The 230,686-nt window shown below is 50.6% G+C and carries 210 protein-coding genes, 1 other RNA gene and 1 riboswitch (1 of these 212 cut by a window edge); of the genes, 117 read left to right on the top strand and 94 right to left on the bottom strand.

Annotation, left to right across the window (positions count from 1 at the left end; genetic code table 11):
- Window positions 1-1,173: the 3' portion of a glucose-6-phosphate isomerase gene (pgi, locus tag H8K29_RS06930; protein ID WP_186896979.1), read on the top strand. Its footprint begins 474 nt before the window's first position; the window shows 1,173 of its 1,647 coding nt (coding positions 475-1,647); the start codon falls outside the window, past its left edge; its stop codon occupies window positions 1,171-1,173.
- A gap of 214 nt (window positions 1,174-1,387) precedes the next feature.
- Window positions 1,388-1,513 carry a hypothetical protein gene (locus tag H8K29_RS17905; RefSeq protein ID WP_255422771.1) on the top strand — a complete coding sequence of 42 codons (126 nt, stop codon included), beginning with the start codon at window positions 1,388-1,390 and terminating at the stop codon, window positions 1,511-1,513.
- Window positions 1,514-1,617: 104 nt separating this feature from the next.
- Here H8K29_RS17905 and gloA read toward each other — a convergent pair whose 3' ends face one another.
- From gloA to glyQ, 6 genes are all read right to left on the bottom strand, one after another.
- Entirely contained in the window at window positions 1,618-2,016 is a 399-nt protein-coding gene (gloA, locus tag H8K29_RS06925; protein ID WP_186896978.1) for a lactoylglutathione lyase, read from the bottom strand.
- Window positions 2,017-2,119: 103 nt separating this feature from the next.
- On the bottom strand, window positions 2,120-3,040 hold the full coding sequence (locus tag H8K29_RS06920) for a M48 family metallopeptidase (protein ID WP_186896977.1): 921 nt from the start codon (window positions 3,038-3,040) through the stop codon (window positions 2,120-2,122).
- 210 nt (window positions 3,041-3,250) lie between these two features.
- A complete protein-coding gene (locus H8K29_RS06915) occupies window positions 3,251-3,997 on the bottom strand; it encodes a 1-acyl-sn-glycerol-3-phosphate acyltransferase (RefSeq protein WP_186896976.1) in 747 nt (248 codons plus the stop codon).
- A gap of 32 nt (window positions 3,998-4,029) precedes the next feature.
- Complete coding sequence (gmhB, locus tag H8K29_RS06910; RefSeq protein WP_186896975.1) at window positions 4,030-4,605, bottom strand: D-glycero-beta-D-manno-heptose 1,7-bisphosphate 7-phosphatase; 576 nt, start codon at window positions 4,603-4,605, stop codon at window positions 4,030-4,032.
- A gap of 23 nt (window positions 4,606-4,628) precedes the next feature.
- Entirely contained in the window at window positions 4,629-6,713 is a 2,085-nt protein-coding gene (gene glyS / locus H8K29_RS06905; RefSeq protein WP_186896974.1) for a glycine--tRNA ligase subunit beta, read from the bottom strand.
- 70 nt (window positions 6,714-6,783) lie between these two features.
- A complete protein-coding gene (gene glyQ, locus H8K29_RS06900) occupies window positions 6,784-7,716 on the bottom strand; it encodes a glycine--tRNA ligase subunit alpha (RefSeq protein WP_186896973.1) in 933 nt (310 codons plus the stop codon).
- Window positions 7,717-7,964: 248 nt separating this feature from the next.
- On the opposite strand from glyQ, the gene H8K29_RS06895 reads away from it, so the two are divergent.
- From H8K29_RS06895 to H8K29_RS06880, 4 genes are all read left to right on the top strand, one after another.
- Window positions 7,965-10,490 (top strand): bifunctional diguanylate cyclase/phosphodiesterase, encoded by a 2,526-nt coding sequence (locus H8K29_RS06895; protein ID WP_186896972.1) that lies wholly within the window; start codon window positions 7,965-7,967, stop codon window positions 10,488-10,490.
- A 3-nt stretch (window positions 10,491-10,493) separates the two neighbouring features.
- Entirely contained in the window at window positions 10,494-10,736 is a 243-nt protein-coding gene (locus tag H8K29_RS06890; RefSeq protein ID WP_186896971.1) for a hypothetical protein, read from the top strand.
- 77 nt (window positions 10,737-10,813) lie between these two features.
- Window positions 10,814-11,467 (top strand): 3'-5' exonuclease, encoded by a 654-nt coding sequence (locus tag H8K29_RS06885; RefSeq protein ID WP_186896970.1) that lies wholly within the window; start codon window positions 10,814-10,816, stop codon window positions 11,465-11,467.
- 184 nt (window positions 11,468-11,651) lie between these two features.
- The gene (locus H8K29_RS06880; protein ID WP_200178844.1) at window positions 11,652-11,858 is read left to right on the top strand and encodes a hypothetical protein; all 207 of its coding nucleotides are present in this window, start codon (window positions 11,652-11,654) and stop codon (window positions 11,856-11,858) included.
- 123 nt (window positions 11,859-11,981) lie between these two features.
- Here H8K29_RS06880 and H8K29_RS06875 read toward each other — a convergent pair whose 3' ends face one another.
- From H8K29_RS06875 to H8K29_RS06865, 3 genes are all read right to left on the bottom strand, one after another.
- On the bottom strand, window positions 11,982-12,470 hold the full coding sequence (locus tag H8K29_RS06875) for a DUF805 domain-containing protein (protein ID WP_255423285.1): 489 nt from the start codon (window positions 12,468-12,470) through the stop codon (window positions 11,982-11,984).
- A 104-nt stretch (window positions 12,471-12,574) separates the two neighbouring features.
- Entirely contained in the window at window positions 12,575-12,889 is a 315-nt protein-coding gene (locus tag H8K29_RS06870) for a TM2 domain-containing protein (protein WP_186882947.1), read from the bottom strand.
- A gap of 451 nt (window positions 12,890-13,340) precedes the next feature.
- Complete coding sequence (locus H8K29_RS06865) at window positions 13,341-13,886, bottom strand: GNAT family N-acetyltransferase (RefSeq protein ID WP_186896969.1); 546 nt, start codon at window positions 13,884-13,886, stop codon at window positions 13,341-13,343.
- 258 nt (window positions 13,887-14,144) lie between these two features.
- Here H8K29_RS06865 and H8K29_RS06860 point away from each other — a divergent pair, with 258 nt between their 5' ends.
- Together H8K29_RS06860 and H8K29_RS06855 are read left to right on the top strand one after the other, a co-directional pair.
- A complete protein-coding gene (locus tag H8K29_RS06860; protein ID WP_186896968.1) occupies window positions 14,145-15,578 on the top strand; it encodes an L-cystine transporter in 1,434 nt (477 codons plus the stop codon).
- 199 nt (window positions 15,579-15,777) lie between these two features.
- On the top strand, window positions 15,778-16,968 hold the full coding sequence (locus H8K29_RS06855; RefSeq protein WP_186896967.1) for a serine hydrolase: 1,191 nt from the start codon (window positions 15,778-15,780) through the stop codon (window positions 16,966-16,968).
- Window positions 16,969-17,142: 174 nt separating this feature from the next.
- Here H8K29_RS06855 and H8K29_RS06850 read toward each other — a convergent pair whose 3' ends face one another.
- Together H8K29_RS06850 and H8K29_RS06845 are read right to left on the bottom strand one after the other, a co-directional pair.
- On the bottom strand, window positions 17,143-18,174 hold the full coding sequence (locus tag H8K29_RS06850; protein WP_186896966.1) for a Glu/Leu/Phe/Val dehydrogenase: 1,032 nt from the start codon (window positions 18,172-18,174) through the stop codon (window positions 17,143-17,145).
- A 294-nt stretch (window positions 18,175-18,468) separates the two neighbouring features.
- Entirely contained in the window at window positions 18,469-19,119 is a 651-nt protein-coding gene (locus H8K29_RS06845) for a hypothetical protein (RefSeq protein WP_186896965.1), read from the bottom strand.
- Between the two features lie 441 nt (window positions 19,120-19,560).
- Between H8K29_RS06845 and H8K29_RS06840 the strand changes: the two genes are divergently transcribed.
- The 3 genes from H8K29_RS06840 (at window position 19,561) to H8K29_RS06830 (ending at window position 25,722) form a co-directional block, all read left to right on the top strand.
- Window positions 19,561-20,763, top strand: coding sequence for an efflux RND transporter periplasmic adaptor subunit (locus H8K29_RS06840; protein ID WP_186896964.1), 1,203 nt, complete (start codon window positions 19,561-19,563; stop codon window positions 20,761-20,763).
- 3 nt (window positions 20,764-20,766) lie between these two features.
- The gene (locus H8K29_RS06835) at window positions 20,767-23,955 is read left to right on the top strand and encodes an efflux RND transporter permease subunit (RefSeq protein WP_186896963.1); all 3,189 of its coding nucleotides are present in this window, start codon (window positions 20,767-20,769) and stop codon (window positions 23,953-23,955) included.
- 210 nt (window positions 23,956-24,165) lie between these two features.
- Entirely contained in the window at window positions 24,166-25,722 is a 1,557-nt protein-coding gene (locus H8K29_RS06830; RefSeq protein ID WP_186896962.1) for an oligopeptide:H+ symporter, read from the top strand.
- 105 nt (window positions 25,723-25,827) lie between these two features.
- Here the strand turns inward: H8K29_RS06830 and H8K29_RS06825 are convergent, their stop codons facing one another.
- Window positions 25,828-27,501 (bottom strand): alkaline phosphatase family protein, encoded by a 1,674-nt coding sequence (locus tag H8K29_RS06825; protein WP_255423284.1) that lies wholly within the window; start codon window positions 27,499-27,501, stop codon window positions 25,828-25,830.
- 358 nt (window positions 27,502-27,859) lie between these two features.
- Between H8K29_RS06825 and H8K29_RS06820 the strand changes: the two genes are divergently transcribed.
- The gene (locus H8K29_RS06820) at window positions 27,860-28,237 is read left to right on the top strand and encodes a TraR/DksA family transcriptional regulator (protein ID WP_186882956.1); all 378 of its coding nucleotides are present in this window, start codon (window positions 27,860-27,862) and stop codon (window positions 28,235-28,237) included.
- Between the two features lie 119 nt (window positions 28,238-28,356).
- On the opposite strand, the gene H8K29_RS06815 is transcribed toward H8K29_RS06820, so the two are convergent.
- The 5 genes from H8K29_RS06815 to H8K29_RS06795 all read right to left on the bottom strand — a co-directional run bounded on the left by H8K29_RS06815 (window position 28,357) and on the right by H8K29_RS06795 (window position 35,435).
- On the bottom strand, window positions 28,357-29,520 hold the full coding sequence (locus H8K29_RS06815) for a DUF3667 domain-containing protein (RefSeq protein ID WP_186896961.1): 1,164 nt from the start codon (window positions 29,518-29,520) through the stop codon (window positions 28,357-28,359).
- 188 nt (window positions 29,521-29,708) lie between these two features.
- Window positions 29,709-32,537: an ATP-binding protein gene (locus tag H8K29_RS06810; protein ID WP_186896960.1), complete on the bottom strand. Its 2,829-nt coding sequence runs from the start codon at window positions 32,535-32,537 to the stop codon at window positions 29,709-29,711.
- A 5-nt stretch (window positions 32,538-32,542) separates the two neighbouring features.
- Window positions 32,543-33,316 carry a hypothetical protein gene (locus H8K29_RS06805; RefSeq protein ID WP_186896959.1) on the bottom strand — a complete coding sequence of 258 codons (774 nt, stop codon included), beginning with the start codon at window positions 33,314-33,316 and terminating at the stop codon, window positions 32,543-32,545.
- Window positions 33,313-34,716 carry a hypothetical protein gene (locus tag H8K29_RS06800; RefSeq protein ID WP_255423283.1) on the bottom strand — a complete coding sequence of 468 codons (1,404 nt, stop codon included), beginning with the start codon at window positions 34,714-34,716 and terminating at the stop codon, window positions 33,313-33,315. The genes H8K29_RS06805 and H8K29_RS06800 overlap by 4 nt, the downstream gene beginning before the upstream one ends.
- Window positions 34,717-35,093: 377 nt before the next feature.
- Window positions 35,094-35,435: a hypothetical protein gene (locus H8K29_RS06795; protein ID WP_186882959.1), complete on the bottom strand. Its 342-nt coding sequence runs from the start codon at window positions 35,433-35,435 to the stop codon at window positions 35,094-35,096.
- 429 nt (window positions 35,436-35,864) lie between these two features.
- Here H8K29_RS06795 and H8K29_RS06790 point away from each other — a divergent pair, with 429 nt between their 5' ends.
- Both H8K29_RS06790 and H8K29_RS06785 read left to right on the top strand, forming a co-directional pair.
- Window positions 35,865-36,836: an SIR2 family protein gene (locus H8K29_RS06790; RefSeq protein ID WP_186896958.1), complete on the top strand. Its 972-nt coding sequence runs from the start codon at window positions 35,865-35,867 to the stop codon at window positions 36,834-36,836.
- Between the two features lie 296 nt (window positions 36,837-37,132).
- Complete coding sequence (locus H8K29_RS06785; protein ID WP_186896957.1) at window positions 37,133-37,498, top strand: hypothetical protein; 366 nt, start codon at window positions 37,133-37,135, stop codon at window positions 37,496-37,498.
- Between the two features lie 432 nt (window positions 37,499-37,930).
- Here the strand turns inward: H8K29_RS06785 and H8K29_RS06780 are convergent, their stop codons facing one another.
- Together H8K29_RS06780 and mobC are read right to left on the bottom strand one after the other, a co-directional pair.
- Window positions 37,931-39,454, bottom strand: a complete 1,524-nt coding sequence (locus H8K29_RS06780) for a relaxase/mobilization nuclease domain-containing protein (RefSeq protein WP_186896956.1) — start codon at window positions 39,452-39,454, stop codon at window positions 37,931-37,933.
- 1 nt (window position 39,455) lies between these two features.
- Window positions 39,456-39,851, bottom strand: coding sequence for a plasmid mobilization relaxosome protein MobC (gene mobC, locus H8K29_RS06775; RefSeq protein WP_186896955.1), 396 nt, complete (start codon window positions 39,849-39,851; stop codon window positions 39,456-39,458).
- Between the two features lie 443 nt (window positions 39,852-40,294).
- Here mobC and H8K29_RS06770 point away from each other — a divergent pair, with 443 nt between their 5' ends.
- Window positions 40,295-40,525, top strand: coding sequence for a hypothetical protein (locus H8K29_RS06770; RefSeq protein ID WP_186896954.1), 231 nt, complete (start codon window positions 40,295-40,297; stop codon window positions 40,523-40,525).
- A complete protein-coding gene (locus tag H8K29_RS06765) occupies window positions 40,522-40,719 on the top strand; it encodes a hypothetical protein (protein ID WP_186896953.1) in 198 nt (65 codons plus the stop codon). The genes H8K29_RS06770 and H8K29_RS06765 overlap by 4 nt, the downstream gene beginning before the upstream one ends.
- A gap of 791 nt (window positions 40,720-41,510) precedes the next feature.
- On the opposite strand, the gene H8K29_RS06760 is transcribed toward H8K29_RS06765, so the two are convergent.
- Together H8K29_RS06760 and H8K29_RS06755 are read right to left on the bottom strand one after the other, a co-directional pair.
- On the bottom strand, window positions 41,511-42,182 hold the full coding sequence (locus H8K29_RS06760) for an HNH endonuclease (RefSeq protein ID WP_186896952.1): 672 nt from the start codon (window positions 42,180-42,182) through the stop codon (window positions 41,511-41,513).
- A 66-nt stretch (window positions 42,183-42,248) separates the two neighbouring features.
- A complete protein-coding gene (locus H8K29_RS06755; RefSeq protein WP_186896951.1) occupies window positions 42,249-43,613 on the bottom strand; it encodes a site-specific integrase in 1,365 nt (454 codons plus the stop codon).
- A 126-nt stretch (window positions 43,614-43,739) separates the two neighbouring features.
- Between H8K29_RS06755 and msrA the strand changes: the two genes are divergently transcribed.
- Window positions 43,740-44,267 (top strand): peptide-methionine (S)-S-oxide reductase MsrA, encoded by a 528-nt coding sequence (gene msrA / locus H8K29_RS06750; protein WP_186896950.1) that lies wholly within the window; start codon window positions 43,740-43,742, stop codon window positions 44,265-44,267.
- 15 nt (window positions 44,268-44,282) lie between these two features.
- Here the strand turns inward: msrA and H8K29_RS17900 are convergent, their stop codons facing one another.
- Entirely contained in the window at window positions 44,283-44,417 is a 135-nt protein-coding gene (locus H8K29_RS17900) for a hypothetical protein (RefSeq protein ID WP_255423282.1), read from the bottom strand.
- Window positions 44,418-44,488: 71 nt separating this feature from the next.
- Between H8K29_RS17900 and H8K29_RS06745 the strand changes: the two genes are divergently transcribed.
- Both H8K29_RS06745 and H8K29_RS06740 read left to right on the top strand, forming a co-directional pair.
- Complete coding sequence (locus tag H8K29_RS06745; RefSeq protein WP_186896949.1) at window positions 44,489-45,052, top strand: lysozyme; 564 nt, start codon at window positions 44,489-44,491, stop codon at window positions 45,050-45,052.
- Between the two features lie 10 nt (window positions 45,053-45,062).
- Window positions 45,063-46,121 (top strand): hypothetical protein, encoded by a 1,059-nt coding sequence (locus tag H8K29_RS06740; protein WP_186896948.1) that lies wholly within the window; start codon window positions 45,063-45,065, stop codon window positions 46,119-46,121.
- A gap of 39 nt (window positions 46,122-46,160) precedes the next feature.
- Here H8K29_RS06740 and H8K29_RS06735 read toward each other — a convergent pair whose 3' ends face one another.
- The 4 genes from H8K29_RS06735 to H8K29_RS06720 all read right to left on the bottom strand — a co-directional run bounded on the left by H8K29_RS06735 (window position 46,161) and on the right by H8K29_RS06720 (window position 49,294).
- On the bottom strand, window positions 46,161-46,640 hold the full coding sequence (locus H8K29_RS06735) for a hypothetical protein (protein WP_186882963.1): 480 nt from the start codon (window positions 46,638-46,640) through the stop codon (window positions 46,161-46,163).
- A 62-nt stretch (window positions 46,641-46,702) separates the two neighbouring features.
- Entirely contained in the window at window positions 46,703-47,854 is a 1,152-nt protein-coding gene (locus H8K29_RS06730) for a glycosyltransferase (RefSeq protein WP_186896947.1), read from the bottom strand.
- Between the two features lie 194 nt (window positions 47,855-48,048).
- Window positions 48,049-48,684, bottom strand: coding sequence for a pyridoxamine 5'-phosphate oxidase (gene pdxH / locus H8K29_RS06725; RefSeq protein WP_186896946.1), 636 nt, complete (start codon window positions 48,682-48,684; stop codon window positions 48,049-48,051).
- Between the two features lie 76 nt (window positions 48,685-48,760).
- Window positions 48,761-49,294 carry a hemerythrin domain-containing protein gene (locus H8K29_RS06720; RefSeq protein WP_186882966.1) on the bottom strand — a complete coding sequence of 178 codons (534 nt, stop codon included), beginning with the start codon at window positions 49,292-49,294 and terminating at the stop codon, window positions 48,761-48,763.
- 115 nt (window positions 49,295-49,409) lie between these two features.
- Between H8K29_RS06720 and tcdA the strand changes: the two genes are divergently transcribed.
- Window positions 49,410-50,225: a tRNA cyclic N6-threonylcarbamoyladenosine(37) synthase TcdA gene (gene tcdA / locus H8K29_RS06715; protein WP_186882967.1), complete on the top strand. Its 816-nt coding sequence runs from the start codon at window positions 49,410-49,412 to the stop codon at window positions 50,223-50,225.
- A 169-nt stretch (window positions 50,226-50,394) separates the two neighbouring features.
- Window positions 50,395-50,901: a chemotaxis protein CheW gene (locus H8K29_RS06710; protein WP_186882968.1), complete on the top strand. Its 507-nt coding sequence runs from the start codon at window positions 50,395-50,397 to the stop codon at window positions 50,899-50,901.
- Between the two features lie 123 nt (window positions 50,902-51,024).
- Here H8K29_RS06710 and H8K29_RS06705 read toward each other — a convergent pair whose 3' ends face one another.
- From H8K29_RS06705 to H8K29_RS06680, 6 genes are all read right to left on the bottom strand, one after another.
- On the bottom strand, window positions 51,025-51,777 hold the full coding sequence (locus tag H8K29_RS06705; RefSeq protein WP_186896945.1) for an energy transducer TonB: 753 nt from the start codon (window positions 51,775-51,777) through the stop codon (window positions 51,025-51,027).
- A gap of 420 nt (window positions 51,778-52,197) precedes the next feature.
- The gene (locus H8K29_RS06700) at window positions 52,198-53,238 is read right to left on the bottom strand and encodes a GMP reductase (protein WP_186882970.1); all 1,041 of its coding nucleotides are present in this window, start codon (window positions 53,236-53,238) and stop codon (window positions 52,198-52,200) included.
- A 275-nt stretch (window positions 53,239-53,513) separates the two neighbouring features.
- A complete protein-coding gene (locus H8K29_RS06695; RefSeq protein WP_186896944.1) occupies window positions 53,514-54,440 on the bottom strand; it encodes a metallophosphoesterase in 927 nt (308 codons plus the stop codon).
- 192 nt (window positions 54,441-54,632) lie between these two features.
- Window positions 54,633-56,837 carry a TonB-dependent receptor gene (locus H8K29_RS06690; protein WP_186896943.1) on the bottom strand — a complete coding sequence of 735 codons (2,205 nt, stop codon included), beginning with the start codon at window positions 56,835-56,837 and terminating at the stop codon, window positions 54,633-54,635.
- 413 nt (window positions 56,838-57,250) lie between these two features.
- Complete coding sequence (locus H8K29_RS06685) at window positions 57,251-58,966, bottom strand: alkaline phosphatase family protein (protein ID WP_186896942.1); 1,716 nt, start codon at window positions 58,964-58,966, stop codon at window positions 57,251-57,253.
- Window positions 58,967-59,273: 307 nt separating this feature from the next.
- Window positions 59,274-62,006 (bottom strand): heavy metal translocating P-type ATPase, encoded by a 2,733-nt coding sequence (locus tag H8K29_RS06680; protein ID WP_186896941.1) that lies wholly within the window; start codon window positions 62,004-62,006, stop codon window positions 59,274-59,276.
- A gap of 75 nt (window positions 62,007-62,081) precedes the next feature.
- Here H8K29_RS06680 and H8K29_RS06675 point away from each other — a divergent pair, with 75 nt between their 5' ends.
- The 8 genes from H8K29_RS06675 (at window position 62,082) to H8K29_RS06640 (ending at window position 70,758) form a co-directional block, all read left to right on the top strand.
- Window positions 62,082-62,510: a MerR family transcriptional regulator gene (locus tag H8K29_RS06675; protein ID WP_186896940.1), complete on the top strand. Its 429-nt coding sequence runs from the start codon at window positions 62,082-62,084 to the stop codon at window positions 62,508-62,510.
- A 168-nt stretch (window positions 62,511-62,678) separates the two neighbouring features.
- Window positions 62,679-63,176 (top strand): hypothetical protein, encoded by a 498-nt coding sequence (locus H8K29_RS06670; protein WP_186896939.1) that lies wholly within the window; start codon window positions 62,679-62,681, stop codon window positions 63,174-63,176.
- A gap of 115 nt (window positions 63,177-63,291) precedes the next feature.
- Complete coding sequence (locus H8K29_RS06665) at window positions 63,292-64,563, top strand: efflux RND transporter periplasmic adaptor subunit (protein WP_186896938.1); 1,272 nt, start codon at window positions 63,292-63,294, stop codon at window positions 64,561-64,563.
- A 9-nt stretch (window positions 64,564-64,572) separates the two neighbouring features.
- A complete protein-coding gene (locus H8K29_RS06660) occupies window positions 64,573-65,280 on the top strand; it encodes an ABC transporter ATP-binding protein (protein WP_186896937.1) in 708 nt (235 codons plus the stop codon).
- Window positions 65,281-65,292: 12 nt separating this feature from the next.
- Window positions 65,293-66,606 carry an ABC transporter permease gene (locus H8K29_RS06655; RefSeq protein WP_186896936.1) on the top strand — a complete coding sequence of 438 codons (1,314 nt, stop codon included), beginning with the start codon at window positions 65,293-65,295 and terminating at the stop codon, window positions 66,604-66,606.
- Window positions 66,607-66,612: 6 nt separating this feature from the next.
- On the top strand, window positions 66,613-67,860 hold the full coding sequence (locus tag H8K29_RS06650; protein ID WP_186896935.1) for an ABC transporter permease: 1,248 nt from the start codon (window positions 66,613-66,615) through the stop codon (window positions 67,858-67,860).
- Between the two features lie 151 nt (window positions 67,861-68,011).
- Window positions 68,012-69,358, top strand: a complete 1,347-nt coding sequence (locus H8K29_RS06645; protein ID WP_222611421.1) for a sigma-54 dependent transcriptional regulator — start codon at window positions 68,012-68,014, stop codon at window positions 69,356-69,358.
- A gap of 26 nt (window positions 69,359-69,384) precedes the next feature.
- Complete coding sequence (locus H8K29_RS06640; RefSeq protein ID WP_255423281.1) at window positions 69,385-70,758, top strand: PAS domain-containing sensor histidine kinase; 1,374 nt, start codon at window positions 69,385-69,387, stop codon at window positions 70,756-70,758.
- A 146-nt stretch (window positions 70,759-70,904) separates the two neighbouring features.
- Here the strand turns inward: H8K29_RS06640 and H8K29_RS06635 are convergent, their stop codons facing one another.
- Both H8K29_RS06635 and H8K29_RS06630 read right to left on the bottom strand, forming a co-directional pair.
- Complete coding sequence (locus H8K29_RS06635) at window positions 70,905-71,999, bottom strand: alkene reductase (RefSeq protein ID WP_186896933.1); 1,095 nt, start codon at window positions 71,997-71,999, stop codon at window positions 70,905-70,907.
- A gap of 201 nt (window positions 72,000-72,200) precedes the next feature.
- The gene (locus H8K29_RS06630; RefSeq protein ID WP_186896932.1) at window positions 72,201-72,812 is read right to left on the bottom strand and encodes a TetR/AcrR family transcriptional regulator; all 612 of its coding nucleotides are present in this window, start codon (window positions 72,810-72,812) and stop codon (window positions 72,201-72,203) included.
- Window positions 72,813-73,012: 200 nt separating this feature from the next.
- Between H8K29_RS06630 and H8K29_RS06625 the strand changes: the two genes are divergently transcribed.
- Complete coding sequence (locus H8K29_RS06625; RefSeq protein ID WP_186896931.1) at window positions 73,013-75,298, top strand: bifunctional diguanylate cyclase/phosphodiesterase; 2,286 nt, start codon at window positions 73,013-73,015, stop codon at window positions 75,296-75,298.
- Window positions 75,299-75,442: 144 nt separating this feature from the next.
- Complete coding sequence (locus tag H8K29_RS06620; protein ID WP_186882985.1) at window positions 75,443-75,766, top strand: hypothetical protein; 324 nt, start codon at window positions 75,443-75,445, stop codon at window positions 75,764-75,766.
- Here H8K29_RS06620 and H8K29_RS06615 read toward each other — a convergent pair.
- Entirely contained in the window at window positions 75,745-78,060 is a 2,316-nt protein-coding gene (locus H8K29_RS06615; RefSeq protein WP_222611420.1) for a cation-translocating P-type ATPase, read from the bottom strand. The two genes, H8K29_RS06620 and H8K29_RS06615, sit on opposite strands and share 22 nt — an antisense overlap.
- A 311-nt stretch (window positions 78,061-78,371) precedes the next feature.
- On the opposite strand from H8K29_RS06615, the gene cadR reads away from it, so the two are divergent.
- Window positions 78,372-78,803 carry a Cd(II)/Pb(II)-responsive transcriptional regulator gene (gene cadR, locus H8K29_RS06610; RefSeq protein ID WP_186896930.1) on the top strand — a complete coding sequence of 144 codons (432 nt, stop codon included), beginning with the start codon at window positions 78,372-78,374 and terminating at the stop codon, window positions 78,801-78,803.
- Between the two features lie 20 nt (window positions 78,804-78,823).
- Here the strand turns inward: cadR and H8K29_RS06605 are convergent, their stop codons facing one another.
- Window positions 78,824-79,507, bottom strand: a complete 684-nt coding sequence (locus H8K29_RS06605) for a MarC family protein (RefSeq protein WP_255422777.1) — start codon at window positions 79,505-79,507, stop codon at window positions 78,824-78,826.
- Window positions 79,508-79,654: 147 nt separating this feature from the next.
- Here H8K29_RS06605 and H8K29_RS06600 point away from each other — a divergent pair, with 147 nt between their 5' ends.
- The 7 genes from H8K29_RS06600 to H8K29_RS06570 all read left to right on the top strand — a co-directional run bounded on the left by H8K29_RS06600 (window position 79,655) and on the right by H8K29_RS06570 (window position 88,184).
- Window positions 79,655-80,254, top strand: a complete 600-nt coding sequence (locus H8K29_RS06600; protein ID WP_186896929.1) for a GNAT family N-acetyltransferase — start codon at window positions 79,655-79,657, stop codon at window positions 80,252-80,254.
- An 80-nt stretch (window positions 80,255-80,334) separates the two neighbouring features.
- Window positions 80,335-81,981 (top strand): M28 family peptidase, encoded by a 1,647-nt coding sequence (locus H8K29_RS06595; RefSeq protein WP_186896928.1) that lies wholly within the window; start codon window positions 80,335-80,337, stop codon window positions 81,979-81,981.
- A gap of 195 nt (window positions 81,982-82,176) precedes the next feature.
- Window positions 82,177-83,679 carry an efflux transporter outer membrane subunit gene (locus H8K29_RS06590; protein WP_186896927.1) on the top strand — a complete coding sequence of 501 codons (1,503 nt, stop codon included), beginning with the start codon at window positions 82,177-82,179 and terminating at the stop codon, window positions 83,677-83,679.
- Window positions 83,680-83,691: 12 nt separating this feature from the next.
- Window positions 83,692-85,005 (top strand): efflux RND transporter periplasmic adaptor subunit, encoded by a 1,314-nt coding sequence (locus H8K29_RS06585; RefSeq protein ID WP_370527144.1) that lies wholly within the window; start codon window positions 83,692-83,694, stop codon window positions 85,003-85,005.
- Window positions 85,006-85,013: 8 nt separating this feature from the next.
- Window positions 85,014-85,865 carry an ABC transporter ATP-binding protein gene (locus H8K29_RS06580; RefSeq protein WP_186896925.1) on the top strand — a complete coding sequence of 284 codons (852 nt, stop codon included), beginning with the start codon at window positions 85,014-85,016 and terminating at the stop codon, window positions 85,863-85,865.
- Window positions 85,856-87,067, top strand: a complete 1,212-nt coding sequence (locus H8K29_RS06575) for an ABC transporter permease (protein WP_186882992.1) — start codon at window positions 85,856-85,858, stop codon at window positions 87,065-87,067. Before H8K29_RS06580 ends, H8K29_RS06575 begins: the two co-directional genes overlap by 10 nt.
- Window positions 87,068-87,458: 391 nt before the next feature.
- On the top strand, window positions 87,459-88,184 hold the full coding sequence (locus H8K29_RS06570; RefSeq protein WP_186896924.1) for a hypothetical protein: 726 nt from the start codon (window positions 87,459-87,461) through the stop codon (window positions 88,182-88,184).
- Between the two features lie 100 nt (window positions 88,185-88,284).
- Here H8K29_RS06570 and H8K29_RS06565 read toward each other — a convergent pair whose 3' ends face one another.
- Complete coding sequence (locus H8K29_RS06565) at window positions 88,285-90,498, bottom strand: TonB-dependent siderophore receptor (RefSeq protein ID WP_186896923.1); 2,214 nt, start codon at window positions 90,496-90,498, stop codon at window positions 88,285-88,287.
- On the opposite strand from H8K29_RS06565, the gene H8K29_RS06560 reads away from it, so the two are divergent.
- Entirely contained in the window at window positions 90,497-90,634 is a 138-nt protein-coding gene (locus H8K29_RS06560; protein WP_186896922.1) for a hypothetical protein, read from the top strand. The two genes, H8K29_RS06565 and H8K29_RS06560, sit on opposite strands and share 2 nt — an antisense overlap.
- Before the next feature lie 181 nt (window positions 90,635-90,815).
- Here H8K29_RS06560 and H8K29_RS06555 read toward each other — a convergent pair whose 3' ends face one another.
- A complete protein-coding gene (locus H8K29_RS06555) occupies window positions 90,816-91,190 on the bottom strand; it encodes a DUF2946 family protein (protein WP_255423280.1) in 375 nt (124 codons plus the stop codon).
- A gap of 317 nt (window positions 91,191-91,507) precedes the next feature.
- Between H8K29_RS06555 and H8K29_RS06550 the strand changes: the two genes are divergently transcribed.
- From H8K29_RS06550 to H8K29_RS06540, 3 genes are all read left to right on the top strand, one after another.
- The gene (locus tag H8K29_RS06550; protein ID WP_255423279.1) at window positions 91,508-92,974 is read left to right on the top strand and encodes an APC family permease; all 1,467 of its coding nucleotides are present in this window, start codon (window positions 91,508-91,510) and stop codon (window positions 92,972-92,974) included.
- Window positions 92,975-93,027: 53 nt separating this feature from the next.
- Window positions 93,028-93,501 (top strand): CreA family protein, encoded by a 474-nt coding sequence (locus tag H8K29_RS06545; RefSeq protein ID WP_186896920.1) that lies wholly within the window; start codon window positions 93,028-93,030, stop codon window positions 93,499-93,501.
- Between the two features lie 110 nt (window positions 93,502-93,611).
- Window positions 93,612-94,475: an HDOD domain-containing protein gene (locus H8K29_RS06540; RefSeq protein WP_186882999.1), complete on the top strand. Its 864-nt coding sequence runs from the start codon at window positions 93,612-93,614 to the stop codon at window positions 94,473-94,475.
- 16 nt (window positions 94,476-94,491) lie between these two features.
- Here H8K29_RS06540 and H8K29_RS06535 read toward each other — a convergent pair whose 3' ends face one another.
- From H8K29_RS06535 to H8K29_RS06520, 4 genes are all read right to left on the bottom strand, one after another.
- Entirely contained in the window at window positions 94,492-94,683 is a 192-nt protein-coding gene (locus tag H8K29_RS06535) for a hypothetical protein (protein WP_186883000.1), read from the bottom strand.
- Window positions 94,684-94,964: 281 nt separating this feature from the next.
- A complete protein-coding gene (locus tag H8K29_RS06530; RefSeq protein WP_186896919.1) occupies window positions 94,965-95,459 on the bottom strand; it encodes a D-alanyl-D-alanine carboxypeptidase family protein in 495 nt (164 codons plus the stop codon).
- Window positions 95,460-96,248, bottom strand: a complete 789-nt coding sequence (locus H8K29_RS06525; RefSeq protein ID WP_186896918.1) for an N-acetylmuramoyl-L-alanine amidase — start codon at window positions 96,246-96,248, stop codon at window positions 95,460-95,462.
- Complete coding sequence (locus H8K29_RS06520) at window positions 96,245-97,198, bottom strand: N-acetylglucosamine kinase (RefSeq protein WP_186896917.1); 954 nt, start codon at window positions 97,196-97,198, stop codon at window positions 96,245-96,247. The genes H8K29_RS06525 and H8K29_RS06520 overlap by 4 nt, the downstream gene beginning before the upstream one ends.
- A gap of 302 nt (window positions 97,199-97,500) precedes the next feature.
- Here H8K29_RS06520 and H8K29_RS06515 point away from each other — a divergent pair, with 302 nt between their 5' ends.
- The 5 genes from H8K29_RS06515 to H8K29_RS06495 all read left to right on the top strand — a co-directional run bounded on the left by H8K29_RS06515 (window position 97,501) and on the right by H8K29_RS06495 (window position 103,946).
- Window positions 97,501-98,796, top strand: coding sequence for an AmpG family muropeptide MFS transporter (locus H8K29_RS06515; RefSeq protein WP_186896916.1), 1,296 nt, complete (start codon window positions 97,501-97,503; stop codon window positions 98,794-98,796).
- Between the two features lie 129 nt (window positions 98,797-98,925).
- Window positions 98,926-99,912 carry a succinylglutamate desuccinylase/aspartoacylase family protein gene (locus H8K29_RS06510; RefSeq protein WP_186896915.1) on the top strand — a complete coding sequence of 329 codons (987 nt, stop codon included), beginning with the start codon at window positions 98,926-98,928 and terminating at the stop codon, window positions 99,910-99,912.
- Window positions 99,909-101,717 (top strand): ABC transporter substrate-binding protein, encoded by a 1,809-nt coding sequence (locus H8K29_RS06505; protein ID WP_255423278.1) that lies wholly within the window; start codon window positions 99,909-99,911, stop codon window positions 101,715-101,717. Before H8K29_RS06510 ends, H8K29_RS06505 begins: the two co-directional genes overlap by 4 nt.
- 160 nt (window positions 101,718-101,877) lie before the next feature.
- Window positions 101,878-102,477 (top strand): M15 family metallopeptidase, encoded by a 600-nt coding sequence (locus H8K29_RS06500; RefSeq protein ID WP_186883006.1) that lies wholly within the window; start codon window positions 101,878-101,880, stop codon window positions 102,475-102,477.
- 2 nt (window positions 102,478-102,479) lie between these two features.
- Window positions 102,480-103,946 (top strand): serine hydrolase, encoded by a 1,467-nt coding sequence (locus H8K29_RS06495; RefSeq protein WP_255423277.1) that lies wholly within the window; start codon window positions 102,480-102,482, stop codon window positions 103,944-103,946.
- A 202-nt stretch (window positions 103,947-104,148) separates the two neighbouring features.
- Here the strand turns inward: H8K29_RS06495 and H8K29_RS06490 are convergent, their stop codons facing one another.
- A complete protein-coding gene (locus H8K29_RS06490; protein WP_186883007.1) occupies window positions 104,149-105,057 on the bottom strand; it encodes a LysR family transcriptional regulator in 909 nt (302 codons plus the stop codon).
- A 58-nt stretch (window positions 105,058-105,115) separates the two neighbouring features.
- Window positions 105,116-106,003, bottom strand: a complete 888-nt coding sequence (gene murQ, locus H8K29_RS06485) for an N-acetylmuramic acid 6-phosphate etherase (RefSeq protein WP_186896914.1) — start codon at window positions 106,001-106,003, stop codon at window positions 105,116-105,118.
- A 221-nt stretch (window positions 106,004-106,224) separates the two neighbouring features.
- Here murQ and H8K29_RS06480 point away from each other — a divergent pair, with 221 nt between their 5' ends.
- The 6 genes from H8K29_RS06480 to arsA all read left to right on the top strand — a co-directional run bounded on the left by H8K29_RS06480 (window position 106,225) and on the right by arsA (window position 112,082).
- A complete protein-coding gene (locus H8K29_RS06480; RefSeq protein WP_186896913.1) occupies window positions 106,225-106,803 on the top strand; it encodes a L,D-transpeptidase in 579 nt (192 codons plus the stop codon).
- 367 nt (window positions 106,804-107,170) lie between these two features.
- Window positions 107,171-107,536 (top strand): helix-turn-helix transcriptional regulator, encoded by a 366-nt coding sequence (locus H8K29_RS06475; protein ID WP_186896912.1) that lies wholly within the window; start codon window positions 107,171-107,173, stop codon window positions 107,534-107,536.
- Window positions 107,537-107,624: 88 nt separating this feature from the next.
- Window positions 107,625-108,125: an arsenate reductase ArsC gene (locus H8K29_RS06470; protein WP_186896911.1), complete on the top strand. Its 501-nt coding sequence runs from the start codon at window positions 107,625-107,627 to the stop codon at window positions 108,123-108,125.
- Window positions 108,126-108,184: 59 nt separating this feature from the next.
- A complete protein-coding gene (locus H8K29_RS06465; RefSeq protein ID WP_186896910.1) occupies window positions 108,185-109,465 on the top strand; it encodes an arsenic transporter in 1,281 nt (426 codons plus the stop codon).
- A 31-nt stretch (window positions 109,466-109,496) separates the two neighbouring features.
- Complete coding sequence (gene arsH, locus H8K29_RS06460) at window positions 109,497-110,240, top strand: arsenical resistance protein ArsH (RefSeq protein WP_255423276.1); 744 nt, start codon at window positions 109,497-109,499, stop codon at window positions 110,238-110,240.
- Between the two features lie 63 nt (window positions 110,241-110,303).
- On the top strand, window positions 110,304-112,082 hold the full coding sequence (arsA, locus tag H8K29_RS06455) for an arsenical pump-driving ATPase (RefSeq protein WP_186896909.1): 1,779 nt from the start codon (window positions 110,304-110,306) through the stop codon (window positions 112,080-112,082).
- 103 nt (window positions 112,083-112,185) lie between these two features.
- On the opposite strand, the gene H8K29_RS06450 is transcribed toward arsA, so the two are convergent.
- From H8K29_RS06450 to H8K29_RS06435, 4 genes are all read right to left on the bottom strand, one after another.
- The gene (locus tag H8K29_RS06450; RefSeq protein WP_186896908.1) at window positions 112,186-113,397 is read right to left on the bottom strand and encodes an esterase family protein; all 1,212 of its coding nucleotides are present in this window, start codon (window positions 113,395-113,397) and stop codon (window positions 112,186-112,188) included.
- Window positions 113,398-113,648: 251 nt separating this feature from the next.
- Window positions 113,649-116,489, bottom strand: coding sequence for a TonB-dependent receptor domain-containing protein (locus tag H8K29_RS06445; RefSeq protein WP_186896907.1), 2,841 nt, complete (start codon window positions 116,487-116,489; stop codon window positions 113,649-113,651).
- Between the two features lie 389 nt (window positions 116,490-116,878).
- Window positions 116,879-118,486 (bottom strand): glycoside hydrolase family 10 protein, encoded by a 1,608-nt coding sequence (locus H8K29_RS06440; RefSeq protein WP_186896906.1) that lies wholly within the window; start codon window positions 118,484-118,486, stop codon window positions 116,879-116,881.
- Window positions 118,487-118,767: 281 nt separating this feature from the next.
- The gene (locus H8K29_RS06435) at window positions 118,768-119,157 is read right to left on the bottom strand and encodes a hypothetical protein (RefSeq protein WP_186883017.1); all 390 of its coding nucleotides are present in this window, start codon (window positions 119,155-119,157) and stop codon (window positions 118,768-118,770) included.
- A 273-nt stretch (window positions 119,158-119,430) separates the two neighbouring features.
- Here H8K29_RS06435 and H8K29_RS06430 point away from each other — a divergent pair, with 273 nt between their 5' ends.
- Both H8K29_RS06430 and H8K29_RS06425 read left to right on the top strand, forming a co-directional pair.
- Entirely contained in the window at window positions 119,431-120,267 is an 837-nt protein-coding gene (locus H8K29_RS06430) for a phytanoyl-CoA dioxygenase family protein (RefSeq protein ID WP_186896905.1), read from the top strand.
- Window positions 120,268-120,334: 67 nt separating this feature from the next.
- Window positions 120,335-121,153, top strand: coding sequence for an acyl-CoA thioesterase II (locus H8K29_RS06425; RefSeq protein WP_186896904.1), 819 nt, complete (start codon window positions 120,335-120,337; stop codon window positions 121,151-121,153).
- A 96-nt stretch (window positions 121,154-121,249) separates the two neighbouring features.
- On the opposite strand, the gene dacB is transcribed toward H8K29_RS06425, so the two are convergent.
- Window positions 121,250-122,695, bottom strand: a complete 1,446-nt coding sequence (dacB, locus tag H8K29_RS06420; RefSeq protein WP_186896903.1) for a D-alanyl-D-alanine carboxypeptidase/D-alanyl-D-alanine-endopeptidase — start codon at window positions 122,693-122,695, stop codon at window positions 121,250-121,252.
- A 196-nt stretch (window positions 122,696-122,891) separates the two neighbouring features.
- Between dacB and H8K29_RS06415 the strand changes: the two genes are divergently transcribed.
- Window positions 122,892-124,865: a U32 family peptidase gene (locus H8K29_RS06415; protein ID WP_186896902.1), complete on the top strand. Its 1,974-nt coding sequence runs from the start codon at window positions 122,892-122,894 to the stop codon at window positions 124,863-124,865.
- Window positions 124,866-124,955: 90 nt separating this feature from the next.
- Here the strand turns inward: H8K29_RS06415 and H8K29_RS06410 are convergent, their stop codons facing one another.
- The 5 genes from H8K29_RS06410 to H8K29_RS06390 form a co-directional block, all read right to left on the bottom strand.
- On the bottom strand, window positions 124,956-126,284 hold the full coding sequence (locus tag H8K29_RS06410) for a ferric reductase-like transmembrane domain-containing protein (RefSeq protein ID WP_186896901.1): 1,329 nt from the start codon (window positions 126,282-126,284) through the stop codon (window positions 124,956-124,958).
- Window positions 126,285-126,299: 15 nt separating this feature from the next.
- Entirely contained in the window at window positions 126,300-126,611 is a 312-nt protein-coding gene (locus H8K29_RS06405) for a hypothetical protein (RefSeq protein WP_186896900.1), read from the bottom strand.
- A 41-nt stretch (window positions 126,612-126,652) separates the two neighbouring features.
- Entirely contained in the window at window positions 126,653-126,802 is a 150-nt protein-coding gene (locus H8K29_RS06400) for a hypothetical protein (protein ID WP_186896899.1), read from the bottom strand.
- Window positions 126,803-126,949: 147 nt separating this feature from the next.
- Window positions 126,950-127,483, bottom strand: coding sequence for a cytochrome b (locus tag H8K29_RS06395; RefSeq protein WP_186896898.1), 534 nt, complete (start codon window positions 127,481-127,483; stop codon window positions 126,950-126,952).
- A 162-nt stretch (window positions 127,484-127,645) separates the two neighbouring features.
- Window positions 127,646-128,449 carry a YdcF family protein gene (locus tag H8K29_RS06390; RefSeq protein ID WP_186896897.1) on the bottom strand — a complete coding sequence of 268 codons (804 nt, stop codon included), beginning with the start codon at window positions 128,447-128,449 and terminating at the stop codon, window positions 127,646-127,648.
- Window positions 128,450-128,784: 335 nt separating this feature from the next.
- Here H8K29_RS06390 and H8K29_RS06385 point away from each other — a divergent pair, with 335 nt between their 5' ends.
- Together H8K29_RS06385 and H8K29_RS06380 are read left to right on the top strand one after the other, a co-directional pair.
- Window positions 128,785-129,834 carry a hypothetical protein gene (locus H8K29_RS06385; protein ID WP_186896896.1) on the top strand — a complete coding sequence of 350 codons (1,050 nt, stop codon included), beginning with the start codon at window positions 128,785-128,787 and terminating at the stop codon, window positions 129,832-129,834.
- A gap of 131 nt (window positions 129,835-129,965) precedes the next feature.
- Window positions 129,966-131,069: a Tat pathway signal protein gene (locus H8K29_RS06380; RefSeq protein WP_186896895.1), complete on the top strand. Its 1,104-nt coding sequence runs from the start codon at window positions 129,966-129,968 to the stop codon at window positions 131,067-131,069.
- A gap of 134 nt (window positions 131,070-131,203) precedes the next feature.
- On the opposite strand, the gene H8K29_RS06375 is transcribed toward H8K29_RS06380, so the two are convergent.
- The gene (locus H8K29_RS06375) at window positions 131,204-131,875 is read right to left on the bottom strand and encodes a polyphenol oxidase family protein (protein ID WP_186896894.1); all 672 of its coding nucleotides are present in this window, start codon (window positions 131,873-131,875) and stop codon (window positions 131,204-131,206) included.
- A 236-nt stretch (window positions 131,876-132,111) separates the two neighbouring features.
- Here H8K29_RS06375 and H8K29_RS06370 point away from each other — a divergent pair, with 236 nt between their 5' ends.
- The 7 genes from H8K29_RS06370 to H8K29_RS06340 all read left to right on the top strand — a co-directional run bounded on the left by H8K29_RS06370 (window position 132,112) and on the right by H8K29_RS06340 (window position 141,950).
- On the top strand, window positions 132,112-132,786 hold the full coding sequence (locus H8K29_RS06370) for an ANTAR domain-containing response regulator (protein WP_186896893.1): 675 nt from the start codon (window positions 132,112-132,114) through the stop codon (window positions 132,784-132,786).
- A 427-nt stretch (window positions 132,787-133,213) separates the two neighbouring features.
- Complete coding sequence (locus H8K29_RS06365) at window positions 133,214-134,386, top strand: CmpA/NrtA family ABC transporter substrate-binding protein (protein ID WP_370527153.1); 1,173 nt, start codon at window positions 133,214-133,216, stop codon at window positions 134,384-134,386.
- A gap of 22 nt (window positions 134,387-134,408) precedes the next feature.
- Window positions 134,409-135,365, top strand: a complete 957-nt coding sequence (gene ntrB / locus H8K29_RS06360; RefSeq protein ID WP_255423274.1) for a nitrate ABC transporter permease — start codon at window positions 134,409-134,411, stop codon at window positions 135,363-135,365.
- 35 nt (window positions 135,366-135,400) lie between these two features.
- Window positions 135,401-136,213 carry an ABC transporter ATP-binding protein gene (locus tag H8K29_RS06355; protein ID WP_186897153.1) on the top strand — a complete coding sequence of 271 codons (813 nt, stop codon included), beginning with the start codon at window positions 135,401-135,403 and terminating at the stop codon, window positions 136,211-136,213.
- Between the two features lie 32 nt (window positions 136,214-136,245).
- Window positions 136,246-138,675: a nitrite reductase large subunit NirB gene (nirB, locus tag H8K29_RS06350; protein WP_186896891.1), complete on the top strand. Its 2,430-nt coding sequence runs from the start codon at window positions 136,246-136,248 to the stop codon at window positions 138,673-138,675.
- Between the two features lie 41 nt (window positions 138,676-138,716).
- A complete protein-coding gene (gene nirD / locus H8K29_RS06345) occupies window positions 138,717-139,058 on the top strand; it encodes a nitrite reductase small subunit NirD (protein ID WP_186896890.1) in 342 nt (113 codons plus the stop codon).
- 120 nt (window positions 139,059-139,178) lie between these two features.
- On the top strand, window positions 139,179-141,950 hold the full coding sequence (locus H8K29_RS06340; protein WP_186896889.1) for a nitrate reductase: 2,772 nt from the start codon (window positions 139,179-139,181) through the stop codon (window positions 141,948-141,950).
- A 73-nt stretch (window positions 141,951-142,023) separates the two neighbouring features.
- Here the strand turns inward: H8K29_RS06340 and H8K29_RS06335 are convergent, their stop codons facing one another.
- Both H8K29_RS06335 and H8K29_RS06330 read right to left on the bottom strand, forming a co-directional pair.
- Window positions 142,024-143,043: a substrate-binding domain-containing protein gene (locus H8K29_RS06335; RefSeq protein ID WP_317889265.1), complete on the bottom strand. Its 1,020-nt coding sequence runs from the start codon at window positions 143,041-143,043 to the stop codon at window positions 142,024-142,026.
- Between the two features lie 206 nt (window positions 143,044-143,249).
- A complete protein-coding gene (locus H8K29_RS06330) occupies window positions 143,250-144,821 on the bottom strand; it encodes a tryptophan halogenase family protein (protein WP_186896888.1) in 1,572 nt (523 codons plus the stop codon).
- Between the two features lie 236 nt (window positions 144,822-145,057).
- On the opposite strand from H8K29_RS06330, the gene H8K29_RS06325 reads away from it, so the two are divergent.
- Both H8K29_RS06325 and H8K29_RS06320 read left to right on the top strand, forming a co-directional pair.
- Window positions 145,058-147,463: a TonB-dependent receptor gene (locus H8K29_RS06325; protein WP_255423273.1), complete on the top strand. Its 2,406-nt coding sequence runs from the start codon at window positions 145,058-145,060 to the stop codon at window positions 147,461-147,463.
- Between the two features lie 213 nt (window positions 147,464-147,676).
- Window positions 147,677-148,843, top strand: a complete 1,167-nt coding sequence (locus tag H8K29_RS06320; RefSeq protein ID WP_186896887.1) for an MFS transporter — start codon at window positions 147,677-147,679, stop codon at window positions 148,841-148,843.
- A 174-nt stretch (window positions 148,844-149,017) separates the two neighbouring features.
- Here the strand turns inward: H8K29_RS06320 and H8K29_RS06315 are convergent, their stop codons facing one another.
- On the bottom strand, window positions 149,018-150,358 hold the full coding sequence (locus H8K29_RS06315) for a GH1 family beta-glucosidase (RefSeq protein WP_255423271.1): 1,341 nt from the start codon (window positions 150,356-150,358) through the stop codon (window positions 149,018-149,020).
- A gap of 144 nt (window positions 150,359-150,502) precedes the next feature.
- Here H8K29_RS06315 and H8K29_RS06310 point away from each other — a divergent pair, with 144 nt between their 5' ends.
- Together H8K29_RS06310 and H8K29_RS06305 are read left to right on the top strand one after the other, a co-directional pair.
- Complete coding sequence (locus tag H8K29_RS06310) at window positions 150,503-150,814, top strand: hypothetical protein (RefSeq protein ID WP_186896886.1); 312 nt, start codon at window positions 150,503-150,505, stop codon at window positions 150,812-150,814.
- A gap of 194 nt (window positions 150,815-151,008) precedes the next feature.
- Window positions 151,009-152,316 (top strand): MFS transporter, encoded by a 1,308-nt coding sequence (locus H8K29_RS06305; RefSeq protein ID WP_186896885.1) that lies wholly within the window; start codon window positions 151,009-151,011, stop codon window positions 152,314-152,316.
- 170 nt (window positions 152,317-152,486) lie between these two features.
- On the opposite strand, the gene H8K29_RS06300 is transcribed toward H8K29_RS06305, so the two are convergent.
- The 15 genes from H8K29_RS06300 to H8K29_RS06230 form a co-directional block, all read right to left on the bottom strand.
- Window positions 152,487-153,695, bottom strand: a complete 1,209-nt coding sequence (locus H8K29_RS06300) for a cation:proton antiporter (RefSeq protein WP_186896884.1) — start codon at window positions 153,693-153,695, stop codon at window positions 152,487-152,489.
- Between the two features lie 357 nt (window positions 153,696-154,052).
- Complete coding sequence (locus tag H8K29_RS06295) at window positions 154,053-155,234, bottom strand: site-specific integrase (RefSeq protein WP_186896883.1); 1,182 nt, start codon at window positions 155,232-155,234, stop codon at window positions 154,053-154,055.
- 313 nt (window positions 155,235-155,547) lie between these two features.
- Window positions 155,548-156,027, bottom strand: a complete 480-nt coding sequence (locus tag H8K29_RS06290; protein ID WP_186896882.1) for a hypothetical protein — start codon at window positions 156,025-156,027, stop codon at window positions 155,548-155,550.
- Entirely contained in the window at window positions 156,024-156,287 is a 264-nt protein-coding gene (locus H8K29_RS06285) for a hypothetical protein (protein WP_186896881.1), read from the bottom strand. The genes H8K29_RS06290 and H8K29_RS06285 overlap by 4 nt, the downstream gene beginning before the upstream one ends.
- Complete coding sequence (locus H8K29_RS06280) at window positions 156,284-156,874, bottom strand: Lar family restriction alleviation protein (protein WP_186896880.1); 591 nt, start codon at window positions 156,872-156,874, stop codon at window positions 156,284-156,286. Before H8K29_RS06280 ends, H8K29_RS06285 begins: the two co-directional genes overlap by 4 nt.
- Window positions 156,871-157,092 carry a hypothetical protein gene (locus H8K29_RS06275; RefSeq protein WP_186896879.1) on the bottom strand — a complete coding sequence of 74 codons (222 nt, stop codon included), beginning with the start codon at window positions 157,090-157,092 and terminating at the stop codon, window positions 156,871-156,873. Before H8K29_RS06275 ends, H8K29_RS06280 begins: the two co-directional genes overlap by 4 nt.
- Window positions 157,089-157,331 (bottom strand): hypothetical protein, encoded by a 243-nt coding sequence (locus H8K29_RS06270; protein ID WP_186896878.1) that lies wholly within the window; start codon window positions 157,329-157,331, stop codon window positions 157,089-157,091. Before H8K29_RS06270 ends, H8K29_RS06275 begins: the two co-directional genes overlap by 4 nt.
- Complete coding sequence (locus H8K29_RS06265) at window positions 157,328-159,175, bottom strand: ParB/RepB/Spo0J family partition protein (protein ID WP_186896877.1); 1,848 nt, start codon at window positions 159,173-159,175, stop codon at window positions 157,328-157,330. The genes H8K29_RS06270 and H8K29_RS06265 overlap by 4 nt, the downstream gene beginning before the upstream one ends.
- Window positions 159,165-159,464, bottom strand: coding sequence for a hypothetical protein (locus H8K29_RS06260; RefSeq protein WP_186896876.1), 300 nt, complete (start codon window positions 159,462-159,464; stop codon window positions 159,165-159,167). The genes H8K29_RS06265 and H8K29_RS06260 overlap by 11 nt, the downstream gene beginning before the upstream one ends.
- Window positions 159,461-159,718 carry a hypothetical protein gene (locus tag H8K29_RS06255; RefSeq protein WP_186896875.1) on the bottom strand — a complete coding sequence of 86 codons (258 nt, stop codon included), beginning with the start codon at window positions 159,716-159,718 and terminating at the stop codon, window positions 159,461-159,463. The genes H8K29_RS06260 and H8K29_RS06255 overlap by 4 nt, the downstream gene beginning before the upstream one ends.
- 10 nt (window positions 159,719-159,728) lie before the next feature.
- Window positions 159,729-159,920, bottom strand: coding sequence for a hypothetical protein (locus tag H8K29_RS06250; RefSeq protein WP_186896874.1), 192 nt, complete (start codon window positions 159,918-159,920; stop codon window positions 159,729-159,731).
- Window positions 159,913-160,101: a hypothetical protein gene (locus H8K29_RS06245; RefSeq protein WP_186896873.1), complete on the bottom strand. Its 189-nt coding sequence runs from the start codon at window positions 160,099-160,101 to the stop codon at window positions 159,913-159,915. Before H8K29_RS06245 ends, H8K29_RS06250 begins: the two co-directional genes overlap by 8 nt.
- Window positions 160,094-160,378 carry a hypothetical protein gene (locus tag H8K29_RS06240; RefSeq protein WP_186896872.1) on the bottom strand — a complete coding sequence of 95 codons (285 nt, stop codon included), beginning with the start codon at window positions 160,376-160,378 and terminating at the stop codon, window positions 160,094-160,096. Before H8K29_RS06240 ends, H8K29_RS06245 begins: the two co-directional genes overlap by 8 nt.
- Window positions 160,365-160,520: a hypothetical protein gene (locus tag H8K29_RS06235; protein ID WP_186896871.1), complete on the bottom strand. Its 156-nt coding sequence runs from the start codon at window positions 160,518-160,520 to the stop codon at window positions 160,365-160,367. Before H8K29_RS06235 ends, H8K29_RS06240 begins: the two co-directional genes overlap by 14 nt.
- Window positions 160,517-161,086, bottom strand: a complete 570-nt coding sequence (locus H8K29_RS06230; RefSeq protein WP_186896870.1) for a hypothetical protein — start codon at window positions 161,084-161,086, stop codon at window positions 160,517-160,519. Before H8K29_RS06230 ends, H8K29_RS06235 begins: the two co-directional genes overlap by 4 nt.
- A 106-nt stretch (window positions 161,087-161,192) precedes the next feature.
- On the opposite strand from H8K29_RS06230, the gene H8K29_RS06225 reads away from it, so the two are divergent.
- The gene (locus tag H8K29_RS06225; RefSeq protein ID WP_186896869.1) at window positions 161,193-161,696 is read left to right on the top strand and encodes a hypothetical protein; all 504 of its coding nucleotides are present in this window, start codon (window positions 161,193-161,195) and stop codon (window positions 161,694-161,696) included.
- Here H8K29_RS06225 and H8K29_RS06220 read toward each other — a convergent pair.
- The 3 genes from H8K29_RS06220 to H8K29_RS06210 form a co-directional block, all read right to left on the bottom strand.
- Entirely contained in the window at window positions 161,693-162,586 is an 894-nt protein-coding gene (locus H8K29_RS06220) for a LysR family transcriptional regulator (RefSeq protein WP_186896868.1), read from the bottom strand. The genes H8K29_RS06225 and H8K29_RS06220 overlap by 4 nt on opposite strands.
- Window positions 162,587-162,916: 330 nt before the next feature.
- Window positions 162,917-163,267, bottom strand: coding sequence for a helix-turn-helix domain-containing protein (locus H8K29_RS06215; RefSeq protein WP_186896867.1), 351 nt, complete (start codon window positions 163,265-163,267; stop codon window positions 162,917-162,919).
- Between the two features lie 73 nt (window positions 163,268-163,340).
- On the bottom strand, window positions 163,341-163,919 hold the full coding sequence (locus tag H8K29_RS06210) for a hypothetical protein (RefSeq protein ID WP_186896866.1): 579 nt from the start codon (window positions 163,917-163,919) through the stop codon (window positions 163,341-163,343).
- A 75-nt stretch (window positions 163,920-163,994) separates the two neighbouring features.
- On the opposite strand from H8K29_RS06210, the gene H8K29_RS06205 reads away from it, so the two are divergent.
- A complete protein-coding gene (locus H8K29_RS06205; protein ID WP_186896865.1) occupies window positions 163,995-164,243 on the top strand; it encodes a Cro/CI family transcriptional regulator in 249 nt (82 codons plus the stop codon).
- Window positions 164,244-164,323: 80 nt separating this feature from the next.
- On the opposite strand, the gene H8K29_RS06200 is transcribed toward H8K29_RS06205, so the two are convergent.
- Window positions 164,324-164,599: a hypothetical protein gene (locus H8K29_RS06200; RefSeq protein ID WP_186896864.1), complete on the bottom strand. Its 276-nt coding sequence runs from the start codon at window positions 164,597-164,599 to the stop codon at window positions 164,324-164,326.
- A 79-nt stretch (window positions 164,600-164,678) separates the two neighbouring features.
- On the opposite strand from H8K29_RS06200, the gene H8K29_RS06195 reads away from it, so the two are divergent.
- From H8K29_RS06195 to H8K29_RS06060, 28 genes are all read left to right on the top strand, one after another.
- Window positions 164,679-165,164 (top strand): YmfL family putative regulatory protein, encoded by a 486-nt coding sequence (locus H8K29_RS06195; RefSeq protein WP_186896863.1) that lies wholly within the window; start codon window positions 164,679-164,681, stop codon window positions 165,162-165,164.
- The gene (locus H8K29_RS06190) at window positions 165,157-165,594 is read left to right on the top strand and encodes a hypothetical protein (protein WP_186896862.1); all 438 of its coding nucleotides are present in this window, start codon (window positions 165,157-165,159) and stop codon (window positions 165,592-165,594) included. Before H8K29_RS06195 ends, H8K29_RS06190 begins: the two co-directional genes overlap by 8 nt.
- A complete protein-coding gene (locus tag H8K29_RS18120) occupies window positions 165,594-168,728 on the top strand; it encodes a DNA translocase FtsK (protein WP_186896861.1) in 3,135 nt (1,044 codons plus the stop codon). Before H8K29_RS06190 ends, H8K29_RS18120 begins: the two co-directional genes overlap by 1 nt.
- Before the next feature lie 275 nt (window positions 168,729-169,003).
- A complete protein-coding gene (locus H8K29_RS06180) occupies window positions 169,004-169,363 on the top strand; it encodes a hypothetical protein (RefSeq protein ID WP_186896860.1) in 360 nt (119 codons plus the stop codon).
- Window positions 169,356-169,877, top strand: coding sequence for a hypothetical protein (locus tag H8K29_RS06175; RefSeq protein ID WP_186896859.1), 522 nt, complete (start codon window positions 169,356-169,358; stop codon window positions 169,875-169,877). Before H8K29_RS06180 ends, H8K29_RS06175 begins: the two co-directional genes overlap by 8 nt.
- 60 nt (window positions 169,878-169,937) lie before the next feature.
- The gene (locus H8K29_RS06170; RefSeq protein ID WP_186896858.1) at window positions 169,938-170,204 is read left to right on the top strand and encodes a hypothetical protein; all 267 of its coding nucleotides are present in this window, start codon (window positions 169,938-169,940) and stop codon (window positions 170,202-170,204) included.
- A 104-nt stretch (window positions 170,205-170,308) separates the two neighbouring features.
- The gene (locus tag H8K29_RS06165) at window positions 170,309-170,965 is read left to right on the top strand and encodes a hypothetical protein (RefSeq protein ID WP_186896857.1); all 657 of its coding nucleotides are present in this window, start codon (window positions 170,309-170,311) and stop codon (window positions 170,963-170,965) included.
- A gap of 162 nt (window positions 170,966-171,127) precedes the next feature.
- Window positions 171,128-171,712, top strand: coding sequence for a hypothetical protein (locus tag H8K29_RS06160; RefSeq protein ID WP_186896856.1), 585 nt, complete (start codon window positions 171,128-171,130; stop codon window positions 171,710-171,712).
- Window positions 171,699-173,762 (top strand): phage terminase large subunit family protein, encoded by a 2,064-nt coding sequence (locus H8K29_RS06155; protein WP_186896855.1) that lies wholly within the window; start codon window positions 171,699-171,701, stop codon window positions 173,760-173,762. Before H8K29_RS06160 ends, H8K29_RS06155 begins: the two co-directional genes overlap by 14 nt.
- Window positions 173,762-173,956, top strand: coding sequence for a phage head-tail joining protein (locus H8K29_RS06150; protein WP_186896854.1), 195 nt, complete (start codon window positions 173,762-173,764; stop codon window positions 173,954-173,956). Before H8K29_RS06155 ends, H8K29_RS06150 begins: the two co-directional genes overlap by 1 nt.
- Before the next feature lie 3 nt (window positions 173,957-173,959).
- The gene (locus tag H8K29_RS06145) at window positions 173,960-175,420 is read left to right on the top strand and encodes a phage portal protein (RefSeq protein WP_186896853.1); all 1,461 of its coding nucleotides are present in this window, start codon (window positions 173,960-173,962) and stop codon (window positions 175,418-175,420) included.
- Between the two features lie 64 nt (window positions 175,421-175,484).
- Window positions 175,485-177,593, top strand: a complete 2,109-nt coding sequence (locus H8K29_RS06140) for a prohead protease/major capsid protein fusion protein (RefSeq protein ID WP_186896852.1) — start codon at window positions 175,485-175,487, stop codon at window positions 177,591-177,593.
- Between the two features lie 105 nt (window positions 177,594-177,698).
- Window positions 177,699-178,184, top strand: coding sequence for a DUF2190 family protein (locus tag H8K29_RS06135; protein ID WP_186896851.1), 486 nt, complete (start codon window positions 177,699-177,701; stop codon window positions 178,182-178,184).
- 42 nt (window positions 178,185-178,226) lie between these two features.
- Window positions 178,227-178,532, top strand: coding sequence for a hypothetical protein (locus H8K29_RS06130; protein WP_186896850.1), 306 nt, complete (start codon window positions 178,227-178,229; stop codon window positions 178,530-178,532).
- Window positions 178,529-178,951, top strand: a complete 423-nt coding sequence (locus H8K29_RS06125) for a hypothetical protein (RefSeq protein ID WP_186896849.1) — start codon at window positions 178,529-178,531, stop codon at window positions 178,949-178,951. The genes H8K29_RS06130 and H8K29_RS06125 overlap by 4 nt, the downstream gene beginning before the upstream one ends.
- An 18-nt stretch (window positions 178,952-178,969) precedes the next feature.
- Entirely contained in the window at window positions 178,970-179,194 is a 225-nt protein-coding gene (locus H8K29_RS06120) for a hypothetical protein (RefSeq protein WP_186896848.1), read from the top strand.
- Window positions 179,195-179,227: 33 nt separating this feature from the next.
- Window positions 179,228-180,397: a phage tail tube protein gene (locus tag H8K29_RS06115; protein ID WP_186896847.1), complete on the top strand. Its 1,170-nt coding sequence runs from the start codon at window positions 179,228-179,230 to the stop codon at window positions 180,395-180,397.
- An 85-nt stretch (window positions 180,398-180,482) separates the two neighbouring features.
- The gene (locus H8K29_RS06110; RefSeq protein WP_186896846.1) at window positions 180,483-180,854 is read left to right on the top strand and encodes a hypothetical protein; all 372 of its coding nucleotides are present in this window, start codon (window positions 180,483-180,485) and stop codon (window positions 180,852-180,854) included.
- Window positions 180,855-180,937: 83 nt separating this feature from the next.
- Window positions 180,938-181,228: a DUF1799 domain-containing protein gene (locus tag H8K29_RS06105; RefSeq protein WP_186896845.1), complete on the top strand. Its 291-nt coding sequence runs from the start codon at window positions 180,938-180,940 to the stop codon at window positions 181,226-181,228.
- A gap of 79 nt (window positions 181,229-181,307) precedes the next feature.
- Window positions 181,308-185,618, top strand: coding sequence for a hypothetical protein (locus tag H8K29_RS06100; RefSeq protein WP_186896844.1), 4,311 nt, complete (start codon window positions 181,308-181,310; stop codon window positions 185,616-185,618).
- The gene (locus H8K29_RS06095) at window positions 185,615-186,502 is read left to right on the top strand and encodes a hypothetical protein (protein WP_186896843.1); all 888 of its coding nucleotides are present in this window, start codon (window positions 185,615-185,617) and stop codon (window positions 186,500-186,502) included. The genes H8K29_RS06100 and H8K29_RS06095 overlap by 4 nt, the downstream gene beginning before the upstream one ends.
- The gene (locus tag H8K29_RS06090) at window positions 186,499-187,221 is read left to right on the top strand and encodes a hypothetical protein (protein WP_186896842.1); all 723 of its coding nucleotides are present in this window, start codon (window positions 186,499-186,501) and stop codon (window positions 187,219-187,221) included. Before H8K29_RS06095 ends, H8K29_RS06090 begins: the two co-directional genes overlap by 4 nt.
- 164 nt (window positions 187,222-187,385) lie before the next feature.
- Complete coding sequence (locus tag H8K29_RS06085; protein WP_186896841.1) at window positions 187,386-188,504, top strand: hypothetical protein; 1,119 nt, start codon at window positions 187,386-187,388, stop codon at window positions 188,502-188,504.
- Window position 188,505: 1 nt separating this feature from the next.
- A complete protein-coding gene (locus tag H8K29_RS06080) occupies window positions 188,506-188,799 on the top strand; it encodes a hypothetical protein (RefSeq protein ID WP_186896840.1) in 294 nt (97 codons plus the stop codon).
- 92 nt (window positions 188,800-188,891) lie between these two features.
- Window positions 188,892-189,173, top strand: a complete 282-nt coding sequence (locus tag H8K29_RS06075) for a hypothetical protein (RefSeq protein ID WP_186896839.1) — start codon at window positions 188,892-188,894, stop codon at window positions 189,171-189,173.
- Window positions 189,170-189,676 carry a lysozyme gene (locus tag H8K29_RS06070; RefSeq protein WP_186896838.1) on the top strand — a complete coding sequence of 169 codons (507 nt, stop codon included), beginning with the start codon at window positions 189,170-189,172 and terminating at the stop codon, window positions 189,674-189,676. Before H8K29_RS06075 ends, H8K29_RS06070 begins: the two co-directional genes overlap by 4 nt.
- Window positions 189,661-190,173: a hypothetical protein gene (locus H8K29_RS06065; RefSeq protein ID WP_186896837.1), complete on the top strand. Its 513-nt coding sequence runs from the start codon at window positions 189,661-189,663 to the stop codon at window positions 190,171-190,173. The genes H8K29_RS06070 and H8K29_RS06065 overlap by 16 nt, the downstream gene beginning before the upstream one ends.
- Before the next feature lie 163 nt (window positions 190,174-190,336).
- Entirely contained in the window at window positions 190,337-191,125 is a 789-nt protein-coding gene (locus H8K29_RS06060; RefSeq protein ID WP_186896836.1) for a DNA adenine methylase, read from the top strand.
- A 29-nt stretch (window positions 191,126-191,154) separates the two neighbouring features.
- On the opposite strand, the gene H8K29_RS06055 is transcribed toward H8K29_RS06060, so the two are convergent.
- From H8K29_RS06055 to ompA, 6 genes are all read right to left on the bottom strand, one after another.
- Window positions 191,155-191,643, bottom strand: coding sequence for a hypothetical protein (locus H8K29_RS06055; protein ID WP_186896835.1), 489 nt, complete (start codon window positions 191,641-191,643; stop codon window positions 191,155-191,157).
- Window positions 191,562-192,035, bottom strand: coding sequence for a Panacea domain-containing protein (locus H8K29_RS06050; RefSeq protein ID WP_186896834.1), 474 nt, complete (start codon window positions 192,033-192,035; stop codon window positions 191,562-191,564). Before H8K29_RS06050 ends, H8K29_RS06055 begins: the two co-directional genes overlap by 82 nt.
- A gap of 237 nt (window positions 192,036-192,272) precedes the next feature.
- Window positions 192,273-192,633: a transfer-messenger RNA gene (gene ssrA, locus H8K29_RS06045) on the bottom strand.
- Between the two features lie 44 nt (window positions 192,634-192,677).
- Window positions 192,678-193,355, bottom strand: coding sequence for an HAD family hydrolase (locus H8K29_RS06040; RefSeq protein ID WP_186896833.1), 678 nt, complete (start codon window positions 193,353-193,355; stop codon window positions 192,678-192,680).
- A gap of 56 nt (window positions 193,356-193,411) precedes the next feature.
- Window positions 193,412-194,116 (bottom strand): bifunctional 2-polyprenyl-6-hydroxyphenol methylase/3-demethylubiquinol 3-O-methyltransferase UbiG, encoded by a 705-nt coding sequence (ubiG, locus tag H8K29_RS06035; protein ID WP_186896832.1) that lies wholly within the window; start codon window positions 194,114-194,116, stop codon window positions 193,412-193,414.
- Between the two features lie 265 nt (window positions 194,117-194,381).
- The gene (ompA, locus tag H8K29_RS06030; protein ID WP_186883045.1) at window positions 194,382-195,035 is read right to left on the bottom strand and encodes an outer membrane protein OmpA; all 654 of its coding nucleotides are present in this window, start codon (window positions 195,033-195,035) and stop codon (window positions 194,382-194,384) included.
- A 707-nt stretch (window positions 195,036-195,742) separates the two neighbouring features.
- Here ompA and gyrA point away from each other — a divergent pair.
- From gyrA to cysM, 14 genes are all read left to right on the top strand, one after another.
- Entirely contained in the window at window positions 195,743-198,409 is a 2,667-nt protein-coding gene (gene gyrA / locus H8K29_RS06025; RefSeq protein ID WP_186896831.1) for a DNA gyrase subunit A, read from the top strand.
- A 4-nt stretch (window positions 198,410-198,413) separates the two neighbouring features.
- Window positions 198,414-199,514, top strand: a complete 1,101-nt coding sequence (gene serC / locus H8K29_RS06020) for a 3-phosphoserine/phosphohydroxythreonine transaminase (protein WP_186896830.1) — start codon at window positions 198,414-198,416, stop codon at window positions 199,512-199,514.
- Window positions 199,515-199,714: 200 nt separating this feature from the next.
- Window positions 199,715-200,788, top strand: a complete 1,074-nt coding sequence (gene pheA, locus H8K29_RS06015; RefSeq protein ID WP_186896829.1) for a prephenate dehydratase — start codon at window positions 199,715-199,717, stop codon at window positions 200,786-200,788.
- Between the two features lie 7 nt (window positions 200,789-200,795).
- A complete protein-coding gene (locus H8K29_RS06010) occupies window positions 200,796-201,713 on the top strand; it encodes a prephenate dehydrogenase/arogenate dehydrogenase family protein (RefSeq protein WP_186896828.1) in 918 nt (305 codons plus the stop codon).
- A gap of 277 nt (window positions 201,714-201,990) precedes the next feature.
- Complete coding sequence (aroA, locus tag H8K29_RS06005; protein WP_186896827.1) at window positions 201,991-203,328, top strand: 3-phosphoshikimate 1-carboxyvinyltransferase; 1,338 nt, start codon at window positions 201,991-201,993, stop codon at window positions 203,326-203,328.
- Between the two features lie 74 nt (window positions 203,329-203,402).
- Entirely contained in the window at window positions 203,403-204,083 is a 681-nt protein-coding gene (cmk, locus tag H8K29_RS06000; protein ID WP_186896826.1) for a (d)CMP kinase, read from the top strand.
- Between the two features lie 138 nt (window positions 204,084-204,221).
- Window positions 204,222-205,928, top strand: a complete 1,707-nt coding sequence (rpsA, locus tag H8K29_RS05995) for a 30S ribosomal protein S1 (RefSeq protein ID WP_186883051.1) — start codon at window positions 204,222-204,224, stop codon at window positions 205,926-205,928.
- A 30-nt stretch (window positions 205,929-205,958) separates the two neighbouring features.
- Window positions 205,959-206,264: an integration host factor subunit beta gene (locus H8K29_RS05990; protein WP_186883052.1), complete on the top strand. Its 306-nt coding sequence runs from the start codon at window positions 205,959-205,961 to the stop codon at window positions 206,262-206,264.
- 151 nt (window positions 206,265-206,415) lie between these two features.
- Window positions 206,416-206,730, top strand: coding sequence for a lipopolysaccharide assembly LapA domain-containing protein (locus H8K29_RS05985; RefSeq protein WP_186896825.1), 315 nt, complete (start codon window positions 206,416-206,418; stop codon window positions 206,728-206,730).
- A 118-nt stretch (window positions 206,731-206,848) separates the two neighbouring features.
- Entirely contained in the window at window positions 206,849-208,024 is a 1,176-nt protein-coding gene (lapB, locus tag H8K29_RS05980) for a lipopolysaccharide assembly protein LapB (RefSeq protein ID WP_186896824.1), read from the top strand.
- 93 nt (window positions 208,025-208,117) lie between these two features.
- Window positions 208,118-209,491 carry a UDP-glucose/GDP-mannose dehydrogenase family protein gene (locus H8K29_RS05975; protein ID WP_186896823.1) on the top strand — a complete coding sequence of 458 codons (1,374 nt, stop codon included), beginning with the start codon at window positions 208,118-208,120 and terminating at the stop codon, window positions 209,489-209,491.
- An 11-nt stretch (window positions 209,492-209,502) separates the two neighbouring features.
- Window positions 209,503-210,426, top strand: a complete 924-nt coding sequence (gene rfaE1, locus H8K29_RS05970; RefSeq protein ID WP_186896822.1) for a D-glycero-beta-D-manno-heptose-7-phosphate kinase — start codon at window positions 209,503-209,505, stop codon at window positions 210,424-210,426.
- Window positions 210,427-210,557: 131 nt separating this feature from the next.
- The gene (locus H8K29_RS05965) at window positions 210,558-211,082 is read left to right on the top strand and encodes a helix-hairpin-helix domain-containing protein (protein ID WP_186896821.1); all 525 of its coding nucleotides are present in this window, start codon (window positions 210,558-210,560) and stop codon (window positions 211,080-211,082) included.
- Between the two features lie 282 nt (window positions 211,083-211,364).
- Window positions 211,365-212,267, top strand: a complete 903-nt coding sequence (gene cysM, locus H8K29_RS05960; RefSeq protein WP_186896820.1) for a cysteine synthase CysM — start codon at window positions 211,365-211,367, stop codon at window positions 212,265-212,267.
- 128 nt (window positions 212,268-212,395) lie between these two features.
- Here the strand turns inward: cysM and H8K29_RS05955 are convergent, their stop codons facing one another.
- From H8K29_RS05955 to H8K29_RS05935, 5 genes are all read right to left on the bottom strand, one after another.
- The gene (locus tag H8K29_RS05955) at window positions 212,396-212,695 is read right to left on the bottom strand and encodes a hypothetical protein (protein ID WP_186883059.1); all 300 of its coding nucleotides are present in this window, start codon (window positions 212,693-212,695) and stop codon (window positions 212,396-212,398) included.
- A gap of 359 nt (window positions 212,696-213,054) precedes the next feature.
- Window positions 213,055-214,185: a lytic murein transglycosylase B gene (gene mltB, locus H8K29_RS05950; RefSeq protein ID WP_255423270.1), complete on the bottom strand. Its 1,131-nt coding sequence runs from the start codon at window positions 214,183-214,185 to the stop codon at window positions 213,055-213,057.
- Window positions 214,186-214,201: 16 nt separating this feature from the next.
- A complete protein-coding gene (locus tag H8K29_RS05945) occupies window positions 214,202-216,196 on the bottom strand; it encodes a DUF3488 and transglutaminase-like domain-containing protein (RefSeq protein ID WP_186896819.1) in 1,995 nt (664 codons plus the stop codon).
- 10 nt (window positions 216,197-216,206) lie between these two features.
- Complete coding sequence (locus H8K29_RS05940) at window positions 216,207-217,190, bottom strand: DUF58 domain-containing protein (RefSeq protein WP_186896818.1); 984 nt, start codon at window positions 217,188-217,190, stop codon at window positions 216,207-216,209.
- 34 nt (window positions 217,191-217,224) lie between these two features.
- The gene (locus H8K29_RS05935) at window positions 217,225-218,145 is read right to left on the bottom strand and encodes a MoxR family ATPase (protein ID WP_186896817.1); all 921 of its coding nucleotides are present in this window, start codon (window positions 218,143-218,145) and stop codon (window positions 217,225-217,227) included.
- Between the two features lie 142 nt (window positions 218,146-218,287).
- Between H8K29_RS05935 and H8K29_RS05930 the strand changes: the two genes are divergently transcribed.
- Both H8K29_RS05930 and H8K29_RS05925 read left to right on the top strand, forming a co-directional pair.
- A complete protein-coding gene (locus tag H8K29_RS05930; protein ID WP_186896816.1) occupies window positions 218,288-219,226 on the top strand; it encodes a histone deacetylase family protein in 939 nt (312 codons plus the stop codon).
- Between the two features lie 371 nt (window positions 219,227-219,597).
- Window positions 219,598-219,684, top strand: a riboswitch (cyclic di-GMP riboswitch).
- A 60-nt stretch (window positions 219,685-219,744) separates the two neighbouring features.
- A complete protein-coding gene (locus tag H8K29_RS05925; RefSeq protein WP_186896815.1) occupies window positions 219,745-222,129 on the top strand; it encodes a S53 family peptidase in 2,385 nt (794 codons plus the stop codon).
- A 163-nt stretch (window positions 222,130-222,292) separates the two neighbouring features.
- Here H8K29_RS05925 and H8K29_RS05920 read toward each other — a convergent pair whose 3' ends face one another.
- Window positions 222,293-222,562: a DUF2798 domain-containing protein gene (locus tag H8K29_RS05920; RefSeq protein WP_186883065.1), complete on the bottom strand. Its 270-nt coding sequence runs from the start codon at window positions 222,560-222,562 to the stop codon at window positions 222,293-222,295.
- Between the two features lie 153 nt (window positions 222,563-222,715).
- A complete protein-coding gene (locus H8K29_RS05915; protein ID WP_186896814.1) occupies window positions 222,716-223,150 on the bottom strand; it encodes a hypothetical protein in 435 nt (144 codons plus the stop codon).
- Window positions 223,151-223,507: 357 nt separating this feature from the next.
- Here H8K29_RS05915 and ylqF point away from each other — a divergent pair, with 357 nt between their 5' ends.
- Entirely contained in the window at window positions 223,508-224,440 is a 933-nt protein-coding gene (gene ylqF / locus H8K29_RS05910; protein ID WP_186883067.1) for a ribosome biogenesis GTPase YlqF, read from the top strand.
- 61 nt (window positions 224,441-224,501) lie between these two features.
- Here ylqF and H8K29_RS05905 read toward each other — a convergent pair whose 3' ends face one another.
- From H8K29_RS05905 to H8K29_RS05890, 4 genes are all read right to left on the bottom strand, one after another.
- Window positions 224,502-226,079 (bottom strand): PAS domain-containing methyl-accepting chemotaxis protein, encoded by a 1,578-nt coding sequence (locus H8K29_RS05905; protein ID WP_186896813.1) that lies wholly within the window; start codon window positions 226,077-226,079, stop codon window positions 224,502-224,504.
- A gap of 66 nt (window positions 226,080-226,145) precedes the next feature.
- On the bottom strand, window positions 226,146-228,293 hold the full coding sequence (locus H8K29_RS05900) for an EAL domain-containing protein (protein WP_186896812.1): 2,148 nt from the start codon (window positions 228,291-228,293) through the stop codon (window positions 226,146-226,148).
- Between the two features lie 163 nt (window positions 228,294-228,456).
- On the bottom strand, window positions 228,457-230,121 hold the full coding sequence (locus H8K29_RS18115; RefSeq protein WP_186896811.1) for a methyl-accepting chemotaxis protein: 1,665 nt from the start codon (window positions 230,119-230,121) through the stop codon (window positions 228,457-228,459).
- Window positions 230,122-230,183: 62 nt separating this feature from the next.
- Entirely contained in the window at window positions 230,184-230,684 is a 501-nt protein-coding gene (locus H8K29_RS05890) for a chemotaxis protein CheW (protein ID WP_186896810.1), read from the bottom strand.
- Between the last annotated feature and the right edge of the window lie 2 nt (window positions 230,685-230,686).

Genomic DNA, 230,686 nt, shown 5'->3' with positions numbered 1-230,686 from the left:
AAGCTGGCAACCCGCGCACTGTCAGCTTTACAGCATCCGCATCTGAAATTTTATTACGTGTCGAATCTCGACAGTGCGCATCTGGCACCTTTACTCGAAGAGCTCGATCCGCGCACGACGCTGTTTGTGGTGGCATCCAAAACGTTCACCACGCAGGAAACCAGCATTAATGCGCATACTGCACGTACGTGGCTGATGGCAGCCGCGATGGAGGAATGGGCGATTGGCAAGCACTTTATTGCGGTCACTTCCAGTCCGGCCAAAGCGCATGAGTTCGGCATCCCCGATAGCAATATCCTTGAAATCTGGGATTGGGTCGGCGGTCGTTATTCTTTGTGGTCGGCCGTGGGATTGTCGGTGGCGCTGGCGATAGGCATGAATGGCTTTGAGCGCCTGCTGATGGGGGCGGAAGCGATGGATACCCATTTCAGAACGACGCCGCCGGAGCAAAATCTGCCAGTCCTGATGGCGCTGATTTCGATCTGGAATACCAATTTCCTCGGTGCGGAAACCACAGCGATACTGCCGTACAACGAATCTATGCGCCATTTGCCGGCATTTTTACAGCAATTGGAAATGGAGTCGAATGGCAAAGCGGTTGATCGTGATGGTCAGGCGTTAACTTGTCATGCCAACCCCATCGTCTGGGGCGAGATTGGCGTGAATGGGCAACATGCTTTCTTCCAGTTATTGCATCAGGGCGGTTGGTTGATTCCTTGCGATTTTGTGGTGGCCGCTTCCAGTGATTTCCCTTTACCCGGGCATCAGGCACCATTGCTGGCGAATTGTCTGGCACAAAGCGCGGCACTGGCATTTGGCAAAACCGAGGCACAGGCACGTGAAGAGTTGACGCAGGCGGGGCTGAGTGAGGTGCAGATTGCGAAACTGCTGCCGCATAAAGTGTTTGCCGGTAATCAGCCTTCGACCACGATACTGATGCCCGGTCTTGATCCTTTCCAGCTTGGGATGCTGTTGGCACTGTATGAACATAAAGTTTTTGTGCAGGGCGTAATCTGGAGCATTAATTCATTCGACCAATGGGGGGTTGAATTAGGTAAACAACTGGCGAACCGCTTGTTGCCGGCGATTTTAGGCGATCAGTCGAATGATGCACAGTTGGATACATCGACCAGCGGCCTGATTGCGTATTTCCGCCGCTACGGGCACGTCTGATTGTTGGCGTGCATTAGCTGACATTGCTGTTAGCGAATTGGTTCAGTGCCTGATGCCGGGCTATCGTCTTACCGCTCACAAAACACGTCCAGGCATTAAAGGTTAAATAATGAAAAATACTTAATCAATGAATAATTGATTCAAGGAAACTTCATTGACCTCACAGGTCTTTAGTTGCTATAAAGAAAGACTTTCTTTTGTCTGAGTTTTGCATATGTGGACGGCCATTTTTACCGGTTTATTACTGTTGTTTATTCTGAGTATGCTGTTTCTGGCAAAAGCAATTAATCAGATGGTGAGTCGTCCGGACGAACAGGAAAAAGAGCCTGAGCAAAGGTAGCGGAACCGCTGCTTGTCTTTTGACTCGCATGGAAAAAGCGCAGAATTTCTGCGCTTTTTTATTTGATCTGGTTCGTACAGCAATAGGGCTTATTGCTGCGAACCTTACAGGCTAACCTCAGACATACGCTGGATGAATTCAATTTTATAACCGTCAGGATCCTGTACAAACGCAATCACCGTACTGCCACCTTTCACCGGGCCAGCCTCACGTGTCACATTGCCGCCGCGTGCTTTGACGGCTTCGCAGGCCGCATACGCGTCAGCGACAGCAATCGCAATGTGTCCATACGCGGTACCCATGTCGTACTGCTCAACACCGTAGTTGTAGGTCAGTTCCAGTTCTGCGTGGTCGGGGTTGCTGCCGTAGCCGAGAAACGCCAGCGTGTACTTGTATTCAGGATTATCCGACTGGCGGAGTAATTTCATACCAAGAACTTCGGTATAAAAAGCGATGGATCGTTGTAAGTTACCGACGCGTAACATGGTGTGCAGAATGCGCATGAGTTTTCCTTTATATACTGGGGGGAGTAAATCAAATTTATTCAAAAAGTCTTTGTGTTGATACGGATAAAAGGGGGAATATTCAGGATACTCCCCCCATTTTTCAAAAATCAGGCAGATCAGCGCTGGCGTGTTGGCGCAACTGGTGGCGGGCAATTTCAAAGTCAGGGAAGACCGATTGTACCGTCGCCCAGAAGCGCGGACTATGGTTCATTTCCCGCAAATGCGCGAGCTCATGTGCGACCACATAATCAATAATCTGCGGCGAAAAATGGATCAGTCGCCAGTTCAGCCGTATCTTGCCTTGCGATGTGCATGATCCCCAGCGTGTCGTTGCTGCCGACAAGGCCATGCTGTGATAACGGACATTCAACTTCTCGGCGAAGATGGGTAAGCGCTGATTAAATTCGCGTCTGGCTTCTTGCTGCAACCACGCCTGCACCCGGTCTTTCAATTGCTGCTCGCTCGCGTCATGGGGCAGGCTGATTATCAGCTCGCTGGCATCGTGCCGGAAATGCGTACCGCTGGCAGAGGCCGGTGTGATGCGTAAGGTAATCTCATTGCCCAGGTAGGGCAGCCTGGCACCATCACACCATTGCATTACCGGTCGGGCGCGACGTGCTGTCAGTTCGCGCCGCTCTGCCAGTTTGCGCAATATCCAGGTTTGTTTTTCATGAATGGCTTTTTCAATGTCCGCAAGTGTGACCCAGCGTGGCGCGGTGATGCGCAGGCCATCTTCGTTAATCAGGAAGCCTATGCTGCGTCGCTTCGATCTTTGCAACTGATATGTCAGCCAAGTTCCTTGCAACTGTATGCGTCGCAGATCACCTGCTCGCCGCTCTATGTCGGTCTCTGCCGATGGTAGCTGAGGTGGTGGTTGTAAGGTCGCTGGTGGTTGTGCTGCCGGGCTGCCAGGTTGTGGTGTCGGCGAACGCAGGCGTTCCGACACCAGAAAGTCACTGAATAAATCCAGTTGCAAGGCGCGTTGTATCGCTTTACCTAAAGATGGGAGCGGGGATTTCATTTCAACCGAGACACACTGAGTACACTGAACTTGTTTTGCACGCTTTTATCCGGAACAACAAAAAAGAGATTAGCCAGTGCGCAATGTATACCAAGTTGAAAAAGTCCGCAGAAGTCGCCAGAAGTGGTGGCCGGTGGCGAGCTGCATTGAGTACCGTCGCCTGTGATGCCGCGCCTGCCGATATATTCTGACGGCAGGCGAGGCTGGTATTTATTTCTGTTCGTTTTTATACACGTCAGGCGAAATCACGCGCATTTCTACTTCTATCCAGGTTTCGACTTTTTGCATCAGCTCTGCCGCTGTGCAGCCATCCGGTGAGATCGGTTTTCCCACCGATACGGTGATCAGGCCGGGCTTTTTGACAAACGAATTTTTCGGCCAGCATTCACCTGAGTTCAATGCGATCGGAACTACTGGCGTATTGGTTTCCACTGCCAGACGGGCGCCGCCACCTTTGTAGGAACCTTTTTTACCGACTGGAATACGGGTGCCTTCCGGGAACATAATGATCCACTGACCATCTGCCAGACGCTTCTTGCCCGTACTGACGACCTGCGCAAACGCATCTTTACCTTTTTTTCTGTCGATAGGAATCATGCGCAACATGGAAATGGCCCAGCCAAAAAATGGGATATACGTAATCTCTTTTTTGAAGACAAAGACCAGTGGTCTCGGGGTTGCCATCAGCAGAAAAATGGTTTCCCATGCCGACTGATGTTTAGACAAAATAATCGCTGGCGCATCCGGGAAATTTTCATAACCTTTGAATTCGTAGCGGATACCGCAAACGACTTTGGCGGCCCACACCACAAAGACATTCCAGCGCGCCGTAATGTAGTAACGCTGGTTATATGGCAGAAATGCGAACAACATGCTGATTGGTGACCAGATCACCGTGATAGCAATCATCAGCAACATGAAAATAAAAGAGCGGATAAAAAGAATAGCGCGATACATGAGATTTCCGTTCATTACGACTGACAGCAGAGTCAGATCGCAATATTAATGTCAGTTTTGATGTCAGCCTGATTTGAAGCAAGCAAATGATCGACCACGGTTGCCAGGTCGGGATGAATTTGTGTGCCCGGTGGCAGCCCGCCTTTTTCCTGCGTTTTCTGGCCTTTACCCGTCAGTACCAGATGGGGAATACAGCCGACCACAAAGCCGGATTGCAGGTCGCGTAAAGAGTCACCGATGGTATGCACGCCTTTCAGATTGACTTCATAGCGGCGGGCGATTTCCTGCAACATACCGGGTTTAGGTTTGCGGCAATCGCAATTTTCATCGGCCATATGCGGACAAAAAAAGACGGCATCAATCGTCGCACCGACTTGTTGTGCTGCTGCATGCATCTTCTGGTGAATTGCGTTGAGCGTGGCCATATCAAACAACTTACGCCCTATGCCAGACTGATTGGTTGCCACCACCACGCGATAACCCGCCTGATTCAGGCGGGCGATCGCTTGCAGCGAACCGGGGATAGGCACCCATTCATCCGGCGACTTGATGAAGGCATCGGAATCATGATTGATGACGCCATCGCGGTCGAGAATAATGAGTTTCATCTGCAAATCCTTAGACGTCATTCTTAAGCAGCGAGTTTAGAAATATCGGCAACCTGATTCAACATCCCGTGCAGGCTCGATAGCAGCGCTAAACGATTAGCCCGCAAAGCAGGGTCTTCTGCATTCACCATCACATCGTTAAAGAAACTGTCGACCTCAGCGCGCAAGGCGGCCAGCGTTTTCAGCGCAGCAGTAAAGTCGCCTTTGGCAAAGACCGCGTCAACTTGTGGTTTCACATCAGCCATTGCTTTCGCCAGCGCCTGTTCGGCTGCTTCTTGTAATAATGCTGCATTCACTGCACCCGGAGTGCCTTCGGCTTTTTTCAGGATATTGGTGATACGTTTATTCGCAGCTGCCAGCGAGACTGATTCGGGCAAAGCTGCGAATGCCTGAACTGCTTGCAAACGTTCGACGATGTTGTCCAGCGTATCCGGATTTTGCGCAACGACTGCTTCAACTTCATTTTGCGCAAAGCCACGTTCACGTAATTGGCCGCGCAAACGGTCGAACAGGAAATTCAAGACGTCTGCGGTCGGATCTTTGAACTGGCTATTGCCAGCAAATAAAGCGACGGCGTTCGCCAGTAAGGCAGATAAAGACAAGGGCAAACGTTTCTCAACCAGCATGCGCAAAATACCCAAGGCATGACGACGCAGCGCAAACGGATCACGGTCGCCGGTTGGTTGCAAGCCTATGCCCCAGATACCGACCAAGGTTTCCAGTTTGTCGGCCAGCGCGACGGCGGTGCCGGTTGCGGTTGCTGGCAAAGTATCGCCTGAAAAACGCGGTTGATAGTGTTCGGATGCTGCGGCGGCAACGTCGGCATGTTCGCCATCGTGCAGGGCGTAATAGGTGCCCATGATGCCTTGCAGTTCAGGAAATTCACCGACCATGTCGGTCAGCAAATCGGTTTTTGCCAGCAAGGCGGCACGTTCGGCCAGTGCAACGTCGCTATGCAGCGCTGCGGCGATTTTTCCGGCCAGTGTTTTGACCCGTTCTGTGCGTTCGGCTTGCGAACCCAGCTTGTTGTGATACACCACATTCGCCAGTAGAGGCAGACGCGATGCCAGCGTTTTTTTCTTGTCTTGCTCAAAGAAAAATTTAGCATCCGACAAGCGCGGACGTACCACGCGCTCATTGCCCTGGATGATGTGTTCCGGTGTTGCCGTTTCCAGATTCGAGACGATCAGAAAGCGTGAACGCAGTTTGCCGTTGGCATCGGTCAGCGCAAAATATTTCTGATTGGTTTGCATCGTCAGGATCAGACATTCCTGCGGAACTGCCAGAAATTCCTCTTCGAAATGACATTCATAAACGACCGGCCATTCGACCAGCGCTGTGACTTCATCCAGCAGCGATTCCGGCATCAGTACCAGATCGTCGCCTGCCTTTGCCAACAGCGCGGTGCGGATTTGTTCTTTACGTTCGCTGACGCTGGCAATCACTTTGCCTTCGGTTTTCAGCGCAGCGGCGTAATCGTCGGCGTGGCTGATACTGACTTCGCCAGCAGACAGGAAACGATGGCCTTTGGTGATGCGATCACTGTTCAGGCCAAGCAGAGATAAGGGGATGATGTCCGCGCCGTGCAGAGCGATGATTTTATGTACCGGACGTACAAAATGCACAGTATCGCCATCGGGACGCTGATAACTCATCACTTTAGGAATTGGTAATTTGCTGATCGATTCTTCTATGGCAATTTGCAATGCTGGTGCCAGCGCGGAACCGGCTGCAGTGTAGGTGTAGAAAAAACTCTCTGCTTTACCGTCGGCAGCGCGCTCCAGATCGCTGATTTGCAAATCGGCGAAACCCATCGCGGCGAGTTTCTTTGCCAGTGGTGCGGTTGGCTGACCTGCCGCATCCATAGCGACAGAAACCGGCAACACTTTTTCGCGGATTTGTTTATCCGGCGATGTGGCACGCGCACGCGTAATGCTGACGGCCAGACGGCGCGGTGAAGCATAGCTGGTGGCGACGGAATCCGCTTCTAAGAAATCACGTGATTTCAAGCCATTGACGATGCCAGCGGCAAACGCTTCGCCGAGTTTCGCCAGCGCTTTGGGTGGCAGTTCTTCTGTAAATAATTCAACTAACAGTGTTTGGTTCATGTTTATCTTTCCTGCATACCGGTCAGCAACCGGCATCCGAAATTATGTAAGGCGTCTGCGCGTTCAGGTTTCAGGCGACAACAGGTTTATGCTTATCGTCAGCGGCGCACATAGGGAAACCGAGCGCTTCACGCGACGCGTAATAGGCAGCGGCAACAGCGCGCGACAGATTACGGATGCGGCCAATATACGCGGCACGCTCTGTCACCGAAATCGCCCCGCGCGCATCGAGCAGATTGAATGTGTGTGCGGCTTTCAGGATCATTTCGTAGGCAGGCAACGCCAGCGATTTCTCTGTTACTTCGAGCAGACGCTTGGCTTCTGCCTCATAGTTGGTGAACAGGGAAAACAGGAAATCGGTATTTGAATATTCAAAGTTGAAGGTCGATTGTTCAACTTCATTCTGATGGAAGACATTGCCGTAGGACAGGCGCACGGTTTTGCCGTTTTCTTCGCGTTCGGTCCAGACCAGATCATAGACATTTTCCACACCTTGCAGATACATCGCCAGACGTTCGATACCGTAAGTGATTTCACCGAGGATAGGTTTGCAATCAATGCCGCCGACTTGCTGGAAGTAAGTGAATTGCGTGACTTCCATACCGTTGAGCCAGACTTCCCAGCCCAGACCCCAGGCACCCAGCGTCGGGTTTTCCCAGTCATCTTCAACAAAGCGGATGTCGTTTTGCTGTAAATCCAGCCCCAGCGCCTTGAGTGAGCCAAGATACAAATCGAGAATATTTTCCGGTGCCGGTTTCAATACCACCTGATACTGATAATAGTGCTGCAGACGATTCGGATTTTCACCATAGCGACCATCTTTTGGACGGCGCGAAGGCTGGACGTACGCTGCACGCCAGGGTTCAGGCCCGATCGCACGTAAGAAGGTGCCAGTGTGCGACGTTCCGGCACCGACTTCCATATCGTAAGGTTGTAACAAGGCGCAGCCTTGTTTGTCCCAGTAATCTTGTAATGTCAGGATGATTTGTTGAAATGTGAGCATCGTGCTGTCTGCCTTTGTCGCAGCCGGGGCGGCGCGAGGAATAATGTTTGCTAAACCTTCGATTTTAACCTAGAAATGCTGGTAGTAATGTCATCCGCTCAGACTAGGCGACACATTGCCGCAACGTGAAACGCCGTCGTGCTCACTTTTCGTTCTTCACATCAACGTTTATATTGCGTTAATGTTTTTAACAAGGTATAAAAATCTTCTCGCAGATTTCACGACGATTGAGGGGAGCGATGTAGCTGATGGACATAACAGGCCGCACAAATTCTTTGGACGAAGAGTCGCAAAGGTTGGAAAACTGGTATCTGCTGCTGGGAGAGCTGACGGATTGTCTTTGGTATCCGGATGATTTACCCGGATTGCTGGAAGGGTTTTGCAAGATACTGGTGTTGCGGGCAGGCTATTCACATACTGAAATTTTTTTTGAAAACAACGGTGAAAAATCCCGTTTTGAAGCGACTTCTGCACGGGCACCAGATTTTTTGTTTAACTCCTCAGATGATGAGCACTATGGCACCCATGCACTGACGCTGGATTTCAATGTCGCGCCGCAGATGCATCTGACATTATCTGTTAGAGCATCATTTGAACTCAATGAAGCAGCAGAGCCAAGAAAAGTATTGACGCGCTTTGCGGAAGAGCTGGTCAGTGCAGTCCGCGCGCTGCTGACCACACAAGATCATCATGATCTGCAAAATAATCTGGAGTTGCTGGCCTTATCAGTGCACCAAAGCCCGTACGCGATACTGATCACAAATGCTGCCGGTGAGCTTGAATACTGCAATGCCGCCTATACCCGTATCTCAGGTTTCAGCCTGAACGAAGTCAGGAAAACCCATGCGCTGTGGAATAACGGCGCTGCCAGTGATGCCGCGCATAGACACGCGTTTCTGGCGTTGAAGAGTGGTGAACACTGGCATGGCGATGTACAGAGCCGACATCTTAACGGCCATCTGTACTGGGAGCGCCAGGTCGTCAGCTCTTTGTGTAATGAAGCAGGACAGGTCACACATCTGGTGGCCGTGCGTCAGGATATTTCTGATAAGCAGTTTCAGTTACAGGAAGTGGAGCAGGCATTGTTGTTGCGGGAACAGGCGCTGGTATCGAGCAGCAATGGCATCATGATTACCCGTAGTGACGAGGCTGATCACTCCATCGTTTATGTGAATCCGGCGTTTGAACGGATCACCGGTTATCACGCCGACGAAGTGATAGGGCGCGAAGGGCGCTTCCTGGTGCGTGATGATCTGGCGCAGCCGGATCTGGAAGAAATCCGTTCTGCCCTGCGCGAGCGGCGCGAGGGGCGCGCTTTGCTGAGAAATTATCGCAAAGACGGCTCGCAATTCTGGAATGAGTTGCGGATTTCACCGGTCAAAGATGCTGCCGGTGCGGTGACGACTCATTTTGTTAGCGTGATTAATGATGTTAGTGAACGTGTTAATTATCAGAAAGAACTCGAATATCAGGCAACGCATGACAGCCTGACTGGGCTGGCGAACCGTAATCTTTTGAATGACCGCATTTCTCAGGCGATTGCCTGGGCCAAACGCCAGAATTTGCATGTGGGTTTGCTGCTGCTGGATCTTGATCATTTTAAACTGATTAATGATGCATCCGGTCATGGCGCCGGTGATGAAATGCTGAAGCAAGTCGCACAACGGCTGAATATGTGTGTGCGTGATACCGATACGGTTGCCCGTCTGGGCGGCGATGAATTTGTGATCGTGTTGACGGATTTGCCCGAGAGCGGTGACGTGGATGTGATTTCAGAAAAAATCATGCAGTCCTTATCCCGGCCCATGCACATCAATGGCAGCGAAATTTTTGTCACCGCCAGTATCGGCGTATCGGTGTATCCACGTGATGGCGATCATGGCGAAATTCTGCTGCGTTATGCGGATATTGCGATGTACCGCGTCAAAGAACACGGGCGCAACAGCGTGCGTCAGTTTATTCCCGAAATGGGCGTCACCGCGATCAGTCGCCTGAATATGGAAAGCGCGATGCGGCGTGGTCTGGAGCGCGCTGAATTTGCCTTGCATTACCAGCCAAAAATTGATCTGAAAAGCGGGCTGGTCGTTGGCGCAGAGGCCTTGGTGCGCTGGTATCACCCGCAGATAGGTCTGATTCATCCTATAGAATTTATCCCGCTGGCCGAAGAAACCGGACTGATTTTGCCGCTCGGCGAATGGGTCTTGAATGAAGCCTGCCGCCAGCAGGTTGCCTGGGTCAATAACGGGATGGGCGTGTTCAAGATTGCGGTGAATATGTCTTCACGCCAGTTCCGCCAGGATGATCTTGCCGAGCGCGTTGCCAATATTATTCAACGAAGTGGCGTTGACCCTCACGCAGTCACACTGGAATTAACCGAGAGCATGGTGATGCAGGATGTCAGCAGCACCCTGATGACCCTGCGTTCACTGAAAAATCTGGGCTTATCGATTTCACTCGATGATTTCGGCACAGGCTATTCCAGTTTGTCTTATCTGCGGCGTTTCCCGATTGATGAGCTGAAGATCGATAAATCATTTATCAATGATATTCATGTGAATCCGGATGATGCCGCGATTGCCGGCGCGATCATTGCCATGGGATTGAGTCTGGGTCTGAATGTCGTGGCGGAAGGTGTCGAAAAAAATGAACAGGCAAGCCTGCTCAAAGAGATGCGCTGCACTCAGGTGCAGGGATATTATTTTTCTAAGCCAGTGGATGCGTCCGCTTTTGAAGCGTTCGTACTGAAAAATCAGGCGCGGCGTGTTGAGGAGTGAGTCATGAGCAAAGCGGCGACCAATCAACTGGTGTGGCACGTCGGCGCAGTTAATGCTCTGGCCGATATATTGGTCGATGCCGAGATTCAGAAATCGCTGGCGGTGGGCGATCTGACGATTTATCATTTTCAGCATAATGGCAGCGAAAAAATGGCGGTGACTTTGCCTGATGGGCAGTCTCTGATGATTTCACTCGCGGTGCGTGCCAGCCACCCCGCACGCCGCCGGCAGGATGTCAATAATTAGCGCTGTACGTCGTTCATGCTGCATGTTGCCGGTACTGATAGACTGGCAGTCATTCCGTCATTCACCACACTTATTCCATGATGTCAGAACAGGAAACAACCCTGCCGCTTTACCCGGGAATCGCTGAAGCCCATATCCATATCGTTGCAGATGCCGCCTCAGCTGCGTTTGCGCATCTGCATCTGTCGCAGGCGAGCGTGCTCGGTTTTGATACTGAAACCAAACCCGTTTTTCAAAAAGGCCAGCGCCATCAGGGGCCGCATCTGATACAGCTGGCGACCGAAACCAAGGCCTTTCTTTTTCCTGTCGTGCAGGCCGTGAATATTGATGTCGTCAAAGCGGTACTGGAAGCGCAGCATATTCTGAAAGTTGGTTTCGGCTTGAGTGACGATTTGCGGCATTTGAAAAGCAAACTCGATATCACGACGACGAACGTGCTTGATCTGGCCAAAGCCTTGCGTGAAAACCGGCATCAGGATATGGGCGCCAAAGCGGCGGTGGCAAAATTTTTTGGCATGCAGTTATCGAAATCAAAAAAGACCTCGACATCCAACTGGGCACAACAGCCGTTGACGGACAAGCAGATTGCCTACGCGGCGAATGATGCACATGTCGCCTTGCTGGTGTATCAGCGCTGGCTGACCTTGCAGCCAGCAACCCGAAAAGCGACAGCACCTGCAACCACGCCGGCAACGACGTCAACGACTCCGGCATCGGCGCTATCGCGCTAGCGTGCGAGATTTTTTCAGGGAAAACAGCATACTCCCCCCTTATTTTATAAAAACGCTGCTATTGTCGGCATAAACAAAGGGCGATTTAAGATACTGGGGGGAGTATTATTGAGGTCCGCAGAGCCTCTGCAGGCAGGCGTGACCGCGATAACGCTTTCGTCTTAGTCTTGTTATCATCTTGCACATGATGTCTGAAACGAATAAACCGATACAGCAAAACTGCCGTTTATGCGTGCATTACTACATTACGCATGATGTGAATTTCATGTATGGATGCCGCATGTTCGGTATTAAAAGTCAACGTCAGCCTTTGATGGAGATTGTCGAAGCGTCAGGTCAGCCTTGTGAGGGATTTGAATTGAAACAACGCTTGCCAGCGTCTGGTTCGTAAAATTCCCGGGCTACAAAAAACACCGGAAAAAAGAAAAAGCGACATCGTTAGTGATGTCGCTTTTTTATTCGCATCGACGATCAGGTCAGCACCTGATGATCTTTTTTGAAGACGCCAGGCGGCTTATTTGACCGGAGCACCGTAACGGTTTTCTGTTTTTTGACCTTCGCTCGCCAGGAACACCAGCAGCACGATGATGCCGGCGACAGGAACGAGTGCGATCAGCATCCACCAGCCACTGCGGTTGGTATCATGCAGACGGCGCATGGTAACCGCAATGGCAGGGATGAATGTACCTAGTGCATAAAGACCACCGAGAAACCCCATACCTGATGAAATATTTGAACTGCCCGTGATACCGTCGACCAGACCTAAACCCATACTGATCAGGATGTTAAACAGGAAAAAGAACCAGTACTCTTTGCGACGTGCACGGCCACTGAAGCCGGCATAATTTCTGAGTACAGCGACATACCAGTCGAACGCCTGAACTTCATCGCCAGCAACGTTCGCCGCTGGTGCCGACACCGTTTGCTGCGCACCACAATGCGGGCAGGTTGCAGCAGTTTCGTGAATTTCCTTACCGCAGCCGCGGCAAAATACCATGCTCATAGTTTTCCTTTTCAGATAATTTTTTCAGCACATTGACAGATCACTAGCCAACACCGCATTGTGCATACGTCGCAGCCTTTTCGGGTTTGTTTGTTGCTGTGATCTCAGGTCCAGAGGTTGATCGTATTGCCGTCTTTATCGGTGAAGCTGCCGACCACGATCATGATGAAATCGATCAGTGCCCAGATACCCAGACCGCCAAACGTCAGCAGCTGCAAAATACCGGTGCCGATTTTTCCTACATAAAAACGGTGTATGCCAAAGACGCCTAAGAAAAAGCACAGCAATGCAGCAGGCAAAATCCGCTTGTCGGAATTGCTCGCTTCTTTTGGCGTTCCCTGTGGTGCGCCACAATTGGGGCAGGTCACAGCGGTTTCATGAATTTCCTTACCGCAGCCGCGGCAAAACACCATACTCATTTTTTCTCCTTGATTTGTACTGCGACGAAAGCGGCGTGCCAACGATGTGGCGCACGATACCGATGAATTATTGAAAAGGAAGACGCTATTCAACATGAACTTCAACTGCTTGTTGATGTGCGGACAATCTAATCATAAAAGCAATTCTAAGAGAGAACTTGTTTGAATGAAATGAAAAAATTCAAATAAGACGGAACTTACGCAACATTGTCTGCGCCAGGCATTAATACAAATGCAGTGCAAAGGCAGCGCAAAACGATATGACGAGGATGCATCAGCTTAGCGAGCGGGCTGGCTGCGCAAGAAGCTCGAATGGACTCAGTGCATAACGATGTTGTAAAAATGAACGAGCGTTGCTGGTGGCAGACGAATGAAAAAGCGACATCGTAGGTGATGTCGCTTCAGGGGAATCTTTGACCTTGCTGATGCTTGTGAGCCAGTGTTGGCAGACTTAATTTGACTGATGCAGCGCGGCGCTGTTCGCTTGCCAGACTGCACGCGGCATATCGTAGACGGCGACTTGCATGTCGTACCATGATTCGGTTGCTTTAAACTGCATACCCAGTTTTTTCATGACATGGGCAGACGCATGATTATCCGGATGACAGACGGCACACAACAGCGGCGCGTTCAGTGAGTCGAAGGCAAAGCCAGCCATCGCTCTGGCTGCTTCTGATGCATAGCCGTTGCCCCAGCGGTCACGGCGCAGCCGCCAGCCGGTTTCCAGCGGATTCGCCGGGTCGCGCCCCAGATGCTGAATACAACCCGCACCGATTAATTGACCGCTGTCTTTTTCAAAAAACGACCACCAGGAAAATCCGTATTCTTTCCAGCGCGCTTTAACGCGATCGATCATCGCTTGCGTGTCGGCGGGTGTATCCGGTTTTCCGGTGATGTAACGCATCACGTCGATATCGCTGTTCATCGCGAACAGCCCATCAAAATGACTATCGTCCATCGGAATCAATTGCAGGCGTGGGGTAAGCAAGATCGTCATTATCGGCATCCTTCTCAGGCGTCAGAGTTAATCAGTAGGGCTGCTGTGCAGCAAGACGCTCAGTGTATTTGTACCAGACCGCTTTCGCAATGCGCTTTGATACGTGCGCTCTCGTGGCGACGTCGCCACCACGCAGTGACTTTATCGTTGCCAAGTATAATCACAGGAATCATTGATTTTTATCGAAAAATCTCAACATGCTGAGTGGCCTATCCGTCACTGCTTTTCACTTCATTTCATTTAGACAGAGGCTAGTTCATGATCGGTCCGATCGCTACTTATTCCACCATCTTTGTTTTGATTAATCTGGCCATCGCTGTGGCGATAGGCGGATTGATGTACCGGCAGCAGCGCAAGGAGGCAACGTTTACCGTGCGTGTGCTGACTGGCCTGGTGCTGGGCGTATTGCTGGGTGCAGCGATGCATCTGTTGTATAGCGGTGATGCCAGCACGGCAGCGATTATCACCACGACCAATGCTTATCTGGACATCGTTGGTACTGGTTACGTCAAGCTGTTGCAGATGATCGTGATGCCGCTGATTATGGTGTCGATCGTCGGCGCGATTCTGAAACTGAATGGTGCCAGTGAACTCGGGAAAATCAGTGCCTTGACCATAGGCACCTTGCTGGCAACGACAGCAGTAGCAGCGGGCATCGGCATTCTGATGGCCAAATTCTTTGGCCTGACTGCCGTTGGCTTGAGTTCAGCCGCGGCCGAAGTCGCGCGTGGCGAATATCTGCAAGGCACGCTGGCAAATGCAAAGGCAATCAGCCTGCCCAGTTTGCTCTTGAGTTTTATTCCGACGAATCCATTTCTGGATATCACCGGCGCACGTAAAACATCAACGATTGCGGTAGTGATTTTTTCGATTTTCATCGGTCTTTCTGCGACCGGCATCGCCACAGCCAAACCCTTACTGTTTGCCTCATTTTCCCAGTTTGTCAATGTCGCCCACGCCATTGTCATGGGCATGGTTTCCATGGTATTGCGTCTGACACCGTATGGCATTTTTGCTTTAATAGCGATGGTTGTGGCGGAATCGAGTTATGCCGATATTCTGAAGTTGATTAACTTTGTCGTCGCATCGTACAGTGCGCTGTTGCTGATGTTTGGCGTGCATTTATGTCTGATTGCCGGTGCTGGCCTGAATCCCGTCAGATTCGCTAAAAAAATATTTCCGGTATTGGCGTTTGCGTTTACTTCGCGCACCAGCATGGGGGCCATTCCTATGAATGTGCAGACTCAGACCCAGCGCCTGGGTACACCGGAAGGCATTGCGAATTTCGCTGCCTCATTTGGTGCGACGATAGGCCAGAACGGTTGTGCCGGAATTTATCCTGCGATGCTGGCGATCATGATCGCGCCAACGGTGGGCATAGATCCATTTACCTTCAGTTTTATCGCGCAGTTAATTGCGATTGTGACGATAGGTTCGATCGGCGTTGCCGGTGTCGGTGGCGGCGCGACCTTTGCTGCCCTGATCGTTCTTTCGACGATGAATCTGCCAGTCGCATTAGCGGGGCTGTTGATTTCTGTGGAACCCTTAATTGATATGGGCCGTACGGCATTGAATGTCAGCGGTGCGATTACAGCAGGGACGATCACCAGCCGGGTATTGGGTGAAACCGATATAAACGTGTTTAACAGCGATGCAGAATTCACGACGGACGAGGCTGAACACCGAGTGTAATCTCCTTCCTGTTACTAAGCAGACCTCGCAAGCCGCCTGTATCCTTTTTCAGGCGGCTTGGTCTTTTTTAACGCATGTATTTTTAATGCATACCGGAATGACAGATGGTGAAAATGCCGGGGTGCTGAGATTGATCATTTTTCAAGTCCGTAGTTAAATGAATGCCGCTTGTTCTTTTAATGAAAAATAAGGTGATCGCATGGGGATAAAAAAACTGCTGTTTATTGTTAGCGGAGCTGTTTTGTTTTTCAGCGGATATTCATCTGCTTCTGCGCAAGTGAGCGCTCAGCTTGTATCAGCAACGCCGGCAGGTGCAGAGACGCCGGACAAGGCGGCGTTATTAAGTGCGGCGGAAACGCAATTAGCGAATAATATCCGCGCACTTCTTCAGGAAAAATGTCAGCAGAATCAGTTTTCCGGTGCGATATTAATCGCGAAAGGAGAGCGCCTCATTGCCGATGGTGTGTGCGGGCAGGCAAATAAGCGCTATCACTATGCGAATACGATAGACACTAAATTTAATATCGCGTCGATAGGAAAGATGTTGACCGCTGTCGCGATTGCGCAATTGGCGGACGCGGGAAAACTCAGTTACGACGATAAGTTGAGTCAATACGTGGATGCGAGCTGGTATCCCAAAAATGTACTGGATAAGGTCACGATACGGCAGTTGTTGTCACATCGCGCTGGCTTTGGCGACATGCTGTCGCAGCAGATAACGCACGCGTCCTACATCAGACTGCTGTTTTTGCGAGAGCTCGCAGATTACAAACCATTATTGCAAGGCGACACGCTGAAAGCCGAACCGGGCAGCCGGTTTGCCTATAGCAATACAGGGTATTTTTTATTAGGTCTGGTGATCCAGAAGGCATCGGGAGAAAATTTTTTCAGCTATATCCGGGAGCATATTTATCAACCTGCAGGGATGCTGAACTCTGACAGTTATTTCCGGGATGAGCCTGTCGATAATATGGCGACCGGCTATTTTTCTACGCCGGAAGCGCCGGATTTTTCAAAAGAGAATAATTTTTATATTCCTTTGCGGGGGCTGCCATTCGGCGCAGGCTACTCGACCGTCCATGATTTATGGCGCTTTACTACCGCATTGCAGAGCGGGAAGTTAATTAAAAAAGCTACGCTGCAATTACATTTGACTGATAACAGCCAGGGACAAAACGCGGGCGGCAGACCCTACGGTTTAGGTTTTCAGATATGGAATAGCGCCTTAGGAAAAGTGGCGGGACATTCCGGTAGTCTGCGCGGCGTGTCCGGCGATGTTGCAATGTACCTCGACAGTGGATACACGATGATCGTGCTGTCGAACTATGATTCCGCCGGATCCTTACCTGCGCAATTGGAGGGATTGCTGCTTAAGTCTGCGGAAAAGTGAACTTTCACCTTTACGTGATGTGAGCTTGGCCGTGCGCTTTTTTTGATCCACTCGTTGACAACGCAGATGTTAAGCAGATGCCGGTATTAAGCCCGGATGAAAAAAGCCACCTGACATGTTGTCCAGGTGGCTTTGCGATGACGGTATCAGTGCATCAGTATACCGTCAGCATGCTTAGTTTTTAAACTTCGCTTCCGCGATGCGATCAGCAACGACGCTGGTTGGCAAACCTTCTGCATCGGCGCGGGTGAATACTTCTGCCAGGGTGTCGCCGATACGGCGCACATGCGCTTCCATGCCATCTTCCGGTGTATTCAGGTATTCGTAGCAGACTTTGATAATGCCACCGGCATTAATGACGAAATCCGGCGCGTACAAAATACCCTTCTGGCGACAGGCTTCACCGATATCGGCGGTGGCTAACTGATTATTCGCCGCACCCGCAACGATCTTTGCTTTCAGGCGGGAAAGCGTATCCGGATTCAGTGTCGCACCGAGAGCGCAAGGCGCGTAAATGTCGGCCTGCACATCATAGATCGCGTCAATACCGACGACTTCTGCACCCAGCTCGTCTTGCGCGCGTTGCAATGCAGCCTGATCGATATCGGCCACGACTAATTTTGCACCTGCTGCATGCAGACGGCGGGCGTAGTCGTAACCGACATGCCCCAGGCCTTGCAGCGCAACGGTCAGGCCGTCAAAGCTATCGCGTTTGAGTTGATGTTTGATTGCGGCTTGTGCGCCGACGAAGCAGCCAAGTGCCGTAAATGGCGATGGATCGCCACGGTCACCGAGACCCGCGACGTATTTTGTTTTGCTGGCGACATTGGCCATATCTGCCGGGCTGGTGCCGACGTCTTCTGCCGTGACATAGCGACCGCCGAGACGCTCAAGCGCTTCGCCCAGGGCTTCAAACAAAGCCGGTGTTTTATCTGTTTTCGGGTTGCCGATGATGACGCTTTTACCGCCGCCGATAGGCAGGCCGGCAACCGCGTTTTTATAAGTCATGCCGCGTGAGAGGCGTAGTACGTCGCGTACCGCTTCTGCTTCGCTGGCATAGTTCCACATACGGCAGCCGCCCATTGCCGGGCCGAGATGCGTATTGTGAACAGCGATAATGGCTTTCAGGCCGGATTTTTCTTCTGAGGCAAAAACAACCTGTTCGTGGTTGTCGAAGTTGATTTCGTTAAATACAAAAGCGGTCATGCTTATGGCTCCGCGCGGCGTAATACTGTGAACCTGATAAGGCAACAGCGTCTGGCCGCAAAAAGTGAATGAAAAAGGACAAAACGGGTACAACAAATACTGGATAAAAAAAAGCTTCTGATTGCTGGTTGGTGCAATCAAAAGCGCAGGGCGGTGATTGTGTCACGCGGAAGGAAGTATAAGGGACGCCAGACATTTACTCAAATCCGGGGCTGTTCTGATACCCGCAGCAAATCAATACGGCACAAACCGGCATACATGGTGTTTAGCGCAGATTTGAATATGCCATTCATTTCATGCGGCGGCTTTATCTGACACCGGATGCAGCAGGCCGAATAATTCTGCGGTATAACGGGTTTGCGATTTAACGCAGCAACCGCGGGAATACGCATTCATGAAACCATGTCGGGTTCCTTTGGCGAGTTCTGCCGGATGACCGCGTTGGCGCAGATCGTTGACCAGTCCCGCGGGATCAAAAGCTGCTTCCTGTTCCGCAAAAATCAGGCGTACAGGGCAAACAGGAAGTACTTCTCGATAATCGCGTATCCGTGAGCCGTAAAACAGCACCATGTTCTGCAATGAACGCACGAATTCGTGCTGGCTGCTGATCCATAATGCACTGGCGCCGGCGCTGAATCCTATCGCATGAGTAAGCCCGGTTTGCTGTTGCAGGATAGTATCGAGCTTTTCTGTATAGCGGGCGACGCCGCCTTCGGCAATGAAGGCCTGGTATGCGTCTTGCTCCGAACGGAACTGGCGTTCAGTATCCTGAAACGGGCTGATGATGAGGGCGTTGACTGAGAGCTGACGTACCAGACTCTGTACCGCAGGGGTAATTCCAAAGACATCGGTGGCGATCAGTATGGTCGCAGCGGAGTTGGCTGATGCAGCAGTTACGGGGGCAGCAGGGGATGCAGTTTGAGCAGATTTGACAGAGGCTGGCACAACAAATACGGAAAAGCAAAGGAGGCCGGAGCCTACCGGACTTGCAGGGGAAAAGCAAGCCGTACAAAGGCTTGTGCCCGTCTTATTTAATACACGCAATGCCCGATTGACAAGAGCTTTGCGACTCATGGATACTGCCAGCTTCATTCCCTCACGATGCATTTAATTGAGTGCAAGTGTAATTCGCGGGATGCTGAAAAACTGACTGGCAATATTGAGTGTTTTCGGGATTTTTCCCGTGCCATTGTGTTGATGCTGACGGATGTTGGTTGAATCTGGTCCCTGTCTTTGACCTCGGTTTTACCTCACGTTTACTATTTTCAGGTCTGGTCAGCGTCATGTGTTGCGATGTTCAGCATGACAGGTTCGTTCGTTGAACCTTTTTTCTTTATTTTCAGTCCAAGCTGCCTTCTAAAAATTAGAGTATTCCGGAGATTCCTTATGTTGCGACCTAGTCTGATTGTATTAAGTATTGCACTTGCCTTCACCGGCTGTAGCAAGTTCAAAAAAAGTGATGACCAGACGAAGGCCAGCGCCTCTGCGACCGCCGATAAACCTCTGATGGTGACCAATGAGGATTTATCCATCGTACAGAGTAATGCACTCTCTTCTGGCCCCGTGATTACCGGCTCTATCCAGCCAGAACGAAAAGCCGATCTGCGTTCTGAAATCTCCTCGGTTGTTTTGCAGGTGTTGAAAGAAAACGGCGAAACCGTGAAGCGCGGCGATACGCTGGTGCGGCTGGACGACACGTCGATCAAAGACAGCCTGCATTCTGCGCAGGAAGCCGAGCGCGCTGCGGTGCAGACGTTTGATCAGGCCGAGCGCCAGTTGCAGCGACTGAAGACGCTGCGCGCTTCCGGTATGGCGTCGACGCAACAATTAGAAGATGCTGAAATCCGTCGCAACAACACGCAAAGCGATCTGGTTGCCGCAAAGGCGCGCACAGTGCAGGCACGTCAGCAATTGCAACGCACGGAAGTCCGCGCACCGTTTGATGGCGTGGTCAGCGAACGTAAAGTGTCGGCTGGTGATACCGCACAAATCGGTAAGGAACTGGTGAAAGTCATTGACCCGACCAGCATGCGTTTTGAAGGATTGGTGTCGGCCGACAAAGTCACCAGCGTCAAGATCGGACAAGCAGTCTCTTTCCGCATCAATGGCTATGGCAATCAGGAATTCAGAGGAAAAGTGAAGCGCGTCGATTTAGCGGCAAACGCAACGACACGTCAGGTCGAAGTGCTGGTCACATTAGGCGAGGGCACACAGCCACGCGTATCCGGCTTGTTTGCCGAAGGCATGATAGAAGCTGCTTCCACAGAAACACTGATGATCCCAGGTTCGGCACTGGTGCGCGATGGTGACAAGGCGTATGCATGGCGCGTCAAGGACGGTGTTCTGAATAAAGTCAGCGTCAGCATCGGTGAGCGTGATCCGCGTCGGGGCGATTTTGTGGTGCGCAGCGGCCTGCTCAATGGCGATAAGGTGGTCAGCAATCCACTGTCCACGTTGAAAGACGGACAAAAAGTGCAGATGGTGGCTTCTGTTCCTAAAAATACGCCCGTTGCAGTACCTGCACCGGCAGCGGCATCCGCTGCAGCAGCCTCAGCTTCAACGACAGCTTCTGCGGCTGCGGGGAAATAAACCATGTTTTTATCCGACTTCAGTATCAAACGCCCGATAGCGATGATCGTCATCATCATCGCATTGATGGCGTTGGGCTTACTTGCCCTGAAAAAGCTCAAGGTTAATCAGATTCCGGATGTCGATCAGCCCTTGCTGGTGGTCAGCGTGCCGTATCCCGGCGCCTCACCGGAAACCGTGGAACGGGAAGTGATTAACCGCATAGAAAAATCTTTGCAGAGTATCACCGGTGTCGATAAATTGACCTCAACTGCTTATGAAGGCAGTGCGAGTATCGTCATCTTTTTCAACTTTAATAAGAACATGGTGGAAGCCTCGGATGAGGTGAGAAATGCGATTGCCGGTGTGCGCTACAAGCTACCGGTGGAAATGCGCGAACCGGTGCTGCAAAGAATAGACCCGTCGGCGCAACCCATCATGCAGATTGCTTTGTCCTCCAGCACACTGACGCACGCTGAGATTTCACGCAAGGCCGAAGATGAATTTTCGGAAAAATTCCGGGGCATTGATGGCGTTGCGACAGTCACTGTCAATGGTTCGCTCAAGCGCGAGCTGAGTGTCTTGCTGCATTCCCAGAAACTGCGTGAATACAATGTGTCGGTGGCGGAAGTCGTGAACGCCTTAAAAAGCCAGAACACCACAGCACCGGTGGGTAAAGTCAAAGGTGAACTCAACGAACAAAGCATACGTCTGATCGGCAGGATAGAGTCGCCAGAGGATTTCAAGGCGATCGTCATCAAGCGCCGTGGTAATGAAATTATCCGTCTGGCACAGGTTGCTGATATCGCCGATGGCTTTGCTGAGATCAGCGGTTTCAGCGTCCGCAACGGCAATCCTAACGTCGGTATTTCTGTGACCCGTTCACGCGATGCGAGTACGGTGTCGGTGGCAAAACGCATTCGCAGCATGGTCGATGAGATCAACAAAACACTGCCTGCCGGTACCAAAATGGAAGTCACGCAGGATGGCGGCAAGGATGCTGAAAGCAGTCTGAATAACGTCATCGAATCGCTGATTTTCGGCGCGGTGCTGACGATCTTCGTAGTGTACGTTTTCCTTAATTCCTGGCGTTCAACTCTGATTACGGCGCTGAGTCTGCCGACCTCGGTTGTGGCCGCATTTATTGCGATCTGGTTATCCGGTTTTACCCTCAACTTCATGACTTTGCTGGGATTATCGCTGGCGATCGGTGTGCTGATTGATGATGCGATTGTGGTGCGTGAAAATATCGTCCGGCACATGGAAATGGGTGTGGACAGACGTACTGCCGCAAGTAACGGGACGAAAGAAATCGGGCTGGCAGTGGCGGCAACGACGTTTTCTATCATTGCTGTTTTCATTCCTGTCGCGTTTATGCCCGGCGTTTCCGGCGAGTGGTTCCGGCCGTTTGCGCTGACCGTTGCGTCTTCGGTGCTGGTCAGTCTGTTTATTTCCTTTACGCTCGATCCTATGTTGTCAGCGTATTGGGGTGATCCGCCGGGGCATCATGAATTGCCGAAAAAAGGCATTAGTCTGGTTCTGGCAAGGTTCAATCAATGGTTCGATCATCAGTCAGACCGTTACGGTAATGTGATCGCATGGGCGCTGCATCACCGCGTCTGGATGGCGGTGATTGCCGGCGTCTCATTTGTCGTGGCGATCGTCTTACATGCGACACTGGGCGGCTCCAGCTTTTTGCCAGCAGCCGATAACGGCATGCTGATTGTCAACGTGCGCACTCCTTCGAGTTCGAGTCTGGAATACTCTCGTCTGAAAGTCGAAAAATCAGCAGAGCTTGCGCGTACTATCAAAGAAACCAAGGCAACCAACAGCACGGTCAATCTGAGCGGTGGCCGCGTCTATGTTGATATTGGCAAAAGCACAGAACGTAAACGCTCTGCGGCAGAGATTGCCGTTGAATTGCGCAAGCTGGTCGGCAATATCATCGGTGCTGAATATGTGGTGCAGGATGATCTGAATAATGGCGGTGGTAAGCCGGTGCAGATACAGTTCTCCGGCCCGGATGCCCGCAAGCTGTTGTCGATTGCAAATGAATTCATGGATAAACTCAGAAAAGTCGATGGCGCAGTCGATGTCGGCTTATCTGAACAAGATCCGAAAGATGAATTGCAGATAGAAATGGATCGCGGACTGGCGAATACCCTGGGCATTTCTGTGAATGACGCCGCACAAGCATTGCGGGTAGCGTTTGCCGGTGTGGAAGTTGGCGACTGGGTTGATCCTACCGGCGAAACGCGCGATGTATCTGTGCGTTTGCAACCGGGTGACCGTGTCAATCTGGAAAACATCGAACGTTTGCCGATCTCCGTGACTGGCAGCGATAAGATGGTGCCGCTGGAACAGATTGCGAAAATCACGATGGGCAAAGGGCCATCGCAGATTCAGCATTACGATGGCAAACGCATGATCTCGGTGTCAGCCAACGTACAGGGACGTTCTGCCGGTGAAGTGACTTCCGATGCGCTGAAAATCGCCAAAGCGATGAGTTTTCCTACTGGTTATGCACTCGAACTCGGTGGTGCCGCCCGCTCGCAGAAAGAATTGTTCAGCGAGATGGGAATTGCATTGGTGATGGGCATCGGTCTGATGTATCTGATTCTCGTGATGCAGTTCGGCTCGTTTACTGCTCCGATTGCGGTGATGCTGTCTTTGCCCTTGAGTCTGATCGGCGTGGTGGTGGCGCTGTTGCTGACCAAAGGCACACTCAATCTGATGAGTTTTATCGGCATCATCATGCTGATGGGGCTGGTGGCGAAGAATGCGATTTTGCTGCTGGACTGCGCGCGTGAACGTGAGCGTGAAGGTTTTGAGCGCGAAGAAGCGCTGATGTATGCGGGGCGTAAACGTCTGCGGCCGATTCTGATGACGACATTTGCATTGATTGCAGGTATGTTGCCAGTCGCAATCGGTCTCGGTGAAGGCGGCGAGTTTTACCGTCCGTTAGCAATTGCAATCATCGGTGGCACTATCACCTCGACGTTGCTCACCTTGCTCGTGGTGCCGACTTTCTATGACAGTATAGAAATCAACAGCGACCGCATGGTGGCGAAATTCCACCGTCGCGATGAACGCTGGAATACGGCAGTGGCATTTGTGCTGACCTTGCTGGAGGCAATATTCACCGTGACGTTTATCCGCTTTATTTTCCGCCTGCCATTCCGGATCTGGCGCAAAATAAAAGGCAGAAAATAAAACGAAAAATCAATCCGCTATCGTCAGCAAGCCAAGGCTTTACCTGCTTGCTGACGCTTCTGAAGCTTGACGTGATACCGGCAATTCAGGATACTTCGCCCACCATTTGGGGCGAAAAATACAGCAGGATAAAATGTTTTTTACAGACGGCCTTTACCAAGGGCCGTTTTCTTATTGTTCAACACAACAACAATGAAACTGGAGAGGTCGATGACGCAAAACACCGGGCACGCTGAACAAGCGAAAATGCCGCCACAAATTCCCTACATTATCGCGAACGAAGGCTGTGAACGTTTCAGCTTTTATGGCATGCGCAACATCCTGACCTCGTTTCTGATTACCAGCTTGTTATTGTCGATGCCTGAAAACATGCGTGCAGGCATGGCAAAGGAAGTTTTTCATACTTTCGTGATCGGCGTTTATTTTTTCCCTTTGCTGGGTGGGTGGCTGGCTGACCGTTACTTCGGTAAATACAATACCGTGTTCTGGCTCAGCCTGGTGTATTGCGCCGGACATGCGTGCCTGGCGATATTCGAGGATAACCGCAATGGTTTTTATACCGGCCTGTTTCTGATCGCGCTCGGTTCCGGCGGGATTAAGCCACTGGTAACCTCGTTTGTCGGCGATCAGTTTGACCAGACCAATCGCAAGCTGGCGCAAAAAGTATTCGATGGCTTTTACTGGATCATCAATTTCGGTTCCTTCTTCGCTTCCCTGTTGATGCCGCTGTTCCTCAAGCAACTGGGTGCCAGCGTCGCCTTTGGTATTCCCGGTGCACTGATGTTTATCGCGACCATGATTTTCTGGTCTGGCCGCAAAAAATATGTGCATGTACCGCCGGTATCAAAAGACCCGCATTCTTTCCTGAACGTCGTGCGTACTGCGCTGACGACCAAAGTTGCCGGCCAATCGAATAGCGGCACGCTGATGGCATGGTTGGGCGCGGTGCTGGCAATTGGCTCGCTGTTTCTGATTCCGGCCATCGGTTTAGTCGCTGCTTTATGTCTGGTGCTGGTGTTGATGCTGGGATTCGGTGGCATGGGCGCATGGATGCAATTGGATCGCGCGCGTGGTGCCCATCCTGATGAGGCAGTCGATGGCGTGCGTTCTGTATTGCGCATTCTGGTGGTGTTTGCGCTGGTGACGCCTTTCTGGTCTTTGTTTGATCAGAAGGCGTCAACCTGGGTATTGCAGGCCGATCTGATGACGAAACCATCGTGGTTCCAGTCCTCACAGATGCAGGCATTAAACCCTATGCTGGTGATGCTGCTGATTCCATTCAATAACCTGATTCTGTACCCTATGCTCAAACGTATGGGCGTTGAGCTGACTGCCCTGCGCCGTATGGGGCTGGGTATCGCGTTTTCCGGCTTGGCATGGATCGTCGTCGGCTTTATGCAGCTGGCGATTGACGGCGGCAATTCGATTGATATCACATGGCAAATCTTGCCGTATGCTTTGCTGACTTTTGGCGAAGTGCTGGTCTCGGCGACCGGTCTGGAATTCGCTTATAGTCAGGCACCGCTGGCAATGAAAGGCGTGATCATGAGTTTCTGGAATCTGTCAGTGACGATAGGTAACTTATGGGTCTTGCTGGCCAATTCCAGTGTCAAAAGCACGGCAGTGACTGAGCAGATCAAAACGACAGGCATCAGCGTGGCGGCGTTCCAGATGTTCTTCTTTGCCGGTTTTGCCTTACTCGCTGCTTTGTTGTTTGCGCTGTATGCGAAGAACTACAAAATGCTGAACAACTATCGCAAAGCCTGAAGTAACAAGTCAGGCCGCTGAAATAAAAAAAGCCGCATGATTTTTCATGCGGCTTTTTTCGTTTTCAATTACAGGTATCGAATAACAGGAATCAACAATTCTCTATCAGTGCAGGGCTTCTGTCAGCACCCGGCCTTCGGCGGCGGATGGTGGGCGCACGCGCAACAGATGCGCGAGTGTCGGTGCAATATCCATCACCTCTGCATATTGACCGTAAGCGCCTGCTTTAATCCACGGTTTGCCCATGATCATCAGCGGCACATTCGTGTCATACGAGTAAGGTGAACCATGCGACGTACCTTGCTTACCGCTGCTGAAATACCAGAAAGGCTTGATGACCACCATGATGTCGCCGGATACCTGACGATTCCAGGCGCGTTGCATCAAGGTGCCGATACGGGTGGCTGGCAGATTGCCATTTTCCAGTTGCGTGCGGGTGAAGGCATTGGCGACGCCGGGGTAATTCAACAAGAAACGTGCGGCGGTGTTTTCTACTTCTTCCCGTTTCAGATTCTTTTGCTCTATCAGTGTGTAATCCAGAATCACATTTGGCGGTGACCATTTTCTGACCAGGTTTTCCTGCCCGAATTTTTCTGCCAGATGTTTACTCAATGCTGCCGACATTTGCTTACCATCGAGGCGCTGTGCATCGCGTTTGATCGATTGTGAGAATTCCGGCACATTCGGGAAGCCATGATCAGCAGTCAGTACGACCATGGTGTTATCAAGGCCAACACGTTTATCCAGATAACTGAAAAAATTCGCCAGCAGACGATCGAGTCTTTGCAAATGATCGTGCGACATCCGGCTTTCAGGGCCGAAACTATGATTCACATAATCATGGCTGGATAAGCTGACGCCCAGCACATCCGGCACACCGGCAGGATTGCGGCCCAGATTTTCGCCTTCCACCGCAGCACGTGCAAAGTCCAGTGTCATTTCATCGAGATAAGGACCGGTGTACAGCTTGCCGTAATATTCCGCATCCGGTTTGCCGGATTTGCTTTCATATTTAAACGGGAAGCGGTTTTTTTCATCGGCAATCAGATCGTCGCTGGCATCACCGGCATACGACGCATCTGCAAGTAAGGGACGCCATTCTTTGCCATAGAATCTATCCTGTGGCTTGCCGGCATGGTATTGCTGCACCCACTGAGGGTGGCTTTGCATGTAATAGGTGCTGCTGGCGAAATTGCCGGATTTGCCCATATACATATACGCCGTACCCGCTTTGCCTGCGAGCAGAATCGCGCCGCGATCCTTGCCGGATACCGTGATCACTTTCGCGCGGTTACCGGTCGCGTAGCGCAATTCGTCACCCACCGTGCTGGCGCGTAAATTAGCAGGCGAGGTTCCCGCACCGGGTTTGGTTTCATCGCCGATATAACTGTGCGCATTGTCTTGCGTGCAGTACATGGATTCCAGTGTTTTCGTATCTGTCCAGTCGTTCGAGATGATGCCGTGCTGGTAAGGATACGCGCCCGTCAGTACAGCGGCGTGACCGACCGCGGTGACTGTTACGCCGTGCGCCTGATGCGCATTATTGAACCAGGCTCCCTGATCCAGCAGACGGCGGAATCCGCCCTGACCAAACTGATCACGATAACGCGTGACTTGCTCTTGTGGCAAACCATCGACCACCAGCACCACGACCAGTTTTGGTTGTGCAGGTTTGTCTGCCGCAATCGCCGGAAATGCTGCCAGGCTGCTGGTGGCAACGAGACAAGTAAGTAAAAACAGCCTGCGCACAGGGCGCATACAAAGCAGGGAGGGCTTCATCGGTTTCATGTTCTGATGTTCAATGGAGGTTAACAAAACAGCCAGCCACAGGAGGCCGACTGGATGCGAGAGGAATAACAGCGTACAACAGAATTATTTCATGCCGATGATGCTTATGGGGAGCTATTTGTGCTTTGATATGCATGAGGCCGGACATCTGCTGTTGCCTAAAGCCCTGCATTGCTATCGCACGCAGACGTGTGATAACGTAGACCAGAATATTCGTCATACAGGTCAGATTTTTATATTCTTGTTTTAAGAAGAGATTGGCGGCATCCGGATTGTGTTTTATCAAGACGGTTTACGTTGATCAGAGTAATCTGGACACTTGGCAGGTCATCGATTTAAGGGAGAAAACATGAGTCTCAACAGTGCGCAACAAAACAGCTTAAAAGAGAAACTGGATGGCTTGAAGCAAAGCATACAAGAGGAATTGCGACAACATAATCCTGAAAGCTTGCAGATACTATCGGGCGAGGGCGACCGCCTCACGAATGATGCACTCAATGCCGATGAGATGGCGCAATACCTGCACCATCATGCGGAGTGGCAGGCTTTGCAGCGGGCACAGGCCAGACTCAATGAAAACGTCGCCGATATTTGCAGCGAATGTGGCAGTACCATTCCTTTTGCGCGTTTAGAGGCAGAGCCGACAGCCGAACGTTGTATCGATTGTCAGAGCAAACTCGAGGCTAACGACCATCGTCTGCATTTACATCCACATTCCAGCATGTAAATTACCAGGCTGCCGTAAAAAAAAGCCCCGCAATATATTTGAGCGGGGCTTTTTTCTTTTAAGAAAATACTGATACCGAAATATCCTATCCGTAAGTTAAGAAGTCAGAAGATAGATATTTAAACACTGACTGACAGCACAACAATCGCATAAAAAGACAGCGTGCATGTTGCAATAAAAAGTAATGCAAAGGTGCGCCAGAGTGCGCCTTTGACAGTCAGCTGATACGCTTGTTTTAGCTGCGTATACATATGCACCGGCGGTACAAATGCGAACAGCATCGCCGCAATTCCGCTGAAACCGAACCTGTTTAACAGCGCGGTGCACATCAGCAGTAAGCTCATGAAACATAATGAATACAGCGAAAAAACGGCATGGTCAAACATGACGTACTGACGTCGGAACATAAACAGCAACCACAAAAATGGCAGTGACATCGGCATCAGCAGAAAAGCAAATTTTGAGGCATTACTTTTCATTTTGTAGAGAATCAGCTCAGGATTTTTAACGGCCGTCCTGATTTTCTGTTCCAACCTTGGCAGGGCCGAAGTAATTTTTTTGTTGTCAAACTGCTGGTCGACTTTTTTGATCAGTGTGCTGGCATCGACAACCTCATTATCAGTTGCCGCGTTCCCTGTCTCCATAGTGATAGCTGCGGGCTGGTCAGGCGCTGTCGGGTCTTTTTTCTGACTTTGCTCTTTGTCAGTTTTTTGCGGCGTGTCTACTCCTTGGTTCAGTTCCTTGCGCAACTGTTTTAGTTCTTTATCTATGTCTGATTGAACAGTGCTGTCATCAGCCTGCGGTATTTTTTCTTTATTGCCGTCAGTGGTGGTGTTGTTGATGCTGACCTTGCTTTTCGTTGCAGACGATAACTTTTCTTCCTGATGACTCGCCGTCATTGAAAAAACGAAAAACATCAGGAAAATCAGAAACAGAAATAGCGCCAGCGGTGACACGTAGCGTGTCCGCTGTCCCTGAATATAATTGCGGGTTAATTGTCCGGGTTTAAAAATCAGTGCCGGGATAGTGCGCCAGGCTTTGGTTTCAAAGTGCAGCAATCCGTGTAAAAACTCTTCGGCCATATGCAGCAGAGAGCGATGAATGTGAGCTGACTGCCCACAGGCATGACAATAGGCACCGGCCAAAGGCGTGCCACAATTGGCGCAGTTGCCGGCAGGCGCATGTACTTTGGCAGCATGGGAACCGCCCGCAGCCTTTTCTGCTTCATTGACGATCAACGCCTCGCTCACGACATCCGTGGCGACATCCATTTCCATGCTCATGCAGCATCTCTCCTTCATACACTGTGACGATGGGGGTGATGTTTCCCCTTCAGCCGGCAGACAATGCCAGATATTTCAAAAAAAGCATTGTACGGTTTTTCTGAGAGATACCCCAGTGCAACTGCGGGCTGCACCGGATATTTTTTCAGACTGTCGGCTATTGATCACGAAACTGTGTATGCAAGAGGTCAGGCGCGGTTTTCCTTGCTTTTTTCCACCTTCCGTTGCAAGACGAAAATCGGCTGCGCCCATTCGGTATCTTTTTTCTTTTTGCTGGTGATCAGCGTCAGTTCTGATGGGTCGTAGACGTCGGTGTTATGCGTCAATGGCGTGGTCATCAGATATTGTGCATCGGTATTTTTCAGGAACTCGCCAACCAGCTGAATATTGCGGATATCCAGATGGGCGAACGGTTCATCAATGAAAACGAAACCGCCGGAACCATCTTCGGATTTCAGCAGACCGATCAGCAGAATCAGCGATTTCATTACCTGCTGACCACCGGAGGCTTCGCCGTCGTTCATACCGATAGGGCCTTTGCCATCGAATTTGAAACGCACATGCAAACCGGCCTGTGCCAGTTGAATATCATCGTTCTCCAGTTTCACCGGATCGGTATGCACTTCTATGCCAGCCAGTTCGCCGAGTTGCCGGATATTTTTACTGTAAGCCTTGATGGTGTAACGCAGCCTGTCCATGTAGGCGGCGCGGGCATTGATAGTCGCTTCGATTGCGCGGTTATTCTGATAACGGCGTTCATCGGTTTCTGCCTGACGGCCTTGCAGCAAGGCGTTCAGACGGGTGTACTGATCGACCACGGTCGAGTCGGTTTCCCAGTCATCGCGCGCCAGATTATTGCTCAGACTGCGGATGCGCAATTCGATCTGATGGACATTTTCATGTTCCGCCACCAGTTCACGCCGGTGCGAGGCACGCTTCCAATTCGGTGGCAGGGTATGCCAGGTATCGCGCATGCTGCGCAGGGTTTCGTATTGGGCGGCGCGTTCTTCGGCGTGACGCTTTTCTGATACACGCAGTTGCGCTTCCGCATCGGCGATCGCTGCCTTGGCCTGCTCCCATTTCAGATGGGCGACAGAACGCTGTTCTGTTGCTGCTTTCAGCAATGGGGCGATTTCACCTAAGCGGCTGCCGACTTCGATGCGCTGTTGTTTCAGCGGTTGCGTGTTACGTTGTGCTTCTTCAAATTCAGCATGACGCGCACTGAGTTCTTTCGCCGCATCCACACCTGCCAGACGCGCTTTATACGCGCTGATCTCTCCGGCGAGTTTGCTGATGTTCATGGTCAGCACATCTTCCTGCGATTGCAGGCGCGGCAGCGATTTCAGCAAGGCTTCCAGACGCTGAGTGCGACCGGCATTGCCGAAACGGTAGCGTGATACTTCGACAAACAGAGAACGGCCGCCGCGACGTTCAAAATGATAAGCGTCGGGCGTAATCCATTCTTGCGAGCGCGGCAGTTTCATGCCTGCTTCAATCGAGCCGACGGTGGAGACGCGTTGTAATTGTTCGATCAGCCAGGCCGGTGCCTGCGCGGTGAAATTCACGACCGACAGCAGGCTCTGGTCTTTGACGACGGGCGCACTGATGCGCTCAGGCACGATGAAGTGGCTGTATTTCTGCTTCTCACCAATGCGGTAAGCGGCAGCGGCGTCGCTGGCCTTATCGAGCAGTATCACTGAGGTATAGCCGCGCAACATCCCTTCCACTGCGCCTTGCCATTGCGGGTCGGTGACTTCGACAATATCCGGCAACATGCAATGCGCAATGCCTGCATCGTTCAAGGCACGGCGCATGTGGCGCACGTTTTCCGGGTCGGGCAGGGCGGATTTTCCTTGCAGAGCGGCGATGGTATCCATCTCGCTGGCGATGCGCTGGCTGAGCGCGTCGCGATCGGCTTTCTGACGCGAGAGTTCGGCTTCTTTTTTCTCTAAGTCGTCGGCGACATTGGCAACATCGGCGTCGGCTTCGGCGGCCAGTTTTTGCAATCGGCTTTTTTGTTCCAGCAGGCTTTCCTGCGGTTTCAGCTTGGCATTGATTTGCTGCAGTTTTTCACGTAGCGCAGATTCTTCGGCTTCCAGCGCAGTTTCCACTTGCTTAGCTTCCGACACCTCATGCGCCTGTTGCGCCAGATGCTGACGGCGCCCGGATAAAGCTTCATCCTGCGTCTTCAGCAAGCGTTTGCTGTTGCGCAGCGACTGGCTGGTGGCAGCGGCTCTGGCGAGGTCTTCATGGTATTGCAGCGTTGGCAGAATTTCTTCCTGCAGATCACGTTTTTCTTTATGCAGACTTTCATACTGATGGTAATTCGCGACCTTCAGGCGCAAACCTTCCAGATTGGCTTTTGCTCCTTCGAGTTCAGTTTCAAAACGCTGCAATTCGACTTCGGTATCATGCTGATGGCGCTTCGCATCATCGTAAGCATCCAGCACTTCTTTATCGCCAAAGACCTGAAACACCAGATCGAGCAACTGGCGTGGTGCGTATTCGCACAGCTTGTCGGTTTCGCCCTGTTCGAGCGCCAGCACTTTACCCATCGCATTCGACAAACCCGCATGGGATAAGCGTTTGCGGTAACTTTCCACACCTAGCCAGTCGTGTGCTTCGGTCACTTCTTCAATCTCAACTTTACCGCCGCGCATCAGATACTGACGCTTCCAGTCGCCACCGTTTTTTTCTATTTTGCAGAACAGCGTGACTTCATCTTCATACAGCCCCGACATGCGGAAAGGGCGGTTAGAAATCTGCGGCCCGACCGCACTGTTATCAACGACCGCACGTATCCATGCGGTTTGTTGGCCGGAATGGCGGGCATAGTGTTTGTAAGAGCGGCCCATAGAACATTCGAGCCCAAACAAAGTGCGCAGGGCATCGAGCAAGGTGGTTTTGCCGGAACCATTTTGTCCGGCAATCGTAATAATCTTGGCGTCGAGAGGAATATTTTTGATGCGCTGCCAGTAATCCCAGTGCACCAGTTCCAGCGATTTAATATGAAACATAAGTCTTATTCTTTTCCGGTGTTGAGGGGCGCGTCTGCCTGGGTATCGGCATCGCTGGTGTTATCTCTGGTGTCGTCGCTGATGTCATCACTTGTCGTCGTCTCAGCGGCATCAGGTTCATCGTTGGCCGGTGTCAGGATAGCAGGCGTGCGCACGGCGGGTATCTGAAAAATATCCGACAGCGCGCCATTGATGATGCGGTCTTTCAGTGTGTCGGTATCCATCAGCAGATCCAGCAGTGGACCTTCGAGAATCAGATCGCCTTTGCGTTCGATAAAGCCGACGCGGGCAAGCTGGCCGAGGTTCATATCCATACGCGTTTTTTTGCCGAGCTTGTCGCCGAAATCGGCCAGCAGTGCGCGGTATGAAATGCCGATCGAAGTATCTTCGGCGCGTGGTAAAGGTTTCTCTTTGCCGAACATATCGTTCTGATCTTCTTCGGCGAGCTGATGCGCTTCCTGACGTTCGCGTTTCGGCAAAATAATCAGCGACCACAACACCACCAGCAGCGCCACGCCATCGCGGGCGAGACCAAAATTATTGTTCTGCCAGGTTTCTTTGGTGCCGAACACTTTCGATTCGCTGTCGCGTGTCAATGCCAAAGTGACGTAATCGGCATACACGTTATCAACGAATTTCATGCCGCAGGCTTTCAGCCTCGCATCGAGTTCGGTACGGAAAATTTCATCGGATAAAGCGCGTTTGACCAGCTTGTCTTCACGGCGCAGGGTTTGATGCGCGAGCAGGCGCGCAATCAGAATTTGTGCATCTTCGGTCATGGTGTTTCTCTGTTTTTACCAACGTCGTTGCCAACGTCGTTGCCAACGTCAGTGCCGGTTTTTTTGCCAGCATTGTCGGCACTGGAAATCGTGTGAATAGTGGCAGCAGGTGCAGCGCTGATACTGGCGACGGAAAGCGCGGCGATATGAGCGTCCTGCACCTTGTGCATTTTGTCTTTGGACTGGAAGACCAGCGGCAAGCGCGCTAAATTCGCCGTCGCGCCTTGCAGTGCGGATTCATTAACGTCGCCCAGCAAAGGCAGCATCGACGCCCGATACGACGCAATCGCAAAACTGGCGGGCAGTAAAAGATCTTGCAGCGCGATCGGTTTTTCGCTCGGGTCTGATTTGCTCAGCAGCGCGAGCCAGTGGTCGAGTTCATGCAGCGCGTCGCTGTCGTCATTGGCGATGGAGACGGCATTTTCACCGGCAGGCAATGCACCGGCGACGGCCGATACACGATGGCTCAGCAATTCGCTTTCGGCCACGTCTATCATTTCAGATGGCGTGATAAACAGCGGCGTGACCGGGTTCGCCAGCGCATCGTCAGCGAGCGCGGCGAGGTCGTCTTTTTGCAGCAGCCAGGTTTTGATATCGGTCGTCGATAAACCCGACTGACCGAGATGCACGCGTTGTCGTTCGATCTGATTCAGCGCACGCGAAAACATGCCCTGCATATTCAGCAGCGCACTCTGAGCGCGGCCGATTGCCTGCGCTGCACGATGGGTGGCCGCATCGGCCCGCTCATCATGGGTGATCGCGTGTATGATTTGCGAGCCTTTTTCCACCCAGTCGCAGGCCGTATGCCATTTCTGCTGCGCTGCGCGTAACTGAAATTCAGAGCCGGACGCAATCGCATCTGAAAATTCTTCTGTCAGCTCGATCAGACGACCCAGCAGATGATGCAATTGTTCGACAGAGACGCCGCCAACCGCTTGCGCACCGGCGACCTGCGTCAGCATGTAACTCATCTCAGCCTGATCGTTATTTTCTTCCACATGCAGCAGCGATTCTATGGCGGCCAGCACATTGCGCGCGGTTGGCGTGATGCGGTACACCGACTGGCTCGCATCCCACACCAGCAGGCCGGTTGAACGCAGGCGCGACAGCACGGTTTCGAGCGCATCCGGCTCCAGATAACCGAGTTTGGCATTGATGTCGGCACGACTTAGCGACGGTGTTTCGACATCTGCCGTCAGCTCGCGCAAGACCAGCAGACGTAACAAGACGCCGTTGAAGCCGCCATGAAACAGCGCCGTGAATGCCTGCAATACAGGCTGGGCGCGCTTTAAGGGGAAAACGGCGGAAACGTCGTCGGGAGAAATACCAGTTTTGAAATACGTCTGCAGAGCGAGGTCTTCCTCAGTCTGGACGTGAGCGTCGTCACTAAAATTTTGCATACGGCATTTTACCCGCTTGCAAGGGGCTTGAGTATTGTCTGAAAGCTATTTTGAAACGGGGAAATGAGGCGATGATTGATGGTTTTCACGCTATCCGGCGCCGGTCGCAGAATCCGGAATCAGGCTGACATGGCCGCAGAATCGATCCTGGAGCCCAAATAATACTGGGGGGAGTATATTTTGAAGCCCTTTGTTTATGTAGAGATCTATGAATTTTTGGCACATACTCCCCAATTTTTGTATTTTTATAGGAAAAATGGCAGCACAATGAGGTTTTTTTCCGTGCGCTAAGCCCGCCGAACCCGTTTGCCGTTGACGGCTGGCGCCAGTAGTGACTTGTTGTGACTTGCTGTGGCGAAGTCTCGGTTTGCTCTTGCTCATTCCAGCCTTTTTTTATCGTATTTGTGTTCGACGATGCGCTGATGCACAAATTCACGCTCATCCGGCGTGGCATGCAGCAAACGCGTAACGGCAGAGCGCGGCACCCGGTAATAGCGACGACGGTTCTGGCGGGATTCAAGCGTGCGCCAGCCGCGTAAAGTCAGCCATTCCCATTGTTCATAATCGATAGGCAAAAACAGCTGCATCTTCAGCCTGTCGAGAGTGATGGTGCTGCCGAATGCCGGTTTCGCGCCGGGCGGCGGCAGCAGGCGCTGACGGCGTACATGGAATACGGTGCGTAGCTGATCCCTGAGTTTGCTGATGGCCTGATAAAGCATGGTGAGCACTCCTGCCAGAAAATATTGATCGCAAATTTTAAGCGCAAGAGGAACAAACAACGTGTAATGAATTGTAATTTTAATTACATAAGGCTGACTCGAAATTAATTTGGTAAGGCATGACGACGAAGTCAAACAACATCTTACGCATAGTGAACTCTGGAAGTCTAAGTTTGCTGCGGTGGTATTGCCCTGCCAGTGCAAGCATAATGGGATGACAGGTATCTGTTATACGACTTAGGCTTTAAATGGATGAGAGAGGGGGGAAATTTAAAAAGACAGTTGAACTCAGCCTACATCACAGAGAAAATTTGTTTGTACATCGAATCTCTAGTCAGAACTTGTCGAAAAGAACCTAAGCGATTATGAATATAAAAGCACCTTTGAATGCTTTTTGATCACGGATAAACTCAAAATTCTGAGGAAAGCATGCCAAGAAAACTTGTAATTTTTGGAAATGGCTTGGGTATGGCCATTAGTCCAACACACTTCTCATTACAACCAGCGCTAGAGGAAATTTGGGAGAGAGAAGGTTTTCTATCGGATGCACAAAAGCAACTAATCCAAAGATGCTTAGGTCGTGCAGGTGCTCCGAATGGGGAGCATGAACTCGACAAACTTCATCTGGCAATTACCTATTGCAAATCACTGAACGAAATTGGTGGCGGCGATGTTCACTGGCTAAATGAAGATGGACAGAACTTTCCTGAGATAACAGCAAAATACATTCATAAAGTTGCTACCAAGCTTCACAACTATGATGGTGGCTTACCTAAAGGATTTGAAAACAGTCTTGTTGAATTTGTTAAAGGCACTCAATCACACATAGCAACATTGAACTATGACAAGCTGTTGTACAACTCGTTTCTTGATAATGGTGTTTTTGGTTCATACTACGATACAGCATTGGTAGATGGAATGCTTAATAGTGGCTTTTCAGCCGATGCATTAGAAAGAAAGAATCCAAATAAATTTGGATACTATCTGCACCTGCATGGTTCACCCCTCTTCACCAATTGTGGTGAATCAGTAAGAAAGTTGCATCGTGATGATCTCACTCTAGATGTAGATGAAGCTAGTGAGCATATTGTTTTAACTCATGTTAAGCACAAGCCATCTGTTATTGCTGGTTCAAGAGTTTTATCAACATACTGGGACTATCTGAGGTTTGCTCTCTCGGAAGTAGAAGAGGTTTTATTATTTGGCTATTCAGGTCTAGATAACCATCTTAATGTCTTGTTGCGACCATACTTGAAGTCTATTCCAGTCAGAGTGATTGAATGGGACGATTCAGATAACAAAGCAGGCCTTGCAAGCCGTCAAGCCTATTGGAATGGCGCTTTGGGCAGTAATGTGACATTAAGACACTTTAAAAATATTACAGAGTTCAATGAATGGTAAAAAAGCACCTTCGGGTGCTTTTTTCTTATCTTGCTAGATGATACCTATTAGGTAGCAAAGGAGATGTTGTGGATAAAAATGAGCCATCAATATGGCCTCCGTACCAAGTTTTCTATATTCATTCTATGTTGTTCAATACAACATCGGCTCTACAAGCTGTAGATAGAGCATCCAAGTACATCCGAGCTATCAGTTAAGGGAAGATAGGGCCACAGGATAGAAAAGATGAACTTCTTGATTGCCTACAAAACTTTATCAATCATAGTGCCGCAGCAGCTCGGTACTTCTTTCCTTCAATGATTGGCGGAAAAGGTGAGAAAGTTTTGCATAAAAACAGGGCTGAATTTCTTAGAAAAATCTTTGGTGTAACAGAAGGCAGTCCGCTGCACGATAAAAAGCTGAGAAATGCGATTGAACACTTTGATGAACGGTTGGATATGTATCTTGAAGGCGGAATTGTTGGAAATATCTTCCCGAGTTTGATTCTGGATAGACCAGAAGAAACAGATGTTCCCCATCACATTTTCAGAGCTTTCTATCTTAATGATGGCATCTATCAAGTCTTAGGTGAGAGGCATAATGTTCAGCCAATTCTCGATGAAATTCTAAGGGTTCATGAAATGCTTGAAAAATTCGATGAGGATGGTTGTGTATTAAAGTGACACAGTACTAAACTGAATGCCAACTCAAGGAGTTACGATGGAAAACAGTCAAAAAATTACAGAAATTGCCGTTTTAGGTGGCGGTTGTTTTTGGTGTACATAAGACTAGTTATGTAGTTTTATTGCAACAAAACTCTTGTAAGTTGTTGATCTATAAGACTACCAATTTTTGGTTGATTTTTATTGGTTGTTCCATTGGTTGATTTTTTAAGGTGCTATCCCCTTGGCTGTTGCCGGTCCCCAAGGACCTCATGAGTTAGAAGGACACAGACGAGCTGGTCCAGCTTCATGGTAGGTAGCCATGCACTACGTGGAAAAAGCTGCTCTACGACCGTTTAAACGTGCTCTGTGTGGGTGTTCAGTCAACCTGCTCTAAAAAGAATGGAAGTCAAATGACTTCCATTTTTTTGGAGTAGGTGCCCTCGGCAGAGATCAAACAAATTTAGGTTTGCTCAAATTATTATTCTTGAAGCGATTTGCATTCTGGTTGATCAATTCGATTTCTGCTGCTTTTTCCTGTTGTGCTTTTAATATTGCAATCTGCTGTTCAAGTTCAGCAATTTTCTGCTTGAGTAAAAATATCTTTTTAATATCCGATTCTTTGAAGTGGTTCAAACTTCCAATTTGCAGTTCAAGATTTAATTTTGAGAAAAGCACTTGATTGATTTGAACGGAAATCAATGCTGCTCTTGATCCAGTAGCAATCTGACCAAATGCAGAAATCGTAGGTCTACTATTGTGACCACTAGATTTTTTCTGTTCCTGCTGGTTGGACTTCACAACAATAGGATCACTAGGTTTGCTCAACTCTGATTTTTTATTATCTAACTTCTCAAATGCTTCTTTTTTTTTCAATGATTGAATGACTTCTTTATTTCGTTGCTCCAACATGATTTGCATAGCTTTCATTGGGGCAGGTGGTTGACCTGAATTCTGTTGTTGCTGATTCTGTTGCTTTGTTTGTTGGGCAGGTTTTGAAGGTGCAGATTTTTTTGACTTCATTGACTTTGGTCCAAAAGTACGAAGCTTCTTTTCTTTTTGTTGATACTGTTTTTTGAAAAACTCAAGACGAGTCTGTTTCAAACGATCAATTTTTTCCTTGTTATTGTTGAATTGATCCTGAGTCAAATCTTTGGAATTATTTTTTGATTGCTGAAAATCTTTGGACTGTTCCTTTAATTTTTTATAATCAGCACCTTCTTCAAAAACAGAACCTTTCAAGCGAATAGCTTTCTGCTCACCTTCTGGCTTGAATGAAATATAGTCTTCACCAACTCTGGTGACTTCACCTTGTTCTTTAAGTAGATCAATAATATCTTGGCGATTTTTGATCTCATCATTTTCAATGGCAGACTTGAAAATTTCTTCCAAATTATTCTTAATTTCTTTGTGAGTATGTGCCTGTTTGCAGATTTGGGAAGTGGCTTCTTTCAATGGAATAATTTTCTGTTCAAATTTTGAACGAGAAATTTTCATTGGATCTGTTGTGACTTGATCGTAACCAAGTAAGTGATTTGTGTTTTGAACCCAAGCATCATTGAACTCATGTTGAAGTGTTCCCGGTGGAAAAGGGTTCATTTGCTTTCCAGTAGTCAACTCTGTGGTTGCTAAAAAATAATTCAATTCGAGGTTTCCTTTATCAAAATGAGAAACCCAGGCGATTGAATAATTTTTATCTTTTTCAAGTCCAGGTAAGAAGGTGGCTTCAAAGTCTTTCATGATCGCCAGTTGTTGTTTTAAGCTGGGTTTTTCTGTATCACGAAATGACAAACAACCAGTCGCATACTTGTGTGCTCTGTTGGTCATATTGGCAATTTTGGCGACATTACTTGGATCACCTTCCAGAATTTCAGGTGCAACAGAACGAAGCTTTCCAGTGTGATCTTTATCACTCAAAAGATAATTAGCAGCCTTTTGGGGGTCACCTTTCCCATGCTTCATTCTGACATGGAGCATTTTATGCTCCGTCATTTAAATTGGAAATTCTCTCCAATTCAGTTCTGATTTTTTCAAGTTCTGCGATCAAAATTTTGGCTGTAATGAAGTCATACTTTGAGTTCACCTGCTTCGTAATCTGATTGAAATTTGATCCAATTTTTCCAAGTGCTCCAGCAACTTTGAGGCGATCAATGTTGGTCTGTTTTATATTATTAAGGTGAATTTCGACAATGTCTTCTTCTCCAAAAATACAGGCACGAGCATAACGAGCCATTGAATTATGTCTTCCAATCTTGTGCCATTCATTGATCAGTGCTTCAAATTCTATTTCTGATAATTTAATTTCAAAGCGAGTATTTCTCTTGAACTTATGATCGTCATTGGTTCTTCCTGGGTGTTGTTTTAGTTCTGCCATCATTTGTCTCCGTATTTATTCGCAAGGGTCATAGGGCAACGCCCTATCAAGGGATTTCTCTAGGACATAGGCTATGAAATAGCCGTATTGTCCGTATAGAGAAATTGGCCTTGCTTTATGTATATTTCTATCTTACGAAATAGGAATTAAATGTCCACGATCTTGGGTGAAAGTCGATAGCGAAGACAAGTATTCATTGAGATTTTCTGAGGTGATTTTGGTGAAAAAATCACGAGAATGAATACGGGTATTCATAGTTTTGGCGAGGTTGAACATTGATATTCATTGCTACTTGAATACAGGTGTTCTGTCGCTCGCGGTCGATCTTTATCCACGTTACGAAGTTAGAAAGACTGTGAATACAGGTGTTCAAGTCGATAGCAAGTGCGACTTGATTTTGGCTATCCATTTGTTATCTATTGAATATATTCAAGGAGAAATAAATGGAAAGAACAAATGTATTTTTTGAGTCTAATGATCTCAACCGATTGAAAGAAATTGCCGCACAAAATGAACAGAGCTTGGCTTGGGTCATTCGTAAAGTGGTTAGTAGCTTTGTCAAGTTTGTAGACGAAAAGCAGTTGCCAACTTCTACCGTTGCGGAAGTGAATGCGGCAGTCAGTGAAATAGATCCTGCAAGTGTGTGGGCTGATTTTTTGGGTGAATCAAAATGAGTTGGTTTCCAGAAGCAAAATATCAGAAAGAACATTTTGATATTTGCCATGAATACGATCAGGTTCACCAGAAAAATCCTGACATGAGTGAAGAAGAAAAATTTCGTGTGCTGAATGAGTTCACTGATAAATTGACTATGCTCATGCTTAAATATAGACATGAAAAACTTCAAGCAGAGAGATCACGAAAGTGAAAATGGACCAGCTCGTCTGGGTCCTTCTGGAACAAAAAAAGCTACTCAATGAGTAGCTTTTGTATTTGGAGTGTGGAAATTTTTTGCCGTTTCCAATTTTGTTTTATTTCATAAAACCTCTAACGAGATAATTTATGCTGGTGTACTCTTAATCTATTTTTCTTGTGTACAGTTGATATATTTTTTACAGATAATAGTTGTACAGTCTTTTTCCTTCTTATCCGTTCCCGTTGGTCACTACTAAGAAGGAAAAAGACTCCCTTGCGTTTTTGAAATTCAAAAAAGCAGGTTGTCTATTCCTTCATGTGTTGGCCACATATCGGACCAGAAGATAGTTAATCACTTCTGGTTAGTCCATTCACCGTATTAACACAGCTTAATCATGGTTGGACCTTAAGACTCTCATTGGGGCTCTGATTAAATCTCATTCTAGCCTCCTTCACTATAATAGTGTCGTTACCTATCACTCAATGCCTTTTCCAGTTACCAGACTGCTATTAAATCAACCTGATTATTTTTACCTGTGCCTGTTTTGTGATCATTCACGTTAGCAATTTTTCGAATCGTTCACTAGACCGTTAATACAAAAATTGCCCTTGTTTCACCAACAAGAGCAATTAATCAGAATTCGGTTATTGACAATTTTAAAAAATCAAATATGATTTAACTGTATGTTGGTAGTATACCTATACGATAATTTGAAAGAATGTCAAGGGTATGCTGTTAGAAACCGGGTGGTGCTGAATCTAACGAAATAAAAAAGGCGGGTGATTACACCAGCCTTTTTTATTTTATTCCAAGATCGGTTTTAATTCGCCTGCTTTTAATTTTGCGAGCATTTCTATTCTGTTTTGAAATTCAGATTCACTTAGAAAACCTTCTCTAAACAATCGCCTCAAAAAATTTTCCGCAGAACTGTTGCCCTTTTTGTTGTTGGCTTCTCGTGAAGCAGCAACTAGATTTTTATATCCATTGCCACCATTTGGTCTAGATACCACGTGCTCCACGACAAAATTGCTTTCGTCAAGATCTTGAAAAGTATAAAAGCATTTGTATCCTTCTCGCTGAAGAAGTAATAATCTGTTTTCTGGAACATTAAAAAAATCCATTTCTTCTAAACTCAATTGGATTTTTTCTTCTTCCTCAATTATTAAATTATCAATTTCATGTGGAAGGTGTAATTTTATTAATCTTCCAGTATGAGTTGTTTTGATAATGGATATGCAGCCTTTTTGTTCCAAGGATGTAAGCTTCAGGTAGGCAGTGTTTTCAGACATTGGCTTTCCCTTTTCTCCAGTTCCGCATGCCATTCTTGTACGTGCGGACTTGAATCCAATGGTTACTTCGCTCAGATCAATCAGTCTACTATGACGGAATATGTAGAGATAAATTGCTTGTTCATAGGTATCCAATTTTGGACTAAGAAAGTCTTGGAATTGAATAAAAAATTCTTCTAAATTCATTGCTTGTCTCTTTCTTTGAGAGTTGGAATGCTGTTTTGCAGTGTTGTTTTAATTTGCACAATAAAATCACGCTGTAAATTCGAGCAGAATGGTTAGCAACTCATTTTTTTCTTCATTGCTAATGCTATTTGATTGCTGTTTTTCTTTCAATTCATTCAGTCTTTTAATGTTGTTAACATCATCCATTATTGGAGTGAAATAGTGCTTATTCGTAATGTCTGGATTGTCATGTCCAAAAGTTCTCAATGCACCTTGTTGGGTGTCAGTGGACATAAGTCGTGTTCTAACGTGCAACTCATCGAATTTACGAACTGACGAAAAACCAAGAATATTTGCAACAAGCAAAGAATTATCATTTGCCTTGGACAAGGTTCTTGAAATTGCAGTTTTTCGGAAATCGTGGAACCTCAAATCGAATCCATGCTTCTTCACTTGTGCATGAAAGATTCGATCAAAACCCATAATTGTATAATTAAAGAAATTGCCTTTATCATTCTTTGGTTTGAGTGTGGCAATGTATTCCTGTGCTTCTTTGGTCAAGTAGACTTTTCGTGGTTTACCTGACTTAGTGTGAATGAGTTGAATATAATTTTCTTTAACCTGATCTTTTTTGAGTGTGATGACTTCACTTCTTCGCATTGAAGTGAGTAAAGACAGGTTGGAAATTTCGTAGAGTTCTGGGTTTGAATATTGTTTAAATGCGGTGAAGATTTTTTCAAGCATTTGATCGGAAATGAATCCTTCACGTTTCAAGGAATTATTCTTCAACAAATCACGATCATATTCACGACAAGGATTGCGAAGTTCAACAATAGAATCCAGTTCAGAAAAATATTTTGCCTTGTTGAAGACATTGGAAATTTGTGTGATCTCTCGTTGAATTGAAATAGGTTTCAATCCAAGTCGCTTCCTTGACTTGATATAGTTATTAATGTCAATTGGAGTGATTTTGCGAATATCATATTTCCCAAAATATTTGTAGACTGGATCTTCAGGATTGCCGACACCCATATCAACTTTTTCTTGATAGGTAAGTGATCTATCAAGAATAGAGGTTCCAAGAATAATATTGAAAAAAGCTACCGTGCTTGCATGGTTTCTTTTTTGAAGTTCTGTTTCTCGTGGTTTGGTATCAATGTAATCACGAATGTAGAGCTTCACAAAATGCTCAAAACTAAAATCGTTGCGATTTTCTTTGTCAGAACGATATTTTTCTTCTTCTGTTTGTTCAATGGAATAAATTAGTTTTTTACCTTGAACAGTTTTTGATAATGCCAAATATTCTTTGGCTTCATTCAAGTTGTCAAAAACTCTACTCCGTTGACCTTTGAAGTTCTTCCTTGTAATCCGCACACGATATGCACTCTTGACAGTGCCATCTTTTAATGTCCAACTAATTTCTTGGATACCTCGCGGTGTGGCAGTGGTCATCAGGAACCTCTAAAATTTGGCTGTTCTATTGGCACATTTTACAGCGATCAACCAATCTTTGGTAGTGGTTGTTTCGGTTCCTGAAATGCTGTGAACCCTTATGCAACAAGGACTTAGGAGAGAAAAATGACAGAAACTATCGTGCTTGGTGGAGGGTGTTTTTGGTGCACTGAAGCGGTGTTTCAACAAATTCGCGGGGTGCTGAAAGTGGAATCCGGTTATACCGGCGGCAGTGTGCATCAGCCCAGCTATGAGCAGATCTGCACCGGTCAGACTGGTCACGCAGAAGTGGTGCGGTTGACGTTTGACCCGGCTCTCGTTTCTTATCGTGAATTGCTGGAAGTGTTTTTTACGATACATGATCCGACGACGCTGAATCGTCAGGGTAACGATGTCGGAACGCAGTATCGTTCCGCGATTTTTTATCATGGCGAACAACAGAAAAAAATAGCGCATGAAGTGGTCGCGGCGATGGCCGCGGTATGGGATGCACCGATCGTGACGGAAATCACGATGGCACCGATGTTTTATATCGCCGAAGACTACCATCAGAATTACTATCGCCAGCACCCTGAGCAAGGCTATTGCGCTTTCGTGGTGGCGCCAAAAGTGGCAAAAGCGCGTCAGGTTTTTGCTAAAAAATTAATTGATTGACATATTTATTTGATACTATTCTTCCAGAACCTGTTGCATAGGTTTTACACAAAATTGTTCCCGGTAATCGTTCGTAGCGATCGTGACGCCGCAGGCCGAAGCGCTGCAACACACGGTAAGACGCGGCAACACCACCGGGGCGGTTGACATCAGTCCTGCTATATAGATACGGATGACGATATCAGGGCTCCGCACCGATGTATTCTGTTCTGGAGGCTGCAATGGCACTACGCGATGTGAATCAGGCGACGGTAGATCTGGTCAAACAATACGAAGGGATACCGGACGGTAATCCCACAACAGATAATATTGATCCTTATCTGGATCCGGTTGGTATCTGGACTATAGGATGGGGTCATGCGATCACCTATCAGGGGCGCTTCCTGAAAGGGGCTGCGGATAAGGCGCAGGTGCAAAGCCTGTATCCCGGTGGCATTACACTCGCTCAGGCCGAAGCCTTGTTGCATACGGATCTGATGAATGCAGGGCGCGATGTGTCATCGGTAGTGCTGGTGTCCCTGAATGACAATGAATTCGGCGCGCTGACCAGCTTTACCTTCAATCTGGGCATCGGTAATTTGCGCAGTTCAACGTTGCTGAAGATGCTCAATGCGAATAACCGTGCTGGTGCTGCAGATCAGTTCGGGCGCTGGGTCATGGCGGATGGCAAACCCTTACCGGGACTGGTCAAACGTCGTGCCGCTGAACGGGATTTATTTCTGACGCCGGTGGTGTCGCAAGCCGACCCGCTTGTACCACCCGCACCACCTGCACAAGCAGCCTGAGGAGAAAACGATGAATACGCTGTCTTTTCTGTCTTCTACGTTGCAACGATGTTTTGTTGCTGTCCTTTTTTTCTGTGGCCTGCCAGCCAGCGCCGCTGACACTGTGCGTTCGACCGAGATTGTTGCCGTTGAACTCAATCATCGTTTCGTGATTTCCACTCCCGGTATTTGTGAGCAGTTGAGCAGTGATCAGTATGCCGAAGTGGAATTACGCATACAGGGGGAACTGACTCCGTTGAAACCGATGGATTGCAATCCGGCTGCCACCGGATATGGTTTGCAATTTTTTATGCCGCAGCTCGATGGCAGCGATCTCGGCGCCATGCGCGAGTTGCTGGTCGGCTCCCCATGGAAAGATGCAAAACACGGCTTTCGGCGTGATCTGCCTTACAGTCTTACCTTGAACACCGCTGTTGGCGGTGGTGTACTGGTGAGCGGAATGTTGCGCCTGCAGGTATTGCGTCCTGCTTATCTGTTGCTGGGCTTCGGCTTTATTCTGGGTGTCGGCTTTGCATTGTTGCGCCTCGGGCGTGATTCGGGTTTATTGCGGGATGTCACCGATCTCGCCGTACGTAGTCGCAGTTTCAGCCTGTCGCGGGTGCAGATGGCATGGTGGTTTTTTATCGTCTTTGCTTCTTATATGTGGTTGTGGCTGGTCGGGGAGGGAATACCGACCTTCTCTAGTCAGGCGCTGGGCTTGCTTGGTATCGGAAGTGCCACGTATTTTGCCGCCGCCAGTGTGGATGCGACCAAGCCACCGGTTAATAGCGAGAGTCAGGGATTCTGGAGCGATATTCTGAGCGATGCTCAGGGGTTGGCTTTGTACCGTTTTCAGATGCTGGTGTTCAATCTGTTGTTTGGCGTCCTGTTCATTTTGTATGTTGTACAGCATGTCAGCATGCCTGAATTTGACGGCAATATTCTGACCTTAATGGGCATGAGCGCCGGCACTTATGCGGGTTTTAAAATTCCCGAAAAAACGCAGAATACACCGGTTGCCGTGACGTCGACAGCATCGGTGGCGGACGTCAGCGAGGATCCTAAAAAAGCCTACAGCGCAGGTGCCTGAGGTACAAAGACGTTGTACCGCTGACGTAGTTTTTCTGCCTCAGCGGACTTTTTCTTTTTTGTAGGAATAGCAAAGCAACAGGATGGCGACTACTCCGCCTATCCAGTAATCTATGGGTGTTCCCCATAGCCAGTGGCGATGCCAGGGAACCAGCACGGGGTTAAAGCTGCTGATGCCATAGGCGGGATTCATCACGAACCACAGGCAATCTTCCGTGATCCAGAAAATGATAATACAGGCGGCTATGCGCGCTTGTATTTTCCAGCTCCATTGCGACATCCAGATGATGGGAAAATGGAAAAAGATGGCGATAAACGGAAATACCCAGGCGTGATAGCCGGTCATGGCGCGACCACCCCAGAACAAATCAAGCAACCAATGGTTTTTTATGCGCCAGGTTGGCAGACTACCGCCCCAGCCATTCGCACCTTCGATCTGAATTTCCACCTGCGCAAAAAATACAGCCAGCACAAAGACCCATAACAGGGTTAAAAATAAGTTTTTGAAGGATGAATTCATACGCTTGAAGTGAGTGTGAATGACGTGCTGTGGTCTGGGAGTTGTTGCTTGATTGCTCAGCGTTAGCTTGCTGTTTGCATTGTGTTTGCCTCTTGCCGTCCGAATACTTGTGTTAAGACATCGGCTGCAGCATGTGGCTTACCTAAGGCGAGCGCTTTGCGGCGCATCTCATGTAATTTTTCGGGCTGGCTGAGTAGTACGTTCAGACGGTAGGCAAGGCTGATATGGTCGTGGGCTTTCAGTGCGACACCTTGTTCGAGTAAGAAATCGGCATTCCTTTCTTCCTGTCCGGGAATCGGTGATGTCACGATCATCGCCACGCCACTGGCAAGACATTCCGAGGTAGTGAGGCCACCAGGTTTGGTAATGACCAGATCCGCACAAGCCATCAGACGTTCAACCTTGTTACTGAATCCGAGTGGCAGCAGCTTGCCAGGATAATGCTGTGCCAGCGCCTGCATTTTATGCAGCATCTGCGTGTTATTTCCTGCCAGTGTTATCAGTTGAAACGGCGTCTCTAAGCGCAATAAGTGCGCGGCCAGTTTGTCGAGATCGCCGACACCGGCACCGCCGCCCATCAGCAAAACCGTTGGTTTGTGCGGGTCCAGTCCATACTCCGCGGCACAGCTGCGGCGATCATGCCGTTGCGTGAATCCGGGCATCACAGGAATGCCGGTGACATGTATTTTTTGCGCAGGAATGCCATTCTGGCGCATGCGTTCAGCGACTTCGGCATTAGCGGCGAAATAGCCTGCCATATTGTCATGCACCCACATGCGATGTAAGTCGAAATCGGTGACTTGTACCCACACCGGGCAGTTGAGTTCCGATTTTCGTATCAGATACGACAGCATTTCTGCCGGCAGGAAATGTGTGCAGATAATCGCATCGGGCTGAAATCCGGTCAGCATTTTTTTCAGCGGGCGGGCATTCAGTCTTTCCACGCCACGACGTAGTTTTTCGAGGAAGCCGTTGGCCTGCGCGCTATTACTTGCATGATACAGATAGCCCCATAGCAGCGGAGCGCGGTTGACGAGTCGGATATAAAAATCGGTATAAATCTTGCGAAATCCGGCGGTAACAAAATCCATCACATCCAGATGGCGTATTTCCGCTTCTTCGTCGCCTGCCAAGGCACAGGCGAGCAGCGCTTCTGCGGCCCGTTTATGCCCGCTCCCCGCAGAAACGCTGAGCAACAAGATTTTTTTTCGCATGAATTTGAACTGATCGGAAACGATCATTCAGCATAACAGTGCAGTGTGATGACTTGATGACGTGATCTGAGGCAGCAGTCCACGGGTTTTTTGAATGCCGGCGCGAGATAAAGAAAATCCCCCGGCCAGGCACATAGCAACGGGGGATTTGTACGCGCCATATAAGACGGCGCAGCAGAAAGCGAGAGAGCTGATTAAGGCTGTAAGCGGCCTATACTCCATCTGCCATCGGCATTACGGGTGTAGACGATACGATCATGCAGACGCGAACTGCGGCCTTGCCAGAATTCGATTTTTTCCGGTACCAGACGGTAACCGCCCCAATGTTCTGGGCGCGGCGGTTGGTCGCCAAATGTGCCGACAACACTGGCTAACTGCTGTTCCAGCAGATCGCGATTGGCAATCGTCTGGCTCTGGGCTGATGCATTGGCGCTCTGGCGGCTACCTAATGGGCGACTATAAAAATACGCATCGTTTTCTTCGGAAGACACTTTTTCTATGCGACCTTCAATGCGAACCTGACGTTCCAGAGCAGACCAAAAAAATAACAAGGCCGCGTAGGGATTGGCTACCAGATCCTTACCTTTCGCACTGTCGTAATTGGTGAACCAGCAAAAACCACGTTGATCAAATTCCTTAATCAGCACGATGCGGGATGTTGGGCGTCCGTCATCATTGACAGTGGATAAGCTCATGGCGTTTGCTTCGGCAGCATCCGCTTTTAATGCCTGGTCAAACCAGACGCCAAACTGTTCAATCGGATCAGCGGCGACGTCTGATTCGGTCAGGCTGGCTTGTTGATAATCCTTGCGGAGATGGGCGATAGACATACGATTCCTTTAAAAACAAAATGGGGTTGTCTGTAATTACGGCTGACGTTATGGCGGCACAGTCGGGGTTCAGGCGCTAGGCGCTGATGCCCCGGCGCGCCTGCATCGCCGCACCTAATTTCTGCATTTGTGCAGCACTGAATAAACGCTGCGCCATCGGTGCGATCTGACCTTCTTCAATTTGCATATGTTTGGCATACAGCGCTGCAAAATCCTCAACCTCGGCAGCCGATAAATCAGTTCCTGTACCATCTTCAATTGCCTGCAACTGAGCGCCCAGTACTTTCCACTGCGCTGCCATTTGCTGATGCTGCTGCAAGATATCTGTCAGTAATACGGCCAACAGACTCGCATCCTCACCGGTGGCGGTCGCTTGCAACTCAGGCAGTAAATCAATTTCTTCATCTTCATGATGCAGAGGCGCTGCTTTATTGAAGTACCGCAAAACAGCTTTCGCCGCTTGCTGCGCATTTTCATCAATACCAACATCATTCAGATGCACTACCAGTTTATCCATCGTTGCAAGTTGTTTGCGGATACGGTCGTGGCAATGTTTAAGAACGGCGAGTGGCTGATCAAAGCCCGGCGCACTGTCAAATAAGTTGTTCATGCAGACTCCTTCTGGAGATGTTGATCATCATTATGCAATACCCATTGTAGACCTGCTTGCGACACATCAACCGTGGTCTTGTAAAATGGCGCCTGATTTTAAATTTCTTCTTATTATGCAACAAGATTCTGACATTGATTTTGATCGTCGTTTTGGCGGTATCGCACGGCTATATGGCAGCAATGCCCTGACACGTTTTACGACCGCTCACGTCTGCGTGATCGGCGTTGGCGGTGTCGGTTCATGGGTTGTGGAAGCGCTTGCCCGCAGTGCTATCGGGCGTATTACGATGATCGATCTCGATAACGTTGCCGAATCCAATGTTAATCGCCAGATACAGGCGACCAGTGACACTCTGGGGAAAGCCAAAGTGACAGCCTTAGCGGAGCGGATAGCCTTAATCAATCCTTTTTGTCAGGTGACTGAGGTTGAAGATTTTGTGACGCCGGACAACCTTGATGCGATGCTGGGACAGCATGGTTTTGATTATGTGATTGATGCAATTGACAACGTTAAGGCAAAAACGGCATTGATCGCTTATTGTCGTCAGCACGCGATTCCTTTGATTACGATAGGCGCAGCCGGTGGACAGACTGATCCCGGCAAGATAGAAATTCGTGATTTATCGCGCACCGAGCAGGAACCCTTGCTGGCGCTGGTGCGCAAGCGCTTACGACAGAATCACGGTTTTCCGCGTGGAACAAAAAGTAAATTCGGTATCGACGCGGTGTTTTCTATGGAAGCATTGACGATGCCGGAAACGGCTGAGGCGTGTGAGGTTGATGCCAGCAGTACTGACAGCGCTGGCAGCACCAATGGTATAAGCGGCCTGAACTGCGCTGGTTTCGGCTCTTCCGTAGTGGTGACGGCATCGTTCGGTTTAATGGCGGCAGCACATGTTCTGCGTCAATTAGCGCAGCTTGAAAAATAAGTTAAAAGCCGCTTGAGCAAGCATAAATCAAGTAAAATTAGTGCCTTAAGGAAATATTTTGACGAGAGTGGTGTGCGGCGATACATCACATCGTCTTAATCTCATCAGAACGCAGGCAGATAAACACCTTGACGTCTTTTGTTTTAAATTTTTTTTAAGGAACAGAACAATGAGCGTTGCTGAACTTAGCGCAACAAAAGCAGATTCTGATGATCGTCAGGCGATCCAGAAAGATCAGGAATTTCTTGCTTTTCGATTGGGCTCCGAGGAATACGGTATTCCGATTTTACTGACCCAGGAAATTCGTAATTTTGAAGCACTGACGCGGATTGCAAATGCGCCGGAATACCTGAAAGGCGTAATGAATTTACGCGGCGTCATTGTCCCCGTGATAGACATGCGTTTGCGTTTCGCGACCGGAGAGGCGACGTTTGACGCTTCGACTGTGGTGATCGTGCTCAACATCGACGGGCATGTCATAGGAATGATCGTTGACAGTGTGTCTGACGTTGTGACCTTGCCAGCCTCGGCAATCAAACCGCCGCCAGATATGGGAACGACGTTTTCCTCTGATTATCTGGTTGGTCTGGGCGACATTGATGACCGTATGATTATTTTGCTGGATATTGAAAAACTGATGTCTGGTCCTGAACTGGGTCTGGTCAGCAAGCAGTAATCACAAGCAATTATCCATCTTTATCATCCAACATCAAAAAGCCCTGATCAGCGTGAAGCGATCAGGGCTTTTTGATGATTAGCAGAGCGGTTTAGCGGAGCGGCATATTTGCCGTGCAGAGGCCTAGTCTATTTTGAAATTAAACTCGGTGACCGTTGTCTGCGCTCTCGATATCGGCGCGTATTTCCACTGCATCACTGTAGCAATGACTTCTTTATCAAAATGCCTGGGCGGGCGGGCTTTCAAAATCTCCACCTGCGACACTTTGCCATCCGGTTCGACATGAATTTTGGCGCTGACCACACCTTCAGTCACGCCTGCACGTGCCGCACTTGCAGGGTATTTAGGCTGAACACTGTTCAGCAGTTTTAATACGATGCGCTCTGGCTCTGCTGCTTTTGCAACAACCGGAGCAGGGGCGGCAGCGACAACCGGGGGTGCTTCTACCGGTTTCGTCACGACAGGTGCCGGCGCGGGAGCCGGGGTCGAGGCGGCTGCCAAGACTTCCCGTGCAACAGGTGAAGGTTTAGCTGGAGGTGTTTTACTTTCCTGCGCGCGTTTTGCTTCCAGCGCCTGCTTCTCTTTTTCTTTTTCTTTGGCTTCTTTCAGCAGTTTTTCTTCCTGCGCGATTTGTGCCGCCGTTTTGTTGGATGCCTGATCCATCCATTTTGTTACGTCTGCGACATGCCCGTGATTGACCGGATTTTTGACCAGACCTGTCGGCATTTCACCTGAGGCGGCGGAGGCAGCGGTTTCCTTGGGTGCTTCTTCTGGTGGCGGTGTCTTGGAACACGCCGTAATCAATACACCGGTACAAAGTATGGCGAACGCAGACGTGCGGCGTTTATGCGCTGGTTGTTGAACTACCTTATTCATATTTCTCCCTATACAAATCGGTTGCTGCATCAATATCTTTTAGTGCTTTGTGCCGATATCACCCGGCTTTTTATATTTTTCGCAAAAGAAAATTCAGTTCAATTGGAAGTTAATTGTATAAAAGATATATTCCTATCCTGACATGGAATAATTTCTATAGCAATATTTTTGTGATGACTTCTTTCAATGTCACTATTGTTTTGAAAAAAATCACAGCAGGAATTGTGCCAGCGGATATCTTTTAAAAAATCAGGCTGTTTCCAGACTTGAACAGGATGTTTACCGGTAACCGTCACCAACGGGTACGGGTGTTATGCACTTGATTAGTGCTGAATTGTTGCTGTTGTGCGCTATAAATCAGCGTGGATGACGCTTCTCTTGCCTTGCAGTGTTGCGTGGCAAGAGAAGGTGAGGCAGGTATCAGGATTTACCGAATACTTCGTTGAGTTGCTGAGTGACCCGGATAAAGGTGGTGCGTTTAGTCAGCTCTTTGAGTTTATGTGCGCCGACATAGGTGCAGGCAGAGCGTACGCCGCCAAGGATATCCTGCAGGCTGGCTTCTACCGGGCCACGGTAGGGAATCAATACTTCTTTTCCTTCCGATGCACGATATTTCGCAACGCCGCCCGCATATTTGTCCATCGCAGCGCGACTGCTCATGCCGTAGAAGCGTTTAAATTGCTGGCCGTCCCGCTCGACCAGATCACCGCTGCATTCATCGTGGCCAGCCAGCATGCCTCCCAGCATGATGAAATCGGCACCGCCGCCGAACGCTTTTGCCAGATCGCCAGGAACAACGCAGCCACCATCGGCACAAATTTGCCCGCCGAGACCATGTGCGGCATCGGCACATTCGATAATCGCCGATAGTTGCGGATAACCAACACCTGTCATTTTGCGGGTGGTGCAGACCGAGCCTGGGCCTATGCCCACTTTGACAATATCAGCGCCGGCAAGGATCAATTCTTCGGTGATATCACCTGTCACCACATTGCCCGCCATGATGGTCAGATGAGGGTAAGTGGCGCGTACCTTTTTAACGAAATTAATGAAACCTTCGGTATAGCCATTCGCCACATCGATGCAGACGTATTCAATCGCATTTTTTGCGCGAGCCATGACAGCTGAAAATTTTTCAAAGTCAGCTTGTGTAATGCCCATCGAATAAAACGCGGTCGATTTTTTTTCCAGCGTCGAGAAATAGCTGACCAGTGTGTCCTCGTCGTAGTGCTTGTGCAGGGCGACTGATAACTGATGGCCTTCCAGTGCCCGCGCCATTTCTATGGTGCCGGTGGAATCCATGTTGGCAGCGATAATCGGAATACCGTTGTAGGTTTTGCCGGAATGGTGAAAGACGAATTCCCGGTTTAAATCAACTTGGGCGCGGGATGTAAGGGTAGAGCGCTTGGGACGGATCAACACGTCTTTAAAATCAAGTCTCAGTGTTTCTTCAATATGCATGACGACTCCGTAATGCGTCTGGCGGACGCGGGAAGGGACAACCCGGGCGATCAATCAGATAAAACGCACCAAGTCGTTGAGCCGTAGTTAAGTATAGTCCTAAAAAAATGCCGGTTTGGAATTGATTTTGAAATGAGGAATATCACCGCTGACGTATACGCGGGATCACGGCAGAGCAGTAATCATTAAATTCGTTTGCAAGACTTAATAAAAATGCGGCTTAGCAGGCAGAATACCTCGCTAAGCCGCATTATTGTTGAGACTAAGTGTGAATCTTAGTGGCAGCTTCCCTTGCCTTTATCGCTGAAATTGCTCCCCTGTACTGGCAGAAATTCCCACTCATAGGATTTTTCCTGCAGCGTCAGTTTCAACACGCCATGCGTATTGTTGTCGCGGATTTCGGTTGCCGCTTTTGGCAGAAACATCGGTGTCAGTTTAGCGCCACCAGTACCGACGACGAAACTGCGGATGCCATTTTTATCGTCCCTGTCGCCGTTACTATCAAGTGGTGCAAATCGTTCGTAATCGTGATCGTGAGACGTCAGTACGATGTCTGCTTTGGCTGCCGCCAGGATTTTCCAGATGCTGTGCATGTGCGGGTTGTTGCCGTGTCCGCCGGAGCTGTAGGCAGGGTGATGCCAGAACGCCAGTGTGCACGTTTGTTTGCTATGACTGAGTTCTTCTTTCAGCCAACTCACCTGCTTCTCCATCTGTGCAGGATCAAGATTACTGTTGAGCGAGAGTATCTGCCATGCACCTGCGTGCTTCGCATAATAGCCGCGCCGCTCTGGCCCGGCGATCTCACCGAAATAATTATAATAGCCCAGTGCTTTCGGCATGCCATATTCATGATTGCCCGGCGATGGCAGCGTGCGCTCTTTAAAGCGTCCCCAGGTCGGGTCATAACAGTCGCTGAACTCCTCCGGCTTACCGATAGGATAAGTATTGTCGCCGAGCGTGATCACGATGGCATTGCTGTCTTTTTCCAACGCACTGGCGATCATATCTGAGGTGCGTGCGGCGACTGATTCCGCAGCCGGTTTTTTCCGGCAATCGGCAATGTCACCGGCGGCATAAATGGTGACGGCTGTGGGAACAGAATTTTTTTGATTTCCTTTTTTTGTCGCCGGACTCTGGTGAGCAGGCTGAGCGAGTGCAGATGAAATCAGAAGTGGCAACAACAGAGAGAAGCGCAAACGCATAAATATGTCCGGACAACAAAAGGCAATAACAGAGGCGCGTATTTTACCTGTTCGCCAGCCTGTGCTGTGATGCTTTTGCTATGCTGTGCGCGTTGCTTGTTGCATAGATAAACACCCCGTAGCCAGCGTGCCAGATACGGGGCGTTGAATAAAGCTATCTGCTGAGAGCGGACAGCCGGGTCAAAGCGTCAATCAGATCTTGCCGCTGACAGTCACGAATAACTGACGCGGTGCGCCGGACAGCAAGGTCTGTGCAGTGCCGGTTGGATCAAAGGTCTGGAAGCCATTTGAACCTATGGTGCTGAAGTATTGTTTGTTGAGCAGGTTTTCAACATTCAGCTGAATCGAGAAATCTTTAATGCCACCCAGATTTTTCTGTTTGTAACCGGTTGACAGATTCATGACCCAGTATGCAGGAACGCTGGCGTCGTTGCTGTAGGTGTAGAAACGCTTGTCTGTATATTTTCCACCGACGCGGCCAAACCATTGTGGCGTTTCATAAGACAGTTCAGTTTTGAACATCAGCTTTGGTGAATCAACAACCTGTTTTCCAGCGATATCGACCAGCGTTTTGCCGTCCATATAGTTGGATTTATATTGCGCATCGTTATACGTCAGCGAGTTGAACAGAGACCAGTCTTTCGCCAGCGTCCACATTGCCGCCGCCTCGATACCTTTGGCTTCTACCTTACCAACGTTGACGAATGTGCTTGGACAACCAACAATGCCCGCGCAAGTAGCGACTGCCATCAGGCGGTCATCGAAACGTGTGAAATAGGCTGCGACGGAACCGACCAGACTATCAGTTTTGAAGCGATAACCGGCATCGATAGTTTTCGATGTTTCTGGTTTGATCGTGCCGGCACTCAGATTAAATGCAGTCTGTGTCTGAGAAAACGGGCCACTGACACCCGGTTGATAGGCGCGCATATTTTCCGATAAGCTGAGGAACAGTTCATCGGATTTCGTCAGTGCGTAATTCAGACCCAATTGCGGCAGGAAGTTTTTAGAAGCGGTCAGATCACCGGCCGCGCGGGTACCGACCACGTTGACGGCATTGATTTTGACGTTCGGAGATTTGAAGCCGACATTCAGTTTCAGCTTATCCGCCATCAGGGAAATCGTATCCTGTGCGTAGAACTGAGTGGTCGTGGTCGTGAAATTTTGTTTGAAGCCAGTTGATGTGGGATTGGTCAGGAACTCGTTGGTATCCTGTCCGCCAGTGGCATTATAAAAATTACGTGTCAGTGTGTGCAGGCTGCTCTCTGCCCAGAAGCCGCCATTGAATGTGTGTTGGCCAAGTTCGGCTGTCAGGTCGGCAATCACACCGTTGCGGCTGATCGAATATTCTGTGGTGCGGATAGAAATTGGCAGACCATTCGTTGAAGGCGTGTAAGGCGTGTACCAGTGACCCTGACCTTCATTACTGTGGTGGTAAGCCGTTGTTTTCAGATAGACGTCGTCACCAAAGCGGTTATCCAGTGTCGCGCCGAGCAGGCTGTCTTTACGCAAGCCGCTGCCCTGATAATACGCATCATCCAGGCTATTAACTTTGCCGGTATACACACCTTTGGCGGCATTGACGGCACGCTGCCAGTCCGGTGCATAGTTATCCCAGTCGTAGCCTAGACGGTTTGCCATTTCTACCGACAAATCCTGATAGTCGACTTCTTTACGGTCTGAGTAATTAAAGAAGGCCGTCAGCTTGCTGTTGCCCAGTTTTTGTACCAGTTTGGAGTTAAAAATATCCTGATCCTGTGCGCCTGCACCTTTCCATTTTTCTGCACGTTGACGCGTCACGCTCAGATAGGCTTTAGTGCCGGAAGACAGCAAACCGGTATCAACGCGTGCGAAGGTGCGATAGGTTTTGTCGCTGCCAATCGTCTGCGAGCCCGTGATGCCGAATTCATCTGTCGGTACAGATGAGAAGAATTGCACGGTACCGCCCAGATTGCTGGTCGATGCCGTACCAACTGCGCCAGCACCTTGAGACAAGGTCACGCGACCAATGTTTTCAGATGAAATTGCACGGCTGATATGCAGACCGTTGTTGTTGCCGTAGCTCATGTCGCCGAGTGGCACATTGTCCAGCGTGAAGCCCATTTGACTCTGATTGAAACCGCGTGCGCTGAAACGTGTAGACCACTCATAGGCACCGAACGGGTCAGCAGACTGGAAGCTGACGCCAGGTAGTTTTTCCAGGACTTTCAGTGGGCTGCTGCCAGGTAAAGCCAGCGCCAGGTCTTTTTTGGAAACGTCTTGTACCTGACGTGTATTGCCTTGGCCGAAGATAACGACGTTGACAACGTCTGCAGGTGCTTCTTCTGCGAATGCGGGAGCAGCAAAAACTTGCAGCAAAATCAGATACAGCGGGGAACGACGAAGTTTGGGTGCCATGATTGGGTTCCTGAGTCGATGATGAATAAGAATGCGAAGATGTTGTGTGCCTTCAGGCGGTTCTGCAGAGCGGGTATCAGTTAATCTGATACTTATCTGAAGAAGCGCGGAAGCAATGTGCTTTTAATGCGTTGAAAAGCAGAAGTTTCCGGACGTCAACGCGGCAAAGTGTAGTCAGCCAATATGACAGGAAAGTGAATTTAAACTGGAAGAAATACTCGCTACATTTCAGCAACAACATCATCAATAAGGTCATCACGAGGACATATTTACGACCTGTTATCCAGTCTTGAACGTAATATCTGAGGCCATTTTTTTGAAAGCCCATCATTTGAAAGACAATAAAAAAACAGGCAAACAGCAATCGCTGCATACCTGTTTTTTTACGCGGATGATGACGGTTGTGCCTGCGCTTACGGTTTCTGTTTGAAATCAAACATGCCCATCAGGTCGCCCAGTGCAGGGCGGTTCAGCGGCACATACGGATTTTTCTTATCCACGATGGGGTTCGGCAAATTGTCGCGGCTGCGTTTCGACAGTGGTGCCAGCTTCCAGTTGCGCTGTATGAATTTCAGTATCGATGCGTGATCGTAATAAGTATGATCGACATGCCCTTTTTTCGCATATGGTGACACTGCAACCAGCGGGATACGTGTGCCGTCGCCGAAGAAATCAATCAGTTGCACATAGCCGGAATCGTAATAGCCACCGCCTTCATCGAAGGTGATCAGGATCGCGGTTTTTTTCCATAGTTCCGGATTGGCTTTGACGCGGGCGATCACATCGGCAGCCAGTTCATCAAAACTGGATTCCGAGGCATAGCCGGGATGACCGGACAGGCTGTCGTAAGGCGCGATGTAAGAAACAGCAGGGAAGGATTTCTCCTCTTTTTTTACATCGACATAAAACTGATGCATATCCTGTAATTTGTTTTTATCTGGCCCGGTCATGGTTGACGTGAAGAACGACGGCGTATCGCACATGGCGCAATACTCTTTGTCCACATTCTTACCGTCATTACGACCACCGCTGTACCATTTCCAGGAAATACCGGCAGCAGTCAGCGCATCGCCGATGTGAGGAATCGTTTGTGGCGGCAGCAAAAATTTATCCGCACCCAGTGCCAGCGGTTCACCCAGTGGCGAGTAGGCCGGGTCCATATTGTTGACCATGTAGTAGGTATCCGGCGCGCAATTGCCCTGATTGAATGCCTGATACGGTAGTTTTTTCAGAAAGGCGTGTATACCGGCAGCGCCAGGTTGCGATAGATCAGCGCACTGAATATATGTGCCGCCACGGTAGCCGTCTTCGGTGTACCAGTTATTGGTGTTTGGCTGTGGATCAGGGTTCTCTATCATCTTCGCAGGAGGCACCGCAGGCTTGCCCTGATCGGTATAGAAGGTCACGTCACCGGTTGCCAGCGCCAGATAGTTAACGGTGGTGCCGCCCATAATAGGCTGGTGATAGTTATCGGCAATCGCGTAGTTGTCGGCCAGTTTTTTGAAGGTCGGCGCATCGCCGGTGGACATATTGTAAAAGCCCATCGCAATGCCACCCTGATAGGTGCGACCAGGGGCGAAAGGAATCGGGGCATTGCTTGGACCAACCCCCGTCATTTCTGCGACCCAGACAAACAGGTCATTATTGCCGCCGTTAATCTGTTGCCACATCTGGAAAAAACGGTGCACCGGATCGCCGGTATGTGCACCGTAGCTGACGTGCTTGGTAATCTGATAGGGCCCATTAGGCATGTCTGCCGGAAAACGCGCATCCGGTACGTCATGACGCTGGCCGAAAGCACCGGCAGCATACGGCTGGGGCAGGCTTGGATAAGTAGCTTTGACGGTTGGCGTCGGGGTATAGGCCGTAAAATTTTCCGCTGTCTTCTGCGCTGCCAGATGGTAGTTTGGCCCTGGCGAACCATCGGCTTTGACAATGCCTTTAGACCACAGGTTAGAGATGGTCTGCTTCTTTTTTGGCTGATACACGCCGTACAGATTGTCAAATGTCCGGTTTTCACCCACCAATACAATCACATGCTCAATCGGTGTGGTGGTAACAGTCTGGGCATAGCTGCCGTGGGCGTACAAAGTGCTGAGTAAAAGCACTGACAGGGGAGTTTTTTTCATCATGGGTCAGCAAAGGTTAGTGAAGTATTCGATACATTGCGGCGATCGCCCGGCTAGCTGATGGATGTCGTTGGCAGGTTTTCCTGCTACGGTCAGAAACGATAACGGTACCGACAGATGTCCAGGGAGTGTGAGTGTCGGAGAGCGATGCTAGCAGCGGCAGATGACGTTGATGTGACAAGGACTTGCGTCCTGATGAAGGTTGCTGATCCTGCTGTAAATAGAAAAACAGGAAGTGCATTGCGCACTTCCTGTTCCTGATTGATGATGCCTGAACGGCAGTGAATTACTGTGAATTATGCTTGATTTAGAGGCGGGTATAACGCAGCCGCAGGGCATTGCTGATGACCGAGACCGAACTGAGGCTCATCGCTGCGCTGGCAATCATCGGGCTTAACAGGATGCCGAACCAGGGGAATAGCACGCCGGCTGCAACTGGCACGCCGATAAAATTGTAGGCAAACGCAAAAAACAGATTCTGACGGATATTGCGCATGACATTCCGGCTCAGCGTGCGGGCCTTGGCAATGCCGCGCAGATCACCTTTGACCAGCACCACATGCGCACTGTGCATAGCGACATCGGTGCCGGTACCCATGGCAATGCCGACATTCGCCTGTGCCAGTGCTGGCGCATCGTTGATGCCGTCACCGGCCATCGCAACCATGCATCCCTGTTGCTGCAATTGCTGAATGAAACGGAATTTGTCTTCCGGTAGCACATCCGCATGTACCTCGTTTAATCCCAATTGGGTTGCCACTGCCTGTGCTGTTTGTGCGTTGTCGCCAGTCAGTACAATCACGCGGATTCCTTGTTGCTGTAACTGCTGCACGGCTTGCAGGCTGCTGGCTTTGATGCTATCGGCCACGCTGATCAGCGCAGCTGCTTTGGCGTTGACTGCCATCACCATGACCGTGTGACCACGCTGCTGCAACTCAAGTATACGAGGGCTGAATTCCTGCAAGCTGACATGGTTTTCTTCCATTAGCGCAGGTTTGCCGAGCAATATCTGCTGTCCGTTGAACGTTGCCTGCACACCCTTGCCGTTGATGGCTTTAAAGTCGCTGATGCTGGCTGCGGTAATATTTTTTTTGCGGATAAAATCCACCACTGCCTGCGCCAGAGGATGTTCACTTTGCTGTTCTGTCGCCAGCGCGATTGCTGATAATTCCTCTTCATTCGTACCATCTGCGACGATGAACTCCTGCAGCGTTGGCTTGCCTTCGGTGAGAGTGCCGGTTTTATCAATGACGAGCGTGTCGATTTTTTCCAGACGTTCAAGTGCTTCGGCATCTTTGATCAATATGCCTTCGACCGCGCCACGCCCGATACCGACGGTGACCGAAATCGGCGTTGCCAGACCGAGTGCGCAAGGGCAGGCAATGATCAGCACGGATACGGCTGCCATCAAGCCATTCGCCAGTGCCGGGGCGGGGCCGAAGACGGCCCATAATATAAACGCCAGTATCGCCGCCGCGATGACTGCAGGCACAAACCAACCGGCCACTTTATCGGCGAGTTTTTGTATCGGTGCGCGCGAACGGCCAGCCTGATTCACCATATCGATGATCTTCGCGATCAGCGTATCTCTGCCGATTTTTTCGGCCCGCAGGCTGAAGCTGCCTTGTTGATTGATGGTCCCGGCGCTGAGTTTATCTCCGGCCTGTTTGCCAACCGGAATCGGTTCGCCGGTAATCATCGACTCATCAACATGCGAATGTCCATCGACCAGCAGCCCGTCGACCGGAATGTGGGCGCCGGGTTTGACGCGCAGCAGATCGCCGACCTGAACTTTGTCGAGTGGGATTTCAGTTTCGTTGCCATCGGCGGCAATGCGTATGGCTGTTGCCGGGGTCAGTGCCAGCAAAGATTTGATGGCCTGATTTGTTTGCGAGCGGGCGCGTAACTCCAGCACCTGGCCCAGAATAACGAGACAGATAATGACGGCGGCGGCTTCAAAATACAGTGGCGCCATGCCATTCATCTTGAATGCGTCCGGCAGCGCTTGCGGAAACAGCAGCGCAAACAGACTGAACAGATACGCCGCCGCAGTGCCGACGCCGATCAGGCTGAACATATTCAGATTGCCGCTTTTGAAGGAGGCGATTGCCCGTTCAAAAAATGGCCGCCCCAGCCATACGACAACAGGTGTTGCCAATGCAAACTGCAGCCAGTCGAAGACATGCATGCCCAGTAAATCATGGAAAGAAATACCGGGCAGCATGTCGCCCATCGTCAGCAGTAACAAGGGCAGGCTGAGAGCAATACTGATTTTCAGGCGCCTGCTCATATCGAGAAGTTCGCTGTTATCTTCCTCGATAATGGCTTCTTTCGGCTCGAGCGCCATACCGCAGATAGGGCAGATACCAGGGCCGATTTGCTCAATTTCCGGATCCATCGGACACATGTAAATCGCATCTTTGGCAACCGGTTTTTCCGCAGGTGCCTGCTCCGGATTTAAATATGTCTGCGGATTTTTACTGAACTTCTGTTTGCACGAGTCGCAGCAGAAATAGTAGGTTTGACCAGCGTGCACGAACTGATGCTGGCTATTTTCATTGACCGTCATTCCGCAGACTGGATCTTTATGCGCGCCTTGCGGGTCGTGTTGCATACTATTTGTTGCAACATGACTGCCGCCGCAACAAGAGCTGCCAACCGCCGGTTTGACCCGGCTGACTTCACGTACCACTGGCGCTGCCGTCGCCGCAACAGTTGCAGTCGTCGCATCGGCTACAGCAGCAGATGTGGCAGAAGATGAGGCAGATGCCGCCGGAACGCTGCCCATACCGATGACGCGTTTGGCTTTGACATAATTTTCAGGTGCAGCCGTGAATTTGCTCACGCATGACTGACTGCAGAAATAATAGGCGACGCCCTGGAAGCGCGCAGTTTTTTCAGTATTCTTCGCCACCTGCATGCCACATACGGGATCGGTATATTTTTTTTCTTCCGGCACTGGTGCTGACGACGGTGAGGACGCAGGCGTTGATGCAGATTGTCCGCAGCAATTGCCGCTATGTTGATGCTTGTCGGTCATGACTATTCTCCTTAATCGACTATCCGCTGTATCATAGACTCCGTACCTGAGAACAGAGTCAAGGACTTTTTATTTATGTCTGCTTCAGATCAATACACCATAGGACAATTGGCCAAAGCCGCCAGCGTGGGCGTCGAGACTATACGCTACTACCAGCGCCGGGGCTTGCTGGCAGTACCCGATGTGAGCTCTGGATTTCGCACCTATCCTGTGGCGGATGCCGAGCGCATCCGCTTCATCAAACGGGCGCAGGAACTGGGATTTTCGCTGGAGGAAATTTCGCATTTGCTGATGCTCGAAGACAGTAACGATAAGCCAGCGATACGGGATATTGCCAGTGAGCGCCTTGATCAGGTACGCGCCAAGCTGGCGGATTTGCAAAAAATGGAAACGATGCTGGCGCAACTGATTGATGCCTGTGCGTCGGCGCCGCAGCAGGCTCAGTGCCCGATTATCAAGGCTTTGGGTCATTCCAGTCATTGCCATAAAACTTCAGGTACATAAGCAGCCTGAACGTCCGCGAGGTGTCCGGTCACTTCATTTTATTGTCCGGACTATCACTTTTATTCAGGTCCGTTGAATTAAATCTGAATAAAATCAAGGGTTTAAAGTTTTCTATTTTGTGGCACGCTTTCTGCAATACCTCTGGCAACACAGAGGAGGAAGGTGATCATGAGAGACACAGCGAAAACAAATGTCAGGCCGCAACGCTGGCTCTGGTTGTGCCAGAGATCGACTGAGTTGGTGTGTGCGATCGCTTTGTTATTGTTGTCGCTGGTATTGCTGAGCCCCGATCAGCGAGAGAGTATCCGCCGCGTCGAATTTAAAGAGATCACCAGTCTGCATGCAGCAGACGTTTGCCGTGGTTGCGGTGTGCAAGCCGAGCTGTCGTTGGATCACTTTCAATTTCAAATTCAATTTCAAATTCGTGTACAGCCGTGGGCCGGACTGACCTTGGATTACCGCACCAGCGGGCTCTGGTCATTCGGTCTGCTGGATTGGGTGAAGGCACTGTCCGCGCTGCCGCTGCCGGACAAACAATGGACAGTCGCCGGACACTTCCCGGACACTCATTATATTTCCGCTTCATGCAGGCACTTGCCGCTACTGCAAACGGCCGACAACAGCCACCCGATAGACCGTGAAATCTTCAGCAAGACAATAAGCTGATTCCTCGCTGAGGAGATGCGCATCATTTCCTTGATATTCACATTCGTCTTAACGTTGTTCATCCGTTGTCAATCCATTGTTTGTTCACGTTTCACTCTTCAAAAATATACCGACTATGTCTATACGCGACACATCACAACAAGATACGCCGATTGCTGCCTTACCGTTCTGGCGGCAGTCCAGATGGCTCTGGCGCATTCTTGCCGCGCTATTGCTGATCATTGCCGCTGTTTATACATTATTGCTGTGGATGGGAAGCAGCCAGTCTGTATCGATGTCCAGATTGAGCATGGCGACGGTTGCCAAAGGAACGCTGGTGCGGGATGCTGCAGTGAATGGCAGGCTGGTTGCCGCCAACAGCCCCAGCCTGTATTCCAGTACCGCCAGCACCGTCAGTTTTTTGGTGAAAGCCGGAGATAAAGTTAAAAAGGGCGATGTCGTCGCAGAGCTGGACTCACCCGATCTGGTGTCTGAGTTGAAGCGTGAACAAGCCTTGCTTGAGCAATTGGAAGCGGAAATTGCCAGACAACAGATTCTGGCGCGCAAGCAAAAAATGCTGGCAGTCCGTGACGCCGAGCAAGCTGAAATTGAACGTGTATCAGCCGAACGCGCATACCAACGCATAGAAAAAGCTGGCGTCAGCGGCGTTGTGCAGAAAAATGAATTCTTACGTGTTCAGGATGCCTTGAAAAGCGCCGAGATACGCGCCCGTCATGCTTTGCAGGCCAGTTCGCTGGAAAGTGAAGATGTTGATCTGGGGTTGAAATCGAAGTTGGCGCAACTGCAGCAACAACGTCTGCTCAAAGATAATTTGCAAAGACGGGTGGATGAATTGCGTTTGCGTGCCCCAGTGGATGGTGTCGTTGGCACACTGGCAGTGGCGAACCGTACGGTGGTTGCACCGAATACGGCATTGATGACCCTGGTCGATTTATCGCAACTGGAAGTCGAGCTGGAAATTCCGGAAAGTTATGTCGCCGAGCTGGGATTGGGAATGGCTGTTGATCTGGAAATCAATGGCGTCAAGGCACGCGGTATTTTGTCCGCGATGTCGCCTGAAGTCGTCAGAAATCAAGTGCTGGCGCGGGTGCGCTTTGATGGCAAGGTGCCTGCCGGATTGCGGCAGAGCCAGCGTGTCTCAGCGCGTATGCTGATCGAAGAGAAACCGAATGTTTTGCTGGTGCAGCGCGGCCCCTTTGTTGAAAGCGATGGCGGGCATGTCGCTTACCTTCTGCGCGACGGCATCGCTGTGCGCACACCTATCGTCCTGGGTGCAACAAGTTTACATGCGGTTGAAATCAGAAGTGGCTTAAAAGCCGGAGACAAAATCATTATCTCCGGGACTGAACTGTTTGAAAAAAACGAACGGATCACCATCAATCAATAGGAGTTTGTGATGTTAAGAATGCAGAATTTAAATAAAGTCTATCGCACATATTTAATCGAAACCCATGCATTGCGCGGCTTTGAAATTCACGTCAGAGAAGGTGAATTCGTGACGGTGACCGGCCCTTCTGGTTCAGGTAAAACCACGTTTCTGAATATCGCCGGTTTGCTTGAAGAACTGACTGATGGTGATTATTTTCTTGATGGCGTGAATGTCAAAGGACTGGACGACAACGCCCGCACGCGTTTGCGGAATGAAAAGCTGGGTTTTATTTTTCAGGGATTTAATCTGATCCCAGATCTGAATCTGTTTGATAACGTTGACGTTCCACTGCGTTATCGTGGCTTGCCTGCGAAAGAACGCAAGGAGCGGATTGAAGATGCGCTGGCTCAGGTTGGGTTAGCCGCACGCATGAAACATTATCCTGCTGAACTATCTGGCGGACAACAACAGCGGGTCGCGATTGCGCGCGCGCTGGCAGGCTCGCCCAAGTTGTTGCTGGCGGATGAACCGACCGGGAATCTCGATACCCAGATGGCGCGCAGCGTCATGGAATTGCTGGAAGAAATCAATGCACGAGGCACGACCATCCTGATGGTGACACATGATCCTGAACTGGCGATCCGCGCACAGCGCAACGTGCACATCATCGACGGACAAGTGTCGGATCTGGTGCGTCAGACACCATCGCTGGCGACGACAGCTCATTACGCCTGAACGGGAGCGCTTATGTTTTCTTACTATTCATGGCTGGGCTTTCGCAGTCTGCGCAGAAATCCATGGCTGACGGGACTGATGATATTGATTTTATCGGTCGGCGTGGCCGCCAGTGTGTCCACACTGACGATACTGCACATGATGTCCGCAGATCCTATACCTGAAAAGAGTACGAAACTTTTTATTCCTATTTTGGATAATGGCCCGGCTAATGACTATAAGCCTGGTGACCGCTATATCGACGAGCAGATGAGTTACCGCGATGTGCATGCCTTACTCAATAGCGCGATAGGAAAGTACCGTACTGGCTTGTATGGCATTTCGGCATTGATAGAAATGCCGCGTAAAGACCTTGGGGTGATAGAGGTGGAGGGCATGGCTGCGTCACGCGACTTTTTCCCTATGATGCAGGTGCCGATGTTGTATGGCGAACGTTGGTCAGTGGCGGATGACAAAAATGGTGCTGATGTGGTTGTTCTGAGCCGCAAAACATCGGAAAAAATGTTTGGTAAAGAAAATCCGGTAGGTCGCATGGCAACGATGTGGGGACGCAGTTATCTGATCGCCGGGGTGATGGATACCTGGCGTCCGCTACCGCGGTTTTATCGTTTCAATGGGCGTGGCGGCGCATTCATGAGTGAAGAGAGTTTCATCGTTCCATTTGAAAGCGCGATACGCAATCAGACACCTCATTCCGGCGGAATGAGCTGCACTGAACGAAGCGGCCCCGGCTGGCAGGCGCTGCTTGATTCCGAATGTACCTGGCTGACTTTCTGGGTTGAGATGAACAGCGCTTCAGAACGCGCACAGTTAGCGTCGTATCTGGATGCATACGTGAGCGAGCAGCAAAAAATGGGACGTTTTCAGCGGCGCGCTCCTAATCTTTTGTTTGACGTACGTGGCTGGTTGCAGGAACTGAAAATTGTTGGAAATGACGAAAAAATGTCGGTCTGGCTGGCGTTGGGATTTCTGATGCTTTGTATGGTGAATACGATAGGTTTGCTGCTGGCAAAATTTTCCGGGCGGGCGGCAGAAATCGGTGTGCGCCGCGCACTGGGCGCTTCGCGTCGGCAGATTTTCTTTCAAGCCTTGGTTGAAACTGGCGTTGTCGGTATGGTCGGTGCGTTCAGCGGCATCTTGCTGTCGGTATTGTTTCTGAAGCTGATCAGTTTGCAGGCGGGCTATCTGAAAGCGGTTGCCCGCATGGATTGGGAAATGCTGTTGCTGACCGTTGTCATGTCGGTTGTCGCAGCATTGTTGGCCGGCTTATTGCCGACCTGGCGCGCCTGCCAGATTACGCCTGCTATACAGTTGAAATCACAGTGAGGATGTATGACACAGCTATTTCCTTTTAAGCCGGTGTTACTGGCGATGTTGAAAAATAAAACGGGGCCTTTGCTGGTGGCTTTGCAAATTGCCCTGAGCCTGGCGATATTGTCGAACGCCGTCTATCTGGTGAATCAGCGACTCAGCAGCTCGGAGCGTTCCAGTGGCATCGGACACGAGGAGCAGGTGTTCAGCCTGTTTGTAAAAAATCAAAAATCCGGCGGGCATGAAGAGCAGCTTGCTGCACAAAAGAGACAAGAGCAGGTGATGAAATCGGTGCCGGGTCTGGTGAGTCTGGCGCGCGTGAATTCGATACCGATGTCGCAGTCTGGCTGGAACCGAAGCATTGCTGCAGATCGCAAACAAATATCACCAACCGGCAACGCTGCGATTTATATTTCTGCCGGTTCGCTGGTGAAGGTCTGGGAGCTGCAATTGCTTGAGGGCCGCGATTTTACGCCAGAGGAGTTTCTGGAAATAGATCAGAGCACGGCGCGAAATAGTCCTGATGTTGCGATCATTAGCAAAGCCATGGCGCGCGCTTTGTTTCCCGATGCCAGCAGTTATGCCGGACGCGAGTTTTACTTTGGCACCGGGGATGGTGCGGAGTCGGTACGTATTGTTGGTGTCGTCGATACTTTACAGACCGCCGGCGCGCAGGACGGAGTGCGTGGCGAGATGTCAGTAATGCAGCCAGCACGGATGACGAATGACGCTTATTCCGGATACACCTTGCGTGCCGCTGCCGGTAAGCGCGAGCAGGTGATGCAGGACGTGGAAAAAGCCTTGCGCGCGGCTTCTCCTGAGCCGTTAAATATCCGCATGCAGGCGCAGACAAGTATCCGGGAAGATCGCTACCGCAATGACAAAGGCTTGTCCTGGATGTTGCTGACGGTGTGCGGATTGCTGATCATGATTACGGCCAGCGGCATCGTCGGCATGTGTAGTCTGTGGGTGACACAACGTACCAAGCAAGTCGGCATACGCCGCGCTTTAGGGGCGACACGACTGCATATTCTGATGCATTTTCTGACTGAAAATCTGTTGATTTCCACGCTGGGTATCGTGCTGGGATGCGTGCTCGCGCTGGGCTTGAATCAATTGCTCGTGACGCAGTTTGATATGCGCAAATTGCCGCTGTCTTATTTGCTGTGGTCGCCGTTGTTGTTCTGTTTGCTGGGTATGGTGGCCGCGCTGGCACCTGCATGGCGGGCGGCCAGAATTGCTCCGGCAACTGCGACCCGCAGCGTCTGATGAAATGGTTTGCCGCAGGGTGTCTGTTTATCTGATAATGCAGGCACCCTGTCTCTGGCCAATACCGACGTTGCTTTTGCGCCTGAGCGCCAACAGCCTTGAATTAATTGGCTTGCAGCCCTGTGAACCAGAATGAGAAATTAATACGGACATGCCTAAAGTCTTAATCATTGACGATAATCCCGCTGTTGCTCTCGCACTCGAAGTGCTGTTGTCGCTGCATGATATTGAGAGTGTGACCGCGACCACACCGGACATCGGGCTGACGTTGTTATCGCAGCAGGCAATTGATCTGGTGATACAGGATATGAATTTCAGTGCGGATACGACTTCTGGTGAAGAGGGCATGGAATTGTTTCGTCAGATTCGCCAGCGTTGTCCTGATATGCCGGTGATTTTGCTGACTGCATGGACACATCTGGACGCTGCCGTCGGTTTGATCAAAGCCGGGGCGGCAGATTACATGGGAAAACCCTGGAACGACCAGCGTCTGCTTACTGTGGTGCGTAACCTGATCGAATTAGGGCAGGCCAATCGTGCACTGCAACGCCGCCTGCAGCGCGAGCGTCAGCGTAAGCAAGCACTGGAAACACAATTTAATCTGTGTGGCCTGGTGTGGCAAGATAGCGCGACTGAAAAAGTGTTGGAAATTGCGTGTCAGGTTGCGCGTTCGGATGCGTCAGTCCTGATCACCGGGCCGAATGGCGCGGGCAAAGAACGTATCGCAGAAATTGTACAAAAAAATTCCAGCGTAAAAGAGGGACCTTTCATCGTCCTCAATTGCGGCGCGATTCCGGCCGAGCTGATCGAGGCTGAATTATTCGGCGCTGAAGCTGGTGCCTATACTGGTGCCGGAAAATCGCGCGAAGGTAAATTTGAAGCGGCCGATGGCGGCACCTTATTTTTGGATGAAATCGGCAATCTGCCATTGGCCGGGCAGGTGAAGCTGTTACGCGTGCTGGAGACCGGGCGTTTTCAGCGACTGGGATCAAACCGCGAAAAACAGGTGAAGGTGCGCATTATCAGCGCGACCAATGCCGATCTTCCAGCCATGATACGGGTTGGGCAGTTCCGCGAAGATTTGTATTATCGGCTGAATGTCATACAACTGAATTTGCCAGCGCTGGCAGATCGCCCTGAAGATATTTTGCCGCTGGCGCAGGCGTTTCTGGATAAGGACAAACAACTGGATGCAAACGCCAAAGCCGCATTGCTGGCACATACCTGGCCGGGCAATGTCCGTGAATTAAAAAACCTGATGCACAGGGCACAGTTACTCGCGCGCGGTGAGCAGATCGGTGTCGGCGATCTTGGGTTGCCTGCAGCAACGGCTTTGCGTCTGAGCAGCGATGCGGAACCGGATAAAGCAGCAGTCGAGTCGGCCTTGCTGCGGGCAAATGGCGTTATCGCGCAGGCCGCATCGGCATTGGGGTTGAGCCGTCAGTCACTGTACCGGCGCATGGACAGGTTTGGCATTGCCAGACCGGGTCAGGAATGAGCGTGCCGGCAAGCAGGCGCATTTCTTTGCTATGGCGATTCTGCCTGCTGGCAGGGGCGCTTATCTTGGGCAGTGTGCTCGGCAGTGTGTGGCTGATGCGCTTGCCGGATCCTTATCGTGCGTGGGCGTTGGTGGTATTCACGTTGATGATGCTATTGCTGAGTGCATGGCTGATGTATCGCCAACTGGCACCCATGCTGGCCTTATTCCGCGCCGTGAACGGCACCGTCATTGGTTATCAGGATGGGGATTATTCTTTCAGTCTGCACTGGCCATACAAGGATGAGCTGGCCGAACTGGCTGAGGTGCACAATGCACTCGGCAATACGTTGCGTGAACAGCGACTGAATCTGGTACAGCGCGAGCTCTTGCTCGATACCATGGTGCAAAACACGCCGGTCGCAATGTTGCTGGTCGCCGATAATAAAACCATCGTGTTCGCAAATATCGCTGCCCGCCAGCTTCTGCATCATGGGCGTCAACTCGAAGGTTTCAGCTTACAGGACATTTTGCAAGGCCTGTCACCGGCAGTAAAGGAAGCGATAGAAAAAGGGGGAGATGGATTGTTCACTGTTGCTGCGGGCAGCCGAAGGCAAGCCGCTGTTGCTGACATCGGCGTCGTGACGGCGCAGAGCCCGCCTGAGGATGACGATGACGGTGACGAGGTTTATCATCTGGCACGGCGCAGTTTCAGCCTGAACGGAAAATTACACACCTTATTTTTATTGCGACATCTGACGACAGAGCTGCGCAGGCAGGAAGTGCAGACCTGGAAGAAGGTGATACGTGTCATCAGCCACGAGCTGAATAATTCACTGGCACCACTGACCTCGCTGGCGCATTCCGGTCAGGAACTACTCAGGCGCGGAGATGCCACACGTTTGCCGCAAATTCTGGAAACAATCGCGGATCGTAGTCGTCATCTGGAAAGTTTTATTCACGGTTACGCACGTTTTGCCAAATTGCCTGCTCCTCTTTACACTATAGTAAGCTGGCACGATTTGCTGACCGCTTTACAAGCGCAGATACCGTTTGAACTCGCGGTGGCGGAACATGATGCAGTGTTGCAGAAAGAGGCGCGGATGGATCGCGCACAAATGGAACAGGCCTTACTGAATTTACTCAAAAATGCGCATGAATCCGGTGCCAGTGAGGATGGCGTCAGCTTGCAAGTGCGGGCAATTCATGATGGCTGGCGTCTGGATGTGATGGACAATGGCAGCGGTATGAGTGATACCGTAATGGCGAACGCGCTGGTACCTTTTTATTCGACAAAACGACACGGTACCGGACTTGGGTTGGCGCTGACCAGAGAAATTATTGAAGCGCACGGCGGACGTATTTTGCTGAGCAACCGTCAGGAAGGCGGCCTGCAAGTGACACTGATCTTACCTGCGTGAAGGATGGCTTGATATCGTAAGCATCTGATATAAAGCAGAGTAAAGAGACAGAAAAAAAGGCAGACGAAGGTCTGCCTTTTTTGATGAGTCACCGGAACCCTCGGTCGCTATCCGGATACGATGGCAACTGATCTGGTATAGCAATATTACAAAGTCGGATAATCGGTATAACCTTTTTCTTCGCCACCGTAGAATGTGCTGCGGTCTGGTGTGTTCAATTCTGCGCCGACCGCAAAACGCTCAACCAGATCCGGGTTGGCGATATAAGGGCGGCCAAATGCCACCGCATCTGCCAGACCGCTGCTGATCAGTGCGTCGGCTTCCGCTGCGCTGTAGCCACCACAGCAAATCAGCGTTCCCGGGAAAGCCGCGCGTAATTCTTCGCGGAAGCTTTGTGTCAGTTCGGCACCACCGGCCCAGTCTGGCTCTGCAATATGCAGATAAGCAATACCACGGGCGGTAAATGCTTTTGCTAAATACAGTGCCATTGCTTCCGCTTCGGTATCCGCAATGCCATGTGCCACAAAATTTGGTGAAATACGCACACCGACACGATCCGCACCCATTTCAGCGATTGCTGCATCGACTGCTTCCAGTGTCAGGCGAGCGCGGTTTTCCAGGCTGCCGCCGTAAGCATCGGTACGCAGATTGCTATTGGTGGACATGAACTGTTGCAGCAAATAGCCGTTTGCCGCATGCACTTCGACCAGATCAAAGCCAGCGCGTTTGGCGCGTATGCTGGCCTGACGGTATTGCTCAACGATGCCGGGAATTTCTTCGGTGCTCAATGCGCGTGGTTCTGCTGTCGGTACATTCGCAGGAGTGCCATCCGGCTGGACAACGAAACACTGGCTGTTGGCGGCTTGCAGTGCTGACGCTGATACTGGTGCTGCACCGTTTTCCTGCAGCAGATTATGCGAGATGCGGCCAACATGCCACAGTTGCAGGGAAATTTTTCCATTCTTCGCATGTACTGCATCGACGACATTTTTCCAACCGGCCTCCTGCGCATCGGTATAAATTCCCGGTGTCCATGCATAGCCTTGACCCTGACGTGAGATCTGGCTCGCTTCCGTCACGATCAGTCCGGCACTGGCGCGCTGCGCATAGTATTCGACGTTCAGTGCGCGTGGCACGTCACCGGGTTGGCCGGCACGTGAGCGTGTCAGCGGTGCCATGACGACGCGATTTTTCAGTAAGGCGTTACCTGCCTGTACGGGGGAGAGCAATTTTTCCAGCATACGATTTCCTTTTAAGATTAGACCGGTCGTCTAGTTTTTGCTTCAAAAAAATGGGCAGATGCCCACGTTAAGAATCTAATAATCAGGACTTACTCAATTTGCCCCAGCAAGGCACGGCAACGAAGGCAGTACGAATAGTGCTGCCATGAGTCATAACGCCGCTGGGGCAGTTTTGCGTAAGTTTTAATACTGACGTCTGCATTACTTTGTCGCTGGTAGCAGAAGTTCAGTTTGCTTCAATGCCTGTGTCAGCGGTTGCAACTCGTGATGCACTTTCGCCAGTAACGAAGCCCCTACCCACATGCTGTACAAGGATGTGGCAGACTCCTCTGCATTGAGTGCCGCAGACACACTGCCTTCTGCCTGCGCCAGCCGTATCGTTTCCGCAATTTGCGTGCAGATGCCACGCATACCGACCGACAGCACGGCACGCATAGGCTCTGACAAATCGGAAACCTCTGCCGCCAGTTTGACTGCGAGACAAAATTTGTGACATCCGCCATTTTCTGCGGTTTCTTGCCAACTGGCGAAATACATCAGCAAGCGATCACGTGCGGAGTGGCGCTGATCAGCGAATTGCAATGTCAGGCGTTGTTGATACTCAGCGAAATAACGTTCCAGCATCGCAACGCCAAAACCTTCTTTCGATTGAAAATAATGATAGAACGAGCCTTTCGGTACGGCTGCAACTGCCAGAATTTCACTTAATCCCAAAGCGCTGAAACCCCGACCCAGTATCAATTGCTCGCCAGTCGCCAGAATGCGCTCGCGGGTATCTTGATAAGTATGTGGACGTTCTTCATATTTTTGCATGGAATGGATTCTAATAGACCAGTCGTCTAATGTCAAATAAGTGGAAAGCGCAAGGTGACAGCAAGGTCAATGTGTTTCTTTTGTGAAATAATTGTAACAGTTGCTGTTGAGTAAGTTTGGATTATGAGAAAATCACTGTTTGCGCTTGAAAATTTATTTTCATTTTTCTTGATTTATCCTTACTTTCCAGATTGTTGACGATGATGTTTCGCTGGCTGTTCCCAAATGAGAATGCTCTCACGCCCGCCGAAAACGCCGCCTGGAAACTGAGCGCATTACGCATCATCCTGGTTTCAGGCTTTTTGCTCGAAATCTGGATAGCCGTACACACCTCCGCGTCCGCTTTCGCCAGCGGTAACTACAAAGTCATTTGGGTGGTCGGTCTGTTGTATGTGATCAAGTCAGTTGCTATTTATTATTCCACCCGTTCCGTCAGAGCCAGTGCAGGTTTGCTGATTCTGAATATTTACGGCGTCACCCTGGCGGTTGTCACTCTGATTCAGGATCATCAGATCGCCGCGCTCGGTTATATTCTGGTCTATGCAGCGCCCTTGATTGCCAGATTATTTCTGGGACTGAGGCTGGCTTTGTGGCTGATGTTTTTTAATATTTTCCCGTTTTTATTTCTGATTTCCCGGCCTGATCAATACGGCTGGCCCGATCTGCAGGTTTCTCTGTCCAGTGTCCAGACTGATGTACATGCATTAATTTTTCTGTTTTTCAATTTTTGCCTGCCTCTCGCCGTGTTCCGGGTGTTGCATGAGCTTGATTCGACGCTGACCCAGTTCACCCGCGCCAGCAAGGCGCTGAAGTTAAGTCATGCGCAATATCAGGAAATTTTTGAAAATGCGGGAACCGCGTTGATCCTGACAGATCCTGCCGGACAAATATTACAAGCGAACAATCAGGCAAACACCTTACTTGGTCGGCACTCGCACGGCGAGCAATCTCGCGATTTGTTCAGTTGGTTGTTGATGGAGAATAGTGTTCGCCTGCAAGACAAATACGGTCAGGATACAGATGAACTGCGCCTGTCTGCGTACCAGACCCGCGACGGGAAAATGGTTGTGATGAACAATATTTCGCAGACTTCAACCGGTGAATTTATTGTTGCGCTGAGCGACGTCTCGTCTTTTTACGCAATGCACAATGCACTGCAACTTAGTATTGAACGTGAAGATTACCTGAGTAGTCATGATTTGCTGACCAATCTTCCTAACCGGGACATGCTGCGCCAGCATCTGACTTCTGTGTTGGCGAATCAGGACGGGATTCATGTGACGGCACTGGTATCGTTCCGGCTCAACAGCATACGTCACGCCAACCAGCAATTTGGTGCACCTGCCGGCGATACCTTATTGCGGCGCTTTGCGGACGAACTAGGTGCTGTTCTGCCGGAAAACAGTTTTTGCACACGGTTGCGGAGCATCGTATTTTCGTTTGTACTCGAACGCTTCCAGACGCCGGGCGATGTGGTGCTGTTTGTTGAGCAGATCCGCGAAAAAATGCCGAAGGAAATCGAGATTAATGGCGAAATGCTGCAGGTGCAGTTCTCTGCCGGAATTGCTCTGCTGCGCAACGGCGAAAGCGAGCCGGACGATCTTATCCGCCGCAGTGAAATGGCGCTAGATGCCGCCCGGAAATCGAGTGACCAGAGCACCAGCTTGTTTGATGACGCTGAAGCTCAGGAAATCCGGCGGAATATTGAAATTGAGGTCGGTATTATCAGCGGCCTCAAACACAACGAATTTCATTTGATGTATCAACCCAAGATCTGCCATCAAGGTAAGCTCGCAGGGGTTGAGGCGCTGTTGCGCTGGGATTCAGCGAGTCTGGGCAGAGTCTCTCCGGCGGAGTTTATTCCGGTGGCCGAACATTCGGGCCTGATACACCATATCAGCGATTTTGTCCTCGACGCGGTGTGCGCACAAATCCGCTTATGGCTGGATACACATGGCGAGAGCCCGGTGGTCGCGCTGAACCTGTCAGTGATTGATCTTGCCCGTACCGATCTGATTGAACTGATTGAAGAGCGTTGCCAGCATTACCGGATTGAAACCCGTTATCTGGAGTTGGAAATCACAGAAACCGGCCTGATCGCGAACGAGGCCATATCGATTCAGCATCTGAATGCACTCAAAAAACGTGGTTTCAGTATTGCGATTGACGATTTCGGCACGGGTTATTCCTCATTGTCCAAGCTCAGTCATTTCCCTGCACATACGGTCAAAATTGATCGCTCATTTGTCGCCCAGATAGGCTACAACCCCAAGAGTGAAATGATCATCAAAGCGATCATTTCACTGGCAGAAATTTTGTCCTGTAAAACAGTCGCGGAAGGTGTTGAAAACGAAGACCAGGAAAGCTTCCTGAAACAGGTCGGCTGTGATTTCTTTCAGGGATATTATTTCTACCATCCGCTGAACCGGCGCGATATGAGTGATTTGCTGGTCAGTAATCTACCGCTGTTGCAACAGGCAAGTTAGTCATCACTCGTCATACAAATACCACGTCGTCTATGGTTTTTGCGGCAAACTGTCGTGCGGGGCGGACTGCCGGAGGGAAAAGCGTAGCCGCGCTATCCGGCTTCAGATAGAATCAGATGAAGACTACCCTGATGGAGACTGCATATGTATCTGGATCACCCAAAAATTTCTGCAACGAACAGCGAAACCGAACCAGACCGGATCGAGCGTCTGAGCCGTGTCTACGGCTATGCGATGGGGCTGGCGGACATCGACCGTAATACTGCCTGCATTACCAAGCTGGCAAAAATCCATGACCACAAAGGAACCCTGATGGTGATCTGGCACGAAACGCCAACGCCGACAGAGAAAAATTACTTTATGCGCGCCTGGCAAAGTCGCATCGGTGACGAATCCGATCAGGTCGAGCACGCATTGATACTCAATGAGCCAGTCGGCGAGACAGCTCAGACATCTTTACCTGCATAACGGGACAGCCGCACACCATTGAGCACCACCAGCAGGCTGGTGCCGGTGTCGGCAAAGACCGCCATCCATAAACTCGCATGTCCGCTCAGCGCGAGTGCAAAAAATATCAGTTTGACTGCCAGTGCAAAGCCGATGTTTTGCCATAAAACCTGACTGGTTTTGTGCGAAATACGGATGAATTCCGGCAATTTGCGCAAATCATTCTGCATTAAAGCGACGTCTGCGGTTTCTAATGCGGTGTCGCTGCCGGCGGCCATCGCAAATCCTATATGCGCCGTGGCGATGGCCGGTGCGTCGTTAATACCATCGCCAGTCATGCCAGTGACGCCTTGTGCACGCAGAGTTCTGATCACATCGAGTTTATCTTCCGGCAGCAACTGGCTGCGTACATCGCTGATGCCGGTTTGTGCCGCAATTGCCTGTGCGGTCGCGGCATTATCTCCGGTCAGCATCAGGGTGGTAACGCCAAGCGCGTGTAACTCGGCAATCGCCGCCTGACTGCTTGCCCGGACCTGATCTGAGATTGCAATCAATCCGAGCAATTGCTGTTGGCGACACAGAAAAATAACGGTGTTTCCCTGTTGTTCGAGCACCTGCACTTGCGCATCAAGATTTTGCCAGCCAACGCCAGGTGCAACGATGCTCAGTGCCTCAAGCATCGCGCGGTTGCCGAGGTAGCAGCGCTGGCCATCGATTTCACCACTGACACCGCGGCCACGCTGTACTTCGTATAACTGGGCATTCGTGACGCCGGATAATGCTTCGTTGCAGGCAGCGGTGAGCGCCATTGCCAGCGGGTGACTGGAGCCTGCATCCAGACTGGCGGCAAGACGCAAAATTTCTTTTTCATCCAGATCGCTGAAGCTGCGTATCAGATTCACGCCGGGTTTTCCTTCTGTGAGCGTACCGGTTTTGTCGAAGGCCAGTGTTTTCAGCAGTTTGCCTTGTTCCAGAAACAGCCCGCCTTTGACGACGATACCGTGGCGCGCAGCCAGTGCCAGGCCGCTGACGACAGTGACGGGAGTTGAGATCACCAGCGCACAAGGGCAGGCAATCACCAGCAGCACCAACGCCCGATACAAGCTTTCATGCCAGTCTTGTTGTAGAAACAGCGGCGGCAGTATGGCCGTCAGCAAGGCCAGCACAAACACCACCGGCGTATAAATGGCGGCAAAGCGATCAACGAAACTTTGCGTCGGCGCGCGCTGGCTTTGTGCTTCCTGCACCGAATGGGCAATGCGTGCCAGCATGCTCGCATTCGCCGGAGCCGAAACGCGTATCTGAAAAGTGCCGGATTGATTCAGCGTGCCGGCATAAACGACGTCGCCTTGCTGTTTGTCGACCGGCATGCTTTCACCGGTGATGGCGGCCTGATTGACGCTCGATTGTCCGGATTCAATGATCCCATCCAGCGCAATTCTGTCACCCGGACGACATTGCACCAGCGCGCCGATGGCGATGTCGCTGGTACTGACTGCCAGCCAGCTGCCGTCGGTCTGCTGCACCTGTGCCGTTTCTGGCGCTTGTTCCAGCAAACCGCTGATCGCATTGCGGGCGTGGATCAGGCTGGCTGCTTCTATCATTTCTGCGACGGCGAACAGAAAAATCACCATCGCTGCTTCCGGCCACTGACCGATGGCGATTGCACCGGCCACAGCCGCCGTCATCAGCAGATGAATGTTGAGGGTGAAATGGCGCAGCGCGATCCAGCCTTTTTTCAGGGTAGGGATACCGCAAATCAGTATCGCAAACAGCGCCAGTACGCCTATCATTACAGAGCTTTCTTTGCCGCTGATCCACGCGATGACTTCCGCACTGAAAGCCGCGATGCCGCCCAGCGCCATTTTCCAGTATTGGCTGCGTGACGGTTTTTCAGTCAGCGCCGCATGTGATTGCCCGACATCCAGCGGCGTGCCGGACATGCCGACGGCTTTCAGTTTGCTGTGAATATCGGCAATATTTTGCTGGCGGTGATGGACGGTCAGAATCCGGTTCAGTAAATCAAAATCCAGTCGCAATACATCAGGCAAGCCTGACAGCGAACGACGGATCAGCGCTTCTTCGGTCGGGCAATCCATCTGTGCGATATGTAAACGCAGACGTTGCGCATCCTCCGGCAGATCAGGCTGAGGTTCTTGTGCTGCCACTGATTCCGCCGCTGCTGTACATTTCTGATGCCCGTGCCCGCACTCACTTTGTTTGCCTTCATGGACGTGCGCGTGTGCATGCGGCTCTGGCTGAGCGGATTTTTCCGGTGTGTGGTCGTGACCACAACAAGCAATTTTTTCTGCCATATCACATCCTGATGTTTTCATTTATGTTTAGTGTAGACTCTGGAGTGACTACGGGGTCAAGAATTTTTTTGAGGATATTATTCCGCACTTGTTCCGATGGGGATATTGCATGGAAAACATGGTGGCAGCGACTGAAAAGCCGCATCAGAAAAGACGTCAATACAGGCCGATATTCATATACTCCCCCCTGTTTTTAATGAAATCACTCTATTGTCAGTATAAACAAAGGGGCTTTTTATATACCCGGGGGAGTATTAATTAATCATGAATACCTCTTCATCAATCCATCATCATTCAGCGTGAGTGAAAAAATGCGTATCAGTGAACTGGCGAAAGCGACCGGAGTGGATCTGGAAACCATCCGGTATTACGAAAAACAAGGATTGTTACCGGCACCAGAGCGAGAGGAAAACGGTTACCGCAGCTATACCGGCGAGCATCTGGAGCGGCTGTCGTTTATCCGTCATTGCCGGGCGCTGGATATTCCGCTGGCCGATGTGCGCAGGCTGGTCGCCTTCATCGCCAGTCCGGCGGAAGATTGTGGCGACATTAATCTGCTCATCGATCAGCAGATTACACGTGTCAAAGCCAGGTTGAAAAGCATGCGGGCGCTGGAGAAGCAACTCAGTCAGTTACGTGCGCGTTGTGACGACCGACATCATGGAAAAGAGTGCGGTATCTTGCACGAGCTGGTGGCGGCAGCGCATGGCGAAGCGTGCGCCTGCCATGCGGAGAACCAATGAAATAAATATCGCGTGAAGAATCAGCGCAGACGTATATCTGCCATCAGATCAGAGACACCGGCCCAGCCGATTTCTATGCCAATACAGAGCAGAATAAACGCGGACAAACGCATCAGCACCGTGGCACCGATATCGCCGAGGAAACGTTCCATATTCCGCGCAAAGCGGTAGCACAGATACACCACGAGCGTTGTCAGTAACACGCCCATCGCAGAGGCGAGACTGGTCAGCAGCCAGTCGATAGGCTTGTGTGGCATTTGCGTACCCAGTGTGACGGAGGCCGCAATCGTGCCGGGGCCGACGGTTAATGGAAAGCTGAACGGATAAAAACTGCGGCGGCGTAATTCTTCACGGCTCCACTGTCCGCCATGCGAAGCGGCGACAGAATTCAGCAATTTGTCCTGACTCTGGTCATTCAGTAATTTCCAGCCGGCCATGCCGACCACGATGCCCCCCGCAACGCGCACGATAGGCAGCGAAATGCCGAAAAAATCCAGCACGTAAGAGCCGATAAAAATCGCGCCCATCAGCAGGAAAAAACAATTGATCGCAATGCGTTTCGCCAGCCGGTTAGCGATTTCCGGTTCTATCGGCCCTGTCATCGACAGAAAGATAGGCGCAATCGCAATCGGATTTAAAATTGGCAATAAAGTGATAGGCACCACCAGCAACGCCTTGAAGAAGACGATCATCGCCATACTCATAAAAACTCCTGAAAAAATAGAGTGCCCGATTATGCAACAGAATATCTAGGAAATATCCGGTTTCTGGTTTTAAATGATGGAACTTAGTTGCTGTATGTTAAATGTATATAAATATGTGCGCAGGTGCATGCATAAATAATTTTGATTATGTCAGAAAAATCTCCATTTCCCCTGATTCAGACCCCGCACTTTTTGTTACGACAAATTGTCGCCACGGATCTGACGCAGATTTTTCGCGGCATGTCTGATCCGCGTGTTACCGAGTATTACGGTATCAGTTATGAAACGCTGGAATTAACGCAGGCGCAACTGGACTGGTTTGAATTGATTTACGAAACCGGCACCGGAATCTGGTGGGGCATCTGCCATCGCGACGAACCGCAGCACTTGATCGGCACTTGCGGTATCAATGAGTGGGAACAGGATGATCATTGCGCCGAAGCCGGATTCTGGATTTTTCCTGAATACTGGGGTAAAGGCGTGATGCTTGAATGTCTGTCTGCGATGCTCGATTACTGTTTTACGAAACTCAGTCTGCATCGCATGCAATCGATGGTCGAACCCGATAATCCGGCAAGCTGGAAGCTGATTGAAAAACTCGGCTTTCAACTCGAAGGAATTTTGCGCGAATGTGAACGCAAGGACGATCGCTATGTCGATCTGCGATGCTATTCTTTACTCGCGCGCGAATGGCGGAACAGAGTGCAGCCACAAGCGACCATCGTTCATTTTCCCGCTTCCACTTAGCGGTACGAAATATGCGCTGTGAAAGGGTGTTTTACACGCAGCAAAACACATCCAAATTTTTACTTCCTCCTTATCCTGATATGAATATTTTTTCTTACGCTGTAACGCTGGGCTTACTCGGACTGACCACCCTCAATGCGAGTGCGCAGACCGCAACACCTGCCAGAGTGATCAGTGAACCTGTGCTGCGCTCACATCTTTCTTTTCTCGCCGATGATCTGTTGGAAGGACGTGGCACCGGACAGCGCGGCGGTGATCTGGCGGTTCGTTATCTCGAAACCCAGGCCGCCATTATTGGCTTGCAGCCGCTGAAGTCGTCGGCAGTTGCTGGCTACCGGCAGTCTGTGCGGATTATCGGCAGCCAGACGCTGCCTGAGAGTCGCATCAGTTTTCAGGCAAACGGCCGTACGATAACGCCGACGCTGGGCAGTGAGATCGTGTTCGGCTCTTCCGGTGGCAAGGAGAAAGTTGCACTGGATACGCCCGTGGTATTTGTTGGCTACGGTATCCGCGCACCGGAAGAACAATGGGATGATTTTAAAGGCATTGATGTCAAAGGCAAGCTGCTCATCATGATGGTGAATGATCCTCATCCGACGAAAGAAGAACCGCAGCGCTTTGCAGGTGAAGCGCTGACGTATTACGGCCGCTGGACATACAAGTTTGAAGAAGCGACGCGGCAGGGAGCCGCAGGCGTATTGCTGATACACACCACGCCATCGGCCAGTTATGGATGGAATGTACCGCAAACCAGCTTTAGTCACGAACGTTTCAGTTTGCCGGGGATGGGGAATGCAGTCGAAGGTTGGTTACAGGAAGAAAATGCCCGCACTTTGTTTTCTGCTGCCGGATTCGATCTTGATCGTTTGCGTGCCAGTGCCGAACAGCGTGATTTCAAACCTGTCGATTTGCACATCAAGGCTCAGGTCAACATACAGAATCATGTAAGACAGGTCGAGCAGTTTAATGTGCTGGGGATGGTGCCTGGAACCGATCCCAAACTGGCGACAGAGGCCGTGATTTATTCTGCGCACTGGGATCATCTTGGCATGGAAAAAACTGCTGACGGCAAAACACATATCTGGAACGGTGCGGTGGATAATGCTTCAGGCAGCGCAGCCTTGCTGGCAATGGCGCAGGCAGCAGTCAGGCAACCGGCAAAGCGCACGCAGATATTTTTGTGGCCTTGTGCAGAAGAACAGTATTTACTGGGCAGTCAGAGTTACGTCAGCAATCCACCCTGGCCGTTGGCAAAAACGGCGGCAGACTTGAATCTCGACAGCATGAATTTTGTTGCCGCCACACATGATATCGGCGTGGCTGGCAGCGAACGTAGCAGTTTGTATGAAAGTGCGGCAAAAGTCGCCGCGCAAATGCATTTGCAACTGGCGCCGGCGGTACCCGATCTGGGCGGCGCGTATTTCCGCGCAGATCATTTTAATTTTGCGCGGGCAGGCGTGCCTGCATTCAATGTTGGTTCAGCCGTGTTTTCCGGTGATGGGCATTTCCATTTTGCGAAGCAGCCGGAACAGGCGCTGAAAGAGCAGATGAAGAGTTTCAAAGCGGACTACCACACCGAACGCGATATCTATCATGCGCAATGGGATTTAAGTGGTATGGTGCAGCAGGCACAGTTTACGTTGAACCTCGGATATGAGGTCGCGAATACAGATGCGATGCCGGTCTGGAAAAAAGGTGAGGCGTTTGCGAACGTGAAGCGTCACTGATATTTTTCTGTGTCGTCGGTCTCTCTGATGATCCGCCCGTGATTGCATCTGAATAATGGCGTTTGTCTGATCAGAGGCAATAGTCCGTCACAAAGCGATACACACGTATCGCTTTATTAACGCCAGCGTAGCGCTACAATTTGTGCTGACATGACTATCAGGTTTGATGGCTTAATGAAACACAAGAAAAATGCTATGAAGCGCAAAATTTGCCTGCTGTTCCTGCTGTCACCTCTGGCCGCATGTGTCTCTTCCGGCGCACCGCCATCGACAAGCATGATCACCGGCGTTGAGGTTCCTGCCGCGTGGTCTGGTGGTCTGCGGGTTGTCAGTGCAAAAGGCGCAGTGCCATCGGCGAGTGTGCCGCACACCGATATCTCAGTCTGGTGGCAGCGCTTTCAGGATCCGCTGTTAAATCAGCTGATCACACAATCACTGCAAGCCAATACCAGCGTTCAGAATGCGCAGGCGGCTTTACGACAGGCGCGTGCTTTGCGTGATGTCAGTGCGGCTGCTTTATCTCCAAAAATAAATGCCTCTGCTTCGGGGCAGCGCAGTAAATCGGGCGACATCGCGCCTGCAAATTCGTTCTCGACGGGATTTGATGCCAGTTGGGAGCCAGATATTTTTGGTGCCAACCATCAGGCACTGGCAGCCAGTGAAGCAACTGCCCGCGCCAGTGCCGCCAGTCTGGGTGACGTGCAGATATCCGTTGCTGCTGAAGTCGCGCTGAACTACATACAATTGCGGACGACTCAGGTTCGTCTAGCAATTGCGAAGGCGAACGTCGCGAGTCAGGCTGAGACTTTGCAAATTACGAATTGGCGCGTACAGGCAGGCTTGTTGACCTCGCTTGAAGGTGAACAGGGGCGCGCCGCCAGCGAACAGGCGCAGGCACAAATTCCGTTACTGGAAACCACGGAAGCGCAGAATTTGCACAGCCTTGAAGTGCTGTGCGGGCAGACACCGGAATCTCTGCGTCAACAACTGCAGAGCCGCGCTGCGAAGACTGGCGACATGCTGAGCGCTGCCAATATTCCTCAGACCGACGACAATCTGGCGCTGAGCCTGCCTGCTGAAACTTTGCGCCAACGCCCCGATATCCGCGCGGCTGAACATCAGATCAATGCCGCGCTGGCGCGGGTGCGGCAGGCCGACGTCGCGAATTATCCCAGCTTTAATCTGAGTGGCTCTCTTGGTCTGCGCGCGCTGACGGTCGGCGCGCTTGGTGGTAGTGGCACTTTGCTCAGTAGCGTATTGGCGAGTGTTTCGCTACCGGTGTTGGATGGTGGCGCCAACCGGGCGCAGTTGCAGGCGCAGCAGGCCGCACTTGAGCAGGCGCAGCTCACGTATAAAGCCGCTGTGCTGACGGCCTTACAAGATGTGGAAAATGCGCTGGTCGCACTGAAGAACGACAGGGAACGTCTGCAACGTTTGCGCAACGCTGCCGATGCTGCCAACAATGCAGCTTTGTTGGCTCGTCAACGCTTTGCCAGCGGTCTCATCGATTTCCAGACCATCCTTGAAACACAGCGTACTTTGTATAGCGCGCAGGATGCCGTGGCCAGTACCAGCAACGATCTGGCCGCAGATTACGTGCGCCTGTACAAAGCGCTGGGCGGCGGCTGGCAGGCCGATCAGGATGAATCCGGCACGCGCGTGACAGCCGTAACCAGAGCTAACCAGAACAGTAATTAAACTGAAAAAATGATGACTACACCTCCCGTGATGACGACGAAAACCGGAGCGGAAGCGCTCAATTTGCTTGACGACCCGCATGCCCGCGTCTGGTGGCGCCGGCCTGCGTTTTGGCTGATTGTTGTGCTGATGACTGTGCTGCTCGCAGCCTGGTTTTTCTGGAGTAAAAATCAGGCGAATCAGGCCGCGCCCGTGTTTGTTACCACGCCGCTGGCACGTGGCAACCTGACCTTATCCGTGATGGCGAATGGTACTCTGCAACCGACACGCTCGGTCAGCATAGGCAGTGAATTGTCCGGTACAGTCAGCCGTGTGCTGGTCGATGTGAATGACAAAGTCAAAAAAGGGCAGGTGCTGGTGGAGCTTGATACTGCTAAGTTAAACGATCAGATCGTCCGTTCGCGGGCGGCGCTGGATGCTGCCAGAGCAGCTTTGGCACAGGCCAATGCGACGGTTAAAGAGTCGCAGGCGAATTTCGATCGCTTGCAGGAAGTAGCGCGTTTATCCGGCGGCAAAGTCCCATCGAAAGCCGAACTCGACACCGCTGCTGCGACGCTGGATAGGGCGAAAGCCACGGTCCTCAGTGCAGATGCGAATGTGCTCAGTGCGAAGGCCAGCTTATCGACCGATGAAACCAACTTAGCGCGCGCCTCTATCCGCTCGCCTATCGATGGCGTGATTCTGACCCGTTCGGTTGATCCCGGGAATGCGGTGGCGGCATCACTGCAAGCTGTCACCTTATTTACGATAGCAGAAGATTTGATGCATTTGCGTTTGCAGGTGAATGTCGACGAGGCCGATGTCGGTGCCGTGCAGCTCGGGCAGAAATCCAGTTTTACCGTCAGCGCTTATGCAAATCGCCAGTATCCGGCCACGATTACCCGCGTCGCGTATGGCTCTACGATTACCGATAATGTGGTGACTTACATCACCTATCTGGATGTGGATAACAGCGATCTTAGTCTGCGTCCCGGAATGACGGCATCGGCCACGATCACTGCGAAGGAAAGAAACGATGTGTTGATCGTACCGAACACGGCTTTACGTTTCACTCCATCACATGGCGGCACAGCTGCGGCGCCGGGTAAGAGCGGTCTGATGACGAGTCTGATGCCACGCCCGCCTGGTCAGGCAGCGCGGAAGTCGGCCACAGAATCGGCGAATGGCAAAAAAGTGCAGCAGATATGGATATTACGTGACAATGCGCCGGTCGCGATTGCGGTGACGCGCGGTATCAGCGACGGCAAAATGACAGAAGTCAGTGCGCCGGAATTGCAGGCGGGCATGCAGGTCATTACTGAACAACGTCAGATTGCCGCAAAATGAGTTCTGAAATGAGTTCGGATATCCCAGCTATAACGAAGACGGCACCAGTGCCTGAGACGAAGATCACCGATGCGGACGCTGATGCACTGCCCTTGATACGCTTGCGTGGCGTCACGAAACAATATGGCAGCGGGCAAGCGGCATTGATGGCACTCAAAGGCGTCGATATTGACATTCATGCCGGTGAGTTTGTCGCGATTATGGGGCCCAGCGGATCGGGTAAATCGACTGCGATGAATATCATTGGTTGTCTTGATACGCCATCCGGCGGTGAGTATTTATTTCAGGGCATGCATGTTGAAGCCTTGTCGCGCGATCAGCGCGCCCGCTTACGGCGGCGTTATCTCGGCTTCGTGTTTCAGGGATTTAATTTGCTGGCGCGTACCTCGGCGCAGGAAAATGTTGAATTGCCGTTGTTGTATCGCGGCGAAAGCCCCGCGAATCGTCATCGGCTGGCAGCGAAGGCCTTGGCATCGGTTGGTCTGGCGGGCTGGGAACATCACACGCCGGCAGAATTATCGGGTGGTCAGCAGCAACGTGTCGCTATCGCGCGTGCCATTGTGACCGAACCGGCGGTGTTGCTGGCGGATGAGCCGACCGGCAATCTCGATTCTCAGCGCAGCCGTGAAATCATGGAGCTGCTGTCGCGTCTGAATCAGGAACATGGCATCACTATCATGATGGTCACACATGAACCGGATATGGCTTTGTATGCCAAACGTATCGTCCGCTTTGTTGATGGCCTGCTCGATACCGATACCATCAATCCGCATCCGATCGCGATATTGTCAGCAGACGCAGCAGATACAGTAGCCAATGCGGCGGCAGCGGTGGCAGAAGGAGGCGCAGCATGTTCCTGAATACGATATTGCTGGCACTACGTTCGATACGCCGTAATCTGCTGCGCTCATTTCTGACCATCCTTGGGATCGTGATCGGTGTCAGCGCAGTGATCACCATGGTGACTTTAGGCAACGGTGCGACCGCTGCGGTGCAGGCGCAGATATCAAGTCTTGGCACCAATTTATTGCAGATTCGCCCCGGACAGCGTATGAGCTTTGGCGGTGGTGGCGGTGCCGGCACTGCTTCGTTTAAAGAAGCCGATGCCGAAGCTATCGCCTCGCAAATCGGCGGTGTGCAAGCCGTGGCACCCGAAGGCCGCGCCAGTGCTGTCGTCGTGGCGAATGGCCGTAACTGGTCGAGCAGCGTGACTGGCAGTACCAATGCGTGGCTGCGTACGAATAACTGGACGCTGGCGGCAGGACGTCAATTTGAAGAAGGCGAATTGCAGGCTGGTTCAGCCGTCTGCATTATCGGTGAAACAGTGAGAAGGGAATTGTTCGACACACGCAATGCGGTTGGAGAACATTTGCGCGTCAAGCAGTTTTCCTGTGAGGTTGTCGGTGTGCTGGGGTCGAAAGGGCAGGCTGCCATGGGCAATGATCAGGATGATGTGGTGCTGATTCCTTTGCATACATTGCAGCGTCGTGTGACCGGCAACCGTCGCGTTGCCACTTTGCTGGTCTCGATGAAAGACGACGCCGATAGTGAAACCCTGAAAGCCAGTCTGACACAATTGCTGCGTGAGCGTCGCAAACTGGCCGATACCGATGAAGACAACTTCAATGTGCTCGATACCAAGCAGCTGGCTGAAACTATGTCTGGTACCACCAAGGTCATGACAACCTTGCTTGGTGCGGTCGCTGCTGTGAGTTTGCTGGTCGGCGGCATCGGCATCATGAATATCATGCTGGTCAGCGTCACAGAACGCACCCGCGAGATCGGCTTGCGACTGGCGATAGGTGCATTGGAGCGTGAAGTGCTGTTGCAATTTCTGATTGAAGCCACCGTGTTATCGACCCTCGGCGGCATCATCGGCATCGTGCTGGCAGCGGGCGCCTCGATCCTGCTCGCGCAGATCATGCAGGTGCCTTATATGTTCAATACGTCGATTAACCTGATGTCGTTTTTCTTTTCAGCTGGCATCGGTATGCTGTTCGGTTATTTCCCGGCGCGTCGTGCCGCCCAGCTTGATCCGATTGAAGCCTTGCGACACGAGTAAGCTCACAATAATCGTGGTGACGGACGATGGTCTGTGACCACGATTACTGATAATGCCGATGATCTTTTTCTTCAAGCCTTTTTTCACCTTTCCTCCGAGTTTTACCTCCTTATTCCATAAGCCCTGCAAGTGAGAATTGCTCCGGAAGGCGCATTAATACTGAGAGATCGGTTTTCAGTTATTTGCTAGATACGTTCATTTGAAGTATCTCTGCGTTGTTGCCCGGATGTGTGCTTGTAATTTCTACCACGCGATCGTACTACACCGATTGATTAAACAATGCGGCAAATCCTGGGCAATTCTTGTCTTTGAATTTTGATGATTTTTTGTAAACTATGTAGCGTATCAGCAGAGAATAAACCGTTATTTCATTCAGCAGGAGAGACATACCATGAATATTCAAGGCATCAGCGGCGCGAGTGCATGGTTTGACGTAGCGAAGAAAACGGGTACTTTTTCCACTACCGTTCCGGCTCAAACACCCGCTTCGGCACGTAGCAGTGATACTGCCAGTATTTCCGGGGCAGCGCGCGACAGGCTGATGCAAGAAATAGCATCGCAAAGCGCCAGATCTGCTACGCCGTCAACGCCATCAACCCCTGCGGTTGCCAGCTTCGACACCGACAAAGGAAGCGTGGAGCTGAACATCGACGATTATTTTTCCGCCAGCCCACAAAAACCGTTTGCTGAATTACCGCCCTTACTCATGCCTTCCCAGCAGAATATTGACGCGCTGAGTTCGCATATTTCAAATGTGTTTCCCAAATTTTTATCTGACCATGGGATATCGTCTGCGCCTGCCAGTATCTCGTATGACAGCATGGGACAGGCGGTATTTCCGGCAGACTACCCTTATACGGAGCAATTAAAAAAGGCACTCGATGAGACACCATCGATGGCGCGAAAACTCATGACCGTGGTTGGCATGACCGATGCAAAAAATGCGCTGGATGAAGGAGTGAAATTCCAGCAGGAGTATACAAATGCCCAGAGCCAGAACGCGTTGGGAGCCGTGATTGCAAAATATGGCAGCCTGCTTTCGGGGCAGTCCTCTACGTCTCCGGTTTCTTTGCTTTTTTCTGAGGATGGACGCATGCAAAACACCCGCAATGTGTAATCTTCTTTTTGCCCGCTTTCTGAACTGCACTGCCCGCTGAGATAAGCCGGGCAGCTGCATGTGTTCAAACTCAGGCCTGAAGGCCGTTGTTAGTATTGCATTAAAACTTCAGCGAGACTCCCGCATACACAGAGCGTCCGCTACCCGGCACCTGCGTATCATGCGCGACGCCAGCTCCCATCGTTGCTCCTTGTCCCAGATACGCGCCACCCAGCGGCAAACGGTAGAAGCGGTTCAGCACGTTGTCGATACCGACATCAAAACGCGCCTGTTTCCAGGTATAGCTGCTGCGCAGATTGAGTAAGGTGTAGCCAGCGGTACGCAGTTCTTTGCGAATGTCCGAAAGATCGGTTTTTGCATCGACCATCTGTACTTCCAGCGTATTTTCCCAGTGTTCCTTTTTCTGCGTCAGCGACAGGCGCGCGTTCAGCGGCATGATGTTATACAAGCCGCTGTCGGTCACGGTGTTTTTAGCGTTCACATAATTCAGTAATCCACTGAGCGAAACACTGCCGATTTCACTGGTTTTGATGAGTTGCTTGTGACCGGAAATATCGAGCCCGTACAGCCTTGCTTTCTGGTTGCTGAGGCTCAGATTCTGAAAACCATCTTTGCGTGTGCCACAGGTTTTACCGACTGCCGCACAGCTGGTGGCGTCAATGTAGTCGCGCACTTGCGTGTAGTAGGGCGATACTTTGAATTCCCAGTCGGATAGCTCCGCATCATGCCAGTTCAGCGTTGCACTCAGGGTATGCGCAACTTCAGGGTTTAACTGGAGATTGCCGACATAGCCATTGCCATCGCCAAACCAGTTGTTCATGTTCATGACCATGGTGTTGTTGCTGGCCCAGGTGTAACGCTCATACAGATTCGGCGAGCGCGATTTCATCGCATAGCCACCATCCATACTGAACGTGGCATTGGGCGTGTAGCGGGCGGTGGCTGTGAGGTCGAAGTTATTATCTTTACGCTGACGGTCGGCCGCATTGAATGCACCGGGGACAGAACTTACCAGCGCCGGATTGCCATACATGCTGCTATAGCCAGCGACATTGCCACTATTCATTTTCACGCTTTCGTAGCGCAAGCCCAGTTGCGTCATCCATTGCGGCGTCCAGCTGGCATCCCATTCAGCAAACATGCCCAGACGATCACGCTGACCATCGGCGATATTCACAAACGTATTTGGTGCCATCATCATGCCGGTGCCGGAAGCGATCCACCAGTCATTCATACGGTAGCGCTGATATTCCGTGCCGACACTGAGCTTGTCGCGCTCTGATAGCATCAGATCAGCCTTGATCAGCGCGCCGGTATTTTTGCCTTCGGTATCCATAGGCATGCCGGGGGCGTTACCGTACCAGAACTGTTTATCATCGCCGAAATTCATGCGATGCCGTGTGTGTTCGTTATACAGGCGTGCTTCCAATGTACCCCAGTCATACTGGCTCTTGTAGCGCAGATTGACCTGTTCACTGTTATTGCCTGTCATATCCATGCGCTGATTCGGAAAACCCTGATAGGGAATATTCTGCGTGCCGATACGCAGTTCCAGCAGTTGACCGGCGTTACGCATCGCGACAGACAGCGATTGGTTTTCAGATTTATAGCGTGATGAACCAACCTCATCAGCGGCGATCCAGGCTTTATCTGCTGCCGCTAATTTTGCTGCCTTGAAATCGTTGGCAGCATGATAGTTACCGCTTTCAGCAATCGCGCCGGTGTAATTCAGGCTCCATATTTCTGTGGCATAAGTCGCTGCAAAATTGACGCCTTTGGCATTGCCATTGCTGCGATAAAAGCTGCCTGCCTGGCCTTTGAGCAGGGTGCTTTGACCAGCTGCCGCGAATTCCGGCTCAGGTGAATTTACCTTAATAGTGCCGCCTATGCTGTCGCCGCCAGTGCTGACGGGGGCGATGCCAGTCAATACCTGAATACTGCCCACCTGCGTAGGATCGATATATGACAACGGCGGATTCATATGATTGGCACATGCTGAGATCAGATTCATGCCATCAACCTGTATCCGCAAGCGATCATCGGCGAGGCCGTGGATCGCCGGCAGACTTGAGACGCCTCCCGCGAAATACAGGCTGACACCGGGAACGTCGCGCAACAGCGTTGCGACATCGCTGGTAGCAGCGAGCGCCGACTTCTGAGTGACCCCATCGATGTTCGGTGCCGGAATTTTTTCGGCATGAATGACGACTTCCGATGGTTTTTGTAATGGTAATTCCTGTGCCTGAACCGCCGCGCAAGGAAGCAGAGCCGCGATGGACGTCGCCAGAATATGTTGTTTGAATTGGGTTTGCATGAAATATGGTCTCTCTTATGTGGTGCGTTGCCACAGCCGGGAACAAGACTGCAGCAGCCATGCTCAGAAAAATGATGAGGTTCCGGCGATGGTCGGTGATCGTATGGTGCGCAGACAGTTGCTGCACCAAGGCTGAAAGGCGTATCCGGTCAGTTAATCGCAAGTTTCCGTGCGCGTAATTCAACGCAACTCAACGCAACTCAACGCAACTCAACGCAACGCAATTAAACGTAATTAACGTAATCAATGGCCGCGCGCAGGTAGCGCACACATGTCGGTCAGACGCGTACAGGAGAAAACAGAACCGGATAGGGTCTTCAGATTACCGGCGGACCCCGTGCAGGGAGAGGCGCTGAGACGGTAGCCGCAAGCCGTGCAGCCGGAATCGACTGCGTGGCATACGACAAAGCATGCGGAGGTTCGCAAACACTATTTGACGCAACAGCAGGAGGGAGTGTCGTTGCAACACATAAAGGGCAATCGAGTAAATGCGTCTGCGCGCTGCTTTTGCCCTGGCCCGCATCCGAGGTGTTGCCGACCAGTTTATATCCGGTGCTGGTACAGATCAGATTCATGGCATCTGGCTTCATCAGCGGCGAGGCCATCGCAACGCCGAGCGTCAGTACATACATCAGTAATACTGTGCGCACCAGATGGTGAAATGTCAGCAGGGAAATTCTTGGCATAGGCATAAGTTTGGAATGCTAACATCACCAGTGGTTTTTACCATGATGTATCACAAACTCTGCAAATTACGGTAGTTGACGTTGTGCCGGAGGGATTTGCCGCTATCATTGCGTTTTTCGTGTAATCGTCATGAAACAAACGGAATTGAGTTGGTCAGCCTACCTGGATGTTATGTGTGTACAGTTTTTGCTTACAGACATTGTCCGTAGCTGACCGGCGAGTTCTGCGTTCAATTACACTTTTACACGCCGTGCCAGATCTGAGTGTCTGGTCTTCGCTATTTCATCAGATGCGCAGCAGTTTCTGAAAACAAGGAATGATCTTGAGCTTTATATCATTAGCCCGCCAATTAACCCGCACGAAACCTATCGATGCTCATGAAGTGATCATTGAGGAACAGCATCAGCATAGCCTGCATCGCTCTTTGGGATTGTTTTCGCTGACCATGATTGGTGTCGGTGCCACCATAGGAACAGGCATCTTTTTCACCATGGTCGAAGCGGTACCTAAAGCAGGGCCATCGGTTATTTTGTCGTTTCTGATTGCGGCACTGACTGCCGGGCTGACGGCGCTTTGCTACTCTGAATTATCGGCGCGGATTCCGGCTTCCGGTTCTTCGTATTCATTTGCATATGCTACTGTCGGTGAATTCGCAGCGTTTGTGGTTGCAGCCTGTCTGTTACTGGAATATGGACTTGCGGCTAGTGCGACAGCGATAGGATGGTCGGCTTATCTGAACAATTTTCTACACAATGCGCTGGGTTGGCAGATTCCCGAGATGCTACGCACGCCGATGATCGTTGCCGGTGCCAATGGTGTTGAAATTCATCCCGGGCAATTTAATCTGCCGCCGGTGGTGCTGGTGATCATTTGTTGTTTCTTGTTGTTGCGCGGCGCGAAAGAGTCGGCGACCGTCAATGCGATTATGGTCATGATCAAACTGGCGATATTGGTATTTTTTGCAGTGATTGCCTTTTCCGGTTTTCACGCTGAACATTTCACGCCGTTTTTTAATACCAACAATAGCAAAGGGCTGGCGGGCATGGCGGGTGTGACTGCCGCTGCCGGCACGGTCTTTTTCTCTTTTATCGGGCTTGATACGGTGGCGACCGCAGGTGCGGAAGTCAAAAATCCCAAGCGGAATGTACCGTTGGGAATCATGGCGGCGCTGATTGTTGTCACCGTGTTTTACATGCTGGTCGCGATTGCTGCCGTCGGCGCTCAACCTGCACATATGTTTGAGGGGCAAGAGGCGGGGCTGGCGGTGATTTTGCAGAATGTGACAGGTAAGGCGTGGCCGGCTTTGGTGCTTTCTGCAGGGGCGGTGATTTCTGTATTCAGTGTCACGTTGGTGACGATTTATGGACAAAGCCGGATTTTGTATGCGATCAGTAAAGATGGTCTGATTCCTGCTTCATTTCAGAAAGTGCATCAACGCACACGCGCTCCGGTGATTAATACCGTGCTGGTTTGTCTGCTGGTCGGTATCGTCGCAGGTCTGGTAGACGCGACATTTTTGTGGGATATGGTCAGCATGGGAACGCTGGTGGCTTTCATCGTCGTTTCCGCATCCATTCCTGTGATACGTAAAAAAGGAATCGGGCATGGCGTGCAGGGTTTCCGTGTGCCGTTTGGTCCGTACCTGATTCCGGCGCTGAGTATTTTTGCCTGTTTATATATTCTGAAAGACCTGTCGGGAACGACATTTAAAGTATTTTTTATCTGGATGTTCATTGCGATCAGTATCTATTTCGCATACAGCAAGCGTCACTCGGCGTTGAATAAATGATGTCTGGCAGCGGATGCCTGATATGAATGAAAAATGAATGAAAGGCGAACAACATGAAACATCAGATTCTGGCATGTGCAGCACTGGCTTTATTTTCAACAACGGTCTGCGCTGAACATATCGGCAGCGTGGATACGGCATTTAAGCTGATAGGTCCCGATCATAAGGTGGTGGTGGAAGCTTATGATGATCCTAAAGTTGCGGGCGTAACTTGTTACGTATCCCGCGCCAAGACTGGCGGCATTTCAGGTGGCTTGGGATTGGCAGAAGATAAGGCTGAAGCGTCGATTGCCTGTCGTCAGGTCGGGCCGGTCAGTTTTCCGGCGCCGTTAAAGCAACAGGAAGAAGTGTTCAATCAGAGTTTATCTATTCTTTTCAAAAAGTTACGCATTGTCCGCATGGTCGATCAGAAAAGAAATGCTCTGGTTTACCTGACCTATTCGGATAAGCTGATTGATGGTTCGCCGCAGAATAGTGTTACAGCTGTGCCGGTGGACAGAAATACCCCGATTCCCGTGAAAAAATAAGGTGAATCAGTGCCAACCAGAACCTGAAAACACACGCCATACAGTTCTTTCTACGCGGTAATATGCGTTAAAATGGGCGTTGCACAATATTATTCAATTGCTGTTTTGATATGACTCCTCCAAGCACTGCACACGTCGCCAGCGATCAATCCGTTGACGCCCTGATCAAAACCATACGCATACCGCCACGTCCCAGCATGCTATTGGATTTGCAGACGGAGTTAGCCAGCAAAGAGCCTGATCCGGGACGGCTGGCAGCCATCATTTCAAATGATGTGTCCTTGTCGGCATCTTTACTCAAAGTCACCAATTCGTCTTTTTTTGGCTTGCGCCTGAAGGCCACTTCCGTTGCGCATGCCGTGAAACTATTGGGCATACAGCAATGCGGTTTGCTGATGACGGGAATTATTGCGCGTCAGGCAGTGCAGACAGAAAAAATTCCGCTCGCTAAATTCTGGGATTTCTCGTCTAAACGGGCGCAGGCAATGGCGCATCTGGCGAGCCGTATGCGCATTTGCTCAGCAGATATTGCACACACATTCGGCTTATTCTGTGACATTGGTATTCCATTGTTGCTGGAACGTTTTCCTGATTATCAGGAAACGCTGGTGTTAGCCGGTAATGACGTCAACGAAAAATTTACAGCAATTGAACAGAAGCGACACAGCACCAGTCATACGTCCATTGGTGCTTTGATGGCGCGGACCTGGGGATTACCGGAAGAAGTGTCGAACGCAATATTGTTGCACCACGATTATCTCGTGCTAACGGATTCTGCGACCAATGACCGTGTGCGGGCTTTGGTGGCGCTGGCGCTGGTGTCGGAATATGGCATATACCGTTACCACGGTCAGGAAAACTGGGCTGAGTGGGACAAAGGCGGGCAACTAGCCTGCGATTTTCTTGGTCTGGCGAACGACGAAGTTGAAGATCGTTTTGAAGAGTTGCACGACTTATTCAACAGCGTACATTAATTCTCGCGGCGCTTGTTCAGCGCCCACCCAGCAAACGTGCTGGCAACATGACAATCGCACGCAGTAATTCGAAAACGCCATCAACGGCAATCCCGAGTATTCTGAATGGCAGTAACAGCAGCCAGAATAAGGGATACAGCAACAGCGCCATGATTGCCAGCGGCCAGCACAATACAAATAAAATAATCCAGATCAGCAGGGTCAGCATGATGCTCAGGCCAGTAACTGGTGAATCAGATTGCTCAGCATGACCAGCGCGATCGCGGCGATGACGATACCATCCATATTTGCAGTGAGTTTCATACCATTTCCTTTCCATATCGTGTGGGAGTAATGCCACTGTAATTGGCACGATAAGGGAAGGCGAATTGTTTGCGACAAAGCGTCATTTGGCGGGAACAGAGTGTTTTTATCCGCGACGAACACCCTTGTTTTCAGACCGAAACCGATATTGCGATATTGTGATTTCAGCCTCAGGTCTGACGTGGCTCAGTGTTGAAAACACCAGTGCCATGGTTCGTATTGATATCCGCTGCTGTTTTCTGGCGGATAAGACATCTGGAAACCAAATTCAGGAGCACGCTGTCGCAGCCAATGGAATGCTGTTGTGGTGTCAAATGAAATCTCAAGCTCAGGATCTTCCGGCGTGGCGATATCGATCGCCCGGCCAGTGTGATGTTCGCTATATCCCGGCGGGGCACACACTTGCAGGATGTCATGAATTTCCTGCCCTGCCGCAAGTTTGGTCTGGATGATTTCAGCCTGACGGGCGACGCTGCGAAAGGCTGAAATCATCAGCAGGGCAATACCGTCACCAGCCGCGGTATTTTTCATCGCTTGCCAGGCTTGATTGGCGGCGGGTGTCAGCCAATACTCGCGCCCATCCTCTCCCACCTCAGCAAGCACCAGAGACGTCGCTTCAGATACCGCAACGAAGCCGCGCTGCTGCAGTATCTCCGCGCTTATTCCCAGTGCATCCAGCATTTATCGTGTCTTCGTGTTTGCCGTCAGGACGTCCAGCATGGCCGCTGTCTGAGCATCGGGGACGCCATCGAATTTTTCCTGACGATATTTGCTTTGAAATGCGATCAGCACATTTTTGGTTGCTTCATCTAACACGCCGGTTTGCGGTGTGTTATAGCCATGTTGTGCCAGTTTTTTTTGATACCAGCTGACATCTGGTAATTGCTCTTCATAGAGCGACATGCGTTGGGCCACTTGTGTTGCATCCGGCCAAGGAATCAGGCCTGCATCAGCTAATTGTTTCCACGGAAACAGCGGGCCCGGATCAGACTTACGTTGTGGGGCGATGTCGGAATGGCCAAGAATGTATTCTGGACGTATCTGATGGCGTGCAACGATGTCCTTCACCAGCGCAATGACACGGTCAATCTGCGCTTGGGGGAACGGGAAGTAGGTGCGGCCTTCCGGCGCATCGCGGAAACCCAGATTAACAATTTCGATGCCGATAGAGCTGGCGTTCAGGCGGCTATAACCTTTCCAGTCGCTGAGTCCGGCGTGATACGACATTTTACTTTCATCAACGAGTTGCCAGACTTTGACCGGCATCTGATCGCCGACCAGATAGTGACTGCTGACACCTTGCTGGCTCAATACCTTGAGTGAAGTCGGCTCATCAATCGCGGTGTAATGCAGAATCAGAAATTGCACGCGGTCTTCCTGACTTTTCGCCGAGATGCTGGAATCGATGTGTGATGTAGCGCAGCCGGTGAGGACGGCGGCGAGGAATCCGAGGAAGAGTAATTTTTTCATGAGAGTAATGTAAGTTGTCTGGCAGCGAGCCGGGCTGCCGAAAAATGTGCCTGGCAAATACTGGTACGTAAGCTGATGTCTGAAGGTAAATGGGTACGACAAGATGCTGCAATCAATGGATGGAGTTCAAGTACCCGTCCGCTGAGAACCACAGGCTTGTTGCCGAAGCGTTTGCACATTGCCATTCCCAGTCGCGCCAGTTCTTGTCCGGCTCTTTTTAAAATATCGGCTGCAACTTCATCCGTATTCGCGCAGGCTGCAACAGCCAACGCCAGTTTACCGATGTCACCACGGCTGTGGTGATACATGAAATCTTTGGATTTGTCCCAATCATCGCCGCCGATGGCTTTGAATATTTCTTGCGCGAGCAGCGAATCGCGCGATGCTCCCGGGCATTCATCCTCGGTGCGCCAGATATGGCGTACTGCTTCACGAGCGATCCAGAAGCCGCTGCCGCCATCGTCAAGCAAATAGCCGCGCCCACCAGCGCGATGAAATTGTCCGGCTTCGTCAATATAGGCGGCGATAGAACCGGTACCCGCATAAACCAGATAGCCTGTTCCCGGCTTGAAACTATCCAGATACGCAATTTCGATGTCAGTACCGAGGCGAATGCATGGTTCCGGCATTTGCAGAATACCGGACAACATCTCCAGAATGACGACACGCATATCGTCACTGAAACCGGTAATGCCGACTCTGACTGTTTGTAATTTGCCGTGGCTGCGTGCAGCAGCAGCGAGGTCGGAAAACACTTGTGCGAATTCCTGTTTTCCCTGCTGCGTCTTGAGTTGCAGAGCCGTCAATCCTGCCGCGGTGCCGCTGGCGATGATGTCTTCATTGGCCGTTGCCAGCGCCCAGCGTGTCTGCGTTCCGCCCGTATCTATCCCCAAAGCCAGCGCTGATGCGTTGTCTTTGATACCGGGGAAAACGAAATCTGCTGGGTTCATATAGGGATGATCTGTTCTGTCATATTTTCGGATAAAACCCGCTGCCTTGCTGCCACTCCAATTCTTTACGAAACATCAGAGTTTTTTAACGACTATGCTCTATCAGTGTTTGCTTCGTTTATCATAGGTCGCTTTTGCGACACGCAGAAAATGAAAAGATAGCGTCAGCGTATAACTTTACTCTATGAGCAAAGCGTAAAAATTCAATCGTCTTCCGGTGTTTTTGTTGGGAAGATGTATTCGTAGAACTCATCTCTATTAATGAAATGAGTTCTGGCATTTCACCAGGAAAAACTCACACGATGACAAGAGACGTCACAACTGCCAACGATACTGAGCAAACACCGGCAACCGGTGCATGGCGCTGGATACCATCATTGTATTTCAGTCAGGGCATTCCCTATGTGGTTGTGATGACCTTGTCCGTCATTATGTACAAGAACATGGGTATTTCCAATGCCGATATTGCCCTCTACACCAGTTGGTTGTATCTGCCATTTGTGATTAAGCCTTTATGGTCGCCGTTTGTGGACATGTTTAAGACCAAACGCTTTTGGGTGATTACGCTGGAACTGGTGATCGGTGCCTTATTTGGGCTGGTCGCATTCACGATACCGATGAGCAGTTTTTTTCAGATGACCTTGCTGGTGTTCTGGTTGCTGGCATTCGGTGCCGCCACGCATGACATCAGCAGTGATGGCTTTTACATGCTGGCACTGGAGCAGCATCAGCAGGCCGCGTTTGTCGGTGTACGCAGCATGTTTTTCCGGATGTCGATGCTGACGGGGCAGGGCGCGTTGGTCTATCTTGCGGGAACGCTGAAAGATCTGACCGGTAATGTGGCATTTGGCTGGATGGTTGTTTTCGGTGTGCTGGCGGCAATGTTTGTGAGTCTGTCGCTGTATCACAAATGGGCTTTGCCCAGACCGGACAGCGATCACGCGCAAGGTGATCCGAATCAGGTCGTCGCAACGTTTTTTACGATTTTCGGCAAATTTATTAAGAAAAAAAATATTCTGCTGACGATTGCTTTTCTGTTGCTGTATCGCTTTGGCGAAGCGCAGTTAGTCAAAATGGCGCCACCATTTTTGCTGGATAGTCTGGATAAAGGCGGGCTGGGTTTATCGACGCAGGCGGTTGGCATCGTCTACGGTACCGGTGGCATGATTGCACTGACGCTGGGCGGCCTCGCTGGTGGCGCGCTGATTTCAATTTATGGTCTGAAGCGTTGCCTGTGGCCGATGGCGCTGGCGATCAATGTGCCGCATATCGTGTATGTGTATCTGGCATTCGTACAACCGCAAAATATTTACCTGGTCGGTGCCGCCGTGGCCATTGAGCAGATGGGATATGGCTTCGGCTTCACAGCTTATGTGCTGTACATGATTATGGTTGCCGACGGCGAACATAAGACTGCGCATTACGCGATCTGCACCGGTTTTATGGCAATGAGCATGATGCTGCCAGGTATGTTCAGCGGCTGGTTGCAGGCAACGCTGGGCTACGCGCATTTCTTTGTATGGATTTGCCTCGCCGCGATCCCGACCTTTATTGTGACTGCCCTGATTAAGGTTGATCCCGAGTTTGGCAAGAAGTAAAAAAGGGACTGATGTAAAGCCGCCCCAGCGGCGTTATGGTTCCTTGCCGGGACAATTTTTCGTCAGTCCTATAAGTAAGAAGTGATCAATAAGAGGTCGGTTACGTTTTAGTCTGGAATGAGTATAAGTATGAGTTCGCAACATTTATTTTTTAACAGCCAGCGCTATCAGTCAACGCTTGCCGGATCGCGCATCATCATTACCGGTGCGGTTCATGGCAACGAGATTTGTGGCACGCAGGCGATACGGCGCGTGATTGCTGAAATCAACGCCGGCATCATTCAGATCGTATCCGGTTGTGTGACTTTCGTACCGGTGACGAATCCACTGGCTTATCAGCGCGGCGAAAGACAGGGTGACCGTAATTTGAATCGCCGCTTGTTGCCGACCAGTACGCCGACAGAATTTGAAGATCACGTCGCCAACTGGCTGTGCCCGTTACTGGCTGAACACGATGTTTTGCTGGATCTGCATTCTTTCCGTGGCGAAGGCGAGGCTTTCGTTCTGGTCGGTCCAGAAAATAACGATGGCGATATCGAACCCTTCAGCCACGCAGACGCAGAGCTGGCGATGGCGCGGCGTCTGGGCGTACATCGCATGGTGGATGGCTGGCTGAGCACGTATGCGCGCGGTGTCGTCCGCCGTCAGCAAAGACTGGGGCCGGATGCAGATGCCAGAATGCTGGCGAATGCGAATACCCAGTTCGGTGTCGGTACTACAGAGTACATGCGTTCCGTCGGCGGCTATGCAGTCACGCTGGAATGCGGTCAGCATCTCGACCCGCTGGCACCGGAAGTCGCGTACCGCGCGATCATCAATACCCTGACCCATCTCGGCATCATTGCCGGAACAGCACCTGCTGCCGTCAAAGAAATTGAAACCCTGCGTATCTATGATGTGATCGACAAGCTGCACGACGACGATCATTTCATTCGCGACTGGCGCAGTTTTGACGAAGTAAAGAAAGGCGATCTGATTGGCTTGCGCCACGATGGCAGCGAGGTCAGGGCAGAAATGGATGGCCGTATGATTTTCCCCGATGCCGGTGCGCATTGTGGCGAGGAATGGTTTTATATCACCCGTTACAGCGACAGAATTCAAGAGGGCGACGCATGAAGCAAGCAATGCCATGGCTGCGTCGTTTCTGTGCCTTGCTGGCGCTGTCGCTATTTGCGTTGAGTGTTCAGGGTGTTCAGGCAGGCACAGGCAAAACCTTGAATGTTTTGCTGACGACGCCCGAAAGCGCTCTCGATCCGGCGGTGGCTTCCGATATTGCGACGCTCAGCATTAATGAGAATATTTTTGAACCTATGCTGCGCTACGATTATCTGGCGCGCCCGGTCAAATTGAAGCCGAATACCCTGAACGCGATGCCGGAGATCAGCGATGGCGGCAAGACTTATACACTGCATTTGCAACCAGGCATCCATTTCACACCCGACCCAGCATTCAAAGGAAAAGTACGCGAATTAACCGCTGACGATTATGTGTACAGCATACGGCGCTTATACGATCCTGCGCTGAAATCACCGTGGTTATTCATGTTTGAAGGTAAGTTGCTGGGTGATGAAAAACTGCGCAATGTACAAGCGGCACCCGGCTGGAAATTCGACAGCGCTTCCGCCATTCCCGGTTTGCAGGCATTGGATCGTTACACCTTACGCATAAGGCTGAATGTGCCGGATAACAATTTTTTGTTTATTCTGGCGACCACGGCGACATCTGCCGTTGCCAGAGAAGTGATAGAGAGCTACGGTAATCAGGCGGGCAATCATCCTGTCGGTACCGGCCCGTTTATGCTGGGTGAATGGCAGCGCAGTTTTCGTCTGGTACTGAATGCGAATCCTGATTATCGCAAAGTGGTGTTTGATGGCGAGGCTGGGAAAGATGCCGTCTCACTGCAGATCGCGGCAGACTTGCAAGGCCGGACGCTACCCTTGGTTTCTCGCGTCACGATTGCGATTGTCGAAGAGCAGCAGGCGCGCGTGCTCGGTTTCCTGAACCGTGAATTTGATACGTTGGAACAGGTGCCACCGCCATTGGCAGACATGGTCATGAAGGACGGTAAACTGAAGCCGGATCTGCAACAGCAAGGTGTGCAACTGTCCTTATTTTCTCCGCTGCAAACTTATTATGTCTGGATGAATATGGAAGATCCTGTCATCGGTGGATATAGTCAGGAAAAGATTGCCTTACGCCGCGCAATTGCGATGAGTTATAACAGCCGCGAAGATATCAGTCTGATGGAAAAAGGTCTGGCGATTCCGGCGCAGTCACCGTTGCCGCCGAACGTGCTTGGCTACGATGCCAACTTCAAGAGCCCGGTGTCTTACGATACTGCGCTGGCGAATGCTTTACTTGATCGTTTTTCCTATCAGCGCGGTGCCGACGGTTATCGTCGCCTACCGGATGGACAGCCCTTGCAGCTGGTGATGCACAGCCAGGCCAATACCACCGGGCGTTTGCGGGATGAAGTCTGGCGTAAAACCATGGATGCGATCGGCATACGCATCAGTTTTAAAACCGATAAACATTCAGAAATTTTGCGTGCATCGCGTCTTGGTCAGGTGCAGATGACAGAGGCAAACTGGGTTGCTGATTTCCCCGATGGTGAGAATTTTTACCAGTTGCTGTACGGCGCAAATATCGGGCGGGCGAATTATGCTCGTTTTAATTTGCCTGCATTTAATCAGTTGTATGAAAAATCGTTGACGATGACAGACTCTCCTGAACGGCGCGCTTTGTACCGTCAAATGGCATTGCTGATGCATGCTTATAACCCGTGGATACCGCGGGTGCATCCCTTGTCTGCGGATATCCGCCAGCCCTGGGTGCTGCATTATCAGCGGCATCCGGTCGATTTCACAAATTGGCGCTATCTCGATATCGCGCCGGATGCAAAGCAAAACGCGAAGCGATAAAAATAAGTGGATGCGCCACTGTTCAACATCGCGCATCAAATAATGAGTTACGGTTATACGTGACAAGTAAAGTTTCATTGGAAGACAGCAAGAGCAAACTCTATTCTGACAAGCTGAAATGAGTGCTGGTTGTTTTGTGATTTATCTGGAGAAGTCGTACATGCGTTGTGAATTCATTGCTGATCACCCTGACTTCCGTCGCCTTGCAGCGATTGATGGCATTACTGTTGATCTGCGCTATGTCGGTACCGATAATTTTGTCGGGCGTGACTTGTATGGCGATCTCGATTGCGCATGGTTGCACAGAGAAGCCGCAGCAGCGTTGGAGCAGGCGGCGCACTATCTCGCAGAGCAGCATCCGGGTTATCGGATCATTGTGCTGGATGCCTTGCGCCCGCACCGCGTACAGGAAATGCTGTGGGCGCATCTGGATGGCACACCTTTACAAATGTATGTGGCTGACCCTGCGCGCGGTTCTATTCATTCGTTTGGCATGGCGGTCGATGTGACAGTTATTGATCCGCAAGGCGTAGAAATCGATATGGGCAGCGGCTTCGATGAGATGGTGGAAAAATCACATCCGGCACTCGAAGAAAAAATGCTGGCTGCCGGACAAATTACCGCGCAGCAGCGCAGCAATCGCGAGATACTGCGGCAAGCCATGTTTCATGCGGGTTTCAGAGGCATTAACAGCGAATGGTGGCATTTCAATTTCGGTGATCCTGCGGTCGTCCGCCAGACCTATCTGCGGATAGACTGAGCATGTTGATACAGCGCGTTTCCTTCTCAGCCGTAAGTATGTCGGTGGTGCTATTTTTTTCTGGAATTTTCGCTGGTATCGTGGAGGCAGCAAGCCCGCCTGCTGAAGTAAAAACGACAGACGTAAAAACGGCAGAAGTAAAAATGGCAGAAGTAAAAATGGCAGAGATGGCAGTTCCGATGACACGCGCATCAATGAAAACGACCACAGATCAGCAATTGCAGGCCATCGTCAGCCAGCCGCAACGGCCATTGGCGAGTTTGTCTGTGATCGCGATACGCGCTGGTGAGATCGTCTATGAAAAGCAGTTCGGCGAGCGCTTTATCCCGACGACTGCCGCCGTTGGTTTGCCAGCGAATGCAGATACCTTATTCCGTATTGCGTCTGTCTCTAAAATGGTGACAGCGCTTGGCGTAATGCGTCTGGTTGAACAGGGCAAACTCGCGCTCGATACCGATGTCAGCCGCTATCTCGGCTATACCCTCAGAAATCCTTATTATCCTGATGCGGCGATCACCCTGCGTATGCTGCTGAGTCATACCTCGTCGTTGCGCGATGATGGTGGCTATAATTTTCCGGCGAGTACGTCGCTGCAAAGTGTTTTGCAAGCGTCGGAAAAAAACGCAGTATCAGCATTGATCTGGGCCCGACCTGATGCCAGCAACAAAAACTATGCACCGGGAACATACTTCAGTTACGTGAATCTGAACTGGGGTGTGATCGGTGCCGTGATGGAATCCGTATCAGGAAAACGTTTTGATGTGCTGATGCAGGAATTGATTTTGCAACCGTTGCAGATCAGCGGCAGTTTTCATCCGGAAAATCTGAGTCCGGCAGAACTGAATAATCTGGCCACCTTGTATCGCAAACAGAAAAACGATGTCTGGGATACAGCAGGCGCTTGGCAGCCACAGGTCGATGATTATCACCAGCAAGCGGTGCCGAAGCGGACTTATCTGACGACGTATCAGCCAGGCTGGAATGCCACCTTGTTCAGTCCGCAGGGTGGTTTGCGTATCAGCGCGCGCGGCCTCAGCCGTCTGATGCAGATGCTGATGCGTGAGGGCGAGCTTGATGGCGTGCGCCTGTTGCAGCCAGCCAGCGTGCGGACTTTGTTAACGCCCCGGTGGCGTTACGATGCAGCGCTGCAGAATGGCGACGATTATCAGGGCATGTTTCAGTCATGGGCGCTGGGGTTTCAGGTATTCACTGATATCAGCGCCGCACATCATGGAGATCGCCTGACGCCACCTGTGATGCCCGGCGGGCATGGATTTACCGGCGTTGGTCATCTGGGATTTGCCTACGGTCTGGAGTCAGGGTTTGTATTCGATCCGCAGACCCGCAATGGCATGATTTATCTGATTGGCGGCACCGGTGCCGACCCGGATAAAAATACCGGCGAGTATTCCAGCCTGAGTATATGGCAAGAGCAAATCATGACCGCGCTGGCCGCACAATTACGTTAAGGACTTGCGCAGAACTGCCCCAGCGTTGTTGTTGTCGCCTAGCCGTGCTAAAGCACTGTCTTCAGCGACACGGTGTAGTCGGGGTTTCAGACAACATGTTGTCTGCCGACGCAACGAACCTTCTTTACAAAGGAGGTTACCTTCGGCTGCAAGCCTAGCTGGAACAATTCTGCCTAAGTCCTAATGCTGAACTATTGCTGAACTATTCCTTGCTGGTTCTGGCAATAAATTCGGCAGCCGCTGTCTGTACGCATTCGACAAATGCACGTGCCGAGCGTGACAGCGGTGTCGATTTTTTTGTCAGCAAATATAAGTCCACCGGCACATTCGGTAACAAGGGGCGGCACTGCACTTTGTCGTGATTGGCTGTGGCTGCCGTAAATGGATCGATCACTGCAGCACCCGCGCCGAATTCAACCAGCGTGCGCGCCAGTACATAGGTCTGGACTTCGGTGTAAGAAGTAAAGCTGATGCCGAGTTCTTCGCAGGCATCCATGACGCGGCTGACCAAATGATCATCCAGATCCAATGCGATCAGATTTTTCGGCAAATCAGCGACGGACAAGGGCGTGTTGTCGAGCTTTTTTGTCCAGCTGCCTATCGGCGCGATCGCCGTCATACTGCCGCGCACCAGCGGCTCGGATGCCAGATTCGGATGGCAAGGGTCATATAAAGATAAAGCAAAATCGACGTCGCCGAGCAACAAGGCATTCACCATATCGCTGGTGTGATGGGTCGATAAAGTGCAGTGCACTTGCGGAAATTTTTTGCGCCAGGCGGCCAGCGCTGCTGGCACTACCGTGATCGATAAGGTGGGGGTTGATGCCAGTCTGACCGCTTCATCCGGATGATTTTTCAGATTATTCGCGAGGCGGCGTACCGATTGCAGGTCGCGGTTCAGTTTATCGACTTCAGAAAACAGCTTGTGTGCTTCCGGTGTCGGATGCAGTTTTCCTTTGATGCGCTCGAACAATTTCAGACCAAGCTGCAATTCGCAATGTTGCAAGACTTTAGTCGCGGCTGGCTGGGAAATGCTGAGTAATTGTGCGGCACCGCTGATCGTGCCGGCCTGCATAATCGCATGAAAAACTTCTATGTGACGCAATCGCATGAGTGTTACCTGTTACCGTTACTCGTTTGTACCCTGCGATTGTAACCGCAGAAGGAGTTTATTCGACAGCTTCCAGGGCTTTTCGTACATCGCCCTGATATAAGGTCAGCAGTTTTTCAGCAGTAACGACGCTGATGTTGTTTTGCAGTGCCACGATCGCTGTTTTCACATGGAAGTCGCATTCTTCCAGCACTTTGCGGCAAGTCTGTTCATCCTTGCCGGTCGCATGCATGGTCAGGCTGACGGTACGCCGCAGCAGTTTGATATTGGTCGGTTTCACATCCACCATCAGATTGCCGTAGACCTTGTGCAGTTTCACCATCAGTGCGCTGGAAAACGTATTCAGCGCAATTTTTTGCGAGGTACCCGCTTTCAGGCGTGTGCTGCCCGAAATGATCTCACTGCCGGTGTTGAGGGTGATACCGATGTCTGCACATCGGGTTACCGGTGCATCGGGATTATTCGCGAAGCCCACCGTTAACGCGCCGCTGGCACGCGCCGCTTGCAACGCGCCCAGCACATACGGTGTGGCGCCGGAGGCAGCAAGCAATAACACAACATCATCTTTATTCAGATGCAGCTCACGAATGTCGATCGCGCCTTGTTCGGTATCATCCTCTGCGCCTTCGACGGCGACGAACATCGCCTGTTTGCCACCGGCAATCAGCGAAATTGCCCGTTCATTCGGCCACGAAAAGGTCGGTAATAATTCGACGCCATCAAGCACACCCAGCCGACCCGATGTGCCGGCACCAACATACACCAGACGCCCGCCCGCTTTGATCCGTGGCAGTGCCGCATCAATTGCTGCCGCAATTTGTGGCGCTGCTGCCCGCACCGCTTGCACTGCGATGAACTGATCATCGATCAATGCGGCGGCCAGCTCTGCCGTCGCATAGGTATCGAGCTCGGTATGTAAGACATTCGGTGTTTCGGTGTTCAACATGATCATTTCTCCGCGATGCTATTGAACTTACAGAGGAGTCGCGCCACTCACAAATGAAAGCTGATCGCGCAGTCATAACCGCAGGTAATGTGTCGCTGGTGAACAAGTATTTGCCATCATCGCTGGCTGTGCTTATTCTGCCATTGATGCTATCTGTTCCCTGCGCCACAATCTGGCCTCGTTGCAGCGAGCCCTGACACCACATCTGAAATCTCTGCCACATGAAAAATCGACTTTTCGCCCTCTTTTTTTTGCTGCTGACCTTATTCTTATCTGGCTGCCAGTCTGTGCTGACTCCCGCATTCGTACCCAAAGACACGCAACACCGCATCGTCGTTTCTGTGCCGGAACAGAAAATGCGCTTATTCGATAACGGCAAAGTGATCGCCACTTATACCATTTCAACCGCGAAGCGGGGCATTGGCGATTTACCCGATAGCTACATGACACCCGGCGGCAAAATGGAAATCGCTGAAAAATTCGGTGCCGGTATGCCGGTCGGCACCGCGTTCAAAGATCGCGTGCCGACTGGTGAAATTGTTGCGATAGACGCGCCGGGGCGCGACCCGGTGGTGACCCGCATACTATGGTTGCGCGGCACCGAAGAGCGCAATCAGCATGCGTATCAGCGCTACATCTACATCCACGGCACGCCGCAAGAAAACCTGCTCGGCAACCCCGCCAGTTACGGTTGCATACGCATGCGCTCTGCCGATATCGTTGAATTGTTCGACAAGGTGGGTATAGGCGCGGAAGTCTTTGTCGCTGAAACCGAAGCGGATTTGCTGCCGCAAAAATAAGCACAGATGCGGAATATGAATCTGGTTGGAAGTTGGGTGCTAAAGAGGCTGAAATAGTCGATTTTCATGCCTCTGGACACATAAATATACTGGGGGGAGTATTTTTTAAAGCCCTTTATTTATAAGGACATAAAGGCAAATTCGCCGGATACTCCCCGAAAAGTGCTTATTTGAGAGCTGTTTTCACGGTTTTTTTCAAGGCGGATATTGGCTACGTTGGCCGATACGTACCAATGTTGACTGAGCTGTCGGTTTTGCACACGCAGGACATGAGGAATCACAAATTTCTGTTGCCAAAATTCCGCTTTCATTTCTATAATTCGATAATTGTCGAAATATAGAAGTAAGCCTGAACCGGAGTCCGCCCATGGAAAATAAACAAGCAATCAGCGCATTAGCGGCGCTGGCGCAAGAATCGCGGCTGGCGGTGTTTCGTCTGCTGGTGCGGGTCGGCCCCGAAGGGTTGGCAGCCAGCAAAATCGCGGAAGAGCTTGCGATTCCGGCTTCGTCATTGTCATTTCATCTCAAAGAACTCAGTAATGCCGATCTGATTTCGGCGCGTCAGGATGGGCGTTTTATTATTTACGCCGCCAATTTCAGCACCATGAATGATTTGCTGGCATTTCTGAGTGACAGTTGCTGCAACGGTCAGGCCTGTCTGCCCGCGCTGCAGGCGAGCAATCTGCCAGCGAATAAAGCTGCCGATAAAGTTACTGATAAAGCTGAAATTTAACGCGCAGCATAGGCTGATGCAAACCGCATAGTTTCGTTGTAATTCCTTACTCTTCTAATCCCTTACCCTGAAATGAATCGAGAGAAAAATGACTGAAAAAACTTACAACGTACTGTTCCTTTGCACCGGCAACTCTGCGCGCAGCGTCATGGCGGAAGCCCTGATCACGACCATGGGGCAGGGGCGTTTTAAAGGTTTTTCTGCCGGTAGTTTTCCCGCTGGTACGGTCAATCCGCTGGCGATAGAGCAGATTCAGACGACCGCGTATCCGCTGACTGCTTTACGCAGCAAAAGCTGGGAAGAGTTCGCAGCGGCAGATGCGCCAGTGATGGATTTCATCATTACTGTTTGCGATAACGCCGCAGGTGAAGTCTGCCCGGTCTGGCCCGGTCATCCGGTGACGACGCATTGGGGTTTTGAAGATCCGGCCGCAGTCACTGGCAGCGATGAAGCAAAACGGGCGGCATTTCATAAGGTGTTCCGCGAAATTATGTCTTGCGTCAATAGCTTCGTCTCGCTGCCTGCGCACATCCTGGAAAAAAATACCATTCATCAGGAACTCAAAGCGATCAGAGAGCAGCTCAACTGATGCGTCCATCCGATGATCTCGCTGTATATCAAATTCATTTCTGAAATGGGGCGCATGTCGTGCTGATTGCTATCCTGATTTTTTTGCTGACGCTGACCTTTGTCATCTGGCAGCCGCGCGGTCTGGGCATAGGCTGGAGCGCGGCTGGAGGCGCGTTGCTGGCCTTGCTGGCCGGTGTGATTCAGTTATCGGATATTCCGCTGGTTTGGCATATCGTCTGGAATGCAACGGCCACATTTATCGCGGTCATCATCATCAGCCTGTTGCTGGATAAAGCGGGCTTCTTTGAATGGGCGGCATTGCATGTGGCGCGCTGGGGCAGTGGCAGCGGCCGCAAATTATTTGTGTTGCTGTTGTTGCTGGGTGCCGTGGTCGCCGCTTTGTTTGCGAATGATGGCGCGGCGCTGATCCTGACGCCGATCGTGATTGCGATGTTGCTGGAACTACGGTTTTCACCGAAAGCCACGCTGGCCTTTGTGATGGCGGCGGGCTTCATCGCCGACACCGGGAGCCTGCCGCTGGTGGTATCGAATCTGGTGAACATAGTCTCGGCTGATTATTTCAAGCTGGGCTTTGCTGCCTATTCATCGGTGATGCTGCCGGTGAATCTGGTGTCGGTCGCGGCGACGATAGCGGTGTTGCTGCTGTTTTTCCGGCGCGATTTGCCCGCCGATTATGAGGTGCAACAACTGCGCCAACCTGCGCTGGCGATCCGTGATCGCGCCACATTCAATGCGGGCTGGTGGGTGCTGGGTTGGCTGTTGCTCGGCTTTTTCTGGCTGGATGGCATCGGTGTTCCCGTCAGTGTCGTCGCGGCAGCGGGAGCGGCGGTGTTGCTGGGCGTCGCTACGCGTGCCGGTGTGATCAACACCCGTGAGGTCGTCAGAAATGCGCCGTGGCAGATCGTGATTTTTTCGCTGGGCATGTATCTGGTGGTGTACGGCTTGCGCAATGCCGGATTGACGAATCAACTCAGCGGCGTGCTCAATCGTTTTGCCGAACATGGTGTCTGGGGCGCGGCGCTGGGCACAGGATTACTCAGCGCATTTCTGTCTTCCATCATGAACAATATGCCGACCGTGCTGATCGGCGCTTTGTCGATTGATGCCGCCGTGGCAAACAACGCGGTGCGCGAAGCCATGATTTATGCGAATGTGATCGGCTGCGATCTTGGGCCAAAAATCACGCCTATCGGCAGCCTCGCCACATTGTTGTGGCTACACGTGCTGGCAAACAAAAATATTACGATTTCCTGGGGCTATTATTTCAGGCTGGGTATCGTTCTGACCTTGCCGGTGCTGTTGCTGACGTTGGCCGCGCTGGCATTACGTTTAAGCTGAAACCGGCGCTATCAACGAAAAGGAGTAAAGCATGACTAATGTGGCAGGAGAAATCATCCATAACTCAGCCCCCGATCTGCCGAACGTAAAGATGGCACACATGGATATTCCTGATGCCGCGAAACTCGCACCGGTGGCGGGTTTTGAGCATCCGCCGCGGATACTGCTGATGTATGGCTCGCTGCGTGAACGCTCATTCAGTCGCTTGCTGGTCGAGGAAGCGGCGCGCCTGCTGCAACACATGGGCGCGGAAGTCAGAATTTTTAATCCGCATGATTTGCCTCTGGTTGGCAGTGTGCCGGAAACGCATCCCAAGGTCGTGGAATTGCGCGAGAGTTGTTTGTGGTCGGAAGGGCAGGTCTGGTGCAGCCCTGAACGTCATGGCGCGATCACGGCGGTGCTGAAAAATCAGATCGACTGGATTCCTCTCGAACAAGGTGCGATACGCCCCAGCCAGGGGCGTACACTGGCAGTGATGCAGGTGTGTGGCGGCTCGCAGTCGTTTAATACCGTCAACACCCTGCGTCTGTTGGGACGCTGGATGCGCATGTTCACGATACCGAATCAGTCATCAGTACCGAAAGCCTATGAAGAATTTGATGAGGCCGGACGCATGAAACCATCACCGTATTACGACCGGCTGGTGGATGTGATGGAAGAATTATTTAAATTCACGCTGTTGTTGCGAGGTCGCAGCGATTATCTGACCAGCCGTTACAGTGAACGCAAACAGGATGCATTGAACGCCGCCAACAAGATCATCGCCAAAGCCTGATTCGTGCTTAACTGAGTCGTTGCCGGGTGATAGCCTTACACCGTTTTTATAAAAGGAATGAATATGCTTTTTCTGGACAATACGCCGAAATTTTTATTCTTCACCGGTAAAGGCGGCGTCGGCAAAACCTCGGTCGCTTGCGCCACCGCAGTCTGGCTTGCCGATCAGGGGCGACGCGTGCTGCTGGTCAGCACCGATCCGGCATCGAATGTCGGTCAGGTATTCGGCATCCGCATCGGTAACAGCATCAAAGCGGTGGAGTCGGTTGCCAATTTGTTTGCACTGGAAATTGATCCGCAAGCGGCAGCACAACTGTACCGCGACCGCATCGTCACACCTGCGCGCGGCACCTTGCCCGAGGTGGTGATCAAAGCGATGGAGGAACAATTATCCGGTGCATGCACCACAGAAATTGCCGCATTTGATGAGTTCACCGGGCTGCTGACCAATCCGCAGATGCTGCACGATTACGATCACATCATTTTTGATACCGCGCCAACCGGGCACACGATACGCATGTTACAACTGCCCGGTGCATGGTCCGGCTTTCTGGAAGAGGGCAAAGGCGATGCCTCTTGTCTCGGGCCGCTGGCAGGTCTGGGCAAGCAGCGTGAAAAATATCATGAAGTCGTGCAGACCTTAGCCGACCCCGCACGTACCCGCATGGTGCTGGTGGCACGTGCCCAGCATTCCAGCCTGAAAGAAGCCGCCCGCACACATGACGAGCTGGCTGCCATCGGTTTTCATCAACAATATCTGATCATCAATGGCGTGTTGCCGGAAGCAGAAACACTACACGATGCGCTGGCGCGAGCCGTCTGGAAACGCGAGCAGGCGGCATTGACAGCCATGCCCGAAGTATTACGCGGCTTGCCGACGGATCATATTCCGTTACGGGCATTCAATCTGGTCGGTCTTGATTCCTTGCGCCATTTGCTGACGGTCTCTACCGCGGTCGATGGTGCTAATGCCGCTGATCCATCCGCAACACAAACATTGCCTGCCCTGACGGATGCGCCATCGCTGGCGACGCTGGTCGATGGTCTGGCAGGCAGCGGGCATGGCCTGATCATGACCATGGGCAAAGGCGGCGTCGGTAAAACCACAGTTGCTGCGGCGATCGCCATCGCCCTCGCGCAACGCGGCTCTCCCGTTCATCTGACGACCTCTGACCCGGCGGCACATCTGCTTGAAACACTGGAAGGCAGCTTGCCGAATCTGAGCGTCAGCCGGATTGATCCTGTTGCCGAAACAGCGCGCTATCGTCAGGAAGTCATGGCGAGCAAAGGCAAGCACCTTGATGCACAGGGAAAAGCCTTGCTGGAAGAAGATTTACGCTCGCCATGCACCGAAGAGATCGCCGTGTTTCAGGCATTCTCACGCGTCATCCGCGAAGCCGGGAAAAAATTTGTGGTGATGGATACCGCACCGACCGGCCACACCTTATTGCTGCTCGATACCACCGGGGCCTATCATCGTGAAATCGAACGGCAGATGGCGCATACCGGCGTTCATTACACAACACCGATGATGCAATTGCAGGACCCGCAACAAACGAAAATCGTGATCGTGACACTGGCAGAAACCACGCCAGTGCTGGAAGCCGCTGGCCTGCAAAATGACTTACGCCGCGCCGGCATTGAGCCGTGGGCATGGGTCATCAACAACAGCCTGGCGATGGCGCAACCACAATCGCGCTTGCTGCAGCAAAGGGCAAAAAATGAATTGCAACAAATCCGCCTGATCGCAGATCAACACAGCCAGCGCTGGGCGATCATTCCTTTGCAAGCAGAAGAGCCGGTCGGCATCGAGAAACTGACAAAGCTGCTGGATGCAAAGTGATGTATTTCTGACGCTGAATAAAAAATCCCCGACATCGCTACCGGGGATTTTTTTTGTCAGTAAACCGAGATTACTCGTTGCATCAGAAAAAGTAATTCTGGTTTTATTTTTTTAACCAAAGCGCAACTGCTTGTTTGAACGTCTGGAAATTGACTTCATTACCGTGTCCATATGGGAAAGTCCATATCTCCGCTTTCCCTCCTTCTTTGATAATCGCCTTGTACACATCCACTGCCGACTCCTGAATCGGAGGTTCAAAATATCCAGCGCTCAAAAAAAACTTTGGCCCAATCGGATATTGATACGCCAAATGTCCAGACATGGGAGGAGACATCACGATAACTTGAGAAAACAAGTCTGGGTGTCGTACGGCCATTGCTATCGCCCAATCGGCACCGCTCGAAAATCCGCTGATTGCCCTCATCGCACTAGATTTTTCACAGCTAAATTCTTTCTCAATGAATGGTATGACCTCTTCAAGAAAAAACCTTTCGTGGTTCTCAAAAGATTGTTTGTTTCCACGTTGTTTTTCTGGCGCGGGTACATACTCCTCATAGCGGCACCAAGGCTTACCGGACTTGGCACCACCACAATTGTCGATTCCAACCGTAATAAAAGGAGCTATCTGATCTGTACTGATTTCTCTTCCTAACAAATTACCGAATTGAGCTGATCCATCCCCGATATACACGACTGGGTAAGAATGTTTTGGATTATAGGACGGGGGAAGCCATACTCTGACTACTCTCACGGCATTAAGAAACTTGCTCTCAATAGGAAATTCTTTGAACTGTGAGCCCGGAATTAAATTTGAGGAGTAGTCGGCTTTTGGTGCGTCCGCACCGCGAATATCGACGGGGATTTTTTTTGTTTCGCCGATCGCATTTCGAATTTCGAATCTTACTTTCGCGACAGCTTGTGCAAGCTCAGGTACATGCAAGCGGATTTGCCAAAGATCCTTTGCAACCATTGGAACCTCTACACCTGGCTCCAGATTAACCCTGACTGATGAGGCCTGGCCTTTAAAAGAGAGAGTCAGATTGTTGCCTTCAATTCGTGCTTTGGCACCATCAGAAATTTCCTCTGTCGCTGCTTCTGAATTGGAAAGCTGGCAGATTCTTCTTTCAAATACCTTATCGGCGGAACATTTTGGAAGTTCTAATGTTGGCTGAGCGGTCATCGCAAATGCGGAAGATGTGCTGAATATAAATACGATCAGAGCAAGGCCGAATAAGATTTGAATAGAACTTAGCGATGGAGAGCATCCTCTCGTAATGCGAGATTGTGATGATGGACGAATAAAATTGAATTTCATAATACAACCAAGTTCTGATGTTATTTTAGTAATTTATTAATATGCCGTATTTTCAGGAAAAATCAGATGTTTTATTAAAAAATAAAATCACGTGTTCTTCTGAACATGGCTTCTTATGCCCGAATATTGCCATCTTCAGTCGATAAGTGCTGTGCTTGTCAGAGCGTTGGTCGCAAAGCGATGTATTTCTTACGCTGAATAAAAAAATCCCCGACATCGCTGCCGGGGATTTTTTGTCATTACAAGCGGAATTACTTGAACTTGTAATTCGCCAGCAAGGTGAATGAGCGGCCGCGTGGGTCGGCGACGCGTGGTTCCCATGAGCTGCCGGCGCCAGAGTTGCTGTCGTAAGTGATGGCAAATGGTGGGTCGGTGTTCAGGATGTTTTTGATCCCTGCGGTCAGTGTCATGTTTTTGATGCCGCTGTAAGTCGCGCTCAGATTAAAGGTGGAATAGCTTTTCACATCAGGATTGTAATCCGATGGGGAAACCAGACCATTGAGCACGCCAGGCAAGACCTGATCTTTGTAGCCGGAGCGGAAAATTTGCGAGAACATGGTTGTCCAGTTGCCTTCTGTGTAGGTCACATAAGCAGTGTGCTTCCAACGCAGACCCAAATCACCTGTGTAAGTGAAACGGCCGACTTCGCTTTCGCCATAAGGTGCATTCGCGGTTGGGCGGGATTTTTTCTCCAGCAGATAAGAGCCGTCAATCGCCGCCGTCCATTTGCCATTCCAGATGCTGCCATTCGCATTGGCACCGACTTCCAGACCACGGGTGATACTTGAACCTGCATTCACCCAGCGCTGGTCGATCTGCACAATCGCGCCGCTCGCGTCACGGATAAACTGTGCGCTGAACAGATTGTAGTTTTGCAGCATGGTGGTTAAATCCAGCGAGGTAATGGTGTTTTCCTTGCGGATTTCCCACAAATCCATATTCGCGCTGAAATTTTTACTTGGTGCCCAGACCACGCCGACAGTCGCTTGTTTCGCTGTTTCCGGCCCCAGATTAGCTTTGCCGCCGGTCAGGGTATTTGGTGTGATGATGCCGCAGCCGGATTTAGCGCTGTCTGCTTTCAGGCCAGGGCACGTCGCTGGATCGACCAGATCTTTACCTGCATACGGTGATTCGGTAATGCCGTTAAATAACTGGTTGAATGAAGGTGCGCGGAAGCCGGTGTTATACGAACCACGGAACAATACCTGTTCGACCGGTGTGTAACGGAAAGCGACTTTAGGGTTGAAGGTATTGCCGAAACCGGTGTAGTGATCCTGACGACCAGCGAGCGTGACTTCCATGTTTTTAAACACCGGCACCAGGAACTCGGCGTAGATCGCGCGGATATCACGGCTGACTTTAGGCAAGGCATTTGCATCATCAAACGGTGCATTCAGAATCGCAGGGCGGGTATTGGCGGCGCGTGCATCGCCGTTAAACGTATATTCTTCTTTACGCAGATCAGTACCAACCGCAGCCATGACCGCACCGGCAGGGAGTTTGAAAATTTCACCAGAGATTGCCGCATCGGCTTGCGTCAATGTGGTTTTACCGCCGTATAGCACAACGCCTTTGGCTGAGGTGCTGGCGATTAGATCCAGCGCTGCCTGTGATTGCTTCTGGCCTGGCAACAGGAAAGGATTAATGATGCCGGTGCCGAGTGCATTCGCCAGCGCGACCGTGTAGTTATAGCCATTGCCCAGTGTGGATTGTGATTCGCTGTAAGCACGTGACAGGCCGACGCGGTAATCCCAGTTACCGATCTGACCATCGGCGCCGATTTGCAGGCGCGCGGCATCGGTGCGAGTGCTGATTTCACGGTTGCCGCATTCCATACAACGCCAGCGATAAGCGATAGGCGCGCCGTAGTTGGATTTAATGCTAGGCAAAACGGCGGCGATGGAATTGAATACCATGTCATACGCAGCGCCGGTCTTAGGATAGAAAGACGAGACCGGGAAATTGCTGCCGGGCGACACCTGATTCGGAGAGAAGCTTTTCGACACATCGACGCGGGAACCGACCAGTTCAGCGAACACCTGATGTTCACCGACTTTGAATGTCGCACGCGAAACGAAATTATCGTTGGTCACCGGTTGTTGCAAGACAGCGGCGCGACCGGTATCCCAGGCACACGCATATTTGGATGAGGCAACGTCCCAGATTTTGTAATCATAAGCAGCCATACCGTCGATGGAGTTACAACCAGCACCGCCCGGCAGATTCAGCACGTTGACCGCGTTCATCGATTGGTTTGTGCCAGGCAGGATAGGGCCGGTATTGCTCTTGTTACTCATGATGGTGTTTGCCAGCGACGTGGCAAACACGGTCGCAAACGGGGTGCCGCGTGTATCAACTGACAAACCGCGATTTGGCTGGAAGGTATTCACAAACGAACGCTGATCGCCGCGCAATGCCTGATTCTCGCTGTGGGTGCCGGTGATCAACACGTTGTAGCCATCGGTATCGAGATTACCGAAACCGCCGACCATCGATACACGATGGATGTCGGCACCGCCTTGTTGTGTCAGATCAGTGAATGCCTGTGCTTCGATGCCGTTGTAATTTTTGCGCAGGATGAAGTTAATCACACCGCCGATCGCATCGGTACCGTAAGTCGAGGATGCGCCGTCTTTCAGAATTTCAACACGCTCAACCGCCGCCATAGGAATCGAATTCAGATCGACTGCGGAGCCTTTCATACCGTGTGTGGCAATACGGCGGCCATTCAGCAAGACCAGCGTGCTGTCGGAACCCTGACCACGCAAGTTGGCGGACGTGGCACCGTTATTGCCGCGCTGCGCACCAGAGGTGACGTCGGCGTTACTTGCCAGATTATCGGAACCATTGCCATTGATATTGAGTGTTGAGATCAACTGCTCGGCCGTTACGATGCCTGAGGCTTCCAGCTGTTTGCGGGTGATGATTTCGACGGGTAACGCACCTTCTGCGGCGATACGCTTGATGCTGCTACCGGTAATTTCGATACGTTGCGTGACATCGGCAGGTTTTTCCTGCGCCACCGCAGATGTCGCAGAAACGCCAGTCACGCCAATAATGGCGATGCAATGGGCAATGGTTTTCAATTTCACGGGTCTCTCCTCAAATAATTCTGTTCAATGTGCGGTCAGGATGTGGGGCAATCGTCATGGGTTCAGAATGACAAATACCTTTAGCTGCAACATCCGGAAACAAGGCTCTTTTCTTTTTGCACCAATTTGGCTTCATGGTGTCAGGCAAAATCGTTATAACGATATACGCGTTGAGATTCAGACTAGGGTTTTCACTTTGCCGGTGACAAATGAAAAATTCTACGCGGGTAATAACTAAAAGATATAGATCAAAATACCGCTCATTCAGCCTGCATGGCGCAGGCTGAATGAGGGGGCTTGATGCTGAAAATTAATTTTTTATGTGCGTAAAAAAACAGCAGTCTGAGGCTCAAAAAAACCACATTCCGCGCTGTATTTTTTCTGCTGTATCAGGGGAACTGCACGCTTGCTTGCTGGCTTTCCTGTCCTGAGCGACTGATCGCCATCACGGTAATTTGGCGGATTGCACCAGCCTGGGGATCGGCGCTGGTATCGATGCTCAGTTTTGTCGCAGGCTGGATTGAGAACAGCCATTGCTGATCGGTGCGTTTCCAGATCGCCAGCAACTTCGTGTTGGCGACATCGGCGAGCGCGACTTGCAGCGTTTTTCTGTCATCGGATAATTGCAACTGCGGCGCGGTGATATTGCTGCTGTTGAGCCACGGCATTGCTGGGATCAGCGCCTGTGAGGTGTATTTTTCAGCCATCAGGCGCTTGCGTATGTCTTTGCGGTTCTGGTTCAGACTGATGACGCTGAAATGGATATGGCCGTTACCGCCGCGCTCACGCACAGCATCAACCTGATTCAGAATTTCTTCGGCAGGCCAGGATTTCTCGCTGTGATCAATGCGACTGGTATATAAGCCAGGCCAGATCTGACGCCGTTGTACGTTCTGTGCAATCCAGTAGTCATGCAACACCTTGAATGCCTGTGGCGTCTGATTGATAGGCCAATACAATTGCGGCGCCAGATAATCAAACCAGCCTTTTGCCATCCAGAGTTCCACGTCGGCGTACAGTTTGTCGTACTGGCTGAAACCGGCGATGCCGGCTGGCAAGCGGTCAGGGCGACCGATGCCGAAAGGGCTGATGCCGAATTTCACCCAGCTTTTTTCCTGATGCACGGTGGTGTAAATCGCCTCGACCAAATGGTTGACGTTGGCGCGCCGCCAGTCAGCGCGCATCAGATTGCCGCCGCTCTGCAAATATCTGATCCACGCTTTGTCATCCGGGAATTCGACTTCGCTGCCGTTTGCGGCTTTGATCGGATACGGATAAAAATAATCATCAATATGAACGCCATCGACATCGTAGCGCCGCACGACATCGCTGATCACATTCAGCGTTTGCTGCATGGCGACGGGTTCAGCCGGGTCCATCCATAGCTGATCGCCATACTGTTTCACGGCGTCAGGCGCGGTTTTGCTGATATGGTTTTTTGCGGCGACGGTTTTTGCTTGCGCGGTGCGGGCGCGGTAAGGATTGAACCAGGCATGCAGTTCCAGCCCGCGTTCATGCGCCTGTTCTATCCAGAATTGCAGCGGATCGTAATACGGCGACGGCGGGCGGCCTTGTTCCCCGGTCAGAAATTCTGACCACGGTTCTATCGCAGATGGGTAAATCGCATCAGCGGCCGGGCGCACTTGCAGCACGATGGCGTTGAGCTTCATCTGCACTGCATTGTCGAGAATCGTGATGATCTCGGCTTTTTGTTTGTCGCTGCTCAGGTCGCGGCGGCTGGGCCAGTCGATGTTGGCGACGGTGGAAACCCAGGTAGCGCGGAATTCACGCGGTGTCGGTGGCGTTTCGCGACTCAGGGGCAGTGAAGGCGGTGGTGCGTTGGCAATGATGGCTGACGGTGCTGGTGGGGTTTTAACGCTGACGGGCGGCGAGCTGCAGGCGCTCAGTACAGCGATGAGCACGCCTGCCAGCAAAGCGCGCACGATGTCCTGATGATTGCTTTTGAAAAAAAAGGATGAGGCTTGAAGCGAGATCATGCGTCGATAACGGCGAAAACGAAAAGAGCTGTGATGCTACTGCATTCGCCCTGCACAAACCAGCGTTTATCCGCTGTATATGCATACTCCCCCCTGTTTTTTGAAAAACCAGTGAAATGTCTTAATAAAATAAAGGGTGTTTTTACATACCCCGGGGAGTATCTAAATGCCCCTGAGATGCTGCCGGAATACCGTTCAGCGGTAGCGGCTGGTATGGCGGCAATTCAGATCGGGCATTGTGGCAGACTGGCTGGGGCGTGAGGCACAGGATGGGGTTAATCTCAGCGGCACCATTGTTGCGACAGCACCAGTATCAGCACCAGCGAAATCACAGCAGCCGATGCGCTGATAATCAGGCTGATATGTTCTATCGGCAGACCGCGGCGGCGTTTATCGGCGAAGATCATTAACTCGCCGATGGTCGTCAGGCAACTGACGGCAGCGATAAAGATCGTCATCAGCATTGCAAACGCTTCTTTGTCGCTGAGCTCGCGACAATGCGCTGAATACAAATGCGCCAGCTTAAAAATTCTGTCGTAGCTGACTAATTCAAACAGCAGACCTGCCACGAACAGGGCAATAACCATCAACGGAATAAACCAGGTCAGGAAATACTTATCGCAGACAGCATCGATGACAATGTTGATACGGCGCTTGATGAAAGCAATCATGAGAGTCTCGTTGTTGACCGGGCTGGTTCGGATCGGAGTAGTTTTACGCGTTCTTTATTCGTCTTCTTTATTCATTGTTGACGATGCTAACATTTTTCGGTCAGCACCTAATGTTTCTATGGTGAAATGATCATCTTCGCGCTATGTTTGTCGCCGTTGCAACAACACATACGCGTGGCGATAAAGAAGTGTTGCCGTCAGCGGAATAGAAATTCTATTAAGATAGGCGACTGAGCAATGGATTCAGACAAGAAATTCAGACAGGAAATCACGATGTTAACGACGGAACAAATCACCCAATTTACACAAGACGGCTACGTCATCGTCCCGGATTTTAAAACTGCAGCTGAGATCGCTGCGCTGCGCGAACGTGCGGCGCAGATTGTCGATGCGTTCGACCCGGCGCAATCCCGTTCCATCTTCACGACCAAAGAACAGGAACAACATATCGATCACTATTTCTTAAATTCAGCGAATAACATCAGCTGTTTTTTTGAAGAAGAAGCGTTTGATGCGCAAGGCAATCTGCGTCAGGATAAATCGCTGTCGATTAATAAAATCGGCCATGCGATGCATGATCTCGACCCTGTTTTCAGCGCGTTTTCGCGTGGTCCTGCGCTGGCAAAGGTCGCGCAGCAACTGGGTTTGCAGCAACCGCAAATCTGGCAGTCGATGTATATCTTCAAGCAGCCTGGCATCGGTGGCGAGGTGCGCTGGCATCAGGACGCAACCTATTTTGAAACCGACCCGGTCAGCGTTACGACGTTTTGGTTTGCGCTTGAAGATGCGACGCTGGATAACGGTTGTCTGTGGGCAGAACCGGGTGGACACCGCACGGCTATGCGCGAACGCTTTGTGCGCGAAGGTGATCTGGTGCGCGTGGAAAAACTCGATGCCACACCGTGGCCGGATGACAGCACTGCCGTGCCGCTTGAAGTCAAAGCCGGCAGTCTGGTCTGTTTTCACGGGCTGCTGCCGCATTACAGCGCGCCGAACCGCTCGCCGGTATCGCGCCATGCCTACACACTGCATGTGACCGATGGCGCAACGCGCTATTCACCGCAAAACTGGATACAGCGCGATGCCAGCTTTCCTGTGCGCGGCTTCTGATCAGCATCAGCACCGACAATAAATCATCACATTCAACAACGTTCAACAATAATCAAAACGAGAGACTATGACGACAGCGAACACGATGCACCCGTTTGACGAAGCAATACAACTGAGGCCACAGGGCGATCATTACCGCGGCCAGACTTCACCGAAATACGCAAATATGGTCGGCCCGTTTGGTGGAGTCACAGCGGCGACCTTGCTGCGCGCCGTAATCGATCATCCGGAATGTCAGGGCGAGCCGCTGGCGCTGACGGTGAATTTCGCCGCACCCGTTGCCGACGGTGAGTTTGATCTGATCCCTAAGTTGATCCGCACCAACCGTTCAACCCAGCACTGGAGCATGGAGTTAGTGCAACACGGCCAGATCGCCGCCACTGCCACCGCCTTGTTTGCGACGCGCCGTGAAACCTGGTCAGCAACCGAAGCGCAGTTTCCCGACATCAGCGATGCCGGTGAAGGCATGGAAATTCCGCCAACCGGGCTGGCATGGGTGAATCGTTACCATATCCGCACGCTGCGCGGCCATCTCGGGCTGACTCCGGCATCGCAGGAAACGAGCAGCGACACGGTCACTCAGCAATGGATACGCGATGAGCCACCACGCGTGATGGATTTTTGCTCACTGACTGCGATTGCCGATGCATTTTTTCCGCGTATTTTCATCAAACGCAAACAGGCAGTGCCAGCCGGAACCGTTTCACTGACCGTATATTTTCATGCGGATGCCGCAACGCTGACTGCACACGGCACGCAGCCTGTACTGGGATATGCGCGGGCGAATCGTTTTTATAATAATTATTTCGATCAGATCGCTGAATTGTGGACGCCGGACGGCGCATTACTGGCAACCACCACACAGGTCGTCTATTACAAACAGTAATTCTGCGTACCTTAAAAAAAGGCAGCACCGTAATTCAACCGGTACTGCCTTTTTTGTTGCGGCGACTCTTACAGAGTACCAGTTCAGCGCGCGTATTCAGGGCCGACCAGCGGCAACCCAGTTCAGCAATTCATCCAATGCAGGCTTGGCTTTGCTCGCTTCATCGTGGTTAATCATGGCGACAACAATCCACGCCTGATCGTGAATGTCGCGCACATAACCGGCAATCGCCGTGGTGTTTTTCAGGGTGCCGGTTTTGATACGGGCGCGTAATTCAGCGGCGCTGCCTTTCAGGCGTTTGCGCATGGTGCCATCCAGCGCGGCGACCGGCATGCTGGAGCTGAATTCCGGGCTCCATAAACTGCGCGCACCGACTTCTAAAATCGCCGCCATCTGATTCGCGCTGATACGTTCTGTGCGCGATAAGCCTGAGCCGTTTTCGAGCACCAGTCCTGCATCACTGATGCCTTGCTTCGCCAGCCAGTTTCTGACCCTGGCATCGGCGCTTTGCAAGGTGTTGCCGTTGATTTTGTCAGGCGATTCTGCGCCCAGTGTCAGAAACAAAATCTTCGCCATCGCATTATCAGATTGCTTGTTCACGATACGCAGTGTATCTGCGAGCGTTTCCGATGCACGTTCATGCAACAGGATCGCATTTGCCGGCACCAGCCCGTCGCGCACCTGACCTTGCCAGCTGCCGCCCATTTCCTGCCACAGCGTGCGGAACATGTGCGCAATGTATTGATTGCGTTCAATGATGTTCAGGTTCGTGGTGATTTTGCAGCGCCGTGGAAAACCGCCGCTGAGCATGATCTCGATCTGATCTTTACGCTGAAATTCTATGGCCGGCGCTTTCCATTCGCTTTCCCATTCGGCGCAGGATTTCTCATTAAAATGCAGGTGGTTTGAAAATTTGATTTTATCGAGCGGCGTCAGCAAACGGGTATCGATTCTTTCTGCGGTTGATTCGATGGCGAATGAGGTCAGATTGCTGTGGATCAGCAGGGCATCAGGAATCACGTTGTAATACGCATCGGGATGTTCATCAAACGGTGGCGCACCGATGTCGAGGCGTTCAGGCTGAAAATAACTGCGGTCCAGAATCAGATCGCCATTGATTTTGCGTATGCCTTGCGTGCGTAAAGCGCGCAGCATGACGCTGAATTTTTCCCAGGTCAGATTCGGATCGCCACCACCGCGCAAATACAGATTGCCGTTCAGTGTGTCTTTTTTAAGTGGCTTATCGGTGAGAAATTGCGTCTTCCAGCGAAAGGTTGGCCCCAGTTCTTCGAGTGCAATCAGGGTTGTCAGCAGCTTCATCGTCGATGCCGGACTGAAACTGGCATCGGCATTTTGTTGTAATACCGGCGTCGCAGCTGCCGAATTCAGCGGTATCACCACCACGCTCATCGCCGCAGACGGAACCGGAGAATTGCGGAAAGCGTCTTCCACTTTCAGCGGCAGCGCCGTTTGTGCCAGCAGGCTGGTTGAATACAGCGTTGAAGATAATATTCCCAGCAAGCACGTCGTCAGTTTCAGCATGGTGATCCTCTTTCTTCGATGCTGCATTGTAGAGGAATGCAGCAGGCAGCAACAGTCTGCGGACGGCCTGCAAGCTATGACAGATTCGCTCTGACCTATGCCAATTCCTTATTCGCTCCTGTAAAAAACGCTGCTTCAGGACATAAGCCCTTGATTTCGTTATAATTTCGCCCTTCCTTCGTCACCGGTCACCGCCATGAGCTTGCTCGTTAATCAAACTGAACTTTTATCCCCCGCCAAGAATGTTGATATCGGGCGCGAGGCGATCCTGCATGGCGCAGATGCGGTGTATATCGGCGGCCCGTCGTTTGGTGCGCGCCACAATGCAAGTAATGAACTCAGTGATATCGCCGGGCTGGTGCAATTTGCCCATCGCTACCATGCACGTATTTTTGTGACCATGAATACGATATTGCATGAATCCGAACTTGAACCGGCGCGCAAACAAATCCATCAATTGTACGAAGCGGGTGTCGATGCGCTGATCGTGCAGGACATGGGCATACTCGAACTCGATATTCCACCGATACAGTTGCACGCGAGTACCCAGTGCGATATCCGTGGCGTGGAGAAAGCAAAATTTCTGGGCGATGTCGGTTTCTCGCAATTGGTGCTGGCGCGTGAACTGACGATAGAACAGATCAAGGCGATCAAAGCCGAAGTGAAAACACCGCTGGAATATTTTGTACACGGCGCTTTGTGCGTCGCTTTTTCCGGCCAGTGTTATATCTCGCATGCCGACAATGGCCGCAGCGCCAATCGTGGCGATTGTTCGCAAGCCTGTCGTTTGCCGTATACCCTGACCGATGGCGAGGGCAGGGTGGTGGCGTATGAAAAACATTTATTGTCGATGAAAGACAATGACCAGAGCCGCAATCTGGAAGCGCTGCTGGATGCCGGTGTGCAATCGCTGAAGATTGAAGGCCGCTACAAAGACATGGGCTATGTCAAAAATATCACCGCGCATTATCGTGTCTTGCTCGATGAAATTTTAGAACGCCGCCCGGAATTTACCCGCGCATCCAGCGGCCATAGCCAGATCGCGTTTACCCCGGATGTTGATAAAAATTTCCATCGTGGTCACACCGATTATTTTGCCAACGGCCGCCTCGATAATATCGGTGCGTTTGATTCGCCGAAATACGTCGGCCTGCATCTCGGTTACGTGACGAAGATAGGCACGACCTGGTTTGAGATCGAAGCGAATGAACCTATGGCGAACGGCGATGGCCTGAACTACATGCACAAACGCGAAGTCATGGGCATACAAGCCAATACCGTCGAGCACATGGGCAAGAATGAGAATGGCGACGTCTGGCGCATTTCTCCGAATGAAAAAGTCAGCGAGCTGATCGGCCTGAAAGTCGGCATGCTGATCAATCGCAACCGTGATCAGCGCTGGGAACAGGCGCTGACCAAAAAATCGGCAGAGCGCCGCGTACCGGTCTGGCTGACGCTCAGCGATGAAGGCGATGGCCTGACGCTGACCACGCATGATGAAGATGGAGTCACTTCATCAGTGCACACAGCGCTGGCGCTGGAACCGGCGCAGCAGGCTGACAAAGCCGCAGCATCGCTGCGCGACAGCCTCGCCAAATTGGGCAACACCATGTTTGAAGCGGCGAACGTTGATCTGCGTTTGCGCCAGCCGTGGTTTGTTCCTTCCTCGGCAATCAATGCCTTGCGCCGTGATGCGGTTGCTGCGCATGAGGCGGCGCGGGTCGCGGCATGGCCACGCCAGCCGCGCACACCGGCAGTCGAGCCGCCAGTCACTTATCCGGAAACGACGCTCAGTTATCTGGCGAATGTGTATAACAGCAAGGCGACGGCATTCTATAAAAAGCATGGGGTACAACTGATCGCCGCCGCGTATGAAGCGCATGAAGAAGCGGGCGAGGTGTCGCTGATGATCACCAAACATTGCCTGCGTTTTTCATTTAATCTGTGCCCGAAACAGGCGAAAGGCGTGAAGGGCGTGCAAGGTCAGGTTAAAGCCGAACCGATGACGCTGGTGACGGGCGATGAAAAATACACGCTCAAATTTGATTGCAAGCCCTGCGAAATGCATATCATAGGCGCAATGAAAAAACACATCCTGCAATCGCCGCCGCCATCGTCTGTGCCATATAGCCCTATGGTGTTTCACAAAACCAGACCGGCGGCAAACTAGTCTTTACGGTATGCATTAAGGCTACATTAAGGCTACATTAAGCGTAAAAAAAGGCTGAACATGTTCAGCCTTTTTTATACCTTTGTGGGATCAGCGCATATCAAATAATTCCTGATGGAAGTCATTACCAGGCAGGCCTTTTGCCAGCATATCCTGGCGCAGCGCTTTGCCGAAATTTTTCGGTCCGCAGAACCAGACGCTGGCGGATGACCATGCCGGTACCGTTGCGCAAAGCCTATCCGCGTTCAGTCTGCCATCGGCATCCGAACGTAAGACATGTAAATGCACGCCAGCTTTGTCGGCACTGGCCTGCACCTTGGCAATGAAGCCTTCATCCGGTGCCGCCGTGCTGTAAAACAAATCGATCTCACGCGCGTCGGCCTGCTCTGCCAGTGACTGCATACGGGCGATGAACGGGGTGATGCCGATGCCACCGGCAACCCAGATCTGGCGCGATTTATTATCGTCAAAGGCGAAGCGTCCATACGGGCCTTCGACTTTGACCAGATCACCGGTTTTCAATGTTGCTGGTAAGCTTGCGGTGTAATCGCCTATGCCTTTAATCAGAAATGTCAGCCTGCCATCATCATTCCAGGCCGAAGAAATTGTGAACGGATGCGGGCCTTCGCTCGTGTTAAACGTCAGGAACGCAAACTGACCGGCGGCGTGACCACTCCAGCGGTCTTTCAGATTGATCACCACTTTCAGAACGCGATTATCGGTGTGATACTGAATCTCTTCGATCGCACCGACTGCCTGTCGTTGTGCACCAACTTTACGGAACAGCGACATCAATGCTGCGATGGTGCCACCCGCCATCAGGACTGCCATCAGCGGCGCGATCAGGTGATCCCAGTAGGTGTACTTCATCAGTACCGTGGAATGGAATACCAGCACCAGATATGCAATCGCCAGCAAGCGATGCGTTTTAAAGAAATAGCGATACGGGAAACGTTTGATCAGTGCCAGAGCTATTAACAGCACCATCGCGTAAAACGCCCATTCGCCGATCTCTTCAGCAAAGTGACGCTGGCTTTGAAAAAACTGAAACAAGGGCACGGTTTGCTCGGCCGCGGGTTTGCGCGCTGGCCGCGTCAGCCAGCCCCAGCCGACCATCCACTTCGGCCCCTTTGCCCACAGCCAGTGGATAACGGCAATCACCAGCGCCGTGATGCCCAGCCATTTATGCAGGCGATACGATTTATCCAGGCCACCCAGCAGGTTTTCCGCAATCGCCGGTCGTATCGCCAGCAGCATGCCTATACTCATCACACCGATGCCGATAATGCCGGTGTAATTCATGACAGAAGTACGTAAGGCGAAGAAATTATAAGGGTCGCTCAGCACCGTATCGGCGAGCAGCCACAAGACGCTCAACAGCGCGATGAGCAGCAGATATATCCTTTGAATATTTTTCATTGTTAACTTTCAGCATCAGAATTTCAGCCAGCCCTGCTTCATAGAAAAGCCCAGAATCATCAGCAACATTGCGCTGTAATACATGGCTTTCCAGAGCAGGCCGGGCTTCTCTTGCGATGCGTCACCGGCACGGGTTGAAAACTGGAAAATGCCGCGATGCCTGAACGTGCAAATGGCAAACAGGATAAAGGCGGCACCGGTGAGCGCCTGCGGCAGTAACTGCATTTTCCAGGCATTGTACAAATCGTAAGCGCCGAGCAGGCCGAAAAAAATAAGCCAGACCCACGCATGCGGTGAGTCATCTTTTTTTGCTTGAGGTGTAGCCATGAAGAGTGCCTTGAATTCTTTTAATACCAGTGGCGACGCCGCTAAAGCGGGCTGAAGGTCGCCGGATTTTGCAGGACATTAATGCCTGCGTTGATGCACGACGCTGAGCATTGCAGCATCTCGCCAACGACATCGTCTGCGGCATGGTTGGCGCCAGCAGCGGCGGTTGTTACTGCAGATTGTTGCTTCAATATACTACCGGGGAGTATATTTTAAACCCCTTATTCTACGCTGAGAATAAGGGTGAAATCGAAGATACTCCCCTGTTTTTACTCTGTGCCGGACATTTGGCGCGACATATTTATGCCTTTTTTATCTGATGCCGTTTGTGCTCTGCTTCACTTTTTCCACGGCAGCATACGCAGCATCGTGCCATCTTTGACGATGAAGTGATGCCACAACGCCGCCAGAACGTGGAAGCCGACCACAAAATAAATCGCTTCGCCCACGGTTTCATGGATTTCCTTGATGCTGCTTTTCAGTTCAGGATTCGGTGCGATCAGTTGCGGCAACAGCATGCCGAAGAAACTGACATCGCGTCCGCCCGCCTGATAAAACAGCACGCCGCTCAAAGGCAAGCCCAGCATCATCAGATACAGCACCAGATGTACCAGATGTGCACTGCCGGTTTGCCAACGCGGTCCCGGTAACGCAGCCGGTGCTTTGAAGGTGAACCGCAGCGCCAGACGAACCAGTACAAATAAAAACACCAGTTGCCCTGCCAGCATGTGTACCGACTTCAACGTGTCGCGCAAAGGCTCGCCTTTCGGAATATCTTCCCTGACCTGAATTGCTGCGAGCGCGACGGCGATCAGAATGAACATCAGCCAATGTAAGGCTGCCGAGAACGGGTGATAACGTGAAGTTTGCATATTCTTTGTACCTGGTGAAACACTGTGAAAACACAGCGGGTTGGGGAAAAGAAATGGAATGAAAGCATAGCGCATGGCATCCAGTCAACCCGGCATCATGCGGCGGTGATTCATACTAACCGACCCGTCAGCGGTATGACCAGTACAAAGCTATGATCTGCATCAATACATGCGGAGTAAAAATCCCTTGATGAATGAGAAGTATTCGCGTAGCCAATCGTTATAACGTATGTAAAGCGGCGTCGTTGCGCCGGCAGTCTGCACCGACGACCAACCCAGCCGACGCGCAATCATGCGTGCCCGCAGCACATGAAAATCACTGCTGACGATGAGTATTTCATCGTGCGGTGTCACCGCATTTTTTTCCAGCAAAGGCTGGCTGAACAACAGATTTTCATACGTCGTGGTGCTGCGTTCTTCCTGAATGATGCGTCCGGCCGCCAGCCCATGCGCGCGCAGGTAATCGCCCATGATCTGCGCTTCGGCACACGGCAGCGTCCAGTTTTTTCCACCCGTCACCAGCACCTTCGACGCAGGCAAACGCCGCGCCCATTCCAGCCCCAGATCCAGCCGCGCCGCCAGCGTTGGCGATGCACTGCATTTGAATGAACCCGAGCCCAGAATCATGATGGCTTTGATCGTCGCCGTATTTTTGTCGGTCAGCCCGGCGGCGTCATTGGTGCGTTGTAAGAAAATGAAAAACAGAACCAGACTCAGCAACCACGCGCCAGCCAGCAACTGCGCCAGCGTCCAGACTTTCTGTCGCCACACTCTTTGCGAACGCCAGCGCCCGAATTGCTGCCATTTCCAGCGCAAGAGGATCAACCCGCAACCGATGCACAGCGGCAGCATCACCCCGAAATTCACCAGCCCGGTGGACATCAGAAAAACCGCATCAACGACGAGCAGAGTGGCTATTAATAAAGTGAAGATGGAAAATAACTGACGTAGAACACTGGCAGACATGGCGTATTTAAAAAGGAAGGCGACAGAGGTGTGAGACCTTAGCACGCCGCGTCGGTAATTTCATCCGGAATAAACGCGGTGTTGATTTAGTGCATCGGGTGGCTAGATGCATATACTTCGAGTGAACGAAAAATAAAAAGGAAATTGATCTTTAATGTTGGTGGAAACTGAGTTCCATATACGTTGATTGGCCGTAATTTGTACGTCATTTGACGAAGGCGATTATCGGGAGTAAAACAAATAGAACGGACAATTTCGACACATTGAATGTGTTAGTCTTTAAAGCATCGTATATCTTTACTTTAAAAAAGTAACGTTAGTAGGTGTTGAATATTATGAGTCACTACTCATCTTTGTATTTATTTTCTCCACGTATTGAACATATTGTTCGGCGGCTAAAAGAGCGAAAGTGGATTATTCACAATTTTAATTGTGACGATGTAGATTTGTACAATCCAGCCAACTACCTTTATAACAAGGACGCTAGTGACACTGAATACAATTTAATACTTGATGCAAATATTTTTCAATTCTCGATTAATGCTACGAAAAATAAGCAAAGAAATGACTACCAAAGAGATGCGATTGCATTGATCGCATTTTGTCAAATTGCGGGAATTGAGATAGATCCTACTTACGCAATTTATGAAAAAGCGTTCCATTCTCTTGACGACGCTAAAGAGGCGGCTCTCAATCTCTCCATATTCCATAAAATAAATAACAGTTCCAATGATGACCTGGCAAATTTTGCTTTGGGTCATACGGATCATATTAACTTGAATCATAAAATCATAACAAATGAAGATAGTATCGTTGAGAAAATAACGAGGTATAAAAAATTAAAAACGTGGGACTCTCTTTATTTGATGTGTCTAAAACTGGCAGACATAAAGTTTAATGACGAAGCAAGAGGTGAAAAAAAGATCAAGAAATTCGTCGATTGGTGCATTTTTGACTTTAGATTTTCGATAGTTGCTCTAGTATTTTCCATTATTTACTTTGGGAGAAATCCTCAAAAAAAAATGATGAAATTTTCACCGAATGATCCCTTGGATGTCCGACGCCAAGCTATATCTAACATGACTTGGGACATGTATAACGCGAGTCAATATTTTGAAAAGTGGAGAGAAGACCAGCATGCAGAATATATGTTTGCAAGTGATGATAAGGCATTTGGATTCGTACTTACTGCTGCAGTTAATATTCAAAATTCGAACGGTGATTTTAATTTTTTCCGAGGGCAAATTTCGGATGATGTCATAATTTATTTAAATAAATTAAACAGTTTTCAAAAGATGCCAACCCGTTCGTATAAATCAGCGCAATGGAATGGTGAATATAGAAAGAGCCTAATAACCGAGCTCGAAAATAAAATACTAACTTGATTTTTCGAGGAGATTTTGTCTGTTTTTTCTCTATTGTTAAATTTTGTCCAAATAATTTCAATATCAAGTGTTTAGCTGTCGGCGATATTTCCTGCAATCTCAACATTTGGCTTTCTCACTAAGGAACCAGCATGATTTCCCGGCGGGTATTTACACTTTCGGCGCTGGCTGCGGTTGGCGGTTTGACGACGTTGGCATCGTGCTCTTCGGGAGCCGAGGGGCGTTACGATGTTGCGAGTCGCGATCTTTGGCGGCACAGTGCAGCGATGTCGAATGAAAAAGCGGCGCTCTTGCGCGAGCTGGTGCGCTATGCGACGCTGGCACCGTCGAGCCACAATACGCAATGCTGGAAATTTCATATCGACGACAACGCGATTTCGATACTGCCGGATTTTTCGCGCCGATGTCCGGCAGTTGATCCGGATGATCATCATCTTTTCGTCTCGCTTGGTTGTGCCGCAGAGAATCTGGCGCAGGCTGCACTGGCGCATGGGTTGATGGTGCACAGCAGCGTTGATGCAGCGGCGGGGAACGCACTGCGCTTATCGCTGGAACCGACGCGTGCGCTGGCGTCTCCGCTGTTTCAGGCGATTCCTACGCGTCAGAGTAGCCGTGTGGATTACGATGGCAAGCCCTTGACGACATACGAACTCGATTTATTGCAGCGCGCCGGCAGTGGCAATGGTGTGCGCCTGATCTTGCTGACGCAACTGGCAGCGATGGAGAATGTGCTGGAATACGTTGTTCAGGGCAATACCGCACAGATGCAGGATCGTGCTTTCGTTGCAGAGCTGAAGAAGTGGATGCGTTTTAATGCGGACGATGCGATGCAAACCGGCGATGGGCTTTACTCGGCCTTGTCTGGCAATCCATCGTTGCCTTCGTCGCTGGGCAGCGTTTTATTTGATTTGTTTTTCACGCCAAAAAGCGAGAACGATAAATATGCGAAACAGGTACACAGTTCAGCGGGGATTGCGGTGTTCGTTGCCGATGGCAGCAGCCCTGCTGATTGGCTGGAGGTGGGGCGTTGCTATGAACGCTTTGCGCTGCAATCAGCGGCGCTGGATATACGTAATGCATTTTTAAATCAGCCGGTCGAGGTGTCTGCATTGCGCCCCCAGTTTGCCAATTTTCTTGGTATCGCGCCGCGCAGACCTGATCTGGTGGTACGTTTTGGTCACGGCGCCAGAATGGCATCGGCTATGCGGCGACCAGTGCAATCGGTGCTGGTCTGAAAAAACACCAAACCTCAGATCGGCTATCAGCATTCACTTTATTGCCGGAATATACTAGGGGGAGTATATTTAAAGCCCCTTGTTTTACGCTGACAATAAGGCGAAAAATGCAGATACTCCCCTGAAAATGCGAATTACGGGAGTATTACCAAGCCGGAATGCTGATGTGAATTGCGGTCGCCGCGACGGTAGCTGCGATACAGGAATTTGCCATCGGTGTGGCTGCTGCATAACGTGCAGGAATGGCCTTTGTCGATATGCTGCAAACCGGCTTTCTGTAATTCGATGACCGCAATCGCATTCAGATCCAGATGCCGGTAAGACGGCGTGATCAGTTCTGCCGGATGGTCTGCAAACGCGCTGACAAATTCCTGTGCGAGTTCTTCGCTGACTTCAAAACAGCAGGCGTTGATATGCGAACCGATGGCGGCAACCCAGTCTGCAGGGTCTTCCCCTTCGGCGCGCAGTCGTTGCCACAACGCGCCAATCACACCATAACGCAGACCACGCCAGCCCGCATGCACAGCGGCAATCGCTTTACCGTCGCGCCGCGCAAACAGCACGGGGACGCAATCGGCGGTAATGACAGTGACGGGAATGCCTGGCTGGCGGGTAAAAAAACCGTCGGCCCCGCCGCACATTTGTTGTTCGCTGGTGATCTCGACAATCTGCGTTCCGTGTACCTGCGTTTTCTCCGGCACGCGATGCCAATAGGGGCTGAGCGCGCTGGGCACCAGATGGCGCGCCGTGCCGAAACCATATTGAATACCGGGAATAGCAGCGAGCAGCGGAGAGGTCAGGGACATGGCAATGGTCGTGTGCAAAAAAAAAGGAGTGTCGGAAAGTGATGTCGAAAATGAAGCATCACAGATCATCGGCTATTTATGGGCTATTTGGGGCGGCATCTGGCGCAGCTAAGCCATTTTAATGCATGCCTGCGATCAACATAAATTGGCGAACCAGATATTGATCTCTGGTCTGGTTCGCTTCTTGCATGCCAGCTTCCTGTTTTTGTCTTTTCTTTTGAATCACTCCGCTGATAATGCCATTTTCTAAGTCTGATCCCTTGCCAGAACACAGCAGCCTGAAGATCGTGGTCGTCAATACTGTGAATTTGCAGGATGACGCGCATCAGCCGGATGCGGATGCACGCGTGGCGCTGGAGGCTCAGCAGGCGCGGTCGCGGGCGCTGCGGATAGGTTTGCTGCAGGCGGGCTACAACATTATTGCCTCGATTCCGGGTGATATTTACATGATAGAGCGCATTGCGCAGTTGCAGCCGGACATGATCATCATCGATGCCGAATCCGATGCCCGCGATGTGCTGGAACACATGGTCTTTGCGACGCGCGATGCGCCGCGTCCTATCGTCTTGTTTACTGAAGACGGCAATCCTTCGCAACTGGCGGCGGCGATGGAAGCGGGCGTGTCGGCGTATGTGGTGGCGGGTTTGCAGACGGAGCGCGTGAAGCCTGTGCTCGACGTGGCGATGGCAAGGTTTCATGCAGATCAGAAGCTGCGTACCGAATTATCCGACACCAAAGCCCGGCTGGCGGAGCGTAAAACCATAGAGCGCGCCAAAGGTTATCTGATGGAGCGCCATCATTTATCCGAGAACGATGCTTACCAGCGTTTGCGTAAGCAGGCGATGGAAAAAAACATGAAACTGGTTGATCTGGCCCAGCGTCTGCTGGATGCCTCGGATTTATTGGGATAGCGCCGCAAGCATGTTCTGCTTTGGTGCGCCGCACAACTAAAGTGCGCCGGCACGGGCTTGCCACCTCGTTATTGCACTGGACGCCACTCTGAGTGATCGCTGGCACAGCAATTGCTCATACAAATTCAAGCGCCAACGATGGCGTCAGTAAAATGCAGGACCAATCAACCGGCGAACGAAATTGCCGGGAATATAGCGTTCACCGCTAACGGCGGCGGTGTCGTTCAGACAAAGGTGTCTTTCCATCTGTTTTTTTAAAGCGGATGGCAGGCACCTTTTTGTTTTTTGGGATTAATTTTTATTCGCTGGAGTGCACATGACTAAGCCGCAACAACCTCAGAATCAGGAAGCCCACCATGATGAAGCAACGATTAATTTGCCGCGTCGCAGCTTGTTGCAAAGCGCGGGCGTGTTTGCGGGAGCCAGCATGATGGGCTTATCGACCGGCGGTGTCTGGGCGGCGGGCTCGGATAAACCAGAAAAAACAGAAGTGCGCATAGGCTTTATTCCGCTCACGGATTGCGCTTCCGTGGTGATGGCATCGGTGCTGGGCTTTGATAAAAAGTATGGCATCAAGATCGTGCCGACCAAGGAATCATCCTGGGCGAGTGTGCGCGATAAGCTGGTCAATGGCGAGCTGGATGCCGCGCATGTTTTATACGGTTTGCTGTATGGCGTGCAGATGGGCATAGGCGGTGCGAAAAAAGATATGTCGGTGCTGATGACGCTGAATAACAATGGTCAGGCGATCACTTTGTCGAAAAAGCTCGCGGATCAGGGTGCGGTGGATGGCGCTGGCCTGGCCAAACTGATGGCACGCGAAAAACGTGAATACACGTTTGCCCAGACTTTCCCTACCGGTACGCATGCGATGTGGCTGTATTACTGGATGGCAGCCAATGGCATTCATCCCTTGAAAGATGCCAAGGTCATTACCGTACCGCCGCCGCAGATGGTGGCGAATATGCGGGTCGGCAATATGGATGGTTATTGTGTCGGCGAACCGTGGAATCACCGCGCGATTGCCGATGGCATCGGCATTACGGCGGCAACCACGCAGGATATCTGGAAAGACCATCCGGAAAAAGTGCTCGGTACCACCGATGAATTTACAAAAAAATATCCGAACACTGCGCGCGCGATGACGGCGGCGATACTGGAAGCCAGCCGCTGGATCGATGCGTCTTTATCGAACAAAACCAAAATGGCAGAAACGATCGCCGACAAATCGTATGTGAATACCTCGGTCGATGTGATTAATCAACGCATTTTAGGGCGTTATCAGAATGGTCTGGGAAAAACCTGGGACGACCCGAATTACATGAAATTCTTTAACGATGGTGCGGTGAATTTCCCGTATCTGTCGGACGGCATGTGGTTCATGACCCAGCATAAACGCTGGGGCTTGCTGAAGACTGATCCGGATTATCTGGCGGTGGCAAAAGCAGTGAACCGGATTGATATCTACAAAGATGCAGCGGCGATGGCGAAAGTGAATGTGCCTAAAGACGTGATGCGCAGCAGCAAGCTGATGGATGGCACGGTGTGGGATGGTAAGAATCCTGCAGCGTATGCCGCCTCGTTCAAAATCAAAGCCTGACACGCGGTTTCGGGAGGAAAGTATGACGACCTTAGTTCATGATGCAATCGGTTCCACAGAAAAACTGACTACCGCTGAGATCAGCAACGGCACTTCAGCAAGCGCAGCAACAGCGGTAACAGCCACAACAACGGTAGCAGCGGTAACCGCAGGCACAGTCGCAAACACGGCAGCAGCGCCGGTAAAGCAGGTGCAGCGTTCATTCCGGCCTTTGTTACTCAAAGTATTGCCACCTTTGTTTGGCATCGCACTGATGGTGTTGATCTGGTCGATTATCGCGGTGAAAGATTCTTCTTTTCCTTCGCCGTGGGTGACTTTGCAGGAAGCGATCAAAGTTTTTTCTGATCCGTTTTATCAGAACGGGCCGAATGATCAGGGCATAGGCTGGAATATTTATGCCTCGCTGAAACGCGTCGCGGTGGGCTTCGGGCTGGCAGCGATAGTCGGTATTCCGCTGGGTTTTCTGATCGGGCGTTTCCCGTTTTTATCCGGCATGTTTAACCCTGTCATCAGCTTGCTGAAACCCGTTTCACCGCTGGCCTGGTTGCCTATCGGTTTACTGGTCTTCAAGTCGGCGCATCCGGCGGCGATCTGGTCGATTTTCATCTGCTCGATCTGGCCTATGGTGATCAACACCGCGATCGGTGTGCAACGTGTGCCGCAGGATTATATGAACGTGGCGCGGGTACTGAATCTGTCGGAATGGAAAATCGTCACCCGCATTTTGTTGCCGAGTGTTTTGCCTTACATGCTGACCGGTGTGCGGCTCGCGATCGGCACTGCATGGCTGGTGATTGTGGCGGCAGAAATGCTGACTGGCGGCGTCGGTATTGGCTTCTGGGTCTGGGATGAATGGAATAACTTGAATGTACCGCACATCATTATTGCCATCATCGTCATCGGCTTGGTCGGTCTGATACTCGAACAGATACTGGTTGCTGCTGCACGCGCATTCACCTACGAAGATACGGGAGCATGAACATGGAAACGATGAGCAATGCCGCAGGCAATAAAATGCGTGAAATCGATCAGAAGTACATAGAAGTCAATCAGGTCGAGATGCGTTTCGATACGCGCAAAGGCAGCTTTCATGCGTTGCGCGAGATTAATCTGAACGTCGCTAAAGGTGAGTTTGTGACCCTGATTGGTCACTCCGGTTGCGGTAAATCGACCTTGCTGAATCTGATTGCCGGTCTGACCAAAGCCAGCTCCGGCACCTTGTTGTGCGCGCACCGTGAGATTGCCGGGCCTTCACCAGAGCGCGGCGTGGTGTTCCAGAATCATTCGCTGCTGCCGTGGCTGACGTGTTTTGAAAATATTTATCTGGCGGTCGAACGTGTATTCGGCGCGTCTGAAAATAAGACCAAGCTGATCAAACGCACTATGCATGCCTTGTCACTGGTGGGGCTGACGCATGCGGAAAAAAAACGTCCGAATGAAATTTCCGGCGGCATGAAACAACGCGTCGGCATCGCCCGTGCGCTCGCCATCGAGCCGAAAGTCTTGCTGATGGATGAGCCTTTCGGTGCGCTTGATGCGCTGACCCGCGCGCATTTGCAGGATGAATTGCTGAAGATCGTTGCCAAGACTGAATCTACGGTTGTGATGGTGACGCACGATGTGGACGAAGCGGTGCTGCTGTCGGATCGCATCGTCATGCTGACCAATGGCCCGGCGGCAACGATAGGCGAAATTCTGCATGTCGATCTGCCACGCCCGCGCGATCGTGTGGCGCTGTCACAGAATCCGCAATATGCCGCGTATCGCAGCGAAGTGCTGGAATTTTTGTATCACCGTCAGTCGCATCCTGCCAAAGATGTGGCGTAAGCCCGGCAATCAAAACAGAACAGGGACATACAATGAAAAAGCTCAAACTGGTGATGGTCGGGAATGGCATGGCGGGTGTACGCACGCTCGAAGAATTGCTGAAGATCGCCCCCGATCTGTATGACGTCACGGTCTTCGGTGCCGAACCTTACGCCAATTACAACCGGATTTTATTGTCGCCGGTACTGGCCGGTGAGCAGACCATCAAAGACATTATGCTCAATGATGTGGATTGGTATGAAGAAAACCATATCACGCTGCATCTGGGGAAAAAAATCGTTCGTATCGATCGTGTGAAACGGCTGGTGATTGCGGACGATGGCACGCAGACCGAATACGACAGACTCTTGCTGGCAACCGGCTCCACGCCGTTTATGTTGCCAGTGCCGGGCAAGGATTTGCAAGGCGTGATTGCGTATCGCGATATCCATGACACGAATGCGATGATCGCCGCTGCCGAACAGCATACGCATGCAGTCGTCATCGGTGGCGGATTGCTTGGGCTGGAAGCGGCGAATGGCCTGAAAATGCGCGGCATGCAGGTGTCGGTTGTGCATTTGCCGGGCTGGCTGATGGAAAGGCAGCTCGACCCGGTAGCAGGCAAGATGCTGCAAAAGTCACTCGAAGATCGTGGCCTGAATTTTTTACTCGAAAAAAATACCGAAGCCATACTCGGTGATGAACAAGGCCAGGTCAAGGCGATACGTTTTACCGACGGGCTGGAAATTCCGGCGCAACTGATCGTGATGGCGGTGGGGATACGTCCGAATACGGCGCTGGCCGAATCCGCAGGCTTGTACTGCAATCGCGGCATCATCGTCAACGACACCATGCAAACCTATGACCCGCGTATCTATGCCGTCGGCGAATGCGTGAATCATCGTGGCACGGTGTATGGTCTGGTTGCCCCTTTGTTTGAAATGGCCAAGGTGTGCGCGAATCATCTGGCGAATTTCGGCATCGGTCGTTATCAGGGATCGGTGACATCCACCAAACTCAAAGTCACCGGCATTGATCTTTTTTCTGCCGGTGAATTCATGGGTGGCAACGATACCGAAGAAATCATTTTGTCCGACCCGATAGGCGGCGTTTACAAAAAGCTGGTGCTCAAAGATGACAAACTGATCGGCGCTTGTTTGTATGGCGATACGGTGGATGGCAGCTGGTATTTCAAACTGCTGCGCGAAGGAAAAAATATCGCAGAGATTCGCGATACGCTGATGTTTGGCGAATCGAATACCGGCGATGTCGGCCATGAAGGACATACCAAAGCGGCGGCGATGCCGGATAACGCTGAGGTCTGCGGCTGCAATGGCGTGTGTAAAGGCACTATCGTCAAGGCGATCAAAGAAAAAGGTTTATTCACGCTGGAAGATGTGCGCAAACACACGAAAGCCTCGGCTTCCTGCGGTTCGTGTACCGGGCTGGTTGAGCAGATCATTATGTTCACGGTGGGCGGTGATTATTCATCAACGCCGAAAGCCAAGGCGATGTGCAGTTGCACCGATCATTCGCACGCTGTGGTTCGGCAAACGATTAAAGAGCAGCATTTACTGACGGTGGCAGCGGTACAGCAATTCATGAACTGGCGCACGCCGAATGGTTGTGCAAGCTGTCGCCCGGCGCTGAATTACTACCTGATTTCCACCTGGCCGCGCGAAGCGATTGATGATCCGCAATCACGATTCATCAATGAGCGCTCGCATGCAAATATTCAGAAAGACGGCACTTACTCTGTGATTCCGCGCATGTGGGGCGGCGAAACCAATGCGTCCGAATTACGCCGGATCGCGGATGTGGTTGATAAATATCAGATACCGACAGTGAAAGTCACCGGCGGTCAGCGTATCGATTTACTCGGTGTGAAAAAACAGGATTTGCCTGCGGTGTGGAGCGATCTTGGCATGCCGTGTGGCCTGGCGTATGCCAAAGGTTTGCGTACCGTGAAAACCTGCGTCGGCAGCGAATGGTGTCGCTTCGGCACGCAGAATTCCACTCTCATGGGACAACAACTGGAACGCGAACTGGCACGCATGTATGCGCCGCATAAGGTCAAGCTGGCGGTATCCGGCTGCCCGCGTAACTGCGCAGAGGCGGGGATTAAAGACGTTGGCGTGATCGGCGTCGATTCCGGTTGGGAAGTGTATGTCGGCGGCAATGGCGGTATCAAAACCGAGGTTGCGCAATTCTTTGTGAAGCTGAAAACGCATGAAGAAGTGATGGAATACACCGGTGCGTTTTTGCAGCTGTATCGTGAGGAAGGCTGGTATCTGGAACGCACCGTGCATTATCTGGCGCGGGTCGGTCTCGACTATGTGAAGAAGATCATTCTGGAAGATGAAGAGCGTCGTCAGGAACTTTACCAGCGCTTGCTGTTTTCGCTGGAAGGCGAGAGCGATCCGTGGCATGCACCTGAAAAAGCGCAAGTCGATACGCGCCAGTTCACCGCATTGACGGTGTGATTTTTTCGTCGTTGCCAGCAAAAAAAATTAAAGGAAACAGCATGTCAGAACAATGGAAAATGGTGTGCCGGGTTGAGGATATTCCTGTGCTTGGTGCGCGTGTGGTTGAGCGTCAGATCAAACCGGATGTGGCGATTTTCAGAAACAGTGAAAACAAGATTTTTGCTTTGCTGGATCGCTGCCCGCATAAAGGCGGCCCTTTGTCGCAAGGGATAGTTTTCGGGGAGCGGGTTGCCTGCCCTTTGCATAACTGGAATATCGAATTGCCGACCGGCTGTGCGGTATCGCCGGATGAAGGGTGCACCCAGCGCTTTCGTCTGAAAGTTGAAAATGAGCAGGTATTTCTGGACGCCGAAGAGTTGCGCACGGCAGCGTCAGAATAAAGAAATACAGATACTCCCCCCTATTTTTTAATATTTATGCTTAATGTCCTTATAAATAAAGGGCGTTAAAAAATACTCCGGGGGAGTATATTTACATAGTGCAGGCAGCAAGGGGCAAGCATGACGGAAATAAAATCGACCTGTTGCTATTGTGGCGTCGGCTGCGGCGTGCTGATTGCGACCGATGGCGCGCAGATCACCGGTGTTCGCGGCGACCCCGAACATCCGGCGAATGCAGGAAAATTATGCAGCAAGGGCAGCACGTTGCACTTGTCGGCACAGCCTGTGATTCAGCAGCAAGTGCGGGCGCTGTATCCTGAAATCCGCACAAAAAAAAATCTTCCGCGCGTGCGCAGCGATTGGGACAGCACGCTGAATCTGATAGCAGAAAAATTCGCCGCGACGATACGCGAGCATGGGCCGGACAGCGTCGGCTTTTATATCTCGGGACAACTGCTGACGGAAGATTATTACGTCTTCAATAAACTCGCCAAAGGCTTGATCGGTACGAATAATATCGACAGCAATTCACGCCTGTGCATGTCGAGTGCCGTTGCAGGGTATAAGCAGACGCTGGGTGCCGACGCGCCACCGTGCAGTTACGAAGATATCGATCACGCCGAAGTGATTTTTATCGCCGGTTCTAACACGGCTTTTGCGCATCCGGTCTTGTACCGTCGCATCGAAGAAGCACGCAAAAATAATCCGCAGCTTAAAGTTATCGTTGCTGATCCGCGCCGCACCGATACCGCGCGTGACGCCGATCTGCATCTGGCGATTTTGCCGGGCACCGATGTGGCGCTGTTCAACGGCATGTTGCATCTGTGTCTGTGGGAAGAGCTGACCGACGCCGCGTTTATCGCAGCGCAAACCGAAGGCTTTGCCGAGCTGCGGCAAACCGTGCGCGATTACACCCCGACGAGGGTCGCGCAAACCTGCGGCATCAAGGAAGCCGATTTGCTGCAGGCCGCACGCTGGTTTGGCGGCTCGGCAGCATCCTTGTCTTTGTATTGTCAGGGCCTGAATCAGTCCTCATCCGGTACTGCAAAAAATGCCGCGCTGATCAATCTGCATCTGGCAACGCGTCAGATAGGCAAACCCGGTGCCGGGCCGTTTTCGCTGACCGGACAACCGAATGCGATGGGTGGGCGTGAAGTCGGCGGTATGGCGAATCTGATGTCAGCGCATCGCGATCTGAGCAATGCCGCTGACCGTGCCGAGGTCGCGCAATACTGGGGTGTGGACGACGTACCGGCAACGCCGGGAAAAACGGCCGTTGAATTATTTGAAGCCGTGCGTGCAGGGCAGATCCGCCTGCTCTGGATCGTCTGTACCAATCCCGCGCAATCCATGCCCGAGCAAAATCTGATTCGTGAAGCGCTGCAAAAAGCCGACATGGTGATCGTGCAGGAAGCCTATACAACGACGGCGACGGTGCCTTACGCCGATGTGTTGTTACCGGCGACCAGCTGGAGCGAAAAATCCGGCACGGTGACGAATTCTGAACGACGTATTTCGCGTGTGAATGCGGCACTCGCGGCACCGGCAGAAACGAAACACGACTGGCAAATTGCGACTTTGTTTGCGCAGAAACTGGCGCTGTTGCTGGATAAAAGCAAGCCGGATTTTGCTTATGAAACGCCGCAACAAATCTGGAATGAACACCGCGACAGCACGCGTGGCCGCGACCTCGATATCACGGGCTTATCGTATGCCTTGTTAGAAGAACAGGGGCCGCAGCAGTGGCCATATCCGCAAGGTGCCAGCGCCGGTAAAGCAAGACTGTATGAAGATTATATTTTCGCGACGCCGAATGGCCGCGCACGTTTTGTGAATACAGCGTATCAGGCGACTGCCGATAAAGTGGACCCACGCCATCCGTTTGCGCTGACGACAGGGCGGCTGCGTGATCAGTGGCATGGCATGAGCCGCACTGGCACTGTGCCGCAACTGTTTGCCCATGCCGCTGAACCCGTGATCCATATGCATCCGCAGGATATGCAGCGGCGCTTCTTGAAAAACGGTGATCTGGTGCATGTCAGCAATCGTCGCGGCACACAGATTTTTGCCGTCAGCGAGAGCGATGATCTGCGCGCCGGGCAAACCTTTATCGGCATGCATTGGGGTGAGGAATTTATCTCCGGTCGCGGGCATGGACAACATGTAGCGTATGGCGTGAATTCCCTGATGTCGCCAGCGACAGATCCTGTGTCGCGCCAGCCGGAACTCAAACATGCGGCAGTGAAAATTATCAAAGCCGAATTGCCGTGGCGCTTTGTGGCGTTTGGCTGGATGGAGCAGGCGCAGGTCTTTGCCTTACAACAGGCCTTGCGCCCGTATCTGCGGCAATTTGCGTATGCGAGTTGCGTGCCTTTCGGGCGTGAAAAAAGCGGCTTGCTGTTGCGTGCGGCCGATGATGTCGCGCCTACTGCTGAACTGGTACAGGAAATCGAAAAATTATTCGGCATCGCTGGCGCTACCGTTCTGCGTTACGACGATCAGCGGCGCGGCACTGGGCGGCATATTGTGATTCGTGACGGACAGTTGCAGGCAGTCGCATTGACTGGCGATGTCTCTGCCGAGAGCTGGCTGAAACCTTATCTGATGGAGCAGGAGCCGGTGGCAAAACTGGGGCGTTTGCTGCTGATGCCAGGCGCGAATACACCACAAGGTTTTCAGGCAAAAGGCAAAGTGATCTGCACTTGTCTGAATGTCGCTGAAAGCCAGATTGAAGATGCTCTGAATGGCGAGTTAACACAGTCCGCCACGACGTCTGCCGATGTCTTGGCTGGCCTGCAAAGCCGCCTGCGCTGCGGCACCAGTTGCGGCTCATGCGTACCGGAAATTCGCCGCATGATTGCATTGAAAAAAGCGGAAGCGCTTAGCGTATAAAAAACACCGCGTGACAATGGAGTGCGTCATGCGGTGTTTTAAAACTAATGAACAGATGAATGGCGTGCTGTTGTTAGCGGAAACGACGTGTCGTTTCGCGTACGATGAGTTCCACCGGTGGCAGTTCGACATCGACTGGTTTTCCGCCGATCAGGCCGAGCAGGGCGGTGGTGGCGATCAGACCCATATCGTACAAAGGCTGGCGTATCGTTGTCAGCGGCGGCGTGGTGTAGAGCGAGCCGGGTAAATCATCGAAACCGATTAAGGAAATGTCTTCCGGTACGCGTATGCCTTTGCGGTACAGACTCAGGCGCACACCGTAAGCGATCAGATCGTTACCGGCGAAAATTGCACTGAATTGTTGTTGCGTATCAAACAGGCGATTGACGGCCATCAGACCGCTGGCTTCATGGAAATCGCCTTCGACCACGAGGCCGGGTTCAAATGGAATATCTGCACTTTCCAGCGCTTGTTTGTAACCGGTAAGACGTTCATTCGCATCGGTATTATTCGAGGGGCCGGTCACAAAGGCGATGCGACGATGACCCAGCTCAATCAGATGGCGTACTGCCTGATAGGCGCCGTTCTGGTTATCGAGTTTAAAACCAATAGCGGTCGGGCTTTTCAGGGAACGTCCGGTCGCAACGATGGGGCGTTGGGTCGCAAATTGCAGCACGGCTTTGTCTTCGATACGGCCGGATAACAGGATCAGGCCATCGACTTTACGTGCCAGAAGCAATTTGATGCGTGCCGCTTCTTCACTCGCGTTCCAGTGCCCGCTGACGATCACAGAGGCATAGCCTGTGCTGTTCAGACCATCATCAACCCCGCGCAGAATTTCAGAGAAAAACGGGCTGGAAATATCCTGCACCACAATGCCGACGGTCATGGAGCGGCCGCTTTTCAGGCTTTGTGCGAGAGGGTTGGGTTCAAAGCCCATTTTCTTGATCGCATCTTCGACCGCTTTACGTTTTACGGCAGAAACCGTTGCGGTGCCATTTAAAATGCGTGATACCGTGCTCGGCGAGACGCCAGCTTCGCGTGCAACATCGAGCAGGGTAACGGGATTGCTGCTAGTTTCATTCTCAGGCACTACTGATTTCTCCATCCTAAAAAAACGACAACTGAAACGATAAGCTGAAACAACAAGTGAAACGACCAGCTTAATGATGATCGCAAGCCGGTTAACACGGTACCGGCTGGTCTGACTTCATGCCAGAAACAGCCTTGATCAGCCACATTATCATCTGAAATGCGCCGCAGATAGTGAAGTTTTCTGCGGGTACTGTCAATGTGGTTTCAGGCGACTTTGCTATGCGGCGTTGCCATCGTATTCTTGTTGCACAAATGTTCAACCAGCATGCGATGGTCTGGCAGGTTGCCCAATGCCCGTTCCGCCATTTGGGCGATAGTATGAAATTCCCTGCGTGCTTCTTCAAAGCGCGGATGTGACACGGGGTTGGCGTACATCTGCGTCTGAAATTCCATGCCGTACAACACATATTGCCAGCTCGAAGGCGGATACATTTCAAGATCGGTGATGAAGTCCATTCTGCCGGGTGGGCGGCATTTCCACATCGCCAGTTTTTCCTGCAGGCTTTCCGGTATCGATGCTGCGGCAGCGTTGTCGCGCCAGAAAGCGTGATCCTGACGTTGGGTCAGACAATAATGCATCTTGATAAAATCGATGATGCGTTCGTAACGCGCTTTCATATGTGCGTTAAACGTCTTTGCGACTGGCGCGAGATCGCCGTTAAACGGAAACAGATAGCCGATCAGATAAGCGGCGGTTTCTATCAGTCCGACACCGGACGATTCCAGTGGCTCCAGAAAGCCACCGGACAAACCAACCGCAACGCAATTTTTTATCCATTGTGTTTCGCGATAACCGACATTCAGTTTTAACAGGCGCGGCTCCAGATTGTCGGATGCCGCCCCTAAATAATTACGCAGGATGTGTTCCGCCCGCTCTTCGCTGGTGTGGCGGCTGGAAAAAACATAACCGGTGCCACGTCTTTGTTGCAGGCCGATATCCCAGGTCCAGCCCGCTTCATGCGCAGTGGAAATGGTGTAAGACGGAATAGGTGTGGTTTCCGTTGCATACGGAATCTGCATCGCCAGCGCGCGGTCAACAAACAGCACGTCGCTGAGTGAGCGAAACGGGGAGCCCAGCGCTTCACCGATCAGGCTGGCGCTGAAACCGGTGCAGTCAATATACAGATCCGCGCTCAGGCGCTGGGCATCGGTGGTGACGATGGCGGCGATCGCGCCATCAGCGTCGAGCTCGGTATTCTTGACGGTTGCCAGCACATGTCTGACGCCAAGTGAACGAGCGTGTTCACCGAGCAAACGGGCAAAACTGCCAGCGTCAAAATGATAGGCGTAATTCATCGGGCCGAGGAAATCTTCATCGCTGAAACGCTTCGGTGCGCGGAAGGCATCGGCAACCCGTTTTTGCATACTGACCGCCTGTGCAAATGGAATGTCGCTGCCAGCAGCGCCTTGCAACCAGTAGCTTAATAATTCGGGCCCGCCGGGGCGCTGACTCGGACTATTAAATGGATGAAAATAATGATCGTGTCCGGGAGTCCCGTGCGGGCGTACCCAGTCTACGAATTTGACGCCTTGCTTGAACGTCGCATTGCATTCGCGCACAAAACGCGCTTCATCGATACCGATGGCGGCAAGCGTGCCGCGTATCGAGGGGAAACTGCCTTCGCCGACACCAATGATGCCGATTTCCCTGGATTCGATCAGTGTGATCTGTATGCCGTTCTGTGCCTGACTACCCAGCGTGCGTGCGAGAAATGCTGCAGTGAGCCAGCCTGCCGTGCCACCGCCGACGATGAGGACATTTTTGATTGGTTTCATCCTTGTCTCCTGTAAATTTATTCACGCACTGCTGCGCATTATTGTTGTAATAACGTCATACTGAATTGATTTTACGGTATTTTTGAAAACGTTACCATTTTTGATTTGACACGGATTTAAAACGATAGGTATTATGAAAACGATTTCAAATTAATTCAGCTTAACTAGAAATCACGGCCGGATAAATTACATCGATCGACGAGTTCATCGCGACAAACATTAATATCAGGAGACATATGAAAAACCGCATCCATCAAGCCCCGATGCCCGTGGGCAGTCCTATCCAACTGGCGATCCTTACCCTGATAGCGAGCATAGGCTCGGCACAGGCGCAAGAACAAACGCCAAGCGCTGCAGAGAAAAAGGCAGCCAGCGACAGTACGGCAATTTCTGAAGTGATCGTGACAGGCACCAAGCGCGCCACATCCTTGCAGCGCACGCCAGTGGCAATTACCGCCATCGGTGCTGCTGCGCTGGATGATGCGCACGTACAGACGATTCAGGACGTGGTCAACCTGGTGCCTGGCTTTCAGGCAACCTCGCAGGGTGACCATGGTGTGATTACGATGACTTTGCGTGGCGTCGGTAACGACAGCGCAAAGACAGAGTATGCAGATCCTGAAGTCGCATCCTTCGTCAACGGCGTGTATTCACCACGTCCGGAAGGCGCGACTTCTTTGTTGTTTGATCTGGAAGGTATTGAAGTGTTGCGCGGCCCACAAGGTACTTTGTGGGGACGGAATGCGACTGTTGGTGCGGTCAATATGCAAACAGCAAAACCGGTTATCGGGCAGTCTTCCGGGACTTTTGAAGGCGGTCTGGGTAGCTACAAACGCACAGGTGTGCGTGGCGCGTTCAATGTGCCGGTCAGCGACACCATGGCATTGCGCTTTGCTTTCGTGAATGAAAAGCATGATGGCTATGTCGATTATCAAGGTGTGCCAAATATTCCGCTGGCAAGCCAGCAGGCCGCGTTTCTGGCGGGCGGCGGCAAATTAGCCGATTTCAAACCTATTGATCCTAATCTGTTTGTACAAGATGGCGCCAAATATGGTGCACAGGATCAGAGTGCAGCGCGGATCAGCGTATTGTGGAAACCGACGCCAGCGCTGAAAATCGATGCGTCTTATGAGAAGTTTATGGATCGCGGCACACCATCCATGAATCTGTTGCAAACGCCACGCGCAGGTTACTCATTGTGGTCGGCATTGATCGACACTGCACCGGCGCTGAAACGTGATACCGACGCGGTGCGCGGCCGTATCGAATATGCGCTGAATGATTCTATGAATGTGGTCTATGTCGGTGGCTATTCGAAATTCAGTGGCTCGTCGAAATTCGATCAGGATGGCGGCGCGAAAGTTCCGACCAGCTTCACCACCAACGGCGTGTATCAGGCGAATAACACGGTGTCGTCCAACTACACCAATTACAGCCATGAACTGAATCTGCAATCGGTCGGCAAACGCGATATCGATTGGCAGCTTGGCTTGTACTATGGTTCAGAAACGAACGATATGCGCTTCGACATTCCTATCATGAATGGTACGCAACAAGGGACGGTCAGCTGGCAAGGTTCTTTCATCCAACCAAAAGAAACCGTGGAATCTTCTGCGGCATTTGGTCAGGCAACATGGAATGTTTCCGATGCGCTGCATCTGACAGGCGGATTGCGTTACACCTCTGATAAGCGTGCAAACATTGGCGGCCGTGGTTATGGCTGGACTGGCAATGCTGCGCTGACACAGGCAGCGATCACACCAAATGTTGATCCACGTGATCCTAACAGCAACTTCGCTGTCAGCTCTCTGAACGACGGTAATTACAGCAGCAACAAAGTCACTGGTTTGTTACGTGCAGCTTACGATGTCAATCAGGATCACATGATTTATGGCAGCGTTTCGACTGGCTATAAATCTGGTGGCCTGCAAGACGGCGGCAAACCTTACGGCCCTGAGACACTGACCAGCTATGAATTCGGTAGTAAGAGTTCGTTCCTGGGTGGCAGCGTAAAATGGAATAACGCGCTCTACTATCAGGACTTCAAAGACTTCCAGTTCAGCGCACCGATCACGAATCCGGATGGTTCGCATGGCCTGGCAACCAGCAATGCAGAAGGGGCGAAGATTTACGGTTTCGAATCTGAATTGGCTGCCAAGCTGACGAAAGAAGATAAGCTGCAGATTTCGCTGGCAATCACCAAGGCAAAACTGGGTAATCTGATCGGTGGTTCTAACGACTACTCTTTGCCAGTGTGTAAAGTACCAGGCATCAGCAACTGTCTGGACATCAGCAACAATACCATGCCGCATGCACCAACGTTTTCAGCGCAGGTCATGTATCAGCACACATTTAATCTGAGCCATGGCACTCTGACACCACGCATCAGCCTGCATTATGAAACCAGCAGTTGGCTCAGCGTGTTTAATCTGGGTGAGGGCGACAAGCAAAATGCTTACACTCGCACCGATCTGGGATTGCGCTACGCCGCTTCTGGCAAAACTGCGTGGTATGTCGATGCGTTTGTTCGCAATGCTGGTGACGGCAACGTCAAGACCAGTGCATTGAATGGCTTTGGCCCATGGATGGCGCAGTATCTGCCACCACGTACTTATGGCATCAATGTCGGGCTTGATTTCTGATTGATTTCTGATCAGTGAAAATCTGGGAAAACCTCGCAAGTACTGGCGAGGTTTTCTTTTTTTATTTATGTAAAAATAGCGCTCTTTTACGTATTGAACGGCATTTTTTCTGACGGGAACTGGTTGCCGCCCGCAATACCCCATCGCTGGGATCACAAATGAAACCCGGCCAGGCTTCAAAGTAAGCTCGCCATAGCAAAGATAATTTCGCAGATGACTTCGCAGATAACATCACCAACCCCATCATCTTTCCCAGCTTCATCCTTAGCAGAAAAATCAACCCGCATCGCATTTTTTATCGCAGGCTTCGGCACTTCTGCCTGGGCACCGATGGTGCCTTTTGTGAAAGAGCGTCTGGCGATTCATGAAGGATATCTGGGCCTGTTATTGCTGTGTCTGGGCGCGGGTTCTATTCTGACGATGCCAGTCGCGGGTGCACTGACATCACGCATAGGCTGTCGCAAAGTGCTGCTATTCGCGACACTGGTGATGTGTGCTGCCTTGCCTTTGCTGACGCAGATGTCATCCGCCATCGGCTTGGGATTGATCTTGTTTATTTTTGGCGCCGGTGTCGGTGCCCTCGATTGTGCGGTGAATATTCAGGCGACGATACTGGAACGTGGTAGCAGTCGCCCACTGATGTCCGGCTTTCACGGTTTATTCAGTCTTGGCGGCCTGATTGGTGCGGGCAGTGTCAGTGCTTTGTTGAGTCTGGGCTGGTCTTTGTTCAACGTGACCGTGGCCGTTGTGGCAGTGATGGCGGTGTTGTTGAGCATCAGCGTCAGGCATTGCTTGCCGTATGGCGGAAGGAAAAGCGGTGCTGCCTTCGGATTGCCGAAAGGCGTCGTGTTTTATATCGGTGTTGTCTGCTTTATTTTATTTCTAACTGAAGGTGCAGTGCTGGACTGGAGCGCCGTATTTCTGACCGATGTCCGCGAGATGTCGCCAGCGCATGCCGGACTTGGGTACGCCGCGTTCGCGGCGACGATGACGGTAGGGCGCCTGACCGGTGATCGTCTGGTTCAATTTCTGGGAGCCAGGTTTACGGTGGTGGCTGGCGCTTTGCTCGCCGCAGCAGGCCTGATCTGCGCCACAGTGTTGCCATCGTGGGAGTTTGCTTTGCTGGGTTATGCCTTGCTGGGAATAGGTTGTGCGAATATCGTTCCGGTGATGTTTTCTCTTGCAGGCAAACAGAGCGTCATGCCTGAGAGCGTTGCTGTACCGGCCGTTTCAAGTATGGGCTATGCTGGCATATTAATGGGGCCAGCCTTCATCGGTTTTGTCGCACAAGGGATCAGCTTGTCGATTGCCTTGCTGGCATTGTCTGTCTTGCTCATCGGCGTTGCTGCTGGCATTCGCATGTTGCGTATGTTGCCGTAACGGTTTTTATAACGGCAGAGAAAAAAGGCAGTGCATCTGAATTCATTGCAGCGCAGATGTTCAGCGTAAAAAAAAAGCATCAGATACCAATTTTCCGGGGCGGTATCTGATGCTAAAAGTCAGCATCGTTGCAGTGAGTAATTTGCTGCGACTGGAGTGCTCGCTCAGGCAAACTTACTCAGTTTTCCGCAATTGTTGACTCACAAAATTCCGATACCAGTGGGCGCTGGCTTTGAGGGTGCGTTGCTGTGTCGCGTAATCGACATAGACCAGCCCGAAGCGTTTCGCGTAACCGGAATTCCACTCGAAATTATCCAGCAGACTCCAATAAAAATAGCCTTTGACGTTGACGCCTTGTTCTATTGCTGCATGGATTGCATCCAGATGCGCATGAACATAGGCAATGCGAGGCTGATCATCGATCTCGCCATCGATGAGTTTGTCCGCGACTGCCATACCATTTTCAGTGATATAGATCGGTGGCAAATTCGTATAATCATTCTTATGGCGCAGCAGTATGTCCGTCAGCCCCAATGGGTAAATCTCCCAGCCCATATCCGTGACACCCATCGCCGCTTGTGGCTTTTTTGGTGGAGAATCGGTGCTGATAAATTCCCGTGTGTAGTAATTCACTCCCAGAAAATCGATAGGCTGGTGAATGATATTCATATCCTCTGCTTCGGTATGAAATTGCGACATGTCCATGCGATCCAGCGCTTTTTGCGGATAGCGACCTTTAAATATCGGATCCATAAACCATTGCACTGAGCGAGCGTATTCCCATTCCGCCTCTGCCACATCACGTGCAGAATCGGTCGCTGGCATCGCGGGCCATTGATTCAGCACGATGCCTAGTTTTGCAGAGCTAGCCACGCGACGCATGGCTTTTATCGCCAAACCATGTGACAGTAATAAGTGGTGGGACACCTGTATAGAGAGCGCTTTATCCGCAACGCCCGGCGCAAATTGCGCATTGCCAAAACCCAGATTTGCGGTACACCACGGTTCATTATGCGTGGCAATCGAAGCGACTCTGTTACCAAAACGACGGGCGATTTCTGCTGCATAGTCGGCAAAATGAGCGGTCGTATCGCGATTCAGCCAGCCACCCTGATCTTGCAACGCTTGTGGTAAATCCCAGTGATACAAAGTCAGATGGGGCGTGATGTTTTTTTCGGCCAGCTTATCTAATAAATTGGAATAGAACTCAAAGCCCTTTTCATTCCATGCGCCATAACCCAAGGGCTGCACACGAGACCATGATACCGAGAATCGATAGGCTTTCACCCCGAGTGAGGCGATGATGTCCACATCTTCGGGGTAGCGATGGTAGTGATCACAGGCGATGTCGCCATTGCTGCCGTCAATAATTTTTCCGGGAGTATGCGAAAACGTATCCCAGATCGATGGGCCTCGACCATCTTCTGCTGCTGCGCCTTCAATCTGGTAAGCACTGGTCGCCACGCCCCATTCAAAGTCATGGGGAAAGTGATTCATTGGATGGGCGTTTGTCATATAAGTGTGTAGATAAATCGGTTATTTGAAAACGTTTTCTTTTGCTTGTCTGCATGGGTGAAACGTAGAACCTACATGCGTTTTTCATCGTAAAACCGGAAAAATGTATCGATATGCGGTGTATTTACCGTCGGGTGATTGTAATTGAAAACGATTTCAAGTCAAATAAATTTTTCGCAAAACGATATTGATCGCGGTGCGCGCTCTGGCGACAGGTCTCTGAACGAAGAAAGTAAGGTATTTGAGTTGAAACAGGGATCTGTACGACCCATTGTTGAAAAGATGTTCAATTTAGCATCTGCTCAGAAGCGGGCTTCAAACATGCGGATATGCAAGATTTGCGGTCAGAATATCGATGAAATGACCGTGGTGCAGGACATTAGAACGGTTTTTCGTCTGTACAAGGAGAACCGTGATTATTTCGTGCTGTTGTCTGCCCTTAAAAAACTTGAATGATGCCGCGTGCTAAAAATGATTTTAAAAATAAAAAATTATGTTATTCTGTTTATGAAAAGGTTTTCATGAAATTGAATTTCCCTTTTAAAATATAAAAAACTGCAGCAATTTCTCGTTCCAAACGGCTGTCCGACAGAGCTACCGCACGGTATCAGATGAAATTGGTGACAAGTGAATAAAATGAGAAAGCAGACATGCTAGAGACAAAGTCAAAAAAATCCCCTTTACTGTGGGTGCCAACGACCTATTTCACGATGGCACTGACCTACATGACGCTGACCAGCGTTACGGCCATCATGTTCAAAAACATGGGCATGGACAACGGCAGAGCGGCTGAATATGCGAGTTACCTGATTCTCGCTTACACCATCAAGCCGCTGTTCGCCTCATTCGTCGAGATGTACCGCACCAAAAAGGCTTTTGTGATACTGACTGAAATCGCGATATTTTTTGGCTTTCTGGCGGTTGCACTGGCGATGGCATTACCGAACTATATGGTGTTGCTGATGGGCTTATTCTGGGTCATCTCGTTTCTTGGCGCGACCCAGGATATTGCCGCTGACGGCGTATACGTCACTTCTCTCGATAGCAAAGCCCAGTCTTTATATTGCGGCGTGCAGAGCCTCAGTTGGAATCTTGGTCCTATTATTGCATCCGGCGGCCTGGTGTATCTCAGTGGCAAATTGCATGCAGAATATTTTCACCATGATCCTGCGGTTTTTGGTGCCGATTGGGTGGATGCCTGGCGTGTGATTTTCTTCATCGTTGCTGCGATCACGGTGTTGATGGCGCTTTGGCACTGGCGGGTGATGCCGGATGGCGCACGGGCTGAAAATACTCCCACCAATTTTTCTTCCGCAATGAATATCCTGAAGGATTCTTTCGTCAGTTTCTTTCAGAAAAAAGATGTCTGGCTGATGATTGCCTTCGCTTTTTTATTTCGCCTCAGTATAGGTTTTCTGGAAAAAATCGGGCCTTTTTTCATGGTTGATCCTGTCGCCAAAGGCGGGCTAGGGCTCAGTAACGAGCTGCTTGGCATCATCTACGGAACGTATGGCTTACTCGCTGTATTGCTTGGATCGTTGTTAGGTGGCTGGTTTGTAGCGCGTCGCGGTTTGCAGCCTACCTTGTTCCTGTTGTGTTGTGCCGTGAATATTCCGAACGTGACTTTCCTGCTCATGAGTATTTATCAACCAGAGAGCTTACTGGTCGTTACTGCAGGTGTCGCGATAGAGAAATTCTTTTTTGGCTTTGGCTCTGTCGGCTTCATGATTTATCTGATGCAGCAATTAGCCCCAGGAAAATACACCACAACGCACTACGCATTCGGCACTGGCCTGATGGGACTTTGCATGATGTTTACCGGTGTGATCAGCGGTCATTTACAGCAAATGCTTGGATACAAGAGTTACTTTGTTTTTGTAATGCTGGCGACGATTCCTTCGTTTATTGTCTGCTGGCTGGCACCTTTTCATCAAAAGGAGAGCGGTGCAACCGATTGAATAAAGCGTCGTATGCAGGTTGTTCGTCGCTGTTAATGAAGTTTCAGAGATTATAAAAAATGAAAAACGTCTCGTCCCAACCGGGTCGTTTTAACGCTTCAATATCCCCTCTTTAAGCCGCCTCTGAGCGGCTATTTTTTTTGACCGATGCCTGCCAGGCGACGATCACTTTACTCTTTAAAGATCACTGATTTAAATTGTTTTAGCTTCGGGTGCACCATGGGCACAGTCAGCATCGTACTGCCTATCGCCATCAGTAACAGCGCGGTAAATGTTTCATTGGTGATGATGTGTTTATCCAGCAGGATGTTGGCGAAGATAATCATGATCAGTGCTTTGGTTTGCAGCAGCCACCCAATAATGGAAGCTTCTCCTTTTTCCCACCGGAGTATTTTTCCCGCAAGGTGAATACCGGCTAATTTACCGCCAACCGATGCCAGCAATAACAAGGCTGCCGCAATGAAGACCGCTGTTCCGCCAAGATCCCAATTGGTGCGTAGACCCGTACTCAGGAAAAATACTGGCATGATGGTCAGTAACACATGCTCACGCAGCAGATCCATCTTACTTTGATCAAACCAGTGTGCATCCATGACCGCACCGGAAAGAAATGCGCCGACCATGAAATGCAAACCTGCCCAATCCGCGGCAAAACTACAAGCGGCGAGCCAGATCAGGCTGACATACCAGCGATCACGTTCAGATAGCTTCACCATCAATTTGCGGAAGCCGATCGTGGCCAAGGCAAACAGCAATAGAAATCCCAGTTGGCGGCCGACGCGCGTCCAGTCCATGAGAATAATCGCAAGGACAGCCCAGATAGCAATATCGTCCAGACTTGCGTAACGCAAGATGCGCTGACCGATCGCTTGCCGCAAAATCGTTAACTTTTCCATGAGCAGAATCAGTATCGGCAGCGCTGTCACAGCGCAAGCCATTCCTATACCCAGAACAAATTGCCATGAATGTGCATTTGCGCCTTGCCAACCGTCAAACTTGAGTAAGCAGATGGCTGCAATGCTGCCAAATAAGAGTGGCATACCGAGTGCCAGACTGCCGGCAACGAAGCTTTCCCGTCTGTGTTCCCAGACTTTCTTCAGATCGAGTTCGATACCGGCGATCATGACAAAAATCATCACAGCCCACCACGCAATGCCGTTCAGCGACTGAATGATTTGTGCGTTAAAAACGAATTGATAATAGTCGGGAAAAATCCGGCCAAGAACACCCGGCCCCATCAGTATGCCGGCGATGATTTGTATGACGACCAGCGGCGCATAATAATCTGTTTTACCAAGACGCCAGATTAAATATGGAAGGCTGAAAATGAGCAATATCGCGATTAAAAAAATCTCTGTCATGCTCATAGGTATATTCATTTTTATCCTGAAATTGAACGGTGTCGGAGATTTGACGTAGCGTATTTTAATCGTGAAAAAATATTAATAAATTGTACTGGAAAAAAAACAAAAAAGCCGCAGTCTCATACAGAGAAGTGCGACTTTCTATATTCCTTTGGCCTACTAAAACAATTTGCTGCAGGACTTGGCCGAGTCACCATTCTAGTTGGAAAATGCGCTAAAACGCTTAACGTGCGCGGCTGGAACTCATATTTTCACTGTCTCTAGCGGGACCGTTACCATCAATCAAAAAATAAAAAACCACCCGATGAAGCTGGGTGGTTTTACATATTCTGGTGGAGTCGGCGGGAATCGAACCCGCGATATAGTCAATGTTTATGCAGTTCTTGAGGCTATGGTTGGCGTAATGTTGTCATTCCCGAATAAACTCTCCGCTTTACTTCCTGCGCCAGTGTCTGCATCTGGCATCCATTTTCCATAGACGCGGGCGATCATTGTCCAGTCTGCGTGTCCCATTTGTTTTGCTACCCACATCGGATGCTCACCGGCACTCAGCATCATTGATGCGTAAGTATGGCGGGTTTGATAGGGGTTCCTGTAGCGCACCTTCGCTTTTTTCAATAGCGGCTCAAACATGCGTTTGCGGATTGGCTGATCGCCCGTCCATCGCTCGCCAGTGGCTGGATTCTGAAATACTTCTTGGCCAGCGAGATACGTATGCTGTTTCTGCGCAATGATGGCTTCAAGTGCAGGCGCGAGCAGCTTCACTTCTCTCAGCCCGCTGATTGTCTTTGTCGTCTCGGCTTCATCTGATTTTTGCGTCAGCGCCTTATCTACGATAATCACGCTGCGAACAAAATCAACATCCTCCCAATTCAGTGCAACATATTCAGAAGTGCGCAGGCCAGTCCAGAGCGCGAACTGGAGCAGGTTCTTTGCTTGTCCCGTTGCCGCATCTAAAATCAGTTTTTGCTCTTCTTTTGAGAATGGGTCGATCTTGGGTTTTTTCTTCGGCGCGTCTTGTTTGCTGTAAGTCCACCCGGCCATTGGGTTTGCCTCGATCAGTTCGTCCTCGGCAGCATCATCCAGCGCTTTACGTAGTGGGCTCTGAATGTTGGCCAGCGTCTTGTTGGTGCATGTCTGCTGCGACAGTATTTCGCGGATGTGTGACCGTTTTATCTCCGCCAGTCGAAGTTGCCCGAACCACGGGATCAGTTTGTTATCAACAATCTTTCTGTAGCCATCGTATGCACTGGCTTTGAGTTCTGGCTTGCGCCTGTCAAGCCATTGCTCAAGGTAGTCACCGAGTAATTGAACTTCGCCTTTGTATTCAGCGAATTTAGTGGCATTGGTAGAGGTGGGGAAGGTTGCTGCGTAGTCGAATGAGTTTGTTGCGATAGCATGCAGAATGGCAGCGCGATGCTGCTCTGCGCGTTTTAAATTAGCGGGGGTGGGCTTGAGCGGGAGCCTTTCGCGGCAACGGACGCCGCGATAGGTGAAGGTGATTTCGATGCTGCTTTGCGATGCACTTTTAACACCGCGCCCGTCTCTACCCATTTTTCATATCCTTGTACATCAATTAAATTACGCCCATCTGGTGCTTTCAACCAGACCTCGTTTTCTGGCCAGATGCCGTCGCGGATTTTCGTGCGAATAGCATCCTCGGTATAACCCGAATATTCAGAAAATTTAGAGATGGTCAAATAGCGTAACATTTTTTTATCAGAATCAGAAATTCGGGTAGGACGGTGTTTTGTTTTTCTTGTGATTTCTAGTCACTCGGCATCGGTACTAATCTTGCGAAATAGCATGGTCAGTAGCGTGCTGATATACGCGATGACAGCGGCGCATGAAATGATTGTTTCGATGATCATGGCTCATCGCTTTCCAATGCTGCTTCAATCTTTGACAGAATATGAAGATCATCTTCTGTCACCCAAATACTTTCGATTAAACGCTGGTGGACTTGCAGCTTCGCTGCTGCACTCATGAGTAAATTGCGAAGTTCAGCATTCTGTTTTTTATATGCTTCTACGTCCGGAGGCAGTGCATAAACTGCAAAAGAAGTTCCATTGTCCCCGTCCAACCAGCAGACTGGTTGCTGCTTCACATTAGACAGCGGTAGAGTACGAATATGATCGCGCAGCTCAAAAATTCCCATGCAGCGCACATCATCAAAATCTATCGTGCTGATGCCATTCATTTTTGCCAAGTGATCAAGTGCAAAAGCTAGACCCGGAAACTCAGCAAGCCATCGTCGATATTCCTGCAGATCAGTTTTCAGGTGGTGTAACTGGCGCAATTCTTGTCCTGCAATCATCCACTTCACTTTCTCTTTAAGGCAGCTCATACCACGCCTCCCTTCAGCTGTTCTCTGGCTTTCTTTACGTCGTCTAAAGCTAGTGGAACATCATTTCGTATCATCGTGAAAAGTTCACGTAAGTCTTTTTCGAAAGGCTTCATGTAAGCCGTTCCTAGCTTTACGTAAAATGCCCTTAGAAATGCATCTGGGCCATATCCAGCCAATGCATCTAACGCCCGTAAGTGACCTTCAGTTAGTTCGACAGTTGCGGTGATTCGGACTTCTGCTTTGATTGAGATTTTATTCATGCCGCACCGCCTTCGATCGCCGTGCGTAGACTGACCATTGCTTCGGAATAGGGGGCTGAAATTGTTCCCCCTTCCATCGTGAGACCAGCAGCTTTTAGTAATTTCTTTGCTGACTCCATCGCATCAAGTGCTTTTTTCCCGGCATCCAGAAGCCGCGCATTTTCTGTTTGAAGACCATTGTTTTGGGCTATTAATGACCTTATTGGCCGCTGGTCAATCGTGGGAGAAATTTCATTCATAAGCCGCATAATTTGCTGCCTAGCCTGTGCGCGCAGCGGTTCGTCTAGCGGGAAGCTCACCAGATTCCATGTCTCACCAAGTACATTCCATAAGCGATCATTGAACGACACGCCTTTCGCTAAAGGAATGTCAGGCATCAACAATGCACGGGTATTCCAGCGTTTTGAAACAGATTCAAAATCAGAGTCAATTAATCCAGCGCCGCAGGTGCATTCGATGACACATGACCCCGGATGGTCTGGCATTTTGAACCCATTGATCTGGAAAGAATGACTATGGGCTTCTATGTGATTAATCGTCGGTTGTTCGCCACAAAATGGGCATGGTTTCAATGTATGTTCGCTCATGCTATCGCCTCTAATTGACGGTGTTTTGATGTTTTCTCGATGTAGCGCTGATTTTTTGCGATGATCTTTGGGTTTGATTGGTAGTAGGCTTTGCACCAGGAGTGCGGCTTGCCGTTACTCATGTAAAAGAACTCACTATCGGCTGGCCAGAATTCGCCGCATCGTGCGCATTTGATTTCATCGCCGATTTCGCTTTGTTGGCGTTCGCGTTTGGTCATATATCCCCCGCGAGTCTCATTGCTGCCGCGTGAATTTTCTTGTTAAACCAGCGGCGAATCACGTAGCTGCGCACAGTCGATACGGCGGCGAAAATCAGCCCGATATAGATGTTCTGCGAGAACGTGAATTGCGCGCCGAAAGCGGGATACACGACCAGCTGGACGGCAAGGGATAGGAAGTAGCTAATCAGTACATTAGCCATCGATTCGATGAAACTGCTTAAACGTGATTGGCTCATGCTGCACCAGCGCTTTCTTTTTGAGTGGGGAATGGCCAGGGTTGGGATTCGGGAACTGGTGCTGGATTGACTTTCTTTTTCAGCGTCAGCAGCGGGCGCTTGAACGGCGTCGCATCGACCGGGGTTTCAAATTCGGTGCGCAGTTTGTCTGGATCGATATCGATTGCTTTTGCGAGCTTATTCAGCAGTTTCCAGGGCAAATAATCTTCTTGCACGTCATCAATATTCCACTCATTCACCTCGATGTGGTTACCGATAGTGATGTCTAAAATAAATTGCAGTGACGACTCTGCAAATCTATCGAGATACGCAATCGCGTCATCCTCATCGGCAATTGATGTTTCGTAGTATTCCTGCAGCTCAGCATCAGGCATTCGATAATCACCTAAGATTGCACTACCTAATATCGGGATGATATTAATCAGCGGGGAGTCTGCTGACAGTGCCATTTCTGTGCGGACGCGATGATAAAGGTGGTAGCGAAACTTATTTTCTTTATCTGCACGTTCTTTCAATATTTTGTCTTGCTCTTGTTTTCGCAGGTAGGCGTCGCTGGTTTTGGCAGACAGCGTTGCGCCGCCGATGACGACATCTGCTGCTGATGTTGTCGCCTGTTTTTCTGGTGCGTAAACATCGGCATAGTTGGCCGCTGTCTTATCAAATGCCTGCATCAGGTTGTCGCAATATCCGGCTTTTTCCAGCTCTTCCTGAACGTGATCTTTGCTGTAAAACGGAGTGAAATTATTTGAGTCTGACAAGGCGTAGGCGACTGGCTCACCGAGCTGCTCTTGTGAGAGAACAATACCGATCGCCTGTTTCGATTTAGACGTGCTGTGATGACGCGGGAATGCAGTAATCCAAGTCGCATGGGTAATGTATTCGCCGCTGCCGTTGCGTGCAGCTTGCAGTGCTTCTACAAATTCCTCTCCACGGAAAACCGGTATATTTTTACGCTCATACTGGCGCACTTGGTTTTCGACTGACGCGCCGATTTTGTTGGTGAAGCAGTCCGGGTCTGTGCATAGATCGGGGTTGATGTCGGGGAATACCTCTGGCTGGTTGCCGGTGCGTTTCGGGCATTTGCCGCAGGCTGGTGCGTCAGTCAGTGTCGCACTTTTGATGTCGAATATCGCGTCTGTCAGATCGAGCATGTAACGATTACGGATATGCGTTTGTGCTTCGCGCACGGTCAGTGGTTCGTTTTTAAACGATGGCTTGATGATTTCCATGTACGCTTTTACTTGCAGATCCGGCACAGGGATTCTGGCCAGCAGCAGCGCAGTAGATGCGTCGATCTTCCCGTCTAAAAATGGATCATGCAATGACGCAGCCAGAGAGCAGAGTTTCAGGCGTGAATAGATGTAGCTGCGGGATTTTTTCAGCTCTGTGACGAGCTGGTCGGCGCTGTAGCCGTGGCTGAGCATTAGCGCTTGGTAACCCAGTGCTTCTTCCAATTCGTGCGGGTCTTCGCGGTGCAGGTTCTCGAAAATCTGAATCTTCGCGGCCTGCAGATCTGTCAGTACCCGGATCATGGCTGGTATCGTTGTTCTGCCTGCCATTTGCGAACCACGGAAACGACGTTCACCGGCGACGACTTCATAGATCTGCGGCTCTTCTGCGGTCGGCGTGACTGGACGAATCAAAATAGGCTGTGCCACGCCGATTTCTTTGATGCTGGCCGCCAGCTCGGTCATCTTCAACGCATTGAAGTGCTTGCGGTTCGTTTTTGAAATGCGGATCTGATCGAGCGGGATAACTGCGAACGTACCCTGATCGATCACCAGTTCATCGACAACGATGACGGGATCGGCCACGGCGACTGCGGATTTTTTCTTAGCGACCATGATTAATCCTCGTAGGATTGATTACAAAAAAGCGGCGATCATTGTTTTTGGGGTTAAGTGCATTCATGTCGCCAGAGAGAAAAATGAAATTTGGTGCGGGCCTCAATTCGCACAAAGGCATGACGTGCTCATTGTTCGGTACGTTTTCTTCTATCGGTGTACGCACCACAGCGAACAGTTGACCGTTTCCAATGTCTAGTTTTAGGGAAGTAATGCGGCCTATGGATATGCTTTTTGGCGCGTGTGACGGGAGTAGAACGAGATCGTTAATCGTGAGGTCGTAGGTCATTGCGCCACCTCTTTTGATATGCCCGCGAGCGCCTTCAAGTCGGCAATACTGATGCCGCTTTCTTCGTGGGCTGAAATAAGAATGGATGCGCCGACGGGCAGTGCGCCGTGACGTAGTTTGCTGATCACGGGCGGCGCAACTTCTAAACGGCGGGCGAGTGCGGCATCGTTTTTGAGCTGCATTGTGGCGATCAGGCTGTCAAGCATTGCGTTTGCAGGGGCTTGATGCAGCGGTGTTTTCTGATTTGTTTGCATGTGAATCTCCTTAGTCTTCGTTGCGGCTGCGTACAGCCAATGGGTCAAAAATCGCGTCACGCTTTTTCTGCAAACGAGCAGAGTTTTCCAGCGTTTTTTTCAGCGCTGGGTTTTTCAGCATGTCGTCGAGGGATTGGTTTTTGATGCGCAGCTTGGCGTACACCAGCTCAAGATCTGCGCGGGTAACGTCGGCCTTATGCATGGTCGTCACCTTGTGCAGACGTCTGCACTTTTTCTGCGGGTACTTGCAGGCTGTTTGCGGCGATGTAGTCCGGCCCATATAAGCCAGCGAACGGATCACGCGCCGGTGCGCGTTTAGCCGGTTGCTTGACCTTGATGTCGGTCGGCTGATTGCGATGTGCGAGGAAGTTGAACTTAGCCATGCTGCACCTCTTCAACTCCATTGCAGCCATTTTCAATCGCGTTGTTGGCGGCCTTATCAAACATTTCATGAATGATGGTCGCGCCAGATTCATCTTCATTTAGTAGTTCGGAGATGAATTCACGCAGAAACTCCGATTGATCTGTGATCTTGATGTTTGATAGCCCGTAATTTGGGCTATGTATGATTGCGTGAAGTAGTAAGGGCACGCCGATAGATATAGTTAACTTATCGTTGACAACATCAATTTCTAAAAAATTGTTTTCATTTGATTTCATATTGCACCTCTGGCGTGACGGTGACAGACACTGCGCCGAATTGATCGATGGCATCGGCGTGGGCATCAAACGATGAGGCGGCAATCGCGGAATAATGAAACGTGCCGGACTGGGTGCGGACAGTGATAGAAAATGCGCTCATGATTGCACCTCTGTGCTATCTGTTGAGTGATTCGTCACTGCGAATGTCGGGCAGGTTTTAAACCGTATTTTTGTTTGCTTATATCCATGCGTTGTGGAGGTAGCAATCGTGACGTCATTTTTTTTGAGTGCGACGAAGTCGTCGCTGCCATAGTACGAACAGTCTCGATAGACTTCGATGAAACCAAGACTGAGCATGGCATCGAATAGCCAATCATTGAGCTGAGCAGTGGTATTGAGACTGATAAATAAAATCGGGTAGCCGAGTAGATTACTGATCAGGGGATGGCTTTTATCCAGCTCGCCACTTATTGCTAATTCGATTTCGGCAATAAGTGGTTCTGCTTCTAAAATTACTCGTGCTGCAAGTTGAATTTCGCCTGTGCGATCTACAAAAGCCCGGCGATTTTCTTCAATTAGGCGCTGGTGGAATGTCTTCATGCCAGCACCTGTTTTTGCAGTGTCGCGGGTGAGATTTTTGCTGCAGCGGTGTTGCTTGTCGTTTGCATAATCGCTCCATCGGTTGTTGATGAAGCGAACTATAGCGCCGCTATATTTAAAATGCAATAGCAGTGCTATATGAAAAACTATATTTATTCATTGCTGTTTTTTTATAAAGTGTTTTGTGTTATTTTTTTACAACAAAGATATCTATTGAAGAAGGGGAGATTAAATGGCGATGCAGCAGTGTAGGGAATGCAAGGCGATGGTGAGCACGGAGGCAGCAGCGTGCCCTCAATGCGGCGTTAAGCATCCGACTGGGAAAAAGACCAGCAAGGTAACTATTTTTATTGCTGGAATTTTTGCGTTGGCGATCGTTGTTGGGTTGGCAGATAGCAATAAAACAAAATCAAGCCCACAAGCGCCGGAAAAAACGCCTGAGCAAATTGCAAAGGAAAAAGCTGATCAGGAGGCATTTGACCGCGTTGTTATTGCGTTGAAAGTAACAAAATCATCTCTAAAAGATCCATCGTCTGTAGAGTGGGCATCTATCGCTGCAGATGATAAAGCGGACGTAATCTGTATTGAATATCGTGCAAAAAATAGTTTTAATGCAACCGTGCTAAGTACTATTAGTTTTGCGGACGGAAAACCGTCGACTGATAAATCAATGTGGAATAAGCGTTGTGCTGGAAAGCGACTTTTTGATATGAAGAAAGCGCAATATGCGCTTTAGATAGGCTTATTTTTTGATGTGGCAATTAGTTTCATTAATTTAATTGCCGCATCATTTAACGTACCTGCCTCGCGCATGCAGAAATAGAGCTGGTTATCGGCCCATTTATCGATCAGCTGTACGATTTTTGCCGGGTATTTTGTGATGTATTGTTGAGCTTCTGTTTCTAGTGTAATCGCGATACCGATATTCGTTTGTGCGGCAAACCTGGCTTGTAACGTGAAGCTGTCGACACTCACTGGCGCACTGGTCGTTATCTTTAATTCTTCGGCCATCGCTGAAAGTATGGGCGTGATGTGTTCTAAGGTACTTACTTGAATGAGTGGGTACATCAGCGCAGAGCTTGCGGGGACTTCTTTATATCTGCTGAGTGGGTGTGATGTTGACATCAGCAGGCAGACTCTTTCTTTCCGATACGGTAGAAGCCGCAAGCCTTCGACGTGCGGGTCACCGGCGATGATGCCGATATCTGCAATGCCATCAATTACGAACCTGATAATGTCTGAAAAATCTGCGTTTTTCAGCGTTACTTTTGCGTTGGGCAGATCAATGAGTAATTGCTCTACTGCGCGAGGAACATCATTAAGTAGCAGTGATAAATCAGCTGCTAGAAAAATGCTTGGCTCTTTCAGGCGCTGCAGTGTTCGCTCTAGCCCCATTGTATTTTGCTGATATTGCAGGCAGTAGTTCAGCACTTCATGCCCGGCTTGCGTCAGTATCACTCTACCGTCACGGCTGGCCAGCGTCGCCCCGATCTTTTCTTCTATTCTTGTTAGTCGTTGCGACACGGCTGCTGTAGTGACGCCTAAGCGTTGTCCAGTTGCTGTAATGCTGAATTCTCGCGAAAGCGCGATGATCAATTCAATGTCTTTGGGGTCTAGTTGTCGCACATCTGCACAGTTAATAATTCCTGTGCGCAAGTTTTACAGTTTGGGGGTGGTATTGAAATGGAGAAACGGCAAGTGTTAAGCATTCGTTTACCAGCGTTCACGAAAACTTAACAAGAACTAACAAAATTTCCTATATATTTCCAATTCATAAATACTTTGTTACAACAAACTGTAAGGAGATTTCGATGGGGGTAGGCAGTATATGTGAGCGGCGCGCACGGTTAGACCGCGCTTTCAATAGCATGAGTATTGCTGGGCAGGATGTTGTATTGAATTTCGCCTGCGCGATGGAGTTGAGATTTCCAGCTCCGACGGCGCAGATCATCCCATTTACACGGGAAAAACCTTTGAGACGGATTCGGCGGCAATCAGAATAGAGTCTTTTCCCTCTGGAGAGCAGCTTCTGTATATATCGATGATTTTTTTCTCGCGGCGCGTGATTGCTGCGATTAAAAATGACTCGTCATCGTTCGGATCTTCGTCGCCGCATGCCAACCAGTGTAAGGACACTTTTAGTACTCTGGCCAGTGCTTGCGCGTGCTTAAGGTTAACTGACTTATTTCTCCCGCTGAGAATGCGGTTGATAGTCGATGCAGGGACGCCAGACAAGGTGGCGAGTAGTTTTTGGTCGATGATGCCAGAGGCTTTCATCGCAGTATCGAGGCGGCTTGCAATATCCATTCGCGGATTATGCAAGCCGTCTGAATCCTTTCAAAAGCCGTGTGCAAATTTACCATTTTTGGTAAAAGTGGAATTACATCTGTTTGCGCTGTTTTTCCTGCAGCAAAAATGATTCGATAAGCGCATCGAGTGAACTAGCAAATGCGGGGTTGCTGATCTGGGTAATTTTATCAAGCATAGGGGCGGGGAGATTGTCTAGTGCGCGCCGCCGCTCCGCACGTTCTTTTGCCTGGCTATACGCTTCCAATGCATCACTAGCGGCAATCTTAGCTCTGAGTTGCCCTTCATCATCTGCAGACAACATCATTTCAACAACGTCTTTAACGTATCGTGGCAATTCTTGATTTTTCTGAGTGACTGGATACGCTGTGCGTGACTCTTCAACTGTATGTATTTTTTGCGACCCGGCATAGGCTGCAGCATCGGCTATTTCTGCCGCTAGCCGCGGGCTAATTTCGTCGATTGAGATGCCGAAACCTTTGGCATATATCCGCGCTGCATCGAGGCTGATTGGTCGAACGGCGCGAATGTGCTGGTAGATCATCGCTTGACCACCGGGCATATTGTTATCGCGAGCAAATTTAGCCCGGTTGACCCCGTCAAACCGCGCCTTTAGCCGTTCGGCTTCCTCTTCTATCGTCCATATTCCCATAATTTAGCAATGCTATAGAAAATAAACTAGAGCATGGCTTGCTTCTTTTAATGTAGCAGTGCTATAGTTTCGACCATGAAACCACAAACACTTGCCATTATTGAAGCGATAGCCAAATTCGGCAGCCAAGTCGAGTTCGCGGTGTTCCTTAATGTGACGCCGGGTGCTGTCAATCAATGGACGAAGGAAATTCGTCCAGTCCCCGCCCGTTTTTGTCCGCGCATTGAGGCGCGGACTGGTGTTACGCGTGATCGTCTGCGACCAGACGACTGGCGTGAATACTGGCCTGACTATGAGCCGAAAGAAATCCATGAGCCTGCATGAGCTGCTTGCGTCAGCACAGATACCTGCCGCGCCGGTTGGTCTGCCTAGCTTGCATGAGCTGGTCATGATCGAGCGCCGGTTCATCGCTGCAACTGTGCGCGAACGGATCGCACCAGGAGTGATCGTTCGCCGTCGACCGACGGGCTGACGTAGGTTCCGGCCTCGATGTTGTTGAGCGCTTCGCCAATCGGCTCCGCCAGTGTGGGGTCATGTCTGACCAGCGCCTCAATGATGATCGAAAAACTCTGTGCAACGGCAATGCGCTGCGCATCGAGGATGGAGCTGAGGTAGTGGGATTGTTTGAGTAGTTCATTGAGTTGTTGTTGTGCCTGATGGCGTTGTTCTTGGCTGGTCATGGCGTCTGAATGATCGTCGCAATGCGGTCAGTGTAGTGCGCAGCAGAAAGAGTATTAACCACAAGAAGCGGGGGATGTTGTGAATATCAAGCAAGCATATCTAGGAATGATTAAGGCGTTTCCGGGCGGTTGGGACGCGATGGCGGCAGCGCTGGGCTTTTCGCGTGACGGGCTGGAAAACCGTATCTATGAGCGCAAGGGGCAGGATCTGCATGTGCAAACAGCGCTGCAGATGCAGTCGTTTTCCGGCACGACGTTGTTTGCGCAGGCGGTGGCCACGGCAGCAGGCGGCACGTTCTTGAAGTTGCCCGAAGTAGGTGAGGTGTGCAACGAAGATATCGCGACAAAATTTCATGAGCTGTATGCAGAGCTGGGCGAGTTGTCCGTGGAATTTCAGGCGGCGACGAAAGACGGCGAAGTCGACAAGCGTGAGCGTGAGCGCCTTAACGCGATTGTCGACCGCATGCATAAAACAATGGATGAATTGCGGACGTTGACGTTTCGCGTGTATTGCCACGAAACAGCGGCATCAGTGCGTGAGCGTAAGGAGCGGACACATGGCTAATCCATCCGTCCCTCGCGCTGGCTCACCGGCGCATATCGCTATTTGTTACGCAGTGCGTATGGGTGGCACTGCGCGGTTTTCTGAGATTGTGCAGCTGTTGAAGCCTGAGCATCAGAGTGTTTTTGCGTTTCGCCAGTATGTGATTCAGGCATTGCTTGATCTGGCGTATGTGACTGTCGGCGATGACTTTCTGAAAGCGACTACGGCGGGTAAAGAATATGCAGGTAAGCATGTTGGCAATTTGCTGCCGCAGTCGCAAAAATATGTGGGACAGATCGTGCCTGCGCGTTCTGTCGTTTCTACTGCAGCACTGGACGTGAACCGGCTGCGCCATACGCGGCCTATTCGACCTGGTGCGGACGATCATCTGCAGATCCCGTCGCTGATGGGGAATACGCGCAAGCTGCCAAGCGGTGAGGTAATCGGCTGATGATTTCTCCAGAAGACATTTGCAGAAATCAGATGATCGATGAGGGATATAACAATCTCCCAGAAGGTCATCCGATATTGAATGGCAAGATCCAGCGGTTTGGTAAGGGAAAGAAGAGCTGGTATATCGCTCGCAAAATTGAGCTGCCATCAGGCAAAGTGATTGTCAGCGGTGCATTCGGTACGTATCACGGCGACGATAACGGCGCGATTAAATTCAAGGGTGAAGCGGAGCGCATGTCTGATGTAGATCGGGCGGCGCTGATTCAACGTCAGAACGAACAGGCGCGTATCGAGCGGGAAAAAGAAGAAGAAAAACACCGCTTGGCTGCAAACCGGGCGCGTCAGCAGTGGGGCGAGGCTGTTGCGCATAATGACGAACGCCCGCATGCCTATCTGGTTAAAAAGCAGGTGTTGTCGTATGGCCTGCGTGTGGCCAGTGATGGCAATCTGCTGATGCCATTATGGTCGGATGGTGGTTGCGGCGCTGAGCTGCGCGGCCTGCAGAAGATCGATAGCAAGGGTAAAAAGCGTTTTAACGATGGCATTAACAAGGTCGGAGCTGCTTATCACCTGGGTGATATTCCTGCAGATGCTGAGCTGATCTATATCGGCGAGGGCTATGCCACGTGCGCGTCAGTGCTGCTTGCAGCACCCGGCTCATTTGTCGTTTGCGCCATTGATGCGGGTAATTTGATGCCTGTTGCTAAGCATATCCGTGCCGCCTATCCGAACGCGCATATTCGCTTTCTCGCGGACGATGATTACCTGTTGTTGTCTCGTTTCATCGAGCGCTTGCGCGAGCAATTCAATCTCTCTCTGCCAGAGCCGGTGATCGATGGAGAGACCAGATCGTATGAGGCTGCGGATGGCGAAAACGTCGATGTGACCGCGTGGTGGCGCAAAGACGCGCAGGGCATTGATTACATTGAATCAGACGTGCGTAAAGGCCGCTTGCAGCGAACAGAGTCATTTAAAAACGCAGGGCTGTATCGATCACATGAGGCTGCTGCTGCGGTCGGGAATGCGTCTGTCATCCACCCGATATTTAGCGCCCGCAATGGTGAAAAGTGGACGGACTTTAATGACCTGCACGTGCTTGAATCCCTTGACGCGGTAGCGTCACAAATCAATGCTGCTACGTCTCCCTCGCCCTCTGACGCAGATCAGGAAGACCCTCTTTACGATACTGCGGTTTCTGTGGTCTTACAGAGCAAGCGTGCCTCGATCTCGCTCGTGCAACGTCATTTGCGTATTGGATATAACCGTGCTGCCCGCCTGATTGAGCAGATGGAGTTGCAGGGGGTTGTCAGTGCTGCGAATAGCAATGGGATACGTGAAATTTTGCATATTGACTCCCCGCGCCCCTCTGATAGTGCAACAACACACCATTCAATTGTCGCCCCCGCGCCCCCATCGGGAGGTAACACATACCTAGCTAGTGCGGCTGGAGCGCCGCAAGGTGGAATTGTGAATAGTGCAGCGCAAGCGCTGCAAGGAAAAAACGAAGGGTTAATCAGCGCGGCTGAAGCGCCGCGTGGCAACGAGATAAATGCTGAACAAAAAAACGAAGCCAGTGATGAAGGTGCGACGTTTTCTGGTGCGCGTTCGCTTGAATGGGTGCTGGAGAATTGTGCGCAGATCTACGGCTCAACAGACGTATGGGATTCACTTAACCGGATACGGTTAAAACGTAGTGAGTTCACGTTGATGGTGACAAAGGCGCGGGCGAAAGAGTGGGATGTGCATGAGAAGCGCAAGGTGATTTCGCTCAATGCTGATGCCAGCGCCGCGCCTGCGGCAAAGGGGGGCGGGGGCGATGGTAAGAAGAAATCGAAGAAAGATTACGGCGATGACTTTTGGGACAAGGTTGATCGTTTGAACAAGAATTTTGCGCTGATTTATGGGCTGGATGAGGTGTGGGATGGTGAACTGCGTCAGCTCTTAAAAATCAATCCTGTGCGCTTGGCGTTCGGTAATGATGCGGTGAAATTCTGGCTGAATAACCCGGACCGGAAGTTGATACCGATGGATCGCGTGGTGTTTGATCCGACGCTGAAAACTGACCCTGAGACCAGCGTCAATCTGTTTAACGGTTTTGGTATGGCTCCGGCTGCAGGGGATTACGGTTTAATTCTTGAACTGTTATTTCATCTCTGTAATGAAGATCAGGACGTGTTTCACTGGATCTGCTGCTGGCTTGCTTATCCGCTCCAAAACCCCGGCGCAAAGATGGCCACGGCCATCATCATGCACGGCGATGAGGGGTCGGGGAAAAACCTGTTTTTTGAGAAATGCATCAAGCATATCTATGGCGAGTACGGCGGCATCATCGGCAATGCTGAGATTGAATCGCAGTTCAATGAGTGGGCATCCAAGAAGCTATTCATGGTGTGTGATGAAGTGGTCACGCGGTCTGAATTGCGCCAGTTGAAGGGGCGATTAAAGCAGATCACGTCGAATGAGACGATCCGGATTAATCCGAAAAACATGACGGGCCGTGATGAAGCAAATCACATCAATTTCGTTTTTCTGTCGAATGAGTTGCAGCCGCTTGCGCTGGATAAAACAGACCGGCGTTACCTGGTGATATGGACGCCGCCAAAGCAGCCTTTGTCGTACTACAAGGAAGTGGCGGCGCAGATGTTTAACGGTGGGAATGAAGCGTTTTATCACTTTCTCTTGAACTATGACGTGGGCGATTTTAACGAGCATACGCAACCGCTGATGACACAGGCAAAGGCTGATCTGATTGACCTCGGTTTGTCGCCTGCAGAGCGATTTTATCGCGAATGGTCGGGCGGATTGTTGCCGCTGCCGTTTGTGTGTTGCTCTGCGATGCAGCTGTATGCGGCGTTTTGCCGATGGTCATACCTGAATGGCGAGCGGTTCCCGGCCACACAAACCATGTTCGGGCGAACGATCACTCGTATTGGCTTTGGTAGCGTCAGTAAAGGGCAGGTGAAGTACGGGCTTGGTGAGTCTGAGGCGAAGCAGTGCACGGTGTATCTGGTTGGTGATCAGCCGGAAGGAACAACGCGAGAGAACTGGGTTGCCGGTGCATCGAATTTATTTGAAAAGGCGCTGCAGAAGTATCGACACGTCTACGAAAGTACAGAGCCGAATGATAGTTAACTATCAACAAGCCGGAAACTATCAACATGCGAAGCGTTAATACTGGTGCGGGTTTGTGGACTGTTTGTATAGTTTGATAGTTCTTACACGTGCATGTGTGCGCGAGAGTTTATTTCTTATGTAGCGCAATTAATTTGTTTTGTTTCATAGACCTCATTTTTAACTATCAAACTATATAAACCATCCACAAAGCTAATACAGATAAGGGTTTTAATAGATTGATAGTTGTATGACAGTTTGACGGTTAAGTAAATAGTAATGAATTGGAGGGTGTGATGGATTTGAGAGCTGTAATGCCGATGACTGCTGCCCGTATTGATCGAATGAGAAAAGAGTTGGGGACTGGTGTGGTGAATGAAATGTTACGTGCAGCAATGGCAGGGCAACCGGGGAAATTCTTTGCGATGGAAAACCACCGGACATTCGGTACGCCTGAAACGACAGCGACATCGGTGATTTGCTGGGATGAATCAGATCGATGCAGCAGACGCGATCCGCAGTGGATGATTGATGCGACGGCATTTGCAAACAGCATAGGGATTGAGATTGAGGTGCGGGATGAGCAGGATCACGAAGAAGCAAGGGAACGGGCGAAATTGTTGCGTAAAATTTTGAGAGAGGCGAAGTATGCGTAATGCAGTTGAATTAAGTTTTGAGCGGCAAATGGAAAATTGGCGTAACACCGTCAGAGTTGGATGTGGCGGCAATGGCGGTAGCTGTTGTGCTGGCTGGGCTGCTAAGTATGTTGCTGCACGAAATAAGCAGGAAGAAATGCTTGCGCTTGAATTGGAAATTATCAAGCCGGGAACAGCGCTTTATTCAACTGATGTCGATGAGTTGAATGGATGGTTGGTTGAGTATGCTGTACGGTCAATTCCTTATTTTGATCAGGTTCAGGTGTTACGATTCCACCACGTTTTTCAGTATCCAAACCACTTCATCAAGAACAAGCTGCGCGTACATAATCCTCGTATTAACGATTCAAGTTTGCGCATTGTGTTGGGTCGCGCAGAATCTAATTTAAAAAACATTCTTGAAAAGTTACAAAGCCCTGCTAAAATTCGGTCTTACAATTTGCACGCACGGTGTGTTCCGCGCCCGATGGCTAAGCCTGTCCCTGTAGGGACGGCTGCGCCTTCGGAAAGTTAATAAAGCCCTGATCGACTTATCGTTGATCGGGGCTTTTCGTTTTTACTCACAGGAGTAGTTATGGAAAATCAACATCGTAAGATCAAGGGTTATCGTGAATTGTCTGCTGAGGAAATTCAGTTGATGAACGATATCAAAGAAAAAGGTGAACAGCTTCGGGCTTTGATTGTGAGGATTGAGGCTTCAATTAAAGATGTACCACCAGTTGAAAATGGCATCTCGTTTGAAGCAGACCACCCCATGTATTGGCTGCGTTACGCTGATGGCTGTTTTAGAAATGGAATCATGTATGCAGTTCGTTCAGTAGCCCAGCCGGGATCATATTAATTCTCTAGCCCGGGCGTGTACGTCGCCCTTGCCCGTAATGTTTAGCCGCATTACGGGCATTTCTTTTTATACTTTGTGCATACGTCTGCATATGTAGGACTTCTATGTCAGCGATATCGGTTCGTGGTGTATCTGAGATGGTGTCAAACTTTAACGAGTTCACTGTAAATCAGGCACCGTTCGCAATGGCGCGAGCACTGACTGCTACTGCAAAGGCAGCATCGGCAGCTGTTACCGATCACATCGCCATGGTGTTTGATCAGCCGACTACATTCACAAAGCGAGCGATGGGATTTTCCCCAGCTGATAAGACGACGCTGAAGGCAAGTGTTTATGTCAAAGATATACAGGCGTCGTATCTCGTTGCTGAGATGGACGGCGGCTTACGTGGGTTTAAAACATTTGAAGAGAAATTCGGCGGGAAAGATGCTGTTGAGTATGCGATGCCAGGGAAGGATGCAAAGCGAAATTCCTTTGGAAATATGACGAAAGCCCAGATCGTCAAACTGGCGAATCAGATTAGTGACGGTAAAAACAGCAAGGTCTTTCGCGGCGTATCACGTAAAAATCCGGCGCTTGACATCATCTATGCGAGAACTGAAGGCAATACAAAGTTGGTTCCGCAGCTCGTATTCACAAAGAAAGCGAACTACAAGCCTATATTCAAATTTGAGCAGACTGTGAGTGATACTGCCGCATCGAAGTTTGTCCAAAATTTCCAGCAATCGTGGGATGCCGCTGTGAAATCAATGAAGCGATAGCCTGTCCCTGTGCGGCTTGGGTCCTCCCCGGACTTTTAGCTCACGTGGGTAATTCGCGCGCGTGGACTGCCTGCTGAATGAATTTTTTTTGGGTGGTCACATTCGGTGGTCGGTGGTCACTAGCAGTGGTCAGTCTTCAAACCATAATTTCGCGAGTTATCTATGTCATCAAAGCAATCGGCGAGCGGCGAAGTCAGCTTGCGGGCGTATGCGCGGCATCGTGGTGTTGCGCTGAGTGCGGTACAAAAAGCAATTACATCCGGGCGCATTAAAAAAACAGCAGGCGGCAAGATAAATATTGTTGCTGCTGATCTTGCATGGGCGGCGAATACCGATCTCGCAAAGCGCCCACCCGATGCTGCCGCGTTTGATCTGCCGGATTTATCAGATCCTGACGATGACATCGATGATAGCGATGCACCGGTTACGTCTGAATATCAAAAACATCGGGCGAACCGCGAAGAAATCCGCGTTAAAAAGGAGCAGCTTGAGCTGGATATGTTGATGGGCAACACCATCGATCTGGCCGATGCTCAGCGAATTATTTTTACAGCGATGCGCACGATTCGTGACGCCATCATGAATGTTCCCGCTCGCAACAAAGATCTGCTGGCAGCAGAAAAAGACCCTGCACGTATTGAAGCGCTACTCGAATCTGAGCTGGCTGCGGCATTGCAGTCCATCGATGTGAAGTCTGCACTGAAGGAACAACCAAACGAAGAGGAAACGGAGGATGGGAGCCACTGACGCATTTTTGCAAACCATCGCCGATGCGATTCGTCCGGATGAGCGAATCGGCATTGCTGAATGGGCGGCTCGCTATCGCATCCTGCCCGAGACAAGTCCGGAACCTGGCCGCTGGCGCAATGAGCGGACTCCATATCTGGTCGGCATTATGGATGCGCTGTCTGGCATTCCAAGTAAAGTCACCCGCTATGCTCATGATGATGACACTGTATTTGAAAACAACTTCGTCAGAATCGTCGCAATGCAAAAGGGTCACCAGCTGGGTGGCTCGGCACTAGGTGAAAATTTTGTCGGTAAAAACATCACATCAGCGGCGGGCAATATGCTCGCCGTTTTTGCAACGATTGATGATGCGGAAAAGTGGGAGTTAGATCGCTTCGAGCCGATGCGTCATTCAACGCCAGAGCTGCGAAAGCGCATTCCGGCATCGGGAAAAAAAGGCAGCAACAACACAAAGCTGCGCAAAAAATTCCCCGGTGGGATGCTCAACTTCGTTGGTGCAACAAAAGCAGGGCGTTTAAAGTCATCCACGATTCGTTATGTTCTGCTTGAAGAAGTCGATGAATATCAACTGAACGTCGACGGACAAGGCAACCCCATTGATCTGGTGCTCAACAGGACAAGCAACTACGGAAAGCGCGCCAAGATATTTGCCAATTCAACCCCCACGGTTGAAGGCAGATCACAGATTCAAAAGCTCTACCTGCGCGGCGATCAGCGCAGATACTTTGTCCATTGCCCTGATTGCGGCCATCCTCAGTTTTTCAAATGGTCAAATCTCCGGTGGACAGCCGGTGCACCTGAAACCGCTGTGTATCACTGCGAAAAACCCGGCTGCGGCGTTGGAAGTCCGGAGCATGAATGGAAGACAGTCGGCTATGACAACGCCTACTGGATGCCGACAGCAAAAGGCGATGGCGAGACAGCCAGCTTTCATTTAAGCGCACTGTACGCGCCGCTAGGCTGGCGTTCATGGGCATCTGCAGCACGCGATTGGGAAGTTGCTCAGAGCGACCCGATCAAGATGATTGAATTCATCAACAACTTTCTTGCAGAGTGCTGGAAAGATCGCAGTAAAGAAGTCAACTGGAAAAAAATAAAAGCGCGGGCAGAGCCTTACAAGCCGCGTGAAATACCCAAAGGCTGCTTGATATTGACAGCTGCTGTTGATACGCAAGGTAACCGGCTTGAAGTTGGCATCGACGGATGGGGAAGGGGGATGACCAACTGGACGATAGATCACATCGTCATTTACGGAGATCCAACAACGCAGGCGCCGTGGGATGAGCTGGACAAAATACTTGAGACCAGCTTCACGAATTCCTTCGGCGTCGATATGCGCATATCCCTTTGCGGTATCGATTCCGGTGGTAACGCAACACAAGAGGTCTATGACTACTGCAGATTACGCCAGCATCGCGGCGTCTTTGCACTGAAGGGCGCGAAAGAACGGCATAAACCCATCATCGGTCGGCCAACGTCACAAGATGTCACCGCAAAAGGCAAGACGATTGTCAACGGTGTACAGCTCTGGCCAATTGGTACTGACACTGCGAAAGATAGGATTTTTGCAGCCATTCTGACTGATGAAGAAGCGCTCCCATCAGATCGTCGTTTGCATTTTCCAGATGGACTCGATGACGAGTATTACGAGCAGCTAGTTTCCGAGGCATATAACCCGTCAAAAGATCGATGGGATCAGCTGCGCCCGCGTAATGAAGTACTTGACTGCAAAGTCTATAACCTGGCCTGCGCATACCATCCGCGCTTGCGTATCAACATGATGCGCGATCACGACTGGATAGAGCTGGAAAACGTTATCGAGCCACGCATTGGCGATCTTTTCTCATCCCCATTGCCGCCGTTGCAGACTGAAGCTGCCCCGAGCACTGAAGAAATTAATGTGCAGACGTCTGCACATGCAGATCCACCCGCAACACAAAGCCCAGCAGTACCTATCCCTTCATCAACGACTGACGATGATGAAGAAACATCGCGCCCGCGATCAGGTGGCTGGATCAATCCACGTAGAAACTGGCTGAGTAGATAATGGAATACACACAAGAAGACTTAAATCAGCTTAATAAAGCGATCAAATCCGGACGGTTCACCGTTGAATACGATGGTCAGAAGGTGACGTATCGTAGTCTCGATGAGCTGATCCGCGCTCGCAACCTCATCAAATCAGAGCTGGCTGAAACATATAGGCGAGGGGCAAGCATTGCCTCATTTGTCAGGGGGTAATCAATGAATCTACTTGACAGAATGATCGGCGAATTAATGCCAGAGCGTGGATTGCGTCGTGCGCGGGCGCGTGCTGCATTCAATGTTGCCAAGCAAATCAGTCAGCGCGGTTTCGATGCGGCTAAGTCAGGGCCACGTACAGGAAACTGGAAAGGCAGTAGCGGCAGCGTGAATGCAGAGTTAGCCGGTGGCATTAATGTGATCCGCAACCGCTCTCGCGACTTGATTGCGAACAACGGCTATATCAAACATGCACTCAAGGTTTTATGTAGCAACATCATTGGAACAGGCATCGTCCCAAAGTATGAAGATGACAAACTGAAAAAGCTCTGGGCAACATGGTCACGGCTTGAATGTGATGCAAACGGATTACTCGGGTTCGGTGGGTTGCAGTCACAGATCGTGCGTGCAATATGGGGTGATGGCGAAGTATTAATCCGGTTTCGTATTCGTCGACCAGAAGATGGCTTAACCGTACCGCTGCAGTTGCAAGTGCTTGAAGCAGACTATCTGGATACGCAAAAGACCGGTGAAACATCAAATGGATTTTGCATTTGTGGTGTGCAGTTTAATTTCTTTGGTCAGCGCCTCGGCTACTGGTTATTTGATAAACACCCCGGAGAAATCGCGGCGCTGCCAAGAAGCCTGACAAGTCGCTTCGTTCCTGCATCAGAAATCCTGCATTTATTTGACCCACTCGGCAGGCCGGGGCAGGTACGGGGCATTTCTGAATTTGCAGTCAGCATCTGGAAGGCGCGTGATCTTGATGATTACCAAGATGCGCACTCCATCAGAAAGAAAATCGAAGCCTGCTTTGCCGCATTCGTCACGACAGATGATGCGCATTTGACTATGGGTCAAACGGCGATTCAACCCAATGCAAAAGGAAGACGGGTAGAAGAATTAAGCCCCGGCTTAATCGAGTATCTCAAGCCTGGCGAAACAGTTAATTTCTCAAACCCGCAGTCCAGTGATGGATATGAAGAAACCGTCCGTGTCGATCTGCGTGCGATTGCTGCTGGTACTGGTATCAGTTACGAGCAGTTGACCGGTGATTATTCGCAAGTCAACTTCACCAGTGGCCGCATGGGGAAAATGGAATTTAAAGCGATGGTCGAACAATTCCAATGGCTGGTTTTTATCCCCATGTTTTGCGATAAGGTTGCTGCAAAGTTTGCGCAGGTGGCTTATCTGAACGGGAATATCTCTAAGCCAGATGTATTGCCAGTCAGTTGGACAGCGCCGCGCATCCCATTGCTTGATCCTCTGCGTGAAGGTCAGGGATACAAGGTTATGCGCGAAATGAACGTCATGAGTCGCCAGCAAATCATTCGCGAGCTGGGCGACGATCCGGACGAAGTAGATGCTGAAATCGAAGCAGACAAATATCCAATGTCAGCAGAGAGCAGCGCAAAGCGTCAGGAGCAAGAAAAGACACGAAAGGATCTGTTGAAAGAACCTTGATTAACTCACTCTGATTTATCTAACCCCACGCCCGCTGATGCGGGCTTTTTTATTTGGAGCTTCTATGCCAAACATCAGTAAGGCTATTACTCGCGAACAAGTTCATGTCAGTCTGCGGGCGGCACCGATTACGACATCCAATGAAACCGACCGCACCATCAATGTGACCTGGACAGCGGGAGCCGGTGTTCGTCGTTATGACTATATGCGAGAACGCTACTACCAGGAGCAATTAAGTCAGGAAGCTAGCGCCGTTCGCATGGAAACCCTGCAGTCCGGGAAAGCGCCGTTTCTCAATACCCACTCCAGCTGGAGTCTGGGCGATGTGATCGGCGTGATCGAGTCAGCATCATCTCCTGCAGATGGCGGCGCAGCAGTCATTCGTTTCTCCAAGCGCGCTGAAGTCGAACCGATCTTTCAGGATGTCAAAGACAAAATTCTAAACAGCGTATCGCTCGGCGCAAAAATCCATCGAATGGAAATGATTGCTCCCGATGTCGAGGGGAATAAAGACTGGATTTATCGCGCTATCGATTGGGAGCCGTATGAAATATCGCTCGTTCCTATCGGCGCTGATCCGGGGGCTGTCGTGCGCAGTGCCGACGGCAAGATCGTAGAACAACCAAAACCACCTATGTTCGAGTGTGAAGTCATCACCATCACTCGCAGCATAACTCCAACGGACAATGCAAGCGCAGCGTCCACAACTACTCAGAAAGGTAATTCCATGCCTCAGTCTATTGAAGAACTTAAACGCGCAGTAATTGAAGCGGAAGCTGCGCTGAAAACTGCCCGCGCTGCACAACAAGGTACGTCTGTGCCAACAGTCGTCACAGAGACAGAACAAACAACGGCGCGTACCAATGCTACGAACGATGCAGCGACAATTGAACGTAATCGTATTAAAGACATCCGCGAGGCTGTTCGCGCCAGTACCTTGCCCGGCAAAGAAGCCCTGATCGATGGTTATACAGACCGAGGTCTGTCAGTTGATGCCGTCCGCGCAGATGTTCTGCGCCGCATGGCCGAGGCCAGCGAAGCAAATGCCGTCCGTGGTCAGGGTGGCCATCGTGTTGAAACCGTCACTGATGAAACCGAAGTGCGGCGCGAAGCGATGATGGTCTCCGTCATGCATCGTATTGCACCATCGGCGGTCAAACTCACAGATGCTGCTCGCGTTTATCGTGGTCTGTCATTGCGCGAACTCTGCCGCGAAGCACTCGAAGCTGGCGGCATTTCCACGCGCGGCATGAGCCAGATGGAATTGGCTTCTGCTGCACTGGGCATGTCTCAGCGTGGATTCCACAACACTACTGATTTGCCACTGATTTTCGGTAATGTAATTTCCCGTACTATGCGTCAGGCTTATGCTGGTGCGCCAAAGACATTCACGTCGTGGGCAACACCTGGCACGTTGTCTGATTTCCGTCCTGTCACGCGTGCTTCGTTTGATGCGGCAGTGCAGTTTGACAAGATCGGTCAGTCCGGCGAATACAAATACGGCAGTCTGCAGGACGGTGGCGAAACGATCCAACTGGCCACATACGGTAAGGCGGTCAACTTCACGCGCCAGATGATCATCAACGATGATCTGTCGGCATTGCAACGACTGCCGCAGTTCTTTGGCCGTGCAGCGGCAGATATGGAATCGGACATTGTCTACAGCATCTTGATGAACAATCCAAAAATGTCAGATGGCGTTGATTTATTCCATGTCGACCGTGGAAACATTGCAGATACTGCAGCAAAAATCAGCGTTGATAGTCTCTCTGCTGGTCGCGCTGCACTGCGTGTGCGTAAATCACCAGGTGGTTCCGTACTCAATCTGGCGCCCAAAATCTTGCTGGTTCCTGCGGCACTTGAAACGCTGGCATTGCAATACACAAGCAATGCGTACACACCGACGAAATCAACAGATCAAAACATTTTCCAGAATGTATTGACGCCAGTAATTGAGCCGCGCCTCGATGCTGCATCGATTAAAGCATGGTGGCTGATAGCAGATAAGTCGCAAATTGATACCGTTGAGTTTGCTTATCTCGACGGTGAAGAAGGCATCTTCACTGAACAAAACACCGATTTTGATCGTGATGGCATTCAAGTCAAAGGCCGTATCGACTTTGCTGCAAAGGCCATTGACTGGCGCGGTATGCATGTGAACATGGGTGCTTAATCACAGTGTTTTAATGCAGTTTCAGATCTGACTCAGTACTTTACTGAGTTTATTTTCTCTCACCAATGACCGGGTAATTCCCGGTCATTTTCATTTGAGGTCTCTATGAAAAACTATGTACAAGACGGCGACAGCCTGTCAGTAGTTGCACCCTATAACGTGGACAGTGGTGCTGGTGTGTTGGTTGGTGCGATATTTGGCATTGCTATCTGCGCGGCAGTTGCTGGAGCATCGCTTGATATCGAACGTGAGGGTGTTTATACCCTCGCTAAAACATCGGCACAGGAATGGACATTCGGTCAGAAAGTCTACTGGGATGATGCGAATAAGCGTTGCGATACCGATAGCACAGTTGGCCCATTGATTGGTGCAGCCGCGTCTGCAGCGTCGAATCCAAGCACACAGGCCGCCGTGGTGCTGAACGGCACTATTCCATTCGGACTTGAAGGTGCACAGGCAGCGATTGCAGATATTGCCGTCGCGAATGCAACTGATGCTGCGACAGCCGCTACCTTAGCCAATGCATGCAAAGCTACATTGAATGCATTGCTGGCAGAGCTGCGCATCATCGGCATCATTAAATCAACTTAATTCCAGGAGAAAGGCGGGCGGGATTTCCCCGCCTGATTATCTATGACTTGGGATAAATCTGAATTTTTTGAAGCGATGGCTGATGAAGGCTTTCTTACCAAAGTTGTTGTTGAGTCAGGGATATCGGCGGGCGAGTTCTTCATGGCAGATTATCGCAAGCCTGCGCAGGTCATTTTTGATGGTACTGCACAGCAGACAGAGCACAGCATTCGCTATCAATTTGCCGATGTAGTTTTGCATCGGAATGATGAAGTCAGTATTGCTGGAAATCGTTTCAAATTGAGCCAGCCTAAACCAACTGGCGATGGAACGACGTACTGCGTCGCGGCACTGGAGCCAGTGAAATGACAACGACATTACGTGAGCGCTATCTCGATCAGATTGTTGATCTGATAAGGGCAATACCTGGGATCACTGCTGTTGTTGATCGATCTGTTTCAGCAGCATTCGAGGTTGACGACAGCGATGTCATCGTCATTCACCGGGGTAAAGAAACGCCAGAGCAAGAAATGCATGGTGCGACTGACAGAACATGCGATGTCATGGTCAGCGTTGTGACGCGCAATAGTATTCCAGAGCGTGTGGCAGATGGCCTGATGTCCATTATCCATCCGGCCATGATGCATTTCTCTGACGACGCCCTGATCGACATAACGGAAGGCATTACCGAACAGCCTAGATATGGTGGCGAAAACGGGAAAGCCTGCATGATTTCCACCCATTACTTCATCTTGTATCGGACTGATCCAGACAGTCTGGTGCAGTAACCAATCTGAAAGGTCTCCATGTCCAATCAAAATCACGGCGCGGGCGGCAGCTATGTCATCGATGCAGATGGCAAGCGGGTGCTTGTCGAGAGAACGAAAGAGCATCATGAAATTGACCAGAGCGAATATGCGGCGAACGTTACCGGTCTGTCAGTTGCGACGGTTTCAGATGTACCGGAAGCAGCGCAGATTACATCGCAAAAGCAAGCGCCGCGTGACGTTGCCAGTCGCGAAAAAAAGTAATCCACCTCAACCAAAACGATAGGAGTCAGCACTATGGCTGAAGCAATCCTCAGAGCAAAGAAAAAAATTCTGCTCTCAAAAATAGAAGCAATTTATGCCGATGATCCCAACCCCAGCGTTGGCGCTAATGCTGTTATGGTAAAAAACATCGACATCACCCCGATGGAGATCGAAGCGCAAGCCCGTGACAACATTAAGCCGTATTTCGGCAATGATGAAGATGTCACTGCTGTTGCCTACGCAAAAGTCTCATTTGAGGTTGAACTCACTGGCAGTGGCACGGCAGGAACAGTACCACCGATTGGTCAATTATTGCGCGGCGCTGGCATGGCGGAGACGGTGCTTGCTGCAGCAGTAACGGGAACGGCAGCATCAGGTTCACTCTCTAAAATTGTTCTCGCTGCAGGGGCATCTGCTACAGATAACGCCTATGCCGGGCTGACGATCAATTTTACTGCCGGGGCAAATGCAGGAAAATCAGCCGTCATTAAATCGTATATCGCAGCAACAAAAGAGGCAACGCTGACTGAAAGCATGCCAGTTGCGATTGATAACACCAGTGTCTATACCATCCCTGCGCAGGTTGTCTATCATCGCATCACTGACTCGCTAGAATCAATTACGCACTATGCCTATTTCGACAAAGTGCTTCACAAAATGATTGGCGCCCGTGGATCGGCATCACTGTCGTTGTCAAACAAAAAGGTTCCAACGGTAAAATTCAGTTATACCTGCATCTATGTTCCGGTCATCGATGCCCCTGCGCCGCCGGCTTCTTTTGCTTCACGTGAGAAGCCGCTGGCCGTCAATAGCATCAATACTAAATCTGTAAAGGTATTGGGTTATGACAAGGCGGTTTTTTCAGAGCTTAGTTTTGACCTGGCTAATGAGGTGACATTCCGTTCGTTACCTGGTGCGCCTGAGCGTGTCGAAATTACCGATAGCAAACCAACAGGTTTGCTGACGCAAGAAGCAACGACAGTCGCAACAAAAGATTGGTGGTCTGCAATTCGCAACGCTGACGTTGGCGCGCTGAGCCTGACGCACGGTGTCGATGTGGGAAACATCATAAAAATTGATTGCCCTCGCGTCCAGCTCGGCAAGCCAACTTACTCCGAGCTGGACGGCATCCAGATGTTGCAGACATCCCTGAAATTGTTGCCGGACGAAGGCAATGATGAGCTGACGATCTGCTTTTTGTAATCTTAGTCGTACCTCCAGTTTTAAAAAAATAAGCCACGATACGTCGTGGCTTTTCTCTTTCTATTTACCAAAAAAAGGAAAAATCATGTTTGTTATTCGCGAAGAAGTCGAGGAAACCATCGAATGGCCTGTGGTAGTTGAAGTGGCCGTCAGTGGGGGTAAATCAAAAAAATACGAATTCACAGGCATCTTCAAGCGCCTGAACGATGAGCAGAAAAAAGCATTATCAGAAATAGATCGTACTGGCGACGATACTGAATGGACTGAATCTTATTTGAATCGCACGATGGAAGTCATGGTCGATTGGAAAGGTGTCGTCGATAAGAATAAAGAGCCTATTCCTTACAACCGGGATAATCTCCGTAAAGCGATCCTGGCAGTCAACGGCATGGCAACAATCACCGGTATCACTCGTGCAATGGGGCAGATTGAAGGCGGTATTAAAGCAAAAAACTAGAAGAGGCTGCGCGAGTCTGGGCGCGTGGCAAGCCTGATGCAGGCGATAGTCAGGACATTCTCGATGAACTGGCTGACTACGGCATGACAGCCGAAGATGCAAAAGAATGGATCGATGACGATGACGACGAGCAGGAGGACTTTCCGGTGCATCCAGACAATGTACTTGCCTTGCGTGTTTTCATCGTCTTAGAAAGCCAGTGGCGGGTCGTCTGCAACATGAGTGGGTTGATCTATCTTGGTATTGATTACTCAGTTTTAAATGAAGTGTGGGAGAGGATGCATGTCAAAGTAAAAGACCGTGACAAAGTCTTTCATCAGTTGCGGATTATGGAGCGTGCAGCTCGGCCTATCCGTAATGGTAAAGAAAAATAAGCCGCAATCATTGTAAGTAAAAGCAGCAAATGAAAAGAGCTATCTCAACGATAGCTCTTTTTTTTATGGGGAAACCAAAATGGGAGCCATAACAAAAATTGCACAGCTGGTTGTCGATATTGAGGGCAATACCGCAAAGCTACGCGAAGACATGCGGGCAGCGACTGGCATTGTTAAAAGCTCAGTCGATGATATTCAGGCGCGTATGAATGCCATGAAATCGGGTATGGATGCTGTTGTCAGCCCGATTAAGAGCATCACGAATATGCTCGGCCCACTTGCTGCCGGTTTCGGAACGATACTCAGCCTGAACGCGTTTGGTAGCATGGTGCGCGGCGCAGCAGATGCCGCTGAAAAAGTGCATGACCTGGCTGCAAAAACTGGCGCATCTGTCGAATCATTATCTGCGCTGGCCAGCGTCGGAAAAATGACAGATACCAGTCTCGATACTATCGCTGGCACGATGAATAAGCTGTCAAAAAACATGGCGACGGCAGATGAGGACGGAAAAGGTGCGGCGGCGGCAATCAAAGCACTGGGCATTGACTTTGATAGTTTTCGCAAAATGTCGCCAGATCAGCAGATGCTGACTGTAGCAAAGGCGATGGACAACTTTGCTGACGGTGGCGGTAAGTCAGCGGCGGCAATGGCACTGATGGGTAAAGAGGGAGCAGCAATGATCCCCTTTATGAAAGATCTGGCCGCAGTCGGTGAACTCAATGCAAAAATGACTGCTGAGCAAGCAGCAATGGCAGACAACTTCAACGACAACATGGTGCGCATCAAAGGCACCAACGAGGCTTGGAAAAAGCAAGTCTCTATGTCTATGTTGCCTGCAATGGATGAGCTTGCTCAGGCATGGTTTGATAGTACAAAAGGCGCAAACGGTCTTAATGCAAAGATCAAAGGATTGGCCGATGATGGCTCGCTGACAGAGTGGGCGCGTGGTGCAGTAACAGCATTCACTTATTTGGTTGATGTCGGGCAGGGTCTTTTAACGCTGATACCAATGATCGGCAAGGCAATCGCCGGTGTTGTTGCTATGAATGTGTCGGCGTATGGTGCGCTCGGCGACGCGTGGTCAAAGCTCAAAAGTGGCGATATGTCTGGCGCATGGGATGCGATGAAGCGCGGTGCATCAGAAGTAAAGAATATCGCCGTCGATGTTGGCTCCGATATTTCAAAATTATGGAATCAAGAGCTGCTTGGTGAAAAAATCCGTAAAGGAATGGCGGATGTCAGGGCTGCGCGAGCAGAAATGACAAAAGAAGAAAAGCCACAAGTTGACTTAACACCACCAAAAGAAAAGGAAGACGATAAGGCGCTGAAAGCGATGGCTGCGGCTTACGATTCATTGATTCGCTCTATTCGTGAAAAAATCAATATTCAAGAGCAAGAGCGAGCATCAGACGTAACCCTGACTGAAGGGCAAAAGTTAGCAGCAAAAGTCATGGTTGATTTGCGCGACGGCGTATTGAAGCTGAAGGACACAGATAAGCAATACCTCGCGACGCTTCTTGAAAAAATGATGGCGGAAGAGCAGTCAACCGCGATTCATAAAGAAATGATTCGCCTGTCTGCTGAGCTGATTAAATCTGGATCTGATCAGATCAAAGTACTCGATACCCAGCTCGAAGCAGAGCGCGCGCATAACGAAGAGATTGGTTTATCTAAGCAGCAGCTAGTCGAATTAGCAGCAAGCAAATTACAGCTGGCTGCGGCGGTAGATGAAGAGCTTGCGAAGAATATGCGCGCAGCAGCTGAATACGCTGGCCCACTGCATGATGCATATCTTCAATATGCGCGAGACCTGGATGAGGCAGCAGAAAAAAAACGCTCTCTCGCATCAGTGAAATTAAGCAATGCCGGTAAGCAAGCCATTGTTGACGAAGCTCAGGCAGCAAGTGAGGAATTCAAACGTACTGCAGATGATATTAATAAATATCTCGGCAAGGCGATCATGAATGGATTCACTGGTACAAAGGGGTTTATTACCGACTTTACCAACGGTCTCAAAGGCTTGTTTTCCAAGCTGATACTCCAGCCGATTTTGCAGCCGTTATCGTCGGGCATTGCCTCCGTCATGGGCTTCGGCGGTGGTCAGGCAAGCGGTTTGGGTGGTGTTGGTAGTATTGCCAGCGGCTTATCCGGCGTCACCTCTGGCTTGAGTAACCTGTATAGCTTGTTCACTGGAGGGGCGCAATCAGCATTCAACTCATTTGCTCTTAGCAATATGGGAATGAATCTCGGCTTGAGCTCGTCACTATCATCTGCGTCGACCATCGGGGTAGGGCAGTTGTCCGGGTTAGGCTCAACAGGTCAGTTAGGCTTAACTGGCATGGGGCAAGTTGGTTCAAGCATTGCAGCTGCCGCGCCGTGGGTTGCTGCCGCGCTGGCTGCGTACTCGATTGGTACGGCAGCATTCGGCCACGGTGAACGTCAGATCACCGGTCAAAATGTCACCGCCAATGTCAGCTCCAGCGGCATCAGCGGTACAAAAAACGTCAGCCATACAAAATCTGGTGGCTGGCTGTCGAGCGATATTAATGGTCAGTGGAATTACGATCTCAATACCGGTAATACGGTCGCTGATGGCGTTACTTATAACGACTGGACTGGTAGCACACAGAAGGCTGGGAAAGCGATTAAAGCCGGTTTTGATTCGCTCTTATCAAGCACGATGGATTTTTCAAAATCGCTAGGCTTAAACGCTGATGCGATTATAGAAAAAACGTATTCACTGAAGTTTGATTTCGGCTCTACTGACGCTGAATTCATGACTAACCTGACCAGTGCGCTGGCTGGTGTTGCCGACACGATGGCGCAAGACTTGCTGCCATCGATTGCAAAGTTAAGGTTGGAGGGGGAATCAGCGGGTGATGCCTTTAAGCGTTTGGGTATTGAAACATCGCTGGTGGATGCCCGCGTTAAAGACCTGGGCTTAACGTTTTCTGGCAGCGGCTTTGATAAAGATACCAGTCAGTTTTTTAAACTCGATACCAGCCAGCTGATCGAGGCAAAAGATCGCCTCGTTCAACTGACTGGCGGCGCACAGGCATTCAGTGATGCGACGGCCTATTTTGCAGCAAACTTCTTGACGAAGGCTGAGCAAATGCAGCCAACGATCGACCAGGTGACAAAAGGCATGGCAGATCTTGGCTATGCAAATATCACGACGGTTGAGCAGTTTAAAAATCTGGTCAGAAGTATTGATGGATCAAGTGAGGCCGGAGCTACGCTGTTGTCAAAACTCATGGCATTAATGCCGGGCTTTAAAACAGTGGCTGATTACACTGATAGTCTCGGCACATCAGCAACAGCATCAGCTGCAGCAATTGCTCAGACAAATAAAGCGCTTCAAGATCAGATCGATGCGATGTTGTTTTCATCGATGACGCTAGAGCAGCAGCACGCAAAACAGCTAGAGGGTCAGGACGAATCAACCCAGTCGATGTACCGCAGATTATGGGCGCTGCAGGCTGAGCAGAAAGCAACAACAGATGCGGCCGCAGCTATCGAGGCTGCTAATCAAAAAATGGCGGCAGTAGCATCAGAGCGCTATGGACTTGAAACGCAATGGCTGCAATTGACTGGCCAGTCTGAAGAGTTGCATAAGCGTGAGATGGATCTGCTTGCCCCGGCTAATCGTGACCTGGCAGAGAAAATCTATCTTGAGCAAAAGCGGCAAGCAGCTGAAGAAAAATCAGCTCAGATTGCACAGCAGGTAGCGCAAGAGCAGCAGCAGGCATCGCAAGCAGCGCAGCAGGCTGCTCAGCAATTGGCGCAGGCATGGCAGTCAGTCACTGACTCGATTCTGTCTGAAGTCAGCCGGTTGCGCGGCGCATCTGTATCTGGCGGTAGTGATGCATATGCAGCTGCACAAGCTAAGTTCACTATCACGAATGCCGCTGCCGCTGCTGGTGATATGGATGCTGCAAAACTGTTACCGCAGCTTTCTCAAACGCTGGATACCCTTGCCAAGCAAAACGCCGGTAGTGCGTTGGAGCTGGCTCGCATTCGGGCGATGACCGCAAATAGCCTTGAGCAAACAGCGCTCAGCTATCAAAAATTCGGCGTTAAAGTCCCCGGCTTTGCTGGTGGTGGCGACTTCGGTGGTGGTTTGCGACTGGTTGGCGAGAATGGGCCAGAGCTTGAAGCGACTGGTGCATCCAGAATCTACAACGCCGAAAAAACGCAGTCGCTACTTGGTGGGAACAATGCTGAGCTTGTTGCTGAAGTACGCGCTTTGCGTAAAGAGCTTGAAGGTCTTCGTATTGAATCAAAAGAGAGTGCGAAAGCAATCGCGACTAGTTCAGATAAGACTGCTCGTATCTTGAGCCGAAACGAAACACCAGATGGTATCAAAGTAAAAAGTGGAGTGACTGCATGAGGACACTTGTACCGATTGTCATTACCAGTGCAATGCTTATCAACAGCAATGTTGCTGAAAATGACCATCCAGAATATATCCCCGGTGGGAATTACATGGTAGGCCAATATGTCATCGTGAAAGGAGATGTACATAAAATCTACCAGTGCCTTGCCGGGGGTACTTATCCATTTACTGACGCAACAAAATGGCTTGATTGTGGGATGGTGAACCGCTGGCTCTGGAGCGATAAATCAGTCGCTTCGCAGACGACGAACCCTATCAGCATCGAAAATGAATATCGTATTCCCAGTCGTTGTAATACCGTCGCATTGCTCAACTTATCAGCGGCTAATGTTCGTGTGCAAATGATCGATGACGCCGATGGTGTTGTCTATGACAAGTCATTTAGCATGGTCTCAACGATGGGTATTAACAATTACTCCGCATATTGCTTTGAACCGATTTCACGTAAATCAGATTTGATCCTGATGGATCTGCCGAATTATGCCAATGCCCGCATTATTGTCACGATCAGCGAACCTGCAGGGGTGGCGAAAGTGGGGGTTATCTTAATTGGACGGATTAAAAAACATGGTGAGTCGCAATACGGCATCAAGTTAGGAATCGATGATTTTTCAATAAAAGAGAATGATGAGATGGGGGCGTTTCGCGTTGTAGAGCGCGATTTCAGAAAGACGAATGAAATTTCTACAGAGATTGATAGTTGGAATGTCGATGCATTCTATAACTATCTGATATCGATCAGAGCAAAGCCGACACTCTTCATCGGATCAACCCTATATACATCAACTTATGCATGGGGATTTTATAGGGACTTTTCAATCGTGATCCCGTCTGCAACAAAATCACTATGCAATATCTCAGTGGAGAGTCTTACATGACATTACTTACCGCAATACCGAATGAAATGCCGGGACGCAATCAGGATGAAGATAAGTTTGTCCGGCTGATGGATCAACTGTTTGTTGCACTGCCGGGTTTTCAAAGTCAGCTGAATAGCATCATCGGTGAGATTAACGCGCTTGTTGTGGACGCAAATGAAAGCAAAACTGCAGCAGAGGGTTTTCTGGCTGCGATTATTGTTTATGCGACAAATGCGGCGAATAGCGCCTCTGCTGCAGCTTTATCAACAAACGTCACCAAATGGGTCACAGGTATCACTTATGTTTCCTCTGATATCGGAAGAGTAGTCTGGTCGCCAACCGACTTTCAGAACTACCGTTTAATGATCGCAGGAACATCAACCATTGACCCGAATCTTGAGGATGGTATCGGCTCACCACGTATGTGGCGAAAAATCAATTATGAAAAGCCGGCGCTTGTTGTTTCTGCAAATACAGCCACATTATCAACAGATAAGATTGCCGCAAATTCGACAAATGGGAGTTTTACGATCACCGCACCGTCTAATCCGGTTGCGGGTGAAACATGGTTTGAAGTATTTGATTACGCTGGGACATTTGCTAAAAACAACGTTACTGTCAATTTTAATGGCGGAAAATTTGAGGGCGTTACCGGTGATACGTTTATTTTAGATATGAATAACTTAGATATTAAATTTCGGTACATTGATACACTGAAAGGTTGGGTAGCACGATGACGCGAGCAAGTACAAAATTTGGCGGAGGAACTCAGGTTGGTGATGGTTCGTTCATACCTGACTCCGGAACGTTAGTGGTGCGACCAGACCAGACAAAGTTTTTACGCTCGGGGACTGTTGGTCTATCAAGTTTGTACCCACAGGCTGCGAAGGTAGAGTCTTTGATGGTACATGGTGAGGGTATTTCAATATTCCCTAATGCTGTGAATGTCCAAGGGTATGCTCACAATGGAACTGGAACAGTTGTGGTTGTCTACAATGACGCTACTTACGTTTTAGTATCAACTGATTACGGCAGAACGTGGTCAAAAATTGCTCACAATTTACCTGGTGCAAACGTTGGCGTTGTATGGCTCAGCGGTCGATTTATTTTAGCTAGCGCAGCAACAACTACTACTAGCAGCGACTCTGTTAAGTGTAGCTACTCAACAACTGGGGCGACATTTACAGCAGGTGGGACAGTTGTACTAGATGGAGTTGCCTACACTGGCAATACATCTATTGCCACGGATGGAACCAGAGCAATTATCTGCATAGGTTCTAGTAGCGGTGCGACTAAGGTTGTATCAACCACCGATGGTGTAACACTTACTTCACGTACAGTTCCATCTGCGCCATATGGGACTGACCCAAAAATTCTTTACAACGCATCAGCTGGAGCTAATGGTTGGCTTATTTGTGCCTCAGGTGGGGTCACTACCGCCGCGCGCTCTACTGTGGCGGACGGGAGTGCTTGGGAAGTAGTTACACTCCCAGCAAACTTTGCAAATACTAGCGGAGCAGCTTCGGGATTGGGCTTATTTGTTATCGGTACGTTGACAAACTTCTACACATCGACAAATGGGGCTACTGGGTCATGGAGTAACATCGGCAATCCACAAATTCCAAGCACTGCAAATACCTCGGGTACTGCTGGCATTGCTGGTAAGTTAAGTATTAATTTTGACGGAACCCGATTTGTTTTAGGTACAGGTCTAAGTTTATCTGGCAGTGGCGGTTCACAGTTTATGTACACCACCGACTTTAGGCAATTCACAACACGCCAAATTATTCCGCAGTCCATCAGTAATCAAACAAATCTATATTTAACAGCTCTTCCTGCTGGTAATGCAATGATGTTTTTACCTGCATCTCCCTCATCAGGAAGTTCAACGAGTTATATATGGTCAGCAAACTGGCTTACATCAAGCGAATATGTTGGGTCTTCTGTTCAATTTTCTATGCCCGCATTAACGTCAATTGGTGCGCAGCGTATCGTTTTTGGTTATGTGAGGGTGGATTAATATGGAGCATTTAGCTGAATACTTAACGTTTTCACCATTGCCAACACAAACACTCCCGTTATCAGTCAATCGCTACCAAGCGCGGCAGGCGCTCGTTTTAGCTGGATTATTTGATCGGGTGCAGCCACTTATTGATGGAATCCAGGACCCAACAGAGCGCATGCTCACGCAGGTCGCATGGAATGATGCGCCAAATTTCAGACGTGACCACCCATTTCTTGTGAAAATCGCCATGGCGTTAAATTTAACGGATACTGATCTTGATGCGTTATTTACGACTGCCGCCAGTTTGTAAATAGCCACACTTAAACATCACCCGCTTCGGCGGGTTTTTTTATGCCTGCCGCGTGATTCACGGCGGGCTTTTTTGTGCCCAAAGGAGAGGCAATGCAAGATGATTTCGGCAATAAAGTTCACCCGCAAACGATCAAAGAGTTGCAGGCGCGTATGGATAGCATCCAGTCGCAGCTCGATGAAAACACTGAATCAACACGTCGCACAGAGAGTAATACATCTGAGCTGATCGATATTTTGAACAGCTTTAAGTCGGCGTTCAAAGTGTTGTCATGGATCGGCAATCTTGCCAAGCCGATCAGCGCGATTGTCGGCCTCGGACTCGGCATCTGGGGTATTGTGCAAGCCGTTAAAACAGGGGTAAATCCAAAATGAGCACAGTTAAAAGAAGCCTGATTGCTATCGTCGGTGCAGCAGCTGCGTCTGGCTTGATGCTGTTTGTGCCCGCGCAGGAAGGCACAGTCTACAAAACTTATAAAGACATTGGCGGCGTTCTGACGTACTGCACCGGTGCGACTGAAGACGCGATGTGGGGTAAGACGTACACCCCGGCAGAATGCAAAGCGCAACTCGATAAAGACTTGGCACGACATGCAGAGGGTGTGATGTCTTGCGTTCATGCGCCGCTGACAGATGGACAGAAAATCGCGTTTGTTGATGTTGCGTATCGCATTGGCGTAGTCGGATTCTGCGATTCGAGCATGGCTATAAGGGTGAACGCTGGCGACCTGGTTGGCTCTTGCAATGCACTGCTGATGTACGACGGCATCAACAAGTTGGTCATTCAAAAAGATGGAACGAAGAAAAAAATTCACATCATCATTCCTGGTATTGCTAACCGCGCCAAACGTGAAAGAGAAATATGTCTGAGGTCTTAAATAATATTGTCCCGTGGTACGTGCGGGCGCTGGTTACTGTCGCCGCAGGCACAGTGATCTATCTGCTCGGTATGATGCATGGTGAGCGCAGTGCCGGGCAAGCCCACATTGATTACATATCAGCGCAAGCTGCGAAGTCAGTCAAAGTCTCGCAGGCGCAAATGAAGGTCGTCATTGAAACGCAAGTGAAGTACGTCGACCGCATTAAAACTATCTATAAACAAGGGGAAACAATTGAAAAGCAAGTGCCGATTTACATCACTGACGCTGATAACGCTGGCTGCACTATTAACACTGGCTTCGTGCGCTCATACAACGCCGCCTGGACAAATCAGCCTGCCGGATCTGTCGCCGAATCTGACAGAGAACCCGCCGGAATTCCGCTTGCTGAAGTCGCGGAAACAACCGCCTTCAACGCAACAGCCTGCATCGCATGGCGAGAACAAGCCCTGATGTTGCGGGAGCTATACACAAAGCTGCAGGCGGCAACGAAGTGATTTAAATGTGCAGACGTCTGCACTATGAAACAGAGCGCCGGGATGCGTTGCGCTAACAACGCTCCCCGGCCTCAATCCACTGCGTTATCAGTGAACCAAGCAAGGCTCTGCCAGCTCGCGAGCGGGCGAAGTCTAGCATAATTAACAATTAAAAGGTTTACTTATGGCTATGCCTATTATTCCGTGGATCGGCGGCAAACGCCGTCTTGCTGATCAGTTGATCCCTAATTTTCCGGCGCACAAATGCTATGTGGAAGTGTTCGCTGGCGGCGCTGCCCTGTATTTTATGCGTCAGCCTGCTGACGTTGAGGTGATTAATGACATTAACGGCGAGCTGGTGAATTTATACCGTGTCGTTAAAAATCATCTGGAAGAGTTTGTGCGTCAATTCAAATATGCACTATCAAGCCGTGATGTATTCAAATGGCTGCAAGACACGCCGCCAGAAACGCTGACGGACATTCAGCGCGCTGCCCGATTTTTCTACTTACAGCAGCACGCATTCGGCGGCAAGGTCGATGGCCAGAGTTGGGGAACGGCCACCACTGCGCCGCCAGTCAATCTGCTACGGATAGAAGAAAACCTGTCTGCTGCTCATTTGCGGTTAGCCGGTGCGTTCATCGAGAATCTGGATTGGCACAAGCTGATGCTGAAATATGATCGCCCGCATACGTTCTTTTACCTTGACCCGCCGTACTGGGAAACAGAAGGCTATGGCGTCGATTTTGGCATTGAGCAGTATGAGCGTATGGCCGCGCTGCTGAAAAACATCAGCGGCAAGGCGATCATTAGCCTGAACGACCACCCAGACATCCGGCGAATATTCGCAGACTTTGAGATCGATACAGTGCCGATTAAATACACTGTCGGCGGCGGTGCAAAGAGTGTCGATAGAAACGAAGTTATTATTTATTCGTGGGACAGGTCACGTGAGCCTGTGGGCTTGTTCTAAGAAATAAAGCCCGGATATGCCGGGCTTTATTAATGATGCTTTATAGTCTTTAGAAGCTCAGTACAGACTTTTGTAATAGTTGATACCGCTGATGAATCATTGGATTTTTCATCTTTATCCTTAGTCGAATCTTTATGAGTAAAAACCCCGATAATAATAAATACCGAAAGTAGTGTCGGTATCGATCCTGTCATTCCTACAAGGATAACCCCAGTGATCGGGAATTCTTTATGGAATGCCTCTAGAGATAAAAATAAGCAGATTACAGTAATGAAAAAAATACAATAAAGAATAATAATAGCAACACACAGAATTCCAAAAAATGTATTTTGGAATTCTAGGCGTTGCTCAAGAGTATCGTTAGCAATTCTTTCTTTTCTTGACTCTGGGGCATTAAAAAATTTTACTTCTTCTTCTATGCTTGGGGTTTCTTCATTTACAAAAGGTTGGTTTTGTTTTTGAAGTGACGCTTGATTAATTCGTTGTCGATTGCGAAATTTTTTGGGGAAATAGACCATGGTGTTCCTGGCTCATGAGTCATGGATGAAAGTTGAGAGGCTGAGTACTTGTTGTATTTTGCCCAAACCTTTTTAAGGATATCCCAAAACTCAGGTCTATGTTCCTTGCTTATGAAATAAGCGCCAGGTTTTTCTTCCCCAGTTTTTCTCTCGAAAATATACTCATCTATTGGTCGTGGACCATAGTGCTTTAACTCAGAATAAAGGCTGGGGACAACAGGGCCATAAGGCCATGCCTCAAAATTATCATCGATAAGTGGCTCGCCTGTTTCTGCTAAATAGTGCCCATGAAGAAAATAGAGGATTTTTTGCAACTTCAAATGCGTAAGATCATTTGTCTTTTCGCTATTTCCAATTGCTAAAATACTATTTGTGACTGGTATGACTCGCATGTTGCTCTCCTCCTTTCTTTCTTAAATATAGCTCAAATATGATGAATGCGTATACAAAAACCATAATTTTTATATAGTTAAATCTATATTTAGAGACACAATACCAATAAAAAAACCCGGATAAACCGGGCTTTTTTATGCTGTCATTTTGTTGTCATTCCAGAGCCTAATTCACCCCAAAACACCCCAATTAATGACAGCTATAAAATCGTAAGTCTTTGATTTTATTAAATATTATGGTGGAGTCGGCGGGAATCGAACCCGCGTCCAGAAGCACTCTACAGACAGTTCTACATACTTAGTGCTGCCATTTAATTTAATCCAGACGACGCGGACGCACACGCTGCGGCTGGACGAGTTACCTTTGATTTAATCCCGAGCCAAGTAACCCGACTCAGGACGATTCCCTATGAATGACTCTACTGCTGTTGCCAGCCCGCCCTAGGGAAGAGGCGGTGTAGAGTTAGCAAGCAATTAAGCTGCTAATGCGTACGAGTTATCGTTTGCAGTTATATAGTTCAGATTGTATTTACGAGGTAGTCTGGCCTCGGTATGCCCTGCGCTGCTTTGCAACCCCTGTCGAAACCAGGTCGACCCCAAAGCCCTGCTAGTATAACCTATATGCGGTGTTGTACGAAAAATTCAAGAGGGGATGACTTGTAAATGTTTAGCTCTGATTAATTCCAGTAATTCGAGCGGACTGTCGATGATGGCATCTGCTTTCCATTGCTTTGGCTCGGTGGCACCACAATATCCCCAGGCAGCGGCGATACTGGTCATACCAGCGGCTTCAGCAGCCTGAATATCCCGCAAATCATCACCGATGTACCAGCAATGTTCTGAGCGTATGCCTAGTCGTCTTGCACCTTCCAATAAGGGAGCCGGATGTGGTTTCGCATGAGGCGTGGTATCCCCGGAAATCACGCAGCGCGCTTCCTGAAGGTCAAGCAAAGAGATCAACGGTTTGGTAAAACGCGTCGCTTTATTTGTCACTATGCCCCATGTCAGGCTCAGGGCGTTCAACCCATGCAGCAGCGTCGTGACATGTTCAAATAAGCGGCTGTGTACCGCCATTGCAGATTCATATTGATTCAAAAATTCAATGCGCATCGATTCATAATTCGCATCTTCAGGCGTGATATTAAAACCCGCTGCCAATAAGCCACGGGCACCGGCAGAAGCAAATGGTCTTAGGCTGAGATAATGTATTGGCGCTAAGCCGCGGCGTACGCGCATCGCATTAATGGCAGCAGCCAGATCTGGCGCGGTATCGGCTAAGGTGCCATCGAGATCGAATAAAATTGCTTGAGGATTGTGCATAGGCGAATTGGTAAACGTACAAACGGAACTTGGTGTCCGTTTGTACATGATCAGATTTAGGTTGGCTTGGTGCAGGCAATCATGTAGTTGACGCTGGTATCGTTATTCAATGAATAGATTTTTGTCAGCGGATTGTAGCTCAAACCTTTCATGGCATTTAATTCAAGACCCGCATTGCGAACATCTTGCGAAAGTTCTGCCGGAGTGATGAATTTTGCATAGTCGTGCGTGCCTTTTGGCAATAATTGCAAAATGTACTCAGCACCAAGAATTGCGAACAGATACGATTTGACATTACGGTTCAGGGTGGAGAAAAAGACGTGCCCACCTGGTTTCAATAGTTTTGTGCAGGCCCGAATGATGGATGATGGATCAGGGACGTGTTCCAGCATTTCCATGCAAGTGACAACGTCGTACTGACCAGCTTCCACTTCGGCCATCTCTTCGGCGGGGATATTTTTATAACGTACGCTGACGCCTGATTCTAAACCGTGCAAGTCGGCCACTTTCAGGGCTTTGTCTGAAAGATCGATGCCAGTAACAATGGCTCCCTTTTTTGCCATCGATTCGGCGAGTATGCCGCCACCACAGCCGACATCAATGACATTTTTGCCTGATAGCGGAACCCGTTGATTAATCCATTCCAGACGCAGCGGGTTAATTTCATGTAAAGGGCGGAACTCTGAACTTGGATCCCACCAGCGATGAGCTAAGTCACTGAATTTCTGAATTTCTGCTGGATCTGCATTTAGTGTCGGCATGATGTGTGCGGATATTTCTGTGTTGAGAGGGGATGGATTAATGGCATATTGTAGGCGATCCGGGTATTTCCCGCACTTAGTCAGATCAAGACAAGTCCAGTTTCAGAATCTTCTTCGGTAGCTGTGTTTGTTGCAGGGTATTGAGTTTCTATTTAATCTATTCTTATGGCGTATTTTTGCGGGGTAAATGCAGATTTGGTACGAGAAACAAAAAGTAAAAAACCCCGCCGAAGCGGGGTTTTTACATAATTAAAACGGAGTTTAATTATTTGTTGCGTGTACCAACAACTTCGATTTCTACGCGACGGTTTTTAGCGCGGCCTTCTGCTGTTTTGTTATCAGCAACTGGTTGTTTTTCGCCTTTGCCTTCAGTGTAAACACGGTTAGCTTCGATACCTTTGCTTACCAGGTAAGCTTTAACTGCTTCCGCGCGGCGGATAGACAGTTTTTGGTTGTATGCATCTGTACCTACGGAGTCAGTATGACCAACAGCGATAACAACTTCCAGATTGATCGATTTCAATTTAGAAACCATATCGTCGAGCTGAGTTTTACCTTCAGCTTTCAATACTGATTTGTCGAAGTCAAACAATGCGCTGGCAGCGAAAGTAACTTTTTCAGATGTTGGAGCAACAGGAGCAACAACAGGAGCTGGTGCTGGAGCAGCAACAGGAGCTGGAGCAGCAACGGGAGCTGGAGCAGCTTCTTTTACCAATGGAGCGTCGCAACCTGGCACTGCATCAGCAGGTGTCCAGTAGCCAGTACGCCAGCACAGACCAAATGCATCACGAACAATGACGCCACGACCATCTTGTACATAAGCACTGTGTGGTGTGTTCGCTTTGATGTCTTGTTGTGCGGATGCAGAAAAGGAAGCAACTGCGGACGCTGCGATAACGAGCTTAACTAGAATTTTCATATTTATCCTCTCGACTGAGATTTAATTATCGCAGATAAACTGCGCAAATTACTGCTTAAAACCTGATGATACCACGCGCTTGATGACATTACTATTTCGTCAAACGAACAACGCTGTTATTAATCAATATTTTGCCATAGATAACGTTAATCCGGCATGACTTGTTAAATCGCTAAAGTAACACTTCGTTAAATATGTCGTGCATGGGCAACAATTGCACAGCGGTTTTCAGGTGAAATCCACTTAAGAAATTGCAAAAAAATAACTTGTTTTGATGAACACACTTACTGAATTTATCGATTTTGAGGTGTTTTTGATTGCCAGAGTCAGTTTGTTGGTTTGTTGATTTCTTATTGATAGTCGAAATGGTGAAAATTATTCAAGTAATTTGCCTTATGTTGCTGTCAGGTTGTTTATGGGTAATGAATCGTTAATCTCATGCGAATATTTTCTCGGACACGATCTGACGCCAGAGCTTAGGCTCCGCAATTGCTTGGGGGTATTTGTGTTTTGCTATTTTGTGACGTTTGGCCTGTTGAGCATGGTAAAATCAAGAGCTAAACATTCGAAAAAACGTGTACCTGACTTTCGTATTGCCTCTGTGAAAGCGATGTTTTGCTGACATGGTGCATTACGGCACTAAGATTAGCAGCGACTGTTTTTCGTGATGTTATCATTTAACCAAGCTCTAATTTGCCGGCATGCCAATGGATCAATTCGCAAAAGAAACACTCCCGATTTCCCTTGAAGAAGAAATGCGCAAGAGCTACCTCGATTACGCGATGAGCGTGATTGTTGGTCGAGCCTTGCCGGATGTGCGTGATGGCTTGAAGCCTGTGCATCGACGCGTTTTATTCGCGATGCATGAGATGAACAACGTCTATAACCGTCCATTCGTCAAATGTGCGCGCGTTGTCGGTGAGGTCATGGGTAAATACCATCCGCACGGCGATGCTTCTATTTATGACACATTGGTACGTATGGCGCAGGAATTTTCCTTGCGCTACACGCTGGTCGATGGTCAGGGTAACTTCGGTTCCATTGATGGTGACAGTGCCGCTGCGATGCGTTACACCGAATGTCGCTTAGATAAAATTGCTAACGAAATCCTGGCGGATATCGAAAAAGAAACGGTCGATTTCGTACCGAACTATGACGGTAAAGAAAAAGAACCGTCGGTTTTGCCTACCCGTATTCCTAACTTACTGATCAACGGTGCCTCTGGTATCGCGGTCGGTATGGCGACCAATATTCCGCCGCACAACATCACTGAAATTATCAATGGTGCCCTGCACTTGTTGCGGAATGATGATTGCACGATAGATGAGTTGATAGAGATTATCCCTGCACCAGATTTCCCGACCGGCGGCATTATTTATGGTGTTTCCGGTGTGCGTGACGGTTACCGCACTGGTCGTGGCCGTGTCGTGATGCGTGCAAAAACGCATTTCGAGGAATTTGGCAAAGAGAATCGTACCGCGCTGATCATTGATGAGCTGCCGTATCAGGTCAATAAGAAATCTTTGCTTGAGCGTATTGCAGAATTAGTGCGCGATAAAAAGCTCGACGGCATTTCAGATATCCGCGACGAATCCGATAAATCCGGTATGCGCGTGGTGATTGAGCTCAAACGTGGTGAAGTGCCCGATGTGGTATTGAACAATCTGTATAAGCAGACACAATTGCAAGACACTTTCGGTATGAATATGGTGGCACTGGTCAATGGCCAGCCTAAGCTGCTGAATCTGAAAGAAATGTTGTCGTGCTTCCTGTCACATCGCCGCGAAGTTGTCACGCGTCGTACCGTGTTTGAACTGCGCAAAGCGCGCGAACGCGGTCATGTGCTCGAAGGTCTGGCAGTAGCATTGGCGAATATCGACGATTTCATCGCTATCATCAAAGCGGCACCGACACCGCCACTGGCGAAACAGGAATTGATGACGCGTGCCTGGGATAGCTCCATGGTACGTGAGATGCTGACGCGCACTGCTGCTGATAATCCTGGTGGTATTGACGCTTTCCGTCCTGAGAGTTTGCCTAAACATTACGGTATTCAGCCGGATGGCCTGTACAAATTATCCGATGATCAGGCGCAGGAAATTCTGCAAATGCGTTTGCAACGTCTGACTGGTCTGGAGCAGGATAAGATCGTCAACGAATACAAAGACGTGATGGCTGAAATCGCCGATTTGCTCGATATTCTGTCTAAGCCTGAACGTGTCACAACGATTATTACGGATGAACTGACACTCGCCAGAAATGAGTATGGCGAAGGGAATAAAGACGTTCGCCGTTCTGAAATTACACACAACGCGACCGACCTGGAAACCGAAGATCTGATCACGCCGGTCGATATGGTGGTGACCTTGTCGCACACCGGCTACATGAAATCGCAACCCTTGTCTGAATACCGTGCCCAGAAACGTGGCGGCCGTGGCAAACAAGCGACTGCAACGAAGGATGATGACTGGATTGAGCAGTTATTTGTCGCCAATACCCACGATTACATCCTGTGCTTCAGTAACCGTGGCCGTCTCTACTGGCTCAAGGTATGGGAAGTACCGCAAGGTTCGCGCAGTTCACGCGGCAAACCTATCGTGAATATGTTCCCGCTGCAGGATGGCGAAAAAATTACCGTCACTCTGCCTTTGTCCGGTGACAACCGCAGCTTCCCTGAAGACCGTTATATTTTCATGGCAACCAGCCTTGGTACTGTGAAGAAAACACCGCTGGCCGATTTCAGTAATCCGCGTAAAGCCGGCATTATCGCGGTGGATCTGGATGACGGCGACTTCCTGATCGGTGCTGCGCTGACCGATGGCAAGCATGATGTGATGTTATTCTCCGATGCAGGTAAGGCGGTTCGTTTCGACGAAAATGATGTGCGTCCTATGGGGCGCACTGCACGCGGTGTGCGCGGTATGAATCTCGATGAAACGCAACAAGTCATCGCCTTGCTGGTGGCTGAAAACGAGCAGCAATCGGTATTAACTGCTACCGAAAATGGCTTTGGTAAACGTACACCGATTACTGAATACACCCGTCATGGTCGCGGTACCAAAGGCATGATTGCAATTCAGACTTCTGAGCGTAACGGCAAAGTCGTTGCTGCGACTCTGGTTGAAACGACCGATGAAATCATGCTGATCACGACTGGTGGCGTTTTGATCCGGACCCGTGTCTCTGAGATTCGTGAAATGGGCCGCGCAACACAAGGCGTCACACTGATCGCGGTTGAAGACGGAACTACCTTGTCCGGCTTGCAGCGTATCGTTGAAACGGATGCTGATCAGGATGAAACTGAATCAGGCGCAACGGCTGTCGATGGCGACACGAATGCCGCTGATGACGCGACTGGCGATGTAGCGGAGTAAAACCATGACCACCATCTACAATTTTTCGGCGGGCCCGGCAGTTTTGCCTAAAGAGGTTTTGCAGCAGGCTGCTGCAGAAATGCTGGATTGGCATGGCAGCGGTATGTCGGTCATGGAGATGAGTCATCGCGGCGCAGAATTCATGTCCATCATGGATGCCGCCCAGCGTGATTTGCGTGATTTGCTGGCGATTCCGGAAAATTACAAAATCTTGTTTTTACAAGGTGGTGGTCTCGGTGAAAATGCCATCGTTCCCATGAACCTGATGGGGCGTCGTCCCGATGCGCCGGTGGATTTCATTCATACTGGCTCGTGGAGCGGTAAGTCAATTAAAGAAGCGCAAAAATACGCCACAGTGAATGTGGCGGCATCCGCTGCCAGCAATGGTTTTACGGCAGTTCCGGCAAGAGACAGCTGGCAGTTGTCGAAAGACGCAGCCTATGTACATCTCTGCACCAATGAAACGATAGACGGTGTTGAATATCATTTCGTGCCCGATGTAGCAGAACAGACCGGTGGCGCACCGATAGTGGCGGACATGTCTTCGCATATTTTGTCGCGCGTGATTGATGTGTCTGCTTATGGTGTGATTTTTGGCGGCGCGCAAAAGAATATTGGCCCGGCTGGCCTGACGCTGGTGATCGTGCGCGAAGATTTGCTCGGACATGCTTTGCCTGTATGCCCATCCGCCTTTGACTGGAAAATTGTTGCCGACAACGGCTCCATGTACAACACGCCACCAACCTATGCGATCTATATCGCTGGTCTGGTATTTCAATGGTTGAAACGCCAGGGCGGCGTGGCAGCGATGGAATCGCAAAACATTGCGAAGGCAACGTTGTTGTACGACTACCTTGATTCCACTGATTTTTATGAAAATCGTGTGGCGAAGGAATGCCGTTCACGTATGAACGTACCATTTTTTCTGAAAGACGAATCCTTGAATGCTGAATTTCTGACTGCTGCAAAAGCGCAGGGTTTGTTGCAATTGAAGGGGCATAAATCGGTTGGTGGTATGCGCGCTTCGATTTACAACGCGATGCCGCTCGCCGGTGTGCAGGCACTGGTTGGTTTCATGCGCGAGTTTGCCAGCGCGCATTCCTGAGTGTAAAAGTAATAGCGTGTAGTCTTCTCCTCAAGCGGCAGCCCTTTCTGAACATGGCATAACCCATCACCTGGAAACCGTGGCGCTGTCGAACCAGATCAAAAGCCTGGTGAGGAATCAAATAATACAAAGCGGCAGGCGCGACTATTCACTGTCGTGCACCGCTGTCACAGTGTACAAAAACGGTTTTTAGGTTAGTTATGAGCGACAACAAATTACTTCCCCTGCGCATTAAGATTGATACGATCGATGCCCAGATTCTCGATTTGCTGAATCAGCGTGCCCGTGTGGCTGAAGAAGTCGGTCACGTTAAAGCAGAAACCAATGCACCGGTGTTTCGCCCTGAGCGCGAGGCGCAGGTATTGCGCGGAGTCGCTGAACGCAATCCTGGTCCTTTGCTGAACGAAGATATCCAGTTGATTTTCCGCGAAATCATGTCCGCCTGCCGCGCATTGGAACGACGCGTGGTGGTGGCATTTCTCGGCCCGGTTGGCACTTTCAGCGAACAAGCTGTGTACAAGCAGTTTGGCCATGCGATTCAGGCTTTGCCTTGCGTTTCAATTGACGAGGTTTTCCGCGCGACGGAAGCGGGCACGGCAGATTTCGGCGTCGTACCTATCGAAAACTCTTCCGAAGGTGCGATCAATCGCACACTCGATTTATTGCTGCAAACCAGTCTGGCGATCAGTGGCGAACTGGCGATTCCGGTGCAGCACAGCCTGATGAGCAAATCCGGCAACATGGAAGGCGTGAGCCGTATCTGCGCTCACTCGCAGGCATTGGCGCAATGCCAGGCATGGCTGAATCAACATTTTCCACATATTGAACGACAAGCTGTCGCATCCAATGCCGAAGCGGCGCGCATGGCCAGCGGTGATTACACCGTTGCTGCGATTGCCAGTGAAATCGCTGGCACCCAATATAACCTCGGCATCGTCAGCGCACACATTCAGGATGATCCGCATAACCGTACGCGCTTTGCTGTGATAGGACGTTTGCATACGACACCGAGCGGCAAAGATCAGACCTCGATTGTGCTGGCGACGCCGAACAAGGCGGGCGCTGTGTACGATTTGCTGGCACCCTTATCCAAACACGGCGTTTCGATGACCCGTTTTGAATCGCGTCCCGCCCGCACCGGTAACTGGGAATACTATTTCTATGTTGATGTCGAAGGACACGTCATGGATGAAAGAGTTGCAGCGGCGATGGCAGAGCTCGATGCGAAAGCGGCTTTCTTCAAAGTCCTGGGTTCTTATCCTTGTACGCTGTGAGATCGTGATGCCTAACGTGTCGAATGTTTTTAAGCGTGTTGCGATTTTTGGCGTTGGCCTGATAGGTGGCTCATTTGCGCTGGCATTGAAAAAAGCCGGCGCCGTGGAGCACATCGTTGGTGTCGGGCGTAGTCAGGCGTCGCTGGAACGAGCATTGCAACTCGGTATTATCGACAGCATCGCGACCTCGCCCGAAGCCGCAGTCAAGGATGCTGATCTGGTGTTGATTGCTGCGCCGGTCGCGCAAACCAAAGCGATTCTGGATTCGATACAGCCGCATTTGTCACCAAGCACGATTGTGACCGATGCTGGCAGTACCAAATCCGATGTCGTTGATGCAGCAAAAAAAGCGCTGGGCGCGAAGCTGCGCCAGTTTGTCCCTGCGCATCCGATTGCAGGTCGCGAGTTGAATGGGCCAGAAGCGGCACTCGTTGATTTATATGTCGGTAAAAAAGCGGTGATCACACGCCTGCTGGAAAATAGCGATGCCGATGTGGCGCGCGTTGCCTGGGCATGGCAACAATGCGGCGCGATAATTCATTATCTTGATCCGGCCGGGCATGACGCGGTGTTTGCGGCAGTCAGTCATTTACCGCATTTGCTTGCTTATGCACTGGTGGACGATATCGCCCGCAAAGAACATGCTGACACGCTGTTTCAATACGCAGCGAGCGGCTTTCGCGATTTCACGCGGATTGCCGGTTCATCGCCGGAAATGTGGCGCGATATCACGCTGGCAAACCGGCATGCGATGTTGCAGGAGTTGGATTCCTATACCGCGCGTCTGGCTGTGTTGCGCCAGCATTTAGTCAATGCTGATGCAGCGGGCGTCGAAGGTATTTATGCGAACGCGCAACGCGCCCGCCACAACTGGATTTCCGCGATTGAAGCCGCAGAAAAACAGCAACGTGAAGGTGGCGATTAACATCGGCTCTGTTCTCGGTTTCATCCTGGATGACGACGGACGAATTCTGATCTGTTTAGATTGCTACTGATCGGAGTTAATCTGTCAGTCGTCTGTTATTCTTTTAGGATGGATGCAAAGTTGTCCCGGCAAGGCATGGCGACGAAGACAGTACGAATAGTACGGCGAGGAGCCATAACGCTGCTGGGGCGGTTTTGCATCAATCCTGTCTTTGTCGAAAATAAATTATCTGCATTCCGGATCAGATTCCGGATGTTTTCCGAATAAGTTCATCACTATGACCCAACAAAGCAAACACTATCCGCCATACATTGATTTGCAGCCAATAATGCAGGTGCAGGGCACGGTGCGCTTGCCCGGCTCCAAGAGTATTTCCAACCGCACCTTGCTGCTCGCAGCACTGGCGCAGGGGACGACGGAAATCAAAGATTTACTGGCATCCGACGATACGCTGGTGATGCTGAACGCCTTGCAGCAACTGGGCGTGCACTGGGAGCAAGAAGGTGACAGCCAGAACTACACGGTCCGCGGTGTTAACGGTCAGCTTCCCCGCCATCAGGCCGATCTGTTTATGGGAAATGCGGGCACTGCGATTCGCCCATTGGTCGCAACGCTGGCAGTGCTGGGTGGTGATTACACAGTGCATGGCGTCGCGCGTATGCATGAGCGGCCGATTGGCGATCTGGTCGATGCCCTGAATACCGCTGGTGCGCAGGTCGAGTACACCGGCAATCCCGGCTATCCACCTTTACACATTCGTCGTGGCCATATTCATGCGCAACGTCTGCAAGTGAAAGGCAATGTCTCCAGCCAGTTTCTGACGGCCTTGCTGATGGCGGCGCCATTGATGGCGAAAGAGCATGACATCGTGATTGATGTCGTTGGCGAATTAATTTCCAAGCCGTATATTGAAATCACCCTGAATCTGATGCAGCGTTTTGGTGTTGCTGTCGAACGCGACGGCTGGCAGGCGTTCACCGTCAAACGTGGGCAGCATTATGTGTCGCCGGGCGTGGTGCATGTTGAAGGCGACGCTTCGTCTGCTTCCTACTTTCTGGCCGCTGGCGCCATTGCAGGCGGGCCGGTGCGGGTGGAAGGTGTCGGCCGCGACAGCATACAGGGCGATGTCCGCTTTGCTGAGGCGCTGGAAAAAATGGGGGCAACCATCACCCGTGGCGATAACTGGATAGAAGCCACATCGAATGGCGCGTTGCAGGCGATAGACATGGATTTCAACCACATCCCTGACGCCGCGATGACGATCGCAATGGCGGCCTTGTATGCAAATGGCACTACAACGCTGCGCAATATTGCGAGCTGGCGCGTCAAAGAGACTGATCGTCTGTCGGCGATGGCGACAGAATTAAGAAAACTCGGCGCAACCGTGGAAGAGGGCGCAGATTACATGCGTGTCACGCCACCGGCGCAGATCTTGCCCGCGACCATCGATACCTATGATGATCACCGTATGGCGATGTGCTTTTCGCTTGCCAGTCTGGATGGCAAGGCGCGGCGCGGCGCAGCGATGCGGATTAACGAACCGCATTGCGTCGCCAAGACTTTCCCTGATTATTTTGAGGTTTTTGCCAAAATCAACCATCAGGAGCTGTTTTAATACTCCCCCCAGTATATAAAAACGGCCTTTGTTTATGCCGACAATAGAGCAAAATTGAAGGATACTCCCCCAAAATGACAAATAAGTATGCCGTAATTACGATTGATGGGCCGACTGCTTCCGGTAAAGGAACGGTCGCCCATCGCGTTGCCAAACATCTGGGTTTTCATTATCTCGATTCTGGCGCGTTGTACCGTTTAACTGCTCTGATGGCGCAACGCAAAAATGTCTCGCTTGACGATGAAACGAGCATTGCTGCATTGGCACGCGCCTTGCCCTGTCGTTTCGTTCACGGCCACGTCATGCTGGAAGACGACGATGTGACGGACGATGTGCGCGCCGAAGCGATAGGCGTTGCCGCATCACGCATAGCGGTGCTGCCGGAAGTCCGCAAAGCTTTGGTGGACTTGCAATTGTCGTTCCGCAATGCTCCTGGCCTGGTTGCTGATGGGCGCGACATGGGCAGTGTGATTTTCCCCGATGCCAGTCTCAAAATTTTCCTGACAGCAAGTGCAGAGGCACGCGCGAGTCGTCGATATAAGCAATTGATTGAAAAGGGAATTTCTGCTAATATGGAAGACTTGGTAAAAGATTTGATGGAACGTGATGCGAGAGACAGTACCCGCGCAGCCGCTCCGCTCAAACCTGCATCAGGTGCAATTATTCTGGATACCTCAGAAATTACTGCTGAACAAGCGGTGAATCAGGTGCTGGAATGGTATGCAGAAGCACAGGAAAGCAAGTCGTCTCAATAGTAAGACTGTTTGATTGCTGAATGTGCGAGTAAGTCCCTTTGATAAAGCAAGTTTATTAAGGGGTTGTTCAACCTAACCCGGTAAACAGCGCCTTTGTTCTGTTCCGGCTAACTCAAAAATATTATGTCTACTGTATTCATGTCCCAAGATTTCGCAACCGGTGCAGACAGCTTCGCAGCTTTGTTCGAAGAGTCCCTGTCACGTCAGGATATGCGTTCCGGTGAAGTGATTTCTGCTGAAGTCGTTCGTATCGACCACAACTTCGTGATCGTGAACGCAGGCTTGAAGTCTGAAGCCTTTATCCCTGTTGAAGAATTCAAAAACGACCAGGGCGACCTGGAAGTTAATATCGGCGATTTCGTTTCCGTAGCGATTGATTCGCTGGAAAACGGTTTCGGCGACACTATCCTGTCCCGTGACAAAGCAAAACGTCTGGCATCCTGGCTCGCGCTCGAAAAAGCGCTGGAGTCTGGCGAGATCGTTACTGGTACAGTTAATGGCAAAGTTAAAGGTGGTCTGACTGTTCTGACGAACGGCATCCGCGCTTTCTTGCCAGGTTCTTTGGTTGATACACGCCCAGTGAAGGATACAACTCCTTACGAAGGCAAAACCATGGAATTCAAAGTCATCAAGCTCGACCGCAAGCGTAACAACGTTGTGCTGTCCCGCCGCGCTGTTGTTGAAGCGTCTATGGGCGAAGAGCGTCAAAAACTGATGGAAACCCTGAAAGAAGGCACAGTGGTTACTGGTATCGTTAAAAATATCACTGACTACGGCGCGTTCGTTGATCTGGGCGGCATCGATGGCTTGTTGCACATCACTGATCTGGCATGGCGTCGTGTACGTCACCCTTCCGAGGTGTTGACAGTTGGTCAGGAAATCACTGCAAAAGTATTAAAATTCGACCAAGAGAAAAACCGTGTCTCCCTGGGCGTAAAACAATTGGGCGACGACCCATGGACAGGCTTGTCCCGTCGTTACCCAGCGAACACACGTCTGTTCGGTAAAGTCACTAACCTGACCGACTACGGTGCGTTCGTTGAAGTTGAACAAGGTATCGAAGGTCTGGTTCACGTTTCCGAAATGGACTGGACTAACAAAAACGTGGCACCAAACAAAGTTGTTCAATTGGGCGACGAAGTTGAAGTTATGGTTCTGGAAATCGACGAAGAACGTCGTCGTATCAGCCTGGGCATGAAACAGTGCAAAGCTAATCCTTGGGATGATTTCGCGATCAACCACAAGAAAGGTGACAAAGTTCGCGGCGCGATCAAGTCCATCACTGACTTCGGCGTATTTATCGGTTTGTCTGGCAACATCGACGGTCTGGTACATTTGTCTGATCTGTCCTGGAATGAAACAGGCGAAGAAGCAGTACGTCGCTTCAAGAAAGGTGACGAACTGGAAGCCATCGTTCTGGCGATCGACGTTGAACGTGAGCGCGTTTCCCTGGGTGTTAAACAACTCGAAGGCGACCCATTCAATAACTACTGCGCAATGAACGACAAAGGCGCAATCGTTACTGGTACAGTGAAATCTGTTGAGCCAAAAGGCGCAGTGATCCAACTGGCTGACGACGTTGAAGGCTACCTGCGTGCATCCGAAATCTCCCGCGACCGCGTGGAAGATGCTGGTACACATCTGAAAGTCGGCGACAGCGTTGAAGCGTTGGTGTTGAACATCGACCGTAAAGCACGTGGTATCCAGTTGTCTATCAAAGCAAAAGACAGCGCTGAAACACAAGAAGCAATGCAAAAAATGTCTACTGCTGTAGATTCCAATGCAGCTTCCGGTACTACCAGCCTGGGCGCGTTGTTGAAAGCTAAACTCGACAACAAAAACTAAGCTCAATCTCAGTCATAAGGTTTTATAAATATGACGAAGTCGGAGCTGATAGCTCGTCTGGCGGAGCGATATCCACAACTGGTTGCAAAAGATGTGGATGTCGCTGTCAAAACCATCTTAGATGCAATGACCGATGCTCTGGCAACAGGGCAGCGGATAGAGATCAGGGGTTTTGGCAGTTTTTCTCTGAACAGTCGTCCACCACGGATAGGTCGTAATCCTAAATCTGGTGACAAAGTGATGGTGCCTGAAAAACGGGTACCGCATTTCAAACCGGGTAAAGAATTGCGCGAACGTGTCGATGCCATGGTTGGGCAGCCGATACACGATGACTAGACGGGTCATCGGGCCTCGCGATTGATGCAAATTAAAAAACGGTATATCGGTTTTTCCGGTATGCCGTTTTTTTTCAGTACAATGGTCGCTTTGCAGACACAGTAAAGCAACAGCGTTCGTTAATGCCGCTTTTACTCATTAGGATGTAACCATGAAATATATTTCCAGATTGCTTGCTGCGATACTTTTCATCATCTTTTTTGGCTTTGCCTTAAAGAATGATCAGATCGTCACGCTTCAGTATTTCTTCGGTTATCAACAATCAGCACCTCTGGTGATTATGCTGTTGGTTTTTTTCGTAGCGGGTGCCGTGTTGGGCGCTCTGGCGATGGTTCCTATGGTGTTCAGACACCGTCGTGATCTCTCTCGTCACAAGAAAACGCTGGCGGAAATTGAGAAAGAGCGTCTGCTTGCCGAGCAGGCAAGTATGCAGGCACCACAACCAGATGGTGTCCGGAACGATTAGTCTTCACGTGCCGGCTTTACCCTAAATGTGAATGCAGAGGGGAACGAAGCTGGTCTCTCGCTGACATTATTCAGGCAGATACTTACTATCTTGAAAAACATTACAGAAAATAAGAAAAATGGAATTTGAAATTTGGTGGTTGCTTGGCATCCCCTTGTTTTTTACTCTTGGCTGGCTGGCTGCCCGGGTTGATATCCGCCAGTTGCTTTCCGAGTCGCGCAGCCTGCCGCGTGGCTATTTTAAGGGGCTTAATTTTTTACTCAACGAACAGCCCGATAAAGCAATTGATGCGTTTATCGATATTGTTCGTCTTGATCCTGAAGCTGTTGAATTGCATTTTGCGTTGGGAAATTTATTTCGCCGCCGTGGTGAAACCGAGCGAGCTATCCGTGTGCATCAAAATCTCGTCCAGCGCCCTGATTTGCCTTCCGATCAAAAGACGCAGGCAATGTTCGAGCTGGGGCAGGATTACTTAAAAGCAGGCTTATTAGATCGTGCTGAGGAAACATTTAATCAGCTTGTTTCCGGACCTTTTGAAGTTCAGGCTCGCCGTGCTTTGCTCGAAATTTATCAGCGTGAAAAAGAATGGGCGCGTGCGATCGATGCCGCATACGCGTTGCAAGAAGCAGGTGCCGGTGGCAGACAAAAAGAGATCGCGCAGTTTTATTGTGAAATTGCGCAGGATGAGCTGGCGCGCTGCAATACTGAGGCAGCGCTTGCCGTATTAGAAAAAGCACTGGCGATAGACCGTTTAAGTGTCCGTGCCGTGATATTGATGGGCGACGTCTATCAGTCAATAGGTGAAACAGAAAAAGCCGTTACTGCCTGGTTGCGTGTGGAGCAGCAAAGTGTGCCGCACGTGGCGCTGGTTGCGCAACGCCTGATGGATGCATATCGTAAGCTGGAGCGCCCGCAGGAAGGCCTGAATCTGTTGAAAAATTATCTCGAAGAAGCACCGTCTGTGGATCTGCTCGAGGTAGTCTTTAAAGCGACGATAGAGCTTGATACGGTAGCGGCAGCAAATCAGCTGGTTAGTGACGAATTACGCAGAACACCAACTTTGCTCGGGCTGGAAAAATTACTGGACGCCCGTTTGATTGAGGTTTCTCCAGAGTTCCGGCCAGAACTGTCGCTGGTCAAAAATCTGGTACATGGTTATGCGCAGAAATTGTCACGCTATCAGTGTTCTCATTGTGGCTTTAAGACGAGGCAGTTTTACTGGCATTGTCCAGGTTGCAGTCGCTGGGAGACTTATCCGCCGCGACGTACAGAAGAGTTAAATGTAATGAATTAATTGTATTCCTCTGCATGCGGCATCTTGTTCGTATCGAGGAACGATGGCTCTCGCAGGAATACGGCACTATTTATTTGGGACTGAGATCGCAAAATGAAAATTACTATTATTGGTACTGGTTATGTTGGCCTCGTGACGGGTGCCTGTCTCGCGGAATTGGGAAACGATGTATTTTGTCTTGATGTTGATCAGCGCAAAATTGACATCCTGAACAATGGGGAAATTCCTATCCATGAACCGGGACTGGAAGAGGTGGTAGCGCGTAACCGCGCGGCTGGACGCATCCGTTTTTCGACTGATGTCGAGGCAAGCGTGGCACATGGCGATATCCAGTTTATTGCTGTCGGCACACCTCCCGATGAAGATGGTTCCGCTGATTTGCAATATGTGCTGGCAGCGGCACGTAATATCGGTAAATACATGACCGGCTTTAAAGTCATCGTCGATAAATCAACCGTTCCTGTTGGTACCGCTGACCGCGTCAGCGTTGCTGTGCAAGAGGAGTTGGCTGCGCGCGCAGCAACTGCAACTTTTTCGGTTGTGTCCAATCCTGAGTTCCTGAAAGAAGGAGCCGCGGTTGAGGATTTTATGCGTCCTGATCGTATTGTGATTGGTTGCGACGCGACACCTCAGGGTGAAAAAGCGCGCGATATGATGAAAAAGTTGTACACACCATTTAATCGCAATCGCGAACGCACATACTGGATGGATGTTCGTTCTGCCGAATTCACGAAATATGCAGCAAATGCGATGCTGGCAACGCGCATTTCTTTTATGAATGAACTCGCCAATCTGGCTGATCATGTCGGTGCTGATATCGAAGCCGTACGCCACGGGATAGGCTCTGACCCCCGTATCGGCCATAGTTTTTTATACGCAGGCTGTGGCTATGGCGGATCTTGCTTTCCAAAAGACGTACAGGCACTGGAACGTACTGCGCAGGACTATGGACTGAACCTGTTGATTTTGCAGGCGGTTGAAGAAGTTAATGCGCGCCAGAAGCAGATTCTAGGTGCCAAGATCATGCAGCGCTTTGACAATCAGATTGTCGGTAAACATTTTGCAATCTGGGGTCTCGCATTTAAGCCAAACACGGATGATATGCGTGCTGCCTCATCGCGCGTGTTAATCGGCGAATTGCTGCGCAATGGCGCGACGGTGGCTGTTTATGATCCGGTTTCTATGGAAGAAGCTAAACGCGTGTTTGAACTCGATTTTTATGACGCACCGGAATTACTCGCATCGATCCGCTACGCTGAAAACCCTATGGATGCGCTGAATGACGCAGACGCCTTGGCGATCGTTACGGAATGGAAGGCTTTCCGCAGCCCTGATTTTGATCAGGTTAAGCAGCGTTTGAAACAGGCAGTGATTTTTGATGGCCGAAATCTGTTTGAACCCGCGGTGATGACAGAACTTGGTATTGAATACCACGGCATTGGCCGTTCCGTACTCACGCGTAAGTGAGGTTGTTTTTGATGAATGAGCAAGTGAAAAAGCAAATTCTGATCGCTGGCGATGTCATGCTCGATCGTTACTGGTTTGGTGAGGTGAACCGGATATCTCCCGAAGCTCCGGTTCCCATCGTTCGCGTCGAGCGTCGTGAAGAACGTCTTGGTGGCGCTGCAAATGTGGCTTTAAATGCAGTTGCTCTTGGCGTGAACGCAGGACTGATGGGCATCATCGGTGATGATGAGGCGGGCAACAGTATTGAAAATCTGTTGAAAAAAGCCGGTATTTCCAGTTACCTCAGCCGCGATAAACAAATATCAACGATCATCAAATTACGTGTGATCGGTCGCCAGCAACAACTGATACGTATTGATTTTGAGGAAAAACCGACAGAAATTGTTCTCAGAGACAAACTGAATCGTTTCAATGCCTTGCTGAGTGCATATGACGTCGTCATTTTTTCCGATTATGCCAAAGGCGGTCTGATGAATGTGAAGGCGATGATACAAGCCGCAAAGGACGCTGGTAAACTTGTTCTGGTGGATCCTAAAGGCAGTGATTTCGCCCGCTATGCAGGAGCAACATTATTAACGCCGAATAAATCAGAACTGAAACTGATTATCGGCGAATGGGCGAACGAGGCTGAACTGACTGAAAAAGCACAAAATTTACGGCGCGAATTAGATTTACAAGGTTTGTTATTGACGCGTTCTGAAGAGGGAATGACCCTATTTACCGAAGAAGATGTCACGCATGTGCCTGCAATGGCTCGCGAAGTTTTTGATGTTTCCGGTGCCGGAGATACCGTCATCGCGACGATGGCAGTGATGATGGCGAATGGTATGCGTATGCAGGATGCCGTAGTGATCGCTAACAGGGCTGGTGGAATAGTGGTTGGCAAACTGGGTACTGCGACCGTGACAAAAGAAGAATTATTCTCGGAGGTGTAGTTTTCTCTCAATCTGGTGAAAATAAGTCAACCCTTATGTGCTTTTACCGTTAATAATCATGTTTCGTTTTCTGGCATTTTAGAAAATGAAACATGATCATTAAAGTTCATCACTTTTTGGGGAGTCTTCATATGTTCAAGAAATTATTATTGGCAGTGGCTGCAATGGTTGCCAGCATGGGTTTTGCGTTTGCCGACGTTGATGTCAATAAAGGCGATCAGGCTGCTCTGGATGGAATTAAAGGCATAGGTCCTGCCAAATCTAAGGCGATAATCGAAGAGCGCACAAAAAATGGCAGTTTCAAAGACTGGGCTGATTTCGAAGCACGTGTGAAGGGAATTGGCGATAAAAATTCTACCAAGCTGTCCGAAGCTGGGCTGACCGTGAATGGGCAGGCAAAGCCAGGCGCACCAGCTAAACCAGCTGCTGCAGACAAGTCAGCAAGCAAACCTGCAAAAGCAGCAAAAGACCCTAAAGCGGATGCTAAGCCTGCGGATGCACCTGCAAAAGCAACAAAAGCCGATGATAAGGCGACAGAAAAAACACCGGAAAAACCAGTAAAAGCATCAAAAGCAGAGAAAAAAGCAGCGAAAGCAGAAAAAGCGGATGCTGCTGAGAAAGCGGCCGCCAGTGCAAAAGAAGGCAAAGCAAAATAATCTGATTAAATAAATAGTCTTATTTTCAGGCGTCGATCTTCACCGTCATCGCCTGTGTTTTACGTAAAAGCCTCCGATTTTGAATCATCGGAGGCTTTTTTATTAGCTTATGCGAATTATGTATAAGGAATATATCTGTTTCTGAATGCTGTCAGCTGCGATATTTACCTGTGAAAACAGTGAGATAGCGCTGTTTTGTGGTCTGACACGCCGCAATAAGCGCCATGCGGCAGAATTCAAGTGCGTTTAGAATAAGCCTGTATTTCACGACTATTGATAACTATGTCTTACCTGACTATTGAAGACACGATTGGTAACACCCCTTTAGTACGTTTACAAAGAATACCGGGTGAGGAAAATCGGCGTCGCAACAACATTATATTAGGCAAACTGGAAGGTAATAATCCAGCTGGCTCAGTCAAAGACAGACCTGCATTAATGATGATCAGGCGCGCTGAAGAGCGGGGCCAACTGAAACCTGGTGATACCCTGATTGAGGCGACCAGTGGCAATACTGGCATTGCACTGGCGATGGTAGCCGCCATGCGTGGTTACAAAATGATTTTACTGATGCCGGAGAATCTGAGTATCGAGCGTCGTCAGAGTATGGCTGCATACGGTGCCGAGATCATACTGACACCAAAAACCGGCGGCATGGAGTATGCGCGGGATCTGGCCGAACAAATGCAAAAAGAAGGCAAGGGTTTGATTCTGGATCAGTTCGCGAATCCGGATAATCCTCTTGCGCATGTTGAAGGTACCGGACCGGAAATCTGGCGGGATACTAAGGGAAAAGTCACTCATTTTGTCAGCGCAATGGGGACGACCGGAACGATCATGGGAGTTTCCGCTTATCTGAAACAGCAAAATCCACAGATTCAGATTATTGGCGCACAACCAGAAGAGGGTTCGCAAATCCCCGGCATTCGCAAATGGCCGGAAGCGTACATGCCTAAAATTTTCGATAAAGCCAAAGTTGACCAGGTGGAATCAGTAAGCCAGGGGGATGCCGAGCACATGGCACGCAGACTCGCTGCGGAAGAGGGAATTTTTTGCGGTATTTCAGCGGCGGGTGCCTGTGAAATTGCACTGAGAATTGCGGAGACAGTAGAAAATGCAACGATCGTGTTTATCGTATGTGATCGTGGCGATCGCTATTTATCGACTGGTGTCTTCCCGGCCTGAGTCTCCGGCAAGTCTGGGCGCAGATACGCTCAGTTAATTTTGTCACACCCAAAAAAATACCGAAATTACTCTCACAAGTAGTTTCGGTATTTTGCTTTATCTGTCGCCGGGGATTGCCCGGAAAGCATTTAAGCTGCGTCTTTTGGCTTGAATTGCTTGTCGCTGATGCGGAATTTCGCGCGACGGTCACCCATCAGTTCGCGCAATTCTTTGATGCTGATATCGCTGATTTCATGCATGCGGATCAACAACGAAGCGCCTACAGGCAGACGACGATGTCTGATTTTGCTGATGACCGGTGGTGCAACTTCTAACGCTCTTGAGAGTGCTGCGTCATTTTTCAAATGCAATTGCTTGATCAGAGTATCTAAAAGATTGTTGGGATCGTAGTCGATCTCATCTGATTCAAGCTGGGTTAAATTTGCCATAATTACCTCGCTGTCTAGTCTATTGATGCTGGATTTAATTGCTTCAATGAGAATTAATCAAACGGTAACATTGTAACTTTAAAATAGAATTTGCTTTTAGCAAGAATAGCAAACCATTGTTAAATCCCTATTCACACTTAGCATCAAACATGCATTAGTATTAATAAGACAATATCACTGTAGATTAATTTGCAATTAATCGCAACGCTTGTTTTTAAAAAAGCATGCAATGGATGGTTATTTCCGTCTTTTGCATGCTAGCAATTACTTACGAATATAGTATTGGGTAAAAAGTACCTTAAATCAATTGGTGAAAACGAAACATATTGTTAAAAAGTTTTGTTCAAGCTGACATATACCTATTTTTCTTTTGCCGCACTGATGATTCGCCCCAGATCAAACACCGACATGGCATAAAAATAACTGCGGTTATATTGCGTAATCGCGAAGAAATTATCGGTCGCCAGCCAGTATTCGGTGGCTTCGTCACCATTCTGTAGGTTGATAACGCCATACTGTATGTTGCTCGGTGCATCACTGCTTGCCGTGCTGATAAAGGTTTTTAATTCCGCCAGAGAATAGCTGGCACGTAATCCCTGGCTCAGCGCTGTCTGTAATAACGCCGGGTTTGCTTCGCTTGAAATCAGGGTAGCCGGGAAGGTGACTGGGAGATTTCTTTTCCAGCCATGCATCGCCAGGTAGTGAGCGACGCTGCCGATGGCATCGACGGGGGAATCGGTCAGATTGATGCTGCCATCGCCGTCAAAATCGACCGCAAATTTACGTATGCTGCCTGGCATGAATTGCGGCCAGCCTATCGCACCTGCGTAAGAGCCTTTAAATGCAAAGGGGTCGACGCCAGATTCTCTTGCCATCAGCAGCATGTTTTCCAGCTCATTGCGGAAGAACTGCATGCGGGTATCTCTGGTCGGCGTGTCCGGATAGTCAAAGGCCAGTGTTGTCAGCGCATCCATGACCCGGAATTTTCCGGTGTTTTTTCCAAAAATAGTTTCCACACCGATCAGACCGACGATGATCTCTGGTGGTACACCGTATTGCTGGCGTGCGCGCTCCAGCGCATCTGCATATTTATTCCAGAATGCGACGCCTGCCTCTATCCTGTAGGGTTCCACAAAACGGGCGCGATAGGCTTTCCAGTTTTTAGGTTTCCCTGCCGGAGCGGGTCTCATCAGTTGCCTTGCGCTTTCAACGTAGCGCACTTGTTCAAATACGGTTTGTAACTGCGCTTTGTCAAACTGATGCTTGTCCACCATTTCCATAATGAAGGCGGAGACTTCTTTCCATTCATTGAAGCGAACATTTTCTTGCATCACGGGTGTCGCAGAGGTCGCCTTAGCACTGCGCTTGGCAGACGTTTTGTTTGCTGAAGGTGTCGCGCTTAATGCGGGCAGAGCGATGCTGCTGACGATCGCAGCACAGAAGCAACTGCGGACGATGTATTGAATAGATTTCACAATGGTCGATGTCAAGTGCTTGTTCAGTAAATTAGCGACAGGCTGCTAACAGGATTTTCAGTTGGCGTATACGCTGGCTTTCCGGAGCGGTGGTTTGTCCATATTTCGCATTGATATAGGTGCGCAGGAATTTTTCCACCGGGGGAATATCTTTTGCTGGCAATGTTTTTTTCAATCTTTGCAGATAAGCATATGGCCCCTCATCCACTGCGCGGGGCGGTGTTTTCTTTGCCATTTTTTTGCAGAACGCCAAGTATACTCTATCCATTGCCGGGATCGAAGGTCTGTTCAGCATCAACGGCAGGGCAATTGCGCCGATAATGAGACTGCCCGTGATAAAAAACAGCAAACTGATGCGCGACCAGTCTATGTCTTTAAAGCCTAAGGAAATGAGAAAGTTTTTCTGCGTTTGCTGGTTGTAATTGAGTACCCACTGATTCCAAGAGTTATTGATGGCGTCGAGGCGCATGCGCATAGCTTGGCTCCATGAATTGCCGGACAAGGCAAAATTCATCAGCCCTGCAAAGCCGCGTTTGGGAATCGCCTGATTCAGATTTTGCATAACCCGTTCTGGCGCGACGGCGGCAGTCGGGTCGACGCGAACCCAGCCCTGACCTTCGAGCCACACTTCTGTCCATGCATGGGCATCAGATTGGCGGACTTCAAAATAGCCGTCGACTTCATTCAGTGTGCCACCCTGATAACCCGTCACGATTCTTGCCGGAATACCGGCCAGCCGCATCAGATTCACAAACGCACTCGCATAATGTTCGCAAAACCCGGCTCTGCTCTTGAACAAGAAGTCGTCAATACTATTGATGCCGAGCAGAGGTGGTTCCAGCGTGTAAGTAAATGCTTCCTTGCGAAAATACTGCAATACGGCGTTGATTAGCGCGCTGTCATCGCCGTACTGACGTCGTAATGTGTCCGCAAAGGCCGCGCTGCGCGGATTGTAACCGGCAGGTATTTCCAATGCCCGGTGTAAATCTCTCAGATTGTTTTCGACGAGGTAACGATATTGCGGATAAGACGTCACCTGATAGCGCAGACGCTGGCTGATGATGTCATTGCTGCGCAGTTCCATTTGTCGGTTGATGCTGGCGATAGTGTTGCCATTTGTTTGCGGTGCTGCCGCTGGTAAATCCAGAGCAAACAACCAGCGCTGGCTCTGTGGTTCCAGGATAATTTCCTGCGTGATCGGTGTTCCAGCGTACTGCGCAATATCACCGTTATTCTTTTGCAAAAAGCGAGCCGGCGACCAAGTTTTGCCATCGAATTCCGTCATCACGATACCGCGCCAGTACAGCAGTGATTTATTCGGTAGCGGCTGCGAAAATTTCACCCTGAAGGCGATCTCTTCTGACAAGACCAGATCGCTGATACCGCCCGGTGACATCGTTTCCGATAAGCCTGAGCGTCCGCTATGTGCATCACCCGGCAAACCCCAGAGCGGGCCTTGTATTCGGGGGAAAAGAAAGAACGCACACAAGGTCAGCGGAATTGCCAGTGCCATCATGCCTAAGCCTAATTTCAAGCGTTGTTTCAGGGATGGGAAAAGACCTGTGTAGTGGAACGACAATTGTGCTGTGAGCAGCAGACTCACAGAGACTAGTGTCATGACTGCTGCCGCGATGGTTTGCTGATAAAAAAAGCTGGTCAGCAGTAAAAAGAAACCCAGAAAAAGCACGACAAACAAATCTCGTTTCGCGTGCATCTCTAATAATTTACAGGTCAGCAGCAGCACCAGCATGGTGACGCCAGCCTCACGTCCAAAGAAGGTTTTATGATTCAGATAGACGCCCAGCATCATCAGCGCCGACACCGGAATCAGTATCCATCCCGGTGGCAGGCGGCGACCTGTCAGCGTCAGCCAGCCGCGCCAGATCAGCAAGGCAACGCAGCTGACACTAACCCATGTTCCCAGATGCGAAAAATGCGGCAGCAGCACACTCAGGCAGGCAACGATTAACAGCAGCGTATCTGCTTTATCGCGACTGAAAACGGGCAGGGAAAAAGGCCGGCGCATAGTCATCCGATCACAATTCGTAAAGCGCTAAGGCGCGCAGACAGGCATCGCGATGTGCCGGTCCCTGTGCCGGGGAGTAATCTTCCTGCCCGAGCTTAAAACCGTACTGCAACCCGGCCTGATCTGCTTCCAGCACCCATCGGGTCATGCGCGAGAGTTTGAGTTCCAGATTCATCGTTCTTGGCAGGGCAGAAAAATCCAGCAAAATATCGTTGCCAGCACCACCAGTGAATTGTTTGGTCACCAGTTGTCCGCCGAGCGCAGGATCGACGCGGGCGATTTGTTTCCACGCCAGATGTTTGAGTGCGTCGCCCGGCTGATACGCCCGCACGCCTGAGAAATCCTCGTTGCCGCCCTGGCCTTCGAGTTCATTCGAAGGTGCGCCAGAAGTCGGTAGCGGCGGCGCATGTTCTTCCGGCTCCGGATACACCAGCGCCCGTGCGTCTGGCAGCCAGGTGCTCCAGGCGCGCAACAAGCCAAGTGGGAACCAGGTTTGCAGGCGTACCCGTGGAATAGCCTGCCAGCCACGGCTGCGCGTCGGATAGTTCAGGTGTATGCTGGTTCGGCTGTCCGGGGCAATATCCACCGCTTTTTCCGGTGCATTTTTTTCGTTGAAGCCGACCCAGATCGCGTAGCGCTGATATTTGCGCCGATTGATCAGAAAAATGGTGAAGTGCGTTTCTTCGCCAGCAAACACGGCTTGCGCCGGGCCCGTATCGAGATGCAGGTAGGCGAGATTTCTGAAGCAAAAGAAAACATTCACCAGCGCGACGCTGCCGAGTACAAACGTCAATGCAAAACCCAGGCTGAGACTGTAATTAGTCGCAGAAATAAACAAGATCAGCAGCATCAGCAAAAACATCCAGCCTGCCTTGCTTGGCAACGTGAAGACGCGGCGTTGTTTCAGAAAAACTTCACCACTCTCAGGTTGATGCTCAAGAAAAATGATCTTGTGCAGGCGGGCTTTCCAGCGTTCAGATAAAGCGGTCAGCATGGCATTCGTTTTCCGGTCTCCGGTTCAGCACCCATCAGACGGCAACGCGCTTGATCACTTGCTCCAGTAAATCTGCGCTGGCGCTGGCTTTACCATTGACTGATTTAAGCGGACGCAGGCGGTGCGCAATCACCGGAATCATGATGGCCTGCACATCTTCCGGCAGTACGTGATCACGCCCCTCAAGTGCCGCCCAGGCACGCGCTGCCTGCAACAAGGCGAGCGATGCGCGCGGGCTCATGCCTTCGGCAAAGACATCGCCCTGACGGGTTGCCTGTGCCAGCGCCTGCACATAATCAACCAACGAAGGCGAGGTATGTATTTGTTTGAGTTGCTGCTGCGCCTGCAATAACTCGCTGGCCTGCATCAATGCTGGCAGCTTTGACAGCAAAGCGCGACGGTCTTCACCCAATAACAGCGCACGTTCTGCCGCCGCATCCGGGTAGCCGAGTGACAGACACATCAGAAAACGGTCCAGCTGTGATTCCGGTAACGGAAAGGTGCCGACCTGATGCGCAGGATTTTGCGTTGCGATCACGAAAAATGGGGCAGGCAGTTTGCGTGTCTGGCCTTCGGCTGACACCTGATGCTCTTCCATCGCTTCAAGCAGGGAAGACTGTGTTTTTGGTGTGGCACGATTAATTTCATCGGCCAGCAAGACCTGGGTGAATACCGGGCCGGGGTGAAAAATAAACTGATTTTTTTCGCGGTCAAAAATCGACACACCAATGACATCGGCGGGTAGTAAATCGCTGGTGAATTGCAGACGGTTAAATTTCAGGCCCAGCGAAATCGCGAGAGCATGCGCGAGGGTGGTTTTACCAACGCCGGGCAAATCTTCGATTAACAAATGACCGCCAGCGAGCAAACAGGCCAGCGCCTGACGGATTTGCAGCTCTTTACCGATAATGACGTTATTGACTTGTTTTGCAACTTTATGCAATTGGGAAAACATGTATTTCCTCGCGTAAAAATCAGCGCACAGTGTAGCCGAATTAAACCGGCTTGTTGTAATCCCTGCACTGGCCGGACAGGCGCATTTGCAAAAGCAGCTAAATAAGGTGAAACTGATAGCTAAATCTACAAAAATCCGAGACATGACAACCGCGTATTACACCCATGCAGATTGCAAACGCCATGAAATGGGATCATGGCATCCGGAATCACCAGAACGTTTGCAGGCGATAGAAGACCAACTGATCGCCAGCCGCATCAGCACCTTGCTGGATCATCGCGATGCACCGTCGGCAGAAGAAAGCGACCTGGCGCGGGTGCACACAGCGGATGCGATTTACCGGATACGCGAAAATTGTCCGTCCGAACATTCCGAATACGATCACTTTCCACTCGATGCCGACACTGCTTTAAATAGCTACACCTGGCGCGCCTGTCTGCGCGCGGCGGGGGCGGCGATCGCCGCAACCGATGCGGTGATCGATGCCGAAATCGAAAATGCTTTTTGCGCGGTACGGCCACCGGGACATCATGCCAGCCGCAAAGAATCGATGGGATTCTGTATGTTTAACAACGTCGCGATTGCTGCCCGTCATGCACTCGATGTGCGCGGCTTGCAGCGTGTCGCCATCGTTGATTTCGATGTGCATCACGGCAATGGCACCGAAGATATTTTCCGTGATGACCCGCAAGTGCTGATGGTGAGTTTTTTTCAGCATCCTTTTTATCCGTATTCCGGCGATAGCGAACCGGCCAGTAACATGGTCAACGTGCCCGTGCCGGCGCATAGCTATGGCGATGTGATCCGCACGCTGGTCACTGAAAAATGGTTGCCAGCTTTGCGCGCATTTCAGCCGGAAATGATTTTTATCTCGGCCGGGTTTGATGCGCACCGCGAAGACGATATGGGGCAACTGGGGCTGACGGAAGCCGATTTCGCCTGGCTGACCAGGCAGGTGATGGCGGTCGCGAAAGAGTATTCCAAAGGCCGCATCGTCAGTTGTCTGGAAGGCGGCTACAACCTCTCGGCGCTCGCCCGCAGCGTGACTGCGCATTTGAAAGTTCTTGCTGATCTTGAATAAATGACGGCAAGCCATCGTTTTTCTGCTGTTTTGCCTCTTTAAATACTGGGGGGGAGTATTCTGCAAAGCCCTTTTTTTATAAGGACAATTGAGCAAAAACGGCAGATACTCCCCTTTTTTTCTTTCCGCAGACAATTTTTCAGACAGCTTTTCAGCGGCTGAGACAACACGCCGGTGGCTTTCTGAATGGCGTTGTGCCCGTGCTGTTATCTGCAAATTGGTTTCGTTGCAGGTAGGCGACAAAATGATGTCAATGACGATATCGTTTCAAACTTCTTTAACATTTGTACGCTGTTATTCCGCCGGCATACTCCTTACACTCAGCATCGTTTACTTTATTCGTATGTATTCGTATCGCATTTGCGGTGCGACGATTCTGAGGGCAAATCTGTCGAAAGGCAGAGACGCAAAGCCTCCGGCCTACAGCGCTGACGCGCCACGGTAGCGGGGTTGCTGACTATCCTGTGATGTCATCAGGTATTTCGCGTGGCCCTCGCCAACAACAGAGAGCTGAGCCCATGCCTGTCACCCGTCCTGTCACCAAACCTGTCCCCCGGATTCTTACTGCCAGTCTGCTTGCCTTGCTGAGTGCCTGTGGCAGTAATTCTGATAATGCGTCGCTGAATCAGGCACCTGCCGCGATTGCGACTGCGACCACGACACTCAGTGCGGATGTTGCCCAATTGCCGGAAACGGCAGCGGCGCAGATTGCACAACCGACGTTTCACGTTGCCCCTGTGTTGCTCGATACGCCAACCGATATCGATGCGTTGAACAGCAGCGCGTCTGCACTGATGGGGCCGCGTCAACAGGCGATACCAGAGGAGTTTCAGCAATTATCGGATCGCGGCCTGACCGTGACTACGATGCAGGAAGTGCAGGCGCAACAGGGCGCGCAGGGGGCACGTGTGCGCTCCTTACCGGGCAACAGCGTGATACAACCGCAAGCCACGTCCAGCGTTGTATCGACTTATACGCCAGCGCAGATCCGCGCGGCATACGGTCTCGCCGCCCTGCCTGCAAGCATGACCGGGTTGACAGCCGCGCAGGCCGCGCAACTCGGTGCCGGTCAGACGATCTATATCGTCGATGCGTATCACGATCCGAATGTGGCAGCAGAACTGGCGGCATTCAATCAAAAATTCGGTTTGCCTGGTTGTACTGCGAAAACTCTGGCGGCCACCAGCGCCTTGCCGTTGGTAGCACCGGCGACCAACGCTTGTGAATTAGTGCTTGCCTACAACACCGCTAGCGGCACACTGACTGGCACTGCTCCGGCATACAACTCTGGCTGGGCGACTGAGATCACACTCGATGTGCAGTGGGCGCATGCGACCGCACCGCTGGCAAGGATAGTGCTGATCGAAGCCGCCGATGCATCGCTGAATAGCTTACTCGGTGCGGTCAAATTGGCGAACGCGATGGGGCCGGGCGTGGTGTCGATGAGTTTCGGCGCGGCAGAAGGTAACTGGACGGCATCGGTCGATGCTGCTTTCAGCGCTGCCAAAATGACGTATCTGGCAGCGACCGGTGATTCCGGTGCCGCAGTCAGCTGGCCTTCGGTTTCGCCGTATGTGGTGGCGGTTGGCGGCACTTCGCTGACGTATTCCGGCAGCGGCGCGCGGGTTGAAAGCGGCTGGTCTGGTACTGGTGGCGGCACCAGCGCCTACACGGCTTTGCCGGCTTATCAGAACAGCAGCGTTCCCGGCATGGGCACGCTTGCCCGTCGCACTGTCGCCGACGTGGCATTCAATGCGGACCCATCGACTGGTCAGTATGTGGCTGTCATCAATCCTGGCAGCACGACCGTCAACTGGATCAGCGCCGGTGGCACCAGCTTATCGACACCGCAATGGGCGGGTATCGTCGCGGTGGCAAATGCGACCCGCGCGCAGCTGGCAAAAGCCCCGCTGGGTCAGCCACACAGCCTGTTGTATGGTCAGATTTCTACCGTGCCGGGAACGTATGCCAGCACGTTTGTTGACATTGTCAAAGGCTCAGACGGAACCTGTGCCAGTTGCTACGCGAAGACGGGTTACGATCAACTGACGGGACTGGGAACGCCGAACATAGGCAATCTGATCAGCACGCTGACAGGAACTGCAATCGCGCCGACTGCACCGGTGGTGACTGGCGCTGCGATCAGCGGGCAGGTTGGTACAGCATTGACTTTCACTGTTTCGGCAACGGCAACAAATCCGCTGACGTATGCGCTGAGCGGCGCACCGTCGGGCATGACGATTGCCAGCACAGGCGTCGTGACATGGACGACACCCGTAGCGGGAACCTATGCGGTGACGGTCACTGCAACCGACAGCAAAACAGCGCTGAGTGGCAAAGCGGTTTACAACATCACGATTGCGGCGGCGAAGGCACCGGTGGTAACAGGTGGCACGATCAGCGCTAAAGCAGGCACACCATTGTCATTCTCTGTCGTGCTGACTGCTGCTAACCCTGTGACGTATAGCCTCAGTGGCGCACCGGCAGGCATGGCGGTCAGCACCAGCGGCGTCGTCAGCTGGGCAGCGCCAGTGGTCGGCACGTATAACGTGACTGCGATCGCCAAGGACAGCAAAACAGGACTCAGCGGCCAGGCGGTATACACCATTGTTGTATCGGCAGCGGTAGTCAGTGGTCCTGTGATTACGGCTCCGGCGATGACGGGCGTGGCAGGTAAAGCGCTGACAGGGCAGATCAGTATTTCTGATCCGGGCGTCAGCTGGGTATCGATATCGATTTCCGGCGTGCCTTTGGGGATGAGCTTTTCCATGAACAGCAGTCTGGCGATCACGGCCAGCTGGCCATCGCCAGTCACCGGCAGCTATACCCTGAAAGTGGTGGTGACCGATTCCGCCGGACGTACGGCACAGGCATCGGTGCCAGTCACGATTACAGCGAAGTAAAACAACACAGCTGCCATCGTTACGATGCCAGCCGATGAGATTGATACAAAAACGCCCGTGTGATTCAGACACGGGCGTTTTTTATTTCGCTCTTTGATGAGTTGAACTATGCGTTGAACTCTAGGGTATTTTCAGACAAATTTATAGCCAGCGCGCCTCTGCATCAAGGATGCGGCGCGACCACCATCGCCGTCATTTTTCTGACCACGGGTAGAATCAGCAGCAAGACGGGAAAGGCAACGAGCCATGAAATTCCCCATGAACCCATCCACATCGCGACGAAATTATTCGCCAGACCGACACTGCGCAAAGTGCTGATGGCAGAGACGATGCAGGTCATGATGACAGACAAAAAGAAGGGCATGACGATGCCGGCATAACGTGCCGGTAGTCTGGGTAAACCGGATGGCTTGCTTGGTGATGTTGAGGGCATAAAAAATCCAAAATTCGGGCGATGCTTTGGCAACAAAGTCAGATCATCACAGTTTTTATTTTCAGGGTATTGCGGCGGACGTGCTGCTGACAGTTTTTCCGCCAGATGCAGAGTGCGCTTATGTTACAAGAGCACAGAAAAAGACGCAGACATTTACTTTTCGCCGCTGTCTTCCTGTTGGCACAGACGATCAACCGGTATCGGGCCGAATACTTTTTGCAGACCACCGATACCGCCGACCTGTTTGATGAATACCTGTTGGCGCGACTGGTGCACGGCCAGCGTGTAATGATAGCTGTCTGAAATTTTCGGGCCGGTCGTCGGCATCGCGGTCACCACGATGAGTTCACTGTCCGGCGGCAAGGCGGCGCTTTGAGGAAACGCATGAGCCGCTGCCTGTGTCACACCGACAGTCTGAAAGCAGGGCGATAAATTGCGGATGATTTTTTCTGTCAGCTGGCGATCGCTGGAATTCGCAGGCTCTTTCATCATGGTTTCGGCATAGATATTAGTGGATAGCAGCGCGGCGCACAGCAACGCCGCAAGGTGTTTAAGCATGCGTGTCAGCAGAGTGGTGGTGGACGGCATCATTTTTCCTGGCGATGTGATGAAGACAGGTTCAGCCGGATGTTGACCGGCAATATCACAATATAAACGAAAAACCGCCAGCGCATTGCCGCATCATTGCCACATAACAGCGATCAGCATACCGGTTGCGCTCAGCGGCTCAGAATAGCGTTATTCCGGTCGCATAAGGCCAAAAAATACTGGGGGGAGTATATTTTAAAGCCCTTTATTTACTTAGAGATTAGGGCAAAAATCGCATATACCCCCCGATTTATGCCTATTTCTGGGGTAAAACACAAACTTCTGCGCAGATTCTGCGTGGAGCAGGGCAGAGTTCCGTACAATATCGCTTTGTTTTTGCTGATAAGAAGAATACGCATGTCGATACAATGGTTCCCCGGCCACATGAACGCTGCCCGCAAGAAGGCGGCGGAAACCATGGAAAACACCGATCTGGTGATAGAAGTGCTGGATGCCCGCATTCCGCAGGCGAGTTGCAATCCTATGGTGGAGCAACTGCGCGTTTTCCGCCAACGCCCTTGCCTGAAAATTTTAAACAAAGCCGATCTGGCTGATCCGAATGCCACTAAATTCTGGCTGGATTACTACAACGCCCAGAAAGACGTGTTTGCGGTCGCGATGAGCTGCAAAAAACCGGCAGACGTTGCCAAGGTACCCGGTTTTGCGCTGAAACTCGCGCCGCATCGTGGCGTGCCGACCAAGCCTTTACGCATGATGATCATGGGTATTCCTAACGTTGGTAAATCGACGCTGATGAATGCCTTGCTGAAGAAACGCGTCGCCAATGTCGGTGATGAACCTGCGGTGACCAAGACGCAGCAACGCCTGTATCTCGGTAAAAACATGATCCTGACCGATACGCCCGGCATGTTGTGGCCGAAGATCGAACATCCTACCGATGGCCTGATGCTGGCGGCCAGCCATGCGATCGGTATCAATGCGCTGATCGAAGAAGAGATCGCGACTTTCCTCGCCGAGCAATTGCTGATTCATTATCCGAAGTCATTAGTGACTCGCTACGGCTTTAATCTGGAAGGCATGGATGCGGTGGCCGTGATCGAAGGCATTGCACAAAAACGCGGCTACAAACTCAAGGGCGGCGACTGGGATTTTGAAAAAGCCTCGCATACCTTGCTGCTCGATTACCGCAGCGGCGCTTTAGGCCGTATCAGTCTGGAAACGCCTGCCAGCCGTGAACATCTGCTGGCGACCTATGTGCCGCCAGTGTTGCTGGGGCAGGGCAAGAGCGTACAAACCGGTATGGAGCCGGAAGCCGACGAGCAAGAGTAAGCCACGCCATCGTTAACAGTAACGATGGCAGACCATTCAGACTACGCCGCGTCCGCAAGTGTCAGCGGCGTATTTTTTTATCCAGCTTAAACACCGCCAGAGCCTGTACGACTTTGATGGTTTGCTCCTGCAAACTGTTGGCGGCAGCAGCAGCTTCTTCGACCAGTGCGGCATTTTGTATGGTCACATCATCCATGTGACGGACGGCGGCATTCACCTTGGCGATACCGGCACTCTGTTCGCGTGATGCCGAGGCAATTTCACCCATGACATTGCGGACATTTTGTACTGAGCTGATGATGTCGCGCATGGTGTCGCCGGCGGCTCCGGCCAATGACGTTCCCGCATCAATTTTTTCGGCGGAAAGCTGAATCAGATCTTTGATTTCTTTTGCGGCGTTCGCACTGCGTTGTGCCAGATGTCGCACTTCGGTGGCAACTACGGCAAAGCCACGCCCTTGTTCGCCTGCGCGCGCCGCTTCAACGGCCGCATTGAGCGCCAGAATATTTGTCTGGAATGCGATACCCTCAATCAGGCTGATGATATCGACCACTTTTTTGGAAGACGTATTAATGTCATTCATGGTCGAGACAACCTGTGACACGATGGCGCCGCCTTTGTCAGCGACCAGCGATGCATCACCTGCCATCTGGTTTGCCTGTACTGCATGCGCCGTATTGTGATCGACGGTCGCGGCCAGTTGATTCATGCTGGAAGCAGTCTCTTCCAGTGCCGCAGCTTGCGATTCGGTACGTTCCGATAAATCCATATTGCCAGCGGCGATTTCGCTGGTGGCGATGCGGGTTTGATCTGAGCTGCGGCGCACATCGCCGACAATCGAATACAGATTGATATTTAACTGGCGCAAGGCGCGCAGCAATTGACCCATATCGTCTTTGCCGTGGCTGTCTATCTCCTGCGTCAGATCGCCGCCCGCCATGATCTGACTGGCTTTCAGCGCCTGATGCAAAGGCACGATCACGGCGCGATGCAAGGCGTGCCAGAAATTGAACGCGGTGACAATGCCAATCGCGGACAAGGCTGTCAGCCAGCCCGAGGGCTCAGGATTGAAAAACAGATTCTGTACCAGCATGACACTCATCAGTAGAATCAGAAAGCCAAGATTCCAGTTGGCGCGCTGTTGCAGTGACAGATAGCGCAATGTATTCCACACACCAGCGATGCCGGTCAGTTTGACGCTGCCGCGACTGATTTTAACTTTACGTGGATTGCCCGCTTTGATTTCTTTGTACAAGGCCGCAGTTTGCTGCACCAGTTCACGTCCCGGTTTCGTCCGCACCGACATGTAGCCGACCGGACGACCATCTTCGACGACGGGCGTAACATTCGCCAGCACCCAGTAAAAATCACCGTTCTTGCAGCGGTTTTTGACCATGCCGGTCCACGGCTGCCCGCTTTTGATGGTGGCCCATAAATCGGCAAATGCTTCGACTGGCATATCCGGATGGCGCAGAATATTTTGCGGCTGACCAATTAATTCATCTTCGGTATAACCGCTGACCTGAACGAAATAGGGGTTGGCGTAGGTGATGTTGCCTTGCAGATCGGTAGTGGAGACAATGGTTTCAGTGTCGCTGAGTATGTACTCGTGATTGGTGACAGGCGTGTTAAGACGCATAGTATTTTATTCTGCATGTAAAGGGGAGACGGATAGCCGGGTACTAAGCCCGGCCGTTTTTTTTGTTCACGCGATGTCAGTTGAACATCGCAGCCAACGTGAGGCAAATATTGGCGCAGGTTCAGGGCGACCAAAGTAATATCCCTGTGCGTGATCGCAATCGAGCTCGAGCAAGCTTGTTGCCTGCTCCGGAGTTTCTACTCCTTCGGCGATCGCTTTGAGACCGAGGTTGCGCGCCATACCAATGATGGTGGTAACAATGGTATGGTCATGATGCTCATTGAGCATGTCACGAATAAAAGAGATATCAATTTTTAATGTGTCCACAGGGAAACATTTTAAATAGGAAAGAGAAGAATAGCCAGTGCCAAAATCATCGATCGACAAAGCAAATCCCATTATCTTCAGCGATTTCATGATATCGATAGACTGCGCTACGTTATGCATCAGGCTGCTTTCTGTCAGTTCCAGCTCTATGCATGCCGGACTGAGACCTGCGTTCCGCACGGTTTGCAGGATTTTGTCGGCCAGTTCCGGGTCGCTGAGTTGCTGGGCTGACAGATTGATCGCCAGTCGGCCATGAAAATGGTAGCCCGCCGTTCGCCACGCACAAATCTGACGACAGGCTCGTTCGAGCACCCATAAGCCTAACTGCGCCATCATGCCGCGCGCTTCTGCAATCGGAATAAATTGCGCCGGGCTGATCCAGCCGCGCTCTGCATCGTTCCAGCGCAACAAGGCTTCCGCGCCGTCAATCTCGCCGGTCTTCAGATTGATTTTGGGTTGGTAATACAACTCTAATTTATCCGCATTCATTGCCTGATTCAGATTTCTGGCAATGTGCATCTGCTCATTCAGGTCGGCACTCATTTTTGCCTGATATGCGATATAACCTGCGCCTGTCGTTTTCGCTTTATACATGGCGATGTCGGCGCACTTCATCAGGTCATCGGCATTGTCGCTGTCTTCAGGATAAAACGATAAACCTATGCTGACCCCGACGGAAAAATGATCATTACCGATGTGCAGCGGGGTCGCCAGCGTCTGTTGCAGACGCTCGGCTATCATCGCTGCGGCAACCTGATCTTCAACTTCGGTGACGATGATGAATTCATCTCCGCCCAGCCGCGCCAGTGTTTTTTCGCCGCGTAGCGTTGCTTCAAAACGCTGTGCGACTTGTATCAATACCTGATCACCGACATCGTGGCCTTGCGTATCATTGATTTCTTTAAAGCGGTTCAGGTCCAGGAACAGGATCGCCAGTCGTCGTTGATAACGGCTGGCATTGCTGATCGCTTGCCTCAGCCTGTCCATGAACAGCGTACGGTTTGGCAGTCTGGTCAGGCTGTCGTATAAAGCCAGATGACGGATTTTTTCTTCAGTCGCTTTGCGCTCGGTGATATCGGTATTAATAATAAGAATCGATTTGGGCCGCTTGTTTTCATCCCTGACCAGCGTGCGCTGGCTCTCTACAACGAATGGTGTGCCATCTTTGTGTCGCTGCGATATTTCACCGCGCCATTCACCGTCTTCTATCGTTAGACGCGTTACTTCATTAAACGCTGCTTCATCATCCCACAATAAATTTTCCGGGGAATTACCAAGCGCTTCGTCGCACGTCCAGCCATATAGTTTTTCTGCCGCCTTATTCCAATACGAAATATGATGGTTGATACCAATCACAATAATCGCGTCGCTGGCTTTATCGAGCAACGATGCCTGATTGCGGTGGTGGGCGGCATTGGCCAGAGTCTCTTCGCGCAAGCGGTGCTCTTCGGTGATGTCTTCGACTGTGATCAGTGAGTGTTGTTGCGCATGGTCGCCGACGATATCCGTGAGGGTGATGCGCAACTGGCTTTTTTCGTGAGGAATACTCAGATAGCGTTTTCCTGTTTTACCCGACAGAAACGGATGTAACACCTGTGGAGATTCAAGAGCCGGTAATAGTGTGCGCAAATGCTGGCCTGCCATCTGATTGGCATGATCAAGTCCGAGGATTTTACAGACGCCATCATTCACGCTCAACACCTGCAGAGCTTCATCGATAATGATGAGCCCCACATTCAGGCTGGCGACGATACTGTCTGCATACGGTTGCAGCAAACTGCCTGGCCTTGTATTTTCCGGTTTGTTGATGGCGTGCGAGGGCAGTGATGCTGGCGCTGATGATGTCGTATCAGCGACAGGTATTTTCTTGAGCAGTCTGGCTATCATGATCAGCTTCTGTTCTGTCCGGCCATCACATTCACCTCGTATAGTTTATTTCTTCATGCAATACGATTGAACCGGAGAGGGCGCTGTCATGCTGCGTTTCTCCGGAGTTCCGTTATGATCAGTTGCGGAGCATCTTGTGAAGTGCGAGCTCCGGCCAGGATAGTTAAGTATTAGTCAGACGTTTTGCCGGATTCTGCATCATAGTAGGCCGGACTGTTGCAGTGGCTTTTTGCGTGTGCGATGCCGCCGTGCTGGCTGTGCTAGATGTGTTTGCCACGATCTGTGTGCTGTCTATCCGGAATACATCGACTAATTCCGACAGGTTCGCTGCCTGATCTTCGAGACTGGCTGCGGCTGCCGCCGCTTCTTCAACCAGCGCCGCATTTTGTTGTGTCACTTCATCCATCTGTGCGATGGCCTGATTGACCTGTTCTATGCCTGTGCTTTGTTCATGGCTCGCTGCGGTAATTTCCGCCATGATGTCGGTGACGCGGCGAACGCTGTTAACGACCTCGCTCATCGTGGTGCCGGCTTTATTGACCAGCAGCGTACCTGCCGACACCTGATCGACGGAGTCACCGATCAGCACCGTAATTTCTTTCGCGGCAGCCGCACTGCGCTGCGCCAGATTGCGCACTTCGGTGGCAACGACGGCAAAGCCACGGCCTTGTTCGCCGGCACGCGCAGCTTCGACAGCGGCATTGAGCGCCAGAATATTCGTCTGGAATGCGATGCCATCAATGACGCTGATGATATCAACGATCTTTTTCGATGAATTATTGATGGATGACATGGTGCTGACGACTTCAGAGACCACATCGCCGCCTTTCATCGCCACATCAGACGCTTCTGCTGCGAGTTGATTTGCCTGACGCGCATTATCTGCATTCTGCTTGACGGTACTGGTCAGTTCTTCCATCGATGCTGCGGTTTCTTCTAATGAACTGGCCTGTTCCTCGGTGCGCGATGACAGATCGAGATTACCGGCAGCAATCTGTGTTGAAGCGGAAGCGATGGTGTCTGTTCCTGTTCTGACCTGCGCCACGATTCTGACCAGGCTGCTATTCATGTCTTTCAGCGCCTGCAACAACTGCCCTGTTTCATCGCTGGATTCGACTTGAATCTTGCTGGTGAGGTCCCCATCGGCAATCGTGCGGGCAATCTGCACCGCCTGATTCAATGGCTGGGTAATGCTGCGTGTTGTCCAGTAAGCGAAGCCGCACGCCAGCAGGACCGCGATGATCGCGATGCCCGACAGCATATTTCTGCTGTTCTGATAATTTTTCTCAGCATCTTCACCACTTTTGACCATGATGGTGCCAATCAGCGCGATCAGGTTTTGTACCTGAGAAAAATAGCCAGTCTGCGCCTGTACGACAGACGACAACAGATATTCACCCGCTTCCTGTTTTTTTCCTTCGCCAATTAATTTCAGATATTCGTTTTGAGTCACTACATATTTACTGCGAGCTTCTTTCACGTCATTGAAAACCTGCTTGCCCTTTTCAGTTGAAATAGTTTTGTCGAGTTGGGCAATTTTTTCGCCGACACGGGTAACGTTAGATTTAATTTCGCTGAGCGCTGCTTTAATTTTTTCAGGATCTTCAGTGATCAGTAAATTTCGCATTGCAAGTGCATTGAAATTAATTCCATCAAGTATTTCATTGGCGAGCACCACTTTAGGGTAACGGTCGTTGACCAGCAGACTGGTGCCGTCGTTGAGTGAACTCATGCGATTAACGCCAAACAAGGTCATACCGATCAACAGCATCACGACGATACCAAAACCTATGCCTAATCTTGTGCCGACTTTCATATTCATGTTCATTTGTATTCTCTTCTGGTGAGTGAGGTGATACGGGCTCGTCTGCCTTCATCCGGTGGCGAAGCTTATTCAGAGAGCTGTTCTATTAAACCCATGTCACCGCTGGAAATGAGTTTGTCTATGTCGATCAGAATCAGCATGCGGTCATCTAATGTGCCGACGCCAATTAAATGGCCGGTATTGAGCGAGCCGATATCGGGTGCTGGCTTGACTTGTTCTTGCACCAGATTGATGACGTCGGAAACACTGTCGACGACCATGCCTATCACACGCTGGCAGACGTGAAGAATAATGACAACGGTGAATTCATCGTAGGCAGGATTGTCCAGATTAAATTTGATGCGCATATCGACGATGGGCACTATCACCCCGCGCAGATTGATCACGCCTTTGATAAAGTCCGGCGCATTGGCAATCCGTGTCACCGCCTCGTAGCCGCGAATTTCCTGCACCCGCTGAATATCGATGCCGTACTCTTCTTTGCCCAGCGTGAATGCCAGAAATTCCAGCGAGCCCAGTCCGGCGACGGGGTTCTGGGTGGCGTTGATGTTGTCGGTCAGTTGCATCA

It is taken from the genome of Undibacterium sp. CY21W (assembly GCF_014284265.1).
GTDB classification, from domain to species: Bacteria; Pseudomonadota; Gammaproteobacteria; order Burkholderiales; family Burkholderiaceae_D; genus Undibacterium; species Undibacterium aquatile.
The sequence above is the reverse complement of the archived record's forward strand: the minus strand, read 5'-3'. Positions and strand labels throughout refer to the sequence as shown.

Bases quoted from the DNA above. Each gene is read 5' to 3' on its own strand.
- H8K29_RS17905 (WP_255422771.1), top strand. From the start codon at position 1,388: ATGTGGACGGCCATTTTTACCGGTTTATTACTGTTGTTTATTCTGAGT.
- gloA (WP_186896978.1), bottom strand. From the start codon at position 2,016: ATGCGCATTCTGCACACCATGTTACGCGTCGGTAACTTACAACGATCC.
- H8K29_RS06920 (WP_186896977.1), bottom strand. From the start codon at position 3,040: ATGAAATCCCCGCTCCCATCTTTAGGTAAAGCGATACAACGCGCCTTG.
- H8K29_RS06915 (WP_186896976.1), bottom strand. From the start codon at position 3,997: ATGTATCGCGCTATTCTTTTTATCCGCTCTTTTATTTTCATGTTGCTG.
- gmhB (WP_186896975.1), bottom strand. From the start codon at position 4,605: ATGAAACTCATTATTCTCGACCGCGATGGCGTCATCAATCATGATTCC.
- glyS (WP_186896974.1), bottom strand. From the start codon at position 6,713: ATGAACCAAACACTGTTAGTTGAATTATTTACAGAAGAACTGCCACCC.
- glyQ (WP_186896973.1), bottom strand. From the start codon at position 7,716: ATGCTCACATTTCAACAAATCATCCTGACATTACAAGATTACTGGGAC.
- H8K29_RS06895 (WP_186896972.1), top strand. From the start codon at position 7,965: ATGGACATAACAGGCCGCACAAATTCTTTGGACGAAGAGTCGCAAAGG.
- H8K29_RS06890 (WP_186896971.1), top strand. From the start codon at position 10,494: ATGAGCAAAGCGGCGACCAATCAACTGGTGTGGCACGTCGGCGCAGTT.
- H8K29_RS06885 (WP_186896970.1), top strand. From the start codon at position 10,814: ATGATGTCAGAACAGGAAACAACCCTGCCGCTTTACCCGGGAATCGCT.
- H8K29_RS06880 (WP_200178844.1), top strand. From the start codon at position 11,652: ATGATGTCTGAAACGAATAAACCGATACAGCAAAACTGCCGTTTATGC.
- H8K29_RS06875 (WP_255423285.1), bottom strand. From the start codon at position 12,470: ATGAGCATGGTATTTTGCCGCGGCTGCGGTAAGGAAATTCACGAAACT.
- H8K29_RS06870 (WP_186882947.1), bottom strand. From the start codon at position 12,889: ATGAGTATGGTGTTTTGCCGCGGCTGCGGTAAGGAAATTCATGAAACC.
- H8K29_RS06865 (WP_186896969.1), bottom strand. From the start codon at position 13,886: ATGACGATCTTGCTTACCCCACGCCTGCAATTGATTCCGATGGACGAT.
- H8K29_RS06860 (WP_186896968.1), top strand. From the start codon at position 14,145: ATGATCGGTCCGATCGCTACTTATTCCACCATCTTTGTTTTGATTAAT.
- H8K29_RS06855 (WP_186896967.1), top strand. From the start codon at position 15,778: ATGGGGATAAAAAAACTGCTGTTTATTGTTAGCGGAGCTGTTTTGTTT.
- H8K29_RS06850 (WP_186896966.1), bottom strand. From the start codon at position 18,174: ATGACCGCTTTTGTATTTAACGAAATCAACTTCGACAACCACGAACAG.
- H8K29_RS06840 (WP_186896964.1), top strand. From the start codon at position 19,561: ATGTTGCGACCTAGTCTGATTGTATTAAGTATTGCACTTGCCTTCACC.
- H8K29_RS06835 (WP_186896963.1), top strand. From the start codon at position 20,767: ATGTTTTTATCCGACTTCAGTATCAAACGCCCGATAGCGATGATCGTC.
- H8K29_RS06830 (WP_186896962.1), top strand. From the start codon at position 24,166: ATGACGCAAAACACCGGGCACGCTGAACAAGCGAAAATGCCGCCACAA.
- H8K29_RS06825 (WP_255423284.1), bottom strand. From the start codon at position 27,501: ATGAAGCCCTCCCTGCTTTGTATGCGCCCTGTGCGCAGGCTGTTTTTA.
- H8K29_RS06820 (WP_186882956.1), top strand. From the start codon at position 27,860: ATGAGTCTCAACAGTGCGCAACAAAACAGCTTAAAAGAGAAACTGGAT.
- H8K29_RS06815 (WP_186896961.1), bottom strand. From the start codon at position 29,520: ATGAGCATGGAAATGGATGTCGCCACGGATGTCGTGAGCGAGGCGTTG.
- H8K29_RS06810 (WP_186896960.1), bottom strand. From the start codon at position 32,537: ATGTTTCATATTAAATCGCTGGAACTGGTGCACTGGGATTACTGGCAG.
- H8K29_RS06805 (WP_186896959.1), bottom strand. From the start codon at position 33,316: ATGACCGAAGATGCACAAATTCTGATTGCGCGCCTGCTCGCGCATCAA.
- H8K29_RS06800 (WP_255423283.1), bottom strand. From the start codon at position 34,716: ATGCAAAATTTTAGTGACGACGCTCACGTCCAGACTGAGGAAGACCTC.
- H8K29_RS06795 (WP_186882959.1), bottom strand. From the start codon at position 35,435: ATGCTTTATCAGGCCATCAGCAAACTCAGGGATCAGCTACGCACCGTA.
- H8K29_RS06790 (WP_186896958.1), top strand. From the start codon at position 35,865: ATGCCAAGAAAACTTGTAATTTTTGGAAATGGCTTGGGTATGGCCATT.
- H8K29_RS06785 (WP_186896957.1), top strand. From the start codon at position 37,133: ATGATTGGCGGAAAAGGTGAGAAAGTTTTGCATAAAAACAGGGCTGAA.
- H8K29_RS06780 (WP_186896956.1), bottom strand. From the start codon at position 39,454: ATGCTCCATGTCAGAATGAAGCATGGGAAAGGTGACCCCCAAAAGGCT.
- mobC (WP_186896955.1), bottom strand. From the start codon at position 39,851: ATGGCAGAACTAAAACAACACCCAGGAAGAACCAATGACGATCATAAG.
- H8K29_RS06770 (WP_186896954.1), top strand. From the start codon at position 40,295: ATGGAAAGAACAAATGTATTTTTTGAGTCTAATGATCTCAACCGATTG.
- H8K29_RS06765 (WP_186896953.1), top strand. From the start codon at position 40,522: ATGAGTTGGTTTCCAGAAGCAAAATATCAGAAAGAACATTTTGATATT.
- H8K29_RS06760 (WP_186896952.1), bottom strand. From the start codon at position 42,182: ATGAATTTAGAAGAATTTTTTATTCAATTCCAAGACTTTCTTAGTCCA.
- H8K29_RS06755 (WP_186896951.1), bottom strand. From the start codon at position 43,613: ATGACCACTGCCACACCGCGAGGTATCCAAGAAATTAGTTGGACATTA.
- msrA (WP_186896950.1), top strand. From the start codon at position 43,740: ATGACAGAAACTATCGTGCTTGGTGGAGGGTGTTTTTGGTGCACTGAA.
- H8K29_RS17900 (WP_255423282.1), bottom strand. From the start codon at position 44,417: ATGTCAACCGCCCCGGTGGTGTTGCCGCGTCTTACCGTGTGTTGCAGC.
- H8K29_RS06745 (WP_186896949.1), top strand. From the start codon at position 44,489: ATGGCACTACGCGATGTGAATCAGGCGACGGTAGATCTGGTCAAACAA.
- H8K29_RS06740 (WP_186896948.1), top strand. From the start codon at position 45,063: ATGAATACGCTGTCTTTTCTGTCTTCTACGTTGCAACGATGTTTTGTT.
- H8K29_RS06735 (WP_186882963.1), bottom strand. From the start codon at position 46,640: ATGAATTCATCCTTCAAAAACTTATTTTTAACCCTGTTATGGGTCTTT.
- H8K29_RS06730 (WP_186896947.1), bottom strand. From the start codon at position 47,854: ATGCGAAAAAAAATCTTGTTGCTCAGCGTTTCTGCGGGGAGCGGGCAT.
- pdxH (WP_186896946.1), bottom strand. From the start codon at position 48,684: ATGTCTATCGCCCATCTCCGCAAGGATTATCAACAAGCCAGCCTGACC.
- H8K29_RS06720 (WP_186882966.1), bottom strand. From the start codon at position 49,294: ATGAACAACTTATTTGACAGTGCGCCGGGCTTTGATCAGCCACTCGCC.
- tcdA (WP_186882967.1), top strand. From the start codon at position 49,410: ATGCAACAAGATTCTGACATTGATTTTGATCGTCGTTTTGGCGGTATC.
- H8K29_RS06710 (WP_186882968.1), top strand. From the start codon at position 50,395: ATGAGCGTTGCTGAACTTAGCGCAACAAAAGCAGATTCTGATGATCGT.
- H8K29_RS06705 (WP_186896945.1), bottom strand. From the start codon at position 51,777: ATGAATAAGGTAGTTCAACAACCAGCGCATAAACGCCGCACGTCTGCG.
- H8K29_RS06700 (WP_186882970.1), bottom strand. From the start codon at position 53,238: ATGCATATTGAAGAAACACTGAGACTTGATTTTAAAGACGTGTTGATC.
- H8K29_RS06695 (WP_186896944.1), bottom strand. From the start codon at position 54,440: ATGCGTTTGCGCTTCTCTCTGTTGTTGCCACTTCTGATTTCATCTGCA.
- H8K29_RS06690 (WP_186896943.1), bottom strand. From the start codon at position 56,837: ATGGCACCCAAACTTCGTCGTTCCCCGCTGTATCTGATTTTGCTGCAA.
- H8K29_RS06685 (WP_186896942.1), bottom strand. From the start codon at position 58,966: ATGAAAAAAACTCCCCTGTCAGTGCTTTTACTCAGCACTTTGTACGCC.
- H8K29_RS06680 (WP_186896941.1), bottom strand. From the start codon at position 62,006: ATGACCGACAAGCATCAACATAGCGGCAATTGCTGCGGACAATCTGCA.
- H8K29_RS06675 (WP_186896940.1), top strand. From the start codon at position 62,082: ATGTCTGCTTCAGATCAATACACCATAGGACAATTGGCCAAAGCCGCC.
- H8K29_RS06670 (WP_186896939.1), top strand. From the start codon at position 62,679: ATGAGAGACACAGCGAAAACAAATGTCAGGCCGCAACGCTGGCTCTGG.
- H8K29_RS06665 (WP_186896938.1), top strand. From the start codon at position 63,292: ATGTCTATACGCGACACATCACAACAAGATACGCCGATTGCTGCCTTA.
- H8K29_RS06660 (WP_186896937.1), top strand. From the start codon at position 64,573: ATGTTAAGAATGCAGAATTTAAATAAAGTCTATCGCACATATTTAATC.
- H8K29_RS06655 (WP_186896936.1), top strand. From the start codon at position 65,293: ATGTTTTCTTACTATTCATGGCTGGGCTTTCGCAGTCTGCGCAGAAAT.
- H8K29_RS06650 (WP_186896935.1), top strand. From the start codon at position 66,613: ATGACACAGCTATTTCCTTTTAAGCCGGTGTTACTGGCGATGTTGAAA.
- H8K29_RS06645 (WP_222611421.1), top strand. From the start codon at position 68,012: ATGCCTAAAGTCTTAATCATTGACGATAATCCCGCTGTTGCTCTCGCA.
- H8K29_RS06635 (WP_186896933.1), bottom strand. From the start codon at position 71,999: ATGCTGGAAAAATTGCTCTCCCCCGTACAGGCAGGTAACGCCTTACTG.
- H8K29_RS06630 (WP_186896932.1), bottom strand. From the start codon at position 72,812: ATGCAAAAATATGAAGAACGTCCACATACTTATCAAGATACCCGCGAG.
- H8K29_RS06625 (WP_186896931.1), top strand. From the start codon at position 73,013: ATGATGTTTCGCTGGCTGTTCCCAAATGAGAATGCTCTCACGCCCGCC.
- H8K29_RS06620 (WP_186882985.1), top strand. From the start codon at position 75,443: ATGTATCTGGATCACCCAAAAATTTCTGCAACGAACAGCGAAACCGAA.
- H8K29_RS06615 (WP_222611420.1), bottom strand. From the start codon at position 78,060: ATGGCAGAAAAAATTGCTTGTTGTGGTCACGACCACACACCGGAAAAA.
- cadR (WP_186896930.1), top strand. From the start codon at position 78,372: ATGCGTATCAGTGAACTGGCGAAAGCGACCGGAGTGGATCTGGAAACC.
- H8K29_RS06605 (WP_255422777.1), bottom strand. From the start codon at position 79,507: ATGAGTATGGCGATGATCGTCTTCTTCAAGGCGTTGCTGGTGGTGCCT.
- H8K29_RS06600 (WP_186896929.1), top strand. From the start codon at position 79,655: ATGTCAGAAAAATCTCCATTTCCCCTGATTCAGACCCCGCACTTTTTG.
- H8K29_RS06595 (WP_186896928.1), top strand. From the start codon at position 80,335: ATGAATATTTTTTCTTACGCTGTAACGCTGGGCTTACTCGGACTGACC.
- H8K29_RS06590 (WP_186896927.1), top strand. From the start codon at position 82,177: ATGAAGCGCAAAATTTGCCTGCTGTTCCTGCTGTCACCTCTGGCCGCA.
- H8K29_RS06585 (WP_370527144.1), top strand. From the start codon at position 83,692: ATGACTACACCTCCCGTGATGACGACGAAAACCGGAGCGGAAGCGCTC.
- H8K29_RS06580 (WP_186896925.1), top strand. From the start codon at position 85,014: ATGAGTTCGGATATCCCAGCTATAACGAAGACGGCACCAGTGCCTGAG.
- H8K29_RS06575 (WP_186882992.1), top strand. From the start codon at position 85,856: ATGTTCCTGAATACGATATTGCTGGCACTACGTTCGATACGCCGTAAT.
- H8K29_RS06570 (WP_186896924.1), top strand. From the start codon at position 87,459: ATGAATATTCAAGGCATCAGCGGCGCGAGTGCATGGTTTGACGTAGCG.
- H8K29_RS06560 (WP_186896922.1), top strand. From the start codon at position 90,497: ATGAAATATGGTCTCTCTTATGTGGTGCGTTGCCACAGCCGGGAACAA.
- H8K29_RS06565 (WP_186896923.1), bottom strand. From the start codon at position 90,498: ATGCAAACCCAATTCAAACAACATATTCTGGCGACGTCCATCGCGGCT.
- H8K29_RS06555 (WP_255423280.1), bottom strand. From the start codon at position 91,190: ATGCCTATGCCAAGAATTTCCCTGCTGACATTTCACCATCTGGTGCGC.
- H8K29_RS06545 (WP_186896920.1), top strand. From the start codon at position 93,028: ATGAAACATCAGATTCTGGCATGTGCAGCACTGGCTTTATTTTCAACA.
- H8K29_RS06540 (WP_186882999.1), top strand. From the start codon at position 93,612: ATGACTCCTCCAAGCACTGCACACGTCGCCAGCGATCAATCCGTTGAC.
- H8K29_RS06535 (WP_186883000.1), bottom strand. From the start codon at position 94,683: ATGCTGACCCTGCTGATCTGGATTATTTTATTTGTATTGTGCTGGCCG.
- H8K29_RS06530 (WP_186896919.1), bottom strand. From the start codon at position 95,459: ATGCTGGATGCACTGGGAATAAGCGCGGAGATACTGCAGCAGCGCGGC.
- H8K29_RS06525 (WP_186896918.1), bottom strand. From the start codon at position 96,248: ATGAAAAAATTACTCTTCCTCGGATTCCTCGCCGCCGTCCTCACCGGC.
- H8K29_RS06520 (WP_186896917.1), bottom strand. From the start codon at position 97,198: ATGAACCCAGCAGATTTCGTTTTCCCCGGTATCAAAGACAACGCATCA.
- H8K29_RS06515 (WP_186896916.1), top strand. From the start codon at position 97,501: ATGACAAGAGACGTCACAACTGCCAACGATACTGAGCAAACACCGGCA.
- H8K29_RS06510 (WP_186896915.1), top strand. From the start codon at position 98,926: ATGAGTTCGCAACATTTATTTTTTAACAGCCAGCGCTATCAGTCAACG.
- H8K29_RS06505 (WP_255423278.1), top strand. From the start codon at position 99,909: ATGAAGCAAGCAATGCCATGGCTGCGTCGTTTCTGTGCCTTGCTGGCG.
- H8K29_RS06500 (WP_186883006.1), top strand. From the start codon at position 101,878: ATGCGTTGTGAATTCATTGCTGATCACCCTGACTTCCGTCGCCTTGCA.
- H8K29_RS06495 (WP_255423277.1), top strand. From the start codon at position 102,480: ATGTTGATACAGCGCGTTTCCTTCTCAGCCGTAAGTATGTCGGTGGTG.
- H8K29_RS06490 (WP_186883007.1), bottom strand. From the start codon at position 105,057: ATGCGATTGCGTCACATAGAAGTTTTTCATGCGATTATGCAGGCCGGC.
- murQ (WP_186896914.1), bottom strand. From the start codon at position 106,003: ATGTTGAACACCGAAACACCGAATGTCTTACATACCGAGCTCGATACC.
- H8K29_RS06480 (WP_186896913.1), top strand. From the start codon at position 106,225: ATGAAAAATCGACTTTTCGCCCTCTTTTTTTTGCTGCTGACCTTATTC.
- H8K29_RS06475 (WP_186896912.1), top strand. From the start codon at position 107,171: ATGGAAAATAAACAAGCAATCAGCGCATTAGCGGCGCTGGCGCAAGAA.
- H8K29_RS06470 (WP_186896911.1), top strand. From the start codon at position 107,625: ATGACTGAAAAAACTTACAACGTACTGTTCCTTTGCACCGGCAACTCT.
- arsH (WP_255423276.1), top strand. From the start codon at position 109,497: ATGACTAATGTGGCAGGAGAAATCATCCATAACTCAGCCCCCGATCTG.
- arsA (WP_186896909.1), top strand. From the start codon at position 110,304: ATGCTTTTTCTGGACAATACGCCGAAATTTTTATTCTTCACCGGTAAA.
- H8K29_RS06450 (WP_186896908.1), bottom strand. From the start codon at position 113,397: ATGAAATTCAATTTTATTCGTCCATCATCACAATCTCGCATTACGAGA.
- H8K29_RS06440 (WP_186896906.1), bottom strand. From the start codon at position 118,486: ATGATCTCGCTTCAAGCCTCATCCTTTTTTTTCAAAAGCAATCATCAG.
- H8K29_RS06435 (WP_186883017.1), bottom strand. From the start codon at position 119,157: ATGATTGCTTTCATCAAGCGCCGTATCAACATTGTCATCGATGCTGTC.
- H8K29_RS06430 (WP_186896905.1), top strand. From the start codon at position 119,431: ATGTTAACGACGGAACAAATCACCCAATTTACACAAGACGGCTACGTC.
- H8K29_RS06425 (WP_186896904.1), top strand. From the start codon at position 120,335: ATGACGACAGCGAACACGATGCACCCGTTTGACGAAGCAATACAACTG.
- dacB (WP_186896903.1), bottom strand. From the start codon at position 122,695: ATGCTGAAACTGACGACGTGCTTGCTGGGAATATTATCTTCAACGCTG.
- H8K29_RS06415 (WP_186896902.1), top strand. From the start codon at position 122,892: ATGAGCTTGCTCGTTAATCAAACTGAACTTTTATCCCCCGCCAAGAAT.
- H8K29_RS06410 (WP_186896901.1), bottom strand. From the start codon at position 126,284: ATGAAAAATATTCAAAGGATATATCTGCTGCTCATCGCGCTGTTGAGC.
- H8K29_RS06405 (WP_186896900.1), bottom strand. From the start codon at position 126,611: ATGGCTACACCTCAAGCAAAAAAAGATGACTCACCGCATGCGTGGGTC.
- H8K29_RS06395 (WP_186896898.1), bottom strand. From the start codon at position 127,483: ATGCAAACTTCACGTTATCACCCGTTCTCGGCAGCCTTACATTGGCTG.
- H8K29_RS06390 (WP_186896897.1), bottom strand. From the start codon at position 128,449: ATGTCTGCCAGTGTTCTACGTCAGTTATTTTCCATCTTCACTTTATTA.
- H8K29_RS06385 (WP_186896896.1), top strand. From the start codon at position 128,785: ATGAGTCACTACTCATCTTTGTATTTATTTTCTCCACGTATTGAACAT.
- H8K29_RS06380 (WP_186896895.1), top strand. From the start codon at position 129,966: ATGATTTCCCGGCGGGTATTTACACTTTCGGCGCTGGCTGCGGTTGGC.
- H8K29_RS06375 (WP_186896894.1), bottom strand. From the start codon at position 131,875: ATGTCCCTGACCTCTCCGCTGCTCGCTGCTATTCCCGGTATTCAATAT.
- H8K29_RS06370 (WP_186896893.1), top strand. From the start codon at position 132,112: ATGCCATTTTCTAAGTCTGATCCCTTGCCAGAACACAGCAGCCTGAAG.
- H8K29_RS06365 (WP_370527153.1), top strand. From the start codon at position 133,214: ATGATGGGCTTATCGACCGGCGGTGTCTGGGCGGCGGGCTCGGATAAA.
- ntrB (WP_255423274.1), top strand. From the start codon at position 134,409: ATGACGACCTTAGTTCATGATGCAATCGGTTCCACAGAAAAACTGACT.
- H8K29_RS06355 (WP_186897153.1), top strand. From the start codon at position 135,401: ATGCGTGAAATCGATCAGAAGTACATAGAAGTCAATCAGGTCGAGATG.
- nirB (WP_186896891.1), top strand. From the start codon at position 136,246: ATGAAAAAGCTCAAACTGGTGATGGTCGGGAATGGCATGGCGGGTGTA.
- nirD (WP_186896890.1), top strand. From the start codon at position 138,717: ATGTCAGAACAATGGAAAATGGTGTGCCGGGTTGAGGATATTCCTGTG.
- H8K29_RS06340 (WP_186896889.1), top strand. From the start codon at position 139,179: ATGACGGAAATAAAATCGACCTGTTGCTATTGTGGCGTCGGCTGCGGC.
- H8K29_RS06330 (WP_186896888.1), bottom strand. From the start codon at position 144,821: ATGAAACCAATCAAAAATGTCCTCATCGTCGGCGGTGGCACGGCAGGC.
- H8K29_RS06325 (WP_255423273.1), top strand. From the start codon at position 145,058: ATGAAAAACCGCATCCATCAAGCCCCGATGCCCGTGGGCAGTCCTATC.
- H8K29_RS06320 (WP_186896887.1), top strand. From the start codon at position 147,677: ATGACTTCGCAGATAACATCACCAACCCCATCATCTTTCCCAGCTTCA.
- H8K29_RS06315 (WP_255423271.1), bottom strand. From the start codon at position 150,358: ATGACAAACGCCCATCCAATGAATCACTTTCCCCATGACTTTGAATGG.
- H8K29_RS06305 (WP_186896885.1), top strand. From the start codon at position 151,009: ATGCTAGAGACAAAGTCAAAAAAATCCCCTTTACTGTGGGTGCCAACG.
- H8K29_RS06300 (WP_186896884.1), bottom strand. From the start codon at position 153,695: ATGAATATACCTATGAGCATGACAGAGATTTTTTTAATCGCGATATTG.
- H8K29_RS06295 (WP_186896883.1), bottom strand. From the start codon at position 155,234: ATGGGTAGAGACGGGCGCGGTGTTAAAAGTGCATCGCAAAGCAGCATC.
- H8K29_RS06290 (WP_186896882.1), bottom strand. From the start codon at position 156,027: ATGAGCTGCCTTAAAGAGAAAGTGAAGTGGATGATTGCAGGACAAGAA.
- H8K29_RS06285 (WP_186896881.1), bottom strand. From the start codon at position 156,287: ATGAATAAAATCTCAATCAAAGCAGAAGTCCGAATCACCGCAACTGTC.
- H8K29_RS06280 (WP_186896880.1), bottom strand. From the start codon at position 156,874: ATGAGCGAACATACATTGAAACCATGCCCATTTTGTGGCGAACAACCG.
- H8K29_RS06275 (WP_186896879.1), bottom strand. From the start codon at position 157,092: ATGACCAAACGCGAACGCCAACAAAGCGAAATCGGCGATGAAATCAAA.
- H8K29_RS06270 (WP_186896878.1), bottom strand. From the start codon at position 157,331: ATGAGCCAATCACGTTTAAGCAGTTTCATCGAATCGATGGCTAATGTA.
- H8K29_RS06265 (WP_186896877.1), bottom strand. From the start codon at position 159,175: ATGGTCGCTAAGAAAAAATCCGCAGTCGCCGTGGCCGATCCCGTCATC.
- H8K29_RS06260 (WP_186896876.1), bottom strand. From the start codon at position 159,464: ATGACCTACGACCTCACGATTAACGATCTCGTTCTACTCCCGTCACAC.
- H8K29_RS06255 (WP_186896875.1), bottom strand. From the start codon at position 159,718: ATGCAAACAAATCAGAAAACACCGCTGCATCAAGCCCCTGCAAACGCA.
- H8K29_RS06250 (WP_186896874.1), bottom strand. From the start codon at position 159,920: ATGCATAAGGCCGACGTTACCCGCGCAGATCTTGAGCTGGTGTACGCC.
- H8K29_RS06245 (WP_186896873.1), bottom strand. From the start codon at position 160,101: ATGGCTAAGTTCAACTTCCTCGCACATCGCAATCAGCCGACCGACATC.
- H8K29_RS06240 (WP_186896872.1), bottom strand. From the start codon at position 160,378: ATGAAATCAAATGAAAACAATTTTTTAGAAATTGATGTTGTCAACGAT.
- H8K29_RS06235 (WP_186896871.1), bottom strand. From the start codon at position 160,520: ATGAGCGCATTTTCTATCACTGTCCGCACCCAGTCCGGCACGTTTCAT.
- H8K29_RS06225 (WP_186896869.1), top strand. From the start codon at position 161,193: ATGGCGATGCAGCAGTGTAGGGAATGCAAGGCGATGGTGAGCACGGAG.
- H8K29_RS06215 (WP_186896867.1), bottom strand. From the start codon at position 163,267: ATGGATATTGCAAGCCGCCTCGATACTGCGATGAAAGCCTCTGGCATC.
- H8K29_RS06210 (WP_186896866.1), bottom strand. From the start codon at position 163,919: ATGGGAATATGGACGATAGAAGAGGAAGCCGAACGGCTAAAGGCGCGG.
- H8K29_RS06205 (WP_186896865.1), top strand. From the start codon at position 163,995: ATGAAACCACAAACACTTGCCATTATTGAAGCGATAGCCAAATTCGGC.
- H8K29_RS06200 (WP_186896864.1), bottom strand. From the start codon at position 164,599: ATGACCAGCCAAGAACAACGCCATCAGGCACAACAACAACTCAATGAA.
- H8K29_RS06190 (WP_186896862.1), top strand. From the start codon at position 165,157: ATGGCTAATCCATCCGTCCCTCGCGCTGGCTCACCGGCGCATATCGCT.
- H8K29_RS18120 (WP_186896861.1), top strand. From the start codon at position 165,594: ATGATTTCTCCAGAAGACATTTGCAGAAATCAGATGATCGATGAGGGA.
- H8K29_RS06180 (WP_186896860.1), top strand. From the start codon at position 169,004: ATGGATTTGAGAGCTGTAATGCCGATGACTGCTGCCCGTATTGATCGA.
- H8K29_RS06175 (WP_186896859.1), top strand. From the start codon at position 169,356: ATGCGTAATGCAGTTGAATTAAGTTTTGAGCGGCAAATGGAAAATTGG.
- H8K29_RS06170 (WP_186896858.1), top strand. From the start codon at position 169,938: ATGGAAAATCAACATCGTAAGATCAAGGGTTATCGTGAATTGTCTGCT.
- H8K29_RS06165 (WP_186896857.1), top strand. From the start codon at position 170,309: ATGTCAGCGATATCGGTTCGTGGTGTATCTGAGATGGTGTCAAACTTT.
- H8K29_RS06160 (WP_186896856.1), top strand. From the start codon at position 171,128: ATGTCATCAAAGCAATCGGCGAGCGGCGAAGTCAGCTTGCGGGCGTAT.
- H8K29_RS06155 (WP_186896855.1), top strand. From the start codon at position 171,699: ATGGGAGCCACTGACGCATTTTTGCAAACCATCGCCGATGCGATTCGT.
- H8K29_RS06150 (WP_186896854.1), top strand. From the start codon at position 173,762: ATGGAATACACACAAGAAGACTTAAATCAGCTTAATAAAGCGATCAAA.
- H8K29_RS06145 (WP_186896853.1), top strand. From the start codon at position 173,960: ATGAATCTACTTGACAGAATGATCGGCGAATTAATGCCAGAGCGTGGA.
- H8K29_RS06140 (WP_186896852.1), top strand. From the start codon at position 175,485: ATGCCAAACATCAGTAAGGCTATTACTCGCGAACAAGTTCATGTCAGT.
- H8K29_RS06135 (WP_186896851.1), top strand. From the start codon at position 177,699: ATGAAAAACTATGTACAAGACGGCGACAGCCTGTCAGTAGTTGCACCC.
- H8K29_RS06130 (WP_186896850.1), top strand. From the start codon at position 178,227: ATGACTTGGGATAAATCTGAATTTTTTGAAGCGATGGCTGATGAAGGC.
- H8K29_RS06125 (WP_186896849.1), top strand. From the start codon at position 178,529: ATGACAACGACATTACGTGAGCGCTATCTCGATCAGATTGTTGATCTG.
- H8K29_RS06120 (WP_186896848.1), top strand. From the start codon at position 178,970: ATGTCCAATCAAAATCACGGCGCGGGCGGCAGCTATGTCATCGATGCA.
- H8K29_RS06115 (WP_186896847.1), top strand. From the start codon at position 179,228: ATGGCTGAAGCAATCCTCAGAGCAAAGAAAAAAATTCTGCTCTCAAAA.
- H8K29_RS06110 (WP_186896846.1), top strand. From the start codon at position 180,483: ATGTTTGTTATTCGCGAAGAAGTCGAGGAAACCATCGAATGGCCTGTG.
- H8K29_RS06105 (WP_186896845.1), top strand. From the start codon at position 180,938: ATGACAGCCGAAGATGCAAAAGAATGGATCGATGACGATGACGACGAG.
- H8K29_RS06100 (WP_186896844.1), top strand. From the start codon at position 181,308: ATGGGAGCCATAACAAAAATTGCACAGCTGGTTGTCGATATTGAGGGC.
- H8K29_RS06095 (WP_186896843.1), top strand. From the start codon at position 185,615: ATGAGGACACTTGTACCGATTGTCATTACCAGTGCAATGCTTATCAAC.
- H8K29_RS06090 (WP_186896842.1), top strand. From the start codon at position 186,499: ATGACATTACTTACCGCAATACCGAATGAAATGCCGGGACGCAATCAG.
- H8K29_RS06085 (WP_186896841.1), top strand. From the start codon at position 187,386: ATGGTACATGGTGAGGGTATTTCAATATTCCCTAATGCTGTGAATGTC.
- H8K29_RS06080 (WP_186896840.1), top strand. From the start codon at position 188,506: ATGGAGCATTTAGCTGAATACTTAACGTTTTCACCATTGCCAACACAA.
- H8K29_RS06075 (WP_186896839.1), top strand. From the start codon at position 188,892: ATGCAAGATGATTTCGGCAATAAAGTTCACCCGCAAACGATCAAAGAG.
- H8K29_RS06070 (WP_186896838.1), top strand. From the start codon at position 189,170: ATGAGCACAGTTAAAAGAAGCCTGATTGCTATCGTCGGTGCAGCAGCT.
- H8K29_RS06065 (WP_186896837.1), top strand. From the start codon at position 189,661: ATGTCTGAGGTCTTAAATAATATTGTCCCGTGGTACGTGCGGGCGCTG.
- H8K29_RS06060 (WP_186896836.1), top strand. From the start codon at position 190,337: ATGGCTATGCCTATTATTCCGTGGATCGGCGGCAAACGCCGTCTTGCT.
- H8K29_RS06055 (WP_186896835.1), bottom strand. From the start codon at position 191,643: ATGGTCTATTTCCCCAAAAAATTTCGCAATCGACAACGAATTAATCAA.
- H8K29_RS06050 (WP_186896834.1), bottom strand. From the start codon at position 192,035: ATGCGAGTCATACCAGTCACAAATAGTATTTTAGCAATTGGAAATAGC.
- H8K29_RS06040 (WP_186896833.1), bottom strand. From the start codon at position 193,355: ATGCACAATCCTCAAGCAATTTTATTCGATCTCGATGGCACCTTAGCC.
- ubiG (WP_186896832.1), bottom strand. From the start codon at position 194,116: ATGCCGACACTAAATGCAGATCCAGCAGAAATTCAGAAATTCAGTGAC.
- ompA (WP_186883045.1), bottom strand. From the start codon at position 195,035: ATGAAAATTCTAGTTAAGCTCGTTATCGCAGCGTCCGCAGTTGCTTCC.
- gyrA (WP_186896831.1), top strand. From the start codon at position 195,743: ATGGATCAATTCGCAAAAGAAACACTCCCGATTTCCCTTGAAGAAGAA.
- serC (WP_186896830.1), top strand. From the start codon at position 198,414: ATGACCACCATCTACAATTTTTCGGCGGGCCCGGCAGTTTTGCCTAAA.
- pheA (WP_186896829.1), top strand. From the start codon at position 199,715: ATGAGCGACAACAAATTACTTCCCCTGCGCATTAAGATTGATACGATC.
- H8K29_RS06010 (WP_186896828.1), top strand. From the start codon at position 200,796: ATGCCTAACGTGTCGAATGTTTTTAAGCGTGTTGCGATTTTTGGCGTT.
- aroA (WP_186896827.1), top strand. From the start codon at position 201,991: ATGACCCAACAAAGCAAACACTATCCGCCATACATTGATTTGCAGCCA.
- cmk (WP_186896826.1), top strand. From the start codon at position 203,403: ATGACAAATAAGTATGCCGTAATTACGATTGATGGGCCGACTGCTTCC.
- rpsA (WP_186883051.1), top strand. From the start codon at position 204,222: ATGTCCCAAGATTTCGCAACCGGTGCAGACAGCTTCGCAGCTTTGTTC.
- H8K29_RS05990 (WP_186883052.1), top strand. From the start codon at position 205,959: ATGACGAAGTCGGAGCTGATAGCTCGTCTGGCGGAGCGATATCCACAA.
- H8K29_RS05985 (WP_186896825.1), top strand. From the start codon at position 206,416: ATGAAATATATTTCCAGATTGCTTGCTGCGATACTTTTCATCATCTTT.
- lapB (WP_186896824.1), top strand. From the start codon at position 206,849: ATGGAATTTGAAATTTGGTGGTTGCTTGGCATCCCCTTGTTTTTTACT.
- H8K29_RS05975 (WP_186896823.1), top strand. From the start codon at position 208,118: ATGAAAATTACTATTATTGGTACTGGTTATGTTGGCCTCGTGACGGGT.
- rfaE1 (WP_186896822.1), top strand. From the start codon at position 209,503: ATGAATGAGCAAGTGAAAAAGCAAATTCTGATCGCTGGCGATGTCATG.
- H8K29_RS05965 (WP_186896821.1), top strand. From the start codon at position 210,558: ATGTTCAAGAAATTATTATTGGCAGTGGCTGCAATGGTTGCCAGCATG.
- cysM (WP_186896820.1), top strand. From the start codon at position 211,365: ATGTCTTACCTGACTATTGAAGACACGATTGGTAACACCCCTTTAGTA.
- H8K29_RS05955 (WP_186883059.1), bottom strand. From the start codon at position 212,695: ATGGCAAATTTAACCCAGCTTGAATCAGATGAGATCGACTACGATCCC.
- H8K29_RS05945 (WP_186896819.1), bottom strand. From the start codon at position 216,196: ATGCGCCGGCCTTTTTCCCTGCCCGTTTTCAGTCGCGATAAAGCAGAT.
- H8K29_RS05940 (WP_186896818.1), bottom strand. From the start codon at position 217,190: ATGCTGACCGCTTTATCTGAACGCTGGAAAGCCCGCCTGCACAAGATC.
- H8K29_RS05935 (WP_186896817.1), bottom strand. From the start codon at position 218,145: ATGTTTTCCCAATTGCATAAAGTTGCAAAACAAGTCAATAACGTCATT.
- H8K29_RS05930 (WP_186896816.1), top strand. From the start codon at position 218,288: ATGACAACCGCGTATTACACCCATGCAGATTGCAAACGCCATGAAATG.
- H8K29_RS05925 (WP_186896815.1), top strand. From the start codon at position 219,745: ATGCCTGTCACCCGTCCTGTCACCAAACCTGTCCCCCGGATTCTTACT.
- H8K29_RS05920 (WP_186883065.1), bottom strand. From the start codon at position 222,562: ATGCCCTCAACATCACCAAGCAAGCCATCCGGTTTACCCAGACTACCG.
- H8K29_RS05915 (WP_186896814.1), bottom strand. From the start codon at position 223,150: ATGCCGTCCACCACCACTCTGCTGACACGCATGCTTAAACACCTTGCG.
- ylqF (WP_186883067.1), top strand. From the start codon at position 223,508: ATGTCGATACAATGGTTCCCCGGCCACATGAACGCTGCCCGCAAGAAG.
- H8K29_RS05905 (WP_186896813.1), bottom strand. From the start codon at position 226,079: ATGCGTCTTAACACGCCTGTCACCAATCACGAGTACATACTCAGCGAC.
- H8K29_RS05900 (WP_186896812.1), bottom strand. From the start codon at position 228,293: ATGATAGCCAGACTGCTCAAGAAAATACCTGTCGCTGATACGACATCA.
- H8K29_RS18115 (WP_186896811.1), bottom strand. From the start codon at position 230,121: ATGAACATGAATATGAAAGTCGGCACAAGATTAGGCATAGGTTTTGGT.
- H8K29_RS05890 (WP_186896810.1), bottom strand. From the start codon at position 230,684: ATGCAACTGACCGACAACATCAACGCCACCCAGAACCCCGTCGCCGGA.